Source organism: Pseudomonas viridiflava (assembly GCF_900602065.1).
Taxonomy (GTDB): Bacteria; Pseudomonadota; Gammaproteobacteria; order Pseudomonadales; family Pseudomonadaceae; genus Aquipseudomonas.
The window spans coordinates 1-230,686 of record NZ_UWFN01000200.1 but is presented as its reverse complement, the minus strand read 5'-3'; the positions used below and the strand labels follow the sequence as shown (position 1 = coordinate 230,686).

Annotated in this window: 202 protein-coding genes and 2 riboswitches (1 of these 204 cut by a window edge); of the genes, 92 read left to right on the top strand and 110 right to left on the bottom strand. The window is 58.6% G+C overall.

Features of this window, described 5'->3' with window-relative positions:
• From EE949_RS11595 to EE949_RS11580, 4 genes are all read left to right on the top strand, one after another.
• Positions 1-326: the end of a FecCD family ABC transporter permease gene (locus tag EE949_RS11595; RefSeq protein ID WP_122664409.1), read on the top strand. 733 nt of this gene lie to the left of the window's left edge; the window shows 326 of its 1,059 coding nt (coding positions 734-1,059); the start codon falls outside the window, past its left edge; it ends in the stop codon at positions 324-326.
• A complete protein-coding gene (locus EE949_RS11590; RefSeq protein WP_122664408.1) occupies positions 323-1,105 on the top strand; it encodes an ABC transporter ATP-binding protein in 783 nt (260 codons plus the stop codon). Before EE949_RS11595 ends, EE949_RS11590 begins: the two co-directional genes overlap by 4 nt.
• A gap of 74 nt (positions 1,106-1,179) precedes the next feature.
• Positions 1,180-2,406 (top strand): ABC transporter substrate-binding protein, encoded by a 1,227-nt coding sequence (locus tag EE949_RS11585; protein ID WP_162874596.1) that lies wholly within the window; start codon positions 1,180-1,182, stop codon positions 2,404-2,406.
• An 87-nt stretch (positions 2,407-2,493) separates the two neighbouring features.
• Positions 2,494-2,886 (top strand): YkvA family protein, encoded by a 393-nt coding sequence (locus EE949_RS11580; protein WP_122664406.1) that lies wholly within the window; start codon positions 2,494-2,496, stop codon positions 2,884-2,886.
• Positions 2,887-2,897: 11 nt separating this feature from the next.
• Here EE949_RS11580 and EE949_RS11575 read toward each other — a convergent pair whose 3' ends face one another.
• From EE949_RS11575 to EE949_RS11560, 4 genes are all read right to left on the bottom strand, one after another.
• Entirely contained in the window at positions 2,898-3,323 is a 426-nt protein-coding gene (locus EE949_RS11575; protein ID WP_122664405.1) for a DUF3830 family protein, read from the bottom strand.
• A gap of 57 nt (positions 3,324-3,380) precedes the next feature.
• On the bottom strand, positions 3,381-4,715 hold the full coding sequence (locus EE949_RS11570; protein ID WP_122664404.1) for a sensor histidine kinase: 1,335 nt from the start codon (positions 4,713-4,715) through the stop codon (positions 3,381-3,383).
• Between the two features lie 94 nt (positions 4,716-4,809).
• The gene (gene treS / locus EE949_RS11565) at positions 4,810-6,876 is read right to left on the bottom strand and encodes a maltose alpha-D-glucosyltransferase (protein WP_122664403.1); all 2,067 of its coding nucleotides are present in this window, start codon (positions 6,874-6,876) and stop codon (positions 4,810-4,812) included.
• 225 nt (positions 6,877-7,101) lie between these two features.
• Positions 7,102-7,713, bottom strand: coding sequence for an FMN-dependent NADH-azoreductase (locus EE949_RS11560; protein WP_122664402.1), 612 nt, complete (start codon positions 7,711-7,713; stop codon positions 7,102-7,104).
• Positions 7,714-7,842: 129 nt separating this feature from the next.
• On the opposite strand from EE949_RS11560, the gene EE949_RS11555 reads away from it, so the two are divergent.
• Together EE949_RS11555 and EE949_RS11550 are read left to right on the top strand one after the other, a co-directional pair.
• Positions 7,843-8,781, top strand: a complete 939-nt coding sequence (locus EE949_RS11555) for a LysR substrate-binding domain-containing protein (protein ID WP_122664401.1) — start codon at positions 7,843-7,845, stop codon at positions 8,779-8,781.
• A gap of 19 nt (positions 8,782-8,800) precedes the next feature.
• A complete protein-coding gene (locus EE949_RS11550; protein ID WP_122664485.1) occupies positions 8,801-9,145 on the top strand; it encodes an MmcQ/YjbR family DNA-binding protein in 345 nt (114 codons plus the stop codon).
• Between the two features lie 4 nt (positions 9,146-9,149).
• On the opposite strand, the gene EE949_RS11545 is transcribed toward EE949_RS11550, so the two are convergent.
• Both EE949_RS11545 and EE949_RS11540 read right to left on the bottom strand, forming a co-directional pair.
• Positions 9,150-9,587, bottom strand: coding sequence for a DUF1294 domain-containing protein (locus tag EE949_RS11545; RefSeq protein ID WP_122664400.1), 438 nt, complete (start codon positions 9,585-9,587; stop codon positions 9,150-9,152).
• The gene (locus tag EE949_RS11540; RefSeq protein WP_122664484.1) at positions 9,587-10,417 is read right to left on the bottom strand and encodes an undecaprenyl-diphosphate phosphatase; all 831 of its coding nucleotides are present in this window, start codon (positions 10,415-10,417) and stop codon (positions 9,587-9,589) included. Before EE949_RS11540 ends, EE949_RS11545 begins: the two co-directional genes overlap by 1 nt.
• A gap of 382 nt (positions 10,418-10,799) precedes the next feature.
• Between EE949_RS11540 and EE949_RS11535 the strand changes: the two genes are divergently transcribed.
• The gene (locus EE949_RS11535; protein ID WP_122664399.1) at positions 10,800-11,327 is read left to right on the top strand and encodes an AAA family ATPase; all 528 of its coding nucleotides are present in this window, start codon (positions 10,800-10,802) and stop codon (positions 11,325-11,327) included.
• 13 nt (positions 11,328-11,340) lie between these two features.
• On the opposite strand, the gene EE949_RS11530 is transcribed toward EE949_RS11535, so the two are convergent.
• Entirely contained in the window at positions 11,341-12,669 is a 1,329-nt protein-coding gene (locus EE949_RS11530) for a sigma-54 dependent transcriptional regulator (RefSeq protein WP_122664398.1), read from the bottom strand.
• A gap of 376 nt (positions 12,670-13,045) precedes the next feature.
• On the opposite strand from EE949_RS11530, the gene EE949_RS11520 reads away from it, so the two are divergent.
• The gene (locus EE949_RS11520; RefSeq protein WP_027901210.1) at positions 13,046-13,312 is read left to right on the top strand and encodes a hypothetical protein; all 267 of its coding nucleotides are present in this window, start codon (positions 13,046-13,048) and stop codon (positions 13,310-13,312) included.
• Positions 13,313-13,484: 172 nt separating this feature from the next.
• Here the strand turns inward: EE949_RS11520 and EE949_RS11515 are convergent, their stop codons facing one another.
• Genes EE949_RS11515 through cobW form a run of 4 tightly spaced genes read right to left on the bottom strand, consistent with a single transcriptional unit; the run spans position 13,485 to position 20,031 of the window.
• Entirely contained in the window at positions 13,485-14,096 is a 612-nt protein-coding gene (locus tag EE949_RS11515; RefSeq protein WP_162874613.1) for a vWA domain-containing protein, read from the bottom strand.
• A 53-nt stretch (positions 14,097-14,149) separates the two neighbouring features.
• Positions 14,150-15,181: an ATP-binding protein gene (locus tag EE949_RS11510; protein WP_162874612.1), complete on the bottom strand. Its 1,032-nt coding sequence runs from the start codon at positions 15,179-15,181 to the stop codon at positions 14,150-14,152.
• Positions 15,182-15,201: 20 nt separating this feature from the next.
• On the bottom strand, positions 15,202-18,963 hold the full coding sequence (cobN, locus tag EE949_RS11505; protein WP_122664395.1) for a cobaltochelatase subunit CobN: 3,762 nt from the start codon (positions 18,961-18,963) through the stop codon (positions 15,202-15,204).
• Positions 18,964-18,966: 3 nt separating this feature from the next.
• Complete coding sequence (gene cobW / locus EE949_RS11500; protein WP_122664394.1) at positions 18,967-20,031, bottom strand: cobalamin biosynthesis protein CobW; 1,065 nt, start codon at positions 20,029-20,031, stop codon at positions 18,967-18,969.
• 125 nt (positions 20,032-20,156) lie between these two features.
• A riboswitch (cobalamin riboswitch) is annotated at positions 20,157-20,381 on the bottom strand.
• Positions 20,382-20,438: 57 nt separating this feature from the next.
• A riboswitch (cobalamin riboswitch) is annotated at positions 20,439-20,657 on the top strand.
• Positions 20,658-20,754: 97 nt separating this feature from the next.
• Here cobW and EE949_RS11495 point away from each other — a divergent pair.
• Genes EE949_RS11495 through cobM form a run of 4 tightly spaced genes read left to right on the top strand, consistent with a single transcriptional unit; the run spans position 20,755 to position 22,851 of the window.
• Positions 20,755-20,940, top strand: coding sequence for a CbtB domain-containing protein (locus tag EE949_RS11495; RefSeq protein ID WP_122664481.1), 186 nt, complete (start codon positions 20,755-20,757; stop codon positions 20,938-20,940).
• An 11-nt stretch (positions 20,941-20,951) separates the two neighbouring features.
• On the top strand, positions 20,952-21,662 hold the full coding sequence (locus tag EE949_RS11490; protein ID WP_122664393.1) for a CbtA family protein: 711 nt from the start codon (positions 20,952-20,954) through the stop codon (positions 21,660-21,662).
• 19 nt (positions 21,663-21,681) lie between these two features.
• Positions 21,682-22,071, top strand: a complete 390-nt coding sequence (locus EE949_RS11485; protein ID WP_240350640.1) for a cobalamin biosynthesis protein — start codon at positions 21,682-21,684, stop codon at positions 22,069-22,071.
• Positions 22,072-22,104: 33 nt separating this feature from the next.
• Entirely contained in the window at positions 22,105-22,851 is a 747-nt protein-coding gene (gene cobM / locus EE949_RS11480; protein ID WP_122664392.1) for a precorrin-4 C(11)-methyltransferase, read from the top strand.
• Between the two features lie 210 nt (positions 22,852-23,061).
• Here cobM and nfuA read toward each other — a convergent pair whose 3' ends face one another.
• The 3 genes from nfuA to EE949_RS11465 form a co-directional block, all read right to left on the bottom strand.
• Complete coding sequence (gene nfuA / locus EE949_RS11475; RefSeq protein ID WP_122664391.1) at positions 23,062-23,655, bottom strand: Fe-S biogenesis protein NfuA; 594 nt, start codon at positions 23,653-23,655, stop codon at positions 23,062-23,064.
• Between the two features lie 70 nt (positions 23,656-23,725).
• Positions 23,726-24,751 (bottom strand): acyltransferase family protein, encoded by a 1,026-nt coding sequence (locus tag EE949_RS11470; protein WP_122664390.1) that lies wholly within the window; start codon positions 24,749-24,751, stop codon positions 23,726-23,728.
• A 371-nt stretch (positions 24,752-25,122) separates the two neighbouring features.
• A complete protein-coding gene (locus EE949_RS11465) occupies positions 25,123-27,426 on the bottom strand; it encodes a fatty acid cis/trans isomerase (RefSeq protein WP_122664389.1) in 2,304 nt (767 codons plus the stop codon).
• Positions 27,427-27,591: 165 nt separating this feature from the next.
• Here EE949_RS11465 and metH point away from each other — a divergent pair, with 165 nt between their 5' ends.
• The gene (metH, locus tag EE949_RS11460; protein ID WP_122664388.1) at positions 27,592-31,299 is read left to right on the top strand and encodes a methionine synthase; all 3,708 of its coding nucleotides are present in this window, start codon (positions 27,592-27,594) and stop codon (positions 31,297-31,299) included.
• 189 nt (positions 31,300-31,488) lie between these two features.
• Here metH and EE949_RS11455 read toward each other — a convergent pair whose 3' ends face one another.
• A complete protein-coding gene (locus EE949_RS11455) occupies positions 31,489-32,712 on the bottom strand; it encodes an acyl-CoA dehydrogenase (protein WP_122664387.1) in 1,224 nt (407 codons plus the stop codon).
• 171 nt (positions 32,713-32,883) lie between these two features.
• Between EE949_RS11455 and EE949_RS11450 the strand changes: the two genes are divergently transcribed.
• The 7 genes from EE949_RS11450 to EE949_RS11415 all read left to right on the top strand — a co-directional run bounded on the left by EE949_RS11450 (position 32,884) and on the right by EE949_RS11415 (position 42,080).
• Complete coding sequence (locus EE949_RS11450) at positions 32,884-33,819, top strand: LysR family transcriptional regulator (RefSeq protein ID WP_122664386.1); 936 nt, start codon at positions 32,884-32,886, stop codon at positions 33,817-33,819.
• A 249-nt stretch (positions 33,820-34,068) separates the two neighbouring features.
• Complete coding sequence (locus EE949_RS11445) at positions 34,069-34,458, top strand: MerR family transcriptional regulator (RefSeq protein ID WP_122664385.1); 390 nt, start codon at positions 34,069-34,071, stop codon at positions 34,456-34,458.
• A 40-nt stretch (positions 34,459-34,498) separates the two neighbouring features.
• Complete coding sequence (locus EE949_RS11440; protein ID WP_122664384.1) at positions 34,499-35,398, top strand: hydroxymethylglutaryl-CoA lyase; 900 nt, start codon at positions 34,499-34,501, stop codon at positions 35,396-35,398.
• Between the two features lie 980 nt (positions 35,399-36,378).
• A complete protein-coding gene (locus EE949_RS11430; protein ID WP_122664383.1) occupies positions 36,379-37,542 on the top strand; it encodes an isovaleryl-CoA dehydrogenase in 1,164 nt (387 codons plus the stop codon).
• Positions 37,543-37,685: 143 nt separating this feature from the next.
• Positions 37,686-39,293: a carboxyl transferase domain-containing protein gene (locus EE949_RS11425; protein WP_122664382.1), complete on the top strand. Its 1,608-nt coding sequence runs from the start codon at positions 37,686-37,688 to the stop codon at positions 39,291-39,293.
• 13 nt (positions 39,294-39,306) lie between these two features.
• Positions 39,307-40,122 (top strand): gamma-carboxygeranoyl-CoA hydratase, encoded by an 816-nt coding sequence (locus EE949_RS11420; RefSeq protein ID WP_122664381.1) that lies wholly within the window; start codon positions 39,307-39,309, stop codon positions 40,120-40,122.
• Positions 40,119-42,080, top strand: coding sequence for an acetyl/propionyl/methylcrotonyl-CoA carboxylase subunit alpha (locus EE949_RS11415; RefSeq protein ID WP_122664380.1), 1,962 nt, complete (start codon positions 40,119-40,121; stop codon positions 42,078-42,080). Before EE949_RS11420 ends, EE949_RS11415 begins: the two co-directional genes overlap by 4 nt.
• 121 nt (positions 42,081-42,201) lie before the next feature.
• On the opposite strand, the gene EE949_RS11410 is transcribed toward EE949_RS11415, so the two are convergent.
• Complete coding sequence (locus tag EE949_RS11410) at positions 42,202-45,687, bottom strand: indolepyruvate ferredoxin oxidoreductase family protein (protein WP_122664379.1); 3,486 nt, start codon at positions 45,685-45,687, stop codon at positions 42,202-42,204.
• 205 nt (positions 45,688-45,892) lie between these two features.
• Here EE949_RS11410 and EE949_RS11405 point away from each other — a divergent pair, with 205 nt between their 5' ends.
• The 3 genes from EE949_RS11405 (at position 45,893) to EE949_RS11390 (ending at position 48,663) form a co-directional block, all read left to right on the top strand.
• A complete protein-coding gene (locus EE949_RS11405; protein ID WP_122664378.1) occupies positions 45,893-46,360 on the top strand; it encodes an Lrp/AsnC family transcriptional regulator in 468 nt (155 codons plus the stop codon).
• Between the two features lie 491 nt (positions 46,361-46,851).
• Positions 46,852-47,412, top strand: a complete 561-nt coding sequence (locus EE949_RS11395) for a DUF4880 domain-containing protein (protein ID WP_122664376.1) — start codon at positions 46,852-46,854, stop codon at positions 47,410-47,412.
• A 111-nt stretch (positions 47,413-47,523) separates the two neighbouring features.
• Complete coding sequence (locus EE949_RS11390) at positions 47,524-48,663, top strand: M14 family metallopeptidase (protein ID WP_122664375.1); 1,140 nt, start codon at positions 47,524-47,526, stop codon at positions 48,661-48,663.
• Positions 48,664-48,768: 105 nt separating this feature from the next.
• Here the strand turns inward: EE949_RS11390 and EE949_RS11385 are convergent, their stop codons facing one another.
• Positions 48,769-49,314 (bottom strand): cytochrome b, encoded by a 546-nt coding sequence (locus EE949_RS11385; RefSeq protein ID WP_122664374.1) that lies wholly within the window; start codon positions 49,312-49,314, stop codon positions 48,769-48,771.
• Positions 49,311-50,408: a catalase family peroxidase gene (locus tag EE949_RS11380; protein ID WP_122664373.1), complete on the bottom strand. Its 1,098-nt coding sequence runs from the start codon at positions 50,406-50,408 to the stop codon at positions 49,311-49,313. The genes EE949_RS11385 and EE949_RS11380 overlap by 4 nt, the downstream gene beginning before the upstream one ends.
• A 190-nt stretch (positions 50,409-50,598) precedes the next feature.
• Here EE949_RS11380 and EE949_RS11375 point away from each other — a divergent pair, with 190 nt between their 5' ends.
• Positions 50,599-51,108, top strand: coding sequence for an RNA polymerase sigma factor (locus EE949_RS11375; RefSeq protein ID WP_122664372.1), 510 nt, complete (start codon positions 50,599-50,601; stop codon positions 51,106-51,108).
• A complete protein-coding gene (locus EE949_RS11370; protein WP_122664371.1) occupies positions 51,105-51,863 on the top strand; it encodes an anti-sigma factor family protein in 759 nt (252 codons plus the stop codon). The genes EE949_RS11375 and EE949_RS11370 overlap by 4 nt, the downstream gene beginning before the upstream one ends.
• Positions 51,864-52,177: 314 nt before the next feature.
• Here the strand turns inward: EE949_RS11370 and EE949_RS11365 are convergent, their stop codons facing one another.
• Complete coding sequence (locus EE949_RS11365) at positions 52,178-53,383, bottom strand: MFS transporter (RefSeq protein WP_122664370.1); 1,206 nt, start codon at positions 53,381-53,383, stop codon at positions 52,178-52,180.
• Between the two features lie 106 nt (positions 53,384-53,489).
• On the opposite strand from EE949_RS11365, the gene EE949_RS11360 reads away from it, so the two are divergent.
• Both EE949_RS11360 and EE949_RS11355 read left to right on the top strand, forming a co-directional pair.
• A complete protein-coding gene (locus EE949_RS11360) occupies positions 53,490-54,065 on the top strand; it encodes a TetR/AcrR family transcriptional regulator (RefSeq protein ID WP_122664369.1) in 576 nt (191 codons plus the stop codon).
• Positions 54,066-54,068: 3 nt separating this feature from the next.
• On the top strand, positions 54,069-55,349 hold the full coding sequence (locus tag EE949_RS11355) for a leucine-rich repeat-containing protein kinase family protein (protein WP_122664368.1): 1,281 nt from the start codon (positions 54,069-54,071) through the stop codon (positions 55,347-55,349).
• 308 nt (positions 55,350-55,657) lie between these two features.
• Here EE949_RS11355 and EE949_RS11350 read toward each other — a convergent pair whose 3' ends face one another.
• Positions 55,658-56,362 carry a YebC/PmpR family DNA-binding transcriptional regulator gene (locus EE949_RS11350; protein WP_122664367.1) on the bottom strand — a complete coding sequence of 235 codons (705 nt, stop codon included), beginning with the start codon at positions 56,360-56,362 and terminating at the stop codon, positions 55,658-55,660.
• A 337-nt stretch (positions 56,363-56,699) separates the two neighbouring features.
• Between EE949_RS11350 and EE949_RS11345 the strand changes: the two genes are divergently transcribed.
• Complete coding sequence (locus EE949_RS11345; RefSeq protein ID WP_162874598.1) at positions 56,700-58,697, top strand: type VI secretion system Vgr family protein; 1,998 nt, start codon at positions 56,700-56,702, stop codon at positions 58,695-58,697.
• A 4-nt stretch (positions 58,698-58,701) separates the two neighbouring features.
• Here EE949_RS11345 and EE949_RS11340 read toward each other — a convergent pair whose 3' ends face one another.
• The 4 genes from EE949_RS11340 to EE949_RS11325 form a co-directional block, all read right to left on the bottom strand.
• Entirely contained in the window at positions 58,702-59,475 is a 774-nt protein-coding gene (locus tag EE949_RS11340) for an enoyl-CoA hydratase (protein ID WP_122664365.1), read from the bottom strand.
• A gap of 73 nt (positions 59,476-59,548) precedes the next feature.
• Entirely contained in the window at positions 59,549-60,757 is a 1,209-nt protein-coding gene (locus tag EE949_RS11335) for an acetyl-CoA C-acyltransferase (RefSeq protein WP_122664364.1), read from the bottom strand.
• 76 nt (positions 60,758-60,833) lie between these two features.
• A complete protein-coding gene (locus EE949_RS11330; RefSeq protein WP_122664363.1) occupies positions 60,834-61,601 on the bottom strand; it encodes a 3-hydroxyacyl-CoA dehydrogenase in 768 nt (255 codons plus the stop codon).
• Positions 61,602-61,679: 78 nt separating this feature from the next.
• Positions 61,680-62,753 (bottom strand): AraC family transcriptional regulator, encoded by a 1,074-nt coding sequence (locus tag EE949_RS11325; protein WP_122664480.1) that lies wholly within the window; start codon positions 62,751-62,753, stop codon positions 61,680-61,682.
• A gap of 124 nt (positions 62,754-62,877) precedes the next feature.
• Here EE949_RS11325 and EE949_RS11320 point away from each other — a divergent pair, with 124 nt between their 5' ends.
• A complete protein-coding gene (locus EE949_RS11320) occupies positions 62,878-63,357 on the top strand; it encodes an LEA type 2 family protein (protein WP_122664362.1) in 480 nt (159 codons plus the stop codon).
• A gap of 39 nt (positions 63,358-63,396) precedes the next feature.
• Here EE949_RS11320 and EE949_RS11315 read toward each other — a convergent pair whose 3' ends face one another.
• Positions 63,397-63,651, bottom strand: a complete 255-nt coding sequence (locus EE949_RS11315) for a hypothetical protein (protein WP_122664361.1) — start codon at positions 63,649-63,651, stop codon at positions 63,397-63,399.
• A 163-nt stretch (positions 63,652-63,814) separates the two neighbouring features.
• Between EE949_RS11315 and EE949_RS11310 the strand changes: the two genes are divergently transcribed.
• Entirely contained in the window at positions 63,815-64,135 is a 321-nt protein-coding gene (locus tag EE949_RS11310; RefSeq protein ID WP_122664479.1) for a DUF883 family protein, read from the top strand.
• 167 nt (positions 64,136-64,302) lie between these two features.
• On the opposite strand, the gene EE949_RS11305 is transcribed toward EE949_RS11310, so the two are convergent.
• From EE949_RS11305 to EE949_RS11295, 3 genes are all read right to left on the bottom strand, one after another.
• Complete coding sequence (locus EE949_RS11305) at positions 64,303-64,803, bottom strand: hypothetical protein (RefSeq protein WP_122664360.1); 501 nt, start codon at positions 64,801-64,803, stop codon at positions 64,303-64,305.
• Between the two features lie 112 nt (positions 64,804-64,915).
• The gene (locus EE949_RS11300; RefSeq protein WP_122664359.1) at positions 64,916-65,266 is read right to left on the bottom strand and encodes an SPOR domain-containing protein; all 351 of its coding nucleotides are present in this window, start codon (positions 65,264-65,266) and stop codon (positions 64,916-64,918) included.
• Between the two features lie 45 nt (positions 65,267-65,311).
• Positions 65,312-65,635: a hypothetical protein gene (locus EE949_RS11295; RefSeq protein ID WP_122664358.1), complete on the bottom strand. Its 324-nt coding sequence runs from the start codon at positions 65,633-65,635 to the stop codon at positions 65,312-65,314.
• A gap of 121 nt (positions 65,636-65,756) precedes the next feature.
• Here EE949_RS11295 and EE949_RS11290 point away from each other — a divergent pair, with 121 nt between their 5' ends.
• From EE949_RS11290 to EE949_RS11255, 8 genes are all read left to right on the top strand, one after another.
• The gene (locus EE949_RS11290) at positions 65,757-66,824 is read left to right on the top strand and encodes a M4 family metallopeptidase (RefSeq protein ID WP_122664357.1); all 1,068 of its coding nucleotides are present in this window, start codon (positions 65,757-65,759) and stop codon (positions 66,822-66,824) included.
• A gap of 17 nt (positions 66,825-66,841) precedes the next feature.
• A complete protein-coding gene (locus tag EE949_RS11285; RefSeq protein ID WP_122664356.1) occupies positions 66,842-67,141 on the top strand; it encodes a protealysin inhibitor emfourin in 300 nt (99 codons plus the stop codon).
• A 343-nt stretch (positions 67,142-67,484) separates the two neighbouring features.
• Entirely contained in the window at positions 67,485-69,596 is a 2,112-nt protein-coding gene (locus tag EE949_RS11280) for a putative bifunctional diguanylate cyclase/phosphodiesterase (protein ID WP_122664355.1), read from the top strand.
• 243 nt (positions 69,597-69,839) lie between these two features.
• Positions 69,840-70,472 (top strand): paraquat-inducible protein A, encoded by a 633-nt coding sequence (locus EE949_RS11275; protein ID WP_122664354.1) that lies wholly within the window; start codon positions 69,840-69,842, stop codon positions 70,470-70,472.
• On the top strand, positions 70,469-71,083 hold the full coding sequence (locus EE949_RS11270) for a paraquat-inducible protein A (protein ID WP_122664353.1): 615 nt from the start codon (positions 70,469-70,471) through the stop codon (positions 71,081-71,083). Before EE949_RS11275 ends, EE949_RS11270 begins: the two co-directional genes overlap by 4 nt.
• Positions 71,076-72,758: an intermembrane transport protein PqiB gene (locus tag EE949_RS11265; RefSeq protein WP_122664352.1), complete on the top strand. Its 1,683-nt coding sequence runs from the start codon at positions 71,076-71,078 to the stop codon at positions 72,756-72,758. The genes EE949_RS11270 and EE949_RS11265 overlap by 8 nt, the downstream gene beginning before the upstream one ends.
• Positions 72,755-73,366 carry a PqiC family protein gene (locus tag EE949_RS11260; protein ID WP_122664351.1) on the top strand — a complete coding sequence of 204 codons (612 nt, stop codon included), beginning with the start codon at positions 72,755-72,757 and terminating at the stop codon, positions 73,364-73,366. Before EE949_RS11265 ends, EE949_RS11260 begins: the two co-directional genes overlap by 4 nt.
• A 301-nt stretch (positions 73,367-73,667) precedes the next feature.
• A complete protein-coding gene (locus tag EE949_RS11255; protein WP_122664350.1) occupies positions 73,668-74,153 on the top strand; it encodes a helix-turn-helix domain-containing protein in 486 nt (161 codons plus the stop codon).
• Positions 74,154-74,307: 154 nt separating this feature from the next.
• Here EE949_RS11255 and EE949_RS11250 read toward each other — a convergent pair whose 3' ends face one another.
• The 7 genes from EE949_RS11250 to EE949_RS11220 all read right to left on the bottom strand — a co-directional run bounded on the left by EE949_RS11250 (position 74,308) and on the right by EE949_RS11220 (position 82,625).
• Positions 74,308-75,573 carry a Zn-dependent hydrolase gene (locus tag EE949_RS11250; protein ID WP_122664349.1) on the bottom strand — a complete coding sequence of 422 codons (1,266 nt, stop codon included), beginning with the start codon at positions 75,571-75,573 and terminating at the stop codon, positions 74,308-74,310.
• A gap of 138 nt (positions 75,574-75,711) precedes the next feature.
• A complete protein-coding gene (locus tag EE949_RS11245; RefSeq protein ID WP_122664348.1) occupies positions 75,712-76,899 on the bottom strand; it encodes an amidase in 1,188 nt (395 codons plus the stop codon).
• On the bottom strand, positions 76,896-77,903 hold the full coding sequence (locus EE949_RS11240) for an ABC transporter ATP-binding protein (protein ID WP_122664347.1): 1,008 nt from the start codon (positions 77,901-77,903) through the stop codon (positions 76,896-76,898). The genes EE949_RS11245 and EE949_RS11240 overlap by 4 nt, the downstream gene beginning before the upstream one ends.
• Positions 77,900-78,943, bottom strand: coding sequence for an ABC transporter ATP-binding protein (locus tag EE949_RS11235; protein WP_122664346.1), 1,044 nt, complete (start codon positions 78,941-78,943; stop codon positions 77,900-77,902). The genes EE949_RS11240 and EE949_RS11235 overlap by 4 nt, the downstream gene beginning before the upstream one ends.
• Positions 78,944-78,945: 2 nt before the next feature.
• Entirely contained in the window at positions 78,946-79,839 is an 894-nt protein-coding gene (locus EE949_RS11230; protein WP_122664345.1) for an ABC transporter permease, read from the bottom strand.
• 2 nt (positions 79,840-79,841) lie between these two features.
• Positions 79,842-80,795, bottom strand: coding sequence for an ABC transporter permease (locus EE949_RS11225; protein ID WP_122664344.1), 954 nt, complete (start codon positions 80,793-80,795; stop codon positions 79,842-79,844).
• Between the two features lie 156 nt (positions 80,796-80,951).
• Positions 80,952-82,625, bottom strand: a complete 1,674-nt coding sequence (locus EE949_RS11220; RefSeq protein ID WP_122664343.1) for an ABC transporter substrate-binding protein — start codon at positions 82,623-82,625, stop codon at positions 80,952-80,954.
• A gap of 325 nt (positions 82,626-82,950) precedes the next feature.
• Between EE949_RS11220 and EE949_RS11215 the strand changes: the two genes are divergently transcribed.
• Complete coding sequence (locus tag EE949_RS11215) at positions 82,951-83,964, top strand: LacI family DNA-binding transcriptional regulator (protein ID WP_122664342.1); 1,014 nt, start codon at positions 82,951-82,953, stop codon at positions 83,962-83,964.
• Between the two features lie 361 nt (positions 83,965-84,325).
• Here the strand turns inward: EE949_RS11215 and EE949_RS11210 are convergent, their stop codons facing one another.
• From EE949_RS11210 to EE949_RS29445, 8 genes are all read right to left on the bottom strand, one after another.
• Positions 84,326-85,276: a FecR domain-containing protein gene (locus EE949_RS11210; protein ID WP_122664341.1), complete on the bottom strand. Its 951-nt coding sequence runs from the start codon at positions 85,274-85,276 to the stop codon at positions 84,326-84,328.
• On the bottom strand, positions 85,273-85,788 hold the full coding sequence (locus EE949_RS11205; protein WP_122664340.1) for a sigma-70 family RNA polymerase sigma factor: 516 nt from the start codon (positions 85,786-85,788) through the stop codon (positions 85,273-85,275). Before EE949_RS11205 ends, EE949_RS11210 begins: the two co-directional genes overlap by 4 nt.
• 238 nt (positions 85,789-86,026) lie before the next feature.
• Positions 86,027-86,992 (bottom strand): L-arabinose ABC transporter permease AraH, encoded by a 966-nt coding sequence (gene araH, locus EE949_RS11200; protein ID WP_162874599.1) that lies wholly within the window; start codon positions 86,990-86,992, stop codon positions 86,027-86,029.
• Between the two features lie 66 nt (positions 86,993-87,058).
• Positions 87,059-88,597: an L-arabinose ABC transporter ATP-binding protein AraG gene (araG, locus tag EE949_RS11195; RefSeq protein WP_122664338.1), complete on the bottom strand. Its 1,539-nt coding sequence runs from the start codon at positions 88,595-88,597 to the stop codon at positions 87,059-87,061.
• 184 nt (positions 88,598-88,781) lie between these two features.
• Positions 88,782-89,786: a substrate-binding domain-containing protein gene (locus EE949_RS11190; protein WP_122664337.1), complete on the bottom strand. Its 1,005-nt coding sequence runs from the start codon at positions 89,784-89,786 to the stop codon at positions 88,782-88,784.
• A 225-nt stretch (positions 89,787-90,011) separates the two neighbouring features.
• The gene (locus EE949_RS11185) at positions 90,012-90,890 is read right to left on the bottom strand and encodes an SMP-30/gluconolactonase/LRE family protein (protein WP_122664336.1); all 879 of its coding nucleotides are present in this window, start codon (positions 90,888-90,890) and stop codon (positions 90,012-90,014) included.
• 66 nt (positions 90,891-90,956) lie between these two features.
• Positions 90,957-91,679, bottom strand: a complete 723-nt coding sequence (locus EE949_RS11180) for a FadR/GntR family transcriptional regulator (RefSeq protein WP_122664335.1) — start codon at positions 91,677-91,679, stop codon at positions 90,957-90,959.
• A gap of 117 nt (positions 91,680-91,796) precedes the next feature.
• Positions 91,797-91,976: a hypothetical protein gene (locus tag EE949_RS29445; protein ID WP_162874600.1), complete on the bottom strand. Its 180-nt coding sequence runs from the start codon at positions 91,974-91,976 to the stop codon at positions 91,797-91,799.
• A 48-nt stretch (positions 91,977-92,024) separates the two neighbouring features.
• Between EE949_RS29445 and EE949_RS11175 the strand changes: the two genes are divergently transcribed.
• Complete coding sequence (locus EE949_RS11175; protein ID WP_122664334.1) at positions 92,025-93,173, top strand: aldose epimerase family protein; 1,149 nt, start codon at positions 92,025-92,027, stop codon at positions 93,171-93,173.
• A gap of 144 nt (positions 93,174-93,317) precedes the next feature.
• On the opposite strand, the gene EE949_RS11170 is transcribed toward EE949_RS11175, so the two are convergent.
• The 13 genes from EE949_RS11170 to EE949_RS11115 form a co-directional block, all read right to left on the bottom strand.
• Positions 93,318-94,211, bottom strand: coding sequence for a metal ABC transporter substrate-binding protein (locus EE949_RS11170; RefSeq protein WP_122664333.1), 894 nt, complete (start codon positions 94,209-94,211; stop codon positions 93,318-93,320).
• A gap of 27 nt (positions 94,212-94,238) precedes the next feature.
• Entirely contained in the window at positions 94,239-95,108 is an 870-nt protein-coding gene (locus EE949_RS11165) for a metal ABC transporter permease (RefSeq protein WP_122664332.1), read from the bottom strand.
• A gap of 160 nt (positions 95,109-95,268) precedes the next feature.
• The gene (locus EE949_RS11160; RefSeq protein WP_122664331.1) at positions 95,269-96,012 is read right to left on the bottom strand and encodes a metal ABC transporter ATP-binding protein; all 744 of its coding nucleotides are present in this window, start codon (positions 96,010-96,012) and stop codon (positions 95,269-95,271) included.
• Positions 96,009-96,140: a hypothetical protein gene (locus EE949_RS29965; RefSeq protein WP_275899030.1), complete on the bottom strand. Its 132-nt coding sequence runs from the start codon at positions 96,138-96,140 to the stop codon at positions 96,009-96,011. Before EE949_RS29965 ends, EE949_RS11160 begins: the two co-directional genes overlap by 4 nt.
• A 78-nt stretch (positions 96,141-96,218) precedes the next feature.
• Entirely contained in the window at positions 96,219-98,984 is a 2,766-nt protein-coding gene (metC, locus tag EE949_RS11155) for a cystathionine beta-lyase (RefSeq protein ID WP_122664330.1), read from the bottom strand.
• Between the two features lie 169 nt (positions 98,985-99,153).
• Positions 99,154-99,750 carry a cysteine dioxygenase family protein gene (locus EE949_RS11150; protein WP_122664329.1) on the bottom strand — a complete coding sequence of 199 codons (597 nt, stop codon included), beginning with the start codon at positions 99,748-99,750 and terminating at the stop codon, positions 99,154-99,156.
• A 168-nt stretch (positions 99,751-99,918) separates the two neighbouring features.
• Positions 99,919-100,755, bottom strand: coding sequence for an amino acid ABC transporter ATP-binding protein (locus EE949_RS11145; protein ID WP_122664328.1), 837 nt, complete (start codon positions 100,753-100,755; stop codon positions 99,919-99,921).
• On the bottom strand, positions 100,742-101,533 hold the full coding sequence (locus EE949_RS11140; protein ID WP_122664327.1) for an amino acid ABC transporter permease: 792 nt from the start codon (positions 101,531-101,533) through the stop codon (positions 100,742-100,744). The genes EE949_RS11145 and EE949_RS11140 overlap by 14 nt, the downstream gene beginning before the upstream one ends.
• Positions 101,523-102,257, bottom strand: coding sequence for an amino acid ABC transporter permease (locus tag EE949_RS11135; protein ID WP_122664326.1), 735 nt, complete (start codon positions 102,255-102,257; stop codon positions 101,523-101,525). The genes EE949_RS11140 and EE949_RS11135 overlap by 11 nt, the downstream gene beginning before the upstream one ends.
• Complete coding sequence (locus tag EE949_RS11130) at positions 102,254-103,471, bottom strand: aminotransferase class I/II-fold pyridoxal phosphate-dependent enzyme (RefSeq protein ID WP_122664325.1); 1,218 nt, start codon at positions 103,469-103,471, stop codon at positions 102,254-102,256. Before EE949_RS11130 ends, EE949_RS11135 begins: the two co-directional genes overlap by 4 nt.
• The gene (locus tag EE949_RS11125) at positions 103,468-104,904 is read right to left on the bottom strand and encodes an FAD-binding oxidoreductase (protein ID WP_122664324.1); all 1,437 of its coding nucleotides are present in this window, start codon (positions 104,902-104,904) and stop codon (positions 103,468-103,470) included. The genes EE949_RS11130 and EE949_RS11125 overlap by 4 nt, the downstream gene beginning before the upstream one ends.
• Entirely contained in the window at positions 104,901-105,740 is an 840-nt protein-coding gene (locus EE949_RS11120) for a transporter substrate-binding domain-containing protein (RefSeq protein ID WP_122664323.1), read from the bottom strand. Before EE949_RS11120 ends, EE949_RS11125 begins: the two co-directional genes overlap by 4 nt.
• A gap of 117 nt (positions 105,741-105,857) precedes the next feature.
• A complete protein-coding gene (locus EE949_RS11115) occupies positions 105,858-106,691 on the bottom strand; it encodes a transporter substrate-binding domain-containing protein (RefSeq protein WP_122664478.1) in 834 nt (277 codons plus the stop codon).
• A gap of 256 nt (positions 106,692-106,947) precedes the next feature.
• Here EE949_RS11115 and EE949_RS11110 point away from each other — a divergent pair, with 256 nt between their 5' ends.
• From EE949_RS11110 to EE949_RS11090, 5 genes are all read left to right on the top strand, one after another.
• Positions 106,948-107,817: a LysR substrate-binding domain-containing protein gene (locus EE949_RS11110; RefSeq protein ID WP_122664322.1), complete on the top strand. Its 870-nt coding sequence runs from the start codon at positions 106,948-106,950 to the stop codon at positions 107,815-107,817.
• Between the two features lie 236 nt (positions 107,818-108,053).
• A complete protein-coding gene (locus EE949_RS11105) occupies positions 108,054-109,274 on the top strand; it encodes a putative DNA modification/repair radical SAM protein (protein ID WP_122664321.1) in 1,221 nt (406 codons plus the stop codon).
• Entirely contained in the window at positions 109,271-110,125 is an 855-nt protein-coding gene (locus tag EE949_RS11100; RefSeq protein WP_122664320.1) for a TIGR03915 family putative DNA repair protein, read from the top strand. Before EE949_RS11105 ends, EE949_RS11100 begins: the two co-directional genes overlap by 4 nt.
• Positions 110,126-110,248: 123 nt before the next feature.
• A complete protein-coding gene (locus EE949_RS11095) occupies positions 110,249-110,590 on the top strand; it encodes a helix-turn-helix domain-containing protein (RefSeq protein WP_122664319.1) in 342 nt (113 codons plus the stop codon).
• A 183-nt stretch (positions 110,591-110,773) separates the two neighbouring features.
• A complete protein-coding gene (locus tag EE949_RS11090; protein ID WP_122664318.1) occupies positions 110,774-112,360 on the top strand; it encodes an aldehyde dehydrogenase (NADP(+)) in 1,587 nt (528 codons plus the stop codon).
• Positions 112,361-112,688: 328 nt separating this feature from the next.
• Here the strand turns inward: EE949_RS11090 and EE949_RS11085 are convergent, their stop codons facing one another.
• On the bottom strand, positions 112,689-113,534 hold the full coding sequence (locus tag EE949_RS11085; protein ID WP_122664317.1) for a PhzF family phenazine biosynthesis protein: 846 nt from the start codon (positions 113,532-113,534) through the stop codon (positions 112,689-112,691).
• A 163-nt stretch (positions 113,535-113,697) separates the two neighbouring features.
• On the opposite strand from EE949_RS11085, the gene EE949_RS11080 reads away from it, so the two are divergent.
• Positions 113,698-114,324, top strand: coding sequence for a LysE family translocator (locus EE949_RS11080; RefSeq protein WP_122664316.1), 627 nt, complete (start codon positions 113,698-113,700; stop codon positions 114,322-114,324).
• Between the two features lie 70 nt (positions 114,325-114,394).
• Positions 114,395-115,249: an NAD-dependent protein deacetylase gene (locus EE949_RS11075; protein ID WP_122664315.1), complete on the top strand. Its 855-nt coding sequence runs from the start codon at positions 114,395-114,397 to the stop codon at positions 115,247-115,249.
• 126 nt (positions 115,250-115,375) lie between these two features.
• Here the strand turns inward: EE949_RS11075 and EE949_RS11070 are convergent, their stop codons facing one another.
• The gene (locus EE949_RS11070) at positions 115,376-117,739 is read right to left on the bottom strand and encodes a DNA polymerase II (RefSeq protein ID WP_122664477.1); all 2,364 of its coding nucleotides are present in this window, start codon (positions 117,737-117,739) and stop codon (positions 115,376-115,378) included.
• A gap of 184 nt (positions 117,740-117,923) precedes the next feature.
• On the opposite strand from EE949_RS11070, the gene EE949_RS11065 reads away from it, so the two are divergent.
• Positions 117,924-118,391: a RidA family protein gene (locus EE949_RS11065; protein ID WP_122664314.1), complete on the top strand. Its 468-nt coding sequence runs from the start codon at positions 117,924-117,926 to the stop codon at positions 118,389-118,391.
• On the top strand, positions 118,391-118,924 hold the full coding sequence (locus tag EE949_RS11060; RefSeq protein WP_122664313.1) for a GNAT family N-acetyltransferase: 534 nt from the start codon (positions 118,391-118,393) through the stop codon (positions 118,922-118,924). The genes EE949_RS11065 and EE949_RS11060 overlap by 1 nt, the downstream gene beginning before the upstream one ends.
• Here the strand turns inward: EE949_RS11060 and EE949_RS11055 are convergent.
• The 5 genes from EE949_RS11055 to EE949_RS11035 form a co-directional block, all read right to left on the bottom strand.
• The gene (locus EE949_RS11055; protein ID WP_122664312.1) at positions 118,816-119,361 is read right to left on the bottom strand and encodes a helix-turn-helix domain-containing protein; all 546 of its coding nucleotides are present in this window, start codon (positions 119,359-119,361) and stop codon (positions 118,816-118,818) included. The genes EE949_RS11060 and EE949_RS11055 overlap by 109 nt on opposite strands.
• Before the next feature lie 240 nt (positions 119,362-119,601).
• On the bottom strand, positions 119,602-120,552 hold the full coding sequence (locus EE949_RS11050) for a GlxA family transcriptional regulator (protein ID WP_122664311.1): 951 nt from the start codon (positions 120,550-120,552) through the stop codon (positions 119,602-119,604).
• A 195-nt stretch (positions 120,553-120,747) separates the two neighbouring features.
• The gene (locus tag EE949_RS11045) at positions 120,748-121,281 is read right to left on the bottom strand and encodes a DUF4174 domain-containing protein (RefSeq protein ID WP_122664310.1); all 534 of its coding nucleotides are present in this window, start codon (positions 121,279-121,281) and stop codon (positions 120,748-120,750) included.
• Positions 121,282-121,386: 105 nt separating this feature from the next.
• Positions 121,387-121,710 carry a DMT family transporter gene (locus EE949_RS11040; RefSeq protein ID WP_122664309.1) on the bottom strand — a complete coding sequence of 108 codons (324 nt, stop codon included), beginning with the start codon at positions 121,708-121,710 and terminating at the stop codon, positions 121,387-121,389.
• Between the two features lie 127 nt (positions 121,711-121,837).
• Positions 121,838-122,080, bottom strand: coding sequence for a hypothetical protein (locus EE949_RS11035; protein WP_162874601.1), 243 nt, complete (start codon positions 122,078-122,080; stop codon positions 121,838-121,840).
• 38 nt (positions 122,081-122,118) lie between these two features.
• Here EE949_RS11035 and EE949_RS11030 point away from each other — a divergent pair, with 38 nt between their 5' ends.
• Together EE949_RS11030 and ppnN are read left to right on the top strand one after the other, a co-directional pair.
• Positions 122,119-124,074 (top strand): DNA topoisomerase III, encoded by a 1,956-nt coding sequence (locus EE949_RS11030; RefSeq protein ID WP_122664307.1) that lies wholly within the window; start codon positions 122,119-122,121, stop codon positions 124,072-124,074.
• Positions 124,075-124,388: 314 nt separating this feature from the next.
• A complete protein-coding gene (ppnN, locus tag EE949_RS11025; RefSeq protein ID WP_122664306.1) occupies positions 124,389-125,762 on the top strand; it encodes a nucleotide 5'-monophosphate nucleosidase PpnN in 1,374 nt (457 codons plus the stop codon).
• A 131-nt stretch (positions 125,763-125,893) separates the two neighbouring features.
• On the opposite strand, the gene EE949_RS11020 is transcribed toward ppnN, so the two are convergent.
• A complete protein-coding gene (locus EE949_RS11020) occupies positions 125,894-127,138 on the bottom strand; it encodes an acetylornithine transaminase (RefSeq protein ID WP_122664476.1) in 1,245 nt (414 codons plus the stop codon).
• A 102-nt stretch (positions 127,139-127,240) separates the two neighbouring features.
• On the opposite strand from EE949_RS11020, the gene EE949_RS11015 reads away from it, so the two are divergent.
• The 11 genes from EE949_RS11015 (at position 127,241) to EE949_RS10965 (ending at position 137,863) form a co-directional block, all read left to right on the top strand.
• Complete coding sequence (locus tag EE949_RS11015) at positions 127,241-128,158, top strand: LysR family transcriptional regulator (RefSeq protein WP_122664305.1); 918 nt, start codon at positions 127,241-127,243, stop codon at positions 128,156-128,158.
• Positions 128,159-128,516: 358 nt separating this feature from the next.
• On the top strand, positions 128,517-129,731 hold the full coding sequence (locus EE949_RS11010; protein WP_122664304.1) for a methyl-accepting chemotaxis protein: 1,215 nt from the start codon (positions 128,517-128,519) through the stop codon (positions 129,729-129,731).
• Positions 129,732-129,740: 9 nt separating this feature from the next.
• Positions 129,741-130,109 carry a response regulator gene (locus EE949_RS11005; RefSeq protein WP_122664303.1) on the top strand — a complete coding sequence of 123 codons (369 nt, stop codon included), beginning with the start codon at positions 129,741-129,743 and terminating at the stop codon, positions 130,107-130,109.
• A gap of 51 nt (positions 130,110-130,160) precedes the next feature.
• Complete coding sequence (locus EE949_RS11000; protein WP_122664302.1) at positions 130,161-130,451, top strand: STAS domain-containing protein; 291 nt, start codon at positions 130,161-130,163, stop codon at positions 130,449-130,451.
• 46 nt (positions 130,452-130,497) lie between these two features.
• A complete protein-coding gene (locus tag EE949_RS10995; RefSeq protein WP_122664301.1) occupies positions 130,498-132,642 on the top strand; it encodes a chemotaxis protein CheA in 2,145 nt (714 codons plus the stop codon).
• Between the two features lie 31 nt (positions 132,643-132,673).
• Positions 132,674-134,332, top strand: coding sequence for a methyl-accepting chemotaxis protein (locus EE949_RS10990; protein ID WP_122664300.1), 1,659 nt, complete (start codon positions 132,674-132,676; stop codon positions 134,330-134,332).
• 39 nt (positions 134,333-134,371) lie between these two features.
• Positions 134,372-134,911, top strand: a complete 540-nt coding sequence (locus EE949_RS10985) for a chemotaxis protein CheW (protein ID WP_122664299.1) — start codon at positions 134,372-134,374, stop codon at positions 134,909-134,911.
• A 31-nt stretch (positions 134,912-134,942) separates the two neighbouring features.
• On the top strand, positions 134,943-135,737 hold the full coding sequence (locus tag EE949_RS10980; RefSeq protein ID WP_122664298.1) for a CheR family methyltransferase: 795 nt from the start codon (positions 134,943-134,945) through the stop codon (positions 135,735-135,737).
• Positions 135,734-136,261, top strand: coding sequence for a chemoreceptor glutamine deamidase CheD (cheD, locus tag EE949_RS10975; RefSeq protein ID WP_122664297.1), 528 nt, complete (start codon positions 135,734-135,736; stop codon positions 136,259-136,261). Before EE949_RS10980 ends, cheD begins: the two co-directional genes overlap by 4 nt.
• On the top strand, positions 136,224-137,303 hold the full coding sequence (locus EE949_RS10970) for a protein-glutamate methylesterase/protein-glutamine glutaminase (protein WP_122664296.1): 1,080 nt from the start codon (positions 136,224-136,226) through the stop codon (positions 137,301-137,303). Before cheD ends, EE949_RS10970 begins: the two co-directional genes overlap by 38 nt.
• Before the next feature lie 119 nt (positions 137,304-137,422).
• Complete coding sequence (locus tag EE949_RS10965) at positions 137,423-137,863, top strand: CBS domain-containing protein (protein WP_122664295.1); 441 nt, start codon at positions 137,423-137,425, stop codon at positions 137,861-137,863.
• 194 nt (positions 137,864-138,057) lie between these two features.
• Here EE949_RS10965 and EE949_RS10960 read toward each other — a convergent pair whose 3' ends face one another.
• Positions 138,058-138,975: a homocysteine S-methyltransferase family protein gene (locus tag EE949_RS10960; protein ID WP_205505098.1), complete on the bottom strand. Its 918-nt coding sequence runs from the start codon at positions 138,973-138,975 to the stop codon at positions 138,058-138,060.
• 199 nt (positions 138,976-139,174) lie between these two features.
• Here EE949_RS10960 and EE949_RS10955 point away from each other — a divergent pair, with 199 nt between their 5' ends.
• The 3 genes from EE949_RS10955 to EE949_RS10945 all read left to right on the top strand — a co-directional run bounded on the left by EE949_RS10955 (position 139,175) and on the right by EE949_RS10945 (position 142,073).
• Complete coding sequence (locus EE949_RS10955) at positions 139,175-139,996, top strand: transporter substrate-binding domain-containing protein (protein WP_122664294.1); 822 nt, start codon at positions 139,175-139,177, stop codon at positions 139,994-139,996.
• Positions 139,993-140,826 carry an amino acid ABC transporter permease gene (locus tag EE949_RS10950; protein WP_122664293.1) on the top strand — a complete coding sequence of 278 codons (834 nt, stop codon included), beginning with the start codon at positions 139,993-139,995 and terminating at the stop codon, positions 140,824-140,826. Before EE949_RS10955 ends, EE949_RS10950 begins: the two co-directional genes overlap by 4 nt.
• A 98-nt stretch (positions 140,827-140,924) precedes the next feature.
• Positions 140,925-142,073: a MalY/PatB family protein gene (locus tag EE949_RS10945; protein WP_122664292.1), complete on the top strand. Its 1,149-nt coding sequence runs from the start codon at positions 140,925-140,927 to the stop codon at positions 142,071-142,073.
• 212 nt (positions 142,074-142,285) lie between these two features.
• Here EE949_RS10945 and EE949_RS10940 read toward each other — a convergent pair whose 3' ends face one another.
• Positions 142,286-142,537, bottom strand: a complete 252-nt coding sequence (locus EE949_RS10940; protein ID WP_122664291.1) for a hypothetical protein — start codon at positions 142,535-142,537, stop codon at positions 142,286-142,288.
• A 169-nt stretch (positions 142,538-142,706) separates the two neighbouring features.
• Positions 142,707-144,257, bottom strand: a complete 1,551-nt coding sequence (locus EE949_RS10935; protein ID WP_122664290.1) for a TerC family protein — start codon at positions 144,255-144,257, stop codon at positions 142,707-142,709.
• A gap of 404 nt (positions 144,258-144,661) precedes the next feature.
• Between EE949_RS10935 and EE949_RS10930 the strand changes: the two genes are divergently transcribed.
• The gene (locus EE949_RS10930; RefSeq protein WP_122664289.1) at positions 144,662-145,768 is read left to right on the top strand and encodes a Gfo/Idh/MocA family protein; all 1,107 of its coding nucleotides are present in this window, start codon (positions 144,662-144,664) and stop codon (positions 145,766-145,768) included.
• 268 nt (positions 145,769-146,036) lie between these two features.
• On the top strand, positions 146,037-147,611 hold the full coding sequence (locus tag EE949_RS10925) for a lactate dehydrogenase (RefSeq protein ID WP_122664288.1): 1,575 nt from the start codon (positions 146,037-146,039) through the stop codon (positions 147,609-147,611).
• A 270-nt stretch (positions 147,612-147,881) separates the two neighbouring features.
• On the opposite strand, the gene EE949_RS10920 is transcribed toward EE949_RS10925, so the two are convergent.
• Positions 147,882-148,274, bottom strand: a complete 393-nt coding sequence (locus tag EE949_RS10920; protein WP_162874602.1) for an FHIPEP family type III secretion protein — start codon at positions 148,272-148,274, stop codon at positions 147,882-147,884.
• Between the two features lie 63 nt (positions 148,275-148,337).
• Positions 148,338-149,231, bottom strand: a complete 894-nt coding sequence (locus EE949_RS10915; protein ID WP_240350642.1) for a LysR family transcriptional regulator — start codon at positions 149,229-149,231, stop codon at positions 148,338-148,340.
• A gap of 127 nt (positions 149,232-149,358) precedes the next feature.
• On the opposite strand from EE949_RS10915, the gene EE949_RS10910 reads away from it, so the two are divergent.
• Positions 149,359-150,720: an MFS transporter gene (locus EE949_RS10910; RefSeq protein ID WP_122664286.1), complete on the top strand. Its 1,362-nt coding sequence runs from the start codon at positions 149,359-149,361 to the stop codon at positions 150,718-150,720.
• A 77-nt stretch (positions 150,721-150,797) separates the two neighbouring features.
• Here the strand turns inward: EE949_RS10910 and EE949_RS10905 are convergent, their stop codons facing one another.
• Positions 150,798-151,682 (bottom strand): LysR family transcriptional regulator, encoded by an 885-nt coding sequence (locus tag EE949_RS10905; protein ID WP_122664285.1) that lies wholly within the window; start codon positions 151,680-151,682, stop codon positions 150,798-150,800.
• Positions 151,683-151,779: 97 nt separating this feature from the next.
• On the opposite strand from EE949_RS10905, the gene EE949_RS10900 reads away from it, so the two are divergent.
• On the top strand, positions 151,780-152,904 hold the full coding sequence (locus tag EE949_RS10900) for a DSD1 family PLP-dependent enzyme (protein ID WP_122664284.1): 1,125 nt from the start codon (positions 151,780-151,782) through the stop codon (positions 152,902-152,904).
• 372 nt (positions 152,905-153,276) lie between these two features.
• On the opposite strand, the gene EE949_RS10895 is transcribed toward EE949_RS10900, so the two are convergent.
• Positions 153,277-154,302, bottom strand: a complete 1,026-nt coding sequence (locus EE949_RS10895; protein WP_122664283.1) for an aldo/keto reductase — start codon at positions 154,300-154,302, stop codon at positions 153,277-153,279.
• 98 nt (positions 154,303-154,400) lie between these two features.
• Complete coding sequence (locus EE949_RS10890; protein WP_122664282.1) at positions 154,401-155,294, bottom strand: LysR family transcriptional regulator; 894 nt, start codon at positions 155,292-155,294, stop codon at positions 154,401-154,403.
• 462 nt (positions 155,295-155,756) lie between these two features.
• Between EE949_RS10890 and paoA the strand changes: the two genes are divergently transcribed.
• The 4 genes from paoA (at position 155,757) to EE949_RS10870 (ending at position 160,794) form a co-directional block, all read left to right on the top strand.
• Positions 155,757-156,401 (top strand): aldehyde dehydrogenase iron-sulfur subunit PaoA, encoded by a 645-nt coding sequence (gene paoA, locus EE949_RS10885; RefSeq protein ID WP_122664281.1) that lies wholly within the window; start codon positions 155,757-155,759, stop codon positions 156,399-156,401.
• Positions 156,398-157,354 (top strand): FAD binding domain-containing protein, encoded by a 957-nt coding sequence (locus tag EE949_RS10880; RefSeq protein WP_122664280.1) that lies wholly within the window; start codon positions 156,398-156,400, stop codon positions 157,352-157,354. Before paoA ends, EE949_RS10880 begins: the two co-directional genes overlap by 4 nt.
• Positions 157,351-159,549, top strand: coding sequence for an aldehyde oxidoreductase molybdenum-binding subunit PaoC (paoC, locus tag EE949_RS10875; RefSeq protein ID WP_122664279.1), 2,199 nt, complete (start codon positions 157,351-157,353; stop codon positions 159,547-159,549). The genes EE949_RS10880 and paoC overlap by 4 nt, the downstream gene beginning before the upstream one ends.
• Positions 159,550-159,801: 252 nt before the next feature.
• Positions 159,802-160,794: an aldo/keto reductase gene (locus EE949_RS10870; protein ID WP_122664278.1), complete on the top strand. Its 993-nt coding sequence runs from the start codon at positions 159,802-159,804 to the stop codon at positions 160,792-160,794.
• 265 nt (positions 160,795-161,059) lie between these two features.
• Here the strand turns inward: EE949_RS10870 and EE949_RS10865 are convergent, their stop codons facing one another.
• From EE949_RS10865 to EE949_RS10830, 8 genes are all read right to left on the bottom strand, one after another.
• Positions 161,060-161,536: a (R)-mandelonitrile lyase gene (locus EE949_RS10865; RefSeq protein WP_122664277.1), complete on the bottom strand. Its 477-nt coding sequence runs from the start codon at positions 161,534-161,536 to the stop codon at positions 161,060-161,062.
• A 64-nt stretch (positions 161,537-161,600) separates the two neighbouring features.
• Complete coding sequence (locus tag EE949_RS10860) at positions 161,601-162,380, bottom strand: carboxymuconolactone decarboxylase family protein (RefSeq protein WP_122664276.1); 780 nt, start codon at positions 162,378-162,380, stop codon at positions 161,601-161,603.
• A gap of 171 nt (positions 162,381-162,551) precedes the next feature.
• Entirely contained in the window at positions 162,552-163,445 is an 894-nt protein-coding gene (locus EE949_RS10855) for a LysR family transcriptional regulator (RefSeq protein WP_122664275.1), read from the bottom strand.
• A 137-nt stretch (positions 163,446-163,582) separates the two neighbouring features.
• Complete coding sequence (locus EE949_RS10850; protein WP_122664274.1) at positions 163,583-163,900, bottom strand: antibiotic biosynthesis monooxygenase family protein; 318 nt, start codon at positions 163,898-163,900, stop codon at positions 163,583-163,585.
• A gap of 553 nt (positions 163,901-164,453) precedes the next feature.
• The gene (locus EE949_RS10845) at positions 164,454-165,410 is read right to left on the bottom strand and encodes a 2-hydroxyacid dehydrogenase (RefSeq protein ID WP_122664273.1); all 957 of its coding nucleotides are present in this window, start codon (positions 165,408-165,410) and stop codon (positions 164,454-164,456) included.
• 31 nt (positions 165,411-165,441) lie between these two features.
• Positions 165,442-166,206 carry an SDR family oxidoreductase gene (locus EE949_RS10840; RefSeq protein ID WP_122664272.1) on the bottom strand — a complete coding sequence of 255 codons (765 nt, stop codon included), beginning with the start codon at positions 166,204-166,206 and terminating at the stop codon, positions 165,442-165,444.
• Between the two features lie 193 nt (positions 166,207-166,399).
• Positions 166,400-167,098 carry a fumarylacetoacetate hydrolase family protein gene (locus tag EE949_RS10835; RefSeq protein WP_122664271.1) on the bottom strand — a complete coding sequence of 233 codons (699 nt, stop codon included), beginning with the start codon at positions 167,096-167,098 and terminating at the stop codon, positions 166,400-166,402.
• Between the two features lie 107 nt (positions 167,099-167,205).
• Positions 167,206-168,555 (bottom strand): MFS transporter, encoded by a 1,350-nt coding sequence (locus EE949_RS10830; protein WP_122664270.1) that lies wholly within the window; start codon positions 168,553-168,555, stop codon positions 167,206-167,208.
• A gap of 664 nt (positions 168,556-169,219) precedes the next feature.
• Between EE949_RS10830 and EE949_RS10825 the strand changes: the two genes are divergently transcribed.
• Positions 169,220-170,107, top strand: coding sequence for a helix-turn-helix transcriptional regulator (locus EE949_RS10825; protein WP_122664473.1), 888 nt, complete (start codon positions 169,220-169,222; stop codon positions 170,105-170,107).
• Positions 170,108-170,364: 257 nt separating this feature from the next.
• On the opposite strand, the gene ggt is transcribed toward EE949_RS10825, so the two are convergent.
• The 21 genes from ggt to EE949_RS10720 form a co-directional block, all read right to left on the bottom strand.
• The gene (gene ggt, locus EE949_RS10820) at positions 170,365-171,987 is read right to left on the bottom strand and encodes a gamma-glutamyltransferase (RefSeq protein ID WP_162874603.1); all 1,623 of its coding nucleotides are present in this window, start codon (positions 171,985-171,987) and stop codon (positions 170,365-170,367) included.
• Between the two features lie 14 nt (positions 171,988-172,001).
• The gene (locus tag EE949_RS10815; RefSeq protein WP_122664268.1) at positions 172,002-172,781 is read right to left on the bottom strand and encodes an ABC transporter permease; all 780 of its coding nucleotides are present in this window, start codon (positions 172,779-172,781) and stop codon (positions 172,002-172,004) included.
• Complete coding sequence (locus EE949_RS10810) at positions 172,774-173,532, bottom strand: ABC transporter ATP-binding protein (RefSeq protein WP_122664267.1); 759 nt, start codon at positions 173,530-173,532, stop codon at positions 172,774-172,776. The genes EE949_RS10815 and EE949_RS10810 overlap by 8 nt, the downstream gene beginning before the upstream one ends.
• Entirely contained in the window at positions 173,529-174,836 is a 1,308-nt protein-coding gene (locus EE949_RS10805; RefSeq protein WP_122664266.1) for an acyl-CoA thioester hydrolase/BAAT C-terminal domain-containing protein, read from the bottom strand. The genes EE949_RS10810 and EE949_RS10805 overlap by 4 nt, the downstream gene beginning before the upstream one ends.
• Complete coding sequence (locus EE949_RS10800; RefSeq protein ID WP_122664265.1) at positions 174,833-175,906, bottom strand: ABC transporter substrate-binding protein; 1,074 nt, start codon at positions 175,904-175,906, stop codon at positions 174,833-174,835. Before EE949_RS10800 ends, EE949_RS10805 begins: the two co-directional genes overlap by 4 nt.
• Before the next feature lie 9 nt (positions 175,907-175,915).
• Positions 175,916-177,502: a class I adenylate-forming enzyme family protein gene (locus EE949_RS10795; protein ID WP_205505099.1), complete on the bottom strand. Its 1,587-nt coding sequence runs from the start codon at positions 177,500-177,502 to the stop codon at positions 175,916-175,918.
• The gene (locus EE949_RS10790; protein ID WP_205505100.1) at positions 177,499-178,287 is read right to left on the bottom strand and encodes a VOC family protein; all 789 of its coding nucleotides are present in this window, start codon (positions 178,285-178,287) and stop codon (positions 177,499-177,501) included. The genes EE949_RS10795 and EE949_RS10790 overlap by 4 nt, the downstream gene beginning before the upstream one ends.
• A gap of 2 nt (positions 178,288-178,289) precedes the next feature.
• Entirely contained in the window at positions 178,290-178,709 is a 420-nt protein-coding gene (locus tag EE949_RS10785) for a PaaI family thioesterase (protein WP_122664263.1), read from the bottom strand.
• A 243-nt stretch (positions 178,710-178,952) separates the two neighbouring features.
• Complete coding sequence (locus tag EE949_RS10780) at positions 178,953-179,969, bottom strand: zinc-binding dehydrogenase (protein ID WP_122664262.1); 1,017 nt, start codon at positions 179,967-179,969, stop codon at positions 178,953-178,955.
• Between the two features lie 38 nt (positions 179,970-180,007).
• Positions 180,008-180,991: an ABC transporter substrate-binding protein gene (locus EE949_RS10775; RefSeq protein ID WP_122664261.1), complete on the bottom strand. Its 984-nt coding sequence runs from the start codon at positions 180,989-180,991 to the stop codon at positions 180,008-180,010.
• A 32-nt stretch (positions 180,992-181,023) separates the two neighbouring features.
• Positions 181,024-181,800 carry an ABC transporter permease gene (locus EE949_RS10770; protein ID WP_162874604.1) on the bottom strand — a complete coding sequence of 259 codons (777 nt, stop codon included), beginning with the start codon at positions 181,798-181,800 and terminating at the stop codon, positions 181,024-181,026.
• Positions 181,797-182,558: an ABC transporter ATP-binding protein gene (locus tag EE949_RS10765; protein WP_122664260.1), complete on the bottom strand. Its 762-nt coding sequence runs from the start codon at positions 182,556-182,558 to the stop codon at positions 181,797-181,799. The genes EE949_RS10770 and EE949_RS10765 overlap by 4 nt, the downstream gene beginning before the upstream one ends.
• Positions 182,555-183,280 carry a GntR family transcriptional regulator gene (locus EE949_RS10760; RefSeq protein ID WP_122664259.1) on the bottom strand — a complete coding sequence of 242 codons (726 nt, stop codon included), beginning with the start codon at positions 183,278-183,280 and terminating at the stop codon, positions 182,555-182,557. The genes EE949_RS10765 and EE949_RS10760 overlap by 4 nt, the downstream gene beginning before the upstream one ends.
• Before the next feature lie 297 nt (positions 183,281-183,577).
• Positions 183,578-185,248, bottom strand: coding sequence for a dipeptide ABC transporter ATP-binding protein (locus EE949_RS10755; protein ID WP_122664258.1), 1,671 nt, complete (start codon positions 185,246-185,248; stop codon positions 183,578-183,580).
• A complete protein-coding gene (locus EE949_RS10750) occupies positions 185,245-186,141 on the bottom strand; it encodes an ABC transporter permease (protein ID WP_240350643.1) in 897 nt (298 codons plus the stop codon). The genes EE949_RS10755 and EE949_RS10750 overlap by 4 nt, the downstream gene beginning before the upstream one ends.
• Positions 186,138-187,145, bottom strand: a complete 1,008-nt coding sequence (locus EE949_RS10745; RefSeq protein WP_122664257.1) for an ABC transporter permease — start codon at positions 187,143-187,145, stop codon at positions 186,138-186,140. The genes EE949_RS10750 and EE949_RS10745 overlap by 4 nt, the downstream gene beginning before the upstream one ends.
• Before the next feature lie 792 nt (positions 187,146-187,937).
• Positions 187,938-189,545 carry an ABC transporter substrate-binding protein gene (locus EE949_RS10740; protein WP_122664256.1) on the bottom strand — a complete coding sequence of 536 codons (1,608 nt, stop codon included), beginning with the start codon at positions 189,543-189,545 and terminating at the stop codon, positions 187,938-187,940.
• Between the two features lie 84 nt (positions 189,546-189,629).
• Positions 189,630-190,964, bottom strand: a complete 1,335-nt coding sequence (locus EE949_RS10735; protein ID WP_122664255.1) for an LLM class flavin-dependent oxidoreductase — start codon at positions 190,962-190,964, stop codon at positions 189,630-189,632.
• Positions 190,965-190,978: 14 nt separating this feature from the next.
• A complete protein-coding gene (locus tag EE949_RS10730) occupies positions 190,979-193,432 on the bottom strand; it encodes a TonB-dependent receptor plug domain-containing protein (RefSeq protein ID WP_122664254.1) in 2,454 nt (817 codons plus the stop codon).
• A gap of 4 nt (positions 193,433-193,436) precedes the next feature.
• Positions 193,437-194,408: an ABC transporter substrate-binding protein gene (locus tag EE949_RS10725; protein ID WP_122664253.1), complete on the bottom strand. Its 972-nt coding sequence runs from the start codon at positions 194,406-194,408 to the stop codon at positions 193,437-193,439.
• A 4-nt stretch (positions 194,409-194,412) separates the two neighbouring features.
• Positions 194,413-195,243 (bottom strand): class II aldolase/adducin family protein, encoded by an 831-nt coding sequence (locus EE949_RS10720; RefSeq protein WP_122664252.1) that lies wholly within the window; start codon positions 195,241-195,243, stop codon positions 194,413-194,415.
• A gap of 710 nt (positions 195,244-195,953) precedes the next feature.
• On the opposite strand from EE949_RS10720, the gene EE949_RS10715 reads away from it, so the two are divergent.
• The 5 genes from EE949_RS10715 to EE949_RS10695 all read left to right on the top strand — a co-directional run bounded on the left by EE949_RS10715 (position 195,954) and on the right by EE949_RS10695 (position 202,114).
• Positions 195,954-197,585, top strand: coding sequence for an ABC transporter substrate-binding protein (locus EE949_RS10715; protein ID WP_122664251.1), 1,632 nt, complete (start codon positions 195,954-195,956; stop codon positions 197,583-197,585).
• Entirely contained in the window at positions 197,582-198,532 is a 951-nt protein-coding gene (locus tag EE949_RS10710; protein WP_122664250.1) for an ABC transporter permease, read from the top strand. Before EE949_RS10715 ends, EE949_RS10710 begins: the two co-directional genes overlap by 4 nt.
• A 4-nt stretch (positions 198,533-198,536) precedes the next feature.
• Positions 198,537-199,454 (top strand): ABC transporter permease, encoded by a 918-nt coding sequence (locus tag EE949_RS10705; protein WP_122664249.1) that lies wholly within the window; start codon positions 198,537-198,539, stop codon positions 199,452-199,454.
• Complete coding sequence (locus tag EE949_RS10700) at positions 199,451-201,091, top strand: dipeptide ABC transporter ATP-binding protein (RefSeq protein WP_122664248.1); 1,641 nt, start codon at positions 199,451-199,453, stop codon at positions 201,089-201,091. Before EE949_RS10705 ends, EE949_RS10700 begins: the two co-directional genes overlap by 4 nt.
• A 201-nt stretch (positions 201,092-201,292) precedes the next feature.
• Positions 201,293-202,114, top strand: coding sequence for a class I SAM-dependent methyltransferase (locus tag EE949_RS10695; protein WP_122664247.1), 822 nt, complete (start codon positions 201,293-201,295; stop codon positions 202,112-202,114).
• A gap of 153 nt (positions 202,115-202,267) precedes the next feature.
• On the opposite strand, the gene EE949_RS10690 is transcribed toward EE949_RS10695, so the two are convergent.
• Genes EE949_RS10690 through EE949_RS10675 form a run of 4 tightly spaced genes read right to left on the bottom strand, consistent with a single transcriptional unit; the run spans position 202,268 to position 205,307 of the window.
• The gene (locus tag EE949_RS10690) at positions 202,268-203,179 is read right to left on the bottom strand and encodes an aminotransferase class IV (RefSeq protein WP_122664246.1); all 912 of its coding nucleotides are present in this window, start codon (positions 203,177-203,179) and stop codon (positions 202,268-202,270) included.
• A 14-nt stretch (positions 203,180-203,193) separates the two neighbouring features.
• A complete protein-coding gene (locus tag EE949_RS10685) occupies positions 203,194-203,964 on the bottom strand; it encodes an amino acid ABC transporter ATP-binding protein (protein ID WP_122664245.1) in 771 nt (256 codons plus the stop codon).
• Positions 203,965-203,980: 16 nt separating this feature from the next.
• A complete protein-coding gene (locus EE949_RS10680; RefSeq protein WP_122664244.1) occupies positions 203,981-204,643 on the bottom strand; it encodes an amino acid ABC transporter permease in 663 nt (220 codons plus the stop codon).
• 1 nt (position 204,644) lies between these two features.
• On the bottom strand, positions 204,645-205,307 hold the full coding sequence (locus tag EE949_RS10675) for an amino acid ABC transporter permease (protein ID WP_205505102.1): 663 nt from the start codon (positions 205,305-205,307) through the stop codon (positions 204,645-204,647).
• Between the two features lie 201 nt (positions 205,308-205,508).
• Here EE949_RS10675 and EE949_RS10670 point away from each other — a divergent pair, with 201 nt between their 5' ends.
• Positions 205,509-206,903, top strand: a complete 1,395-nt coding sequence (locus EE949_RS10670) for an MmgE/PrpD family protein (RefSeq protein ID WP_122664242.1) — start codon at positions 205,509-205,511, stop codon at positions 206,901-206,903.
• Between the two features lie 233 nt (positions 206,904-207,136).
• Here the strand turns inward: EE949_RS10670 and EE949_RS10665 are convergent, their stop codons facing one another.
• Positions 207,137-207,973: a transporter substrate-binding domain-containing protein gene (locus EE949_RS10665; protein WP_122664241.1), complete on the bottom strand. Its 837-nt coding sequence runs from the start codon at positions 207,971-207,973 to the stop codon at positions 207,137-207,139.
• Positions 207,974-208,239: 266 nt separating this feature from the next.
• On the opposite strand from EE949_RS10665, the gene EE949_RS10660 reads away from it, so the two are divergent.
• Together EE949_RS10660 and EE949_RS10655 are read left to right on the top strand one after the other, a co-directional pair.
• Entirely contained in the window at positions 208,240-209,166 is a 927-nt protein-coding gene (locus tag EE949_RS10660) for an aldo/keto reductase (protein ID WP_122664240.1), read from the top strand.
• Positions 209,167-209,190: 24 nt separating this feature from the next.
• Positions 209,191-210,519, top strand: coding sequence for an NTP/NDP exchange transporter (locus tag EE949_RS10655; protein ID WP_240350644.1), 1,329 nt, complete (start codon positions 209,191-209,193; stop codon positions 210,517-210,519).
• Positions 210,520-210,642: 123 nt separating this feature from the next.
• On the opposite strand, the gene EE949_RS10650 is transcribed toward EE949_RS10655, so the two are convergent.
• Positions 210,643-211,656, bottom strand: a complete 1,014-nt coding sequence (locus EE949_RS10650; RefSeq protein WP_122664239.1) for a GlxA family transcriptional regulator — start codon at positions 211,654-211,656, stop codon at positions 210,643-210,645.
• On the bottom strand, positions 211,649-212,002 hold the full coding sequence (locus EE949_RS10645; protein ID WP_122664238.1) for a hypothetical protein: 354 nt from the start codon (positions 212,000-212,002) through the stop codon (positions 211,649-211,651). The genes EE949_RS10650 and EE949_RS10645 overlap by 8 nt, the downstream gene beginning before the upstream one ends.
• Positions 212,003-212,067: 65 nt before the next feature.
• Between EE949_RS10645 and EE949_RS10640 the strand changes: the two genes are divergently transcribed.
• The 3 genes from EE949_RS10640 to EE949_RS10630 all read left to right on the top strand — a co-directional run bounded on the left by EE949_RS10640 (position 212,068) and on the right by EE949_RS10630 (position 217,424).
• Positions 212,068-214,491 (top strand): glucose/quinate/shikimate family membrane-bound PQQ-dependent dehydrogenase, encoded by a 2,424-nt coding sequence (locus EE949_RS10640; RefSeq protein ID WP_122664237.1) that lies wholly within the window; start codon positions 212,068-212,070, stop codon positions 214,489-214,491.
• Positions 214,492-215,093: 602 nt separating this feature from the next.
• A complete protein-coding gene (locus EE949_RS10635; RefSeq protein ID WP_122664236.1) occupies positions 215,094-215,993 on the top strand; it encodes a VOC family protein in 900 nt (299 codons plus the stop codon).
• A gap of 24 nt (positions 215,994-216,017) precedes the next feature.
• A complete protein-coding gene (locus tag EE949_RS10630) occupies positions 216,018-217,424 on the top strand; it encodes an alginate export family protein (protein ID WP_122664235.1) in 1,407 nt (468 codons plus the stop codon).
• A 173-nt stretch (positions 217,425-217,597) separates the two neighbouring features.
• On the opposite strand, the gene EE949_RS10625 is transcribed toward EE949_RS10630, so the two are convergent.
• Both EE949_RS10625 and EE949_RS10620 read right to left on the bottom strand, forming a co-directional pair.
• Positions 217,598-217,876 carry a DUF6124 family protein gene (locus EE949_RS10625; protein ID WP_122664234.1) on the bottom strand — a complete coding sequence of 93 codons (279 nt, stop codon included), beginning with the start codon at positions 217,874-217,876 and terminating at the stop codon, positions 217,598-217,600.
• Positions 217,877-218,112: 236 nt separating this feature from the next.
• Entirely contained in the window at positions 218,113-218,808 is a 696-nt protein-coding gene (locus EE949_RS10620; RefSeq protein ID WP_122664233.1) for a hypothetical protein, read from the bottom strand.
• A gap of 708 nt (positions 218,809-219,516) precedes the next feature.
• On the opposite strand from EE949_RS10620, the gene wecB reads away from it, so the two are divergent.
• The 7 genes from wecB to EE949_RS10585 are packed head-to-tail and all read left to right on the top strand — an operon-like array spanning position 219,517 to position 230,196.
• Positions 219,517-220,749 carry a non-hydrolyzing UDP-N-acetylglucosamine 2-epimerase gene (gene wecB / locus EE949_RS10615; protein ID WP_122664468.1) on the top strand — a complete coding sequence of 411 codons (1,233 nt, stop codon included), beginning with the start codon at positions 219,517-219,519 and terminating at the stop codon, positions 220,747-220,749.
• A 34-nt stretch (positions 220,750-220,783) separates the two neighbouring features.
• The gene (locus tag EE949_RS10610) at positions 220,784-222,994 is read left to right on the top strand and encodes a cellulose biosynthesis cyclic di-GMP-binding regulatory protein BcsB (protein ID WP_122664232.1); all 2,211 of its coding nucleotides are present in this window, start codon (positions 220,784-220,786) and stop codon (positions 222,992-222,994) included.
• Positions 222,995-223,006: 12 nt separating this feature from the next.
• Positions 223,007-225,121, top strand: a complete 2,115-nt coding sequence (locus EE949_RS10605; RefSeq protein WP_122664231.1) for a glycosyl transferase family protein — start codon at positions 223,007-223,009, stop codon at positions 225,119-225,121.
• Entirely contained in the window at positions 225,118-227,685 is a 2,568-nt protein-coding gene (locus EE949_RS10600; RefSeq protein WP_122664230.1) for a bacteriophage N4 adsorption protein A, read from the top strand. Before EE949_RS10605 ends, EE949_RS10600 begins: the two co-directional genes overlap by 4 nt.
• An 8-nt stretch (positions 227,686-227,693) precedes the next feature.
• On the top strand, positions 227,694-228,347 hold the full coding sequence (locus EE949_RS10595) for an alginate O-acetyltransferase AlgF (RefSeq protein ID WP_122664229.1): 654 nt from the start codon (positions 227,694-227,696) through the stop codon (positions 228,345-228,347).
• On the top strand, positions 228,344-229,336 hold the full coding sequence (locus EE949_RS10590) for an alginate O-acetyltransferase AlgX-related protein (protein ID WP_241152851.1): 993 nt from the start codon (positions 228,344-228,346) through the stop codon (positions 229,334-229,336). The genes EE949_RS10595 and EE949_RS10590 overlap by 4 nt, the downstream gene beginning before the upstream one ends.
• Complete coding sequence (locus tag EE949_RS10585; RefSeq protein ID WP_430735964.1) at positions 229,333-230,196, top strand: hypothetical protein; 864 nt, start codon at positions 229,333-229,335, stop codon at positions 230,194-230,196. The genes EE949_RS10590 and EE949_RS10585 overlap by 4 nt, the downstream gene beginning before the upstream one ends.
• Positions 230,197-230,686 lie beyond the last annotated feature (490 nt).

The window sequence follows — 230,686 nt, the reverse complement described above, 5'->3', positions numbered from 1 at the left end:
GTGCTGCCACGCTGGGCATTGATGTCGCTCGTTTGCGTCTGGGCGCCCTGCTGCGCATCAGCCTGCTGGCCGCCACCGCAGTGGCGTTCGTCGGCACGATCGGCTTTATCGGGCTGGTAGGCCCACACATCGCCCGCATGCTGATCGGTGAAGATCACCGGTTCTTCTTGCCGGTCAGTGCATTGATGGGCGCATTGATCATGTCGCTGTCGGCCATTGTCAGCAAACAACTCATACCGGGCGTGGTCCTGCCTATCGGCATCGTGACCGCCGTGGTCGGCGTGCCGCTGTTCATGAGCCTGATTCTCAAGCGAGGCCGGACATGAGCCTGTTGCAGGTGCGTAATCTCACCGTCGGCTACAAGCGCAGCACCGTCTTGCACGGCATCGATCTGCCCGACGTGGCTCCAGGCCAGGTAGTGGCGCTGGTCGGCCCCAATGGCGCAGGCAAGTCGACCCTGCTGCGCAGCCTTGCCGGGTTGCTGTCTGCCACGGGGGAAATACGCTTGGGCGACCTCGACCTGCTGCGGTGCAAGCGTCGTGAACGTGCCGGCGTGCTGGGTTTCATGCCTCAGACATTACCCGACGGTATTGCCCTGAGTGTGCTCGAAACGTTGCTCGGCGCATTACGCGGTGGTGATTCGCTGGCCATGGTTGGCAGCGCAAGGGAGCAACAAGACAAAGCCTGTGTAGTGCTGGAGCAACTGGGAATCATGCATCTGGCCCTGCAACCGCTGGAGAGTCTGTCCGGTGGCCAACGCCAGATGGTCAGCCTGGCTCAGGCGGTGATTCGTCAACCGCGCCTTCTGTTGCTCGACGAACCCACCAGTGCGCTCGATCTGCGTTACCAGAATGACGTCATGAGCATGGTTCGACAGTTGGCCGATCAGGGCCGCATCGTAGTGGTTGTGCTTCATGACCTCGGGCTGGCGGCGCGCTGGGCCGACCAGATCATGGTGCTCGAACGCGGCCGCCTGAACGCCGCTGGCAGCCCTGCCCAAACGCTGACCCCGGCCATGCTCGAACAAGTCTATCGAGTCCGGGCCAGAGTTGAGCGCTGCAGCCTGGGCCGGGTACAGATTCATGTCGACGGGTCGGTGTCATGATCTGCGCTTCAGGGCGCGTCCCTGTGGGAGCGGTGCTTGCCCGCGATGAACGATTAAACGGTGTAACTGATGGAATGCGTCTGAATCGCGGGCAAGCCTCGCTTCCACAGGGGCAACGCGTTGTCTCGGGATGTCCGCGTAATACCCTGAAAAACCTGGTATTGGCGGCATGCAAGGTAATTGCCGGACTACTGTTGTGCTGCACGACCAGCCAGGCAGCGAATTACCCACTCACGGTCGTCGATCTGGCCGGGCGCAGCGTCACCCTGCCCCACGCCCCGCAACGTATCGTGCTGCAGGACAGCAACGTGCTCCTTTCATTGGCATTGCTGGAGCGTGAATCCCCATTGGCCCGGGTCGTTGCCTGGGATAACAATCTGGCCAGTTCCGACCCTGGTCTGTGGAACGTGGTGAGCCAGCGCTGGCCGCAGGCAAAGCAGGTCCAGGGCCTGGACTTTCCCGACACCGGCCAGCTGGATATCGAAAGCCTGCTGCGCACCCACCCCGACCTGATCATCGCCCGTCTCAGCGGGCGCGCAGCCATTGAGAATACGGTACTCAACAGCGTGCTTGAGCGGCTGGGAATCCCCCTGATCTATGTCGACAATGAGCTGGATCCGTTGGTTAACGTACCCCGCAGTCTGGAGCTGCTTGGCCGGGTATTGGGTCGTGAAGACAACGCAACTGCCTACCTGCAGGTCTACCGTCGGCAGTTGGCGCACATCCGCGAGAGAACGGCGGGCTTGCCCGGCCCCAAAGTATTTGTCGAGGCGCGGGCCGGACAAGCGGGATCAGGCGGGTGCTGCCACACTCAGGCTCATGCTGGCTGGGGCTTGCTGATTGAAAACATTGGCGGGGTAAACCTCGGCTCGCGCTATCTGCGCAGCGAGTCAGCCGACGTTGCACTGGAAACCCTGATTCTGAGTAAGCCCGACGTGTACCTGATGACGGGTACCCAGCGTCAACGCAATGGAGTCTCCGCCATCCCCTTTGGCTACGACGCCAATGCTGCGCGCATCAACAGCGAAATGCAGCGTTTGATGTCCCGCCCCGGCTTTGCGGCCACCGCGAATTCAGCAAAAAGCTGCGTACAGGGCCTTAATCATCAGTTCTATAACAGCGTTTTCAACGTAGTCGGGGCACAATGGCTGGCGAAGATCTTCTGGCCAGAACAGTTCACGGATCTCGACCCGGACGCCGAGTATCGAATGTTGATCCGGCAGTTCACAGCATTACCTGACGTGCCTTTTGTTTTCCATCAACAGGCGTGTTTTGAAGACCTGAGCACCGCCTCCCGTTAAGCGTTGCGCAACACACATATCCAGCAAGAGCCCTGAACACCATCCATTTACAGGGCACCCGCATGCTCAGCCTGACGAGTAGTCACAATGATCAGCAACACCGTAAAACAACTAAAGCTCTGGGCTCGCCGCCTCAAAGCCAATCTGATTCTGCTCTGGTTATGCTGCCGCCAGCCAGACATGCCCTGGCTGCCGAAAGTCATCGCCATGGTGACGGTGGCTTACGCGATCAGCCCGATTGATCTGATTCCTGATTTCATCCCGGTACTGGGCTTTCTGGACGACGTGCTTCTGCTGCCGCTGGGTATCGCCCTCGCCCTGCGTCTGATCCCTGACGCGCTGCAGCAAAGCTGTCGTCCCGAAGCACAAGCCTTGGCAGGACAGCGAATCAGCCTCAACGGCCGCTGGTTAATGGCCGCCTGCATCGTGCTGATCTGGTTGTTGATCGCGTGGGCGCTGTGGCGCGCATTTGCGGCCTGAGCCTGAACCGCTCAGGCCAGCTCAAACAGCACATCCTGCGCACCCTCCCAAAGGGTTTTAACCCCCAAGGCACGCAGGTTTTCCTTGCCCTGCACAATAGTCAGAAAGTGATTACCGGCCAATTGGCCCATTTTGCTGGCGAAGCAGCACGAACCATAGGCGATCAGGATCTCGGTCTCGCTGTAAGGTCCGGGGTAGAACAGAATGTCCCCTGCCGATGGATGGCTGGTGTGGTTTTCGAAGCCGATGGGTTGCTCGTTCAACAGCAACTGGTACTCGCCCAATGGCACCCAGCAGGCTTCACCGCTCCATCGAACGTGAATTGCTTTCTGTTGGTATGGCAGCAGCTTGAGAAAAGCCGCGACAGTTTGCGGTGCGTCTGGATGGGTTTCAGCGAGAAACTCGTATCCGCCCGAGGTGATTTTCAGGGTCGTCATTCAGGGTAACTCTCAAGATAAACGGGTTGATCACATCGAGACACTGCAAGCACTTGCCTAAGCAGGCTGACTGACAGCGTTCGGTTTTCGGGCATTCTCAGGTTTATCTGTAGAAACAGCGGGTACCACCAGGCTCACTTCAAAACAGCACCCTTGTGGCACACGGCTTTCAAGATTGACCGACCATTCCTGGTGTGTGCAGATGCGCTGCACCAGCGACAGCCCAAGACCGAGGCCTTCCCCTCGCTGCTCATCGCCCCGGACGAAAGGCTGGAACATGGCCTGCTGTTTCTCAAGCGGTATGCCAATGCCGCTGTCTTCAACCGAAAAGCGGTTACCGTGCAGACTCAGGCTGATAAAGCCTTCGTCGGTGTAATGCCAGGCATTGCGCAGCAGGTTGCTCATGACCGAATGCAGCAGCGTTGCGTTGTACAGGCGATCCGAAGCAACGCCGGGTTCATAGCGCAGGGTCAGGCCTTTTTCTTCGATGGGTTTGCGCCAGATATCCACTAACTCATCCGCCACGGCCGTGAGCGTTGAGCGCGGGCCATGCCCTGGCACCTCGGTGTCGATACGGGCCAGTAGCAGGAAGGTTTCCACCAGTTGGCGCATGCCTTCGCTGGCGCGGGAGATGCGTAATACCTGATTGCGTGACCGCGGATCCACAGCGGGATTTTCCAACAGCAACTCGCAAGAACTCGCCAGCACCATCAGCGGCGTGCGCAGCTCATGGCTGACATCGCTGGTGAACATCTTCTCGCGACTCAGTGCGGCGCGCAGTCGGCCCAGGGTTTCATCAAAAGAAACCGCCAGCTCACCCACCTCGTCATGCGCATAATCGGGCGCCAGCGCCGGAGCGGCGTCCATGACCTGATCACGATGACGTACCTGCCCCGCCAGTTTCACCACGGGTGCCATAACCCGCTGTGCGAGCAGGCGCCCCAGCAACAACGCCAACAGAACGCTGAGCACAAACCCCACCAGAACGATGGCAAACAAAATGCGCTCGCGCTGAATCGTCGCGGTCTGGTCCCGCAGCAAGACGTACTGACGACCGTCCACCACGTCAACCATCGCGTAGTAATTGATGTTGTCTTTGGTGACTTTGTGAAAGCCGGGAGCAAGAGGCTTGAGAACATCGGGCATTGCAAACAGACCCGACGCATCCTGCACATAGAAAAACGAATCTTTTTCCGGTCGATGGCTCCAGTTGGCGACGTCATCCATCAGCAGCAACCGATGCAGGTCGCCGTTCATGGACAGTGTGGTCAGCTTTTTACCCACCAGGTGCACAGTGACAACAATGCCTGCTGCAAAGATCAAGGCGACCAGAGTACTCATCAGCGTGAAGACGATGACGATGCGCTGTTTGAGACTGTGTTTGATATCCATGCAGCATCCGTTGACGTTTACATCCGGTCAGTATCAGGCCAGATATGTCGTCATTTCGTCAACGGAGCTACACGTTCTGTGCAGGGACCGACGGTTAGAACCCTGGCAACGCACTGACCACGCGTAACGCCAGGCCTTCATAAGCGTCAAGGGTAATGGTGAATTCACCCTGCTCTGTCAGGTCGCCCTCGACCCGTTCATTGATGATATCCACCACAGGGCCCGGAGCCACGTCAGCCAGGTGCAGGGTTTCCACCACTGGCTCGGCGCTGAAGTTCAGTGCCGTTATCTGGGTGCCCTTCCCGGCAGGCAGTTCGTGCACCATGATCAGCAGTCCTGGATGCTGCACATCCGGAATCAGGATCTGCTTGCTTGCAGCAATGTCGTAGGCACGGCGCACCGCGAGGATTTTCTTCAGCTGAGAAGCAAAGGAGTCGGGACGTTGTAGCTGACTGACAAGGCTGCCGTACAACGTTCTGGCGCGTGGCATGTTGCCCGCTGAAAAGTCTGCTTCGGGGTCCAGATCCACCAGATCGTAGGCGCCGCGATGGATCCAGCGAGTGTCGCCGTCCTGCATCAGATGCTGAACCTGATCAGCAGGCAACGGCAGCGCACCGACCAAATCCCAGCCGGACAGGGCAAACACGCCAGGTTGCATGGCGTTGAACATCACCAACAGCAAATGGATGTGCTGGATTTTCTGGATATCCTCCTCGGTGATCGCATCCAGATCACGAATGCCCAACGCGGCTGTAATGATGCTTGCGGTGGTGCAGGACACGCCATTGGTCACGAACTTCAGGTTATATGGTGCGTGCTCACCCGCCAGCCGCTCGTACATCTCTTCACGGATATGCTCGCGTAGAATGTTGCCGGGCAGCGTCTGGCCTTGATAGTGATAGGTGTCATGGGCGTGCAGCGTCCAGAAGTGCACCAGCTCCAGGGTTAATTCGTCATGGTTTTGCAGCGCATGAATCAGTGACGCCGGATCGATGCCAAACGCATGCACCTGGCGCAACATCAGCCGCAGAAATTCGGTGGTGCCGGTCAGCAGCGCATGCTGGTAAGCCGGGCGGGAAATGAAGTCGTAAGACAGATCTGCCCCGCCATGAGACATTGAAGCGATGTCGTCCAGGGTCAGGTTCAATTCCTGAAAGCTGAAACCGCCTGCCTTGCGAATCGCCCCGCCCAACAACTGATTGCCGGTAATCGACAGCGGATGACTTTCCGACCAGGCATTGCCTTCAGCCTTGCGCTCGACGCCCAGAAAGCCATTGGCATCCAGACGTAAAACCCGCGCGCCCATGACGTCAATGGAATGCAGCGCATCGCCGATGATCATTTGCTGCGCCGCGAAGCTTGGGTCCAGCCAGTTCAGGGACGGCTGACCTTCCTTGAAGTAATGCAGGTACACCCAACGCCGGGCTTTGCCATCCACACCCTGAACAATGCCGGTAGCGCTCCAGTCGGTTTCCTTGACGCCTGGCTCGAAGAAAATCACCCGCTGTAACTGGCCGACGATGTAATGCTTGTCCTTCAAGGCGTCGACGACTTCGGGCATCAGGTTCACGGCATCGCGTCCAGCCGGAATATCTGGCAGCAATTGCCAGTCTTCCTCGCGGATTTCGACCATGTGATACAGGCCCGGATAATCCTCATAGGCCATTTCGGCCAGCCGGAAGTCGGAACCTTTGCCGGTGTGCGACGGGATCACGTCATCAATGACCACTGCGTTGTGCGCTGCAGCGATGCGACTCAGGCTGAGCAACTGCGCATCGGTGCCCAGTTCAGGGTCGATACCGAAGCTGATCCGGTCAAAGTTACCGTCGATGGTTGGTGTGTGCTGACGCCCCTGAAGACCGCCGGAGGTTTTCAGCGGGCCATTGTGAATGCCTTGGATACCGATCTCGGACATGGCGTGCCAGAGCGTTTCATCGCCCAGCGCTTCAAGGACCGATCCGCCCTGCCGGGTGATGATCGAGGCCGGATAAGCAGTAAACCAGACCGACGCGATCGCTGAAGCATCTCTGGGCCGGGACTCGGCAAACGGACGTTGCCAAAGCCTGCCTTGCCCTGAGTACAACTTGGCGCGCTGTCGTGCGGCATTGAGCATTGACTGTTCAACCAGCCACTCTACGTACTGCTTTTCCGGTGTTGTCATAAATTCCAGTCATCCGCTTCACGTCAGTCGAATTGAAACGATCGGATTGATCTGCGCTGTTCCGATTGAGTCTGCGTGCCCTTTTCAAGGCCTCACCGGTTTTAAGAGCGTAACGGGCGGCAAACGTTGCATTTATGTTTGATTGGCAGACGCCAGACAGCAAAAAACTCCAGCACCATGGGCACTGGAGTTCTTTCGACAGCGATATTTAGTAAAGCTGCTGCGTTACGCCACCGCAAACAACTCTTCTGCAATCTGCTTTTGCGCAGCAGTCAGTGCATTGGCACGCGGCTCTTCGCCATAAGCCAGACCGTGAGCGAAGACAAACTTCAAATCAGTTACACCAATGAAACCGAACAGAACCTTGAGGAAATCCTCATGGCCAACGCTGGTCGGTTGACCGACGTGCAAGCCACCCGCGGTGGAAACGATGATCACTTGTTTGCCGCCAGCCAGGCCTTCCGGGCCTGTTTCGGTGTAACGGAAAGTACGCCCGGCAACAGTAATGCGGTCAATCCAGGCCTTGAGCTGGCTAGGAATAGTGAAGTTGTAGACGGGTGCACCAATCACAACCACGTCAGCATCAAGGAATTCCTGCAGGATCTGCTCGTTGGTTGCCACTTCCTGCTTCTGCGCGGCATCACGGCCTTCTTCAGGCGTGCCGGCTGCGGCAAGGGTCGCCGGGGAAAAATGGTTCAGTGATTCGCTGGCCAGGTCGCGGTAGATGACCTGAGCGTTTTGTTCAACGGCTGTGAAGGCTGAAACGACTTCGCGGCTGAGTTGGCGAGACGCAGAGTGATCGCCGAGGATGCTGGAATCGATGTGCAAAAGTTTCATAACGTGCTTCCCAAATGAAAAGTCGCCAGCTGGCGATCAAGTGGGGATAATCCTACAGCGCAATCCAATCGCTGATTAGTCGGCTTAAATGCGATAGTTCGTTCTATATACAGGACAATTGAGCTCGGTATGCAAGACCTTAACGACCTTTACTATTTCGCCAAAGTCGTCGAATACGGTGGCTTTGCTGCCGCCGGCCGCCTGCTGGGCATTCCCAAATCGCGTCTATCACGGCGTATTGCCGAACTTGAAGAGCGTTTGGGCGCGAGCCTGCTGCAACGCACTACCCGCAAACTGGCACTGACGGCTGTGGGCGAGCGCTATCTGAGCCACTGTCAGGCGATGCTGCTGGAAGCGGAAATGGCCGATGAGGCAGTCGCGTCGTTGACGGCCGAGCCGCGTGGCAGATTGCGGGTGTCGTGCCCGATCGGCATGACGCACTGGAATCTGTCCGAGGTGGTCAACGAATTCCTCATCCGGCATCCGCAGGTGCAACTGGAGCTGATTCTGGTCAATCGTCGAGTCGATCTGGTCAACGAGGGCATCGACGTCGCGTTACGCGTCCGTGACGTGGGCGATGAAGACCCAAGCCTGATCGTGCGTCAGCTGTCTCCGGCCCGCGCCGCCATCGTGGCATCACCGGCCTTGCTGAAAGGACACAACATCACCCATCCACAAGACCTGGCCGCGTTGCCAGTGCTGGGCGCTGCTGAGGCCGACCGTAAGGTGCATTTTCAACTGCTGCACAGCAATGGCGAACGCTGCGAGCTGGTGCTCGATCCACGCCTGGTGGTGGATGACTTCCCGATCCGCAAACGCGCAGCGCTGCTAGGGCTAGGCCTGACCATGCTGCCTTTGATGAATTGTCACGAAGAGTTGGCCAATGGTCAGTTGATTCAGTTGTTGCCTGACTGGTCGCTGCCCAGTGGTAACTTACAAGCGGCCTACACCCAGCGGCGCGGCATGTTGCCTGCCGTGCGCGCGTGGATTGAACATGTCAGCCTGGCGTTCAAACATGAACCCGTTACACCCAAAGCAAGCCATCAGGAGCAGACGCATGGCAAATGAGAAGACAGCTGACCAGCCAATGGACACTGAGCAAGTTGCCGGGTTTTGCCTGCAATTGCCCGGTGCCCGTGAGGACTACAAATGGGGCGGTACGCGAGTGTTTTCGATTGCTGGCAACAAGATGTTTGCGGTGATGGATCTGGCAGGCAAAGGCCTGTCTTTCAAAGTGGCGCCCGAATTATTCCTCGGTTATGTCGATCGCCCTGGCGTACGGCCTGCACCGTATCTGGCGCGAGCGTACTGGATCAGCGTCGCTACGCCCTACGCGCTGGGTGACGAGGAACTGCGAGACCTGTTGACCCGCTCACATCAACTGGTAGTCAGCAAGTTGCCAAAGAAGCAGCAGGTCGCACTGAAGCTGTGACGGCTTAGTAAAAGTGTCTGCTCAGGTAATTGCCGCCCAGCAGCAAACGATCTATCCAGATCACCTGATGCAGCAGCACGATCAACCAGAACAGCAGTTGAAAGGACAGTTTGCGGGTTTTATGGCGCAGCACTTGCTGCGCAAGCATCGCGCCCGGCCAGCCACCCAGCAGCTCCACAGCGTGGAGGATTTTCTCCGGGGTCCGCCAGCCGCCAGCTCTGGCCTGGCGCTTGTCGCGCCAGTACAGAAAGAACGCCAGCAGGCTCATTGTCAGGTAGACCGCAGCGGGCAGCCACACTCCGTTTAGCAACAGCGACGTAAGGCCGATCACTGGCAGCGCACAAATGGCCAGGAAGATCGCCAGTTTGACTCGCGCAAAACGCAACGACTGCTGTTTAGGCGCGGCCGGTTTATTCGCTTTGATGCGTGACTCTGCGCCCATCAGCCTTGCACGCTGGTCCAGTCAATCCAGCCGAACTGCCAGGTCGCCAGAATCAACAGGCCAAAGACAATGCGGTACCAGGCAAACACTGCGTAACTGTGGCTGGCAATGAACTTGAGCAGACCGCGCACGGCGATCATGGCGAAGATAAAGGACACCACAAAACCCAGCGCGAACACCGGGAAGTCATCAGGCTGAAACAGGTCGCGGTACTTGTAACCCGAGTACACGGCAGCGCCGACCATCGTCGGCATGGCCAGGAAGAACGAGAACTCGGTGGCGGTTTTGCGCGACAAGCCGAACAGCAGCCCCCCAATGATCGTCGAGCCAGAACGAGAAGTGCCCGGAATCATCGCCAGACACTGCGCGCAACCGACCTTCAGCGCGTCGCGCCAAGTCATATCATCAACGCTTTCGGCATGAACCACGTGGTCGCGACGCTCGGCCCACAACATGATCACACCGCCAATGACCAGAGCAGTCGCGACCGTAATCGGGTTGAACAGGTATTCGTGGATCAAGTCTGCAAACATCACCCCCAGCACGACGGCAGGCAAGAAAGCGATCAGCAGATTGAGCGTGAAGCGTTGCGCCTGACGTTGTTTGGGGAGCCCGACGACGACCTCGAGGATCTTGCGGCGAAACTCCCAGACCACGGCGAGGATCGCGCCGAGCTGGATAATGATGTTGAAGGCCATCGCCCTCTCGCCACCGAAGTCGATCAAGTCCGCGACAATGATCTGGTGCCCGGTGCTGGAAATAGGCAGGAACTCCGTCAGCCCTTCCACAATCCCGAGAATCAATGCCTGAGCGGCGGTCCAAAGGTCCATCATTCCCCCAAGTGAAGCATTGCTCGAAGCAAGCCTCTTAAAATTGTCATGTCAAAACAGCGTGCAAATATGCCCGTCAAAAGGTGAAAACTCCGTTAAAAACGGACGCTTACCGCAACGGCCAAAGCAAGGCGTGGCGATGCTAACAGACCTTGAAGCATGACGCTGCCACTGAAGCCTGACGCGTGGTCTTTGACGCCACCGATGGGACTCACACGCAAAACACTATCCGCTGATTTTTTCCGTTAACGACTGCGCGCAGTTCCATATCCGCTTACAATCGGAGCCGTTTTCCACCCTTTCAAGAGTCAGCGATGCCTTCACCTTACTGCCTGGCAGCCCCTTGGCGCGCCATCTTAACGTGGTCCAAGGCAACCGCTTAATGAAGGTAATCGTGCTCACCGGCCCCGAGTCGACTGGCAAAAGCTCGCTGGCGGCAGAAATTCAGCACAGCTTCGGTGGTGTGCTGGTGCGTGAATATGTACGCAGTTTTATTGAGCAGCATCAGCGGGACACCTGTTACGCGGATATCCCCGCCATCGCTCAGGGCCAACTGGAGCGCGAAGATGCCGCCCGCGCCGCCGCGCCTGAGCTGTTGATCCTCGACACTCACCTGCTGAGCAACAAGCTCTGGAGTCAAACACTATTCGGGGATTGTCCGGCGTGGCTTGAGCCTGCATTGCTGGCTCGACACTATGATTTGCATCTGTTGCTTGATCCGCGCGGCATCGACTGGGTGGGCGACGGTCAGCGGTGCCAACCCGAGCTGGCGTCACGACAGGCATTCTTCCATGACACCTTGCACTGGCTTGAACAGCATCAGCAGAATCATCAGGTCATCGGCGGTACTTGGGCGCAGCGCCGCGAACGGGTATTCGCAGCGGTCGAGCAACTGCTCAAGGGCGCCTGAGCGGCGCCACCACTCAACGAATCTGATGCTTGTGCAGTAGACGATAAAACGTAGGCCGGGAAATCCCCAGCACCTTGGCAGCGACACTCAGGTTGTCGCTGTGACGCGTCAACACATCACACAGTGCCTGGCGTTCAGCCCTTGACTTGTAGTCATCCAGCGTCCCCATGCTGCTGACGATGTCGTCCTCACCCAGCAGCCCCAGATCAACCGCTTCAATCTGCCGGCCCTCCGCCAGGACCAATCCACGACGCACACGATTGGCCAGCTCACGGACGTTGCCCGGCCAGTCATGCTTGCCCATTGCGACCAGTGCGTCCTGGCTGAAGTTGCGCACACGGCGACCGGTTTCCTGGCTATAGAAATGCGCGAAGTGGTTGGCCAGCAACGCCAGATCACCGTGCCGCTCACGCAGCGGGGCAGTACCGACCTGCAAGACATTCAGACGGTAATACAAGTCCTCGCGAAAGCGTTTCTTGCGAATCGCCGACTCAAGGTCGACGTGAGTAGCCGCCAGCACCCTGACGTCGACAGCGATCGCCACCCTCCCGCCAATGCGCTCGATCTGCTTGTCCTGAAGGAAGCGCAGCAGACTGGCCTGAAGCTCCATGGGCAGATCACCAATTTCATCGAGAAACAGCGTGCCGCCGTCAGCCGCCTCGATGCTGCCGATTTTCAGTTCGTTTGCGCCTTCGAATGCGCCCTTCTCGTAGCCAAACAGCTCCCCCTGAAGCAAATGTTCAGGCGTGGTCGCGCAGTTGATGGCAACGAAAGGCTTGCTTCGACGGTGTGACTGAGAATGCAGATTGCGTGCGATCAACTCCTTGCCAGTACCCGACTCGCCGCGGATCAACACCGGAGACTCAGTTGGCGCCAGCTTGCTCAGCAGCCTGCGCAGCTCACGAATCGGACGACTTTCGCCAAGCATTTCATGTTCTGGCCCCGACACATAAGCCGCTCCCTGAGCACGCAGCCGAGCCATACCATAGGCGCGACCCAACGTGACCTGCATACGTGCGACATCAAACGGCAAGGTATGAAAGTCAAAAAACCACTCACAGACAAAGTCGCCGATTTTCTCTCGGCGCAGATCGTCCGGACTCAATACCGCGATCCATTCGGTATGGCTACGTGTAATCAGGTCTTTGACCCCTTCCGGATGCTCAAAGTGATAAGGCATCAGACGGATCAACCCTACATCGCAACTGCGATTGGCAGCAGCCTCAACGGTACTGCTATCGACATCCCAGCCAGCAGCGCGCAGCACAGGGATAAGCTGATGACAGTCGTCGCACGGATCAACAATTAACAGGCGTCGCGGTGGTGGTGCCGATTCATGCATAGGGAAGTCCTTGGCGCCGTAATTGAAATCCAGTCAATAAAATCATTTTATAAACAGTTAGTTGGAGGCGGCGATTTGAACATTAGCAAATATTTGACAGTCGCTTGGACCGATTAACTATAGGGATCAGATCGAAAGGTAATTAGCGAAATACACGAGGGCGTGCGCTACAGGCGGACGTGGCAGAAAAAATCGGACACTTGCGCACGACAGCTCTGCAGGCCGCTAAAACCGTGGCATGTGTAAAAGAATTGAAAATAATTGATGAGCTGTGTGACTTGAATGCCCCCCACGATCATCAACACAAGTAACCAGCTGAACGGTAAGCCCAACCGGCAGCGATTAATTTTGATACGGGCACTTTGAGGAAATAACCATGAACGCCCCATTGCGCTTCAACGATGCACTTCTGATCGCTGGACACGCTTTCGAACCTTTCCAATGCGTCGCCTGGGCACCGCAAGACGGTAATGGCGAGCTGAGCCTGACGGTCATCGACCGCACCAGCAATCGCATTGGCCGCCGCCAGATCGCTCGTAGCACCTACTCGGACGCCAAGCGTCTGGCGAATGAGCTCGAACTGGCCCGTGCTGAAATCAGCAACGAAGGCCACCGCCTTGAGCCGTGGACCATGCCAGCCTGAGGCAAAAGTAGACGTTGGCCCTATGGATGCTCACCCGGGATAAAAGATAACGCGGTGTGCCTTCAAGCCGCGTCTTATGTATCGCGAGCAAGCTCGGCTCCTACAGATATCGGTGATCCATGTAGGAGCCGAGCTTTCTCGCGATAAACGATGACACGACAGCCCGCCTTTTCTAGCGAACCTTCAGCTCATCAATGTGCTGATACTCGATCCCCAGATGCACCGACATCTGTTGCGCCCGACCCAAGCGGATGGGTCCGCTTTCGATATCGATCAACAGCCCCGGGCAGTTGAATGCCGGCAACACGCCTGAATCCTTCACTCGCCCATCGGTCATGACCAGAACGCGCTGCTGTTCGGCCGGATGCTGTTTCTGACGCTTATCCAGCCATTGCTGTGCCTGCTCAAACGCGGCGGTTAATGGCGTCCCGCCACCCGCACCCAGTCCATCCAGCCAGGGCTGCAGCGCGCTGGAGGCCTTGAGACCCTGATGCTGCCAGCGCGGCGTGCTGCCATTGGCCGTCAGCAGCGCCAAACGCACACGGCGGCGATAAGCGTCATCAAACAATTCAGCCAATAGCCCTTTGGCCTGACTCAGAGCCTGATAACGCCTTGTGGAAGCCGACGCGTCGACGATCACCAGCCATAACTCGCTAGCCTTGCAACTACGAGGTTTACGGATCAGATCAGCCCGGACCTTTGGTTTCCCGCGCAACAGCGTCGGTAGCCAGGCAATCGCGCCATCGACGCCACTGCGCAGCGCACCAGTACGACCACCGGCCAGCTTCCCGCGCCGGGGCCTGGCATCCGCCCCCGGAAAACAGCGAGGACGGATGCCTAAGGCTTTTTTGGCCAGCTCGGCACTTCGCGACGCACGCCGGTCGGCATCGGCTGGGCGGGCAACTGGCCCCAACTGCCCTGCCCTTGATCTGTGCCTGAGGCGCCTTGTTGCGGCGCAGGCTGCTGCGGCGCTTGCCCCTGAGGTGGTCGCTCTTGAGGTGACTGCTCCTGAGTTAGAGAGTCACGACGCCGGTGACGCAGGGCAAACTCCGCGACGGCATCAATGTCCTGCGCTTCAATCGCCGAAGCGCCGCGCCATGCGGCGTGAGCACGAGCTGCACGCAGCCAGACCAGATCAGCGCGCATGCCGTCGACGCCTGCGGCAAAACAGCGTTCGGTAATGATGGTGAGCGACTGGTCATCCAGCGGGATATTACCCAGCGCGTTGCGCGCCTGTTCACAGCGTTGCTTGAGTGCTTGCTGCTGCGCCTCCCATTGCTCACAAAAAAGACGCGGATCGCTGTCGAAATCCAGACGCCGCCGAATGATCTGCCCGCGTTCGGCGGGCAAGGTTTGTCCACTCAGCACCACATTCAGGCCGAAGCGATCTAATAACTGCGGCCGCAACTCGCCTTCTTCAGGATTCATGGTGCCAATCAGCACGAACCGCGCCTGGTGGCGATGAGAGATGCCGTCGCGCTCGACCAGATTGACACCGCTGGCCGCAACGTCCAGCAACAGGTCAACCAGATGATCAGCGAGCAGGTTGACCTCGTCGACATACAAAACGCCGCCGTCGGCCTTTGCCAATACACCTGGAGAAAACTGCGCGCGGCCTTCGCCGAGGGCTGCGTCCAGATCCAGAGTACCGACCAGCCGCTCTTCGGTAGCCCCCAATGGCAGCGTGATGAACTGCCCGCTGGCCAACAAGTCTGCCAATCCGCGAGCCAGCGTCGATTTGGCCATTCCCCTTGGCCCCTCAATCAGTACACCGCCGATTTTCGGGTCAATGGCGCTCAGGCACAGCGCCAGTTTCAGCTCATCGGCCCCCACTACGGCCGCCAGCGGGAAATGCGGGGTATCGCTCAAGGTCATATCGCGCAACGTCATCAGCTCTCTTCTATGTCCAGCAACAGGCTTTCCAGCGCGTCACGGTAATTACCCGGTTCCTGCCATAACCCACGCTGCTGCGCTTCAAGCATGCGCTCGGTCATATCCCGCAAGGCATCGGGGTTGTGCTGCTGAATGAATTCACGGGTCGATGGATCAAGCAGATAAGCATCGGCCAGCAGCGCATATTGGTGATCGTCGATCAGTTCGGTGGTGGCGTCGAAGGCGAACAGAAAGTCCACGGTCGCGGCCATCTCGAATGCGCCTTTATAACCATGGCGCTTAACGCCGTCGATCCATTTCGGGTTAGCGGCGCGTGAACGGATAACCCGGTTCAACTCTTCCTTCAGGGTGCGGATTTTTGGTAAATCCGGCTGGCTGTGATCGCCGTGATAGCTGGCTGTCTTCTGGCCACTCAAGCTCTCAGCTGCCGCCAGCATGCCGCCCTGAAACTGGTAGTAGTCGTTGGAGTCGAGCAAGTCGTGCTCTCGGTTGTCCTGATTCTGTACCACAGCCTGAACCTGAGACAGGCGACGGGCAAAACGCTCCCGGGCGGGCGTGCCTTCATCCGCCGCCCCATAAGCGTAGCCGCCCCAATTCAGATAAACCTCGGCCAGGTCATCCCGGCTTTGCCAGAGTCGACCGTCAATAGCGCCCTGCACTCCGGCACCATACGCGCCGGGCTTGGCACCAAAGATACGCCAGCCGGCTTGACGTGCCGCCTCGTCATCAGCAACACCGTTCTCCAGCAACGCCGCGCGCTCTTCGCGAACTTTGGCGGCCAGCGGGTTCAGGTCGTCTGGCTCGTCCAGTGCGGCCACGGCCTGTACCGCAGCGTCAAACAAACGAATCAGATTGGCGAAGGCGTCGCGGAAGAAGCCGGACACTCGCAGCGTCACGTCAACCCGAGGCCGGTCCAGCAAACTCAACGGCAGGATTTCAAAATCATCGACCCGCTGACTGCCTGTTGCCCACACCGGCCGAACGCCCATCAGCGCCATGGCTTGAGCAATGTCGTCGCCGCCGGTGCGCATGGTCGCAGTGCCCCACACCGACAAACCCAGTTGACGTAAATGATCACCATGATCTTGTAAGTGCCTCTCCAGCAACAGATTTGCTGATTGAAAGCCGATACGCCAAGCGGTTGTGGTGGGCAGGTTTCGCACGTCCACGGAGAAGAAGTTTCGTCCGGTAGGCAGCACGTCTATGCGCCCGCGGCTGGGCGCCCCGCTTGGACCTGCCGGCACGAACCGACCGCTCAAGGCATCCAGCAGACCCTGGATCTCCGCTGGTCCACAGGCGTCAAGACGCGGCGCTACAACTTCTTTCAGATTGTTAACTATTTCACACAGGTCATTGTTTTCAAATGGAATTTCATAATCCTTATCATCAACAACGTGCTCGATAAGCCTGGCCGCGTACAACTCAAGGCGCTCACGAGTGTCGCCCGCCGTACGCCAGGGATCGCTACTGATCGCCACCAGCGCCGGCGGCTTTTTCGCCAGCCAAGGCTCGGCAAGGTCGCAGTCCAGCGGATCGAAATTCAGTTCGAACGCTTTACTCAAGGCCCGTAACAGGCTCGATTGAGCCCCACGACCGTCGCCGCGAGGTATGCGCAACAACGCCAACAAGGTGTCTATGCGCAGACGGCCGGTGGGAGACTCCCCAAAAATATGCAGGCCATCGCGAATCTGTGACTCCTTCAAATCGCACAGGTAGGTGTCGAGCCTCGGTAACCAGATCGCTGCGTTGTCATCTTTCAGAGAGGCATCCAGTGCCAGCTCCTGATCAATATTGGTTTCCCTGACCAGCTTGAGAATATCCCGCTGCAGTTCCAGCGCGCGACGTGGGTCCAGCAACTGCGCTTCGTAATACTCGTCCGCGAGCAACTCCAGGTTGCGCAACGGGCCATAGGTTTCAGCACGCGTCAGCGGCGGCATCAGGTGATCGATAATCACCGCCTGGGTCCGGCGTTTGGCCTGAGCCCCCTCGCCTGGGTCATTGACGATAAAGGGATAGATGTTCGGCATTGCACCGAGAATTGCGTCTGGCCAGCAATTCTCCGACAACCCGACGCCCTTGCCCGGCAGCCACTCCAGATTGCCGTGCTTGCCGACGTGCACCACCGCGTGGGCGCCATAGGCTTTACGCAACCAGAAATAAAACGCCAGGTAGCCATGAGGCGGCACCAGGTCCGGATCGTGATAGACGGCGCTGGCGTCCACTTGATAACCACGCGCAGGCTGGATGCCGACAAAGGTCAGGCCGAACCTGACTCCGGCGACCATCATCCGGCCACTGCGGAACATCGGGTCGTTATGAGGCGAACCCCAGCGGGCAATGACCGCTTCACGGTTGGCCAGAGGCAAGGTTTCAAAAGCAGCGGTGTACTCGTCCAGCGCCATGCTTTGCTGGCAAGGCCGCATATCGATGCTGTCGAGATCGTTGGTGACACCGCCGAGTAACTGGTGAATCAGGTCAGTACCGGTTTCCGGCAACTCGGCAACCGGATAGCCCTCATGCTGCATGGCCTGCAGGATATTCAGCGCGGCTGCCGGCGTATCCAGACCGACCCCGTTGCCAATGCGCCCGTCGCGCGTTGGATAATTGGCCAGTATCAACGCCACGCGCTTGTCGGCATTGGGCAGGCGTGCAAGCAGAACCCAGCGCCGTGCCAGCTCGGCCACAAAATCCATGCGTTCAGGTTGAGGCCGATAGCAGACTACATCCGACTGACTGCGCTCGCTGCGCCAGGCCAGATCCTTGAAGCTGACAGGTCGACTGATGATTCTGCCGTCCAGCTCGGGCAAGGCAATGTGCATGGCCAGGTCACGGGCACCAAGGCCCTGCTCACTGGCGCGCCAGCCCGGCTCGTTATCCTGCGCGCAAATCGCCTGAATGACCGGGACGTTGCGGCGAAATGGCCGCACATGCGGCGCTTCCGGGCTGGACTGCGCAAAACCGGTGGTATTGAGGATCAGCTCAACGCCAACCTCATCCAGCCAGTCCTCGATCACCGTCATACAGCCCGCTTCTTTCAGGCTGGCCACGGCAATGGGCAAAGGATTCAAGCCTTGCGCCTGCAGACGAGCGCAGAACACGTCGATGAATGCGGTATTGGCTGCCTGCAAGTGGGAGCGATAGAACAGCAGCGCCACTACTGGCTGATTGGGCAACCAGTCGGCGAACCAGCTTTCAGGGTGGGCGCTGACGCCCTGCGGATGATAAACCGCGGTGCGTGGCAAGGCCTGCGGCTCGGACCATGGATAGTCCCGACCGAGCAATCGATTCGCGAGACAACGGTAGAAATCCAGCGCGTTATGCATGCCGCCCTGACGCAGAAACTGCCATAACCGATGGCAGTCGTCAGCGGGCGCGGTGCTGCGCTCAGTCAGTTCGGGATCATGGCGGTCACACCCCGGCACCATGATCACTTGCACGCCGCGTGCAGCAAGTTCCATGAGGCGCTCGACGCCATAGCGCCAATAGCCGATCCCGCCGTGCAAGGAGATCAGAATCACCTTGGCGTGACGCAAGACCTCATCGAAATAGAGATCCACTGACGCGTGGTTCTGAATCTGCATCGGGTTAGCCAGACGCAAGGTCGGATAATCCTCAGGGAGTTGCTGCGCCGCTTCGGCGAGCAACGCCAGGCTTGAATCACCGCTGCAGAGAATGACCAGCTCGGCGGGCGTTTGCCCGAGGTCGGCAATACTGTCGTCCGGTACAAAACCACCGGGCTGGGTTCTCAGCAGGTGCATGCATCAACCCGCGAGCGCAGCGCGCAGTTGAGCTTCGAGTGCTGCAGCATCAAGCTTCTGACCAATCAGGACCAACTGGGTAGCGCGCTCTTCTTCTGCGCCCCAGGCACGGTCAAAGTGCTTGTCGAAGCGCGTACCGACGCCCTGAATCAACAAGCGCATCGGCTTGCCCGGAATCGCCGCGAATCCTTTGACGCGCAGAATCCCGTACTGCACCACCAGTTGGGTCAATGCGTCGAGCAGCAGGCTTTCGTCAGCTTGAGGCAACTTGATCGAGATGGAATCGAACGCGTCATGATCGTGGTCATCATGATCATCGCCCTCGTGGTGATCGTGATGGGTCTTGCGACCATCGATGTGCTGCTCCGATTCGGCCCCCAACCCCAACAGGACATTGATCGGCAGACGACCGCTGCTCGCTTCGATCACCTTGACCGCTGGCGGTAGCTCTTCGGAAACCTCGGCACGCACCGATGCCAGACCTGCGGCGTCGATCATGTCGGCTTTGTTGAGGATTACCAGATCCGCGCTGGCCAGCTGATCAGCGAACAGTTCGTGCAACGGCGACTCGTGATCGAGGTTCGGGTCCAGCTTGCGCTGGGCATCGACCTGATCAGGGAATGCAGCAAACGTCCCCGCCAGTACTGCCGGGCTGTCCACCACCGTGATGACTGCGTCAACGGTGCAGGCATTACGGATTTCAGGCCACTGGAAAGCTTGTACGAGCGGTTTTGGCAGGGCCAGACCGGATGTTTCGATGAGGATGTGATCCAGATCGCCGCGGCGCGCAACCAGCTCGCGCATCACCGGGAAGAACTCTTCCTGAACGGTACAGCACAGGCAACCGTTGGCCAGCTCATAGACGCGGCCAGTCGCCTCTTCTTCGGTACAACCGATGGTGCATTGCTTGAGGATTTCGCCGTCGATGCCCAGCTCGCCGAATTCATTGACGATCACGGCAATGCGCCGCCCCTCGGCGTTGTCGAGCATATGGCGCAGCAAAGTGGTTTTACCCGAGCCGAGAAAGCCGGTAACGATGGTGACGGGAAGTTTGGCCAGTGTTTTCATCGGATGCCCTTTGGCAATACGGCGGGCAAACAGGACGAAAACCCTGTGTGGTCACAAGTATGTAACCACAGAGATACGATTCGCCACCGGATCACCCCGCCCGGTTGTAGTGAGAATTCGTCAGGCTTAACGCCCGAATCGAGGCAGGTCTCCTGGCTTGCGGCGCACCCCGGACTATCCGGGCAGTCATTGCGCCTTCCCGCGTGACGCAGTGGCTATGCGATGGCTGTGCAGTAAATCATGACCGCTTACAGTTGCGGGGGCAGCCGCGGCATCAACCGCGTTCCCGTCTTAGCTCCGTGCCGACTCATGCAGAGTCCGGCGGGAGAACCTCGAACCCGCAAGGCTACGCAGTGACTGCGGGCAGGTCAATCAACTGATTGACGTTCCACACAAGCGCATGCTCTCCTACACGCCTTGTTACGGGTGCCCCTCACGGGGTGAAACGGGAAACCGGTGCGTTCAAGCCTTATGGCTTGTGCAAGTCCGGCGCTGCCCCCGCAACGGTAAGCAAGTGAAGAATCAGATCCACTGTGCTGGTAACGGCATGGGAAGGCGATTCTTGCAGGTTGAACGCTGTTCAGCCCCTTGCGAGCCCGGAGACCGGCCCGACATGAAATCAATAACGAACCCGCGGTGGGCGGGCGCAGTTGCACTCCCCTGACGATCGTCAGCGGGATCTTGCTGCGCATGCCTGCTTGCCGACATTCAGAGGGAAGCGCCATGTCGATCAGCACAACCAGCCATTCCGCTAGCAGCACAACCACCCAGAGCCAGCGTCTTACCGCCGCCATCAGCGCAGCAATTCTGGGCGCCTGCCTGGTTTACTTCGCGGGTTTCTCGCACATCGAAGCGGTGCACAACGCCGCTCACGACACTCGCCACAGCGCTGCCTTCCCCTGCCACTGAGACCTGACGCCATGTTCAAGCGAATTGCTCAAACGGCAGGCTTCACCGGCTTGCTCGCGGCCCTGCTGCTGACCCTGCTGCAAAGCTTCTGGATCACCCCGTTGATTCTGCAGGCCGAAACCTACGAGAACGCGCCCGCCGAGCAGGTTCACGAACACGCCCATGGTGAAACCGCACCGGCCGGACATAGTCATGACGAAGAAGCCTGGTCGCCGGAAGATGGCTGGCAGCGAATTGTTTCTACTACCGGTGGCAATCTAGTGGTTGCGGTAGGCTTCGCCCTGATGCTGGCCGCCCTTTACACCTTGAAGGCACCGGGCAAGACGTCCCAAGGCGTGTTTTGGGGGCTCGCGGGTTTTGCGGTGTTTACCCTCGCCCCGACATTGGGCCTGCCACCCGAGCTGCCGGGCACTGCCGCAGCTGACCTCAATCAGCGGCAAATATGGTGGATCGGCACGGCGGCCTCCACTGCTGTCGCCCTGGCGCTGATCGTCTTTTCGCGGAACTGGCTGCTGAAAGCCTTGGGTGTGGCGATTCTGGTCGTACCTCACGTGATTGGCGCACCGCAGCCCGAAGTCCACGAAAGCCTGGCTCCGGAAGCGCTGGAATCGCAATTCGTGATTGCCTCGCTGCTGACCAATGCAGTCTTCTGGGTGGCGCTGGGCCTGATCAGCACCTGGCTGTTTCGTCGTAACAACCCCGCCCTTGATCAGGCCGTCTGATCAGATAAGGCCGACACTGGTGGTCGGCCTCGGATGCCAGCGCGGCTGTTCTACAGCCGCATTGCTGGAACTGATCGAACGCAGCCTTGAACGTCAGAACCTGCGCATCGAAGCTATCAGCGCCCTCGCCTCTATTGACCTGAAGAGCCGCGAACCCGGCCTGCTGGCACTGGCGAAGCAGCTTGATCTACCTCTGCACTTCTTCACGGCCACTCAACTGAGCGTCCATGAGTCGCAGCTCAGTCATCGATCACAGATCGCTTTCGAGCACGCTGGTTGTTATGGAGTAGCAGAAAGTGCTGCCCTGGCAGCGGCGAGCCAATCGGGTCCGGCCGAACTACTCATCACTCGCCAAAAAAACGCGCAAGCCACTTTTGCCTTGGCCATTGCCCAACCGGTTAGCGGATAATCCACCTTTTCTACCCTTTGCCCTGGAGTCTCCATGACGGTCTTTTTCATCGGCGCAGGCCCCGGCGATCCTGAGCTGATCACAGTCAAAGGCCAGCGCCTGATCCGCAGCTGCCCAGTGATCATCTACGCGGGCTCACTGGTGCCTGCCGCCGTTCTGGAAGGTCATCAGGCCGTTCAAGTGAGCAACAGTGCCGAGTTACACCTGGAACAAATCGTCGCCTTGATGAAATCTGCTCATGAACAAGGCCAGGATGTGGCTCGCGTACACTCTGGGGATCCGAGCCTTTATGGCGCCATCGGTGAGCAGATCCGCCACTTGCGCGAGCTGGGCATTCCATTCGAAATCATTCCGGGCGTGACGGCCGCCGCGGCCTGCGCTGCGCTGCTGGAGTCCGAACTGACCCTGCCGGATATTTCCCAAACGGTGATCCTGACCCGTTATGCGGACAAGACGTCGATGCCCGAGGGTGAAGCCCTGGCAGACCTGGCGCGTCACCAGGCGACCATGGCGATTCATCTGGGGGTCAACAATCTGCCAAAAATTGTCGTCGAGCTGACGCCGCATTACGGCCTGGACTGCCCGATTGCAGTGGTTCATCGTGCCAGCTGGCCGGATCAGGACTGGGTGACAGGCACTCTCGCGGATATCGAAGCTAAAGTTGCGGAGAAGGGATTTCGCCGGACGGCACTGATCCTGGTGGGCCGTGTTCTATCCAGCAATGCATTCAGCGAGTCATCCCTGTACCGCGCGGGGCATGCGCATTTGTTCAGGAATTAAGAGGGCGCGCGGTAAGCACAATTACTGTGGGAGCCGGGCTTGCCCGCGATGAGGGTGGCGCGATCTAAAGTTAATCAACCTCATCGCGGGCAAGCCCAGCTCCCACAGAGGATTAGTATTCCAGCTTATAACCGCAGGATGCTCAGGTATCCCGATCACACAAAAAACCCCGAACACGTCGGGGCTTTTTAACACGGCGCAGCAAACAGCTTAGTAGTAAGCGTTTTCTTTCTGCGTGTGGTCAGTCACGTCACGTACACCATTCAGCTCGGGAATGCGTTCAAGCAAGGTACGCTCGATACCTTCTTTCAGCGTGACGTCGGCCTGACCACAACCCTGGCAGCCACCGCCGAACTGCAACACAGCAATCTGTTGCTCCTGCTCTTCAACCACATCGATCAGGGTAACCTGACCGCCGTGGCTGGCCAGTCCCGGGTTGATCTCGGTTTGCAGGTAATAATTGATGCGGTCATTGATCGGGCTATCCGCACTGACCGTTGGCACTTTCGCATTGGGTGCCTTGATCGTCAGCTGGCCGCCCATGCGGTCAGTCGCATAGTCGACAACGGCGTCATCCAGAAAGGCTTCACTGAAACCATCAATCCAGGCGGTGAAGCTTTTCAGGCCAATGGCCTTGTCTTCCGGTTTCTCTTCGCCGGGCTTGCAGTAGGCAATGCAGGTTTCAGCGTACTGGGTGCCAGGCTGGGTAATAAACACGCGGATGCCAATGCCCGGGGTATTCTGCTTTTCCAGCAGATCGGCCAGGTAATCGTGGGCGGCATCGGTAATTGTAATAGCGGTCATGAAAATTCCTCGCAGACGTGCGGGCAGTTTACGCCAATCCCCAGCTTCGTACAAAGTCCTAGTATTTTTGTCAGGAAAGCGCTTGAGAAGCGTTTCTGGCCCGTCGTTCGTCCAGCCAGCCTTTCATGCGACGATACAGGCCCTTCTCCAGCCACTCGTAACTGATCCATGCACCCAGCGCGATGACGGGCACACAAATGGCGAAGACCAGATAAGGATTGAGGTTGTAATGCTGCGAGGCGAGCCAGCCGCCATACAGAACCAGAACGTGCAACAGATAAACCGAATAAGAACAGTCGCCCAGCACTTTGAGCACCCTGTTACCCCGGAAAACCGGTTCCATGGCGATACACGACAACACAATCAGCGCACTTGGAAGACCCCAGTTCAGCAGGCGATCCTGATCGGCGCCCAGGTGATAGATAACGACCAGTCCCGTAGCGATCCCCAGTAGCGGCAACCAGAAACCCTCTTTGATCCAGCCCCGGCGGTAAATGATGCCTATGCCGATGCCGAGCAAGAACTCATAAATGATGTCGTTGCCATAAAACCGGCTGATCAACCCCGAGCGTGCCAGCACTTCGCAGACCGCGAACAGTGCGGCTGCGACGATCAAAGGCCGATGGCGCTGCTTGAACAGGAATACAGTGGAAAACAGCAGATAGAAGAACATTTCGTAGTTAAGGGTCCAGCCCACATTCAACGTGGGGTACAGCCCGTAACCACCCGGGTTCTCCGCCGGGATGAAAAACAGCGAAAGCATGAACGTTTGCCAGTTGATGACCTGATGCGGCAGCAATGGCGCAGCGAACACCAGCAATAAGCCCATCGCCGCGGTATAGAACCAGTAAGCAGGAACAATCCGGATAATGCGGTTCAGCATGAAGCGTCTGGCGGGCATTTCGCTGTTCTGCGTGGACAGAAAAATCACCAGACCGCTAATGACAAAAAAGATATCAACGCCTACAGCACCCTTCGTCACGAAGAAGTCGCCAATAGGGCCACTGGCGTTAAAGTTGAAAAAAATCTGCATAAAGTGGTGACACACTACGACCCACGCGGCGAGTGCCCGCAGGGCTTGAACCGAAATCAACATCACGAACCTCATGGAACCTTTTGAACAACAATCCAGGGCTGCGAGAACAACGGCAGGCGCAAGGACACTCACGGGGTCGGACCGTGATAGTTCACAAAAGGTCATGAAAAAATGACTTTTCCGGTCAGCGGTAGATGGCCGCAGGCCATGTGGGATGTGGGTTGGCAGGACTTTAAGGCACTGAATTCGCGTACACGGTGCTCGATGCCCCGAACGGATTTTCGTCGTTGGAGCGAGGCTTGCCCGCGAATTGGCCAATGAGATTATTCAGCTACACCGCGTATTCGTTCTTCGCGGGCAAGCCTCGCTCCCACAGGGGATCTCGATCTCATGTGGGAGCGGTGCTTGCCCGCGATAAGGGCGACGCAAATCTACAGATTCTCATACCGATTCATATCCATTACCCCTGCCTCAACAGGATCGGTTTCCTGAATGTACCGGGTCAGGTCATGGAAGTAGGTCCAGAACTGCGGATTGCTGCGCCGCACACCCCAACGCTGCACAACCTTCTCGAACTCTGGCTGGTGCCTGGCCTGCTGCATCATCTGAACGAATTCGGGCACCTCATTGGCAGGCACGTTGAACATGAAGTTAGGGTAACTCGCCAATACACCCGGATAAATCGTCAGCGTATCCAGCCCAGGCTGGTAGCGATAAGACTCGCCCAGTAGAAACGCGACATTGGTGTGAGCGCGGTTACGCAGCATGCTGTACATCATTCGCTTGCCCGTGCCGTCCTCGATACGCAACATGGTTGCCTCGGGCAGATAATCGATCACCTTCAAGCCCGCCGCAGGCTGCGCCGTCAGATGGCTCAGCGACTGCTCAACCTGAGCGAAGCTGTTACTGATACCGGCTCGTGAACAGTATGCACCTGAACAGCGATTGATCGGGTCCGGGGCTGCATTCAGCGTACCGGCGCGCTCCACCAGCTTCAGGGCGAAATCACGTTTCGGATCCTTTTCATCCAGCTTCATGCCGCTCGGCGTGTCATCGTCGATGGCCTGATAGTCCAGCCACATTTTGACTTTGCCGCCGTTGCGATACCAGTCACTCAATAGATCGTCGCGCTTGTCTGCGGGCATCAGGCGCAGGAAGTTAACCTCGGCGCCATTACGGATGAGATCAAAATACAAACGTGTCTGAACCTGATGCGACAAGTTACCGTAAACGTCGAAATTCACTGCCAACTGGTAATACGTGCGTTCCAGTAGCGGATAGTCAAACAGCCACAAGGTCTGAGGCACTTCACCAATCAAGCCTTTATTGACCGAAGCACTGTCAAAATGACGAAAAACCGTCAGCAGCGCATTGTCGTTACCCGCCCACAACGTTGCCCAGCCCGGTGGCGGCATATGGGCGTAGCTGTCGCGGCGCAGGTCTTCGTATTCGTTACGTTTGTCCCGATAGCTGTGCCACAGGCTCAGCACACTGCCCACGTCATCGTTTTGCCCCGGCATTGCCAGCAGTGGCGTTGCCAGACCGCGATATCGAGCGTCGGCAACGTAGCGATCAAAAGCGGGCTCCTGAAACATCACCCAGAACTGGTCACGAATCACATCAGTGGCGATCTGACCGCGGCACACCGGTCCGCGAATGAACGTACGGACGAAGTACTCGGCGTTATCCAGCATGAATTGATAGCGGGCTACTGCGGGAATAGCCTCAAAGGTTTCAAACGGATTGGCCCGACGCCCCGGCCCATAGCCGGGCAATGAATCGACATGCCACTGGTTGCCGTAGAACAGCTGTTTGACCCGCGCCATCTTCTGCGGACCGAGCGGGTAAGTAATATGCGTCTTGTGGACAATCACGCCTTTGACTTGCTCAAGGCGGTAGTAAAAATCACTGCCCGGATCGTCGTTCGGCCTGCGCGTTGCTATCACGTCGATCGGCTGACCGCTCGGCGTACGCGAGCGCACCCAGTGAAAGAAGTGCCCTGGCTCACCACCAACAAAGTAGATGTGCGCGAGGAATAAATGCTCGTATAGCCACCGGCCCACCAGCGCTTGAGTAGACCCACGCTGGTTGAGTAACGCTTCCCACTCGGCAATCTGTGATATTTCGCTGATAGACGGATTCAGCGCCTTGTCGTCCGTAGGCGCGCCCGCTGCGAACCAGCGTTGCAAGGTCTGATACTCAGCGTCGGTCAGCCCGGCGACTGCCAGCGGCATGCCTTCCTTGGGATGCGCCTGAGCGTAAGCATTGAACTCACCGGGCTGAGCACAAAGATTCTCGCGATTGAGCCCCAATGCGATCTCAGGTGGAATCTTCGCATTGGGCTCCAGCGGCGCATTACGTCCCAGGTCTAGCATTCTGCTCATCAGCGCGGCCTGACTGCCCTGAGCGTCGAGCACCGAGTAAAACCCCTTGCCCTCCCAGGCTTTCGGCCCGTTGGCATCGATGAACAAACGAGTCGGCGCCTGGGCGACACTGCGATCCCCTTCATACACCGGGATTTTGCTGGCCCCACGGGCGACGCCCTCCCCGGCCCCCAGATTCAGCTGGCACGGCGCGTCGTTGCAGGCGTGGCAGGCTACGCACTTTTCGGTAAGGATCGGCTGGATATCCCGAACGTAGGAAATATTCGGCTGCACAGGCTGATCGCCCGCCTGAGCCTGGAACATGCCGCACATCGACAACACTGCGATGCTTACAACGAAGCGATACGGCATATCCAGCGTCCAAAAGATCTAAAGAAGTGAAAAAACGCAGCAATTCTACAGAGGATATCGCACACCAACATGAGCGATATTCATACCAAAGTGTTATCAACACTAAAACCGTTCGGGTTTGCTATCATTTCGACCTTTCTGTATCGATCTTTTCCAGGTAGCCCTATGTCTGATCGCAGCGCCCGTCTTCATGCTCTCCAGCAAGCTCTTCAGCAGAGGATTCTGATCCTCGACGGCGGCATGGGCACGATGATCCAGAGCTATCGCCTTGAGGAAGAAGACTATCGCGGCAAACGCTTTGCCGATTGGCCAAGTGACGTCAAGGGCAACAACGACCTGCTGGTACTGACGCGTCCGGACGTGATCGGCGCCATCGAGAAGGCTTATCTGGACGCTGGCGCTGACATTCTTGAAACCAACACCTTCAACGCCACTCAGGTTTCCCAGGCCGATTACGGCATGGAAGAGATCGTTTATGAGCTGAACGTGGAAGGTGCTCGACTGGCACGTAAAGTCGCTGACGCCAAAACGCTGGAAACCCCGGACAAGCCGCGCTTCGTCGCCGGTGTGCTGGGCCCTACCAGCCGTACCTGCTCGCTGTCGCCGGACGTCAACAACCCAGGCTATCGCAACGTCACGTTCGATGAGCTGGTTGAAAACTACACGGAAGCAACGCGCGGCCTGATCGAAGGTGGCGCCGACCTGATCCTGATCGAAACCATTTTCGACACCCTCAATGCCAAGGCGGCGATCTTTGCCGTGCAAGGCGTCTTCGAAGAGATCGGTTTTGAATTGCCGATCATGATTTCCGGGACCATCACCGACGCCTCCGGCCGCACCCTGTCCGGCCAGACAACTGAAGCGTTCTGGAACTCGATCAGCCATGCCAAGCCCATCTCGGTCGGCTTGAACTGCGCACTCGGTGCAAGCGATCTGCGCCCTTACCTGCAAGAGCTGTCAAACAAGGCCAGCACCTACGTTTCTGCACACCCTAACGCGGGCTTGCCGAACGAGTTTGGCGAATACGACGAGCTGCCGAGCCAGACCGCAAAAATCATTGAGGAGTTCGCCCAAAGCGGCTTCCTGAACATAGTGGGTGGCTGCTGCGGCACGACGCCGGGCCACATCAAGGCCATCGCTGAAGCGGTCGCCGGTTATGCCCCACGGCAAATTCCGGATATCCCGAAAGCCTGTCGCCTGTCGGGTCTGGAACCGTTCACCATTGATCGCAACTCCCTGTTCGTCAACGTCGGCGAGCGAACCAACATCACCGGTTCCGCCCGCTTCGCCCGTCTGATCCGTGAAGATAACTACACCGAAGCCCTGGAAGTCGCCCTGCAGCAGGTCGAAGCCGGTGCTCAAGTGATCGACATCAACATGGACGAAGGGATGCTGGACTCGAAGAAGGCCATGGTGACCTTCCTCAACCTGATTGCAGGCGAGCCGGATATCTCCCGGGTGCCGATCATGATCGACTCCTCCAAGTGGGAAGTGATTGAGGCCGGCCTCAAGTGCATTCAGGGCAAGGGCATCGTCAACTCGATCAGCATGAAAGAAGGCGTCGAGCAGTTCATTCATCACGCGAAACTCTGCAAGCGCTACGGCGCTGCGGTGGTGGTCATGGCGTTCGACGAAGCCGGTCAGGCCGATACCGAAGCCCGCAAGAAAGAAATCTGCAAACGCTCTTATGACATTCTGGTCAATGAAGTGGGCTTCCCGCCGGAAGACATCATTTTCGACCCGAACATCTTCGCCATCGCCACCGGTATCGAAGAGCACAACAACTATGCCGTCGACTTCATCAACGCCTGTGCCTACATCCGCGATGAGCTGCCTTACGCGCTGACGTCCGGTGGTGTGTCCAACGTCTCGTTCTCGTTCCGGGGCAACAACCCGGTGCGCGAGGCGATTCACTCGGTGTTTTTGCTGTATGCGATCCGCAATGGCCTGAGCATGGGTATCGTCAACGCCGGCCAGTTGGAGATCTACGACCAGATCCCGGCCGAATTGCGCGACTGTGTCGAAGACGTGGTGCTCAACCGCACCGCTGAGGGGACGGACGCCTTGCTGGCGATTGCCGACAAGTTCAAGGGCGACGGCAGCGTCAAAGAAGCAGAAACCGAGGAATGGCGTGGCTGGCCGGTGAACAAGCGTCTGGAGCATGCTCTGGTCAAGGGCATTACCACGCACATCGTTGAAGACACCGAAGAGTCCCGTCAGTCATTCGCCCGTCCGATCGAAGTGATCGAAGGCCCGTTGATGTCCGGCATGAACATCGTTGGCGACCTGTTTGGCTCGGGCAAAATGTTCCTGCCACAGGTGGTCAAGTCGGCTCGGGTAATGAAGCAAGCGGTTGCTCACCTCATCCCGTTCATCGAGCTGGAAAAAGGCGACAAGCCAGAAGCCAAGGGCAAGATCCTCATGGCCACGGTCAAGGGCGACGTCCACGACATCGGCAAGAACATCGTCGGTGTGGTGTTGGGCTGTAACGGCTATGACATTGTCGACCTGGGGGTGATGGTCCCGGCAGAGAAAATCCTGCAGGTTGCCAAAGAGCAGAAGTGCGACATTATTGGTCTGTCTGGCCTGATTACTCCGTCGCTGGATGAAATGGTCCATGTTGCCCGGGAAATGCAGCGTCAGGACTTCCATCTGCCACTGATGATCGGCGGCGCGACCACTTCCAAAGCGCACACGGCAGTGAAGATCGAACCCAAGTACAGCAACGATGCCGTGATTTACGTGACTGACGCATCACGCGCAGTGGGCGTGGCAACGCAGCTGCTGTCCAAGGAACTGAAACCGGCGTTCATCGAGAAGACCCGTCTCGAATACATTGAAGTCCGCGAACGTACTTCTGCTCGTAGCGCGCGTACAGAGCGCCTGAGCTACGGCGCTGCGGTTGCCAAGAAACCGCAGTTTGACTGGGCGACCTACGCTCCGGTGAAACCGACGTTTACCGGCGCGAAGGTGCTGGAAAATATCGATCTGGATGTGCTGGCCGAGTATATCGACTGGACGCCGTTCTTCATCTCCTGGGATCTTGCCGGCAAATATCCGCGCATTCTCACTGACGAAGTAGTTGGCGAAGCGGCGACGTCACTGTTTGCCGATGCTCAACAACTGCTGCGCAAACTCATCGACGAAAAACTGATCAGCGCCCGCGCCGTGTTTGGTTTCTGGCCTGCCAATCAGGTGAATGACGACGATCTGGAAGTCTACGGCGACGATGGCCAGCCGCTGGCGAAGCTGCATCACCTGCGTCAGCAAATCATCAAGACCGATGGCAAGCCAAATTTCTCGCTGGCTGACTTTGTTGCGCCTAAAGACAGCGGCGTCACCGACTATATAGGCGGCTTCATTACTACCGCAGGTATTGGTGCCGAAGAGGTTTCCAAGGCTTATCAGGACGCTGGCGACGACTACAACGCGATCATGGTCAAAGCCCTGGCTGACCGTCTCGCGGAAGCCTGCGCCGAGTGGCTGCACCAACAAGTGCGTAAAGAGCACTGGGGCTACGCCAAGGATGAGCAACTGGACAACGATGCGCTGATCAAAGAGCAATATGCGGGTATCCGCCCTGCTCCCGGCTATCCAGCCTGCCCGGATCACACCGAGAAAGGCACACTGTTCGAACTGCTGGACCCGATGCCGGACGGCAAGCCAGGCAAAAGCGGCGTATTCCTCACCGAGCACTACGCAATGTTCCCGGCTGCGGCCGTCAGCGGCTGGTACTTCGCCCACCCGCAGGCTCAGTACTTTGCCGTGGGCAAGGTCGACAAGGATCAGGTGGAAAGTTACACCGCGCGTAAAGGTCAGGACCTGAGTGTGACCGAGCGCTGGCTAGCGCCTAATCTGGGGTATGACGAGTAATCAAGCACCGTTCCACAGGCTTGCCATGACCTCAGGCTCATGATGAGCCTGTGGGACCGAATTCATTCGGGAAGGCGGTATATCAGGCGATACATAGGCTGCGACTATACCGCCCCCTTCGCGAATGAATTCGCTCCCACAGGGTTTGCGCTTGCAGGTCAATATGGAATCCCCCACAGGCCGTAGCCTTCATCCCCGCAGCATGTCCTTCGGGACGTATTTGCCAATCTCGAACTTGCCTATCGCTGCCCGGTGAACTTCATCCGGGCCGTCGGCGAGTCGCAGCGTGCGCTGCATGGCGTACATGTAGGCCAGCGGGAAGTCATTGGAAACCCCTGCGCCGCCATGAATCTGGATAGCGCGGTCGATCACCTTCAAGGCGACGTTGGGCGCAACCACCTTGATCTGGGCGATTTCGCTTTTCGCGATTTTATTGCCCACCGTGTCCATCATGTAGGCCGCTTTCAACGTCAGCAGGCGCGCCATATCTATCTCCATCCGCGAGTCTGCAATCTTGTCGACGTTACCGCCCAATCGCGCCAACGGTCGCCCGAATGCCTCGCGGCTGATCGCTCGCTTGCACATCAATTCCAGCGCACGCTCGGCCATGCCGATTGAGCGCATGCAGTGATGGATACGTCCCGGCCCTAAACGTCCCTGGGCGATTTCAAAACCACGACCTTCACCCAGCAGTACATTCTCGTAAGGCACCCGCACATTCTCGAAAACCACCTCTGCGTGCCCATGTGGCGCATCGTCATAGCCAAACACCGGCAAGGCACGGACGATTTTCACCCCTGGAGTGTCTGTCGGTACCAGAATCATCGAATGTTGCTCATGACGCGGACCGTCAGGATTGCTCAGGCCCATGAAGATCAGAATCTTGCAACGTGGATCGCAGGCACCTGACGTCCACCACTTGCGCCCGTTGATGACCCATTCGTCACCCTGACGCTCGGCACGGGCAGCCATGTTCGTGGCGTCAGACGACGCAACATCAGGCTCGGTCATGGCGAACGCCGAGCGGATCTCGCCGCGCAGCAACGGTTCGAGCCACTGTTTTTTCTGATCCTCACTGGCGTAGCGCACCAGGACTTCCATATTGCCCGTGTCAGGCGCCGAGCAATTGAACGGCTCAGGCCCAAGCAGCGAGCGGCCCATGATCTCCGCCAGCGGCGCGTACTCCAGATTAGTCAGGCCGGCACCCAGCTCGGACTCAGGCAGGAAAAGATTCCACAGGCCTTCGGCTTTGGCCCTGGCCTTGAGCTCCTCCATGATCGCCGTAGGCTGCCAGCGATCACCCTCAGCAACCTGCCGCTCGAACACCGGTTCAGCGGGATAAACATGGTTATCCATGAACGCCGTCACGCGCTCGCGCAGTTCCTGAACCTTCGGGGAGTAAGCAAAATCCATGGGCAGCTACCTTCTGAGTGAGGTTTGTAAGGTCGTGTGACGATGCTAGGCCTCCCCCCAACATTTATCTAACCTATTCTCAGCGTGTATAAACATTCATAACCGATATATGATCGGGCCACGCTTCGTCCAGGAAGCGACAAAACAAGAACAGCACACGAGGCGCACTGAATGAACCTGAGCAAGGTCGATCTCAACCTTTTCATCGTCTTCGACGCAATCTATACCGAAGCCAATCTGACTCGCGCCGGACAGATTGTCGGCATCACCCAGCCCGCTGTGTCGAATGCATTGGCCAGGCTCCGTGAGACCTTCAACGACCCGCTGTTTGTGCGCACCGCGCAAGGCATGGTGCCTACGCCCATGGCGCAGAACATCATCGGCCCGGTGCGTAACGCGCTCTCGCTGTTGCGGGTGTCTGTACAGGAAAGCCGGATTTTCACACCGCTCCACGCCGTCAAGAATTACCGGATCAGCATGACCGACCTGACTGAAGCGGTGGTCCTGCCAGCCCTGTTTCAACGCCTGCGTCGCCTCGCCCCACAGGTCTCCATCGAAAGCTTCCTGTCAAAACGCCGGGAGATGACCAAGGAACTGGCTGCTGGGCGGCTGGATTTTGCCGTAGACGCGCCACTCAATACTGACCCGCAAGTACGTCACGTCAAGCTGATGGCCGATAAATACGTCTGTGCCATGCGTAAAGGTCATGCCCTTGCGAGTCGAGAGGTCTTCAAGCTGGAGGACTATCTGGCCCTGTCGCATATCCATATTTCCAGCCGTCGCAGCGGCCTGGGCTACGTCGATCTGGCATTGGGCAAAATGGGCATCCAGCGCAAGGTTGCCTTGCGCTCACAACATTACCTGATGGCCTCACAGGTGCTGCAACAGACCGACATGGTCATGACCGTGCCGGAACGCTTCGCTAAACGCCACGACCTGCGTTACTTCCCCCTCCCGGTGCATGATGTTCCGGCAGTCGAAACTCACCTGTACTGGCACGAAAGCACCGATCAGGATCCGGCCAACCGTTGGATGCGCGAGCAGATAATCGAGCTGTGTCAGCAAGTGACGGCGCAGGAAAACAAGCTAGAAATGGCTTTAATATAAAACCGCAACTCATTGTTATTAAGATATTTTAAAAGATATCGATTATCGACCGTAGGAGCTGGGTTTGCCCGCGATCAAGGTAGCTCGGCACCACGGTCAAATCGCGGTTTACGCATCGCGGGCAAGCCCGGCTCCCACATAATCCGGCTTCAGGTTATCGAGCTGAGTTAGCCCGGCAACACTTCCTGCTTGACGTAAACGTAAAGGGAACCTTAGGTTAAGTCTTTGCTTCCTTTGCCGAGCACGTTCATGACCAGTCAGACTTACAGTATTTCCGACCTCGCCCGCGAGCTGGATATCACCACGCGGGCGATCCGTTTTTACGAAGAGCAAGGCATGCTAGCCCCTGAAAGACGTGGCCTGGAGCGTATCTACTCGGCAAGAGACAAGGTCACCCTAAAGCTCATTTTGCGGGGTAAGCGCATCGGCTTTTCGCTTGCCGAATGCCGCGAGCTGATCGAGCTGTATGACCCCACCGGCGGTAATCACAAACAACTTCACACCATGCTCGGCAAAATCAGTGAGCGCCGCGCCCAACTGGAACAGCAGTTGCTTGACATCCAGCAGATGCAGCTGGAACTGGACAGCGCAGAAGAACGCTGCAAGCTTGCGCTTAATAAAACTATAACTATCAATTAATTACTGACTTATTCTCGAATCTTTCGAGATGGAGCCGGACATGCCGTTACCTGAAAAAGTACGCCTGGTTGAAGTAGGCCCCCGTGACGGTCTGCAAAACGAAGCACAGCCCATCAGCATTCCGGACAAAGTCCATCTCGTCGATGACCTTTCAGCAACCGGTCTCAGTCATATCGAAGTTGGCAGCTTCGTATCGCCCAAATGGGTGCCGCAAATGGCAGGGTCGGCAGACGTCTTTGCCCGGATCCAGCGCAGAGACAACGTCACCTACGCGGCACTGACGCCGAATTTTCGTGGCTTTGAAGACGCCCTGGCCGCAGGGGTGAAAGAGGTGGCTGTTTTCGCCTCGGCGTCCGAAACCTTTTCGCAGCGCAACATCAACTGCTCAATCAGCGAAAGCCTGGAACGCTTCGTCCCTGTTCTGCAGGCTGCTCGCCTGCATGGCATTCAGGTCCGCGGCTATGTGTCTTGCGTATTGGGCTGTCCTTACGAAGGTCACATCGAGCCTGCGCAGGTTGCGGCTGTGGCCAACGAGCTACTTGCGATGGGCTGTTACGAGGTCTCTCTGGGAGACACGATTGGCACTGGCACACCTGGCAAGACCCGCGAATTGTTCGAGGTGGTCACAGGACGCATCGCCCGGAGCAAGCTCGCCGGCCATTTCCATGACACTTACGGTCAGGCGCTGGCCAACATCTACGCCAGCCTGCTGGAGGGCATTCATGTGTTCGACAGCTCGGTAGCCGGCCTCGGTGGCTGCCCTTACGCCAAAGGTGCCAGTGGCAATGTCGCCAGCGAGGATGTGCTCTATATGCTCAATGGTCTGGGCATCAATACCGGCGTGGATCTGGATCGGCTGACAGCGGCCGGTCAGCGAATTTGCGATGTGCTCGGCAAGCCCAACGGCTCCCGCGTGGCGAGGGCTCGTTTGTCGGCCTAAGGTGCGACATGTTGCCGCAGAGTGTTACCCTGCCCGCATCAAGCAGGAAAAAACGGGTAACACGGAAACAGCTGACAGCCTGCATCGTTGGATTTTTCGCACCCAGCTCAATCAAGCCCCTGTTTTAAAAGGCTTTTCAAAAGCTGGCACGGCTCCTGCTATATCTTCAGTACAACAAAAATAAAAAAATGCAGTAACCCAATAAAAACAAGACGTATCGGCTCTGACATAACAAGAACAACACGGACAGAGGCGCAGCTAACAGATTTTTTTGGAGTGGATAGCTTTTCGGAGGGTCTTGAAAGAGCTCCTCGCGACCGGACAGAGAACAATAAAACTACCTTCAGGTAGCGCCAGACCTGGTTGGATCGACAAGATAAAAGCCGCATCAGCGCTCAAAAAAATACGTTTGCTCTTGATCCTGAATGGGGATCGCTAAAAACAGCGGTAAGGGTACGGCCACCAAAAACAACAACAGGCCGCCCAACAATAAAAAAGAGCATCGAGAAATACCTTGAAGGGGAGCCCAGGCTCCCCTTCGTGCTGTCTGGGGTTTGATGATGAATTTGCGACGTCGCTGAGTTCGGTTCCGTCCTGTCGGCCGGGTCACTTTTGTTTCGACAAAAGTAACCAAAACCATTTGCGCTGACGTCCGGCCCCTGCTTCGCAGGGGTTCCTTCGACTCCGGAGCTGTGGTGCGGGCACGCGCCGACGGGCCATCCCTGGCCCAACGGCGCTCGCTCGGCATCCATGCCGAGCGACCCACACCACAGCTCCTGCGCTCAGCCTTCCGACGCTATTCTCGTGGCGTACATAAGATTCGTACATGACACAAATTTGCTGAATCAAAAGCAACAGCAAAGCACTTCTTGCGCCTGATTGACGCACTTACGAGATTGCATTGACACACCTCGCTCAACAGGCTTACGTTAACGTAAAGGTCATAGCGACTCATCCAAAAATAAAAAGGAACGCTAACCATGAGTTACCCCAGCCTTAATTTCGCTCTGGGCGAGACAATCGACATGTTGCGTGATCAGGTTCAGTCATTTGTCGCGGCTGAAATCGCCCCTCGCGCGGCGCAGATCGACAAAGACAACCTCTTCCCCGCTGACCTGTGGCGCAAGTTTGGCGACATGGGGTTGCTGGGCATCACCGTCGATGAAGAATACGGCGGCGCAGGCCTTGGCTACCTGGCGCACGTAGTGGCAATGGAGGAAATCAGTCGCGGCTCGGCATCCGTCGCCTTGTCCTACGGCGCGCATTCGAACTTGTGCGTGAACCAGATCAATCGCAACGGTAATCCGGCGCAGAAAGCCAGGTACCTGCCCTCCCTCATCAGCGGTGAACACGTGGGCGCACTGGCCATGAGTGAGCCAAACGCTGGCTCCGATGTTGTGTCCATGAAGCTGCGCGCCGAAAAACGCGGCGACCGCTTTGTCCTGAATGGCAGCAAGACCTGGATCACCAACGGCCCCGACGCCAACACCTATGTCATCTACGCCAAGACCGACCTGCAAAAGGCGGCTCATGGCATCAGCGCGTTTATCGTCGAGCGGGACTGGAAAGGCTTCTCCCGTGGTAACAAGTTCGACAAGCTGGGCATGCGAGGCTCCAATACCTGCGAGTTGTTTTTCGACGACGTGGAAGTCCCGGAAGAGAACCTGCTCGGGCAGCTGGATGGCGGCGTTAAAGTGTTGATGAGCGGCCTCGATTATGAGCGCGTCGTCCTTTCTGGTGGACCGACCGGGATCATGCAGGCCTGCATGGACGTGGTGGTGCCCTATATCCATGATCGCAAGCAGTTCGGCCAGAGCATCGGCGAGTTCCAGCTGATACAGGGCAAGATCGCTGATATGTATACCCAACTGAATGCCAGCCGCGCCTACTTATATGCGGTGGCCCAAGCCTGTGAACGTGGCGAAACAACGCGCAAGGACGCCGCCGGGATCATTTTGTATAGCGCTGAGCGGGCCACACAAATGGCGCTGGAAACGATCCAGATTCTGGGCGGTAACGGCTATATCAACGAATTCCCTGCTGGCCGCTTGTTGCGCGACGCCAAACTCTACGAGATCGGTGCAGGCACCAGCGAAATCCGGCGGATGTTGATTGGGCGTGAATTGTTCAATGAATCCCGGTGAACTGATCCGTTGATCAGTTTGAACTGAACTGCGATCTCCTGTGGGAGCGGTGCTTGCCCGCGATACATGAGACGCGCTTTGCAGGTGCACCGCGTTATCGTTTATCGCGGGCAAGCACCGCTCCCACAGAGCCCGGAGTAGCCATGACCGTCCTCCAAACCCGCATCAACACCCGCTCCGCCGAATTCGCGATCAACAGCGCCACGTTGCTGGAGCAGGTTCAAGCGCTGCGCACCCTGCTTGCCGACATTCAGCAAGGCGGTGGTCCGAAAGCACAGGAGCGGCACACGTCACGAGGCAAACTGCTGCCTCGCGACCGCATCAATCGCTTGCTCGACGCAGGCTCACCCTTCTTTGAAATTGGCCAGCTCGCCGCTCTGCAGGTCTACGACGAAGAGGTACCCGCCGCAGGTGTGATCGCCGGAATCGGTCGCGTTGAAGGAGTGGAATGCATGATCATCGCCAATGACGCGACGGTCAAAGGCGGCTCCTACTATCCACTGACGGTTAAAAAGCACCTGCGGGCGCAAGCCATTGCCCAGCAGAATCGACTGCCGTGCATCTACCTGGTGGACTCCGGCGGCGCCAATCTGCCGCGACAGGACGAGGTGTTCCCGGACCGCGAGCACTTCGGACGGATTTTTTTCAATCAAGCCAACATGAGTGCCCAGGGTATACCGCAGATCGCAGTGGTCATGGGCTCATGCACCGCCGGTGGCGCTTATGTACCGGCCATGGCGGACGAAGCGATCATGGTTCGCCAGCAGGCGACGATCTTCCTTGCCGGGCCTCCTCTGGTCAAAGCCGCTACCGGGGAAGTCGTTAACGCCGAGGACCTCGGCGGCGCTGATGTTCATTGCCGCATCTCTGGCGTCGCCGACCACTACGCCGATAACGATGAACACGCACTGGAGCTCGCGCGGCGCAGTGTGGCCAATCTCAACTGGCGCAAGCTCGGTCAACTCAACAGCGTCACGCCGATTGCTCCGCTATACCCCACTGACGAGCTTTACGGGGTTATTCCCGCCGACTCCAAACAGCCTTTTGATGTTCGCGAAGTCATCGCACGCCTTGTGGATGGTTCGGTGTTCGACGAATTCAAAGCGTTGTTCGGCACCACGCTGGTCTGTGGCTTCGCGCGGCTGCATGGCTACCCGATCGCGATTCTCGCCAATAACGGCATTCTGTTTGCGGAAGCAGCGCAGAAAGGCGCCCACTTTATCGAACTGGCCTGCCAGCGCGGCGTTCCGCTGCTGTTCCTGCAAAATATCACCGGGTTTATGGTCGGCCAGAAGTACGAGGCCGGCGGCATCGCCAAGCACGGCGCCAAGCTGGTGACGGCGGTGGCGTGCGCCAAAGTGCCGAAATTTACCGTGATCATTGGTGGCAGCTTCGGTGCCGGTAACTATGGGATGTGCGGCCGCGCCTACGATCCCAGGTTCCTGTGGATGTGGCCTAACGCCCGAATCGGCGTGATGGGCGGCGAACAGGCCGCAGGCGTACTGGCTCAGGTGAAACGTGAACAGGCCGAGCGCAGTGGCGAACCCTTCAGCGCCTCTCAGGAAGCCGCCATCAAGCAGCCAATCCTTGACCAGTACGAACACCAGGGACATCCGTATTACTCCAGCGCACGCCTTTGGGACGACGGCGTAATCGACCCGGCGCAAACCCGGGAGATTCTCGCCCTGGCCCTCTCCGCCTCACTTAACGCGCCTATTGAGCCGACGACGTTCGGCCTGTTCCGCATGTGATCAGGGAATGCTCATGACTGATTTTCAAACCGTAGAACTGCTTCTTGATCCGCGAGGGTATGCAACCCTCTGGCTGAACCGGCCCGAAAAGAACAACGCGTTCAATGCGCAGATGATCCGCGAACTGATTCTCGCACTGGATGCCGTTCAGACCGATGCCAGCCTGCGTTTCCTGATCATTCGCGGGCGCGGCAAACACTTCAGCGCAGGGGCCGATCTGGCCTGGATGCAGCAGTCAGCCCATCTGGACTACAACACCAATCTGGATGACGCCCGCGAACTGGCCGAGCTGATGTACAACCTCGCCAAGCTGAAAATTCCAACGCTGGCTGTAGTGCAAGGCGCAGCGTTCGGGGGAGCGCTGGGACTGATCAGTTGCTGTGACATGGCCATCGGCAGCGTGGACGCGCAGTTCTGTCTGTCCGAGGTGCGCATTGGCCTCGCCCCCGCGGTGATCAGCCCGTTTGTGGTTCAGGCCATAGGCGAGCGCGCTGCACGCCGCTATGCACTGACTGCGGAGCGTTTCGACGGTGCACGCGCCCGGGAAATCGGTTTGATCGCCGAGCACTATCCTGCGCAGCAACTGGAGCAACAGGTATCCGAGTGGACCGATAACTTGCTGCTAAACAGCCCGCAAGCCATGCGCACCAGCAAAGACCTGCTGCGAGAGGTCGGAAATGGTGCGCTGACTCCGGCATTACGCCGGTATTGCGAAAACAGCATCGCGCGGATTCGTACCAGCGCTGAGGGTCAGGAGGGGTTGCGGGCTTTTCTGGAGAAACGCCAACCCGCCTGGCAGATCGGACAGCCCAAGGAGTCCCGCTCATGAGCGCCCCGACACTGACGAGCGTGCTGATCGCCAACCGTGGCGAAATTGCCTGCCGCATCATGCAAACCGTGAAAAACCTCGGCCTGACCACTGTCGCGGTCCACAGCAGCATCGACAAGGATGCTCGTCACACCCGCGAAGCCGATATCAAAGTCGATTTAGGGGGCAGTAAAGCATCAGACAGTTACCTGCGAATCGATAAGCTGATTGCGGCAGCGCAGGCCAGTGGCGCTCAGGCCATTCATCCCGGTTACGGCTTTCTCTCTGAAAACGCAGAGTTTGCTCGCGCCGTCGAAAACGCCGGTCTGGTTTTCCTCGGCCCGCCCGCCTCCGCCATTGATGCCATGGGCAGCAAGTCCGCCGCCAAGTCGCTGATGGAAAGTGCTGGCGTACCGTTGGTGCCGGGTTACCACGGCGACGCCCAGGACTTGGCGACCTTTCGCGATGCAGCCGAGCGGATTGGCTATCCGGTATTGCTCAAGGCCACTGCGGGCGGTGGCGGTAAAGGCATGAAAGTCGTGGAGCGCGTTGAGGATCTCGCCGAGGCACTGGCGTCGGCGCAGCGTGAAGCCGCGTCATCATTCGGTGACTCACGCATGCTGGTGGAGAAATACCTGCTCAAGCCTCGCCACGTGGAAATCCAGGTGTTTGCCGACCAGCACGGTCATTGCCTGTACCTCAACGAACGCGACTGCTCGATCCAGCGTCGCCATCAAAAAGTCGTCGAAGAAGCACCTGCTCCAGGCCTTGGTGCGCAACTGCGCAAAGCCATGGGTGAGGCTGCAGTCAAGGCGGCGCAAAGCATTGGGTATGTAGGTGCGGGCACCGTAGAGTTTTTGCTCGACGCGCGGGGCGATTTCTTCTTCATGGAGATGAACACCCGACTGCAGGTGGAGCATCCGGTCACCGAAGCCATTACCGGCCTTGATCTGGTCGAATGGCAATTGCGGGTCGCCCGGGGCGAACCGCTCCCGCTAACTCAGGCGCAAGTCCCCCTGCTCGGCCACGCCATCGAAGTACGCCTCTACGCTGAAGACCCCAACCACGAATTCCTGCCAGCCACCGGGACCCTGGAGCTCTACCGGGAGTGCTCTGCCAATAACGGACGCAGGGTTGATAGCGGCGTGGCAGAGGGCGACAGCATCTCACCATTTTACGATCCCATGCTTGGCAAGTTGATTGCCTGGGGTGAGGACCGCGAACAGGCCCGCTTGAGGCTCCTGGCGATGCTTGATGAGTTCGTGGTCGGCGGGGTCAGGACCAATCTGCCATTTCTGCGACGCATCATTGCTCATCCGGCATTTGCAGCGGCAGAGCTGGACACCGACTTCATCCCCAGGCATCAGGCGCAACTATTGCCACAAGCGGCTCAGTTATCGAATGAGTTCTGGCAAGCTGCCGCTGCCGCGTTCAGCCAGAGTGAACCTGCTCGGGTTCGTCAGGATGATCTGCACTCACCCTGGTCGTCGACGCTTGGCACGCGCTTTGGCGTGGCGTCTGAAGTCGACCTGCATCTGGTTTGTGACGGCCAGGAGCAGGTCATGAAGCTGCGCGGTGACGAGCTGACAGCGTATCAATTGATCGGCGATCAGTTGCTGGTCACGCAGCACGGTGTGCGACAGCAGCACCTCGCCCTGCGTCGAAACAACACGTTGTTCCTCAAGTGGGCGGGTGATCTGCACGCAATCAGGCGTTTTGACCCGATTACCGCATCAGACACCAGCAACGCCTCGCAAGGCGGCCTGACTGCGCCCATGAACGGCAGCGTGGTACGGGTGCTGGTTGAAGTCGGTCAGAGTGTCGAAGCGGGTACACAACTGGTGGTACTCGAAGCCATGAAAATGGAGCACAGCATCCGCGCGGCCAGCGCTGGAGTTATCTGCGCTTTGCATTGCAGCGAGGGTGAGATGGTCAGTGAGGGGGCTGTGCTGGTGGAGATTGAAGGGCTGGCAGAATGAACTACCGCCCTCACGGTTAAAGCGGATCCCACGACGTCGCGCCAAGCCCGGCTCCCACAAGGGATGTGGGTGCGAGGCCTGCCCGCGATTCACTTACCTCATGACCACTGCCTATGAGGGTTTAGACGGCCACCTCAAACAGCTTCGGTGGTACGACCTCTCCCGTTACCAGGCTATGACGTACACGTTCAGCATGCAGGCTCGCAGCTTTCATGGCGCGCTCCTTGATATGGCCATAACCCCGAATCTTCTCCGGTAAACGAGCCAACTCCAACGCGGTATGCCTATTCATCGCGTTGAGGTTAAGCAGGATCAGCTCTACGTCGCCGATATACGACTCGATCAGCTCCCGCTCCTGCTTGCGCTCAAGGCTACGTCCGAACGGATCAAATGCAGTGCCGCGCAACGGCTTGAGCTTCGCCAGAGCACCAAACGCCTTCATCATCCACGGGCCGAAGCTGCGTTTGCGCGGCTCCCCCGTCTGTTTGTCACGTCTGGCCAGCCACGAGGGTGCCAGATGGAATTCCAGTCGGTAATCACCCTCGAACTGCGCCTGTAACTGACGTTTGAAGTCGCCATTGCTGTACAGCCGCGCAACCTCGTACTCATCCTTGTACGCCAGCACCTTGAACAGACTGAAGGCGACAGCTTCAGTCAGCACCGCCAATTGCCCCGGGAACAAACGCGCTTCGGTCTGGCGCACGTTTTCGACTAGACGACTATAACGTTCGGCATAAGCAGCATTCTGGTACTCGGTCAGCGCCACAACGTTGGCTTTGATGCGCTGCGCAAGGTCAACAGGCTGAGGCTCTTCAATGATCAGCTCTTGAGGGTAAGCAATCGCTTGCACCGCGCCCAGATCATGCGCCGCACGCCGCCCCCAGAGGAACGCTTGCTGATTGAGTGTCACCGCCACGCCATTGAGTTCGATGGCTTTTTCGATCGCCGCCGAGCTTAACGGGATGAAACCCAGCTGGAAGGCGTAGCCCAACATGAACAGGTTGCTGGCAATGGTATCCCCAAGCAGGCGAATCGCCAGGTCTGTGGCCTCGACAAAGTGAGTTTTTTCCGCGCCAACCGCATCACGGATGGTCTGCTTCATCGCTTCACCGGGGAACACGGCATCCGGGTTACGGGTGAACTCAGCTGTCGGCGTCTGTTGGCTATTAACCACCGCGTGAGAAAAGGTTGAGTTGAGTTTGGCGATGGCATCCGGGCCTGCCGCCACCAGTAGATCGCAACCCAATAGCAGGTTGGCTTCCCCCGCCGGAATGCGCACCGCAAACAATGCGTCCTGACGCGCCGCGATGCGTATATGGCTGACCACGGGGCCGAATTTCTGCGCAAGACCGGCCTGATCCAGCACGCTGCAGCCTTTGCCCTCCAGGTTTGCGGCGAAGCCCAGCATTGCCCCGACAGTCGTCACCCCCGTACCACCGACACCAGACAGCAGGATGTTGAAGGGTTTGTCCAGACTCTGCAGGTGCGGCTCCGGCAAGGTCACAAAGCGCTGGACCTGCGTCGGCGGCTCAGGCTTGCGCAGTTTGCCGCCATGTACGGTGACAAAGCTCGGGCAGAAACCTTCGACGCAACTGAAGTCCTTGTTGCAGGCGTTCTGATCGATCTCGCGCTTGCGGCCTTGAGCGGTTTCTTTGGGCAACACGGAAAGACAGCCTGACTTGACCCCGCAGTCGCCACACCCTTCACACACGGACGCATTGATCAGCGCCCGTTTTTCCAAGTCTTTCATAGTGCCGCGTTTACGCCGGCGACGCTTCTCCGTTGCGCAGGTCTGGTCATAAATGATCACCGAGACGCCTTTGAACTCCCGCAACTCGCGCTGCACGCTGTCCAGGTCCCGTCGATGATGAAAGCTGGTGATCGGTGCAAAGCCATCCCGGCTTGGGTACTTATCGGGCTCATCCGACACCAGAGCGATACGCTGCACGCCTTCGTTGAAAACCTGACGGCTGAGCTGGTCGACGCGCAATACGCCGTCGATGGGCTGACCGCCTGTCATGGCTACCGCATCGTTGTAGAGAATCTTGTAGGTAATATTGACCCCGGATGCCACAGCAGCGCGGAGCGCCAGGTGACCCGAGTGGAAATAAGTACCGTCGCCGAGGTTCTGGAACACATGGGGGGTATTGGTAAAAGGTGCCTGACCAATCCAGGTGACGCCCTCGCCGCCCATTTGGGTGAAGGTTTCCGTGGCCCGATCCATCCAGATGGTCATGTAATGGCAGCCAATACCCGCCAGCGCGCGACTGCCTTCAGGAACGCGGGTTGAGGTGTTGTGCGGGCAGCCAGAACAGAAGTGAGGGGTCCGCTGAGTGTTGAACAATGGCGCTTGCAGCGCTTGCTCCTTGTCTGCCAGAAACTGCAAGCGCGCCTCGATTTGCGGGCTGCTGTAGAACGGCGCAAGGCGTTTGGCAATGACACGGGCAATCATCGCTGGCGTCAGCTCACTGAGGTTGGGCAGCAACGACTCGCCCTGTTCGTCGAACTCACCGACCACCACAGGACGCCGCTCCACCGGCCAGTTGTAAAGCTGACCGGTTAACTGATCTTCGATCACACTGCGTTTTTCTTCGACCACCAGGATTTCGTCGAGACCTTCGGCGAAACCATGCACTGAAACCGGCTCCAGAGGCCAGCTCATGCCGACCTTCAGCACGCGAATACCCACTTGAGCGCACAGCGCTTCGTCAATGCCCAGCTCTTCCAGGGCCTGACGCACATCCAGATAGGATTTACCGGTGGTGACGATGCCCAGCCGCGGTTGTGGTGAATCAAGGACCACCTTGTTGAGTTGGTTCGCTCTCGCAAACGCGCGTGCGGCATAGATTTTGTAGGTGTTGAGCCGTGCTTCCTGGGCCAGCGGCGGATCCGGCCAGCGAATGTGCAGGCCGCCTTCGGGGATCTCGAAGTCCTCTGGAATCTGCGTGGTCACACGCAGCGGATCGACCTCGACAACAGCGGAAGAGTCGACGTTCTCGGCAATGGTTTTCATCGCCACCCAGCACCCGCTGTAGCGTGACAACTCCCAGCCAATAATGCCGTAATCAAGGATTTCCTGAACGTTGCTGGGGTTAAGCACCGGAATCATTGAGGCAATGAACGCATGTTCACTCTGGTGGGCGATGGTCGACGATTTGCAGCCATGGTCGTCACCGGCCAATACCAGTACACCGCCATTGGCAGCGACACCGGCCGAGTTTGCGTGCTTGAACACATCGCCGCAACGATCGACACCGGGGCCTTTGCCGTACCAGAGCGCAAACACGCCGTCGTATTTGCCTTCGGGAAACAGATTCACTTGCTGGCTGCCCCACACCGCTGTCGCCGCCAACTCTTCGTTGACGCCCGGCTGAAAGTGGATGGCGTTCTGTTTGAGGTAATCCTTGGCGTCCCACAGGCTTTTGTCGAGATTGCCCAATGGCGAGCCGCGATAACCGGAAATGAAACCGGCCGTGTTCAGCCCTCGGGCCTCATCACGCTGTTTTTGCAACATGGGCAGACGGGTCAACGCCTGGGTGCCGGTCAGATACAGATTGCCGGTCGCGAGCCGGTATTTATCGTCCAGACGAATATCAGCCAAAGACATTCAGGTGCTCCTTTTATTTTTATGAGCAGTTTATGGCGGCTAATCCGGGTCGCCATGCGGGCGCCCTGCATGCTGAGCGGCTTCGGCTCAGCATTCACAAGCAAAATACTGCCTGTAGCAAAGAGGCTTTTTCTTTCTAATTTGCCGTTTATCTGCTGAACTTCTGCATGTTCGTTTCGATAAAAATAAAAAAAAGGGTCAATTCATGCAGAACAAATTAAGCCCCATCGACCGCAGGATCCTGCGCCTGCTGCAGCACAACGCCGACCTCTCGGCGGCCGAAATCGCTGAACGCGTCGAGTTGTCACAATCGCCATGCTGGCGGCGCATCAACCGGCTTCAGGAAGAAGGCTTTATCGAGCGCAAAGTCGCCCTGCTCAACCCGCAAAAGCTCGGACTGACCACTACCGTTTTTGTTGACGTAAAGTTATCGGGCCACGGCCGACGCTTCCTGGCCGAATTCGAAGAGGCAATCACCGGCTACCCTGAAGTGCTGGAGTGCTACACGATGGCGGGCGATATGGATTTCCTGCTCAAGGTGGTCGCTCAGGACATCACCAGCTATGAGCGCTTCCTGCGTGACCATTTGCTGCAGCAGCCACACGTTCAGGAAGCCCACTCCAACATCGCCATGAGCGAAGTGAAGCGCACGACAGAGCTGCCGCTGGACTGAGGATTGTCAGGCGGCATCTGAAATTTTTTAAATCGGGGCGATAAAAAGGTTTGACTTGCAAATGATAATGATTATTATTGCAAGCAACTGGCCGCAAGGTCAGTTGGATAACTCAGAAGTCTTAGGTCGGCTTCTGGATTATCTCCTCATCAGGCTAATCACGGTTTTTGACCCGGATTTTTTCCGGGTCTTTTTTTTAGTGTTGCGGTTCTATTTTTTTGTGTTGCAGGTTCGGGTGCTGCGTTCTTCAGGCTAATGAAGAGGGTGTCGTTTCTACGATGGCGCGGATCATAGCAAAAAGATTGCGGAACGGGCCCCTGAAGTTTGCTTTCAAAGGTTCTGTACGGAAGATAATCGGTAACTGAGCTGGCTTATCACTTGAGAATTACTCTCATCCCAGCCACTCTTCGAGCGTCAGGATGACGCCCCTCTTACATCAAGAGCAGCGATCAAGGAAGGCATATCATGAATATCAAGCGAGGCAATCGATCATGAGTATTCAACTCTCGTCCTTTCCCGCTCTGCCCGCACGGCAGCCGGATGTTCCATTAAGCTCGCAAGGCGAAAGCATGCGCCGTGGTCTGGTCAAGCTTTCCCGTCGTGCACAGCAGGTGTTTCTCCTCAGTCGACTTGACGGATTGTCTTACTCCCACATCTCCAGCTTGCTTGATATAGAGGTAACGCTGGTCGAGCAGGCGATGGTTCGAGTGCTCCAGACCAGCCGGCGGCAAGTTGCGGTTGGTGAGAGCGCTGTTATCGACCCCATCGCTGAACAGGCCAGCCGCTGGTATGTCCACCTCCAGAGCCCGCATGCCACGGCCAGCCAGCGTATTGAATTTCGTCACTGGCTAGATGCGGACAGTAGCCATCTTGCCGCCTTCGAAGCCACTGAACGCTTGTGGCGACAACTTCAAGCCCCTGCCGCTGTTTTGGGTGCCAGCGGCTGGCACCGGCGCAAACGGCGCAGTTATCTGCTCTGGTGCATGGCGACAGCCTTCCTGTGCAGCTTGCTGGTTACCGCAGAGGCGTTCGCGCTGTTCGGCCATTTTTGAATCAAACATGGCCGATTCGCACACATTCACGTCGCAGCAACGCGCGTTGCTCAAGGCAGGTTCCGTGTAAAGTAGCGCCATAACTGGCACTAACGTACACAGGAACCGACCGTGACCTCTCTCAAAATCAGCGCAGATTTCGATAGCGGCAATATCGAAGTGATCGACGCGAGCAACCCCGCACACATTCAGTTGGCTATTCGCCCGGATACTCGCAGCCCACATTTTCAGTGGTTTCACTTCAAGGTCGACGGTCTGCAGACGGGGCAGACTCATCGATTCAGCCTGACCAACGCGGGTCAATCCAGCTATAAGAATGCCTGGACAGGCTACAACGCCGTGGCGTCCTACGATCACCAGACCTGGTTCCGCGTGCCCTCCACTTTCGATGACGGCGCCCTGAATTTCAGCCTCACACCGACCGAACCGCAGGTCTGGTTTGCCTATTTCGAACCGTACAGCCGCGAACGCCATGCCTGGCTCATTGAGCAGGCCCTGGAAAAAGCGGGCGTGCAACTGTTGGAAACCGGCAAAAGCGTCGAGGGCCGCGATATTCCTCTGCTGCGTCGGGGTAACGGCGATGAGCAAAAGCTCAAAATCTGGATCATCGCCCAACAACACCCAGGCGAGCACATGGCCGAATGGTTCATGGAAGGCGTAATCGAGCGCCTGCAACAGCGGGATGATCAGGTGCTCAATGCCCTGCTGGAAGTTGCCGATCTGTACCTCGTCCCGCACATGAATCCTGATGGTTCATTCCACGGCCATTTGCGGACCAATGCCAACGGCAAAGACCTCAATCGCGCCTGGCAGGACTCCACTCAGGAAGCCAGCCCGGAAGTGTTCTTCGTCAAGGAACAGATGGAAAAGTATGGTGTGGACATGTTTCTCGACGTCCATGGCGACGAAGAAATCCCTTATGTATTCACTGCCGCGTGTGAAGGCAATCCGGGTTACACGCCAAAACAAGAGCAACTGGAAGCGCAGTTCCGCGGCCGCTTGAGCGAAATCACCCGGGACTTCCAGACGCGCTATGGCTATCCCCGCTCACAGCCGGGTAAGGCCAACATGAACCTGGCCTGCAACAGTGTCGGCGAGAAATACAAATGCCTGTCACTGACTCTGGAAATGCCCTTCAAGGATAACGACGATGCGCCGGACCTGATAACCGGCTGGGATGGCAAGCGCTCAAAACAACTGGCCAAGGATGTCTTGACCACGTTGTCGGAAATGGCTCCGGTCCTGCGCTGACAATGGTTCCCTGTAGGAGCTGCCGAAGGCTGCGAAAGCATTTTTTCTGAGACATCGCTTTCGCAGCCTTCGGCAGCTCCTACAGGGGTAATCAATGCACGCTCTTTAGTGCCTCCCCTCTCCCCGCAACATACTCCCCAGCACTTCATCACGCCTCACCCAGGCATGAAACAACGCCGCAGCGATGTGCATCAGTACTGTCATGAACAACAGATACGCCAGCCAGGTGTGGGTCTGACGCAGAAATGCGAAGGTTCCGGCATCCGCCGCGACGATGGAAGGCAAACGTAGCGAACTGCTGAGCATGACAGGGTCACCGGCCGCTGAAATCATCGCCCAGCCAATCAATGGCATTGCCAGCATCAGCGCATACAGGACGTAATGGGAAAGCTTCGCCGCCAGCACCTGCCAGGTTGGCAAGTCAGCCGGGAGCGCCGGTGTATGACTGGAAAGGCGAACGATGATGCGCAGAATCACCAGCACCAGAATCGCAATTCCTAGCGGCTTGTGCAGATCCAGCAGCCACTCATGGCGTGCCGACACCGATGCAACCATGCCTGCGCCAATGAACAACATGGCGATGATCATCAGCGCCATCGACCAATGCAGCAGGCGCGCCAAAAGAGAAAAATGCGTAGTGGGAGTACTCATGACTTTTTCTCCATGACAGGCGCGGATTTGGGCAACTGCTCCACTTCTGCAGTGCGCCGTTTGTACGACGTGGCGTAGGCGGCGGAACGTGCAGCCAGCAGCGGATCATCAGAGCCAGTGATACCGGATGGCAGGACCAGCGGGTCATAGTTGATGTCACGGCAAGCGCCGCTCAACTGCGGCTGCTCACTCTCCAGGACCAGTGTTCCGGCATTCAACGTGCGCCGATCGGCGGGCCACTGTTTGCTGGCGTCGTTGACCGGATCGTCTGCGTTGGCCAGGGTCAGGATCAGATTGAAGCGCAACGGTCCGGAAGCCAGCCGTGCATCAAGGTCCGGTTCAAGGTAATCCTTGCTATCAGGCGCAGGAGCAGCGGCATTTGCCGGGTCGACGGGCACCATGTTCCAGCGCACGGCCTGGCGCTTGCCGTCAGCACTGACCAGGAAAAACGCGTTTACGCTGTTGTAGGTGACCGTTGCATAGCTGGCCGAAGGCTTGGCAGTCTTGACCCAGGCAAGGAAAGGCCCGGTTTCCGGATGACTGCCGAAGAACGCGGGCGGTTTTGCCGGGTCCGGCTTGCCGGTTTGCGGGTCCGGCGCGGTGGCTTGCAGCAACTCATAGAACGCTTGCGGCGTGCCTACAGGGAACACCGGCATGGCGTTCATGCCGGTGCGCCATTGCTGGCCGTCTGCCTGGGTAAAGCGCACGGCCAGGCTGCGTATCGGTGCGGCGCTGTCGGGCGAGTACGGATTACCGGTAGGCAACGCGAATCGACCCTCTACCGGCGTGCGAGTACTGGAAAATACCTGTGCGCTGGAAAGTTCGGCAGCGGCACCATTACTTTCGAAGTAACCTGAAACGCACACCCCTTTAGGGTGGTTCCGGCGAAAGCCCGGGAAAGTGCCATTATTGTGCTCAAGGGTATTAACCAGCTTGTCCGGGGTCAGGCGCTGCGGATCCAGATAACCTCCAACGTAGGCAAAGGCGGTGGCGGCGACGAGTACTACCACGCCAATCCCCACCAGGCGCAAGCCGGTTGCGGCAGGGCTCAACGGAGGTCTTTGCCTCTCAGGTAAAGGGTCACGGTCGTTCATAGGAAACTCCAGGTCATCGGGCTATCACGATCGGCTATCGCGTTTTGTGCGCAGTAGGACGAAGCCGCGAAGTGTTTATTCCATCAGCCAAAAAAAATTGCACAAATGAAGGAATATATGTCCGCGAGCGTCGTCTTGCTGATCACACCACTGCGATGGTCATAGTTGCTGACCAGGGAAAATCCAGCCCATGAACGAGTTCGATGCACAATTAAGGGAGTTGATACCGCGAATGCGCAGGTTTGCCCTGTCGCTGACCCGTAATCCCAGCGGGGCCGACGATCTGGTTCAGGCAAGCCTTGAAAAGGCCCTGTCAGCCTGGAAAGACAAGCGTCCGGAAGGTGATATGCGCGCCTGGCTTTTCTCGATACTTTATCGCCAGTTTCTGGATGCTCACCGCCGCTCGCGACGTTACAGCCGGATGCTGGCCCTGTTTACCGGCGGCGACGAGGATTACCAGCCCAGCGTGGAGCGCACCGTGGTCGCTCAATCCACTTTGGGCGCGTTCGAGCGACTGACTACCGAGCAGCGTGCGCTGCTGTTGTGGATCTCGGTCGAAGGCTTGAGCTACAAGGACGTCGCCACCATCCTCGATGTGCCCATCGGCACCGTCATGTCACGTTTGTCCCGTGCTCGTCAGGCCCTTCGCCAATTCAGCGAGGGCGAAATCACGACCCCATCTCTGCGGATACTGAAATGATCACCCTGCCCCCCAGCGAACTCGACCTTCACGCTTATGTGGACCAGCAATTGAGCGCTGCTGATCGCCTGCGCCTGGAAACCTGGCTTGCCGTTAATCCTGACGTCGCGCTGCAGGTGAAGGCCTGGCAGGCTGACGCGAAGCGTCTGCGTGCGGCGTTGAGTGGCGATTTGAAGCGCGAACCCAACCCGGAGCTGGACCCTGCATTCATCCGTCAGCGTTTGCGTCGCCACCGTTACCGTCATCTGGCGACGGCCGCCATGTTGGTGGTTGCCGTGGGTTTTGGCGGACTCAGCGGATGGCAGGCCAGGGAGATGACCCTGAGTTCCACCATGCCGCCTATGGCTGATGCCTTGCAGGCCTACCGTATGTTTGCAGTGAACGACAATATGGCCAGCGACTGGAGTGCCGCGCAGGCAGACGATGCTCAAGTGTGGCTTGACCGCCATTTCAATCAGGCCAACCGCTTGCCCGATCTTGAAGCGGCAGGTTTCAAACCCGTCACTGGACGCATGACCACGACCGAACAAGGCGCTGCGGCCATGGTGGTTTATAAAGATCCTGAAGGCCGCACGCTGAGTTTCTACATCCGTCCTCCCGGGGCGAAAAATCATATGTTGCCCAGGGGAAGTCGACAGGACGGGGACCTGCAGGCCGATTACTGGTCGGGCTCGGGTTACAACTACGCCGTCGTCAGCCCGACCAACGATCCCGCAGCGCAACAGGCTCGAAAGGCACTGCCGGGGGCGATTTGAGTCGCGAGCACGGACATTGGCAGCCTGAAAAAACGCGGCGACTTCATCGTCGGAGTGCCGACCCTGACATCCCGCTGTCGTTCGGCTTATCCGGAACCCTGTGGGAGGTTCTAAGTTAGCCTGCGAACACAATTTCCGTGGGAGCGAATTCATTCGCGAAGGGGCCGGTTGAGACACTACATATTCAGCGTCTGCCAATCAGTCTTCCCGAATGAATTCGGTCCCACAGATTAAGCAAGCTTTTCCTGTTAGAGCTGAGGTGGTTGGGGTCTATGTTGCTGCTGGAACGTGCGGTGTCAGGTCGCTATGCGGCTTCATACCGGACTCACTGCCGCCTTTCCCGTCAGACGCCGGACAATCAAGCCCGAGAGCGCCAGCAAGCCCAGCACAATCACTACGCTGCCATACGCGTTGGTCGTCGCAATCAGCCCAAAACTGTGGGCACTCAGCCCGGCAATCAACGCCGGAATACAGAACGCCAGGTAACTGAGTACATAAAAAGCTGACATCAGCCCGGCCCGCTCATGGGCATGAGCCAGGGGCAGCAACAAGCGCAGAGCCCCGAGGAAACCGGAACCGAAACCCACACCGGCAATCACTGACCCGACAAAAAACAGCCACAGCCAACCGGCATTGACCGCCCCCAGTATCACCGCAACACCCGCTGGCAAGCAGCTCGCGCCTATCCAGAGCCCAAGCACCGCAGGACGCAAACGCAGGTTGAAGATCGCCAGTGCACCGCTGATGGTCAGCGTGGCGACGGCCAGACCACCATTGATTGCAGACGTGGTTCCGGTAGCAGCAGCTAGAAGAGACGGCGACAGAGACAGGAAGAATCCCCCGAGTGACCAGGCCGCGATATCAACCGGCAATACCAGCAACAACGTACGCCGCGCCTGAACCGGGACATGCAACGAAGGCTTCAGGGACGCCCACGCGCCCGCCTGAGGGCTGACCGTTTCCGGAATAAACCAGACGTAAATCGCCTGCCCGAAAAACGCGGCCAGCAACAGGCAGTACGTCAGTAACATCGGCAGTGGCGCCATCTCCACCAGCAAACCCGTGCCCAACGCCCCCAGCGCCATGCCGAACATGGGCGCAATACTGTTGACCAACGGGCCCTGTTTCTCGTCGCTGTCGAGCAAGGCGGCCCCGAGCACACTGCCCGCCATGCCCGTTGCCAGCCCCTGAATCATCCTCGCCGCAAGCAGCCAAGTGACATCGACCGCGAAGATGAACAGCAGCATGGCGATGATTTCCAGCACCAGCGCCGCAAAAATCACCGGACGCCTGCCCAGGTAGTCGGATAAGGATCCCACCACGAGAAGCGCGAGTAACAAGGTAAACGCATAGACCGCAAAAATCAGGGTCAGCATGGCTGCAGAAAAACCCCAGCTCTGCTGATACAGGTGATAGAGCGGCGTCGGCGCACTGGACGCGGCAAAAAAGCACAGGGTCGTGAACGCCAGAAATCCCAAGTGGTTGTTTCCTCGCTCAGGGTTCTGCAAAGGGCGGGACATGGGTACACTCTCCGATCAGGCACATCATTAAAGCTAAGGTTTAGCGTTTCCGAATTGTGCAAGCTGACGCCGCTTAAAGCAAATACTTTGTGTTAAGGTCTGCCACATGGCTATAAAAGAAGGAATACGCACGGGCGGCCGCAGCGCTCGCGTGCAGGAATCAATTCACAGCGCGGTGCGCGATCTGCTCGTCGAACACGACCGTTCAGTCTTGAGCGTACCGATGATCGCCACTCGTGCTGGCGTCACGCCGTCCACTATCTATCGCCGCTGGGGCGACCTGACCACCTTGCTCGCCGATGCTGCAGTGGAGCGTCTGCGCCCTGACGAGCCGATTGATTGCGGCAACCTGCGGGACGACTTGCGCACCTGGACCGAGATGTACCTCGACGAAATGAATTCTGCCCCGGGCCGGGAAATGATGCGCGACGTGGTCGCCAGCAGCGCGGCAACGTGCTCGGGCAAGTGTGCGGGCATCACGCGTGACCAGTTGCAGATCATCATTGACCGGGCGCTTGCACGCGGCGAACCTTCACCCGACGCCAACGAACTGATCGACATGGTCGTTGCCCCGATGATCTATCGCATCCTGTATGCGGAAGCGCCGCCCAGCCTGGAGCGCGTTCACCTGTGGGTTGATCGTTGCCTGAACCTGCCGCCCGACAACAATAGTCGTAGCTGAGCCATGCACACACTTGCAGACCTTCGCGCAGGCAGGCTGGCGGGCATCAAGCGCCTGGACCTTTCTTGCGGGCTGAGCGATTTCCCGATGGAAATCTTCGATCTTGCCGACTCGCTGGAAATCCTCAACCTGAGTGGTAACTCACTGCAGAGCCTGCCCGACGATCTTTATCGGCTGCCGCATTTGCAGGTGCTGTTCTGTTCAGATAACCAGTTCACCGAGCTACCGACCTGCATCGGTCGTTGCCAGAACCTGCGCATTGTCGGTTTCAAGGCCAACCAGATCGCTCACGTACCGGCGGCTGCGTTACCTCCCAGACTTCGCTGGCTGATTCTGACGGACAACCGCATTGAGCAACTGCCCGACGCGCTGGGTGAGTGCCGCTCCCTGCAAAAACTGATGTTGGCAGGCAATCGCTTGAGCGCCCTGCCGGCCAGCCTGGCTCAGTGTGAACAACTCGAGCTGCTGCGCATCGCCGCGAACCAGTTCACCGGGTTACCTGACTGGCTGCTGCAATTACCCTCGCTGGCATGGCTGGCGTTTGCCGGTAATCCGCTGTGCAAGACGCCTGAGTCCGCCGCTGTAAAGCACATACCATGGGCTGAGCTGGATATTCAGCAGCAGTTGGGCGAAGGCGCGTCCGGGGTCATTCAGCAAGCGCTCTGGCAGCCACCTCGGCAAGCCGCCAGGACCGTCGCAGTCAAACTGTACAAAGGCACCGTCACCAGTGACGGTTCACCGCTCAACGAAATGGCAGCCTGTATCGCAGCGGGTACCCACCCGAACCTGATCAATGTCGAAGGCCGGATATTCGACCACCCAGAGTCCCGTGCCGGGCTGGTCATGCAGTTGATTGATGCAAGCTTCACTAATCTGGCAGGCCCACCCAGCCTGCAATCCTGCTCAAGAGATATTTACCCCGCCGGGTTACGCCTGACCCGGCCTACCGCTTTACGTCTGGCGCACGGCATTGCCTCAGTCACGGCACACTTGCATGAACGTGGCATGACCCACGGTGATCTGTACGGCCATAACATTCTCTGGCATGACAACGGCGACTGCTTGCTGGGCGATTTTGGCGCCGCGTCGTTTTACTCGACACTGGCACAGGCCCAAGCGTTGCAGCGCATCGAAACACGGGCGTTCGGGATTCTGCTAGGCGAGTTGCTGGAGCGTTGTGACGGAACGCTAGAGGATGACTTGTGGGCATTGCAGGCGCGCTGTATTCAGCCGGATGTCAGTCAACGACCGACGTTGCGAGAGATTGAACAACGCTTGGGTTGAAACCGGAGCGGTGCTTGCTCCGGGAGGGGCGACGCTAGAACGCATCGCCCCGATCGTCGGAATGCCGCCCAGACCAAGCACCGCTCTCATCAAACAAAATATAACTCACTGAATAAATGAGGTTTTTATGTGGGAGCGGTGCTTGCCCGCGATAAGAACACCGCGGTTTATCCTTCAAACCGCATCGCCTTTATCGTCGGAATGCCGCCCAGACCAAGCAACGCTCCCACATAGAACCAAGTTTGGTGCGCGAGAGCGATGTGTCAGGGACACCGGAGCGCCGCCCGGCCGGTTTTACGTGTTCAGCGCTACCCTGCCAACCCTACATAAACGTTCTGCACGTCGTCATTGTTGTCGATAGCCGCCAGGAAGGCTTCAACTTCGGCCATCTGCTCTTCGTTCAGGCCGTCAACGGTGCTTTTCGGGCGGTAACCCAATTGGGCTGACTGCACGGTAAAACCAAATTCCGGAAGCTTTTTGCACACCGCATCCATATCGGTAGGTTCAGTGAGGAACAGGGTTGCGCCCTCCTCGCCCGGCTCGCAATCCTGAGCACCCGCCTCAATCGCCGCCTCATCCGGGTCAGCGTCCGGACTGGTCGGCACCGCCTCGATCATGCCCTGATAGTTGAAGTCCCAGGAAACCGAACCTGCTGCGCCCAGTTGCCCTTTGCGGAACAGCACACGGATTTCCGACACTGTGCGGTTGATGTTGTCAGTCAGACACTCAACGATCACCGGCACTCGATGTGGAGCAAAGCCTTCATAGGTCAGACGCTCGAACGTCACGTTTTCACCCAGCAGCCCGGCGCCTTTCTTGATCGCACGCTCCAGGGTTTCACGTGGCATAGAGGCTTTTTTAGCCTGTTCCACTACCAACCGCAGGCGCGGATTCATGTCCGGATCGGCCCCTGCGCGCGCCGCAATCATGATTTCCTTGGACAGCTTGCCGAAGATACGCCCCTTGGCATTGGATGCTGCTTCTTTATGCTTGACCTTCCACTGTGCGCCCATGCTTGCTCTCTTGATCCAATTGCGTTTTGCCCGATGCGCCAACCCTCTTGAGCGGGCTGACTGCAAACCAGGGCAAAACGTTAAAAATGAGGTGGCCTGCGTGCCGCGACGGATGCGCGGCGACGGCGCATTTTATACCCGATGACGCCAGATGAAACCCCCGCCGTCGTTCATTGAGGATCGTTTGGGGTTTGCATCGTCATTAATGCTCTGCAGCGCAACTAGCGACATTCCTCTTTAACTTGTAGTCCCTTTCCGAAAAATGCTTAAGCGATGCCCATGACCCGTGGCATTTCGTACCCTCTCCCACCTCAAAATAAAGGTGGGAGCGATGTGGATGTCTGAAGGCCAACAAATGCCGATCACACTGGCGATTGTCGATCACAAGGTGAATCTGCCCGTCATCAGCATCAGCGGGTGGGAAGCCCTGAACGCACCTTACCGTTTCGTCGTCGATTGTCTCTGCGACGATCCGCACCTGGATTTCAAGGCCCTTGAGCAACAGGCCGCCTGTCTCGCCTTAAGCCCGGACAGGGTTGTACATGGCAAGATCAGCAGCGCTACCTGCCTGCACGCCGGTACAGCCCTGGGCCTTTATCGAATAGAGCTGGGCCCGGCCCTGCTGGACCTGCAACAACATCGCCAACACCGGGTTTTCCGCAATCTGAGCGCACCGCAAATTATCGCCCGGCTCATGAGCGAGCACGGGCTGAAACCGGGCTCGTACCGGTTTGAGCAGTTGGTGGGGATTTATCCGCCGCGAGAAGCGTGTGTACAGCATGACGAAACCGATCTGCATTTGTTGCTACGGCTTTGCGAAGAAGAAGGCATTCACTTTCGCTTTGAGCAGCAGCAGTCCTCCCATTTGCTGATCTTCGCCGACGATCCGGCCCGCTTTCCACACCGGCCCTTCCCCGTGAAATTTCAGCCGTCGATCTTGTCGGAAAAAAGATCTCCCTCTCTCGCGCACCTTGCAGAGCAATGGTCACTAATGCCGACGACAGCCCATCACGAAGCGCAGAGCCACGACGGGGCGATCACGGTCCCACAACCTGCAAACCATAACGAGCTGGAGGCCAGCAACCAGCGTTTTGAAGCCAGCATCCTTTCGCGACTGCCCACCGAACGCCAGGCACATGACCGCCAGATCAGCGCCCGGACCCTGGAACGTCAACGCTGTGAGCGCCGCGTCATCCTCGGTCTCAGCATCGACCTCCCGTTGACTCCGGGCCAGATCGTTCAGGTTCAGGCGCATCCAGAGGCACGCTTCAACGATCAGTGGCTGATCACCGAGGTCAATCACGTCGGTAAGCAACCCGAGGTTCTACAAGGTTTTCCTGAGCAGGATACAGCGCAGATCATCGATATCCTGAAGTCTCTCCCAACACCGCCGGGGGCAGGCTCGACGCATTGCGAAATAGAGCCGTTCAGTAGTGGCTACGCCAGCAGCTTGCGCGTACTGCCTTGGGAAATGCCGTTCCGGCCCGGATTAAAGCATCGCAAAGCCGCCGCGAACGGCTTCAAGCCCGCGACGCTGTTGAGTCACTGCGAGCAAGAACAGGATCAACGGCTCAATGGTCGCCTGCCCATCTGTTTCAAACCCCTGCCTGACGCGTGTGCCACCAGAGACGAACTCAGCGCGCCGGCTGCGCTTTCTCTGGAACAACTCAAGGCACTGAGAATCGGCACGGCGCTGTTGATTGCCCACTTTGACAACGACCCTGATCGACCGATTATCCACTCAGTGCCGGACGAACACCTTACGCAGCTCAAGGATCAGCAAGCGCTGAATCGTATGGATGGCTTGCCTACGGCGCAGACAGTCCATCTGGACAGGCCTCAGACGCTTCATCTGGTGACCTGTAGAGATATCTCACTCACGACGGCCGAGAGTAAATTTGAACTCACTGGCACACGCATCAGCATGGCGGGCGCACCGCCACAGCTGACTGCCCAACGCCACAACGCAGCACTTGACGCCCCGGTGCAGCACGCTGCGCTGTCGTTTTTCGACGCGGACTTGCGCTTGACCCAATACCCTGGCCTCAAGGGAGCGCCGCTGCCTGACCGTTTGTGGTACATCGTTCGAATGCGCCAGGCCGGACTGGAATTCCTCGCCCGCCTGCAACCGGAGCATTTTCTCTTCGAAGGCAAAACCGACAAGCAAGGCTATTGTGGGCTAGGCGCCCGGCAACTGCGCGAGCTGGCTATGGCATACCGCAACACCCCGGACGGCCTGTGCCTGATTCATCCGGGGCATTGCATCAAACTGCGGGACTGGTTCGAGCAGAACTGGCCGAAGCGACTGCATCAGGCCTTCATCCAGCATGGCTGAGGCATCAGCGACCCATGAAGCGTGGCTCGCGCTTTTCGATGAAAGCGGCCATGCCTTCCTTCTGATCTTCAGTCGCAAACGCAGCATGAAACACGCGACGTTCGAAACGAATACCTTCGGCCAGACTGACTTCGAATGCCCGATTGACACTTTCCTTGACCATCATCGCCACAGGAAGCGACTTCTCGGCAATGGACGCAGCCACTTTCAGCGCCTCATCCAGCAGTTCGTCGAGCGGTAGCACCCTGGCCACCAGCCCGGAACGCTCCGCCTCCTGAGCGTCGATGAGACGCCCGGTCAGGCACATCTCCATGGCTTTGGCCTTGCCTACCGCATGGGTCAGACGCTGCGTGCCGCCCATACCGGGTAATACACCCAGCTTGATCTCGGGCTGGCCGAAACGGGCATTGTCTGCGGCCAGAATAAAGTCACACATCAACGCCAGCTCACAACCGCCTCCCAGCGCAAACCCAGCCACGGCGGCGATCATTGGCGTACGTCGACCGGCAATCCGGTCACTGTCGCTGAACAGGTCATCCAGGTAGATCTGCGGGTATTTCAGCTCAGCCATTTCCTTGATATCAGCACCCGCAGCGAAGGCTTTGCTGGAGCCGGTCAGGACGATACAGCCCACGTCACGGTTGTTGTCCAGATCATCCAGAGCGAGATTCAGCTCGCTGACCAATTGCGCGTTAAGCGCATTCAACGCCTCGGGCCGGTTGAGGGTGATGAGCGCAACCCTGTCTAGAATCTTTATCACAATACATTCGTAACTCATTGATAATGCACCCCTTTACAAAATAGCGAGCTTTCCATAAACAACTTTAAGCAATAAGAATATCTATCTGATTTTATTCAATAATTTCTATTGCCATGGCTGTAGCTTCCCCACCACCGATGCAGATCGCCGCGACACCACGACGCAACCCTTTGCGTCGCAAGGCGCCCAGCAAGGTGACCAGAATACGGGCGCCCGAAGCACCAATCGGGTGACCCAGTGCGCACGCGCCGCCATGGATGTTTACCTTGCCATGAGGCAATTCCAACTGACTCATCGCAGCCAGCGTCACGACGGCGAATGCCTCATTGATTTCGAACAGATCGACCTCATCCAACGTCCATCCGGTACGTTTCATCAGCGAGCGAATCGCACCAATGGGGGCGACGGGAAACAACCCCGGCTCATCGGCGAAAGCCGCATGCCCCTGAATCAGCGCCAAGGGTTTCAACCCTCGCCGGTTCGCTTCTGAACGCCGCATCAACAGCAGCGCAGCGGCGCCATCAGAAATGGAACTGGAGTTGGCCGCAGTCACGGTGCCGCCTTGGCGAAAGGCCGGTTTGAGTGTCGGAATCTTGTCCGGCCGCCCCTTGGGTGGCTGCTCATCATGACTGACCGGACGCTGCTCCTTCCCTGACACGACTTGCAGCGGGACTATTTCATCCGCGAACCAGCCACGTTCGATCGCTTCCTGTGCGCGGGTCAGTGAGGCGACTGCAAAGGCGTCCTGGACCTCTCGGCTGAAATTATTGCTTTCTGCGCACTGCTCGGCATACGTGCCCATCAGCCGCCCTGATTCATAGGCATCTTCCAGGCCGTCGAGGAACATGTGATCGAGCACTCGACCGTGCCCCATTCGATAGCCTGCGCGGGCACGGTCCAGCAGGTACGGGGCGTTGGACATACTTTCCATGCCGCCCGCCACCATCACTCTGGCGCTACCTGCCAGCAACTGGTCGTGAGCCAGAATCGCTGCCTGCATACCCGAGCCACACATTTTGTTAAGCGTCGTGCAGCGCGTCGACGTGGCGAGCCCCGCACCCAGTGCGGCCTGCCGTGCGGGTGCCTGCCCGAGCCCTGCTGACAATACGCAACCGAACAAAACCTGTTCGACATCTTTGGCCGGGACGCCTGCGCGCTCTACCGCTGCACGGATAGCCGCCGCGCCCAACTGAGGCGCCGTCAGGCTTTGCAAGTCGCCCTGAAAACCGCCCATGGGTGTACGCACGGCGCTGACGATTACGACGGGGTCATCATTCAAACCTGGATGTACTGACGTCATGTTCAGTTCCTCATCGCAGACAGGCTGCAATTGAATTGGAATACAGCTCCTGTAGGTGATGGCGCAGTGCGAACGCTCATCTGGCCGCCATCCGCAAGGCTCCATCCAGACGGATCACTTCGCCATTGAGCATCGGATTTTCAATGATGTGCCGTACCAGCGCAGCGTATTCGTCCGGCTTACCCAGGCGCGGCGGGAACGGCACTCCCGCAGCCAGCGACTCACGCACCTGAGGCGTCATGCCCGCCATCATCGGCGTTTCGAAAATACCGGGAGCGATGGTCATGACCCGGATACCAAAGCGCGCCAGCTCTCTGGCAGCGGGCAGGGTCATGCTGACAATGGCGCCTTTTGAGGCGGCATAGGCCGCCTGGCCAATCTGACCGTCGTACGCAGCCACTGAAGCGGTATTAATGATCACCCCTCGCTCGCCGTTTTCATCTGCAGTGACAGCGGCAATCGCTGCACTGGCGAGTCGAAGAAGGTTGAAACTGCCGATGAGGTTGACGTCGATCACCCGACGAAAATCGGCCAGAGCATGCGGCCCTTCTTTGCCGAGGATTTTTTGCGCACCGACGATACCGGCACAGTTGACCAAGCCATGGAGCGCGCCGAATGCTTGAACACTGGCGTCTACCGCAGACTGAGCCGAATCCTCCTGACAAACATCGGTAACGACTGCCCGGGCGTTCGGCCCAAGCTGATCGAGTTGCACGGCCAATGCATCGGCGTTGAGGTCGGCGAGTACCACTTTGGCCCCCGCGCTGATCAGCATGCGCGCAGTGGCGGCGCCTAATCCCGAAGCCCCGCCGCTGACGAGGAATACCTTGTTGCGAATATCCATGAGTGACCTCTATTCGGTGTGTTGTTCTTGTACCGAAATAGTCGCGCTGCTGCCTGTTTCAGGCAATGGTCAAAGTGCTCAGTGTGGATGACCGGTTTGGCCAATACGGCCCAGTACCACGTCACGATAGTGACCCGGGTTGGTCCCGGACCATTTTCTAAAGGCCTTGTGAAAAGAACTGACGTCGGCAAACCCCAGGCGTCCGGCAATCGTCGTGAAGTCCAGTTGTTCATCGGCCAGCCAGCCGATTGCCAGGTCCTTGCGCACGGAGTCCTTGAGCGCCTGGTAGCTTTGCGCCTCTTCGGCCAGACGCCGACGCAGTGTCGAACCCGACATGAACAACCCCTTTGCCAACTCGGCACTGTTTGGCCACTGCTCTGGCGGCAGGCTACGCAGGTGCTGGCGGATACGACTGGCCAGACTTTGCGAATCCCGGTACCTGACCAACAGGTTCGCGGGCACTGCCCCGAGGAAAGCGTCGAGTTCGGCTCTAGTGCGTTTTATGGGCAAATCAAGGCAATCAGCAGCAAAGATCATTCTCGACCGAGGGCGCTGAAAGCGCAGGTTTTCCGAGAACATCACCTTGTAGTCGTCGATGTGATCCGGCTGCACACATCGCAATTCAATGCCCAAAATTGGCACGCGTCGCCCACATAGCCAGCAGGCAACACCATGCACAATCATCCAGAACGTGAAGTCTGCGAACGCTCGGGAGGCCGTCGCGAGCTCTTGATCAATAACGATCTCTGCCACGCTTTGCTGACGGATCAAACGCGCACTAAAACGCTCCAGCATCAGCCCCAGGAAATCCAGCCCGGACACAAGCCCCTCGGCAAGTGTCGGCTGCGCCATGGACGAGCGACAAAGAAACTCAAGGCTGCCCTTGCGCAGAGGGCGCGGGTCCATGCCAAAGAACAAATCGTCAGTGCAGAGCTCCATGCTGCGCCACAGCGCTGCGTAAGCGCTGACCGACACCCTCGCCTGCCGATCAGCCATCAACTCGGGAGCAATACCCGCCTGCGCCAGCAGCGCCTGCTGTTGATCCTTGCGCAGACGGCTTTCCAGGAGTGCCTCCTGCACCAACTCAACGGAAATGGTGTCTTTGACGATCGCATGTGCAATCGGGGGCGATGGTTTCTGATGTCTGGGCATCTGCGACTCGGTAACAGGCAGGTCCCGCAGCATAAGCCAGCGCAGGTGGAAAACGAATCTCTGCGCATGAGTGAGGTCTGACCGGATAGCGCAGCCCCTGCCACCACTCCCAGGAAAACATCGAATGCCCTCACGCACGATTCGTACGCTGCTGATCAGCCTGCTGCTGTTGACCTTGAATGCCTGCGTGCTGCTGCCCAACCGCGACCCGCTGAATATCAACGTGGTCGGCATCGAGCCGTTGCCCGGTCAGGGCCTGGAAGTCAGGCTCGCGGTCAAGTTGCGACTGCAGAACCCTAATGAAAATGCCATTGAGTACAACGGCGTGGCGCTGGACCTGGACGTTAACGGCAAGTTGCTGGCCTCAGGCGTCAGCGACCAGCAAGGCTCCATCGGGCGGTTTTCCGAAGCCGTGCTGGTGGTCCCCGTCAGCGTGTCGGCCTTCGCGGCGCTGCGCCAGGCCGTGGGCCTGACGCAAAGCCAAAGTCTCGACAATCTGCCCTACACCTTGCGCGGCAAGCTGGCAGGTGGGTTGTTTGGCACCATGCGTTTCAAGGACAGTGGCGTCTTGAACCTGCCGCAGCCCATCGACGGGAGCTGGTAAAACAGCGCCCCGCGGGAATCGTACGGCGAAGAAAGGCTGTTACTTGCTGGCAGCCATCAGGCGGTTGATTTCACTGCGCACCATGTTGGCGTACTCGGGCGGACTCATGGTATCCAGCTCCGCACGAACCCATTCAGACCACTTGCCCTTACGCTTGGAGCGTTCGCCAAATATTCGTGCCGCATCACCCTTGGCCTTGCCCAGGTTGCTTTGCCAAAGATCAAAGAGGCGGGATTTCTCGTCTTCGAGCGCTGCTCGTTCGGGAAGCGGCCGATTGGCCAGATTGAAACTCATAACGGTCACCTGTGACTAAAAACCGGAAGTATCTTACACCCGCAGGAGTCTGTTTCCGGCAAATTCCACAAGCAAAATGTCCTTCGTCGTACAAATGACTGCAACTTTTCGTCAGACGCAAGACTCCATTGCTCACTGCCATCATCAACGAAAGGAAAACATCATGGCTCGTAAAACTGCCGCTCAAAACACTGCAGAACAGATCAAGGACCAGGCTTTCAGCGAACTGCAGGCCCTGATCGAAGAGTCCGACAAACTGCTCAAAGACAGCGCCGCGCTGGTCGGTGAAGACGCAGAGACCCTGCGTGCGCAACTGGGCCTGAAGCTCAAACAGGCAGCGGATTCAGTTGCCAGCGTGCGTGAACGCACCAAGCCAGTAGTTGAAGCGACCGAAACCTACATTGGCGGTCACCCATGGCAGACCGTGGCCATTTCGGCTGGCTTTGGCCTCGTGGTGGGTTTGTTGCTGGGTCGTCGCGACTAAACCGGTAAATATTTTGATCCCATCGCGGGTAAGGTAGACCATCACCCCGTTCGCCTCCCACAGGTCAGCCATGAGTTTGAGACCATCGCCAATCTGTGGGAGCAGAGCTTGCCCGCGATAAGAACATCACGGCCCGCTGTGGAAGTTTCAGTTGCACTGAATGGTTTTTAAACCGCGCTCCCCGGCACCAGCAGTTGTAGCTGTCTGGCAAAGTGGTCTGCCGTAAATGGCACCGGTTCCGACTCTTTCACGCCGATTCTTTTCTTCTCCATCCACTGCACACCTTGCGTCGCGTCTACGCAGTTCAGCGAGACCTGTTCCTGGGCATGCAGGCTCAGGCCCGTAGCCGCTATCGACACCTGCCCCTTCGGGCCCATTGCCTCGGGGATCAAAGCAACCTGCCGCCCTGCAATTGTGAGCGTCAGGCGCTGCGTGCTGAATGGAGAGTTTTCGTCGGGATAGCCCTTGCTCTGCGCAAGGTGCGGCTCGTACGCCACAGTGATCTGCCCACTCTCGGTCAATGGTTTGAGCCAGATTTCGATCTGTTCGTAAAGCGTGTTGATGCTCGCCTGCCACTGTGCCAGGCCAGTATGGAATTGCTGGTGCTTATGTTCTTCATTGCGTTGATTGGCGCTCAGCAATTCGCCCAATCTTTGAATTTCGTCCATAACAGCGCTTCCCGGGTTCACGCTTCGAATAATTCGAAACGCGTGAACTGAGGGTGTCACAGCAATGAACGAGTGTCTTGCTACATTCGCGGTTAAAACCGACCTGCTATCGTCAAGGTGCGCGCTGAATGATAACGGGAGCCGCTTTACGGTGGGATTTGGCGATCTTGGCCAGCAGTTCGGTACGCGTTTGCTCAGCCTGCTCCTGACTTGGATAAGGCCCGATCAACAGTTGCTGCTTGCCATCGATGGTCACCAGGTAAGGCGGGTAGCTGCGCTCGAGCAACCAGGCACTGATATCACTGAGCGCCTCATTGGCGTTGATCTGGATTTCCCACTGTGGAGCCGCTTGCGGGGCCTGGACAGTTGTTGCTGCCTGCACCTTGGGAGGCGGTGGAGTCGACTTGTCGACATCACAGCCAGCCAGTGCCAGCACCGCCATCATCATTGCCAAATTGCGCACGTTTGCTTGCTCCTTTCAAAAGTGGGCGCAAGTTTAGCATTGCTATCAACGACTACGGTCTATTCGGGCTGGCGACACTTCGTCGCTCTCTGTCATCAAGGAATTGACCAAATCCCGGCCTACGGCCACCCCCGCGTGGCGTGCCTCATCAATTGACTGGTAACCCCAGTTACAAATTCTAACGATTGGAACAGGTGTACGGCCCGGCATTGTCACCTTGACATGTGCCACAAACTCAACCACTTCCTTGACCCCAGGCGCGTGTTTCACCTGAATTTCGATCACCTGCTCGCGATAGACGTCCGAAAACGTTCTGTGCGGCATATTCATTTGGCAACTGTCCAGTGAATGGGTGAACTCATTCGACACCACCACCTCCTGATCGTTGTTAAATAAATCTCTCCGGCAAACGGTTGGAACATCGTCGGGTCCCGCGCTGCCTAAAAAAAGCCTGAACCGGTTTTGCCAGTAAGCCCAGGGAGGCTCACACATGTGCCAAAGAAATCCGCTGCATTGCATCATCCCGCCGTACATTCTCGAACATCTCGCCCAGTCACCTCACGCTCGGGTCAGGGCGCTGGCAATCACCAACCTGGCAAGCAGTTCAGCCTTCGTCGCCTTTCGCACATCGGCACAAGCGATGCCCACATTGCTGACGAGCAAATCGCCCGAGGGTAAAAAGAACCGGTTGGTTTACGACGCCAAGGGCACAAACACCCTGCCCGGCACCCTGGCCCGCTCCGAAGGTCAGCCTGACACCGACGACGCTGCGCTGGACGAAGCCTTCAATGGCTCGGGCGATGTCTATGACTTCTATGACGAACTGTTTGGTCGCAACTCGCTGGACAACAACGGCATGACGCTGACCTCTACGGTTCACGTTGCGGAAGTGGATTTCCAGGGTGATTTCGTGCCCATGAACAATGCGTTCTGGAACGGACAGCAAATGGCTTATGGCGATGGAGACGGCGAAGTCTTCAAGCGCTTTACCGGCAGTCTGGAAGTCATCGGCCACGAGCTGACTCATGGCGTACAGTCTTTCACCAGCAACCTGAGTTATCAGGGGCAGTCCGGTGCACTCAATGAACATTTTGCCGACGTGTTCGGCATTCTGGTTCGACAATGGAAAGAAGGCACCACGGCGGCAGATTCAAGCTGGGTCATCGGCAAGGAACTGTTGGTCCCGGCGCCGACGCGCCGCGGCATACGTGACATGGAAAACCCCGGAACGGCGTATGTGAACGACCCCGATCTGGGCGACGACCCACAACCTGCGACCATGGCCGGCCTGTATACCGGCCCCAAGGACAATGGCGGCGTACATATTAATTCCGGCATCGCCAACCGGGCGTTCGTACTGACCGCCAAGGCGCTCGGCGGCAATGCCTGGGAAGTGGCAGGCAGGATCTGGTATGAAACGCTGCTGCAACTGCACAGCAACAGCCAGTTCATCGACTGCGCCAGAATCAGTGTTCAAGTGGCAGGTGGAAAACAGTACGGCAGTACGGCGAGAAAAGCCGTCAAGGCGGCCTGGAAAAAAGTCGGCATTAACGTTTGATTCCGAGGAGCACCATCATGCGTGTCTGCTATGTACAGTCAGGGGGATTTATCGGCGCTATCAAAAGCTGCGAGGTGAACACGGCAGATCTGGGACAACCAGAAGCCGAGCAAGTGAAGCGCCTGGTAGAAGATAGCGGCCTGAAACAGTCCGGCAACTTTATGTCTGATCGCGCGCGCGACCAGAAGCAGTACGAAATCACCATCGAAGACGAAACCAACGCCATCTGCATCTCATTTGATGAGCACAACATTCCACCTGAAGCCAAAACGCTGCTGAACTACCTGCAAACGCACGCAAAACCCGGGAAGCTGTGAGCTGAAAGCCTGGAATGGCAACTGGTAAATGAATAAGACCGGAACGATGTGAAACCGGATTTATCCGGGAAGGGGCCAGTCCATCCTCACTGTTTTCATCAGCCGAAATACCGCCCTCCCGGATAAATCCGGACCCACGTGACTCACATCACGGTGCACCCTCGGTGAGCGCCTACAGGGTCGCGCCCAATCCTGCAGATAGCAGTTTGTCTCATAGAAGCTGCGAGAGATAAGCAGACAAAATGATGGCCATATGATGCTATCATATTGGTTGGATCCCATCCCGCAGCCACTCCTCCCTACCTCACAGTTGCTGGTGCGCCGATCCCACTCAGAGGAATAAATGATCGCACCCATCCTGGCTCTGTATTTCATCTCTACGGGAATATTGATCATGGGCGCGTTCAATGCCGCGTTGCTGGCACGCAGCAGCGGTTACACGCGAGCCTGCTGGATGTTTTCGGCAATCTGTCTGGTGTTCACCCTGTTCCAGGTATCGAGTGCAATTCAATACTCGGCCCCCACTCTTGACGCTGCTATCTCGGCTCACAAATGGGTCAACTTTTTCTCGCTGCTGCTGATACCGCTCAGCAGCTACCTGATAGCCGCGCTTCAAAACAAACGGAATGCCTACAGAGCCTGTTATCTGACGGCCGGAGCGGCATTTGCGGCAATCATCTATAACGCGGCTGCGCCCCTGGGCTACCGTTTCGCTCAACTGGACTCGGTCGGTCCGAGCACATTCGCGTGGGGCGAACAGCTCTATATTCTGTCCGGGAAGCCATCGGCCATCTATCACGTTATGCGCGTGTTCTCCTACGGCATGCTGATCTGGGTAACAGCATTCGCGCTGAGCATACGAAAGCAGGCGGGAACACTCTCCAATATCGTGATCTGGACGACCATTTTCCTGTTGATGAGCGCAACCCTGTTCACCAGCCTGGCTGACGCAGGGATCGTTAAAGTGCCCTATCTGGGCGCGTTTGCCTTCTTGTTCCTGGCGGTCTGGTTTTCAGTGATGATCAAGGCCAATGTCTCCAGAAGCAGGCGAGAAAAGGCGCTGATCGGCCAGGCGCTTGAGCAGGAAATCAACAGTCACCGGATCGCCAACCAGCGCTTTGAGCACGCCCTTCACAACGATGCACTGACGGCACTGCCAAATCGCGCGGGGGCATTGCTCAGGCTGCAGAGTCTGATAGCAATCAATCGGCAGAATCAGACCCGGCTGGTGGTATTTCTGCTGGAGCTTGATCAACTCGGGATTATCAATGGCACCCGCGGCCACAAAGCTGGCGACCAGTTACTGATAGAGATCGCGCAACGCCTGCAGCTCACCACCCGTGACAGCGACCTGATTGCGCGGGTAGGCACAGGTCAGTTGCTGGTGGGCGCCAGCGGGATAAAGAGCGAACAAGGCGTCACGCGCTTGCAAGAGAAGCTGTCCAAGGCGCTGGCGTCGTCCTTCGATGTCGCCGGCAGTCCCTTGAAAGTAACCTCAAGCGCGGGTGTGGCGGTGTTTCCTGACGATGCCTGCCAACCCGAGGATATCCTCGGCGCGGCAGAACTGGCCCTGCATGAAGCCAAGAGTTTTGGTCCGGGCAATCTGCGGGTTTATCACCCTGCGCTGAAGGAAAATATTCAGGAGCAGGTTGAATTTGAGGCGGCACTTGGCCTGGCGCTGGAGCAAGGTCAGTTTTTCCTCTGCTATCAACCGCAAGTGCTCGCATCCAGCGGGCAGACGGTCTGCCTTGAGGCCCTCATCCGCTGGCAGCACCCGGTCTATGGACTGGTCATGCCAGACCGTTTCATCAAAGTCGCCGAGTCGATGGGCATCATTGCCGACATGGGCGCATGGGTCATAGAAACAGCCTGTGAACAGCTTGCTCGCTGGCATGCCATGGGCTTCACTGATCTTAAGGTGGCAGTCAATCTGTCGGTGCAGCAGTTACTGGCCACTGATCTCGAAGAAACAGTCACTCATGCGCTGCAGCGTTTTGACCTCAAGGGTGCCAGTCTGGAGCTGGAGATCACCGAATCCGTGCTCATGCAGGATCCGGAGCGCTCTATAGAGCGCCTCAGCGCTCTGCGTCGCCTGGGCGTGAGGCTGTCGATTGATGATTTCGGCACCGGCTATTCTTCATTGGGGTACCTGAGAGTCCTGCCGGTGCATGCGTTCAAGCTTGACCGCAGTTTCGTGCGCGATATTGGCAACGGAGGCAAGGATCTGGAAATTTGCGCCACGGCCATCGGACTGGCGATAAACCTTGGGCTGGAAATCGTCGCCGAAGGGGTTGAGACCCAGGTGCAGATCGAGCAACTGCGCACGCTGGGCTGTCACCTGCTGCAAGGTTACTTCTTTGCCAGACCGCTAACCGCCAGCGCAGCCGACGAGTATCTGGCAGCGGAGTTTCAGCGACAGCAGCCTCCCTCATACCTGCAGATCGCGGTGATCTGAGCACCGCCGCACCGGCCAGAGCAAGCGTGTTCACCGGCTCATGCGGCACGCGCCGGCCAGGTAACATCGTGTGCGAAATAATGGCTTAGTGACATGTGAACGTCAGACAACGCCCGCGGTCCATCTCTCATACCGATACTGCTGAACTTTTAGGGACGGGCTGATAATGGAGCTATACAGATGCCAAGAAGTATCTTCTCGCCCTTCTGTCTCTTGCGTTATCCTCCCCGGCCCACGGCGTAGATGAACACCACTTTGCCTGATACCAGCCCCCCTGCTAATTTGATTATCTGCGAACATTGCGACTCGCTGTACGAGGCTGTGCCTTTGCAGAAAGGCGAAACGGCCTCCTGCGCGCGATGCGGCGCGGTACTTGAGCGCGCTCATCGCCTGAGCCTTGAGCAACTGCTGGCGCTGACCATTGCCGCTGCGGTGCTGTTTGTTTTTGCCAACGTCTTCCCGGTCATCAGCATCAGCATGAAAGGCCTGAGCAACGAGGTCACGCTCTGGTCTTCAGTCGAAGCGCTGGCTCAGGGACGCATCACGTTGATAGCGCTGGTCGCCGGACTATCAATCATTTTTGCGCCAATGCTGCAGATCATCCTGTTGTTCTGGGTGCTGTTACACGCCCAGAAAGGCCGGATAGCTCCGGGTTTTAAAATGTGCATGCGTGCACTGGAACACTTGCGTCCGTGGAGCATGCTGGAGGTGTGCATGCTGGGCATTCTGGTGGCGATCGTGAAGCTGTCGGGCATGCTCGACGTGCACGCCGGCGTCGGCCTGTGGGCGATGGCGATGTTAATGGTGCTGATCATCCTGATTGCCGGTAAACACACTCGACGCCTCTGGACGGAATCAGGAGAGCAAACCTCGTGAACGGTATACCCTTCGCCCACGAACATGGCCTTGTACTGTGTCATATCTGCGGCTATGCGTGCCCCGAGGACACCCATGAATGCCCGCGTTGCGAATCACCGGTCCACGCCCGTAAACCCAACAGCATTGTCCGCACCTGGGCCTTCCTGATTGCCGGACTGATTTTCTATATACCGGCCAACACCCTGCCGGTGATGTACACCACGATGTTTGGCAACAGCAGCCAGAACACCATCATGAGTGGGGTCGTCGAATTCTTTAAAAGCGGCTCCTGGGACATTGCCCTGCTGATTTTCATCGCCAGCGTTGTGGTGCCCAGCATCAAGTTCTTCGTTCTGGGACTGCTGCTTGTCACGTGTCAGCGGCGCAGCACCTGGGCCATGCGTGAGCGGGCGAAGTTGTATCGATTCATCGAGCTGATCGGCTATTGGTCGATGCTCGATGTGTTAGTGGTGGCCCTGGTTGCCGCCCTTGTGCAGTTTCATGAGCTCAGCACTATCGAGCCGAGAATCGGCATTCTGTTTTTTGGTCTTGTAGTGGTGATGACGATGTTCGCTGCCATGAGTTTCGATCCCCGGCTTATCTGGGACGCAGAGGTTGAAGATGTCTGACAATACCCTCCCCCCTTCTTCATCGGCTCCACGCCGCCCGGATATCAAACGGCGGCGCCTGCGTGTTTCGCTCGTCTGGCTGGTGCCGATCGTCGCGGCCCTGATCGGTCTCTCCATGGCCGTTCATGACTGGATGTCCATTGGCCCGAAAATCACCGTCAGCTTTCAGACAGCAGAAGGGCTGGAAGCCAACAAGACGCAGGTCAAGTACAAGAACGTGGTTATCGGGGTGGTGACTGACATCGCGCTGAGCGAAGACCGCACGCATGTGCTTGCCACCATTGAACTGAACAACAATGCGGGTCCTTTCACCCGTGAAGACACCCATTTCTGGGTGGTCCGGCCACGTATCGGTGCGCAAGGCGTGACGGGTGTTGATACCTTGCTGTCCGGCGCGTTCATCGGGGCAGACGCTGGCAGTTCGGAGAAAACCAAATCCGAATTCGACGGCCTGGAAACACCGCCGCCGGTCACGTTTGGCGACAGAGGCAAGCGTTTCAAGCTGCATACTGACGACCTGGGCTCTCTGGATATTGGCTCGCCTGTTTACTACCGGCGCATTCAGGTCGGTCAGGTGGTGTCGTACGAGCTGTCCAAGGACGGTAAAGGCGTCGATATTCAGATCTTCATTAACTCGCCCAATGATCAATACATCTCCACCGACACCCGATTCTGGAATGCCAGTGGCGTGGATGTGACCGTCGGGGCTTCGGGCCTGAAGATTGACACCCAGTCCATGGCATCGATTCTTTCCGGCGGGATCGCCTTCCGCGAGCCGAACTGGAGCCCCGATGCCAAGCCGGCCGATGAGAATGCCGAGTTCCGGATTTTTGACGATCAGACCGCTGCACTCGCGCCCCCGGATGGCGAACCGCGCTATATCCGCATGCGCTTTCAGCAATCCCTGCGTGGCCTGGTGGTCAACGCACCGGTTGACTTCCTTGGGGTGAATATTGGCCGCGTGGTGTCGGTGGACCTGGACTACGACCCGGCCTCTCAAACCTTCCCGGGTATTGTTGGCGCGGTTATCTATCCAAAACGCCTCGGCGCAGCGGAAGAGAAACTCCAACAACTGGGCGGCAGCGGCGACCTTGACCAGCAATCTGCGCGCATCCTCGGCGCATTTGTTTCCCGCGGCCTGCGCGCCCAGATCCGCACCGGCAACCTGCTGACCGGCCAGTTGTATGTCGCGATGGACTTTGATCCCAAGGCACCGAAAGTCGTGTTCGACCCGAAGGCACGCCCACTGGAAATCCCTACCGTACCGGGTAGCTTTGACAAGTTGCAGGAGCAACTGCAGGCATTTGTCGAGAAACTCGGGAAACTGCCTCTTGATGACCTGGCGAACAACCTCAACGGCAGCTTGAGCGAACTTCAGAAAACCCTAAAAACCGTTAATGGTACGGTATTGCCTGAGATGCGCGGGACCTTGAAACAGGCGCAGAAAACCCTCGGCACGGCCAACGACAGTCTGGCTGAAGACTCTCCGGCCCGTCAGCAACTGGGTCAGGCCATGGATGAGGTACAGCGCACCGCCCGTTCAGTACGGGTACTGACCGACTTCCTCAGCCGTCACCCTGAAGCGCTGCTGCGTGGCCGCACTGGCGACGCCGCGCCCGGCTCCTACAAAGCCCCGTCATCCTCTCGTGCCATCGACCTGGAGCCACAACAATGAGTCTGCGCCTGACATTCATGGCATTGGCCGCCGCACTGGGCATCAGTGCCTGTTCCTCGACACCGACCCATTACTACACGCTGATCGCGCCCATGGGTTCTAACCCGCAGCCGGTTGCCAGCCCGGCACCGTTCCAGTTCGAGATGCTGCCGGTGTTGATGGCTGTACAAGTCGATCAACCCCCATTGGTGGTACGTCAGGGCAACGGCAGCCTGGCGATTCTGGACGCCGAGCGCTGGGGCTCGCCGCTGGGTGACGAGTTTCACGATGCGTTGACTGGCCATCTCGAACGCCGCTTTGGCAGCCGTGACATGGCCGGGCTGCCCAAGGATGCCGCTCAACCGGTGCTGTCAGTGCGCACCGATGTACGCCGCTTTGAATCAGTGCTGAACCAATACGCACTGATCGACGTGGTATGGACCCTGGGGTTACGCAGCAACGACGCCAAACGCCAAAGCCTGACCTGCAGCAGCGTTATCCGTGAGTCTGCGGGCGAAGGCATGGAGAATCTGGTGATTGCTCACCAGCGTGCGGTTTCGCGGCTGGCGGACAACATCGCTAAAACGGCAACCGCCTGGTCGGCACAGACCAGTACACGGTGCCTTTGATACGCTGAACTCCCTTCGCGGCCCCCTCAGTGGGCCGCTGCTTATGGCATCGATTGCGATGCATGCTTATCGTTTACACATCCGATTGAAACTATCGCCCCACCAATTAGCGTTTTGGGATCCCCTTGAGTTTCGATAAGCTGTATTGTTAACATTCTTTGGGTAGCGTAAAGCCACCGGACTCTCATATCCGGTTGATTTCATTATCTTTGCTGTGAATCTGGATTAGTTATATTCACCCCTGACAAGTTGCCGCCCTCAGGCGTGGCAATCCTGATGAATAACTGCTCGGAAAACCGCCATGACTCACATCGGTCAACGTCTGAAAGAAGAACGCCTGCGCCTCAAACTGTCCCAAAGCGCGCTGGGCTCAATTGGCGGTGTTGAAACCAATGCGCAAGGCAATTACGAAAATGGCTTGCGATACCCCAGAGCCGATTATCTGTCCCGAATCGCCAAAGGCGGTATCGATGTAGCCTATGTAGTGACTGGCCTTCGTTTGCCTCTCATCAAGAAGGAGTCTGGAGTCGACGAACTGTCCGCGTATCTGCCTGTGCGCGACGGCTCGCAGGGCATCGATCGCATGGACAGCCTGATTGAGCGCCTGCAGACCAACTTGCACGGTATCACCACTGACTTGTATCAGATCAGTCGGCTGGCAGACGCCAGCACTGAATCAGGCAAAGGTGATAGCAGGCGCACCCAGCTCGAAGATATCAAGGGCGAGGCCGAAGCCATTGCATTGGCGACGTTACGCCTGATCTTCGTGACCTCGCGTTTGAATTGACTGAATTGATTAAACCCCCTCATTTGAAGTTATTGTTATAGCGATAATCGCGAATAGATATATTCGTTTTTTTATAAGTTACTGCAATGAAATAACGAGACATTGCCGGCTCTTCAACTCCAGCAATGTCCTTTATGGATGGAAAACCAGAATATTATTGAGCGGCACTTACCATTGCTCTCAGCAATACCGCGCAACCCGCCGCGAGATCTTCCGGAGTCGCGTTTTCGATCTCGTTGTGGCTGATACCGCCTTCGCACGGAACGAAGATCATTCCCGCAGGACCCAGCTCAGCGATGAAAATCGCGTCGTGCCCTGCGCCGCTGACAATGTCCATATGGCTCAGTCCCAGTTGCGCCGCCCCTTGGCGTACGGCATCGACACAGAGGTCGTCGAAGTCCAGCGGCGGGAAGTCTGCGGTCGGCGTCAATTGCCAGGTCAGGCCGTGTTGCGAGCAGGTGCTTTCAATGACCTGCTGCAGGTCATCAACCATGGCTTGCAGTTTGTCAGCCTGGAGGTGGCGGAAGTCGATAGTCATCTTCACTTCGCCAGGGATTACGTTACGCGAACCCGGATGGATATTCAGGCAACCCACGGTGCCGCAGGCGTGGGGCTGGCTTTGCAAAGCGATACGATTGACCGCGCTCACCACCTGCGCTGCACCCACCAAGGCATCCTTGCGCAAGGACATCGGGGTAGGCCCGGCATGCGCTTCGACGCCAGTGAGCGTCAGGTCAAACCACTTCTGCCCCAGGCAACCCATGACCACGCCAATCGTTTTGCGTTGATCTTCGAGAATGGGTCCCTGCTCGATGTGCGCTTCGAAGTACGCACCGACCGGGTGCCCCAGCACCGCCCTGCTGCCTGCGTAGCCAATACGCTGCAGTTCTTCGCCGACAACCAGGCCCTGCTCGTCTCGCTTGAGCAGCGTGTCTGCGAGATCCAGTTGGCCTGCGAACACCCCCGAACCCATCATGCACGGTGGAAAGCGCGAGCCCTCCTCGTTGGTCCACACCACAACTTCCACTGGCGCCTCGGTTTCCAGCCCGAGGTCGTTAAGGGTACGAATCACCTCCAGTCCCGCCATCACCCCAAAGCAACCGTCGAACTTGCCGCCGGTGGGCTGAGTATCGATATGGCTTCCGGTCATCACGGGTGCACGTTCGGGGTTACGACCCGGACGGCGGGCAAAGATGTTACCGATTGCATCCACACTGACCGTACAACCCGCTTCTTCGCACCATTTGACGAACAGGTCACGTGCTTGCCGATCAAGGTCAGTCAACGCAAGACGACAAACACCGCCTTTGGCCGTGGCACCGATCCGGGCCAGATCCATCAATGATTGCCAAAGACGCTCGCTGTTGATCAGCGGTGCATTGGAGGTAAGCAATGTTGTCGAGGTGAACGGGGTGTTCATGGTGATTCTCCAATCTTTTGGGCACTGACTTTCTGATTTGCAAACACACGCTCTGTAGGAGCTGCCGAAGGCTGCGAAGCAATTATCCCGATACACCGCTATCGCAGCCTTCGGCAGCTCCTACAGATCCAATGCTGGCTAGACGACGGTCTGGTGCGCCGCGGCGATCTTCACCGCCAGCTTCACCAGACTCAAATCACTGCCTGCCGGCCCCATCAGCGAGATGCCCAGCGGCACACCGTCTTTCGTGACCAGCGGCATGGTCAGTTGCGGGGTTTTGCACAACACGGAAATAGCCAGCAGATGATGGGAAATGCGTCGGGTTTCTTCGATTTCTTCGTCTTTGGCAATCAGCAGCGGCGCGATGTCGGGAACAGTCGGCATAACCAGCACACGCTCACCCAGCAACGCTTTCCACGTCTCGGCGAAGCGTTCGCGCAAGGCGCAGGCCTCGTTGTACTGCTCATCAGTCACGGCTTTGGACCAGGCGAAACGTGCGGCAACGTCAGGCCCCAACGCTAAACCTTCACGCTCGATCAATTCGCCTTGGGCCTGCCAGGCTTCACGACCTTGAATGTAGCGAAACGCCCAATAGGCGTCGTTTAGAGAGGGTAGTTCGCCTTCAAGTTTTGCGAGCGGCCCGCAGCAGGCGCTGATTTGCGCAATCGCGGGTGCCAGTGCATCCAGAGAGGCTGAGGGCAAAAGACCAAAAAGCGCCTCGCTGATCACCAGTTGCGGCACCTCCGGCAGCGGCGCCGGGTCCTCGCCCAACAGGCATTCCCCGACCAGACCGAACACCTTGGCGTCACGGGCGAAATACCCTGCGGTGTCCATGCTTTCGCACAGCGCCTGAGTCTTGGCCAGCGATACCCTGCCATGACTCGGGCGTAAACCGTATAGCCCGCAATAGCTGGCCGGAGTACGGACCGACCCACCGGTGTCACTGCCCATCGCGAAATCGCACAAGCCATTGGAGACCGCCGATGCCGAGCCTGAAGACGAGCCACCGGGTATCCGGTCATGGGCAGCACCGTTACGCGGCGTACCGTAATGGGCGTTTTTGCCACTCATCGAGAACGCCATTTCATTGGTGTGCGCCTTGCCCACCAGCTCCGCACCCGCGTCCAGCAAGCGCTGGATGATGGGTGCGGTGACAGTCTTGATGCCGGACATCGCCAACACATGGGGATTGCCACCGCCAGTGGGGTAACCCGCCACATCAAACAGATCCTTGGCGGCGAACGTGTAACCCGCCAACGGACCACTGGCCGCACGCGGCACGTTTACATAGGGATAAGGCATCAAAGCGAAAGCAGAATCGGTCATGTCATGGACTCACAAACAGAATGAACGGGTGCCTGATTCCAGTGATGGCAACTCACGGTGTGCTCGGCAAGAAGCTCTTCGATGGGCGGGACTTCGCTGCGACAGACATCGCTCGCTCGCGGGCAACGCGGTGCGAACGCGCAGCCCGCCGGCAGGTTGGCCAGGTCCGGCGGCGCACCGGGAATACTCACCAGACGCTCGCCTTTGCGCAGCCCGTCTTTGGGTCGCGTGCCAAGCAACACTCGGGTGTAGGGGTGCTGAGGGTTCTCAAGCAACTCGGCCAGTGGCGCCTGCTCGACGATACGCCCGCCGTACATCACCGCGACCCGGTCCGCCACTTCCACCGCCGCGCCAATGTCATGGGTGACGAAGATGATCGACAAGCCAAGGGCCTGCTGCAGCTCGCGCAACAGGATCAGAATCTGAATCTGCACCGTGGCGTCCAGGGCGGTCGTGGGTTCGTCTGCGAGCAAAATCTGCGGCTTGCACGCCAACGCCAGAGCGATCATTGCCCGCTGGCGCATACCGCCGGACATCTCGTGCGGGTAAGCGTCCAGGCGCTGTTCAGGGCTTGGAATGCGCACACTGCGCAGCGCCTCCAGAGCCGCCGCCCGGGCTTCAGTTTTGGACATGGGGCGGTGCCGACGCAGCGCTTCGACGATCTGCTGGCCAATGGTGTAAACAGGATCCAGCGCGAGCAATGGCTCCTGAAAAATCATCGACGCGACAGGACCCCGCATCGCCTGCAATTGACTGCGGGACAGTTTCATCAAGTCCTGCCCGGCGATATCGATTTGCCCTTCAATGGTAGTGGAACGCTCCGAATGCAGGCGCATCAGTGCGCGCAAGGTCACGCTCTTGCCAGAGCCGGACTCACCGATCAGCGCCAGCACTTCACCGCGAGCCACTTGCAGGCTGACGCCGTTGACCGCCGATAACGTCTGCCCACCTCGCTTGAAACGGACTTTGAGGTCACGCACGGCAACCATGGGTTGTTCGCTCATGCCTGTGCTCCTCTGTGAATCAGTTGCGCAGAAGGGCTGCGGCTGTGCCCTGCCCCCGGCTGAACCATCAGGCACGCCGCCTGATGCCCCGCGCCGGTCTCGGTCAGCAACGGTGCGGTCTGTCCACAGATCGCCTCTGCATGAGGGCAGCGAGTGTGGAACCGGCAGCCGGATGGAGGATTGATCGGGCTGGGCGGGTCACCGGAAAGCGGCGAAATCAACGTGCGATGCGCCGGATCCATAGACGGCATGGAGGTCAGCAGCGCCTGTGTGTACGGGTGCTGCGCGTCGGAGAACAAGGCCTCCGCAGGGCCGATTTCAACGATCTCGCCCAGATACATGACCATGATCCGGTCGGACAGGTAACGCACCACGTGCAAGTCATGGCTGATGAACACATACGTCAGTTGCAGGCTGTCCTTGAGATCCAGTAGCAGGTTCAGCACCTGAGCCTCTACTGACTTGTCCAGCGCCGAGACCGCTTCGTCGAGAATCACCAGCCGTGGATCGACCGCCAGCGCGCGGGCGATGTTCACCCGCTGGCGCTGCCCGCCGGAAAGTTCGTGGGCATATCGACCGGCAAAACGGGTTGGCTCCAACCCTACCCGCCCCAAAAGATCCCGGGCGCGAAGTAATGAATCCTTTTGGCTAACCCCATGCACCGAAGGACCAAACGCCACCGACTGTTCCATGGTCAGGCGCGGGTTAAGCGACGAATAGCTGTCCTGAAAGACCATCTGCACCTGACGGCGGTAATCGCGTAACGGCAGTTGGTGACCGCCAACAGTCATGGCATCAAAAACCAGTTCGCCACTGTCGTGCTCAATCAACTGCATCAATAGTCGCGCGGTGGTCGATTTACCGCAGCCCGACTCGCCGACCACGCCGAGCGTCTCGCCTTTATGAACAACGAAGTTGATGCCATCCACCGCCCGGACCACGCTGCGTTTGCCCAGCGCCCCCTTGACCGGAAAATGCTTGACCAGTTTTTCCACTTTCAGCAGTGGCTGCGCTGGACCGCCAATATCGCGCTTGGTCATCGTCAGCTCCTGATTGCCATGGCCGCACGTAAACGATCGGCGAGCACGTTGAAAGAAATCGAAGTGATGAAAATCATCGCTCCCGGCAACGCCGAAACCAGCGGCTGGGTATAAATGGCCGTACGCAATGTGTTGAGCATCAAGCCCCACTCCGGCTCCGGCGGCGTCACCCCAAGGCCCAGAAAGGACAGACCTGAAGCGAGGATCATCGACACCGAAATCAGCCCGGTGGTGAACACAAAAATCGGTCCCAGGACGTTGCCCAGTACCTGAGTGCGGATAATCGTGAATGAACCCGCTCCCGAGGCCCGCGCGGCTTCGATGTAGTCCCGGTTGCGCACCTGGGTGGTCACGCTTTCGGCGATCCTCGCCACCTGCGGTACGAACACCAGTGTCAGTGACAACAACGCGTTGTTGACCCCGGCACCTAGCGCGCCCGAGAAAGCGATCGCCAGCAGTACAGAGGGGAATGCGTAGAACACATCCACCGTGCGCATGATCAGGCTGTTCAGCCAGCCGCCGAAGTAACCGGCAATCACACCGATCGCGCCACCGATGAAAAACGCAAAGACCACCGGCGTGATGCCCATGAACAGCGACAAACGTGCGCCCAGCATCAAGCGCGAGAGCAAATCGCGGCCCAGTTCGTCAGTGCCCAGCGGGAACCCCTCGGTACCAATAGGCTTGAGGCGTTTGAACATCGAAGTGGTGAACGCATCACCCGGTACGATCCAGGGGCCGAACACCGCCAGCAGCAGTAATACGAAGATGATCGTGCCCACGAATAACGCCACCGGATCGCGGCGCACGCGGCCGAACACTTCGCTCCAGTAGCCCGGCGAGCTTTCTACGGGGGCAATGACCGGTGCAGCCGGTCGTAATATCGACAGGTTCATGCTCAGCCCCTTTTGATACGTGGATCGAGCAACGTCTGCAGGATGTCCACCAGCAGATTGAGTGCCACGAAAAACAGCGCCAGCACCCAGATCGTGCCCTGCAGCAACGGCAGGTCACGCTGGAAAATCGCCGAATTGAGCAGCAAACCGGTGCCAGGCCATGCGAACACGGTCTCGACCAGAATCGATCCGCCCATCAGGTAGCCAATCTGCAAGCCCATGACCGCCATTGCTGTGGGCGCAGCGTTTTTCACGACATGGCGGAACAGGCCCCATTCACTCAGGCCCTTGGCACGCAGGCCAATGATGAACTCCTGAGCCAGCGTCTCAGCGACCTGAGCCCGCACGGTTCGCGCGATGATGCCTGTCGGGATGACCGACAAGGTGATGGCTGGCAGGATCATGAATTGCAGATGCGCCCAGTCCCACGCCCATGCGGCCTGACCCAGAGGCCCGCCACCGGTCGCGGGCAGCCAGCCCAGTTGCGAAGAGAAGATGATGACCATCAACATGCCGAGCCAGTAATGCGGCACGCTGACGCCCACCGCAGAAATGGCGGACGCCACACGGTCCAGCCAGCTGTCCTGAAAATAACCACCGACGAAGCCGAACAGGCTGCCAAGGACAAAACCGATCAGGGTCGCCAGCAGCGCGAGCCGCAGGGAATACCCCACTGCGCCGAGCACTTCAGCGGTTACCGGGCGGCCACTGGCAATCGACATGCCCAGATCACCATGGACTGCATGCCACAGCCACAGGCCGAATTGCACTGGCAGCGGTTTGTCGAATCCATAGGCCTGGATCAACTGCGTACGCAACGCTTCGGAAGCGTCCGGCGGCATCACCGACACCAGTGGATCGCCGGGCGCCATTTGCACGAGCATGAAACACACCAGCGCAACGCCCAGCAGAATAGGCGTCGCCAGCAGAATGCGCCGCAAGATATAGGAAAGCATAAGGTCGCCTCACACGGTTTTTATGTGGGAGCAGAGCTTGCTCGCGATAAACGAGGACGCGGTATGTCTTCCAGATGCGTCTCATGCATCGCGGGCAAGCCTCGCTCCCACAGGTTCTGCGCAATCCTGTAGGACCGGCTGAAGGTCTCAGGCTTCTCAGTCCTGTTTGGAGACCAGCGTCAAGTCGATGAACCAGCTCTGCGCCGGCACCACGCCCTTGATTTTCGGGGAGATGGCACGCGGGCCTACGTCGTGAGCGACGTACAGGAAAGGCGCTTCATCGACGATGGCAGCATTGAGCTTGCCGGCGGCTTCATCCAGCGCTTTAGGGTCGAAAGAGTTGCGCACGGTGGTAATCAGCTTCTCGACTTCCGGGTTGGCAAAATAGCCCCAGTTGTTGGAAACCGGCGGGAACGCCTTCTCGCTGGCAAAGCGCACCATGCCGAAATACGGGTCCATGACGGCCGCACTGACGTTGATCGCGTTAGCGCCCTGCGCAGCAGGATCCTTGGCACCCAGACGCCAGCCACTGAACAGCGTGTTCCACTCGGTGACGGCAATTTCAACATCGAAGTAGCAGCCCTTGAGGCTCTGCTGGATGTATTCGTTCATCGGCAACGGCTGCATCTGCCCTGAACCGGATGCCGAGGTCAGGACCTTGACCTTGATCGGCTTGGCCTTGCTGTAGCCCGCCTCAGTCATCAGTTTCTGCGCGGCTTCCTGGTCGTAGCGGATCTTGAATTGAGGGTTGCCATACCACGGCGAATCCTTCTCGTAGGTGCCCGTGGCTTCCTGCATGTAACCGCCCAGATAAGCCTTCAGCTCACTGCGGTCCAGACACAGGTTGGCGGCCTGACGGACACGCTTGTCCAGCCACGGCGAGCCTGGCGCGAAGGAGAACTGCCAAGGCCAGAGATGCGGCTGGGCGTTCGAGTAAATCTTGAAGTCCTTGCTTTTGATCTGATCCATAGCGTCCGGCGCGGGCGCTTCAATCCAGTCAACCTGACCAGACAACAACGCAGCGGTACGGGCGTTGGCTTCCGGCAACGGGATCAACTCCACGCGATCAACTTTGGGCACGCGCTTGGCATCCCAGTAGTCCGGGTTCTTGTCCAGTACCAGCACCTGACGCGGCACCATGCGGTTCATCTTGAACGGGCCAGTGCCTGAGGAATGGCTGGCGAAAGCAGTCCAGGCTTGCTTGGAGCGCTCGGCCGGATCCGTGGTGGTTGCTGGAACGGCGGCAAAATCTTTTTGCCAGGCCACCGGCGAGGCCATGAACAGGTTGGTCAGGTTATACGGCAGCACCGCATCCGGTTCGCTGGTGGTCAACTCAACGGTCAGGTCATCGATTTTCTTCGCGCTGCGCAGGGTGGGCATCCGGGAGACGGTCACGCCGATTTGCCCCGGTGCGTATTGCGGCGCCTGCTTGTCGAGCACCTTGTTGACGTTCCAGACCACCGCATCGGCATTGAACGCCGAGCCGTCATGGAATTTCACGCCGGGACGCAATTTGAAAATCCACTTGGTGTGGTCATCAGGGTTGACCGCCCATTCAGTGGCCAGCCCCGGCACCAGAGCGCTGGGTTTCTCGCTCTGCGACAGGTCCCATTCCACCAGAGAGTCGAAGATCGTGATCCCGGTGAAGCGGTTGCCCTCATACCCTTGATCCGGCTGACCATGGGTCAGCGGAATGTCCGCTGCAGTCATTGCGATTCGCAACGTGCTGTCGGCCATTGCCGCCAATGGCGACAGAGTGCCTATCGCCAACGAGCAGGCCAATGCCAGTCGGGTCAAACTACGTGCGCGGTTTGCTGAAGCGTGCGTCATGGCGAGTTTCCCATCAGTCAGGTAAAGAGAACTGACAGGTGCAACGCAATGGGCATACCAACTTTTTTACGCGCTTATCTCATTGGCCTGAATTCAGAGATAAAAATCAATGGATTCATAATGTTAGGAGACGCTAAAAAACTCTCAAAAAAATAACCCAAACGTTTGGGTAGTGTTGCGCAACGGCTCGTGCAATCTTTTGGTACGCCGCGCTCCATCGTGGCGCAAATGCCCTGCTACAGGCTGACAAGGGGCGACACCGTGCAAATCCAGCGGCGAAATGCGAGCATTTGCGCCCTGCTCCTCCGCGTTATGAGGCATGCCCATGAACAGACGCCCCGCCACACTTCGCGGTATCGCCCAGCAGCTTAACGTGCATGTTTCAACCGTATCGCGGGTACTCAACGGCACCCTGGACCACGCGGGTCGGGCAGCCTCCAAAGAGACCATCGAGCGCATCCGCGCCCTTGCCGCCAGCCTCGATTACCAACCCAATACCCACGCCCGCACCCTCAAGACCCGGCACAGCCGGGAGATCGCGATTCTGGTTCCGAGGCTCTCTGACATTGTGCTGGCTACGGTTTATGAAGGCATCGACGAAGCGGCCAGTGCACGTCGCTATACCTCGTTCGTCGCCAACACGCTGGACCGCCCGGAACGCCAGCGCGAACTGGCCGAGCGCGCACTGGCGCGTAATGTCGAAGGTTTGATCATCAGCGATGTGCACTGCACCCCGCAGCCCGGGTTCCTCGAAGAACTGGCGGAACGGCAAGTGCCCTTCGTGCTGGTCAGCCGCCGACGTGGCCAGCACTGTTCGATCACTTCGGACGATGAAATGGGCGGTCGGCTGGCTGCTGAGCACCTTTTCGCGCAAGGCCACACACGCGTTGCAGTGATAGCCGGTGAAGCCCATAGCAGCAACTCCAGTGAGCGCACCGCAAGCTTCATCGAGTATTACCGTGAACGTGGGATCCTTGTCCCGCCGGAATTTGTCGTGCCCGGGCATTTCGATACACAGGCTGGCTTCAGTATCGGCGAATACTTGCTCAGCCTCCCCCAGCCGCCTACGGCGATATTCGCCGTCAATGACTTCCTTGCGATCGGTCTGTTCGGTGCCATGCGTAATCGTGGGCTAGTGGCCGGGCGTGATATTGCGGTGGTCGGCTACAACGACACGCCGCTGGCTGCGCATCTGCAACTGACGAGCATCAGCACCAGCATGCATGCTCAGGGCGTACGGGCCGTTGAGACCCTGCTACAGCGTATTGCCGGAGAACCGGTGCAATCTCACCGCTTCCCGACGGTGCTCACCGTGCGCGATAGCAGCCGGTGTCCATGACACCGCGCTGTCTCGCCGCAATCACTGGAGCTGTGAAGCTGCCGAAGGCTGCGATCGCGGTGTGTCAGGATAGACGCCTCGCAGCCTTCGGCAGCTCCTACAGAAAACGCATTTCAATCCTGTGGTCTGCATATCGTTTGATTATTGCCGGAGAGCAGGTGCGGTCTCACCGCTTCCCGACAGTGCTCAGCGCGCTGTCTCGCGGCAACACTGGAGCTGTAGGAGCTGCCGAAGGCTGCGATCGCGGTGTGTCAGGATAGACGCTTCGCAGGCTTCGGCAGCTCCTACAGAAAACGCATTTCAATCCTGTGGTCTGCATATCGCTTGATGGGCGTGAGCTTGCTCGCGATTGGGGTCAAATTCAGGCAGCGGCTCCGCGCGCAGTCAGCGTCACCCAATAGCGCGTTCGGGTCTGCACCTGCAATGGCAGGCTGGCAGCGAGCAGGAACAGTATCTTGTCGGTGTCATCCAGCCGAAAGGTCCCTGTGACACTCAACGACTCCAGCGCCGGATCCCAGCGGAGGATTCCCGGGCGATAACGGCTCAACTCTTCCAGAAAGCGCCCCAGCGGCTGGTTTTCAACGCTCAGCACACCCTGCCGCCAACCCGGCTGTCGGGTATCAAACGTCTGCACGGCCGACACATCATGAGCACTCATGGTGGCGCGCTGCCCGGTCTGTAAACGCATGGGTTGGCCTTGCTGCGGCGTAAGCTGCACCGAGCCACGCCACACGGAGACCTGGCAACTCTGCCCAAACTGGCGGATACACAGTTCGGCACCGTCTGCCAACACTTGCCCCTGCTGCGTATTAATCGTCATCGCCGGAACATTGCTGGCCATGTTCAACGCCATCTCACCCTCGATCAGCGACAGCGAACGCCTACCCTGCTCAAGGTCCATATTCAGCGCGGTGGCAGTGTCCAGTTGCAGCAGACTGCCATCCGGCAGGCGTAAGTCCCGGCGCCCTCCGGAGGCGGTACGCAAATCCGCACGCAATGCAGCGACCGGTGCCTGCTGCGCGAGCAACCAGCCAGCCGGCAACAGCGCCGCGACAATCAGGGCGCGCTTTATCACCGAGCGTCGGCCCCGGTCAGGACGATCCAGGCTGGCCATGGCCAGTTCTGGCGGCAGACTGGAAAAACGCTGACGGAGGCCCTGGGCTTTTTGCCAGGTCTGCTCGTGATGGGTGGACTGCTCACGCCAGCGTTGCAGGCGCGCCCGATCTTCGGCACTGGCGCTGCCGGACTCCAGCAAGACCAGAAAGCCAGCGGCGTCTTCGGCGATCTGACGAGCCTGCGCGACGTTGCTCATAAGTCGACCATCAGGCAGTGGGTATACGCCTGAGCCATATAGCGTTTTACCGTCCGCTCGGAAACCTGCAGACGTTCAGCGATCTGCGCGTAACCGAGGCCTTCCAGCTGCGCCCAGAGAAATGCCCGGCGAACCGGCAAAGGCAACGCGTCGAGCAGTTCATCCAGTGCTTGCAGGGTTTCCAGCAGCACCCAGCGCTCTTCGGGAGACGGAATAACGTTGTCGGGCAAACTGGCCAGGGCCTGCAAGTAAGCCTGTTCGACACTGCGCCGCTGGTAATGATTGATCAGCAGGCGCTTGCCCACCGTCAACAGATAAGCCCGTGGCTCACGCAGTTGACTCAGCGGTTCGCCGTGCTGGCTGGCCAACACCTTGACGAACGTATCCTGACTCAGATCGGCAGCATCCCATGCATTGCCAAGACGACTGCGCAGCCAGTTTTCCAGCCAGCTGCGATGATCGCGGTAGAAATTTTCCAGGGTGGGCTCGAGTGCCCCTGCTACGTCCATCATAGTCAACGGCTCACTGTGGGTCACTACTTAAAATGAGAATCATTCTAAGTAGTTCGGCATGGAGCGCCAACTTTAATTTGTTGAGGGGCAGGATTTTTGAGGAGGGCTGCAGTGTTAGCCCAGAATTGCGGTGCCTGAATCGCTGGCAAGCCAGGCTCCCACATGGGACTGCTACCTCATGTGGGAGCCTGGCTTGCCAGCGATTCAGGCGTTAAGGTTTATTGGCAATTACCAACCTTTACCGCCGCTTCATCCGGTCGATAATCACCGCCAGCAACAGAATCGAACCGCGAATCACATACTGGTAAAAGGTATCGATATTCTTCAGGTTCATCGCATTCTCGATGATGGCCAGAATCAACACCCCCGCGATCACGTGGCGAATCATGCCGATGCCGCCACTCAATGACACGCCGCCCAGCACACACGCCGAAATGACCGTCAGCTCAAAGCCTTGACCAATCATCGGCTGGCCCGACGTCATCCGCGACGCCAGCACTACCCCGGCCAACGCCCCCACCAGACCATGCACGGCAAAGATAATGATCTTGGTGCGATCCACATGCACCCCGGCCAGTAGAGCAGCCTCCTGGTTACCGCCAATTGCCAGGGAGTTACGCCCGTAAGTCGTGTAATTCAGCAGCCAGCCAAAAAACGCGAAACATACGATGGTGATCAGAATCGGCACCGGCACGCCGTACAGTTGGCCGTTACCGAACACGAAGAAGTCTTCGTTGGAAACGCCAACCGCCTTGCCGTTGGAAAAGATGTAAGCCAGACCACGGACAATCTGCATCGTCGCCAGCGTCGCAATCAAGGCATTGATGCGCAGCTTGGCAATCACGATGCCGTTGATCAGCCCTACTACAAGGCCCATGGCCAACGCGGCGGAGATACCCAGAAACAGGCTGTCGGTATCGCGAATCACGATTCCGGCGATCACCCCGGAGCAAGCCAGTACCGAGCCCACCGACAGGTCGAAATGCCCCGAGGCCAGGCAGAACAACATGGTGCACGCAGCGATGCCCACTGTTGAAATCGCCAGGCCCAGGCCACGCATGTTCAGAGGTGACATGAAGTTATCGATGAGCAATGTGCACAGCACAAAAATGCCCACCGCCGCCATGAGCATGGCCCAGTCATCAATAAAACGTCGCAGGTTAAGGCCCTGACGTGGAGCCGTCAGACTGGATTCGCTAGACATACGCACCTCTTTCTTATTTTTCATGCTTGTTTTTCACCGCTGTCATCGCAGCGCGGACCGGTTGGCTTAACCACGGGTTCGTGGCAATGCCAGTTGCAACAGACGTGCTTCGTCGGCCTCGTCACGGTTCAGCTCGCCGGTAATGGCACCTTCACTCATGACCAGAATCCGGTCGGCAATACCCATGACTTCCATCAGATCACTGGAGACCACAATCACCGCAATACCGTCAGCTGCGAGGTTATGGATGATCTGGTAAATCTCTGACTTGGCACCGATATCGATGCCTCGGGTCGGCTCATCCAGTAACAGGACTTTCATCGGCATCGACAGCCAGCGACCGAGAATTGCCTTCTGCTGATTGCCGCCCGACAGGAACAGCATCTGCTGCTCTGGCGACGGCGTCTTGACGTTCATCGCCTGAATCTGATGTTTGGCGTTGCTCTTCTCCCAGCGGCCCTGAATCAGGCAGCCCAGGGTCACGTGGCGTGGACGCGCACCAATGTTGATGTTTTCGGCAACGCTGGAGAGCGGCACGATGCCTTCTTTCTTGCGGTCTTCTGGGCATAGCAGGATTCCGGCGGCAATCGCATCACGAGGAGAACGAAGCTCAAGGTTCTTGCCGTCGATCTGCAACGTGCCGGCCTTGCTGCGCGTCAGGCCCGACAACATGCGGAACATCTCGGTACGACCAGCACCCACCAAACCAAAGAAACCCAGCACTTCGCCTTTTTGCACCGCGAAGGTCACGGGCTCCTGCAAACCCGGCCCAAGCAGCCCGGTGACCCGCAGGCCCGGCCCTTGGTGCTGCCTTGGCCGGTAGTTGTAAATATCCTGAATATCGCGGCCGACCATGCAGGTCACCAGCCGGTCGTGATCCAGTTCTGCCATGTCTTCAAAAGTGCGCACGAAACGCCCGTCCTTGAACACCGTCACCGCATCACAAACGCGGAAGATTTCTTCCATGCGGTGAGACACATAAAGGATCACCCGGCCCTCGTCCCGCAGTTTGACGATGATGGCCATCAAACGATCGATTTCCCGGGCCGACAAGCTGCTGGTCGGCTCGTCGAATGCAATCACATGGGCATTGCGTGACATGGCCTTGGCGATTTCCACCAGTTGCCGCTGACCGAGGGACAGGTCACCGAGACGGGTCGCGGGGTCGATCTCGTCGGCCAGGCCTTTGAGTAACTCTCGCGCCTGACGCAACATGGCGCGCCGGTTGACCATGCCCCAGCGGCTGGGCATGTGACCCAGCAGAAGGTTTTCGGCAACGGACATCTCAGGCACCAGCTGCAGCTCCTGGTGAATGACCGCCACCCCCGCGCTGATGCTGTCTGCCGTGGATTTGAAGGTGTAAACCTGCTCGCCGATCGACAAGTTGCCGCTATTCGGCTGGTAGGAACCTCCAAGGATTTTCAGCAGCGTGGATTTACCCGCGCCGTTCTCGCCCATCAACGCGTGAACGCTGCCGGGACGCGCCTCAAAAGTGATCTCCGACAGCGCTCGCACGCCGGGAAAAGTCTTGCCAATGCCGTTGAAGCGCAGGCTGCCTGCGGGAAAAGGTTGCGAGGTGGGTGTGACAGTGGCTTGCGGTTGCATGGAACCTCCCATCATCAGGATCGAAACACTATTCCTGTAGGAGCTAGCTTGTTTGCGATGGCGCGGGGTCAAGCGATGATTTATTCGCTGATATACCGCTATCGCGAGCAAGCTCACTTCTACAGGGTCCCGGAGTGCGAAACCGTGTGGCATGAGGAACGCAGAGCGCGAACCTCACGCAGTTTTACTTCCAGAGACCAATCTTGGTCAGCACTTCCTGGAAGTTCGCCCGGGTGATCAGCGTCACGTCGTCCATCGCCGTGTATTTAGGAGGCTCTTCGCCGGTGGTGACCCATTTGTACATCTGCAGCGCAGTGTTGTAGCCCTCTTTGTCCGGGCTCGGCAGCATCGAACCGAAGAAGCCGCTTTCCTTCTTCTTCAACTCATCAATGGCATCAGTGCCGTTGATACCGATACCGATCACGTTGGCAGGCTTGAAGCCAGCGCCCGCGGTTGCTCGCACACCGCCCAGCACGGTGTTGTCGTTCATGCCGCCAATGATCAGGTTTTTCGCGGCGGAAGGCAGTTTAGGCAACGCCGAGTTGGTGGATTCCATGCTGCCAGGAACGTCGAGGGTTTTCTGGGCAGTGAAGAGGATGTGATCCTCCGGGAACCCGGCTTTTTTCAGCGCATCAACCGAACCGTCGGTACGTTTCTTACCGGTATCCAGCTCGTTGTAGGTATTGATGATCGCGTAGGTTTCTTTCCAGTCCCAGTTACGGTTCTTAGCCTCGGCGGCCATGGCCTCGCCCTGCTTCTGCCCAACTTCAAATGCAGCCATGCCCAGGTAAGGTACGTCCTCCATGAACTTGCCGCTGGCGTCGACAAACCGGTCATCCACAGCCATGACCTTCAGGCCATTGGCTTTGGCTTTGGCCACAATCGCAGGGCCAAGCGATACATCCGGTGGGCAAATGACGAAGCCTTTGGCACCGTTGGCAGCCAGGCTGTCGATAGCGGAGAGGGTTTTCTCGCCGTCGGGTACGGCAATTTTGATCACTTCAAAACCGTGGTCTTTGCCCGCTTTTTCGGCAAAGGCCCATTCAGTTTGAAACCAGGGCTCTTCAGCCTGCTTGACGAGGAAGCCGATTTTGACCTTTTCGGCGGCAGAAACTCCGCCAGCAAGGCCCAGCACGGCAGTGGCAACGGCGGCACAGCAAAGGGAACGGATCCCGTGACGACTCAACATAGCTAACTCCTTATTTTTATTGAATAGCTACAGCGTCCAGCAATGAGTTGTGTCGAAGTCATCCCGCGTCCGAAGACAACGTTGACGACATCAAAACAAGAACAAAACAGTCATATCATATTATCAATGGCTGCTATGTAACCTAGTGTCACTCACCCTGAAGCACCGACATTGGACTTGCCTTTCTGAAGCTTTTATCTGCGGCCAGCACCAGACGGCTGCCCGTTAACCGGCAAAACGTCTCGACGGCAAACCCTGGATACCGACATCCGTCGACAGCAGCGCACCGTCGAATTGACCGTGAGCATCACTCGGTTCCGCGCTGGTGACATACAGCGTGGTCATGTCCGGCCCTCCAAACACGCAACTGGTGGGATGACTGACCGGCAATTCGACGATCTGGTCAACGCTGCCATCAGGGGCAAAACGGATCAGGCAGCTACCGCCCCAGCGGGCGTTCCACAAGTAGCCATCGACGTCCATCGCCGAGCCGTCAGGCACGCCGCGCTCATGTTCGGCGGCCCAGACAGAGCGCGATCCAAGTTTTCCATCGACCAGAACCGGGTAGCGATAGATCACCCCGTCAAGGCTGTCTGCGCTGTAGAGCGCATCGCCTTCGGCATTCCACAACAGGGTGTTGACGATGCCCTGACCTTCAAGCAAAGGCGTGACGGCAGCATCGGCGTCAATTCTGAACAACCCGCCGGACCGTCGGGTGATCGGCAGATCACCGCCCTCCGCGTCGAGGTTGTTCTGCATGGTGCCCAGCCACAAACGGCCTTGGGCATCACAACGGGCTTCGTTCGCACGATTCCCGACAACCGGGTCAGCTTTGCACACCAGCGTGAGGTTTGGCGTGTAGCCAGGAGAATCCAGATCAAGGCGGTAGACGCCGCTGGCCATTGTCACCAGCGCATCGCCTCTACGGGTAGGGATGAAAGCAGAAACGGGCTCGGGCAGATGCCATTGCTGGTACTGCTCCTCGAACAGGCGGCAAGCGAGCCGGGCCGCGATGTCGACCCAGTACAGGGTCTGGGTTTCTGCGTCCCAGAACGAGCCCTCGCCCAGCATGAAACGGTGCGCTGAAACAGGCAGCCATTGCATATGAAAGTGTCCTTTTTTCTTATTTTTTTAATGTGTTTTGTAGCCAGTTCTTGTGCCGTAACAACGTTAGTCGGTCGTACCGTTTGCTGCCAAAGCCTGACGGACGAATGATTCAGCAATCACACCAGCTGCCTGTTCGATCAACGTCATACACGCCCAAACGCCTTTCGCTGCATCACGGCTCGCAATGGCGTCAGCAAGGTCCTTGTGCAAAGGCAGGGTTTTACCCAGCTCCCCCGGCACAGCCGATGACACTTCAAACGACACCGCCAGTAATGCACCCAACGCTGGCAGCATTTGCTCGATGAAGCGGTTATGGCTGGCAGCCAGGACCGCCTCATGAAAACGCCGGTCGGCCAGGTTGTAGTCGCCCATGTCTGCCACCGATGCTGCCAGAGCCAGGTAAGCCTGTTGAATTTCGAGTATCTGTTCTGCACTGGCCCGCTCGCATGCCCACCGGACGGCCATGGGTTCGATGGTCCTGCGCAGATCGAGCAAATCCTTTACAAAGTCTTCCGGCAAACCTCTACGCGCCAGCCAACCCACCACTTGCGGATCAAACAGATTCCAGCTGCGCAAAGGCATCACCCGGGTCCCCACCTTGGGTCCCACTTCGAGCAACCCCTTGGCCACCAGCGTCTTGATCGCCTCGCGGATCACCGTGCGGCTAACGCCCAACTCTTCAGCCAGCACCGCTTCAACTTTCAACACCTGACCCGGCCGCACATTGCCTGCCGCGATCCACGCCCCCAGCCAGTCGACTGTTGACGCATGAAAATTACTGCTCATGTGCTATGCCTCACCACGCGGTCATTTCCGCGATTTGAGGCTAATCATCACATGATTGGCTGTCAAACCTGCTCATGGTGCTGCCTGTAGGAGCTGCCGTAGGCTGCGATGGCTCTTTTACAGGAAAAACACCAGATCGCAGCCTTCGGCAGCTCCTACAAAATCTATACGACCATCAAATAGTATTACGATTAAATTTTCAAGCATCGTTTTATCGGCTATAAATCCTGTTAACGCCATTTCCAAGGATGAATAGTCAGACCAATAACCCGCAAATCGTAAGAACCCGGCCAGCATCGAAGGTTCGGTGCAGCCCACACCACAACAACAAAAAAGGTAAATTCGATGAAACCCTCTTCACTGCTCAGCAGTTTTGGACTGTCACTGATGATCGCCACCCTTACTGCCAATGCGGCCAGCCTCTCCAATGACCACAGCGCTTTTGGCAAAACCGCTGACGGCACCGCAGTCGAGAAGTACACCCTGCGCAACAGTCACGGCGTTGAAGCCAACATCATTACGTATGGCGCGACGCTGCAATCGCTATTGCTGCCGGACAAGAACGGCAAGGTCGAGGACGTGGTCCTGGGCTTTGATGATGTGAAGGGTTATCAGGACAACGGCACTGTGTATTTCGGCGCGACCATCGGCCGATTCGGTAATCGCCTGGCTGGCGGACAGTTCAGCCTGGATGGCAAGACGTACCAGGTGCCGCAGAACGACAAAACCAACGCACTGCACGGCGGCACGCAAGGCTTCGACAAACGCGTGTGGAAAGCCGAGCCCAGCAACGAAAGCGGCTGGGTGGGTGTCAAGCTGACGTATGTGTCACCCGACGGTGAGATGGGGTTCCCGGGAAATCTGACGACTGAAGTAACCTACAGTCTTAACGAGAAAAACGAGCTGCGCATCCAGTACAAAGCGACTACCGATAAACCCACCGTGCTCAACCTGACCAACCACAGCTACTTCAACCTGGCCGGCGCGGGTAATGGTGACGTGCTTAAACAAGTCGCCACCCTGCACGCGTCGCATTACACGCCCGTCAACGAGAAGCTGATCCCCACCGGCGATTTGCCTGCTGTCAAAGGTACGCCCATGGACTTCCTCAGCCCGACTGCCATCGGCAAGAACATCAAGGCGGATCATCAGCAGTTGAAATACGCCGAGCCTAAACAAGGTGGCTTCGATTTCAACTGGGTACTGGACACCAAAGGCGACGTCAGCAAACTCGCCGCCGAAGTCAGCGATCCGCAATCCGGACGTCGCCTGCAGTTGTTCACCAGCGAGCCCGGCGTGCAGCTCTATACCGGCAACTTCCTCGACGGCAGCATTCATGGCAAAGGTGGGAAGGTCTACCCGCACTGGGGTGCCTTTACCCTGGAAACCCAACACTATCCTGATGCGCCGAACCAGCCGAAATTCCAGAGCACACGACTGGATCCGGGCAAGACCTATACCCAGACGACGGTGTTTAAATTCTCGGAACACTAAACCCGGCGACCCTGGACTGTAGGAGCTGCCGAAGGCTGCAATAGCGGTGTGTCAGTATGAATGCTTCGCAGCCTACGGCAGCTCCTACAGATCGTGCATATCCATTCTGCGGACTGCATTCGGTTCTATAAACGCCCCTCAGCCTTACTTACCCCGCATCGCCGCCACCAACTGGTCAACGTTGTAGCGGAACATCTGCACATAGCTGGCCGCTGGCCCATCGGCTGGCGACAGCGCTTCAACGTAAAGTTCACCACCGGGCTTGGCGCCGCTGGCATCGGCGATTTGTTTGACCAGTCGCGGATCACCCGAGTTTTCGAAGAAGTAAGCGCTGACATGCTCAGCCTTGATCTGCCGGATCAGCTTGCCCACATCTGCCGCCGAGGCTTCGGACTCAGTGGAGAAACCCAGCGGCGACAGGAAGGTCACGCCATAAGCATCGCCAAAATAACCAAAGGCATCATGGGAGGTCAGCACCTTGCGTTGCGCAACGGGGATTGACTGGATCTGCGTCCGGGCATAGCTGTCCAGCGCTTGAAGCTGCTCGGTGTAGCGCTCGCCATTGGCCTGATAGACAGCGGCGCCTGCTGGATCGGCTTTCTGCAATGCTGCAACGATGTTACGCACGTAGATCACCGCATTGGCAGCACTGTTCCAGGCATGTGGGTCGGTGATGCGTTGGCCGTCCTCTTCCATGCTGCGGGTCTTGATCCCGTTCGACAGCACCACCGGCTCCCCCTTGTAACCCGAGGCCTTGATCAAGCGATCCATCCAGCCTTCCAGATGCAAGCCGCTGACGAACGCCACATCCGCTTTCTTCAATGCCTGGGCGTCGGCCGGGCTGGGTTCGTAGACATGCGGGTCGCCGTTGGGTCCGATCAGCGACGTGACATGCACGCGGTCGCCGCCGACGTTCTGCACCATATCGGCAATGACCGTGAATGATGCGACGGTTTCCAGAGGCTTGGCCTGGGCCAGGACGCTAACAGCGGACAGCACAAGGGCTGCCATTGAACCCCACAGCATTGATCGTTTCATGACATTCCTCTTGAATAAGTGCGTGAATCAGTTGGCCAGATGAGATTGGGGAAGCAGACCGCGCAAGATGCCTGTGCGGCCGAACAACAGAGAAAAGCCATAGAAAGCGCTGGCAGTCAGGACGATCGCAGGGCCCGAGGCAACGCCCATGTGGTAGGAAATGATCAGCCCGATCAGGCCTGACAATGTCGCGACCAAGGTCGAGATCGCCACCAGCGCGCTTAATGACGTAGCCCAGAAGCGTGCCGCCGTGGCAGGCAACATCATCATGCCGACCGCCATCAAGGTGCCCAGTGCCTGGAAGCCCGCCACCAGATTGAGCACCACCAATAGCAGGAAAAGTACGTGATACAGCGAGCCTCGCCCGCCGACGGCACGCAGGAATCCAGGGTCAAAACACTCCAGAACCAGCGGCCGGTAAATCAGTGCGAGCAGGATCACGGTGAAAGAAGCGATACCGCCCACCATGTAAATCGCGCTGGCGTCGATGGCGAGAATGGTGCCAAACAGCACATGCAACAGATCGACGTTGGAGCCGTGCAACGAAACGATCATGACCCCGGCCGCCAGCGAGGTCAGGTAGAAGCTGGCGAAGCTGGCATCTTCACGCAGGGCGGTCAGGCGACTGACCAGCCCGGACAACAGCGCGACTGCCAACCCGGCAATCAACCCACCGACGCCCATGGCAGGCAATGACAAACCGAAAAACAGAAAACCCAATGCAGCCCCCGGCAATACCGCGTGGCTCATCGCATCGCCGACCAGGCTCATGCGTCGCAGCATCAACAGCACGCCCACCGGCCCGGAGCCAATCCCCAGCGCCAGACACGCCACCAAGGCACGGCGCATGAAGCCGAACTCGACGAAGGGTTCGATCAGTAAGGTGTAAAGGGTCATGATGGCTCCCTCAGAATCCAGACGCGGGCCCCGACTGGAATCCTGCTTTCTGTAGGAGTGAGCTTGCTCACGATGCGGCATACCGGCCGAAAAGTGATTGCCTGACCTGACGCCATCGCGAGCAAGCTCACTCCTACAGGACATTGCACGCTGGGAGAAATCATAGAGTTTCCACCCCACACAACTCCGCATCTGCGCTCCAGAACTCAGCCATATTGCGTGCCTTGCGCAGGTTTTCAACGTTCAGAACGTCTGCAGTCGCGCCCCAGGCAATGGCTTCCCTCGCCATTAGCAGGGTTTGCGGAAAATGCTGGCGCACCTGATCAATGTCGTGCAGCACGGCAATGACGGTTCTGCCCTGCCCGTGCCAGACCCGCACCAGCTCCAGAAGGTCGCGGGTGGTGCGCGCATCGATGGCAGTGAAGGGCTCATCGAGCAAAATCACAGCGGCATCCTGAAGCAGCAATCGGGCGAACAGCACACGCTGAAACTGCCCGGAAGACAGTGATCCAATGCTGCGCGACTCAAAACCCTCCAGCCCGACCGCCTGCAATGACTCTTGCGTGCGCCTGGCGAGGTCTCGGGTCAAGCCACGAAACGCACCCATGCTGCGCCACGCCCCCATCGCCACGGTGTCGGCGACACTGAGTGGAAAGCTGCGATCAATTTCTGCAGCCTGAGGCAAATAACCAAGGGTTTTGGTGGCGAGGTTGCCGCGATCGACCCGCCCGGCAGCAGGCTTCATGGTCCCGGCAATCGCTTTGATCAGCGTCGATTTGCCAGCGCCGTTAGGCCCGACAATGGCGGTCAGGCTCCCGGCTTCAAAGCAACCATTGAGATGATGAACCGCAGCCCGGCGTTCGTAGGCAACGGTGAGATCTTTCAGAGAGATGGCGGCGCTCATGGAATGGCCACCGCCCAGATGATTGCCAACCACAGCAAAACCAACATGCTCAAGGCAAGCAAAACTCTCTTCCATGCCGACTGGGCGAGAACCGAACCGGCGATGGAAGGAATGCGGGGTGTTTTCATGAATCAGTAACCTGCAACTATTTGTTACAGTATTACATAGCCAGAAAACTAAGTGTTATAAAATAACAAATCACTCGATCAAACGTTGATAGCGTCGAATCCCCGCTGCAAATCCTCAATCAGGGCAGTCACATTCTCCAGGCCGATATGCAGGCGTAATACCGGGTTAAGCGCCCTGTCAGCGGGGTTATTGCGATCACTCACATCCGCCACGGTGATCAGGCTTTCATAACCGCCCCACGAGGCACCCAGCCCGAACAAACGCAGTGCACCGATGAACTGCTCAAGCTGAGCAGGATCATCATTGGCCAGTTCGAACGACAACAGGCCATTGCTGCCGCTGAAATCGCGCTTGAACAGATCGTGATCCGGATGCTCAGGCAGGGCCGGGTGGAAAACCCGCTGGACCAACGGCTGCGCCTGCAACCAGTGAGCAACTTGCAGTGCCTGACGCTCGTGAACATCCAGCCGCGAAGCCAGTGTTCGCGCCCCGCGCAGAACCAGATAGGCATCATCCGGGCTGACAGTATTGCCGAACGTTTCGCTCATTCGTCCAAGTGCGGGCCACACGTCTTTGCCGGTACAGACGCTGCCCATCATCACGTCGCTGTGACCACTGATGTACTTGGTCAAGGCCATGATCGAGATATCCGCCCCCAGCGTCAGCGGTCGATACAGATAACCAGAACCCCAGGTGTTATCGACAGCGAGCAAGATTCCGCGTGGTTTGCACAACGCAGCAATCGCTGGCAGGTCGCACAATTCATAAAGCAGCGAGCCCGGCACTTCGGCGTAGACCATTTTGGTGTTGGCTTGCAACAGCGCTTCCAGACCGCGGCCATCGGCCGGGAAGTAACCGACTTCGATACCGAACGGCACAAGGTACTCCGAAGCAATCCTTCGCACCGGGCCATAGACCGCATCGGTGAGCAACACATGATCACCGGGGCGTAGATACGCCAGAAAGGTTTGTGCAGTCGCCGCCAGCCCCGTGGAAAACAGCTTGGTGCGATGCCCTCCTTCCAGTTCGGTGACCAGATCCTCCAGCGCAAATGCCGTGGGGTTGCCTCGCGCGCCGTAGCTCAAGACCCGTTCAGTGTCCCGACGCTTACGGATATCGCGCATCTCGCTGAGGCTGTCGAACAGCACAGTGCTCAAACGCGTCACTGGCACATTCACTGCGCGCCCGCCGCCGCCCTTCTCAGTGCGTGCGGCGTGAATCAACCGCGTACGCACATCAGAGGCAGCCGACGGGCGCTCAGGCTTTTTTCCGTGCAAAGGCTTAAGGCTGTTGATTTCCTGTTCAGTCATTTGCGCCAGCAAGCCGATTTCCCACGCCAGGTACTGACGCGCCGCGTCCTTGTTGCCCGAATGCCGATCATGGGTGAAAAACAGGAAGTCGATACACTGCGCGTCTTCCAGGCTTGTGGCATCGTCCACCAGTGGCAAACCCGCCGCCTGCCAGCCCTCAATCCCGCCCTCCAGCAGACGTGCCTGCGCCTGCTGCGCTCCAGGTAATTCCTGAACAGCGAGTTGCGCCACTTCCAGACTGTCCGCCAGCAACACCAGCGGCCGTGTTTCATTGGCAACGGCGGCCGCTATCAATGGGCGAATCGACCAGCGCGAGCCGTGAATATGTGCCTTGCGAAAGAGCGTGCTCGGCCGCAGATCAATCAGCGCCACGGCGTCGTCTTTCAAGGCGTCGGCGACTGCCAGTGCGCTGATGGTCGGTAATTGTGCGGTGCTCAGCAAAGGTGACGCTGGCAACGCCAGATCACTGTTGACGCCATCCTCCAGCACATAAGCCTGATGCCCCAACTGACGTAGCCAGCTGGCAACGATCGGGGCACGAATGCCGTCGGAATCTATCAACACGATGCGCGCATGTCGCACACCGATGTACAGGTCGGTGGACTGAATCAACTGCCCGCCCGGTGTATGTTGTGCGCCGGGCAAGGTCGCTGCGGCAAACTCTTCAGCCGTGCGCACGTCACACAGGAACAGACTGCGGCTCTGATCTTCGGCCCATTTGGTCACTTGTGCAGTGCTGACTGTTTCGATACCGGACTTTTGCGCCAGGGTTCTGGCAGCTTCGCGCTGTTTAGCCAGGGCATCCGCAGACACCTGGTCCGGATAACGTCGGGTGCTGCCATGCTCCAGTTGCAGATCTGCGAGATACCAGCCTTGTGTGCCATTTTCCAGCGCATAAACCGGGTTCTTCACGCCTAGATCGATCAGCGTTTGTGCGCCAATAATGCTCCGGGTGCGCCCGGCGCAATTCACCACAATCGGCGTGGTTTCATCGTTGACCAAGGCAGGTAGTCGATAACCCAGTTCGCCATTGGGGCAGCAGATGGAACCGGGAATGGTCATCTTGCGGTACTCATCGAACGGCCTGCCGTCGAGCACCAGCAACGGCTCGCCACGAGCCTGCCATTGCGCCAGTTCGTCAGCAGTAATGTGTGGCGTGTGGCTAACCTCCTCCACCCGTTCGCCAAATGCCTTGGAGGGCACATGCACACCGGCAAACAGTTGCAGACCTGCAGCCTGCCAGCCATCGGCACCGTATTGCAGGATATGCACCTGCTGGTAACCCAGCGCTTCAAGACGTGAAGCGGCACGCGGGGCAACGTCAGTGCCGTTCTGATCATAGATCACCAGACGCACCGCAGGATTGGGAGCCAGGCGAGGCGCTTCAATTTCCAGACGGCTGTATGGGAGGTTCTGGCCGTGAAACAAGTGCGCCTCGCCATACTGGCCGTGCTCACGCACATCAAACAGGGCAAGTTCCTGCCCGTCGAAAAGCCACTGTTGCAGTTGCGCTGGAGTGATGGTTTGGCTCATGGAATCTCACAAATTGTTGTATTGATGCAGGACCTGTGGGAGCGGTGCTTGCCCGCGATACATGAGACGTGGATATTGGTCACACAGCGTCATTATTTATCGCACACACCAACTGCCGGTTAACCAACTACCCCAGCCCTGCCACAGGCACGCAGAGGGAGCACATCAATCATGCATAAGCCTTGATCGAGGGTTCCATCTGCGACGCGTTGTAATTCAAGACGCGGCCTTCCTCGTTGACACCAAACCGCCCGTTCAAAGATTCCAGAGGACGACCGTACAAGTGGAAATGCAGCGTCGGTGTATCACCCTCAACCCGGATGCCGTGCAGGTCTTCGCCCAAAAAACCAATCGGCGTGCCGGGCTGCACCACGACCTCTTTGTCCAGCTCAAGTCTGGCGTACTCAGGGTTGCTGCCGTCGTCGGTACGTGCCCAGACGTAATTGATTTCCTGCCCTTGTACGGCAACGATCACCGCCCAGGTCTCATGGTTATGAGGCAAGGTTTTTTTGCCCGGCAACAGCGAGTTCATGTAAAGCGTTGGCGTGTTGCCATCGTCGTTCAGGCGATAGCGAAAAGCCGTCGAACCAGCCCCGGGGACCGGCGAGGGAAAGGTGTCGAAATTAAACAGGTCATGGCGAGTGGCAAGACCTTCAAGCAGCGTGATGATTTCCTGCAACGCCGCACGGTCGACGCCGCGGTCGTTGATTACACGCACTTGCTGCAAAAGGTTTTCGATGGCTTCGGCACGGTTTTCGATAGTCATAAATACTCCTGGATAATCGTTGCAGTCGGTTGTTGTGGAACTGCACGCAGGTAACGCCCGCTGCGCGGGTCTTTTGAATGTCTCCTGTAGGAGCTGCCGCAGGCTGCGATTTGCATCATCTGACACACCGCGAATTCGCAGCCTTCGGCAGCTCCTACAGGACCAATATCAAACAGAAATGCTGTACCGGCCCAGATTGCTCAACACATACGGATCATTGTGTGCCGCCGGACGGCGACCTGAATCCCCCAGCGCGTGACGCAGGAACTCGCGGGTGCGCTCGCTGATCGGCCGCTGGAAAATCTGCTCGGCGCTGCCGTGTTCGACGATCAAACCGTTCTCGGTGAAATACACCACATCGCTGATTTCTTCGGCGAAACGCATTTCGTGGGTGACCAGCACACAGGTCATGCCCTCCTCCGTCAGCTCACGGATCACGGTCAGCACCTCGCCGACCGTTTCCGGGTCCAGCGCGGAAGTCACTTCGTCAAACAGGATCAGCTCAGGCCGCATGGCCAACGCCCGGGCAATCGCCACACGCTGTTGCTGACCACCGGACAACTGACCAGGATAGGCATCCGCCTTGTGTTCCATGCGGACCTTGGCCAGCAGTGCCCGGGCTTGCTGCTCGGCTTCGGCCCGGCTGATACCCAGCACCTTGCGTGGCGCAATCACCAGGTTCTCGAGTACCGACAAATGCGGGAACAGGTTGTATTGCTGAAACACGAAACCAACCCGTTTACGCAGTTCGATACGGTCGGCTTCGGTGGCCAGCGTGTTGACCTCAGTGGCACCGACCTGAATGGTGCCGCGCTGGGTCTGCAGCAAACCGGTAATGCAACGCAGGATGGTTGATTTCCCCGAACCTGAAGGTCCGATGATCGACACCGCCTGGCCGCGTTGCACCTCAAGATCAATCCCCTTGAGTACATGGTTGGAGCCGAATGACAAATGCAGGTCGCGCAGACTTACCAGTGGCTGGGAGGCTTTATCAATAGAAGGCATAACGGCGCTCCAGACGTTGAGTCAAACGGGAAATCGGATAGCAGTAGGCGAAAAACAGCGCCAACAGGCTCATGTAGATCAGCACGGTGAAGCCGGTCTGGTTCACCGTGTTACTGGCGATCTGCGCGGTGTCGATCACGTCATGCACGCCGACCAGAGAGGCCAGCGCTGTGCCCATGGTGATCACCGCATAAAGGTTCATCCAGGGCGGCAACATGCGCTTGAAACACTGCGGCAGAATGATCGACGTGAAGATCTGCCAGCGGGTAAACGCCAGCGAACGTGCGGCTTCCCATTGGGTACTGGGGATCGAGCCAATCGCACCACGGAAGATCTCCGCAACGTTGGCACTCGCCGGCAATGCAAGGCCAATAGTGACCTTGACCCAGTCGGGAAACGACACGTAAGAGTTACCGATGTGAATCTCGAACGGGAACACATACGTCGTGAAGTAGATCAGCACCAGCCACGGCGCATTACGGAAGACCTGCACCCAGATCCGGGCAGGCAGGCGCAATATCCAGGCGGGCGACAAGGCCAGCGCACCAATCAACAGACCTGCCAGCGTGCCCAGACCGATCGCAACAAGGCTGATCAGGATGTTTTGCCCGAACCCCTTGGCCAGAGCTGGCGACCATTGCACCAGCGCCATGAACACCGGGCTTTGCGGAGCAGCGAAGATCAGCCAGGCAACTGCCGCAACGAGCAGCGCCAGCTTGCCGATGTGGCGGCGCGGCCAGGCCAGCGGCACAGCCACAGTGGAAGAATCAGTGGCCATAACCAGGCATCCTCAGGCGCGCTTCGAGGGCGCGACCTACACAGTTGACGAAGAAGCTCAGCAAGCCGAAGAACGACAGAATCAGAATCATCAGCTCCAGCACGTTATCGCTCTGGGTCCAGATCATGATCGCCGCGTAAGTGATGTCGCCAACCGCAATGGCAGATGCCACTGCCGTCATTTTCACCAGATCGATCAGGTTGTTGATCAGGGACGGCAAGGCGAACCGCAGGGCCAGCGGCAGTTGTACATTCCACAACAACTGACGGCTGCTGAACGCCAGCGAGCTGGCAGCCTCCATGGTCACCGATGGCACGGCCTCGATACCGGCGCGTAACGCCTCGGCATGAAACGCGCCCTTGTGCAGGGAAATCACGATCACCACCCAGGCAAACGGTGTCAGCGGGTTGGCCGCGCCAACAGCCTGGGTCAGCAACATGTTCAACACCAGAAACGCGCAATACAGCTGAACCAGTGTTGGCGTGTTGCGGGTGACCTCAATGAATATCCGCGCCGGGGTTGCCAGATACGTTTTGCCCGACGTCAGCATTGCCGCCAGCACAACCCCTACCAGCAAGCTGCCGACGATGGTGAAAGCGCACAACAGCATGGTAGTCAGCGCACCGTCCACCATGGAGCCGCGTTGATAGGCATCCAGCAGAAAGTTGTAATTGAGTCCGAACCCTGCGGTCCAGTGGACGAATAATTCGAGCCAATGACTCATGCATGCACCTCGCTGTGCAAACGCGCGCAGGCCGCGGCGATGCGTCGTCCGGCTTCGGCAACGCTAGTCGTTGCAGTGGCAATCGACAGGCGGAACCAGGGCGACAGGCCGTAAGCACTGCCCGCGACGCCTGCGACACCTGACTCCAGCAACCAGTCGACCACATCGGCGTCGCTGTCAATACGCTGGCCGTCCGGACGATAACGACCGAGTAAACCGGCGCAGCGGACAAACACAAAGAATCCGCCTAGAGGCTCCAGAACCTGCAGCCCGTCCACCTCGCGCAATGCCGCTACCAGCACATCACGGCGCTGGTGATACGCCGCAACCTGCTCTGGCAGGAAACCCAAACCGCCTTCAAATGCGGCCAGCGCTGCCGCCTGCCCGACTGACGATGCGCCAGAAGTGGATTGCGATTGCACCACCGTCATGGCGGTGGTCAGCTCTTGCGGGCCAGCACCAAAGCCGATGCGCCAGCCGGTCATGGCGTAAGTCTTGGAGACTCCGCCCACCAACAGGCAGCGCGATTGCAGATCCGGGGCGACGTTGAGCAGGTTCAACGCCTGACAACCATCAAAGCGAATGTGCTCGTACAACTCGTCCAGCAGGACCAGGACCTGCGGATGACGTCGAAGCACGTCAGCCAATGCCTGTAATTCGGCTTCGCTGTAGATCGCGCCGCTCGGGTTGCCGGGGCCGTTGAGAATCAGCCAGCGGGTGCGCTCGGTGATGTGGCTTTCCAGCTGGCTCGGCGTCAGCTTGCAGCCCTGTTCCAGCGGGCACTCGATAAACACCGGTTCGCCACCGCTAAAGCGCACGCTGTCCGGGAACGACGGCCAGTACGGCACTGGCACAAGGACTTCGTCACCGTCATCCAGAGTGGCAGCAAAGGCGTTATAAATAATCTGTTTGGCACCGTTGGCAATCACGATGGAGGGCAACGGATATTCCAGCGCATTTTCCCGCTTGAGCTTACGCTGCACGGCATCCCGCAGAGCTTTCACGCCGGGGGTGGCGGTGTACTTGGTATCGCCCGCTGCAATGGCGGCATAGGCGGCCTGCTTGATGTGTTCCGGCGTATCGAAATCCGGCTCACCGGTGGTCAGGTCGAGGATATCGACCCCCGCCTCGCGCAAAGCGGTGACTCGTGATTTGGCTGCGGCATTGGCCGACAGCGTGACGCGCTGTACGCGTTTTGACAGACGCACACTCATGGCGCTTCTCCCTGTTCGCCAACCACCAGGACTTTGCCGGGGTTGAGCAGGTTTTTCGGGTCCAGCGCCCGCTTGATGCGACGCATCAGGTCCAGTTCTACCGGGCTTTTGTAGCGCGACAGCATGTCCAGCTTGCGCTGGCCGATGCCGTGTTCAGCGCTGATCGAGCCGCCATGAGCATGGGCACTGTCGTGCACCAGCAGGCTCAGGGCAGCGTAATTGGCCATATGCGCTTCAGCCGTCGAATCCAGCGGGTGGGCGACGTTGTAATGCAGGTTGCCGTCGCCCAGATGACCGAAGGTGAAGTTGCGTACGCCAGGGAAATGCGCCTGTAGCAAGGCGTCGGTGTAAGTAACGAACTCCACCACCCGGGAAATCGGCACGGAGATGTCGTGCTTCATGTTGCGACCGGCGCGTTTCTGCGCGTCACTCATGTTCTCGCGCAGTAACCACAGGGCTTCACTCTGGGCGAGGCTTTCGGCAATCAAAGCATCAGCCAGTAATTCGCTTTCGAATGCAGCGCCCAACACCTCTTCAAACGATTGCCGGGCGTGGCTTTCGCTGTGGTTATCAGAGAGTTCCAACAGTGCAAACCAGGGTTGCGCTGCCTTGGAAAATGGCTGCGGACCGTCCGGAAACTGTTCGCGCAGCAACGCCAGACAATCAGCCGTCAGCAACTCGAATGCCGTCAGGCTTGCGCCAAATCCAGCGCGGGCATGCGACAGAAAACCCACCGCTTGCGCCAATGAGTCGAACGCCAGAAACGCCGTTGCCTGAGCCTTCGGCAGCGGGAACAGTTTCAACGTAGCGGCAGTGATGATGCCCAGCGTACCTTCACTGCCAATGTATAAATCCCTGAGGTCGTAACCGGTGTTGTCCTTACGCAAACCGCGCAGGCCATGCCAGATTTCGCCCTCGGCAGTCACCACTTCCAGCCCCAGCGTCAACTCACGGGTGTTGCCATAACGCAGTACGGCAGTACCGCCCGCGTTGGTGCCCAGGTTGCCGCCGATGGTGCAACTGCCCTCCGCGCCCAGGCTGAGCGGGAACAGACGCCCGGCTTCACGCGCCACCTCTTGCAGGTTTTGCAGGATGCAGCCGGCCTCGACGGTAAACGTATCGTTATCGGTGTCCACTGCGCGCACGCGGTTCAGTCGATCCAGCAATACCAGCACGGCGGTGCCGCTGGCATCGGGTGTCGCGCCGCCCATCAAACCGGTGTTGCCCCCCTGCACCACGACGGGTGAGTCATGAGCAACACACAAGCGGACAACGGCTGCGACCTGTTCGGTATCAGCCGGGCGGACTATCGCCACCACCCGGCCAACGTAACGGCCTTGCTTGTCGGTCAATTGCGCGGCGGTCTCATCACCGCTCTGCACATGACCGACACCCAGCAGTTGCTGTAACGCCTGGAACAGGGCTGCACTCATTGACTGACGGCCAACGGCGCGGCGTTACGGAATTTTTCATGCAGGTCACGCAAGGCTTGAGACGGTGCCATGCCGGTGCGTTCGCCTACCTCGATCAACCAGCCGCTGCGATGCCAGTCGCGCACAATGGCGTCGAGCCTGGCTTGCACATCATGTTCGCCCTTGCGAATCCAGATCACCGAATTGGACGGGATCAGATCGTTCGGCAATGGAATCGCATAGTCAGCCCACTCGGCGTCGCTGAGCAGCGCGTGCATGGTCGGGCTGACATGTACCGCCGCCACGCAACCGTTGCCACGCAGGGACAACAGCGATTCGGACTGGCTGCGGAACGCCTTGATCTGCGCGCCGTAGGTTTCCTGCAATGGCTTGATAAAGTTGCTGCCTTGGGACACGCACACCGGCTTGCCCTTGAGGTCTTCCCACGTGCTGATCCCGGCGCCTTTGCGAATCAGTGCAGCACCGCCGACTTCTTCATAGGGGGTCGGCACGTAATCGAGAATTTCGGCGCGCTCGTCGGTGTACTGCATGTTGGCGATCAACAGATCAACCTTGCCCTGCTGCAGGAACTGCACGCGATTGGGCGCCAGCACCGAGACCGTCTCCAGCTCGACGCCCAATTGTTTGGCAATGCCTTTGGCCAGCTCGACGTTGTAGCCCAGATGCTCGCCGGTCTTCGGATCGATGGTGCCAAATGGCGGCCCGCTGAGAATCACACCGATGCTGATCTTGTGGCGCTGCTGGATCTTGTCGAGCGTCGCGTCAGCGTGAGCCAGCCCGGCGCAGAGCATCAGCCCGAGTGCTGTCAGGGTTTTACGGGTGAAGAAGGTGTTCATGGAAAGTCCTTACCGACAGAATAATGCCTCTGTAGGAGCTGCCGAAGGCTGCGAAGGGGTTGCACCAGGCACACCGCTTTCGCAGCCTTCGGCAGCTCCAACAGAAGAGCCCGCTAATCAGCCCTTGAACTGCGCATGCAGCTCAACCAGCGCAGGCGATGCCGGAGTGATGTTGTGGCGTTTCTCAGCCTCGATCAGAAAACCGCTGCGGTGCCAGTCTTTGACGATGCTGTCGAGCCTGGCCTGGGTATCGGTTTCGCCCTGACGCGTCCAGATCACCGAGGGTGCAGGGTTCAGCTCCGGAGCAATGGCACGGTAGCCCTTCCATTCCGGGTTATTCGCCAGTAGCGGATTGATCAGCGTTGAGTCGTGTACGGCAGCCACGCAGTTGTTACCGCGTAGCGCCAGCAGGGATTCGGAAGAGCTTTTGAATGCCTTGAGCTCGGCACCAAACTCAGTCAGCGGTTTGACGTAGCTGCTGCCCTGGGAGGTGCACACCGGCTGGCCTTTGAGGTCTTGCCAGGTGTTGATCTTGCTGTCCTTCAAGACCGCCGCAGTGCCGCCGACGCGATAGAAAGGTGTGGGTACCGACCCCAGAATCTGGCTGCGTTCAGCGGTCCACTCCATGTTGGCAATCAACAGATCCACCTTGCCCTGCTGCAGGAATTGCACGCGGTTGGCGGGCAGTACCGGCACCAGTTCAACTTCAGCGCCAAGACGGCGGCCGATGTCTTCTGCCAGGTCAACGTTCAAGCCTTTCGGCTTTTGATTGGCAGGATCGATAGAGCCGAACGGCCCACCAGAGAGCAGCACACCGACCACCAGCTTGTGCCGGGCTTCAATTTTGTCCAGCGTTGCATCGGCCTGCGCCATACCGGTCACCGCAAGCGAAACCAAAGCGCCCAACATGACAGGCAGAAAACGTGATGCAGGCGTGCGTGTGTCAGGCATAGTCATTCCCGGTTCATTCCCTGGCTGATGGTCGGCGTCCCCCGACCTGATGTGGGGCATCCTAGGTAGCGCCAGCGATTAACGGAAATTCAAATATCAAATATGGTTATAACTTTCTGTATTCCCGCTTTAGACACAAACGCTATAAGCTCGTAAAACAGGGCTTTCGCCGAAATCTCTTAAAACACTCATCGCGATTACATAAAAGTCCGTAATGTATTGCGCTATCTGATTGATATGACCGAGCCGTATTCACATGTTGAACACTCCTCCCAGTACGACCCTCGATCTGGAACTGCTGCGTACGTTCATTGCGGTGGTCGACCACCACAGTTTTGCCGAAGCGGGCGCACAACTGGCACGTACCCAGTCTTCGGTGACCCAGCACATGCAGCGTCTGGAGCAGCAAGTGGGTGTCAGCCTGTTCCAGAAGCAGGGCCGCCAGAAACAGCTCACCGAGCCAGGTCGCCAGTTGCTGCGCCATGCCAGGCAAATGCTGTCACTCAATGACGAAGCGCTTAACTCCCTGCGCGAAGACAGCCTGAGTGGCGTGCTACGCATTGGCTCGCCTCATGACATCGCTGACACCATCCTGCCGCCAATCCTCAGCCACATCGCCCGCTCGGCACCGCGCCTGCGCCTGGAAATCGACGTAGGCCGCAGCCCGTTCCTGATGGACGATCTGCATCGCGGCAAAGTAGACATGGTAATTTCGACCCGCGAAGACCCGGACCTTGAAGGCTTTGCGCTGCGCACCTCTCCGGTGTGGTGGATCTGCTCCGCGCAGTACATCCACGTGCCCGGCGAACCCTTGCCGTTGATTCTGGTGGACGAACCGAGCATCTATCGGCGCTATGCACTGGAGGCTCTGGAACGCGCCAATGTTCCGTGGCGACAGGCGTACCTGGCGTCCAACCTGATCGGTATCAAAGCCGCCACCCGTGCCGGACTGGGTGTCACTGCGCGAAGCATGGAAATGCTCGGCCCGGACATGCGCGTACTGGGAGAAAACGACGGTTTGCCACGCCTGCCGGATGTGACTTACCACCTGTGGATCAGACCCAACACCGTCAACCCGCTCGCACGCAAGGCCTATGATCTGATTCGCGGGAGTCAGGGTATGTAGTTCAAGCGTCTTGTATGAGCTGCCCCGGGTCATTGGTGCTGCGCTGTCTTGCTTCGAACATCGGACCTGTAGGAGCTGCCGAAGGCTGCGATGCGGTTTGTGAGATACAACGCTTCGCAGCCTTCGGCAGCTCCTACAGAGTTTGATCCGCAAGCGAAATCATTCTCCCGACCACAGGACATTGCATCCCACGAGCCAACCCTATACTGTACATACAAACAGTACCGGAGTTTCCCATGCAGCTCATCGACAAGCTCAGCATCCTCGCTGACGCTGCCAAGTACGACGCTTCGTGCGCCAGCAGCGGCGCGCCCAAGCGCAGTTCGGAGGGCAAGACCGGGCTGGGATCAAGCAACGGCATGGGTATTTGCCACAGCTACACGCCAGACGGACGCTGCGTCTCGTTGCTCAAGATTCTGCTGACCAATTTCTGCCTGTATGACTGCCAATACTGCGTCAATCGTCGCTCCAGCGACGTACCTCGTGCCCGCTTCAGCCCGGAAGAAGTGGTTACCCTGACCCTGGACTTCTACCGGCGTAATTGCGTCAGCGGGCTGTTCCTCAGCTCCGGCATCATTCGCTCGGCGGACTACACCATGGAGCAGTTGATCGAGGTGGCTCGACTGCTGCGGGAGGTCCACGAGTTTCGCGGCTATATCCATCTCAAGACCATACCGGACGCCGACCCGGCGCTGATCAAAATGGCGGGCCGCTATGCTGACCGGCTGAGCGTCAACATCGAACTGCCCACTGACGACGGCTTGAAAACCCTGGCACCGGAAAAAAACGTGGTCACGATCAAACAGGCCATGCAGACCATCCATACCGGGCAACAGACTGTTCTCAACGAACCCCGCGCACCACGCTTCGTACCTGCCGGGCAAAGCACACAAATGATCGTCGGTGCCGACGAGACCGATGACAGCACCATCCTCAGCAGTGCCGAGTCGCTCTATGGTAACTACGGCCTGCGCCGGGTCTACTACTCAGCGTTCAGCCCGATCCCCAACAGCCCGAAAAGTGTGCCACTGGCGGCACCGCCACTGATGCGTGAACATCGCTTGTATCAAGCCGACTTCCTGTTGCGCGGGTACGGCTTCAAGGTCAACGAACTGTTTCAGGGGCCGGGCCATCTGGCGCTCGATATCGACCCGAAACTGGCCTGGGCGCTGAACAATCGCAGCTTGTTCCCACTGGACCTGAACCGTGCCGACGCGTCGCTGATTGCACGCATTCCCGGTATTGGTATTCGCACGACCAAGCGCCTGATGGAGCTGCGTCGACAGCGGCGAATCCGTTACGAAGACTTGACCCGCATGCGCTGCGTATTGGCCAAGGCCAAGCCATTCATCGTCACGTGCGACTACCATCCGTCGCAGGCAGAAAGCAGCAGTGAGTCGCTGCACATGCTCCTGCGTGATCGTCCGGCACCTCAGCAAATGGGACTGTGGGGATGATTTGCCTGGAGTGTGATGATCTGTTCGACAACTGGCGCCAGCAGGCACGCTGGCTGCTCAGCCATGAAGTCGATCCAAGCCAGGTCAGCTGGACGTCCAGCGAAGCCAGCGACCTGTTCGGCTCAGATCACAGTTATCCCGAACAACAGGGGCCCTTTCAGGCGCGCATCCCGCTGGCACTGCTGGAGCTGCTGGAAAACGCAGCGCAGTATCGCGGAGACCAGCGCTGGAGCCTGCTGTACGAAGTGTTGTGGCGCGTCAGCCATGGCGATCGTACCGCCATGCTTGCCGGTGACAAGCTGGGCAGCGAGTTACACAGAAGGATCAAGCAAGTCAGCCGCGAAGCTCATCACCTGCATGCGTTTCTGCGCTTTGTCGCACTGCCTGCTGCGGACTTGCCGGAATCCGTCGCTCAGCCTCACTACGTCGCGTGGCACGAACCCGCCCACGACATTCTTTTGAGCGCCAGCCAGCACTTCATCGGCCGTATGGGCCAGCATCGCTGGATGATTGCAACGCCCAGGGACGGCGTGTACTACGACGGCCAACAGTTGACTCACCAGCGGGTCTGCCCTGCTGAGTGGCAACAACTGGCGCGCAATGCCGATGATCCCGGTGGCGAGCTGTGGCTGACCTATTACAGCCATATATTCAACCCTGCGCGCCTGAACCCGAAAGTTATGCAGGGTCACTTACCGAGCCGTTTCTGGAAGAACCTGCCTGAAGGCCCGCTGATCCCGGCATTGATCAGCGAAGCCAGGACCGGCAAGCAGCGCGACGGTCAGGCCAGCCAAGTGGCGACCAGACCCGGTAAACGTATTGCACGAGGCCCCGGCAACACCGCGCAGTGAGGCCCCCATCGGTCACACGCCAGGATCAAACCCCTCACACCCCGGAGGCTTCTGTTAACCTGCGTCATCACTCATTGCATAACTGACCTATTTACACCGAGGCTCAGCATCAGGACATCTCAAATGGAAGGCATGGGCCCCAGACTCAAAGCGGAAAGAAAGCGACTGGGTCTTTCCCAGCGCGACCTGGGTGTCATTGGCGGGGTTGAAGCCAATGCTCAGGGGCTTTACGAAAGAGGCAACCGGTTTCCAAATGCTGAATACCTGAGGGCTGTCGCCAAGTCAGGCGTCGACGTCCTGTATGTGATCACTGGCTCCCGGGAGTTGCTGGCCATTGATTCCATAACCGCAGCTGAAACCAAAGTACTGAGCGAACTGGATGGTTTGCCACCCGACGTTCAGGAAGATATCAAACGCCTGATCAGTACCTTGTCTGACACAGATGAGCACTCAGGCAAACCCTGAGCCGTTGCGGCCTTGCCTGTAGCATCTGGCTTGTCTGACTGAATTGACTACCCGCCAGACATCCCCTGTTCGCCTCATAATAGCGGGCACACATTCAAATCTTCGACTACCTTGCAGTGCTGAAAACCTGCCGGGCCGTCGATCCGCTTACACGGCCTCTTACCGAATTACACCGGAGGCCTCATGACCGCTCTACTCGGACACAACTTCATCAACGGCAAGCGCAGCGCAGCAGGCTCGGTAAGCTTGCAGAGCCTGGATGCAACGACCGGCGAAGCACTGCCACTATCTTTCATAGAAGCAACCCGCGATGAGGTCGACGCTGCCGCGCTCGCCGCCGCCGGTGCTTACCATGCCTACCGCACCACAAGCGCGCTGCAAAGGGCGAGTTTTCTCGACGCCATCGCCGACGAACTTGACTCACTGGGCGACGAATTCATCTCCATGGTTTGCCGTGAAACAGCCCTGCCCCCCGGCCGTATCCAGGGTGAACGGGCGCGCACCAGCGGCCAGATGCGTTTGTTTGCACAGTTGCTGCGCCGAGGCGACTTCTACGGTGCGCGTATTGACCGGGCCTTGCCGGATCGTCAACCACTGCCCCGGCCGGACCTGCGCCAATACCATATTGGCCTAGGCCCCGTTGCAGTGTTCGGCGCCAGTAACTTCCCGCTGGCGTTTTCCACCGCTGGGGGCGATACCGCAGCCGCACTGGCCGCCGGTTGCCCAGTGGTATTCAAAGCCCATCCGGGGCACATGGCGACGGCTGAATGGGCCGCACTGGCAATTATTCGCGGCGCAGAAAAGACCGGAATGCCTGCAGGCGTCTTCAACATGATCTATGGCGGCACCGTCGGTGCATGGCTGGTGCAACACCCGGCGATCAAGGCTGTCGGCTTTACCGGTTCACTGGGCGGTGGCCGCGCCTTGTGCGACATGGCCGCAGCACGCCCGGAACCCATCCCGGTGTTTGCCGAGATGTCGAGCATCAACCCGATACTGGTGCTGCCGCAAGCACTTGAAGTGCGTGCCGAAAAAATTGCTGCGGAACTGGCCGCCTCCGTCGTTCAGGGCGGCGGGCAATTTTGCACCAAGCCGGGTTTGGTGATCGGCATCCGCTCGCCGCAGTTCAGCCATTTCCTGGACAAGCTCGGCCATCTGCTCAACGCCCATGCGCCGCATACCCTGCTCAACGCCGGTGGTTTGTGCAACTTCGCCGACGGCTTGGGCAGACTGGCCAGCCATCCAGGCATGCACCATCGCGCCGGACAGGTCCAACAAGGCAACCAGGCCTACCCGCAATTGTATGAAGCGGACGTGGCATTGCTGCTTGATGGCGATACCTCGCTGCAACATGAAGTCTTCGGGCCGATGCTGGTTGCCGTCACGGTTGAAGACGCCGAACAACTGCAAAAAGCCGTGCTCAGTCTGCAAGGCCAGTTGACCGCGACGTTAATTGCCGAGCCGGCAGATTTCGAAGCGTTCGCGGATCTGGTGCCGCTGATGGAACACAAGGCTGGGCGGCTGTTGATCAATGGCTATCCAACCGGTGTAGAAGTTAGCGACGCGATGGTCCATGGCGGCCCGTATCCGGCAACATCCGACTCCCGCGGGACATCGGTCGGCACCTTGTCCATCAACCGCTTCCTGCGCCCGATCTGCTTCCAGAATTACCCCGACTCGTTACTGCCCGACGCATTGAAAAACGGTAACCCGTTAGGGCTGATGCGACTGGTGGATGGGGTTGGGACACGGGAAGCGCTGGATTTATGAAGCGCCAGTCCTTCCTTGTAGCGCCCATCGTATTGATTCCTGGCTGACACACAGCCCTCGGGCTGAAATGCATGTTCTTTGGGAAATCGTCCGAGGTCCCTGATGCCGCGCAGTTGCGCAGCAGCCACGGGACCTGTTGGAGCGTGGCTTGTCCGCGATCGCGCCGACTCGGCGCGTCAAACGCCACCGCGTTATCGTTCTTCGCGGGCAAGCCACGCTCCAACAGACATTCTCGTCCCAGCACATCATCTATAGCCCGATAAGAGCACCCTCCCAGCAGCGCTGCGTCCGGACGACGGGGCGCTCCCACCGGTTCGTGAACTGCGCCTCACTCCAACTGCACGCAGCCCTCGATGCAGGTCACTACATCACCGCCGATCCATATGTCATCACCCAGACGTTGCACGTGGACCCTGCCCTGCCTGCCCATTACCGTGCCCTGGCTCACGACATAACTATCCGCCGCCAAACCGTCATTCAATACCCATTGGGCGATACCCGCGTTGAGGCTGCCGGTTACCGGATCCTCCGGCATACCGTCTCCGGCGATAAAAGCCCTGACCTCGAACTGCGCGTCTTCGCCATCGGACAGTGGATCCCAAGGCGCGAAGACGCCAATGGCCAGCCCGGCCAACTGCGCATAATCGGGCTGCAGCGCCAGTACGCTGGCCCGATCGGCAAGCCTCAGCGCCAACCAGCCAGCGCCGTTATCGACCCAGCGAGCCTCCAGAATCGCGCTGCCCGCCAAGCCCAGGCCCGAGCGGATCCGCTCCAGTAAAGCGGCGTCTACAGGTTCCGAGCGCAACAGCGCTGGTGCCGTGAACGCCAATTGCCCGTGCTGACGCCGAATGCGCACCAACCCGATGCCACACTCCTGAATGATTTCCTCACCCTTGGGCTGCCCGCCACTTTCGAGCCAGGCATGACAGCTACCCAACGTCGGATGGCCAGCAAATGGCAGCTCGTCCAGAGTGGTGAAGATTCGCAACCGATAATCTGCCTCCGGGTGCTGCGGGCTCAGCACGAAAGTTGTTTCGCTGAGGTTGGTCCAGTGGGCGAACGCCGCCATCGTGTCATCACCGAGACCGTCAGCATCGAGCACCACCGCCAGCGGGTTGCCTTTCAGGGCCTGACGGCTGAAAACATCAACCTGCTTGAACGGATAACGACTCATCACTGCCTGCTCTGAAAATAGATGGGCAGCGAGATTCTCATTTCAGACCGACAAAGGCAAAACCGTAGAACTGTTGCACAACAATCGCCAGCAACTGTAGCGCAGCCTCCTGAGTGCGATCGGCTACCGTCGATTTACACCACTCAACGCTGGGAAGCGGCTCATGATCGACCTTCAAACACTGTCTTTATTCTGCGGCGCAGTCATGCTTTTGCTGATAACTCCCGGCCCGAACATGGCGTTTGTCATGAGCCACGGCTTTACCTATGGCTGGCGCGGCGGCCTTGCGGTTGCATTGGGGATCAGCGCCGCGGATGCCGTTCTGACGGTTCTCACCGCAACGGGCGTAACCGGCCTGGTCGCTGCATGGCCACCGTCTTTCGACATCATTCGCTATGTCGGAGCGGTCTACCTGTTGTGGATGGCCTGGAAAGCCCTGCAAGGCGGCAAGCTAGGCGAGAGCCACATCGATAATCAGGTTTCGCTGCGCACAGTATTCGTCAGGGCCATGCTCAACAGCTTGCTCAATCCCAAGGCGTTGCTGTTCTTCATTGTTTTCCTCCCACAATTCGTGACACCGTCCAAGGGCATGATCGCCGAGCAGTTGATCCTCCTCGGCCTGGTACTGACGGCAATAGCGTTCGTATTCCACGCGGCGCTGGGCGCATTCGGAGGTACCATCAAGCGCTGGTTCGCTGGTAAAAAGCGCTTGGGCAGACTGCAGCCAAGGCTGCTTGCCAGCGTACTGGCGCTGATGGCGGTGCGTTTGATGGTCATGTCCAGACCCTGAGAATTACTCGAAGGGCACCCATTCGCACGGGCCGGGTCATATACCACTCATGCCACGCGGAGACCGCATCATGCTGGACAGCCCATCAGTAGCCCCGGTCGAAGCGCTTCTTGCGATGATGTCGCACAAGCGTTTCGTGGTCCTGACCGGGGCAGGCATCAGTACCCCCTCAGGCATTCCCGACTACCGGGACACTGATGGCGTAAGGCGCGGCAAAGCGCCGATGATGTTCCAGGAGTTTCTGGGTTCCCCCGAGGCTCGTCGACGCTATTGGGCCAGGGCCATGCTGGGCTGGCCGCGGGTGCGGATCGCAGAGCCCAATGCGGCACATCGGGCTCTGGCAACATTGCAGTCCCGTCAGCACCTCAGCGGGTTGATCACGCAAAACGTTGACACTCTCCATGATCAGGCTGGCAGCAGTGACGTTATCGAGCTACATGGCAGCCTGCACCGCGTGCTGTGCCTGGACTGCGGCGAACGCTCAGACCGGGCAGCCATTCAGCAATTGATGGAACTGCAAAATCCTTATCTCGCAGGCGTTGACGCGGTTCAGGCACCGGATGGCGACACCCTGCTCGACCCGGCGTTCGAATCCCGCTTTCAGGTGCCTCATTGTCCTTATTGCGACGGCCAGCGCCTCAAGCCAGACGTGGTGTTTTTCGGTGAAAACGTCGCGCCCCAGACTGCCGCCAAAGCGCTTGCCACCGTGACCGAGGCTGACGGTTTGCTGGTGGTAGGCTCCTCGCTGATGGCCTACTCGGCGTTCCGTTTGTGCAAAACAATCAACGAGCAAGGCAAGCCGCTAATTGCCATCAACATCGGCAAGACCCGGGCAGATGAGCTGCTGGACCTGAAGATTGAGATGTCGTGTGAGGTGTTGTTGCCGGAGTTGGTCGAGCGGTTGATCGAACGCAGAGATACTTGATGCATGCAATCACCCGTGGAGATGCGATGTTCGCCTGCAGGCTTGATCTTTCAGGACTGGCCGGACAGACGCGGTGTCTGTGCTTCCACAAGAGATCGCATTCCACCGGCCAGATGGGGTGATAGCCTAAAACAACCCCAACTGCCCCCCAATCAAGGTACTGAAATCGTCATCCACAAACGGCAGGATTGCCTCGGCAATCGGCTGTAATTGCCGACTGACGTAGTGATCGTAGTCAATCGGCGCATGCCTTGTTTCGAGGGGCTCCGGCCCTGCGACCGTGATCACGTAGCTGATCCAGCCACCGTTCTGATACTGCCGCGGACGCCCCAGATTGGCGTTGTGCTCGTCCGCCAGCCGGGCGGCCCGAACATGGGGCGGCACATTACGCTCGTAGTCATCCAGTCGACGCCGCAGCCGCTTGCGATAAATCAGCAAGTCATCAAGTTCTCCGGCCAGGGTACGACGCACATACTCACGCACGTAATCCTGATAGGGCTGGCGATGAAAAATCCGCGAATACAGCGCCTGCTGGAACTCCCGAGCGAGTGGCGACCAGTCGGTACGCACGGTCTCCAGACCTTTATAGATCATTTCCTCTGAACCATCCGCGCGCCTGACCAACCCGGCGTAGCGCTTCTTGCTGCCCTCCTCCGCGCCGCGAATCGTGGGCATCAGGAAGCGTCGAAAATGAGTTTCAAACTGCAGTTCCAGCGCACTGGTCAATCCGTATTCCTGCTGCAGATGCTCACGCCACCAGTGGTTGACCTGCTGCACCAGTGAGCGACCGATCCGGGTTGCCTCTTCCTCGCCATGCAGGCTCTTGAGCCAGACGAAAGTCGAGTCGGTATCGCCGTAGATCACCGTGTAGCCCTGAGCTTCAATCAACTGCCGGGTGCGGCGCATGATCTCGTGGCCGCGCAAGGTAATCGACGATGCCAGTCGCGTATCGAAAAAACGACAACCACTTGAGCCAAGCACGCCGTAGAAGGCATTCATAATGATCTTCAACGCTTGGGAAAGCGGCTGGTTGTTCTCCCGCTTTGCGGTCTCACGACCTTGCCAGACCCGCTCCACAATCGCGGGCAGACAGTGCCGGGTACGGGAAAAGCGCCCACCCCGAAAGCCTGGCACCGAATGCTCATCCGAAGGGTTACGGATGCCCTCAACCAAACCTACCGGGTCGATCAGAAAAGTACGAATGATCGACGGATACAGGCTCTTGTAATCCAGCACCAGCACTGACTCATAAAGGCCTGGCTGCGAATCCATGACAAAGCCACCGGGGCTGGCCTCGGGCATGCGCTCGCCCAGATTGGGTGCTACGAACCCCTGGCGATGCATCAGCGGAATGTACAAATGACAGAACGCAGCAACCGAGCCACCACTGCGGTCGGCTGGCAAACCGGTGACGGTGGCGCGTTCCAGCAGAAACGTCAGCAGCTCGGTCTTGGCGAAGATCCGCGTCACCAGTTCGCAATCCTTGAGGTTGTAGCGTGCCAGTGCGGGCTTGTCCTCGGCGAACATGCGGTTGATTTCATCCATACGCTGGTAGGGCGTATCGATCGCCTTGCCTTCGCCCAGCAAGGTCTGCGCAACGTTTTCCAGGCTGAACGACGGAAAGCTCCAGGTTGCCGAGCGTAACGCTTCGATGCCGTCGATGATCAGACGCCCGCTGGCGTCGGCAAAAAAGTGATTATTACGCGCTCCATGCTCGCGCCAGCCCATCGCCTCCCCACCACGGCCCAAAAGCAAAGGCACTTGCAGGCGCTGGGCATGCTCGTGCAAAACCCGCAGATCGAACTGCACGACGTTCCAGCCGATGATCGCATCCGGATCATGACGCGCCAGCCAATGATTCAGACGCTCCAGCAACTGCTTGCGGGTGTCACAGTACTCAAGGTCGAAATCGACTTCGCGGTCATCGCCGTTGGCCGGGCCCAGCATGTACACCTGGCGCTGACCGCAGCCTTCAAGCGCGATGGAATACAGCTCACCTTTTTCCGTGGTTTCGATATCCAGTGAAACCAGCCGCAGCTGTGGCCGGTAATGCTCTGCTGGCCTGATCTGTGCCTCGCAAAGCGTGCCGTTGCTGTCCGCGATGCCGCTGAACTGCACGGGCGCTGTGATGAAGCGCTCCATCAGATAACGTTCAGGCGGCCTGATATCGGCCTCGTAGACGTCCACGCCACCTTTGCGCAGGGCCTTTTCCAGGTTCATCAATTGCCGATGCTGCTGACAGTAAACGCCGAGCACCGGACGATGGCGGAAGTCGCACAGGCTCAATTCACGCAGTTCGACTCCGGTTTCATTGCGCAGCACCGCTTCGGCACGGGCGCGCTGCTCGGCAGGAATGAACGCCACGGAGGGTTGCACCGGCAAGCGAATGTGACGGGGACCCTCATCTGTCGCCAGCCAGAAGTCCACTTGCGTGCCTTCTGGCGTATCGCGCCAGTGTCGACTCAGGATAAAGCCCTGTTGCACCTCCACCACCGTCAAACCTCAAAAACCTTCAAGAGCGTGATTCTACTTGGCATTGGCTCATCTGGGGCGACTCATCTGCAGGTCGAGGACTACGACCAAAGATTACGCTTTCGATCGCTTGCCAAGCCTTGGCACTTGAGGCGATATAGTCACCCAACGCACACCCCTCACTTTGGCCATGAGACCTGACATGTCAGCAGACCAGCGCTTCAACCTGATCGCCGAGCAACTGGGCTACAGCTTCGACGGCGAAATCAAAATCGGTGGCAATTATGTGCCTGTGGTTCGTCACAACGATGAGATTTATGTCAGCGGCCAGATCCCCCGGGTTGGCGACACCGTGATAGTAACGGGGCGTGCCGGGGCCGATACCAGCCTCGCCCAGGCACAACTGGCCGCGAAAATTTGCGCCATGCGCGCGCTGGCGTTACTGCAACGCAGCGCCGGTTCGCTGGAGGGGATCAAACGCCTGCTGCGCATGAACCTGTACGTGCAATGTGCGCAGGATTTCACCCAGCAGAGCGAAGTGGCGGATGGCGCATCTGAAGTGTTGTTCTTCGTACTCGGCGAAGCAGGCGCGCACACTCGCAGCTCGATCGGCGTTTATCAGTTACCGAAAAACGCGACGGTCGAGCTTGACCTGATTGCGGTGGTGTGATGCAGACGTCAACTACGCACACCGTTGAACGTTTGCGAGCCCGGCATGCGGCTGCGTATCGGGAATTGATGCTTGAGGCGTATACACGCCACCCCGAGGCGTTCACCTCATCGCCTGAAGAGCGCGCCGCCCTGCCCTTGTCGTGGTGGGAGCACAGGCTTGATGAGGCGGAGGATGCGGGCCAAGTGGTGTTCGGCATCCTCGACGGTGAAACCGTACTGGGCGCTGTGGGCTTGACCTTCAGCAGTCGGCAACGGGCCCGGCACAAAGTGTTGTTGTTCGGCATGTATGTCGTCGCTGAACAACAGGGCAAAGGTTACGGCCAGACGCTGCTCAAAGCAGCGCTGGATTACGCACGTAACCGGCCTGACGCTTTGCTGGTACAACTGACTGTCAGTGAAGACAACCCATCAGCCCGCAGGCTTTACGAGCACAACGGATTTGAATCCTTTGGCCTGGAACCGCTGGCCGTCGCGACCGGGACCGGGTTCATTTCCAAAGTCCATATGTGGCGAGCACTTCGCGAACTGTGACGCTGGCTGGCTGCTTGTGATTGGCGTTCGATGCCCCGCCATAGAGCAGGGTTAGTCCCTTCGGTTTTGCTGAACATATGGGAAAAATGCGCCTGATCGCAAAACCCGCACTCGGCGCTGATTTGCGTAAGGGTCATCGCCGAGTGCTTGATCAGTTCCTTGGCTTGCTGGATGCGCTGATTGCGAATCCAGTCCTGAGGAGACATACCCGTACTGCGCTTGAATGAGCGCGAGAAATGGCTACGGGTCAACTCGCAGGACGCCGCGAGAAAAGGCACGGAAACTTTCTTGCTCAGGTCGGCGCTGATGAGTTGCTTGACCAATGCCAGGCGGCCGGGAGACAGGCCACCGGTTACCGGCAGATCAGGACTGACGCCCAACCCGGTGAATGCCGCCGGATCAGCATCGTTATTAACGTCGTACGGGGGGTTGTCCATGAGGGCGAGCCTTGCAAAAAATTCCTTGAGGTATCTTCGCAGGCGTCGACTTTCAAACAACCCTCGCAAGGGGAGCGCAACGGTCATCAAGGTGCGCAATCAGGACATAGCCGCACTCGGACAATAAAAAGATAGCGGGTTACTACTTTAAACCGCAGTGCTCTTATCGCGAGCAAGCTCTGTTCCCACATCCAGGCGCTCACACCGCACTAAGGGTAGGAGCGAACGTGTTCGCGAGGCTCAACCAAACTGCTGCCGATACTGGCTCGGTGTCAGGCCGAGTCGGTCGCTGAACAGCGAGCGCATGTACCGCACGCTGCCAAACCCACTGCGATGGGCAATGGTCTTGAGCGGCAGCGCCGTGGTTTCCAGCAGGTTGCGGGCCCTGTCGAGCCGGGCATTCTGGATGAACTCCATCGGCGTCATGTTGACTTCGCGACTGAAGACCCTGGCGAAATGCCGAGGGCTCATTGCAGCCATCGACGCCATGCGTTCGATGCAGAAGCTCTCTTCAAGATGCTCCACAAGGTAGTTCTGCACCCGGGTGATGGGTGTTTCCTGGGTAGCGACTGAAGCCACCAGCGGACTGAACTGCGCTTGTCCGCCCTGCCGCTTCATGACAACCAGCAACACCTTGGCGACATCCAGCGCGACTTTCTTGCCATGATCCTCGGCGACCAGCGCCAACGCCAGGTCGATCCCGGCCGTGACACCACCCGAGGTCACCAGACGGCGGTCCTTGATATAGATCTGATCGGTGGTCACATGGGCTGCGGGAAAGCCCTTGATCAAGCGCTCGGTGTAATGCCAGTGAGTGGTCACCGTATGGCCATCGAGCAAACCGGCCCGCCCCAGCAGAAACGCGCCCGTGCAAATCGAACCGTAGAGGACCGATTCCTGCGCAGCCCGCTGCAGCCACGCCACGAGTGGCGGATGACTGTCGTTATAAGACCCCGGTCCTCCCGGCACCAGTAATACATCAAAGGAAGTCGGGGCGTGCTCAACACACGTATCCGGGGTGACGGTCACGCCATTTGACGCACGAATGGGCGAAGACTGAGTACCGACGGTCGTCAGTTGGTAGTGCCTGGAAGGATCAAGATAACGATTGGCGATTGAAAAGACTTCCATCGGCCCGGCCATGTCGAGCAGAAGAAAATCAGGAAACAAAATAATTGCAACGGTCTTCATGGTCTGAAATCGCTCAAATCGAGTTCTATACTTTAAAACAAACGTCCGGGCCGGGCCTGCTTCAGTCCCAGGCCTCTGGCGGTGTGCATATTAACGTTTTGAGCGAAGTCTGGTCGGTTCTGGAGACCGGGTGACAAGTCGGTAGTGGCGTTACCTGTGTCGAGGCCGACGATCGTCAACCCCGACAACTGCCAGTCAATCGTCAAGCGTTTTAGGGGCACCTTTTGCGGGCTTGCCGGTTTTTTCCGCACCGGGTTTGGCTTCGGGCACCGGAGCAGCCACAGCCGGGGCGCTGGCAGCCTTTTCTTCCGTGGGTAACTGATCAACAGTCGTGAACAGGTCTTTCACGCCAATGGGGCCCAACTGATCAAGCTTTTTCTCGCCGTCCTTGCCGACCAGAATGACCTTGGTGCCGGTACTGGCGCCCAGCTTCAGCTCACGGATAAGCGCCATGGTTGATTGCGCATCGAGGTCTTTGCCGTTGCGCTTGCCCATGGTGTTGATCACGGTGTAGAGGACCATGTCACGTTCAGTGAAGGCTTTCTGATTAGCCGGCTCCTTGAGGGCGTTTTGCAGGCTGACCAGCGTTGGATCCACGCTGCTGGGTGCAATCACGATCAGTGGCCGGGCCTTGCCACGATCCTGGTTCAGAGGGCTGTCACTGTCAGCTGCAAGCAGAGGGCCTGCAGAGACAAGCAACGTAGCGATGGTCAACGACCGGATAAACATAAATGGCTCCTTCAAACCGAGACAGGGACACTCTTCGGGCTTTCGACGCTGTTTTAGATGTTTTGTTCTAACCGGTATAGCTCAATGGTCACCGAGCGCTTGTATTCAGCGGGGTGCAGACACCAGCTTCAAACCGACGATACCGGCCAGAATCAGCAAAAAACACAGAATCCGCAACACACTGCGATCTTCGCCCAGCACCAGCATTCCGTAAATTGCCGTACCCAGGGCACCAATCCCTACCCAGACAGCATAGGCTGTGCCCACCGGTATCGTGCGCGTGGCCAGGGAGAGCAGGTACATGCTCAAACAGATAAAGAAACCGCAAAAAAGGCTGGGCAAGAGCCGGGTAAAGCCGTCGGTGCGAGGCATGACCGCCGCATAAATGATCTCGCAGGCACCGGCGAACAACAGAAACATCCAGCTCATCAAACGTCCTTAAGAGTGTTTTCTTCACAAAGCACAGGGACAAAATAGCGGTGCCAGAGCGGTGGGTGCAAGGTTTGCGGGATTACACGGATCCTCTAAGAGGTGCCGAACCGGCCGCCTCTGGCCTTCACGGGCAGGCAGCCCACAGGCTCTGCTCAAGGCTCACCGTCGTGGGACCGGCTTTAGCCAGGAAGGCTGCATTCCTGACGATAAAAATGTGGTGACTGTACGGGCCTCTACCCGGTTGAAGCCGAATGCCGCCCTGCTGGTCCCACGCCATCGCTTCAATGAGGGGCACAGCCACCTTCCCACAAACTTTATCTGTATATCCATACAGATAAAACTTGCCGAAAACATCATCACTGCTCATGCTGTGCCCCATCAAAACCGTAAAAATCGATGGTACTCATGCGGCTGTTTCTCTGCGAAAAACCCTCCCAGGCCAAAGATATCGCCGCCGTATTGGGCGCAAAGCGCCGTGGCGATGGCTGCTGGGTCGGTCCCGACGCGACAGTGACCTGGTGCATTGGCCATTTGCTTGAGACTGCCCCCCCTGATAGCTACGACGCCCGCTACAAACGCTGGGTACTGGATGACCTGCCCATCGTCCCGGAAAAATGGAAAATGCTGGTCAAACCGCGTACCGCAAGCCAGTTCAAGGCGGTGAAGCGACTTCTGGGCGAAGCATCCGAGCTGGTCATCGCCACCGACGCCGACCGCGAAGGGGAAATGATCGCCCGGGAACTGGTGGACCATTGTCGATATCGCGGGCCGATTCAGCGCCTGTGGCTCTCCGCCCTGGACGATGCGTCGATCCGCAAGGCCTTGAATGCCCTCAAGCCCGATGCCGAGACCTTCAGCCTCTACCATTCGGCATTGGGACGTTCGCGGGCAGACTGGCTGATAGGCATGAACATGAGTCGCCTGTTCACCCTCCTCGGCCGGCAATCGGGTTATCAAGGCGTCCTGCCCGTAGGGCGTGTACAAACCCCGACGCTGCGCCTGGTGGTGGATCGGGACCGCAGCATTGCGGAGTTTGTCCCTGTCCCGTTCTGGGCAATCGATGTGCAGCTTCGCCACGCCGATCAGACGTTCACCGCACAATGGCGCGCGGCATCCGATGTGTGTGACGACCAGGATCGTTGCCTGAATCAGGTAACGGCGCAGCGCGCCGTCGAGGCCATGCGCAACGCTGGTCAGGCCAGGCTGCTCAAACTTCGAACCGAGCGTGTACGCGAATCTGCACCGCTGCCGTTCGACCTCGGCACGCTGCAGGAAATCTGCTCGAAAAAGCTTGGTCTGGGCGCCCAGGAGACGCTGGACATCGCCCAGTCGCTTTACGAAACCCACAAGGTCATCACCTACCCGCGAAGCGACTGCGGTTATCTGCCGGTCAGTCAACACAGCGATGCGACAAGAATCATTGCCGCACTGGGCCGTGCTGATCCGGCGTTGGGCGAACTGCTCAAGCACCTGTACCCAGCACGGCGCTCGAAGGCCTGGAACGATGCCAAGGTCAGCGCCCACCACGGCATCATCCCCACGGGCGCGGGCAAATCTCTTGAGCAACTGACGGGTAAATACCGGGCGGTCTTCACCCTGATAAGAGCCCGCTACCTTGCACAGTTCCTGCCCAATCATGAATACGATCGCACGCAGGCCGACTTTGACTGTGGCGGTGAAAAACTTCGCGCGACGGGCAAGCTGATTGTCGAACAAGGCTGGAAACGAGCGCTACCCGAGGCTCTGACCCCCGCCAAAGGCCGCGAAGCTCCCGCCCCCCAAGCACTGCCGAGACTGGCTGAAGGTTGCGACTACCCGGTCGCCGACATCACCCTCAAAGACCTCTGGACCCAACCGCCCAAGCCATACACCGAGGGCGATCTGATCAAGGCGATGAAAAATGTCGCACGACTGGTAGAAGATCCGCTGCTCAAGCAGAAGCTCAAGGACACCACCGGGATCGGCACCGAAGCGACTCGCGCCGGCATCATTCAGGGTTTGCTGGACAGGGGCTACCTGATCAAGAACGGTAAAGCGCTGGCAGCGACTCCGGCAGCGTTCAGTCTGATAGACGCCGTCCCCCGAGCCATTGCCGATCCAGGCACCACGGCTATCTGGGAGCAGGCGCTGGATATGGTCCAGGCTGGCGAGATGAGCCTCGAAGAGTTTGTCACCCGACAGGCCAGCTGGATGAGCAAACACGTCAGCCGTTGTATCGGCATGCGGATGGTCATCACCGCCGCAAGCCCCGCCGGAGTTTCTCCGCCCTGGAAAAACAAACGCAAGGCTGGCAAACGGAAAACGGCTGGCGCTGGTGGCGGCCGCCCGCGACGGACAGTAAAGGCTGCGGGTAAAGCTTGATCAGGTATAGGATGAAGTCTGTAAGCCACTCACTTGTAAGGAGTTGACGCTCAATTGAATCATCGGTTGAATGAGTGTGTCTGTTCAGATCAGGCCGCGCAGAACCAACCGCACCGCATCAACTCAGACAAGGAGGATATTGAGTCACCGGGTTTTCACCCGTTTCAATCGTGGTGATGGCTTTTGCCCCACGATGCTCAACTTCACATGTGCCCGCCCGGTCGCCTCCGTTCATGCAAGGCCGTGCAGGACCTCATTATCCGGATGCGCCTGAGCCCGATTGGCTCAGCGGCATTTCTTCAAGGGATTTCAGAATGCCCCAAAGACAAGTAATCAACGCCTCGGTAAGCCCGAAAGGCAGCCTCGAAACATTGTCCCAACGCGAAGTACAGCAACTCAGCGCCGCCGGCTCAGGCAGCATTTACACGCTATTCCGCCAATGCGCTCTGGCGATCCTCAACACCGGCGCGCATGTCGATAACGCCAAGACCATCCTTGAGGCTTACGAGAGCTTCGAAGTCCGTATTCACCAGCAGGACCGCGGTGTCCGTCTGGAACTCCTCAACGCGCCAGCTGATGCGTTCGTCGACGGGGAGATGATTGCCAGCACCCGCGAAATGCTCTTCAGCGCGCTGCGCGACATCGTCTACACCGAAAGTGAACTGGACAGCCAGCGTATTGACCTGGAAAGCTCACAGGGCATCACCGACTACGTGTTTCACCTGCTGCGCAATGCCCGCACGCTGCGGCCGGGGCTTGAGCCGAAAATGGTGGTGTGCTGGGGCGGACACTCGATCAACACCGAAGAATACAAATACACCAAGAAGGTCGGCCACGAACTCGGCCTGCGCAGCCTGGATATCTGTACCGGTTGCGGCCCGGGAGTGATGAAAGGCCCGATGAAAGGTGCAACCATCGCCCACGCCAAACAGCGGATCAACGCTGGTCGTTATCTGGGGTTGACCGAGCCGGGCATCATCGCAGCGGAAGCCCCCAACCCGATCGTCAACGAACTGGTGATCCTGCCCGACATCGAGAAACGCCTTGAAGCGTTCGTCCGCGTCGGGCACGGCATCATCATCTTTCCGGGTGGCGCAGGTACTGCTGAAGAGTTCCTCTACCTGCTGGGCATCCTGATGCACCCGGACAACCGCGACCTGCCGTTCCCGGTCGTGCTCACCGGACCAAGAAGCGCAGCGCCGTATCTGGAGCAACTGCACGCGTTTGTCGGCGCAACCCTGGGCGAGTCGGCCTACAAGCATTATCAGATCATCATTGACGATCCCGCTGAAGTGGCCAGAGAAATGGTTGCAGGCCTCAAGGCCGTCAAGCAGTTCCGCCGCGACCGCAATGACGCGTTCCACTTCAACTGGTTGCTGAAAATTGATGAAGGCTTCCAGCACCCGTTTGATCCGACCCACGAAAACATGGCCTCACTGCAACTGAGCCGTTCACTGCCGCCTCACCAGTTGGCAGCCAACTTGCGTCGTGCGTTTTCGGGCATTGTTGCCGGTAACGTGAAGGACAAAGGCATTCGTCTGATCGAGCAGTATGGCCCGTACGAAATCCACGGCGACAACGAAATCATGGAGCCTCTGGATCGGCTGCTGCATGCGTTCGTTGAACAACACCGCATGAAACTTCCCGGCGGTGCGGCTTACGAGCCTTGCTATCGAGTGGTGACGTAAGCCCCGTCAAATTCGGTCTTTGAAGGCGACCCAAGCCCTGTAGGAGCTCACCGAGGTAACGAGGCCAGCGATAGCGGCGTGTCAGACAAACCGCCATCGCAGGCCTCGCAACCTCGGTGAGCACCGAAAGGTTATGCGTTTACTACAGGCTGTACGGACTTAATCCTGGTGTGCGTCGCAGCAGTCACCTCCTCCCTCCCCGTACACGACGTCAGCGTCTTGCATACCCCCGACACAATCGCATCCACTTCCTGCTCATTGAGCGTCAACGGTGGCAGCAAGCGAATCGTTTTGCCCCGTGTCACGTTGATCAACAGGCCATGCTCTCTGGCAGCAATCGCGGCAAGATTGGGTAAAGGCCGGGTCAGCTCGATGCCCACCATCAACCCCTTGCCACGAATAGCCAGCACATTCGGGTGTTCACTCAGGGCTGCCCGCAAGCCGGCGAGTAGCCGTTCACCTTGATGACGGGCGTTACTCAGCAGGTTCTGATCATTGAGGATGTCCACTACTGTGCAGCCAGCCCGGCATGCCAGCGGATTTCCACCAAAGGTGCTGCCGTGGCTGCCCGGCGTAAATAACTGCGCAGCTTTGCCCCGTGCCAGGCAGGCGCCGATCGGAACGCCATTGGCCAGCCCCTTGGCCAACGTCATCACGTCCGGCACGATGCCTTCGTGCTGGAAAGCAAACCATTGCCCGGTACGGCCCATACCGGTTTGAATCTCGTCCAGCATCAGCAACCAGGCACGCCGACTGCACAGCTCCCGCAGAGCCTTCAGGTAACCCGGCGGGGCTAACTGAACACCACTTTCGCCCTGAATCGGTTCCAGCAGAATCGCCGTGATGCGATTGCCGTAGGCCTGACACACCTTGTCCAATGCCGGTAAATCCCCAAAAGGCACTTTGACGAAGTCACCGGGCAACGAATTGAACCCTAACCGCACCGCCGGACCATCGCTGGCTGACAGGGTCCCGAGTGTGCGGCCATGGAAGGCATTGTCCATCACCACCACTAACGGCTTTTCGATCCCTTTGTGCCATGCGTAGAGTCGGGCCAGTTTCAGCGCGGTCTCGTTGGCTTCTGCGCCGGAGTTATTGAAAAACGCCTTGTCCATACCCGCCAGCCGGGTCAGTTTCTCGGCCAGTAGCTGCTGCCATTGAATGCTGTACAGGTTCGAAGTGTGTATCAGCAGACTGGCCTGCTCGCTGATGGCCGCTACCAAACGGGGATGGGAATGCCCCACATTGGTGACTGCCACACCCGCCACCGCATCCAGATATTCGCGGCCAGTATCGTCCCACACACGGGTACCCAAGCCGCGAACAAAGTTCAGCGCAAGGGGTTGATACGTGGTCATCAGGCTAGTGGCGGTCATGATGTGAAACTCCATCTCGGGCGTGGTTTTTTCCAGTATCGTTAGCAACCTGAGCTGGATAAACGGCCAATCTCTTAAATCATTTTAAAGTCAGGCTTGATAATGGACTTACTCCAGGCAATGTCGGTTTTTGTAAAAGTGGTCGAAACAGGCAGCATGACGGCGGCGGCGATGGAATGCGGCATGTCGACCACGATGGTCGGCAACCACCTGCGCGGGCTTGAGCAAAGGCTGGGGGTCAGCCTGCTGAAACGTACGACCCGGCGTCAGGGGCTGACAGAGTTTGGTGCAACGTACTACCAACGTTGTGTCGATGTACTCGCGCTGGTGGCGGACTCGGAGCAGTTGGCCGCGCAGTCCCAAGACACTCCCCAGGGGACGTTACGGATCACTGCACCGTTCACGTTCGGCTCGGAAAGCCTTGCCCCGGCGCTCAGCGAATTCATTCGCCGCTACCCGCAAATCAAGCTCGACATTGTCTGGAGTAACGAGCGCATGGACTTGATCGGCCAGGGTTTCGACGCCGCTATCCGCCTGGGTCCTGTCCACACCTCAAGTCTGGTCGCCCGGCCACTGCTGGATTACACCCTGACCCTGTGCGCTGCACCCTCGTACCTGCAACACCGAGGCACGCCCCTCGCGCCTATGGACCTGCAGCAACACGACTGCCTGGCATTTGCCTACCCGGCGGGTGACGACTGGAGTTCGGTTGAAAAACACTGGCGTTTGACGGGTGCGGATGGCGAGGTGCTGGTTCCGGTCAGCGGGCCGATCACGATGAATACCTCGGCGGGCCTGCACAAGGCAGCGCGTGCCGGAGCCGGGATAGTGATGATGCCTGACGCGCTTGTGCGTGAAGACCTGGCAGACGGCAGGCTGATCGCCCTGCTACCTGATTACCAGTTGCCGTGTCGCCCGATGAATCTGCTTTACCCCCAGGACCGCTACAGGTCACCCAAACTACGCAGCTTCGTCGACTACGTGATGGAGTTGTGGGGCCGCCCGGTAGACGCGCGGTAGCACACGAGATCTGTTGGACACACCGCTTCGCTGCCTTCGGTAGCTCTTACAAACATCGGGAGCGTGGGGGGTGAGGACAACAAAACAAAAAATAGTTCCGTCTATTAACGACAAAATATTTCCGCGTTTGAAATTGCGCTGCTACGCTTTTTCCTGACCTCAAATCAGGGAAACCCCCGCAAATAAAGGCAAAACACACGTCAAAAAAACATGATCGTGAAAAAAACCCCTCAAATGAGGTGCGTGCCCGTCCGAGTGTTTAGCGATTGGCGTCATAAATGTGACTAAAGTCTCAGTCGTACGAGCAGATAACCAGATATTCGCAAATCATCCTTTGTAGCAGTTCAAGGAACGAACCATGACGCCGAGCCATAACGGTAGTTCTCATAGTCAAGGCCGCCAAACGCTCTTCCTCTGGTTTCCGCTGGTGCCTGCAGTCGCAGGATGCGCAGCACTGTTGTTGTCGGCACCGACCCAATTGAACATCGGTTTAAGCGCTGCCGTACTGGCTGCTGGCGTCGCCACGGGCCTGTTCGCTGCCGCCAGCCAAAATCGCAAACTCCTTGCCATCGCCCAGGCGACAGCCTTGCATCATCAGCAAACTGCTGAAGGCGCATCGCTGCAATCGAATGCACAGATCAACGAAGTCTTGCTCGGTGCAATGCCCATCTGGGCCAAGCAGGTAGAAAGCTCGCGGCAACAGACCGAAACCGCCATTGTGACCCTGACCGGCCGCTTCACCGGTATTTCCTCGCGGCTTCAGGAAACAGTGCATGCGTCGCAACATGCAGCGGGTGATCTGGGTGGGCAAAGCAACGATGGCGCACTGCAGGTTCTCGCGCAAAGCGACAGCGACCTGGTGCAGGTGATCAATTCCCTCAAAGCCACGCAGACCAGCCGCGACGAAACCCTCGCCCAGGTTCGCAACCTCACCGCCTACACCGGCGAGCTGCGCACCATGGCGGCTGATGTCGCGGCCATTGCTGCGCAAACCAACCTGTTGGCACTCAACGCCGCCATCGAGGCCGCACGCGCTGGCGAAGCCGGTCGCGGTTTTGCCGTGGTTGCCGACGCCGTACGCAGCCTGTCAAGCAAGTCCAGTGAGACCGGTCAGCAGATGTCAGCCAAGGTGGACATCATCAACACCGCCATTACCCAGTTGGTGCAGGCCGCCTCCAGCGGTGCGGATCAGGACAGCAACTCGGTGGCCAACTCCGAAAACAGCATCCAGCGTGTTCTGGAACGTTTCAAGAGTGTTACCGAGCGCCTTGCCGAGTCCGCGGAAATGCTTCAGCAGGAAAGCTTCGGCATCCGCGATGAAATGACGGAAGTGCTGGTCAGCCTGCAATTTCAGGATCGGGTCAGCCAGATCCTGACCCACGTGCGAGACAACATCGACGACCTGCACGCACACCTTCAGCAGGCGACCCAGATGCCTGACCAGGCGGTGCCCATTGACGCGCGTAGCTGGCTCGCCCGTATGGAGGCGACCTACGCCACCGACGAACAGCGCGATACGCACCATGGCAGCAGCACCGGACAACAGAATTCTCAGGAAATAACCTTCTTCTAGGAGAGCCTCATGGCTAAAAATGTATTGGTTGTCGACGACTCCAGCAGCGTTCGGCAAGTAGTGGGCATCGCCCTGAAAAGCGCGGGTTATGACGTTATCGAGGCCAGTGATGGCCGGGACGCATTGAGCAAGCTCAACGGTCAGAAAGTGCACTTGATCATCAGCGACGTGAACATGCCAAACATGGACGGCATCACCTTTGTAAAGGAAGTCAAAAAACTTCCGAACTACAAGTTCACGCCCATCATCATGCTCACCACCGAGTCTCAGGAATCGAAAAAAATGGAAGGCCAGGCGGCTGGCGCCAAGGCCTGGGTGGTCAAGCCGTTCCAGCCCGCGCAGATGCTCGCAGCGGTTTCCAAACTGATTCTGCCCTGATTGCCTGCTACTTGATGCCTGCTACTTGATGCTGATACCCGGGAGGTTGCGATGCCGCTTGCATGCGAAATACTCAATGACACGGCACACGTGAACATCGACGGTGAGCTGACCATCTATACCGCCTCGGAATTGTCCGCCCAATTGCTGCCGAAGCTGGGCGCGACGCCGCAGATGCAGATCGATCTGTCGCAGATCACCGAAATGGACGGCGCAGGCCTGCAACTACTGATCATGGTCACCCGTGAGGCCTCCCGTGCCGGGACCGCGTTGACGCTGACCGGGCATAGCAAAGCTGTACTGGAAACCCTGCAATTGAGCGGCCTGGGCCCGTCGGTTTAACCACGGCAGGCCCGGCCGCCATGGCCGACACGACAAGGAGCTGAACGTGAGCATTAACCTCGATCAGGCATTACAAACGTTCATCGTCGAGGCTCGCGAGCTGTTGGAAGCGATGGAAGAGTCGTTGCTGCAACTGGAGAGCGAACCTGGCAATGATGACGCCATCGGTGCGATCTTCCGTGCAGCGCATACCATCAAGGGCTCTGCCGGTCTGTTCGGACTGGACCCTATCGTCAGCTTCACGCACATCGTCGAAGACGTGCTCGATCGCTTGCGCGAAGGCAGTGTCGCCGCCGATGCAGGTCTGATTGCAGTGCTGCTCAAATCCGGCGATCACATGCTGGAACTGATCGATGTGGTCGCCAGTCAGGGCGGTCAATTGCAAGCGCCCGCTCTGGCCCGCGAAGCAGAACTGCGCAAAACCCTGCAGGCTTATCAGGCACACAGCGACAAGGACAGCGAAGAACCGGAAGTCATCCCGGACAGCGACGCGCCAGCCGAGCACTCCGACGCGGTGCTTTGGCATCTATCCCTGCGCTTCGGTCAGGACGTATTTCGCAACGGCATGGACCCGTTGTCGTTCCTGCGTTTTCTGGGCACCCTGGGTGAAATCGTTGCGATACAGACACTGACCGACAACCTGCCCGCCCTCGAAGCATGGGACGCAGAGTCGTGCTATCTGGGCTTCGAAATCGACTTCAACTCCAGCGCAACCCACGCAGCGATCAATGAAGTCTTCGACTTTGTACGCGATGAATGCCTGGTAGACATTACCCGAATCGATTCGGCTGCGACGGCCACTCAGCAGGCTGAAACGGGCACTGAGCTTGTCTCTCAAGGGACAGAGCACGGCACGGCCATGGTCGCGATGGGCGAACTGCTGGAAGACCAGCGTTCAGTGCCACGCGTCCCTGCGCAACTTTCCAGCGAAAAATCGCTGGCCAGCGAAAAGCAGGTTTCCGCCGACAAGCCAGTCGACAGCAAAGCCAAAGATGGCCGTTACGTGCGCGTCAACGCTGACAAGCTCGACGAACTGATCAATCTGGTGGGCGAACTGGTAATTGCCAGCGCGGGCGCCACCCTGCTCGCCCGTACGTGCGACAACGATCCCCTGCAGGAGTCGACGTCAACAGTCTCCGGGCTGGTAGAGGAAATTCTTGATGGTGCGTTGCGCCTGCGGATGATCCCTATCGGCGACACATTCAACCGCTTCCGTCGGGTCGTGCGTGACGTCAGCCAGGAGCTGGGCAAAGACATCGACCTGATCATCAGTGGTGCCGAAACCGAACTGGACAAAACGGTCGTCGAGAAAATCGGCGACCCGCTCATGCACTTGCTGCGCAATGCCATGGACCACGGGATTGAAAGCGCCGAGGCACGACTCGCCGCCGGCAAGCCTGCCAAGGGCCACCTGCACCTGAACGCTTACCACGACTCGGGCAGTATCGTCCTCGAAATCGCCGATGACGGCGCGGGATTGAATCGCGACCGGATTCTGGAAAAAGCCCAGGAACGCGGCCTGCTCGCCCCCGGCGCGACCCTCACCGATCAGGAAATCTACAACCTGATATTCGAAGCAGGTTTCTCTACTGCCCAGGCCGTTACCAACCTTTCCGGCCGTGGCGTCGGCATGGACGTGGTCAAGCGCAACATCACCTTGCTGCGCGGCACTGTCGATCTGGACAGCAAGCCGGGCCAGGGCACCGTGATACGCATCCGCCTGCCGCTGACCCTGGCCATTATCAATGGCTTCCTGGTCGGCATTGGCCAGTCCACTTATGTGATTCCTCTGGACATGGTCCAGGAGTGCATCGAACTCAGTGAAGACGACCGTCAGATCAGCCGCGAACAAGGTTATCTGGACCTGCGCGGGGAAGTTCTGCCCCTGGTGTATCTGCGTGACCACTTCCAGCACGACGGTCCTCCCGCACGTCGCCAGAACGTGGTGGTGGTGCGCTATGCCGAGCACAAGGCGGGATTGGTCGTAGACGACCTGCTGGGTGAATTCCAGACCGTTATCAAACCGTTGGGCAAGCTGTTCGGCGCACTGCGCGGCATCAGCGGCTCGACCATTCTGGGCAGTGGCGCGGTGGCGTTGATCCTCGACGTCCCGGCCCTGCTCAGCCAAATCGTACATCTAGAAACACGCTACACCGCCAATCAAGCCCAATCGCCAGCCACTGCCCGTTGATGCACATGCATTTCCATGGAGGTAACACCCGATGAAATGGTTTTACGATCTGAAGATCGCCACAAAGTTGATCGCGTCATTTCTCACGGTGCTCGCCCTCACCGCAGTTATGGGCGTGTTTTCCATCATCCAGTTGGGCCAGGTGAACGACACCGCCAGCGATATTCGCGACAACTGGATGCCGTCCATGCGTGCAGCATCTGCCATGCGCTTCTACGCCGCGAATTATCGCATCAAGGAAAACCGTCATGTGGCGGCACAGTCCATCGATGACAAGAATGCGATTGCGCTGGAGGCAACTGCCGAAAGAAAGCAGTTCGAAACTCGCCTGGACACCTACGAGAAACTGCTGAGCACCGATGAGAATCGCCGCCTCTTCACCGTCACAAAAAATGACTGGGCGAGTTACCTCGCAGTCAGCAAAGACCTGCAGTCCCTTTCCAACCAGAGCCGCGAAGATGAAGCGCGTGCGATGCTCGCTGGCGAGTCCAAGCGCCAGTTCGATCTGGTCACCGGCGACCTGCAAAAAATGGTTGAGTACAACGATGCCGGTGCGGAGGCTGCCAGTCTGCGCGGTGATGCGCTGTACGACAGTGCGCGGGTCTCCATCATCGGCGTCTTGATCGCTGCGCTGGTCATCGGCCTGGGTCTGGCATTGTTCATCTCGCGGATCATTTCCCGCCCATTGAAAGAAGCGGCTTCGGTTGCCGAGCAGTTGGCCGAAGGCAACCTGAACGTGCGCATTGAAGCCGGATCGAAAGACGAAACCGGCATGGTCATCAATGCCATGCAAAACATGGTGGGCAAGCTTTCGCACATCATCGGTGAAGTGCGCAACGCGGCAGACAATCTGGCCAGCGCCTCCGAAGAAGTCAGCGCTACCGCTCAGTCCATGAGCCAGGCGACCAGCGAGCAAGCCGCCAGCGTTGAAGAAACCAGCGCCTCCATCGAACAGATGAGTGCCAGCATCAACCAGAACACCGAGAACGCCAAAGTCACCGACGGCATGGCCAGCAAGGCCGCCAAGGAAGCCACCGACGGTGGTGAATCCGTACAGCAGACCGTTGTGGCCATGAAAAAGATCGCCCAGCGCATCAGCATCATCGATGACATCGCTTACCAGACCAACCTGTTGGCACTCAACGCCGCCATCGAAGCCGCACGTGCGGGCGAACACGGCAAGGGCTTCGCTGTCGTCGCTGCTGAAGTGCGCAAGCTGGCAGAGCGCAGCCAGGTGGCCGCGCAGGAAATTGGCGAACTGTCTTCCAGCAGTGTCGACATGGCAGAAAAAGCCGGCAACCTGCTCAACGAAATGGTGCCATCAATCAACAAGACCTCGGACCTGGTGCAGGAAATCAGCGCGGCCTCCGAAGAACAGGCCGCCGGTGTCGCGCAGATCAATACTGCGATGACCCAGCTCAACTCGGTTACGCAACAGAACGCATCGAGCAGCGAAGAACTCGCCGCCACAGCCGAGGAAATGAGTAGCCAGGCCGAACAACTGCAACAGGCCATGAGCTTCTTCACTCTGGACGCTGCGCCGAAAGCCGCTAATCAGCCTGCAAAGTTTGACAGCAACTCAGGCACGTCAAGCCGCAAGCCGTCTCGCCCTGCCCCGCAAGCGCAACAGAAATCGTTTGCGTACAACATGGCAAGCACTCCGGATGAATCCGAATTCACTCGATTCTGAGCGGATCCACCCACTCGCTTGCCTTGAAAGGAGACAGACATGGGCGCAATCGCTACCACGCGACAAAACGTGACGGTCGTTGAGGAACAGGAGCAGTACCTGACGTTCATGCTCGGCACCGAGATGTTCGCCATCGGCATCCTTGGCATCAAGGAAATCATCGAGTACGGCAATCTCACTGTCGTACCGATGATGCCGGCCTTCGTCCGCGGGGTGATCAACCTGCGCGGCGCGGTGGTTCCGGTAGTGGACCTGTCGGCGCGCTTTGGCCGCCCCAACTCGACGATTACCCGTCGCAGTTGCGTGGTCATCATCGAAGCCAATACAGCGGACGGCCAGTCACAGGACATCGGCCTGCTGGTGGACACAGTGTCAGCGGTGATGGACATCCCCGCTTCGCAAATCGAGCCACCACCGAGCTTCGGTGCAAAGATCCGTGCTGACTTCATCAGCGGAATGGCCAAGGTCGATGGCAAGTTCGTCATCGTTCTGGAAGTTGATCAGGTGCTGTCCATCGACGAAATGTCGAGTCTGGCGGCAGTCGATCAAATTCCGGCTATAGACACCGAACAGCGCTGATCAGGGACGAGCAGATATCGTGAACGGAACAATGCTCAACGACAGGGAATTCAGCCAGTTTCAGTCCTGGTTGTACGGGGCCGCAGGCATCAGCCTGTCGCCTGCCAAAAAGGCACTGGTCGCGGGTCGCTTGTTCAAGCGACTCAAGCACTATGGGCTGGAAAGCTACGGCGAGTACTTCAAGCTGATCATGAGCGGCCAGCGCAGCGACGAACTGCAAGTTGCGCTGGACTTGCTCACCACCAACGAAACGTACTTTTTTCGTGAACCCAAGCACTTCGATTTTCTGCGCCAGAACGTTTTGCCCAAAGCGACCCCGGGCAAGACTTTTCGCGTGTGGAGTGCGGCCAGTTCGTCGGGCGAGGAGCCATATAGTCTGGCGATGACCCTGGCCGAAAGCCTGGGCACCACGCCATGGGAAATCATTGGTTCGGACATCAGCAGCCAGGTACTGGCCAAGGCCCGCGCCGGGCATTACCCTATGGAGCGCGCCACCAACCTGCCAGTACCTTTGCTTCACAAGTACTGCCTCAAAGGCATCGGTAATCAGCACGGTACGTTCCTGGTAGACCGAGGGTTGCGCAACCGGGTCAACTTTATTCAGGTCAATCTAAATGAGGCTCTGCCGGAACTCGGCGAATTCGACGTGATCTTTCTTCGTAACGTGATGATTTATTTTGACCAGGAGACCAAGATCAAGGTTGTAGCCCGTTTGCTCCCGCGCCTCAAGCCCGGCGGGTATTTCATTGTCAGCCACTCCGAAAGCCTCAACGGCGTCAGCGATGCATTGAAACTGGTAGCACCCTCGATCTATCGCAAGCCATGAACACCACCGTCGACGAAGTCTTTCTGGCGCCAGGTGACTTTCACTTCGCGACAAGCCCAACCCGCATTCGCACGATCCTTGGGTCCTGCGTGGGTATCACCCTTTGGCATCCGGTGCGCAAGATTGGGGCCATGTGCCACTTCATGCTGCCTAGCCGAAACCGCAGGTGTGGTGAACTCAACGGGAAGTACGGCGACGAAGCGATCGAGCTGTTCATCGAGCACGCCAAAGCACACCGTACTGCGCCAGAAGACTATCAACTCAAGCTGTTCGGTGGCGGCGAAATGTTTCCTCACCACAAGCGTGGCGTGCATTACAGCGACGTTGCGCGGATGAATATTCGTGCGGCGCTGGAGCTTGCCGACAGCTATGACCTGGACCTGATTGCACAGGACATGGGCAGCACAGGCTATCGTAATGTGATCTTCGACCTGTGCAACGGACACGTATGGGTCAGGCACAAACCAATAAGGACAAGCACGGAACATGGCGACGAAAAAAATAAGCGTACTGCTGGTCGATGACTCTGCGGTAGTTCGTCAGGTCCTGCTGGGTATCCTTAACGACACACCTGACATCCATGTGATGGGTGCAGCCTCCGATCCGATCTTCGCCATGGATAAACTGGCCAAAGAATGGCCGGACGTGATCGTGCTCGACGTGGAAATGCCGCGCATGGACGGCATTACTTTTCTGAAGAAAATCATGAGCGAGCGCCCTACTCCGGTAGTGATCTGTTCGTCACTGACCCAGAAAGGCGCGGAAACCAGCCTGCAGGCCATGTCGGCCGGTGCCGTGGAGGTCATCACCAAACCAACCACTGGCCTGAAGAACTTTCTGCTGGAGTCCGCCGCAGAACTGGTCGGGGCCATTCGCGCCGCCGCCAACGCAAACGTCAGAAACCTGGGCAGACGCGCAGCCCCCGCTCCGGTGCTGACGCCGGCAACGCGCCTGAGCGCCGATGCGATTCTGCCTGCTGCACAGGGTCATGCCATGGCCCAGACTACCGAGCGAATCGTCGCACTGGGCACTTCCACAGGTGGCACCCAGGCGCTTGAAGCAGTGCTGACCGCCTTGCCTCGGGTGTGTCCCGGCATCGTCATCGTCCAGCACATGCCGGAGAAATTTACCGCATCCTTCGCAGAACGCCTTAACGGGCTGTCGCAGATCGAGGTCCGCGAGGCGAAAAACAACGACCGCATCCTGCCAGGCCTTGCCCTGATTGCACCGGGCGGCAAGCACATGATGGTCACCCGCAGCGGCGCGTTTTATCACGTGCAAGTAGTGGATGGCCCACTCGTAAACCGGCATCGCCCCTCAGTCGACGTACTGTTTCGCTCAGTGGCCAAATTTGCCGGCAAGAACGCCACCGGCATCATCATGACCGGCATGGGAGACGATGGCGCCAGGGGCCTCAAGGAAATGCTCGACGCGGGCAGTTCCACGGTGGCCCAGGACGAAGCCTCATGCGTGGTGTTCGGCATGCCCAAGGAAGCGATCAAACTGAATGCCGCGCAGCGCATCATGCCTCTGCACGACATCCAGCATGCGATTCTGCACAAATAGCGTTTTTCTAATGCCTTGATGTGGTTTTGCAGCTTGCTCTGTGAGGCGCGGTCTACGATGCTGTTGGCAGACTGTCAGGCCGCCCTACGCCGCCTCGGGTCGTCACGGGAGAACAACAAATGAAAACCGTTGCACAACTGCTCAAGCTCAAGGCGTCGTCCAATCAGCAGGTCCACACCATCTCCCCGCACCAGATGGTGCTCGATGCCCTCAGGCTCATGGCCGAGAAAAACATCGGCGCCTTGCCGGTGGTGGACAACGGCAAACTGGTAGGCGTCGTCAGTGAACGCGACTACGCGCGCAAGATGGTCCTGCAAGGCCGCTCCTCGGTGGGCACCCCGGTCAGCGCGATCATGAGCAACAAGGTGATCACCGTCGACTCCCTGCAAAGCGTAGAGACCTGCATGGGCATCATGACCGACAGCCACCTGCGCCACCTGCCGGTCGTGGAAGAGGGTCAACTGCTGGGGCTGCTGTCCATCGGCGACCTGGTCAAAGAGGCCATCGCCGAGCAAGCCAGCCTGATCGAACAGCTGGAGCAGTACATTCGCGGGGATTGATTGGTTCAACCACCAACAGCGAGGCGAGGAAGTACCTGTAGCTCACGAGCAACGCGAGTCTGATTTGGAACGCTTTTTACCTGTAGGAGCGCGCTTGCCCGCGATTGCGTCAGTGCAGACGATACATTCATCGACTGACAGACCGAATCGCGGGCAAGCGCGCTCCTACAGGTCACGGGGCTGTCTGCTGAGTCCTACACCAACTTGAAATGATTGCGCAACGCGGCGATATGCTCCGGCCCGATGCCGCAACAGCCACCGATCACCGAAGCGCCCTGCTCTACCCAGGTATTCGCCCACTGGGCATACGCGTCAGGTCCCAGGTCTTCGCGGATGTCGTGCAAGGTGTCGTTCGCGCCTTCTTCTTCAACTTCCATCACCGGAAACGCATTGGCATACACGCCCAACTCGATCTGCGCTGAGGCTGCCTCAATCACTTCACGCGCAGCCGCCAGCGCGGCGGCCATGACTTCCGGCTGACTGCAGTTGAACAGCACCGCACGGGCACCCAACTCGATGGCGACCGCCGCCGCTTCAGCAACCGTTTCGCCGGAGCGCAAACGAGGGCCATGGTCTTGACCATCTTCAAGGGTAAACGACAGCCACAACGGCTTCTCGTCCTTGCCTAGCGCTTCACGTACCGCGCGCACTTCCGCGATCGAGCTCTGGGTTTCAGCCAGCCACACGTCGACACTGGCCTTCAGCCCCTCAATCAACAGGCGATGAATCGCGACGGACTGATCGTGATCGAACAGATCCGGGCGATAGGAACCCAGAGCAGGCGGCAACGAACCGGCGACCTGAACTGGCTGCAAAGCCTCTACTGCAGCCTTGCGCGCAAGCTCGCCCGCCAATTCGGAGAGCGCCGGAGCAGCGGCTTTAAAGCGTTCTTCACCCAGGTGGAACGGCACCAGCGCATAGCTGTTGGTGGTGATAATCCGCGCCCCGGCGTTGATAAAGGCCTGATGTGCCTGGAAGACAAATTCCGGTGCTTCAATCAGCGCCAACGCCGACCACTCAGGCTGACGAAATGGCGCACCGATACGCATGAGCTCCCGCCCCATGCCGCCGTCGAGCAGGCGTAGAGGGACTGTTTTATGGGTTGCAGACATGGGAACTCCTGAAACTGGACGCCCGTCACGAGCATGCACATAACGGGTAAATGAGTGGGAAACGTCGACAGTCTATAAACCCGAAACCCTGGCTTATAACCAAAGCACAGGGATATAGATCAATTAATAATTAAGGACATTTTTAATATCGCGTTTAAATATATACCAATTATTTGTATTCGATCTATTCGGTGATGTGATGAATTTACGTGCTGTTTTGCCTTTGAGTCTTGCCCTGCTGTCCGTCTGCTCTACCGCAATGGCGGGTGCGACGCTGGATAAAATCAATAAAAAAGGTGAAATGGTCGGTGTGATGATGGAGAACTACCCACCGTTTTCTTTCCTCAATGAGCAAAACCAGCTGGATGGCTTTGACGTTGACGTGGCAAAAGCCGTCGCCGACAAGCTGGGCGTGAAACTGCAACTGGCAACGCCATCCTGGGACGTTATCGCCGCAGGCCACTGGGGTAACCGTTATGACGTATGCATCTGCTCGATGACACCGAGCCAGGCCCGTGCTCAGGTGTTCAACTTTCCGGTTGAGTACTATCAGTCGCCAGCGGTCATTGTGGTCAACGCCAAGAACGACGCGATCAAGTCCGCCAAAGACCTTTCCGGCAAAAAAGTCGGCGTTATCAGCGCTTCGACCTACGAGGCTTACCTGAACAAGGATCTGGTGATTGAAGGGGCTGAAGACAAGCCGATCAGCTACCCGTTTGACGCTGTGCAAGCCGCTCCGTACGACAACGAAACCGTGGCTTTCCAGGACTTGGCACTGGGCGCAGGTGTGCGTCTCGACGCCATGGTCACCAACCTGATCACAGCACATGAGCGCATCAATCAGGATCCACGCTTCAAGATCGCTGGCGACACGCTTTACGCCGAACCCAATGTCATCGCGACCGAAAAAGGCGATGCTGAATGGGACGCGAAGCTCACCCAAGTCATTGCCGAACTCAAGGCCGATGGCACGTTGGGCAAGATCTCCCAGAAATGGATCGGCTCTGACATTACCCAATGAGCCAGCATCAACCTGCCCCGCCGGACCTGAACGCCGGATCTTCGCGTCTGCTGCGAATGTTCGGCTTTAAAACGCGCTTGTATCTCACCTGGATGGTGATGCTGGGTCTGTGCATCGCGTTTTTCATGAGCTTCGACCTGAAGTTCTCGATCATTGCCGCGAAATGGGAATATCTGGTCGGGCTGCATCTGGCGCCAAACGGCTTCCTGCAAGGCGCGGCGCTGACCCTTTTCCTGTGTTTCTGCTCGATATGGCTGTCGCTGATACTGGGCTTCGCCACGGCGCTGGCGCGCTTGTCCAACAGTGCAGTAGCGTTTGGTATCGCCAGTTTTTACGCGTCGTTCTTCCGTGGCACGCCGCTGCTGATCCAGATTCTGTTGATCTACCTCGGTCTGCCGCAACTGGGCGTGGTGCCGGGCGCGATCAGCGCGGGCATCATTGCCCTGTCTCTGAACTACGGCGCATACCTCAGCGAGATCTTTCGGGCGGGGATCATCGGTGTTTCACCTGGGCAACGCGAAGCCGCAGCGGCGCTGGGCATGCGTCCGACTGTGGTGTTCTGGCAAATCACCCTGCCGCAAGCGATGCGCACGATCATTCCACCGACCACCAGCCAGTTCATTTCGATGCTCAAGGATTCCTCCCTGATCTCGGTAATGGGGGTCTGGGAAGTGATGTTCCTTGCCCAGTCTTATGGCCGGTCTTCCTACCGCTATATCGAAATGCTGACCACTGCGGCACTGATCTACTGGCTGCTGTCCATTGGACTGGAGTTGATTCAGGCACGCCTGGAGCGACACTACGGCAAGGCTTACAAGAACCAGCGCTGACTTGATCAGCTATCGGGGTGCTCTCGACACTGGCGGTGGACCGATGCGATAGGCGCAGCTAACCTGTCGCCCTTGCTTCCCCGCCTGTAGAGACTGAAATGACGATCAACCTGGACACCGTATTCGAACGCCACGGCACCGACAGCAAGAAGTGGAGTCTGTACCCCGCCGACGTGCTGCCCATGTGGGTCGCGGACATGGACTTCCCGGTTGCCGAGCCGATCATTCAGGCGCTGCAGAAACGACTCGCGCATCCGCTGCTCGGCTACGGCGTGGCCCAGGACAACCTGCGCCAGACAGTGATTGACTACCTCTGGGAGCGTTACAGCTGGCGTGTTCAGCCTCAAGAATTGGTGTTTCTACCCGGTGTCGAGCCCGGCTTCAACATGGCGCTCAACGCACTGGTTCCGGCCAACTCGGGCGTCGTCCTGCAAACGCCGAATTATTCACCACTGTCTCACGCACCGAATCACTGGCAGCAACCGCGCATCGAACTGCCGTTCAAGGCCGACGCCCATGGCGAGTACCACACGGATATCGCAGCGCTGAACAGCAAACTGGCGAATGCAGGCGCCTTGTTACTGAGCAATCCGCACAACCCGCTCGGCAAGGTATTCAGCGGCGAAGAATTGCACCTGATCGGTGAAGCATGCGTACAGCACGACGTACTGATCATTTCAGACGACATCCATGCTGACATTCTCTTCGACGGCCGTCGGCACATCCCCATTGCCTCTCTGAGCCCACAGATTGCCCAGCGCACCGTCACCCTGATGTCGGCCAGCAAGGCCTACAACATTGCCGGACTGAAGACCGCCTTTGCCGTGATTCAGGACGAGTCTCTGCGCAAACGCTTCAACGCTGGTCGCCTGGGGCTGGTCGACAGTGTCAACGTGCTGGGCCTGGAAGCCACCCGTGCGGCGTACAGCGAGTGCGCGGACTGGTTAAGCCAGGTCAATGCCTACTTGCAAGCCAACCGCGACTATCTCGCGCAAGCGGTGAAATCCCGCCTGCCCGGCGTCGTCATGCACCTGCCACAAAGCACCTACCTCGCCTGGCTGGACTGTTCCGCGCTGGGCCTGGATGACCCACAGCAATTCTTCCTCGAACACGCCAAGGTCGGGCTCAGTGCCGGAGTGGAATTTGGTGACGATTGCCAGCAGTTCGTGCGGCTGAACTTTGGCTGCCCACGAGTACTGCTGGAAGAAGGCTTGGCGCGGATGGAGCGCAGTTTGCGGGATCGCTGAGGCGTCGGCGCTGATATAAATACGTAACCTGTGGGAGCGGTGCTTGCCCGCGATAAGGCTGGACGCAATCTAGAGCGAACCGTGTCCAGCCTTATCGCGGGCAAGCACCGCTCCCACAGGTACCAACACCTCAAATTTCGGGCCGTTACAAGCCCTTCTGCCAGGCACAAAAAAGCCCGGCTAGCCGGGCTGTTGCTATTCAGGCTTCGCAATCAATAACGCTGATACTGCGAGCCGAATTCTTTGCGGTTTTCTGCAACCACTACTTTCTTGTCCAGATTGACTTCAACGCGGTCGAAGGTCTTGTTACCGGCACCGGCAACACGGACTTCCGGGGTTGCGGTGGTAGCGCGATCAGCAACCTGAGTGGTCGCAGCCACTGCCTGAATGGGCGATGTGCTGGCGAAAGCGCTGGTTGCGGTCAGAATCGAAAGGGCAAAGCTCAAAGCGATAGTGCGTTTCATGATGTGGCTCCAATAGTTGTTTCGAAGTGATGGGGCCAATCTAAATTCACAACCGCCTTATGAAAAACCACCCTTACAGATACTGATTATCAGCCCCGCTGATGCTGAAGCGCGAGGCCTCTGCCTCGCGCTTCCCCAGCAACTACGGAGTTTAACTACCTTGAGCCGGTCACTCTGGCTTGCGCAACAGAACCCGTGTAACACGTCGCTCTTCGACACCCACAACGGTCATGTCCCAGCCTTCCCAGTCGAGTTTGTCGCCAATCCTCGGCAAGCGATCCAGCAGGCTCATCACCAAACCCGCGAGGGTCTGATAGTCCTCAGTCGCATGGGCCTGAAACCCGACCCGCTCACGCACCTGGCTCAGGTTAAGACCTCCGGAAACAATGAAACCGTCTTCCTCGGCGACCACATCCGGACCTTCTATTTCACTGGCGTCCGGCAACTCACCGGCGATGGACTCCAGAATGTCGGTCATGGTCAACAAGCCGATAAAGTCGCCGAACTCGTTGATCACAAAAGCGATGTGCGTCGACTCCTTGCGCATCTGCTCCAGGGCATTAAGGATCGTGAAGCTTTCCAGCAAGTTAATTGCTTTACGCGCCATGAACTCCAGGTTCGGCTCATTGCCGGCCAGCAGCTCCTTGAGCAACTCCTTCTTGTGCACGAAGCCCAAGGGCTCATCCACGCGGCCTTCGCGAATCAGTGGCAGGCGCGAATAGGATGAATGCATCAGCTTGGTACGCACCGTTTCCGGGTCGTCCGACACGTCGATCAGATCCACCTCGGCTCTCGGTGTCATGGCCGAACGAATCGGACGCTCGGCCAGTTGCAGCACACCACTGATCATCACCCGCTCACGACGATGGAACACCGCCTCGGTCTGCTCACCCTCAAGCATGTCGGCGATTTCTTCGCCCACCTCATCGGCGTCCAGCTTGCGACCACCCAACAGGCGCAGCACCGCGTGAGCCGTGCGCTCACGCATAGGCCGCGCACCGTGCAAGGACTTCTTGCGACGCTTGCGAGCGACCTGGTTGAACAGTTCGATCAGAATCGAGAAGCCAATTGCCGCGTACAGGTAACCCTTCGGAATATGGAAGCCCAGGCCTTCGGCGGTCAGGCTGAAGCCGATCATCATCAGGAAGCCCAGACACAGCATGATCACGGTCGGGTGCGAGTTGACGAACTTGGTGAGAGGTTTGCTGGCGATGATCATCAGGCCGATGGAGAAGATCACGGCAATCATCATCACGGCCAAGTGCTCGACCATGCCCACGGCGGTAATCACCGCATCCAGAGAAAACACGGCGTCCAGCACCACGATTTGCGCAACGATTGGCCAGAATCTGGCGTACGTGCTGTTGCTGGTGCGTTCGGCAACATGGCCTTCGAGTCGCTCGTGCAATTCCATGGTGGCCTTGAACAACAGGAACACACCACCAAACAACATGATCAGGTCTCGCCCCGAGAAGCTGTGGTCGAACAGTTCGAACAGCGGCGCGGTCAGGGTCACCATCCAGGAAATGCTCGCCAGCAAGCCAAGGCGCATGATCAACGCCAGCGACAGGCCGATGACCCGCGCCTTGTCACGCTGCTCGGGAGGCAGCTTGTCAGCGAGAATCGCGATGAACACCAGGTTATCGATGCCCAACACCAGTTCCAGAACGATCAGAGTGAGCAGGCCAAGCCAGGCCGTGGGATCAGCTATCCATTCCATAGAACTATTGAATCTCTCGCAGACGGGATTTGACGGACGTTGGTGAGCCTGCCGGACGTAAAAACACGTCGGCCGCAAAGGACACACTAGACGGATTATCGAAGGGGGTATTCAGACGAGCTGATCCTGAGGAGGAAGCGGGATCGAAGCTCAAGTTAAAGGCAAAGCAACCGGGAGGTTCCTGTACGGTGTTCATACAATCCTGAGATTTATTACGGGCTGTGATCCTACAACGGAAAAGTCACTTTCCTACTCACGAAAAGTATTACAAAGCTTGACATCAATTTGCCGTCGCCGCCCTCCGCAACCTGATCCAACGGACAATCTGTTTGAACTTACTGCGTCTGCGCGTGCCCCTTCTATACGTGCCGGGCATACCGCCGGGCGATTCTGGAGGCTATCTCATGCCAGATGCACAGGGCAAAATCCGTTACGCAGTGGTTGCCGGAGGCTGGATTTCTCAAGGGGCGTTCATGCCCGGCGTCGATCAGACTGATAACTCGGTGATGACTGCACTGGTCACTGGCGACCCGATCAAAGCCGACAAACTGGCCGAGCTTTACGACCTGAAAAGCTATCACTACGACGAATTCGACACCTTGCTCAAATCGGGTGAAATCGACGCTATCTACCTGGCCACGCCTAACTTTCGTCATCGAGAGTTCGCCGTACCGGCACTGGAAGCCGGCATCCATGTGCTGCTTGAGAAGCCCATGGCAACCAGCGAAGAGGATTGCATCGCGATCACCGAAGCCGCCAAGCGCTCGGGCTCCAAGCTGATGATTGCTTACCGCCTGCATTTCGAGCCGGGCACCGTGGAGATGATCAACCGGGTCCGCGCCGGTGAAATCGGCGATCCGAGGTTGTTCACTGCCACCTTTGCGCAGACCACAGACCCGAAGAATCACCGTATGCAAAGCGGCTACTGGGCAGGTCCGGCGGCAGACATGGGTCCGTATCCGATCAACGCCGTACGTAACCTGTTCGATGCAGAACCCCTTGAAGTGCATGCCGTAGCGATCCACACACCGGGGCGTGAGATCAATACGCCGGATACCGTCAGCGTCACGCTGCGTTTTCCTGAAGAACGACTGGCGCAGTTCACCGTCAGTTACAGCCTGCCCGCCACTGAGCGTTATCAGTTGATCGGTACCAAAGGCGAGTTCGAAGCTTCACCGTGTTTTGGTTTTGGCGAAGGCGTTGCAATCAGTTACCGCGCCATCATTGGCGACGAGACGAAAGAGCACGAGCATCCGGTCGTTGATCAGTTTGGTGGTGAAACCCAGTACTTCTCCGATTGCATCCTCCAGGACCGCGAACCAGAGCCTGACGGCGATGAAGGCTGGCGCGATGTACGAGTGCTGGCAGCGATCGAACGCAGCCTTGAAACCGGTCAGACGCAGAAACTCGAACCCTTGCCGAATCGTCCAGGCATCAGCATTGAACAGGCTCGCCGTTTGCCACTCGCCAAAGTGCCGAAGTACATCAACACCGATGAGCCTAATGAGTAGCGGCTCGAACAGACACAGAATCTTCGTCTGCAGCAAACGCTGCACCGCCACACAGCGCTAACCGGTAGGAGCGAACTTGTTCGCGAGGCGTCTGGCCGCATTTACCGCGTCAAACACTCGCCAACAAGTTGCCTCCTACCTGATAAGCGTCAGGGCTGAATACCTCTTCCCCGCTGGAGACTTTCCCGTGGGGGTACTTTCTAAAGTTTCCATGTCAACGGCCGCTACAAAGTAGATACAAAACTAACTAAGCCAGCATGGAAGCGTTATGACCTCTATCTCGTTAGTCACTGCCAATTCCCCGCTCACGCCCAGTCTGACTGCCACGACAGTGCCGGTGACCGCCGAAAATACTGCCCCGACACTCGCCAATTCGCCGGCGTCCGTGGTCATGCTCGGTGTGGACTCCAAGGTTGCCGATGCCGCCGTCTATTCAATCCGTGGCGGGCTGTCCAATACGGCGCCGGTGTACACCCTGGAGCAGGATGTGCGCGACGCCGTGACTGTGGCGATGACGGGCAACATGTCGACTTCCGCGACCGCCGGGCGTTTTCAGGGGCTGGGCGCGGCCTTGCTGGAACAATTGGCAAAAGGCGGCGCAAGCTCAATCTCGCAGTCGCTGGTCAAATCAGCCGCGGGCGACGTGAAAGACGCCAGCGCGATTAAATCCGCTCAGGCGCAACTACACGGCAACGCGGATAACACCTTCACGCTGACCCTGAAAACCACCAGCGGCGCGACCATCACGCTGAACCTGAGCAGTCAGGATGACGGTGTCGCGGTCAGTGCTGATGTCACCGGCGGTGAGCTCAATGATTCCGAACTTGAGGCGCTGGCGTCTCTGGCAGGTTCGTTTCAGGGGGCCATTGATGGCATGACTGCAGGCAAGCCACGCCTGAACCTGGGCGACCTCGCTCAGCTTGATCCGAATATGTTTTCCTCGATCGAGCTCAGCGCACGCCTGAAAGTCGGCGAGGATCAATACCAGACACTCAGCTTCAAGGCTGATGAGCAAGCCAAATCAGTCGACATGAGCGGGCCAACCGGCAATGTTCAACTGAGCGTCAAAAACAACAGTGCCATCCTTGGCAACGCGCAACAGCAAGCAAAGGCAGTGCAAAGCTACCTTGAACAATTTGATGCAGCGCAAAGCCGTGGCGAAGGTGACGAGGACCTGATGGCGCTGTTCAAAGATGCGTTCTCGTCACTGCAGAGCACGACCAAGAGTCTCAGCGGCACAGCGAGTTCCAATCTGAACAGCATTGATCGCTCGATGCTCACAGGGCTTGCCGATTTCAGCGCCTCGCTGACGCAGACCAGCCTGTACCTCAACCCGGTGCGCCCTGGCGAGGTGGACAAGTTCTCGTATCAGGCTTCACAAACGACGCAGAGCAAAGGCACCTCAAGCACAGACAGGTCTGTCGAGCAGAGCCAGACGTCCAGCCTCAGCGCTTCCTATCACAAGAGTCTCAGTCCCGGAACTGAGCTGGCGCTGACCAGAGACTCGAAGTCGCAGAATTATTATTTCTACCAGGTTGAAGACAAAGCCAGCAGCACTACTCGCATTGGCTACGACAAAGGCAAACTGGTCGAGGCCAGCTCTACCCAGAACGTCAGCCAGTCCACGACCCGTTTGAAGTATGAAGAAGGCAAATTGGTCGATACGACGACTACGCCGAGAGAAGTTTCCAAGTCTCGCAACCTGCTGGGCATGATCGAGGACGCGCTGCGCAAAGACCGCGACTCACGGATGACAACCGGCCTGTCAACGCTTGAAGACGACCTGATGGCCGTCCATGCCAAAGTACTGCTGCAAACCAATCCTTCGTCGGTAGCCGACTGATAATAAGGCCGCGAGCAAGGCTCACTCCTGCGGGAGTGAGCCTTGTATTCCTGACACTGCGTTGCCTCGGCTCGTAAGTTCTTATCAAAAACTCAACTATCTGATTTGGAATGCTTTTACTGTAGGAGCGAGCTTGCTCGCGATAGTGTCGAATCAGACGATAATTTCTCAACCGGTGTACCGCTATCGCGAGCAAGCTCACTCCTACAGGCCCTACGTTTCCTGCGCGACAACGTGATTCAGAAAGGCAATCTCGGCATGTTCGGGAAGTCAGGCATCACGGAACAGGTCGTGAGCATCCAGCAATCGATAGGCAATTTCAGGATTTTTTTCCAGGCCCCGGCGAATCGCCGCCGGGATCGATTGCCGGGTCTTGCGGCATAAGCCTGGCAGCTCATCGATATCAATCGCGATACCGCGCATGGTCCGTACCTCGTTAAACCCCGGCACCACCTCCACGCGAATACCTAACTGCTCATAAAGCAGGCGCTGCATTTTTTGCAGATCCGCAAGGCTTTGCAGATTCTCCAGGCGCTCCAGCAAACGCTTCTCCTCCTGACGGGTCAACGCCAGAATCCGCGTGTCCTGTTCCTGCAACCGTTCACGCCCGCAATTGCAGGCGCCCGGTGGGCAGGGTTGACGTATTGGCAGAGGGGTAGTCATGGCTGAAGCATAACGAGGCTTGGCCTGACTTTGCCATCGTGACCGGATCGACTGATGGTTTTTTCAGGGACGATTATCTTCAAACTCCCTGCTGAGCAAGTCTCTGAACGCGGGCAGCACAGGATTTTCGTTATCGTTGCGGGAAATCATGTGCAGATCAGCATTCAGACTCGCATCGCGCAAAGGCCGAAAGGCCACTGCACCACTGTGCAGCTGCTGCGCGGAAGCCGGAACAATCGACAACCCCAACCCTGCCTGGACCATGCTGACGATGGTGTGAGTCTGGCCCAGATGATAGGTGTAGTGCGGAGTAACGCCGCTCATGGCAAACAACCCGACGATGCAATCGTAAAAGTAACGCCCCTCGTCCGGGGCATACATCACAAACGGCTGAAGATGCAGGTCAGCCACAGCAATGGATGCCTGCGCTGTCATCGGATGGTCGGCGGGCAAGACCACCAGTAACGGCTCCCGATACACCAGTTGCGCGGCGAAGACTTCACGCTCTCTGACCTGGCGCACCAGGCCGATGTCGATCAGGTTCGCCGACAACGCGTCCAGTTGGGCATCAGAGACCATCTCTTTAAGGACAAACTCGACTTCGGGCATCTCAATTGCAGCCTTGGCCAACAACTGCGGCACCAGGCTGTAGGCACTGACGCCGGTGAACCCCAGTGTCAGCCTGCCCACCTCACCAGAGGCCAGACGCCGGGCGGAATTTCCCGCCTGCTCGGAGAACGCAAGGATGTGCCGGGCATCGCGCAGAAACCCTCGTCCTGCGGACGTCAGCTTGACGCCGCGGTTGTTGCGCTCAAGCAGCACAATGCCCAGCGAACGCTCAAGCAGCTGGATCTGACGGCTCAGCGGCGGTTGCGTCATATGCAGCCGAGTGGCGGCCCGCCCGAAGTGCAGCTCCTCTGCAGCGGCCACAAAACACCGCAACTGATGTAATTCCACGATTCAAAATCCGCATCAACCTATCCAGCATCTATGTTAGACGTATATCCACCAACACTCCTACTATCGGGGAAAGATTCCGTCATATCTTTTAACAAAAATAAAACGTCCCTACAGGAGACGCCCCATGCTTTCGAAATCCATCCCTCTGGATCAGGTCGAGGCGCAAGCCCGGGTTGGTCGCCATCGCTTCCTGATTCTGGCCCTGATCTTCATTGTTACCGTGATCAACTACGCCGACCGCGCCACCATGTCGATCGCCGGCACCGGGGTAGTCAAGGACCTGGGACTGGATCCGATGATGCTCGGTGTGATCTTTTCCGCATTTGCGTGGGCTTACGCCCTGGGCCAGGTCCCTGGCGGCTGGTTGCTCGACCGCTTTGGTGCGCGCCGCGTCTATGGCTGCAGCCTGGTGTTGTGGTCAGTGTTCACCATGTTGCAGGGTACCGTCGGCTGGTTTGGCTTGATGGGTGCTTCGGCGGCCATCAGCCTGTTCGCCATGCGCTTCATGCTCGGTCTGGTTGAATCGCCCGCCTTCCCTGCCAATAACCGTATTGTTTCCTGCTGGTTCCCGACCAGCGAACGCGGCACGGCATCGGCACTGTTCAACTCGGCCCAATACATGGCAGTCGTGCTGTTCACCCCGTTGATGGCCTGGCTGACCCATGCCTGGGGTTGGGAGCACGTATTCCTGTGGATGGGTGGCCTGGGCCTGTTGCTGAGCGTGGTGTGGTTCGCTTTTTACCGCGAACCGCACAGCGACAAGAACCTCAGCCCTCGGGAGCTGGAATACATGCGCGAGGGCGGCGCACTGGTGGACCTGGAGCTGACCCGCACAACCAAGAAACCCAAGGCCAAACTCAGCGAAATCAAGCAATTGTTCACCAGCCGTACCTTGTGGTCGATCTATCTGGGCCAGTACTGCATTACCGCCCTCACCTACTTCTTCATCACCTGGTTCCCGATCTACCTGATCAAGGGACGCGGCATGACCATCATGGAAGCCGGCTGGGTGGCAGCGCTTCCCGCCATCTGCGGTTTCTCCGGCGGTGTTCTGGGCGGGATGCTCTCGGACTTGCTGATTCGTCGCGGCGTACACCCGTCCATCGCGCGCAAGACACCGTTTATCATCGGCATGGCCATGTCGACGATCCTTGTTTCGGCCAACTTCCTCGACGCCAACTGGATGGTCATCACCGTCATGGCCATCGCCTTCTTCGGCAAAGGTCTGGCGGCAGTCGGCTGGGCGGTGCTGTCCGATACCGCACCGAAAAACATGGTCGGCCTCAGTGGCGGCGTCTTCAACGGCATCGGCAACATCGCCGGGATCATCACCCCGCTGGTGATTGGCTACATCGTTGCGGTGACCGGCTCGTTCAATATTGCCCTGTGGTTTGTCGCGGCCCATGGTGTGCTGGGCATTCTGTCCTACGGCTTGCTGGCGGGCCGGTTCGAGCGGGTGGTGATTGAGGAAAAGGCTGCGGTTTAAACCCCAAAACCCTCTGATTGAAATGCAGTTTCATGTGGGAGCCGGGCTTGCCCGGCTCCCACATAAGCCACTCCAGGTTAATCACCCAACGACTCTTCAAGAAACGCCACCAACGCCTGCAAACGCGCTGTACGGTTTTTCCGGGAGCGAACCAGCAGGCAGATGGGGGCGCTGTCAAATTCCCAATCCGGCAAGACCCGCACCAGCGCCCCGCTCGCCAGCGCATCGTTGATATCCCATTGGGAGCGTAAAACCAGCCCCAGGTCCTGCTCCGCCCAACGCCGGGCGACGCTACCGTCATTACTGAGCATCGCTGGCTCGATACGCAGTGTCCGCCGCACTGCCTGTCTGCGCAGTTGCCACAGGGTGACGTCTTCTTCGTTTTCGCGAATACAAATACACCGATGCCGTAATAAATCCTCTGGGCATTCGGGCGTTCCATGTTGCTCAAGGTAAGCCGGGCTCGCGCACAGCCAGCGCTGGTTGGCTGCGAGAGTACGTGCAATCCACGAACTGTCGCTGACGCCACCGATATGGATCACTGCGTCGCAGTCGTGACGGTCCGGCCAGGGCGTTTCGCGCAAATCCAGGTGGACCTTCAGCTCCGGGTGTAATTTGGCGAAACGGGCTAACAAAGGCGCGATACGCAAACGCCCGTAACCAAACGGCGCCGCCAGCCTCAACGTGCCGCGCAGTTGATCATCGGACTGCTTGAAGTCCTCAGGCAGCGCTTCCAACTGCTCCAGTAGCAGTGCGCTTTGCCGGGCGAAGCGCTCGCCTTCGGCTGTCAGGCTTAACCGTCGGGCAGTCCGGTTTGCGAGGCTGATCCCCAGTAACCCTTCCAGCTTGCGCAAACGCATGGACAACGCAGGTGGAGAGACATTCAGGCTTCGGGCCGCTGCGCTGAGGGATTCAGAACGGGCAAGGGTCACCGCCAGACGCAAATCTTCGATGGCAATCATTCAATTCAACTTAATGATAAATGTCAGAGCATTTAACCACAGGCTTACGACAGCGACGTAAATTGACAGCATGCACCTGTCATCAAGAGCCAAGACCATGCCGACCTTACAAACCCTGGACACCCCCGCCGCCGTCATCGACATCCCTCGTATGCATCACAACATTCGGCGTATGCAACAGCGAATGGACGCCTTAGGCGTTCGACTGCGCCCGCATGTCAAAACCAGCAAATGCCTGGCGGTCATCGACGCCCAGCGCTCGGCTGGCGCTCAAGGCATCACCGTCTCGACCTTGAAAGAAGCGGCTCATTGTTTCGCACATGGCATCGACGACATTCTTTACGGAGTGGCAATGGCGCCGGGGAAACTGCAGCAGGCGCTGGACCTGCGGATCAGCGGTTGTCGCTTGAGTATCGTGACCGACAGCCTGGTGGGCGCCCACGCAATCGTCAGCTTTGGCAAAGCGCATGGCCATTGCTTCGAGGTCTGGATCGAAATCGACAGCGACGGTCATCGCTCCGGCTTGAAAGTCGAGGACCCGACCCTGCTGCAGGTCACGCAAACCTTGCACGAGGGCGGCATGCAACTGCGCGGCGTCATGACCCATGCAGGGTCAAGCTACGAACTCGATGACCCGCAAGCATTGCAGGCCATGGCTGAACAGGAGCGCCTGGCCTGTGTGCGGGGCGCAGAGAAAATACGTGCTGAAGGATGGCCTTGCCCTGAGGTCAGCATCGGCTCGACGCCCACGGCATTTTCAGCTGCCAGCCTTGAAGGCGTGACGGAAGTCCGTGCGGGGGTTTATGTATTTTTTGATCTGGTGATGCTCAACGTCGGCGTTTGTCAGCCCGATGAACTGGCCCTGAGCATACTCACCACGGTGATTGGTCATCAGGTGGAAAAAGGCTGGATCATTACCGATGCGGGATGGATGGCCATGAGCCGGGATCGAGGCACGCAGAAGCAGAAACACGATTTCGGTTATGGACAGGTTTGTACCGAAGCCGGTGAGTGGATTGAGGGTGCCGTATTCGAAGGTGCCAATCAGGAGCACGGGGTAATCAGCACCTCGGTAGCCGACATCACCGAACGCTATCCGATCGGCAGCCGCCTGCGCATCCTGCCCAACCATGCATGCGCGACAGGCGCGCAGTTCCCGGAGTATCAGGCGGTTGATGCCGAGGGTCAGGTGCGGGTTTGGGGACGGTTGTATGGGTGGTGATATGTGTTCAGCGTTTCCGGACATTGCTGCGTGGGCCCGCCGCCACCGGCGATCATGGCAATATCGAATTCCGGCCGACGTGGTTTAACGGGGCGCCTAAGATCAAAATCCAAAGCCGATCAAAGGCGGTATCAGGATCGCCTCGGGCCGGTAAGTGCTGCCCCGGAGTCCATGGCACCACGCGGTCCGCGGTAAACATTGGCCCCGTGGGACCGGATTCATCAGGGAAGAGGCCAGTACATCCGCCACATCATCGTCACCTGGAATGCAGCCCTCCCGGATGAATCCGGTCCCACAGGTTCTGCGCCGATCACGAGGTATCTGACACACCGCTTCGCAGCCTTCGGCAGCTCCTACAGCAGCCCGGCGAGTTCAAACAATCAGGTCGGTTCTAGTCTTACGCCCCTGCACCGGATACCCCGGATCGGTATACCCGTGAGTCGACGTATGCCCCGGCACCACCAGGCTATCCACCAGCTTCTCATCGTCAGGCCCCAATTCGAGGCTTAGCGCATCCAGATAACTGTCCCACTGCGCCTCGGTACGTGGCCCGGCAATGGCAGCACTGACCAGCCTGTTCTTCAACACCCAGGCAAGCGCGAATGCAATAGACGTCGTGCCGCGCTCAGCCGCATGTTCGGCAATCGTCCGGGCGATTTTCAGTGACTCAGGGCGCCACTCGGTCTGCTGCAGTCGCTTGTCGCCACGCCCGGCACGGGAGTCCGCGGGCACTGCTGCATCCACCCCGTACTTGCCACTCAACACACCGCGGGCGAGCGGGCTGTAAGACACGACACCCAGACCGTATTGCTCAGCCGCCGGTAGTTGCTCAACCTCAGCGCTGCGATCAACGATGTTATACAACGGCTCACTCGCCACCGGACGTTCAATGCCCAATTGATCGGCGATGCGCACCACTTCCGCAATACGCCACCCATGAAAGTTGGAGACCCCGTAGTAACGGATCTTGCCCTGCCGAATCAGATCGCCGACTGCGCGAATCCCCTCTTCCATCGGCGCATCCGTCAGCGCACGGTGGAAGTAGAGAACGTCGATGTAGTCCGTGCCCAGCCGCTTCAGACTCGCCTCGACCGCCTGCATGATCCACTTGCGCGACTGCCCCTGCTGGTTCGGCCCTTGATGATCGGGGGTCGGGTAACCGAACTTGGTGGCAAGCACCCAGTCATCGCGTTGCGCCGCAATGGCTCGACCGACTACTTCTTCCGATCGACCAGCATGGTAGGCATCGGCGGTATCGAGGAAATTCACGCCTTGGTCGAAGGCCTTGTCAATGATTCGCCGTGAGGTGGGCTCATCCGTTTCGCCGCCAAACATCATGGCGCCCAGGCACAAGGGCGATACTTTCAGAGCGCTGCGGCCCAGATAACGGTGATCCATAAGGTCCTCTCGAAATGGCTGAATAAACGTCAACCCATCCTAGGGACCTGCGAATTATTGAGTAAGACCAGAAATCAAGATGCACTTATGAACAAGGTTCATGTATTCAATCGCAGCGCATCCACGACCAGCGCCAATGCACGGGAGGATTGACGGCGGCTGGCATAGAACAGATGCAGGCCGGGAAAGGTCGGAAACCACTCCTCCAGCACCCAGTTCAGGCGACCTGCATCGACATGCGGCTGTGCCAGTTCCTGCGGAATGTAGGCCAGCCCGCCGCCATCAAGTGCGGCCTGAAGAATCTGGTAAACCCCGTTGAATGTCAGTTGCCCGTCCACGCGGATCTGCAGCTCGTTTGTGCCGTTGGCCAACTCCCAGGCATAACAGCCGCCATGGGTCGGCAGCCGCAGGTTGATGCAGTTATGTAGATGCAGGTCTTCGGGTTTCAGCGGTGCCGCGCGGTGCTCAAGGTAGGACGGCGCGCCGACGATGGCCATGCGCATGTCCGGCGCGATGCGCACGGCAATCATGTCCTTGGCGACCTGATCCCCCAAGCGCACGCCGATGTCATAACGCTGCGCGACGATGTCAGTCAGGCCATAGTCAGTCACGATTTCGATTTTGAGATCGGGGTACTCCGGGAGGATTTTTTTCAGCCTTGGCCAGAGCACCGTGTTTGCGGTGTGATCGGTTGCCGTGATGCGAATGGTGCCTCGCGGTTTGTCACTCAGGCCAATGACCTCATCCAGATCCGCGTCGATCTCTTCGAAACGCGGCGCAAGGCTTTCGAACAGCCTCTCGCCAGCCTCAGTCGGCGACACGCTGCGAGTGGTGCGCGTCAGCAACCTCACGCCCAGACGGGTTTCCAATGAGCGAATGGTATGGCTCAACGCCGATTGCGAAACCCCAAGCTGAGCGGCGGCTCGCGTGAAGCTTCTTTCCCGCGCCACGGCGATGAACGCCAGCAAATCGTTATAACCATCCCGCGCCATTCATGAACCCTCTTCATACAGTGGGGCGATTAAACCACCCAGCGCTTAATACTCCACGCTGTTTGTTTTCAAAATGTATCGAAGGACGCCCCCCGTAATCAGTGTGAAACACCCGGTTTTAAAGGCCTGACGCACATTGATGAGCTGGGCTCAGGTGTGTATTGCGCTCTGCGTGCATAGTCCGTGGGCCGTCAGGGCACTACCGTCACCTCCAGACACTGATCAGGCGTGGATTCATGAAACCAATTCATAACAGCAAGTGAGCGATTGACTCAAACTTTCGGCGACCGTCGCGAGTCGTAATCTTGATCCCGCTGAAACCGGCCAGACCCGATCGGGCGGCAACAACGGACGCAGAGACGCCCGACGCACGCCACTTTTACTGAAGGCACCGAAACAGGTGCCGCTGCCATGGCTAACGCTGAATTCGCAGCCCTTCCCCATCAAAACGGGAACAAAACAATGGACGACCGTGACCTGATGAAAATAACCAGACGCAAATTCCTGATCGTGGGCGCAGTGACCGCCAGCACCGTAGCGCTCCCCCCGTTCATTTCCGCACTCGCCTCGGCGGCAAACCAGATGGCTCGCCCCGTGCGTGCAGCGGTGTCCCTTGAAGTGAATGGCGTGCCCCGGCAACTGGAGCTGGACACCCGCACGACACTGCTCGATACCTTGCGCGAGCACCTACAACTCACGGGCACCAAGAAAGGCTGCGACCACGGTCAATGCGGTGCCTGCACCGTGATAGTCAATGGCAAACGGGTTAACTCATGCCTGACCCTGGCGGTGATGCAGCAGGGATCGAAGGTCACTACGGTCGAAGGTCTGGGAACCCCGGACAACCTGCACGCGATGCAAGCTGCGTTCATCAAACACGACGGTTTCCAGTGCGGCTATTGCACGCCGGGGCAGATCTGCTCGGCCGTCGCAGTGCTCGACGAAATCCGTCAGGGCATTCCGAGCCATGTCAGTCAGAGCCTGACAGATCGACCGCAACTGATCGCCAGTGAGTTCCAGGAACGCATGAGCGGCAATATCTGCCGCTGTGGTGCCTACTCCAACATCATCGCTGCCATCAGCGAAATCGCGGAGGTGACTGCATGAGACCCTTCACCTATGTACGCGCCCAATCCCCGGCTGAAGCGGCAGCACACTCCGCACAGACCGAAGGCTCCAAATTCATTGCTGGTGGCACTAACCTGCTGGACCTGATGAAGCTGGAGATCGAAACCCCGCTGCATCTTATTGACGTCAATGATCTTGCGCTGGATCGCATTGAAGCAACGCCTGATGGCGGGCTACGCATCGGGGCACTGGTGCGCAACACCGACCTGGCCGCAGACCCGCGAGTACGCAAGGATTACGGGGTGTTGTCACGCGCACTGCTGTCCGGTGCTTCCGGGCAACTGCGTAACGCCGCGACCACTGCCGGGAATTTGCTGCAGCGCACCCGCTGCCCTTACTTCTACGACACTAATCAGGCCTGCAACAAGCGCCATCCGGGCAGTGGCTGCGCAGCCATCGGCGGCGTCACACGGCAACTGGGGATTATCGGTGTCAGCAGCGCCTGTATCGCCACGCACCCGAGCGATATGGCGATTGCAATGCGCGTCCTGGATGCGCAAGTGGAAACCGTTCGCCCGGATGGCACCACCCGGGTCATCCCGATTGCCGACTTCCATCGCCTGCCAGGCACTACCCCCAACATCGAAACGTCTCTTGCGGCCAACGAGCTGATTACTGCTGTCACGCTGCCTGCGCCCATTGGCGGCACTCACCTGTACCAGAAAGTCCGTGACCGGGCCTCTTATGCGTTTGCGCTGATCTCGGTGGCTGCCGTGATTCAAAGCAACGGCAAAGGCCGGGTCGCATTGGGCGGCGTCGCGCACAAGCCATGGAGGGTTGAAGAAGCCGACGCGCTGATGCCTGAGGGTGCAAAAGCGGTCACCGCAAAACTGCTGCATGGCGCGACGCCAACCCATGAGAACGAATTCAAAGTGACGCTCGCCGAGCGCACGCTCGCTTCGGTCATGGCGCAAGCGAGGGCCACGTCATGAGATTCGATACCCCGGCTACTACCAATCCCATCGACCAGCTCAAAGTCGTCGGCAAGGCCACACCACGCATCGACGGCAAGCTGAAGACCACCGGGCAGGCACCTTACGCCTACGAGCATCACGACACGGTGCCGAACCAGGCTTACGGCTACGTCGTTACCTCAGCTATCGCCAAGGGTCGTATCGGCTCCATGAATCTGGAGGCTGCAAACGCAGCACCCGGCGTACTGGGGATTGTCACGGCAGCCAGTGCAGGCAAGCTGGGCAAAGGCAAATACAACACCGCAAAACTGCTCGGCGGGCCTGAAATCCAGCACTACCATCAGGCCATCGCGCTGGTGGTGGCCGAGTCTTTCGAAGAAGCGCGTGCCGCTGCGCAACTGGTGCAGGTCGAATATCAGCGCAGCAACGGTCAGTACGATCTGGGTCATGACCTGAATGCCGCCGTCAAACCGGAGGGCGAAGCGCCGGATACCGCTCGCGGTGACTTTGCCGGAGCTTTCAGTTCAGCGCCAGTGCAGTTCGATGCGACTTACACCACGCCGGACCAGTCTCATGCGGCCATGGAGCCGCACAGTTCCATGGCGACCTGGGAAGGTGAAAAGCTGATCCTCTGGACGTCCAATCAGATGATCGCCTGGAGTGTCGGCGACGTTGCCACCACCCTCGGGCTGGCCAAAGAAAATGTGCGTCTGGTGTCGCCCTATATCGGCGGAGGTTTCGGCGGCAAACTGTTTATCAGGTCTGACGCCATTCTTGCAGCACTCGGATCGAAGCAATGCGGCCGCCCGGTAAAAGTGGCTTTGGCACGCCCGCAGATCATCAATAACACCACACACCGCCCGGCCACTATCCAGCGCATTCGCATCGGTGCCAGCCAGGACGGCAAGATCACCGCCATTGCCCATGAAGGCTGGTCCGGTGATCTCGCTGGCGGTGGCGTGGAGAACGCCGTGCAGCCGACTCAGTTTCTGTATGCCGGTGACAACCGAATGACCGCTATGCGCCTGGCCACGCTGGATTTGCCGGAGGGCAACGCCATGCGCGCACCGGGTGAAACACCAGGCTTGATGGCCCTGGAAATCGCCATGGACGAGATGGCAGAGAAGCTGGGCCTGGACCCCATCCAGTTCCGGATCATCAATGACACGCAGGTCGATCCCGGCAACCCGCAACGACCGTTTTCCCAACGCAACCTGATCCAGTGCCTGCAAACCGGTGCCGAACGTTTCGGCTGGAACAAGCGCCAATCACGCCCCGGCATGCAGCGCGAGGGCAACTGGCTGATCGGTATGGGTGTGGGCTGCGCTTATCGAAACAACCTGCTGCTCAAATCCGGAGCCAGGGTTCGTTTGAGCAGTAATGGCAAGGTCACGGTGGAAACCGACATGACCGATATCGGTACGGGCAGCTATACCATCATTGCCCAGACGGCGGCAGAGATGATGGGCGTGACCCTGGATGACGTCGTTGTCAAACTGGGCGATTCGGACTTCCCGGTGTCTGCCGGATCCGGTGGCCAGTTCGGTGCCAACTGTTCGACCGCAGGTGTTTATGCCGCGTGCGTGAAACTGCGCGAAGCGGTGACCAGACGTCTGGGTTACAGCGCCGACGATGCAGTGTTCAGCGAAGGTCAGGTGCAATTCGCCGGGCGCAGCTTGCCGCTGGGTCAGGCGGCTCGCAACGGCGAGCTGGTCGCTGAGGACTCCATTGAGTTTGCCGAGCTGGCCAAGAAGTATCAGCAATCGACCTTCGGTGCGCACTTTGTCGAAGTCGCGGTGAACATGGCCACCGGTGAGACCCGTGTCCGGCGCATGCTGGCGGTCTGCGCGGCAGGTCGTATCCTCAACCCGACATCGGCACGCAGCCAGGTCATCGGGGCGATGACCATGGGCGTTGGTGCGGCGCTGATGGAAGAGCTGGCCGTGGACAAACGACTGGGCTTTTTCGTCAATCACGACCTGGCAGGCTACGAAGTGCCGGTACACGCCGACATTCCCGAGCAGGAAGTGATTTTCCTCGACGAAACCGATCCGGTGTCTTCCCCGATGAAAGCCAAAGGGGTCGGCGAACTCGGCCTGTGCGGGGTCAGCGCGGCGATTGCCAATGCGATCTACAACGCGACGGGCGCACGGGTGCGGGAATATCCCATCACCCTGGATAAAGTTCTGAAGTCGTTGCCGGAAATGATTTAAGCGAAAGGATGCACATTTCTCTGTAGGAGCTGGCGAAGGCTGCGAAAGCATCCATCCTTGCACACCGCCATCGCAGCCTGCGGCAGCTCCTACAGGAAATCGGGTTTCAAGTCAGACAATCGTGTTTGTTTGATTAAAACTGCCATTCCGCATTACTGAAATCACCTCACAACCGTACTTGGATTAGCCCGCATTCTCTAACGCTGCCCTGCTCTGTAGCCTGTGTTCAAAGGCATCTCTATGGAGAACAGCATGAAAATGAGAACACTGGGCAATGCACTCGACGTTTCGGCGATGGGTCTGGGTTGCATGGGCATGAGTTCCGCTTACGGCCCCGCAGCCGACAAGCAGCAGATGATCACCTTGATGCATGCCGCCATCGAGCGCGGCGTGATTTTTTTCGACACTGCAGAAGCTTACGGCCCATGGGTCAATGAAGAACTGCTCGGCGAGGCGCTTGCACCGTTCAAAGGCCAGGTGGTGATTGCCACTAAATTCGGCTTCGATATCGACCTGCAGACCGGCGTGCGCGGCAGTGGCTTGAATAGCCGCCCCGAGCACATCAAAGCGGTTGCCGAAGCTTCACTCAAGCGCCTGAAGGTGGATACCCTCGATCTGTTTTACCAGCATCGGGTCGATCCGAATGTGCCCATTGAAGACGTGGCTGGGGCGATCACTGATCTGATCGCCGCGGGCAAGGTCAGGCACTACGGTTTGTCCGAAGCCAGCGTGCAAACCGTCCGCCGCGCCCATGCTGTGCATCCGGTCACCGCTGTGCAAAGCGAGTACTCGTTATGGTGGCGTGAGCCCGAACTGGAATTGCTGCCGACGCTGGAAGAACTGAACATCGGCTTTGTGCCGTTCAGCCCTTTGGGCGCAGGCTTTCTGACCGGCAAAATCGATGCAACCACCCAATTCGACAGCAACGACTTCCGCAACCATGTGCCGCGCTTCACGGCAGAAATGCGTAAAGCCAATCAGGGTCTGGTTGATCTGCTGCGCAGTGTGGCGGATGAGAAAGGCGTGACACCTGCGCAAATCGCGCTAGCCTGGCTGCTGGCTCGCAAGCCGTGGATTGTGCCGATTCCGGGGACCACAAAACTGCATCGACTTGAAGAAAATCTCGGCGCCGTGACCCTCGAATTGAGCCCGGCTGACCTGGCCGCCATCGAAGACGCCGCAGCAAAAATCCAGCCCCAAGGTGAGCACCTGCCGCAAGCGGCGCTGGACATGACCGGGCGTTGAGCCATTCAGGCGGATAACGTTTTTCCGCAGGAGCGGAACGCCGCCCGGCCGGTCCTGTAGGAACTCACCGAGGTTACGAGGCCAGCGATAGCGACTTGTCTGACACGCCGCCATCGCGGCCTCGCGTTGCTCGTGCGCTCCTCCAGGTCAAATGTTTGCTGCGCGACAACGCTGTGGCACTCGAGAATAAAAAAGGCCACCCCTCAACGGAGTAGAACCGAGGTGGCCTTGGTAACTGTCTTGACTCGATGACGTTGCCCCCGAATCAGCGTGAAGCGGCATACTCCTGATCACTGACTTGCTCCAGCCAGTTCACCACCTTGCCGTCCTGAGCCTCGGCGATGGCAATGTGAGTCATGCCCGTCGTCGCCGTTGCCCCATGCCAATGCTTGACGCCCGGCGGAATCCACACCGTGTCGCCCGCCTTGATGGCCTGTACGGCCTTGCCAGACTCCTGTACCAGCCCGGACCCCGCGGTGACGATCAACGTTTGCCCCAGTGGATGGGTATGCCAGGCAGAGCGGGCACCAGGTTCGAAGGTGACGGTTGCGCCGCTGACACGTGCAGGTTCATTCCCTTTGAACGGCGCGTCGACCCGCACCGTCCCGGTAAAGTAATCCGCTGGCCCCTTCACCGAGGGTTGCGAGCCGTTGGGCGTAACCGTCACCGGCAGCGTGCTCTCGGCATGGGACTCAAACGCAAGCAGGGACAGGGATAACGCAGTTGCTGCCAGTTTCTTCATGATGCACCTCACGGGATATGGCCGGGCATGTGTGTGTGTGTGTGTGTGCATGCCCTCACATTGATCAACCTTGGGTAGCGCGAGACGCGAACACGTCCTTCAAGACCGGCACAGCCGACATTGCCTTCGGCCAACCGGCGTAGAACGCCAGATGCGTCACCACTTCAGACGCCTGCTCACGGGTCAGACCGTTATCCATGGCGCGGTTGAGGTGAAACGGCAATTGCGCGGCCTGCCCCTGAGTGATCAGTGCCGCGACAGTGACGAGGCTGCGATCACGCGCTGTCAGGCTGGTCTGGCGCCACAGATCGGCAAACAACACGTCGTCGGTGAAACGCCCCAGCTCCGGGGCGACGTCCGCGGTCGCCGCAGCAACAGCCGCCTTGCGCCTGGCTTCAGCGGCGGGATCAAGTGTGAGCGGTTCGGTGCCAGGCGGCACGATCTGGTCTGCGGGAATGCCGCGCTCGTCAAAGACCTTCTTCGCCACGCCAACCGCCGACATCGCGTTCGGCCAGCCGGAATAGAACGCCAGATGGGTAATCAACGCGCTGATTTCACTGGGCTTGAGGCCGTTATCCAGCCCGAGTTTCACGTGCCCGGTCATCTGCGCAGTCTGCCCCCCGGCAACCAGCGCCGACAGGGTAATGAGGCTGCGGTCACGCGGGGATAACGCCTCGCGCTTCCAGACTTCACCGAATAACAGGTCAGTGGTGTATTGATAAAGCTGAGGGGTGACTTCCAGCACATCAGGGGAAGGCTTGGGGTCGGGCCTGGCTTTTGACTCGCTGCCATCGGAAGCCGTGGCAAAGAACAGAGTGGCAAACGCGGTTGCTAATAGCTTCATGCATGGGCCTTTTAATGATGACTTTGAATGAGATGCCGATGTAAATGAAGGTGCTCAAGGTCAGGATCACGCCTGACGATTCAACGACGTCCGGGACGTTAAACCACTGCACCGGCAACGACTATGGGCGCGCCCCGCATGCAGCCATGAGGGGAATTCACCAATGCCTTCTCAGGGTTGGTAACGCAAGGCATCAACCACCAGAGAGAACGCCAGCGAGGCATGACGGCGATTCGGGTAATAAAGGTGATAGCCCGGACACGGCTGACACCAGTCATCCAGCACGGCAATCAGTTGTCCGTCTTCAATGTATGCAGCCACCCGGTCCTCCGGCAAATAGGCAACACCCAGCCCGGCCAGTACGGCGTCCATACGCATGACGATGCTGTTGAAGGTCAGTTGCCCTTCGACCCGGACCTTGACCTCGCGACCGTCCTTCTCGAAATCCCAGACAAACAGCTCGCCATGGGTCGGAAAGCGAATATTGATGCAGTTATGGCTGGTCAGATCCTGCGGGACTTCGGGCCGGGGATTTCTGGCGAAATAGGCAGGTGAAGCCACGACTACCCAGCGCAGGTCAGGACTGATCCGCACGGCAATCATGTCCTTGGCGACCCGCTCGCCCAGTCGCACGCCAATGTCAAAACGTTCGGCGACAATATTGGTCAGGCCCGAATCGACATTGACCTCGACATTGATGTCCGGGTACTGCGGCAACAGTTTCTGCAACGCCGGGCCAATAATGGATATCGCCACGTGCTCGCTGGCGGTAATACGAATAGTGCCCGCTGGCGCTTCACGTTGATCGCTCAATACGGCCAGTTCGGACGTGATTTCATCAAAGCGCGGTTTGACTGTGCGCAGGAGCCGCTCCCCGGCTTCAGTGGGCGAAACACTGCGCGTGGTGCGGGTCAATAACCGCAAACCGAGCCGCGCTTCGAGGTTGCGAATGGTGTGGCTCAGGGCCGATGGACTGACGCCCAGTTTGGCGGCAGCCTTGGTAAAACTGCGATCAGTCGCGACTGCGGCAAAGGCAAAAAGATCGTTGAAGTTTTCCTGCTGCATGCTTGTTTCCATTTTTTGGTGCGCCAGAACCGGCAGTTCCGTTCAATTAAAGCATCTGTATTTTTTATACTGAGCCGGACAGCAGGGAGGCGCGGCCAAAGTTCGAAAAATACGTTCGGTTGCGGAACAGGCTTTCCTCAGACTTCATCGCACTGTGCCTCGGCCAATACCGGCGCGAAACTGCTGAAAGTCAGGTTCGCGCAGGACTCGATCAACGAACTGACGATCCCGGTCATTGGTTCACTGGAAAAGTGTGCGGTCATGGCTTCCGCGTTTGACCAGTAGCCGCTGAGGATCCAGAAGTCGTCCTGACCCGGGTTGCGTATCAATGCATAGCCGAGGCAGTCCGGCATGTCTTCGATACGCGCCACAAGGCTCTTCAACTGCTGCTCAAGATGAGGGTCAGCCTCTGGGTTGATACGGATTTCCAGGGTATTAACGGCTGCTATGGTCATGATTCCTGCCTGCCCGCTGATGTCTGCGGTTGGAACTTAACCAGCAGGCTGAGTCACGACTATAGGGCTAGATCTAATTAGCCTCATGAGCCTGATTCATCAATGCATGAGCCATCGCTGCAGGAGAGAACATCTCCAGTCAGGTTCTGCCAGCGGGAAATCAGTTATGGGGAGGATAAAACGGCATGGGTCAGACGATATAAAAAAAGCTACAGCCCTTGGGGAGTAAGAGCTGTAGCAAAGCCCGCGTAAAAAACAGGTGAGGCCGGATCACAAAAAGTGAGGGCCTTGGAGATACGGTGTTGTCGTGCCTGTATCAGGCACCTGAGTCGTTGTCAGCAAATGACCGTTTTTAGCGGACGGGATACATTCTGCAATGATTCATCGTCATCCTTTTCAGGCGCCGGCTGGGCTGGCACCCCTCTCTTCGCGAAAATCTGGTTGTGGGAGCCGAGCTTGCTCGCGATGAGGTTCATGCGATCTAAAGTGAATTGCGTCCAGCCTTATCGCGAGCAAGCTCGGCTCCTACAGGAAAGCAGGATCGCTGCTAGCCTCAGCCTGTCACACAGCGCTGCGGTTTCTTTCCGGCGAAGGTGTCGACCAGACTGGACACCACCATTTCGGCCATGCGCGTACGGGTTTGCACCGTGGCGCTGGCCCGGTGCGGTTGTAGCACCACCTGCTCGCGGGCGAACAATGTCTCGGGCACATTAGGTTCATCGACAAACACATCCAGCCCGGCACCGGCGATTTGTCCAGCTTCCAGTGCAGCGATCAAATCAGGTTCATTGACCAGTTTGCCGCGTGCCACATTGATCAGATACCCCTCACTGCCCAGTGCCTGCAGAACCTGCGCATTGATAATCCCTTCAGCCTTGTCGGCGGCAGCCGCGAGAATCAGCGCATCGCTGTCACGGGCCAACTGGGTGAGGTCCGCGACAAACGTATGGCTGACGTCACTCATGGGTTGCAGGTCGGTGTAGCTGACCGGACAGCCAAACGCCGCAGCACGCACAGCGACAGCGCGCCCTACCCGGCCCATGCCGACAATACCGATGCGCATGCCACTGACCTGCCGCGCCAGCGGCAACGGTACCAACGGCGTCGCACTTTTCGCCCATTCACCGGCGCGCACATAGCGGTCGCCGGTGCACAAACCACGGCAGGCTGAAATCAACAGGCCGATGGCCAGGTCGGCAACGTCTTCAGTCAGCGCGCCAATCGTGGCGGTGACATGAATCCCGCGATCCCGGGCATACGCCAGGTCTACCGCGTCAGTGCCAACGCCATTGACGGCGATCACTTCCAGCTTGGGTAGCTGTTCCATCACCGCGTGGGTAATCCCGGTGTGTCCGCCGGTAATCACTCCGCGGATATTAGCGCCGTGCTCCTTCAGATACGCCGCTTTGTCGGTCTGCAAATGGTAAGGCCAGACCGTGAACAGCTCATCGAGCTGCGCACGAATATGGGGAATCAGGATGGGGCTGAGCAACAGGACTTCTGGCTTCATGAGAACCTCTGAAAAGATGAAAAGACGGGTTTCAGCCGCGACCGACGAAAGGCATGTTGGTGGCCATGACGGTCATGTTCAGTACGTTGGCAGACAACGGCAGGCTGGCCATGTACGCCACGGCGTCGGCGATGTGCTTGACGTCGACCATGGGCTCCACGGCGATTTCGCCATTGGCCTGGCGCACGCCTTTGGTCATGCGCACCGACAACTCGGTCAACGCGTTGCCGATATCGATCTGGCTGCAGGCGATATTGAACTCACGTCCGTCCAGCGCGAGGGATTTGGTCAGGCCCAATACAGCGTGCTTGCTGGCGGTATACGGCGCCGTGAACGGCCGTGGGGTGTGCGCGGAAATCGAACCGTTGTTAATGATTCGTCCACCTTGTGGCTGCTGCCGGCGCATCAGGGCAAACGCCCCTCGCGAGCACAGAAACACACCAGTCAGGTTGGTGTTGATCACGTCCAGCCATTTCTCAACCGGCAGCTCATCCATCGGTACCGCCGGCGCATTGATGCCGGCATTGTTGAAGATGACGTCGAGACGCCCGTACACCTCTTCAACCGTGGCGAACATTGCGTCAATGCTCGCAGGATCACGCACATCGACCGACACCGCCAACGCTTCGCGACCTTGTGCATGAGCTTCGTCGACCAGGGCTTGCAGCGGTTCGAGACGACGCCCCACCACCACGACCTTGTAACCTTCGGCAAGCAGCGTCCGGGCGACAGCCTGACCTACACCACTGCCGGCACCGGTGACCAGGGCGATTTGGGAGGAAGTGTTATTGGACATTGTTGTTCTCCTTGTTTCGAATTTGTTGTGAGGTCACGCTGTCGCGCGGCAAACACAGAAACCCTGTGGGAGCGGTGCTTGCCCGCGATAAGGCTGGACACGGTTCACCTGGTATCTGCGGTGTTCTTATCGCGGGCAAGCACCGCTCCCACAGAAAACAAATGCATTTCAATTCTGAATCGTTGGCGTGGGCCTAAATCGCGGCTCGCCGTGGGCCAACGCGCACTTCAAGCTGGCCGACCCCGTCAATACCCGCACTGATCACATCGCCCGGCTGGAGCGCATCCACACCCGGCGGCGTGCCGGTCATGATCAGGTCGCCTGGCCTGAGCGTGATGGATTGAGACAAGCGGCTGATCACCTCACGCACCGACCAGATCTGACTCTCCAGTGTTGAGCGCTGACGTTCTTCGCCATTCACCGCGAGCCACACGGCACCTTCGTCCGGATGGCCAATCTGGCTCACCGGCATGATCGTGGTGATGGGCGCGGAACCATCAAATGCCTTGGCACCATCCCAGGGCATACCGGCGACCTTGGCAACTTTCTGCAAGTCACGGCGGGTCAGGTCCAGCCCGGCCGCGTAGCCCCAGATGTGCTCCAGCGCGTTGTCTTCGGAAATGTTCGAACCGCCCTCGCCGATCGCCACCACCAGTTCAATTTCATGGCAGAACTCCTCCGTCAGTGGCGGAAAGGCGATTTCGCCAAGGGCATCGATTACCGAACTGGCGGGCTTCATGAAGAACACCGGGGCTTCACGCTGCTGGCCGGTTGCATCACCCCACGAGTAATTGCGACCCAGGCAAAACACGCGACCGACCGGGAACCGGGCCGTGCTGCCTTCGACGGGCAAGGTGGTCAGAGTGGCAGGCGTAAATACGTAGTTATTCATTGTTGTCCTCGTGCAACGTCCTATCCAGAGCGTTCAGCCTACGACGCTGAACCGCTGCAAAGTTGGACGAAAGCGGCTTCGTTCTGGATTAATCAGGGGTATTTCCCTTACCGGGTCTGCAATTCAATGCGGTACAGACGGCCCAGCAGCAGCGAGTACGACAAGGTGCCAATCAGCGCTACCCCACCGATGAACCAGAAGGCCATCGCGAAGGAGCCGGTGGCGTGAACGATGCCGCCAATCACGATCGGCGTGACGATCCCGCCGATGTTCGCCGCAAGGCTGGTGACGCCGCCGGTCAGGCCGATCAGCTCTTTAGGCGCCACTTCCGACACCGCAGCCCAGGACGCCGAAGCAATGCCCTGCGCAAAAAATGCCGTGGTCAGCACGGCGATGCACAGCACGTTGGAGTCAGTGAAATTGACCAGCACGATCGACATGCCCAGCATCGAGCCCACCACCAGCGGCAATTTGCGCGCGAACGACATGGAGTAGCCACGGCGAATCAACAGGTCGGAAACAATCCCCGCGAGCAAAATCCCTACAGTGGCGCCAATGAACGGCAGCACGGCGAAGATGCCCACTTTGATCATGGTCAGATGGCGTTCTTCGATCAGGTACGTCGGGAACCAGGTCAGGAAGAAATACAGCGCTGAAGTACTGGCGAATTTGCCAATACAGATCGCCCAGATCTGCCGATAGCGAAACAGCTCGGCAATCTGCCGCCAGTTGAATTTAGTGCGCTCCTGGCTGCTTTTGACCAGACCACCGCCGTCTTCGATGTATTTGAGTTCTTCCTTGCTGACTTTCTTGCAGTTCAACGGATCGCGATAGACAAACAACCAGATCACGCCAAAGACGATGCCGACAATACCGGTGCTGTAAAACACGTGGCGCCAGTCATAAGTCGTCGCCAGCCACAACAGCACGCCGGTAAACAGCGCCGTGCCCAGGTACTGACCACACACATAGATACTGCTGGCCAGGCCCCGCTCCCGGGCCGGGAACCAGACCGTTACCGCTCGGCTGTTGGCCGGAAATGCCGGAGCTTCCATCGCGCCCACGGCAAGCCGCAGCCCGAACAGCGAAGCAAAGCCCCCAGCCAGCCCCTGGCATACGGTGACTGCCGACCAACTGATCAGCGACACCCCGTAAGTGATACGCGAACCGAACCGGTCCGCGACAAACCCGGCCGGTACCAGTGCCAACGCGTAGGTCCAGGCAAACGCGGAAAAGATCAGGCCCATCTCGACCTTGTCCAGCCCAAGATCCTTGGCCATGAACGGCGCGGCGATGGAGATGTTCACCCGGTCGACGTAGTTGATGATGGTCGCGATCAGCAACAGGGAAAGCATGAACCAGCGTCGCCGCGTTGGCAGCCGCTGGGAGGTAACGGCATCCTGGGGAGCCGTGTCGGCACTGGCCACTGCGGCCTGGGAGGTTTGGGTACTTGACATGAAGTAGCCTCATTATTGTTGTGATTGAGCGGTTTTCAGACAAAGCGAAGCCATCACCCTTGATTCAGAGCGAAATCAACTGCCAGCAGATTCAGGCGCCGAGGATCAGTGATCAGCACGATCGGGCGCAGCAGGGTTAGCCGTGAGAGGGGTCGGAGTTCGAGGCGCAGGCGCGAGGATGCGCACAGATTGGGGAGGCAAAGCAGCGAGGATCAAATTTCATGGTACGAGCACCTTCTAATTATTTTTGATAGATGTCGGTCTACAACGGCCTTCAAGTTATCGTACAACCATGGAAAATCAATGCGCCGGTTAGATCGTTTTTTCAGATCAAACCGGCGCAAATCAAAGAAGTCCAAAAAATTTCGCCGCCTGACGAGCCCCATAAAAAACTCTAAACTAGCCCTGTAACCATTGATCCAGAGCCATCGAAACATTTGTGCCATCACCGGTATTTTTTGGACATCAAAGCAAAGCGGTTGCCTGCATTGCCGCAAACCGCGCATGCTTGGGTCATCATACAAAGACCTAACAACTAGAGGATTTCACCATAAAATCCCTGGCGTTCAGCAAAGACCAGCAGGAGATGTCGTCCATGCACGCAGCAAATCACACGAGCAGCCTCACCAGCAGCAACGCCGCTAATCGTGTCCCCACATACGGCATGCAGCAGCGCAGCGAGCGCGCTGATTTTTATATCCGCGATAAAACGGCGCGAAGCGCGGAAACCAGCCCGCACCGCCACGAGTACTTTCAGATCCAGATCAACCTGGGCGGCGACACCATTCAGCACATCGGCAACGTCGAACGGCCTTTCCCGCGCAACGCCCTGGCGTTCATCCTGCCGCACCGCATGCACATGATTCCGCACCCTGCGGACAGCAACTTCATGGTCATCAATTTTTCCCAGACCTTCCTGCTGCCGCACCTTGCGTGCGATCCGCTGGACCTGGAAGACGTTTCGATCCTGCTCGCGCCGGAACTGTCACCGTTCCGTTTTCAGGAACATCTGGACTTCATTCTTGAGCAGAATGAGTTCGACAAAATCTGCGCCCTTCTCGAACACATGCGCGATCTGGATCGAAACCGCCAGTTCGGCACCCGGGAAATGCTCAAGGGCTTGCTGTTGCAGTTGATCAGCACGGTTTGCACCTTGTATGGCGAGCCATTGATGCAATTGGCCGACGGCAATGCTGCACAACTGAGCCGCCGCGATGCACTGACGCGCATGTCGGAGTACGTGCGCAAACACCTGGCTGACCCCGACCTGAGCCTGAAAAAAGTCGCCGCCGCCACCTACCTCTCGCCCACCTACCTGACCCACTGGCTGCGCAAGGAAATCGGTAAAACCTTCAGCGAACTGGTCCTGGAAAGGCGCATGCACGCGGCACGCAACCACCTGCTAAACGGCACAAAGCCGGTAGGCGAAGTGGCGCGATTGTGCGGTTTTGCCGATGAAGCCTACTTCTCGCGGCGCTTCCGTCAGATACACGGCCTGCCGCCGGGGCAATTCAGAAGGCAACAGCTTGAGCCATGTGGTGTCGGGTCATAACGCACAAGGCAATGCGCGAATGCAATTTTATGGTAGGAGCGAACTTGTTCGCGAGGCAGTGGACCGGCTTGATCAGGCCTTCCTCCCGCCAACAAAATTAGCTCCTGTCAAACCAAAATATACATCCCTGAATAGCTGCGATTTTTATGTGGGAGATTCTATGTTTGCCTGCAAGCACTGATCCCGCCCCGGCCGGTCCTACGGGATAGCACGGTCTATGTGCGGTACCGGGGCTACTCCTGCAAAGGTCGGTAAGACTAAAACCCCGCCGCATGCCCATCCCGACGGCTGTCACTCGCTGCCACATAACCATGGTCTGCATCCTCCGACAGCCGCCAGATAAACTGCCCTGAACCGAAGTCCATGTACGGGTCTTCAACGGATTTCAGCCGATGCCCCAAATCCCGCAAACCCTCCACCGTAGCGGCCGCCAGGGTATCTTCCAGATCCACCGAAAAATCCCGATTCACCTTCCAGCGTGGCGCATCACAGGCGGCCTGAGGCTGCTGGTTGTAATCGAGCATTCGCACCAGCGTCTGCACATGCCCCTGCGGCTGCATATCCCCGCCCATCACCCCGAAACTCATCTGCGGCTTGCCGTCTTTGGTCAGGAACGCCGGAATAATCGTATGGAACGGCCGCTTGCCCGGCGCAACCACATTGGCCGACTTCGGATCACTGGAAAAACCAGCGCCACGGTTCTGCAAACTGATGCCGTAATCAGGCACCACAATCCCCGAACCAAAGCCCATGTAATTGGACTGAATGAACGAAATCATCATGCCGTTTTCATCCGCCGCACTCAGGTACACCGTGCCCCCGCTGCGTGGCATGCCGAAGCCTGGATCACTGGCCTTATCGAGATTGATCAGTTTGGCGCGGCTGTCCAGATAAGCCTCATCGAGCATCTGCTCCGGTGTGACGTCCATGTTCGAAGGATCAGCCACGTACTGATAGATGTCGGCAAACGCCAGCTTCATGGCTTCAATCTGCAAATGCTGCGACTGCGCCGAATCCAGCGGCAGCGAGCCGACGTCGAAGCGCTCCAGAATCCCCAGTGCGATCAACGCCGCAATACCCTGCCCGTTTGGCGGAATCTCATGCACGTCATAACCCCGGTAGGATTTCGAGATCGGCTTGACCCACTCCGGCTGATAGTTGCGCAAATCATCCAGCGTTAAAGAGCCGCCAGTCTGCCGGGCAAAGCCGACAATGGCTTCAGCAATCTGGCCCTCATAAAACGCCCGACCACCTTGTTGGCCGAGCAGGCGCAAGGTCCGCGCGGCGTCCTTGAACACGAACTTCTCACCGATGCGCGGCGCACGTCCGCCGGGCATGAAGGTCTCGGCAAAGCCTGGCTGCGTATTCAGCAATGGCACCGCGCCCGACCATTTGTGGGCTACGGTCGGTGCCAGGGTCACACCGCGCTCGGCAACCTGTGCAGCGGGCTCCAGAATGTCCGCAAATGGCAGCTTGCCGAAACGCTCATGCAAAGCAGCCCAACCCGCCACGGCTCCCGGCACCGTCACTGAATCCCAGCCACGTACCGGACGTTTGGCATGACCCGCGCCATCTTCGCCATAACGCCCGCGAAAGTGCTCCAGATCCCAGGCCTGCGGCGCCGGACCGGAAGCGTTCAGGCCATGCAATTGTTTACCGTCCCATAGGATCGCAAACGCGTCGCTGCCCAGCCCATTGGACACAGGCTCCACCACCGTGAGCATCGCCGCAGCAGCAATCGCTGCGTCTACCGCGTTACCGCCAGCAAGCAGAATATTCAGCCCTGCCTGAGCGGCCAGCGGGTGAGACGTCGACACCACGTTACGGGCAAACAACGGGATCCGGGTAGTCGGATAAGGGTTTTGCCAATCGAAAGCCATGAGCACTCCTTGATTCAGTCTTTACGTTGTCGCCGGGCGGCACCCGGCTCCCAGAAAATCACGCGATGCTGTAGGGCTCGCACGCTTTGCGCGCCGCACAGGCCGATCAGCGCCAGCAGGATCAGGCCGCTGAACATCGTTGCCATGTTCATGCTCACCGAGCTTGAGGCGATCAGGTAACCCAGCCCGCTTTGCGACGAGAGAAACTCGCCGACGACCGCGCCGATCAGCGCCAGTGAGATACCGATCTGCAAACCGGCGAAGACTTCCCCCGCCGCTGCCGGAAACTTCACATGCAGCAGCAGATACAACCGCGATGCCGAAAACGCCCGGCAGGCGTCCAGCAACTCCGGGTCGGTACGGCGGATGCCATTCACCGTATTGACGAACAGCGGGAAGAAGCACACCAGAGTCACGAGGACGATCTTTGAAGCGATGCCAAAGCCGAACCAGACCAGGATGATCGGCCCCAGCGCAACTTTCGGCGTGGCCTGCAGGCCAATCAGCAGCGGGTAGACAAAGCGTTCGAAGGTTCGCGATTCAGCCAGCACTGCACCGAGAACAATGGCCAGTACCGAACCCAGCACATAACCACTCAACGTCTCGATGACGGTCGACGCAATGTGCGGCCACAAGGTCCCGTCAGCGAACCCGTTGGCCAGTGCGTGATAGACCGCCAACGGCGGTGGCAGCAGATAATCGGAAATTCCCAGCCAGCGTACGCTCTGGTCCCAGACCAGAATCAGCACTGCCAGACTGGTCAGTGGATACAACAACGGCACTAATTTACGCATGGCTGAAGTGGCTCCGCAGGTGATGACACAGCGCGGCAAACTGCGGATCGTTGAGAGTATCCAGGGTTCGCGGGCGCGGCAGAGGAATCGTCAGCTCATCAATAATGGTGCCGGGTGACGGCGACATCACCAGCACCCGGTCGGCGAGAAACACCGCCTCCTGAATGCTGTGAGTGATGAACAGCACGGACTTGCGGTGTACGCTCCAGATACGTTGCAACTCCAGCGTCAGCGCCTCACGGGACATGGCATCCAGCGCCGCGAACGGCTCATCCATCAATAGCATCTGCGGATCGTGCAATAACATACGGGCAATACCGACCCGTTGCTGCATGCCACCGGACAGCTCGAACGGGTAGTCGTTGGCAAACGCCTGTAGACCCACCAGTTCCAGCAATTGCACCGCCCGCTCTCGGGATTCAGCCATGGGCAAACCGAGGGTTTTCGCGGGCAACAGCACGTTATCCAGGACCGACTTCCACGGCAGCATATTGGGTTTCTGGAACACCACGCCGCTTTGCCGGCTTGGCCCCTGTACCTCACGCCCCGCCAATTCGATGCGGCCGCTGGAAACAGGCAACAAACCCGCTGCAAGTTTCAGCAAGGTGGATTTGCCGCATCCCGATGGCCCCAGCAACGCGACAAACTCGCCCTCGGCAACATTCAGGTCGATGTTGCTTAACGCCTGAATATGCCCGCGCCGGGTCTCATAGGTCAGCCCTACTTGCTGCAGGCTCAGTGCAGCACTCATCGCGCAGAACTCCTGGCAGCAACAGCCCGGTCCAGAAACGCCAGCACCCTGCCCCAGCTGTGCTGGTTGGCCAATGCGTTGGCCGCAGGCGTGCCGCCGCCACTGATCGACACCCTGGCCACCGGATGCAGGCGGGCAATCATCGTGGTCGGCACATACGGGAAGCCAATGGCGTGTCCGGCGCCCTGATTGAGCACATGCTCGACAGGCCAGGCATGACCCCGTGCGTGCAGGTCTGCCTCGATTTCGGCGCTGTAGGCGGCTGAAGGCCAGAAACCATCATCGTCACCGGAGATCAGCAACAACGGGCCGTTGATGTTCTCCACCGGAATACGCGCCCTGGCAACGGACGGTGCATCCTGTTGCACCGCGACAAACGCCGGAGCTTGACGGATCGGCGCGCCAGCCGGCTCCGCCACGTCGAACGGGCGCCAGTCGACCCGCGGGTTGTTTTGCCAGACGTTGGTCAGCGGCTGTCCTTGCCAGGTCCAGGCATTCGCGTCCCGGGGTTGCTCCGGTCGACCGGCGCGCAGGGTACCGTGGACCACTGAACTCGGCACGTAGCCGATGACAGCACTGACCAAACCCGGAAAATACGACCCCAGCAGCAGCGCCAGCTCACCGCCCCGGGACAACCCTGCAACGGCAATAAAGTCGTCCTTGGGCTTGAGCGTATTGGCCACCCACTCCAGCGCCTGTTGAAAATACTCCAGCGGTGTGTCGCTGATGTGCTCAGGACGACCCGGCGCCTTGAAATAGCCCAGTGCCAACGCCGTATAGCCATGGGCAGCATAAAGCGCGGCCCGCTGTTGCGGTGTACCACCGCCGGAGCCGTTCAGCACAACCACTGCCGCCCGAGGCTGATCACCTTCAGGGCGAAAAAGCGTGCCGCTGACTCCACCCTCTCTGATCTCGCTTCGTTGCACCCCGGCCGCCAGATAGTGCTGAGTAAACGCACCGCTGATTTGCTGCCCCTTGGCGTCAGTCAATTGCAGTTCGACACGCTGTGCCGCGAGGCTTTCCTGCGAGGGCACACTCGTGGGTGGCTTGACCTGGTGCATCGACCAGACCAGCGCCATCGCGTCCGCAGACAACCAATCGCCGCTGTGTGGGGCGTCTTTGGCCAGATCAAGCTCGCCCGGCGCTCCGATCAGAAAACGCGCATGACTCTCCCAGCGGCTGCCATCAGCGCACTGCAACCAGGCGCGCAAGCTGGCCTCGCCCGCGGCCAGACCGGTGAAGCGAATATGCCGGGCCTGGTCGATCAGACCTTCCGATAGATCGATCCAGAACTGCGGGCTCATTTCGCCTCCTGAGCACGCTTGACCAGTGCGGCGCGATCAAAGTCACTGAACGCCGGGACAAACTCGTTGGAGAAGATCGTGTCCACTGGCACGTCGGCTGTCGGGAATTCCCCGGTTTTGGCCATGGCCGAAATCGCATCCTTGATGATCTGCAGGTTGTATTCGCCGGGTACCCGGTCACTGCCATCCGGGTGATGCAAGGTGTTACGCAAACGACGAACCAACAGTTCACGAGCATCGGCCAGGCCTTTGCCGTCGGCGTCTGCCGGTTTGCTTTCAGGATGCTGACGCCAAAACGCCTGCACGCAATACGTCGGGTTGGCCTCACAGACCAGTTGCCCTTGGGTATAAGCCCGACCAAAACGGCGGATCAGGTCAGGGTTTTCCTTGAACGTGTCTACATGGGCAACGAAGCCATTACCGGGGTTTTCCTGGAACACCGGAGGGTAGGCAATCCGCCGAATCGGCGTGCCGGACAGCTCCAGCATGTCATCCCAACTGCTGTTGAAATTGAGCGCATCGACGCGCCCGGTTTTCAGTGCCTGGAAGCCCGCGCCCAAAGCACCGACCGCTACAAATTCGACGTTCTTGCCCGGTTCCAGCCCGGCGATGCGCAACGCCGCACGGCTGTTGGGCAAGGTGCCCCAGGTCAATGCGCCTACGCCGATCTGCTTGCCTTTGAGGTCAGCCAGCGACTTGATCGGCGAGTCGGCCAGCACCGCGTACTCCATGGTCTGGCTGGGTACGCCGTTGTAGAAATAGCGCACCGGCAGCGGATCTTTGCCGTTGAAGTAGCTGGATATGATCGGCTCGGCGACCGGGAAACCGAAGGTCACGCGCTTGCTCGCCAATTGAGGCAGCAAGGCACCCGCCCCCTGAAACACCACCACGTTGACCTTCAGCCCCTGCTCCTTGAACAGGCCCAGTTCTTCAGCGGCAGCATAGGCCGCGCCGTCATGCACGGCAGGCGGAATCGCCAGCGCCACGGTTACATCATCCAGCGCCCAGGCCTGGGTGGCGGCGAACATCAAGGGCACAGACAGCGGCAGCAACAACTTTGCAAGGGTCATGAGCGGTCCTTATTGAGTCAAAACTGATTGCGCCTGATCGATCAGGGCGCGGCGGTCGATCTTGTTAGTCGTGGCGAGTGGCAATGCGGCAAGGAACCAGACCCGTCGCGGATGCTGGTAAGCGGCGGCGTGCTCCAGCACAAAGCTTTTGAGCTGATCTTCACTGGCGTTGAAACCTTCGCGCAGAACCACAAAGGCCACAGGCTTGTGGCCTTTGATGGCGTCTTCTACCGGCACCACGCAGGCCTGCTGTACTGCGGGATGACGCTCCAGCAATTTCTCGATTTCACCGGGGTAAATGTTCTCGCCGCCACTGACAAACATGTCGTCACGGCGGCCGACGAAGGTGTAGAAACCCTGCGAGTCGCGGGCGAAAACGTCGCCGGTGATGTAATAACCGTCAGCGGTAAAAGGCAGCGGCAGGTCCAGGCGATTGTGGTATCCGCTCATCAAACCGGGACTGCGCAGTTCCAGTACGCCCTGATCACCGAGCGCACCGGCTTCATCGCGCAATCGCAGCTGTACTTTTGGGTGAGCACAGCCCAGAGACATCGCAGGGGTGGGTAAGCCACCCGGATGTGGCGCAAAGACCACCGGCCCGCCTTCAGTTGTGCCATAGGCATTAATGACTTTTGCTTCGGGCAGCAGGCGGTGGATTTGCTCCAGCAGGCTCGCGCTTACCGGTGCCGAGCCCATGCGTACGACCCGCACCGGCGACAGATCAGCCTCGGCGAGCAAGCTCTTCTCACTGAGCATCATGGCGATCATCGGCGGCACTGCGGTCAACCAGGTGCAGCGGTGACGCTGAATCGCGGCGATGTAACCCGCCGCAGTAAACTGCGGCAGCAACACCGTTGTCGCGTGAGAAGCCAGGCTGAGGAAGGCCAGCGCCAAAGCATTCATGTGATAGAACGGTGCGGCAATCAGTGGTTTTTCGTCGGCTAGGCGGGTCGCCTGCAAACGGGTTCGCACTACCCACAAATGCGCCGCATGGCTAAGCAACACGCCCTTGGGTTTGCCGGTGGAGCCCGAGGTATAAAGGATCAGCGCGGGTTCATCTGCCAGTGGCGCGAATGCCTCGTACGGCCCCGGATTGGCGAAAGTATCAAGCCCCTCGGTACTCAACTCGATGTGCTCAAGCCCGACGGGTGCTGACGACACACGACGCGTATCACAAAACAGCAACCGTGCACCGCTGTCGGCAATCACGTAATGCACCGTGGCATCAGGGAATTTGTAATTGACCGGCACCGCTACCAGCCCGGCACGCATGATGCCCAGCACTACCACCAGGTATTCCACGGAGTTGGCGGCCAACACGGCGACCCTGTCACCCTGAGCGAAATCTCGTGCCGCCAACGCACGGGCAACGCCATCGGCAAGGTCATCGAGTTCGCCGTAGGTGATGACTCTTTCTGCAGCCACCCTCCCGGTAGGAGCGAACTTGTTCGCGAGGCGGTGTGTCAGGCTCGACGCCTCGCGAACAAGTTCGCTCCTACCGGTCGAGGCTGTATCGTCTATTCCAACAAACGCCACCCGTTCCCGATCAGCCTGGCGGTCTATCAACCGGCCGAGGTTTTTGATGCCGTCGATCACGAGACAAACTCCAGCAAGGTTTCGAACTCGGCAATCTCGATCAGCACCCGCTCCGCTTCGAGCCGATAGGGCAAACAGGCCTGCCCGGCCAGGCGCGCCAGTTCGGCAGGATCAGCGCAACGCAGGGTAATCGCCGCAAAGCGCTCGCCCCGTTGGCTCAATTGACTGGCGGACGCGCCATAGCGCTGCTCAAGGGTGACCTGATCAATAACGTCCAGTGCAAAGCCATCGCCCAGTTGCCCCAATGCGGCATAGCGCTCGCGTGCCCCTTCGGGCTCTGCGCTGAGCACCGTCAATTTGACGATCGCGCTGACACCATTGGCATGCGTCAGCCACTGCGGCTGCCAGACCAGTTCGGGGGTTTCGTGATGGCAGTAGTAAACCCGCCCGGCGGCAAACTGGCTGGCTTGCAGCCGCACGGTGGTGAAACGCGCCGTCAACTCCCGTCCCTGATGCTCCACGGCGCGGGAGAAGCGCTGCACCGGCTGCACCAGAAATCCGCCGCTGACCAGTTCACTGTGCGTGGCATGGGCGTTACGGGTACTCAGCACCAGACCGTCAATGCCCAACGGGCTGTCCAGCACCTCCTGGCGTAACTTGCGCGTGCCCAGCGGCAGGCCGATGAGTTCGAGGTAACCGCCCGGGAACATCATCAAATGGTTGAGTGAACCCAGCGAGTGATAACCACGCGGCGTGAGGGTGAAACCCAGCGCAGCGAACACTTGAGCTGCGGTGTCGGTCTCGAAACGAGTATTGATGACCAGATGATCCAGAGCGGTTTGCATGATCAGGCCTTGGCAGCAGGAGTCGAATAAAGACCACGGCCACTGGCGACCAGATGCCCTTCACTATCGAACACCTGAGCCTCCGCCACCGAGAACTGCTTGCCGAACTTGATGACCCGGCCCGTGGCACGCAGGTCGCCCTTGGCGGCACGGTGGTAATCGACACGCAGATCGACGGTCGGCACGCCTTTGCCGGTTTTCGAGACCAGCGCCCAGTCAGCCGTCAGATCGACCAATGCCGCGAGGATCCCGCCGTGGGTGTAGCCGCCCTCGACGTTGACCACCCACTCTTCGCGCCATTTGGCGGTGAGTTCGATGCTGCCCTCGCCCACCTCAATCACTTCAAGGCCCAGCCATTGGTGGTAAGGCCCTTTGAGCAAACGGGCTTGAATATCGGCAGCGGTTGGCAATGTATCGGTCATGTTCAAATTCCTGCTTGTCTAGTTAGGGGAGATCCCACGCTTTCTCGCATCAAACGCTGGGCCTGTAGGAGCTGCCGAGGGCTGCGATAGCGGTGTGGCAGGACGAATGCTTCGCAGCCTTCGGCAGCTCCTACAGAAGTTGCGTTTAAATCCAGCCGAGTCGCTGAATCGAGGGCAAACGAGCCCCGTGCCGCGGAATGGAAACCTCCGGCAGCGGTACAGCATTAAAAGGTTAAAAAGAGCTCAGGGCTTGACGACAACCTTGCCCAACACTTCACGGTCGCGGATCAGTGCCAAGCCTTCGGCAGCCTGTTCCAGAGGCAGGACGCGGTCGATCAGCGGATCGATCTTGCCCTCGGCAATCAGGTCCAGCAGGCCCACAAGGTTTTCCTCGTAGAAGCTGTTGGAGCCCTTGATGTTCAGCTCGAAGCTCCACACGTAACGCAAATCCTCGGCAGGATCGTGACCTGCAGTCGCGCCACAGACCAGCAAGGTGCCGCCGCGCTTCAGGCATTTGAGCGATGGCACCCAGGTGTCGCCGCCGGTGAAGTTGATCACTACATCCACGCCGCCTTCATGGGTGCGGCGTTGCGGCTTGCCATACTGGGCAATCGCCCACTTGGAGAAGTCGGTCTCGCGATAATTGAGCACGTGATCGGCGCCGATTTCCTTGAGCCGCTCGCCCTTGGCATCACTGCCCGCACAAGCGATCACCTCAGCGCCAAGCAGTTTGGCAAGAATCACGCTGGCCGTGCCCACACCGCCACTGGCCCCCAGAATCAACACCCGGTCGCCAGGTTTTACGGTGTTGTGAGTGATCAACATGCGGTGCGCGGTGCCATAAGCCACCGGCAACGCCGCGGCCTGCTCGAAGCTCACTGCCGACGGCAGGCTGATCAACTGACGGGCATCCACCAGCGCATATTCAGCCATGCCGCCGTCAACCATTTCGCCCATCAGGCCGACATCGGGTTTCAACGGATTGACCAGTACACGATCGCCAACGCTCCAGCCACTCACGCCCTCGCCGACCTCAGTGATGGTGCCTGCCAGATCCAGGCCGATGACTACCGGCAACGGTACTTTGATACCCGGCATGCCTTTGACGGTGAACACATCGTGGTAGTTAAAGGATGACGCGCCAACGCGGATCACGACGTGCCCCTGGCTGACTGCCGGTACCGGCTTGTCGCTTACCACGCGCAAACGGTCGAGGTCGCCGTGTGCATCGAGTACCAGGGCTTTCATGGTTTTGCTCACTGGGGATTTCTCCTGAGTCGTTGATGGATCTGGATTGATCACTTAAGGGTTTTGGAGTCGGCGTAAGGCTTGGTCGCGAACAGGTCATCCTTGAGCTCGCCCTTGACCAGTCCGCCTTCGATGAACACCTTGTGCTGCAATTTCAGGGTCTCGATGTCGGCACGCTCGAAGGACACACGGTTCATGGCATTCCACAGGCCCACGTAAACTTTGGCGTCCCTGGTCGGCAGGTTGGCGCTCTTTTCCAGGATGCCGACGACTTCGTCAGGGTGGGCCGCGCCCCAGGCCAACGTGTCGCGCAGCGCGGCAATGACCCTGGCGACGGTCTCAGGATGCTCGTCCACCAATTTGGCGTTCACCGCGCCGACGCCGATGTACGGCACCGCATCGGTTTTGGTCAGCTTCTTCCACTCATCCGCGAAGCTGCCCAGGCGTTTGACCTTCAGCTCGTCGTCCAACTGGTCGATGGTCAATGAGCGCAAGGCCGCACCGTCCACCTGCTTTTGCGAGAGGAACTGCGCCAGTCGTGATTCATTGCCGCCAATCAGCGAGAAGTCAGTCGGCTGAATGCCGTAGTTGCCCGCCAGCACCGTGCCTGCAATCACCGCCACCGAGGAACCGGTCGGCGACATACCGATTTTCTTGCCCTTGAACTCGGCCACCGACTTGATCGGCGAATCCGCAGGCACTACAAACTGCACATCAGCCGGCTGGGTCGCGGCAAAGATCTTGATGGGCACGCCTTCTGCTGCAGCACTGAACACGCCTGCCACCGGTGCGCCGAACGCCAGGTCAATGGAGCCAGCCGCCAGTGCGCGGATCGGCGCATTCACGTCCGGAAAATGCACAAAGGTCGCCTCGATACCACGCTTGGCCAGGAAGTCCTTGGCCTCAAGCACCGAGCCATAGCCCAGGCTCACGCCGCTGGTCCAGTAGCCGATGCGGACGGCTTCGGCCGCCTGGCTGGAGATAGAAACAAAAACAGTCGTCGCCAACGCTGCGGCGGCAAAAAGCTTGCGCATGGGTGCAGCTCCTGAAGGAATAATTCAAAGGGTTATTGATTGGAGGTTTTCCAGCGAAACAAACGCCGTTCGAGGGGTTTGAGCACACCCGCCTCAAGCAGCAACATCAACGTGACCAGCAAGATGGTCCAGGCGAACACCTGATCGCTCTGCACCAGATCAGCCGCCTGACGCAGGCGGTAACCGATACCGTCAGACGCGCCGAGGGTCTCCGCGACCAGCGACACTCGCCAGCCGAAACCGAACGCCAGCCGGGCACCGGAAAAGAAGTACGGGAGGATGGTCGGCAAGTAGATCTTGAGCAGGATCTGGCCGCGGGACATGCGAAACGAGCGCGCCAGATCGATGTACTGGCGCTCCACGGTCTGCGCGCCCTGCCAGACATTAGTCAGGATCAATGGCATCGACGTCATGAACACCACAAACACAGTGGTCGCATCAGAGATGCCGAACCAGATAATCGCGAAAATCGCCCAGATCGCTGAAGAAACCGTGTTGAACACCGCGAGTATTGGCTCAAAGAATTGCGCCAGCGTGCGGCTTGAACCCAAGGCCAGGCCGAGTGGCGTACCGATCAGTGCCGCCAGAGCAAAACCACTGAACACCCGGCCCATGGTCGCGCCCAGATCATGAGCGAAAGTCGCGCTGTGCCAGAGCGTATTCAGTGCGGTGAAGACCTTTTCTGGCCCAGGCAACACGAAGGATGGAACACGTCCGGCGGCATACCACCAGGCGCCAGCAAACACCGCCACTAACAGCAAACGCTGGGCAAAAAGAATCACAAACCGGTTGGCAAGCATGCTGTTCATACCTTCAACCGCAGTTGACGAACCTGCTCGCTGACGTCAGCGGCGGTCGGCGTGCGTGGACGCTGCAAGTCAATCGCAACGATGTCCCGTACCCGGCCGGGTCTCGGCTCCAGAACCACCACGCGATCGGCCAGCACCACGGCTTCTTCCACGTCGTGGGTGACAAAGACGATGGTCATGCCCTTGAGCGCTTGCAGGCGCAGCAATTCATCATGCATCTGGCTGCGGGTTTGCGGATCGAGCTTGGAAAATGGCTCGTCCATCAACAACACACCGGGCTCCACCACCAGGCTGCGCGCCAGTGCCACGCGACTGCGCATCCCGCCCGACAGCTGATGTGGCCAGGCCTTGGCGAACGCCTCCAGCTCCACCAGTTTCAGCACGGCGTCGGCACGGGCCAGGCGCTCGGCCTTGTTCAGACCGGATCCCTCCAGGCCAAAAGCGACGTTGCTGCGCACAGTGCGCCAAGGCAGCAAGCGATCTTCCTGGAACATGTAGGCGACCCGACGCCAGCCGTCGAAGTCTTCGGCGGCCATGCCTTCCAGTTGCAGGCTGCCCTGATCAGCCTTGAGCAGACCGGACAGGATATTCAACAGCGTACTTTTGCCGCAGCCGGAAGTGCCCAACAAGGCGAGAATTTCGCCCTGAGCGACTTGTACCGAGATATCGCGCAGCACTTCCAGCTCGCCAAAGTATTTGGAGATGCCTTGCAGGCTCAGCGCCGGAGCCGTGAGCGGAAAAACGGCGTGCGCGGTCATCGGGCAAACCTCGCGGCAAGCATCGGCAGCGATGCGCCGGATTCGCTGAGGCTGTCGTAAACCTTCTCCAGCGTCATCGCCTGAAAGGTTTCAATGTGACGGCGGGCAATCAGTTCGGCCCGCTTGCCATCGCCTTCTTCGAAGGCGTTGATCATGGCGTTGTGATCGTGCTTGATCTCGGGTTTGGTGCCTTGCACGTTGAAACCCAGCGCCACCAGACGGGTCATTTCATCCATCAGGCCGGACAAGGTACGCACCAGTCGTTCATTGCCCGAGGCTTCGATGATCGCCATGTGGAACGCCTTGTTAGCGTCCATGAACACGTCAATCTGCTCCGACAGCGGCACCAGATGGCGAACTCGGCAAGCTGCTTCGAGGGCCCGTAGCTGTTCGAGATCAACACGGCCGACCGCCAGTCGTGCGGCCATGGGTTCGAGCTGCACCCGCAGGACGAAGATTTCTTCGACGTCTTTCAAGGTGATCGGTGCGACCTGATAACCCTTGCGCGGAATCGAGCGCAGCAGGTTTTCATGGCACAAACGGGTCAGCGCGATGCGGCAGCTGCTTTTACCGATGCCGTAGTCCGCCATCAGGTCAGGCTCGGTGATTTTCGTGCCTGGCATCAACCGGCAGGAAAGAATGTCGCGACGGATGCGGCCGTAGGCATCATCGCCAAAACTGGCGACCTCGGGTCTGGCAAACGGCGTGGCGGGAGTAGTCATCTAGCGGCTCAATCCAGTCTGTGAGCAGCTCACAGATTGATTCTGTGAGGCTTACCAAGGGCCACTACGCTAATCTAAAACTTCATAAATCCGAACGAACGCTTTCGGCTAAGAATATGCATCGGGAGCATAACGTGGGCTGCTCACAGCGCTGAAAGAAACCTCAAATTCCGCGGAATGCCCCAGCGGTAGGAGCGAACTTGTTCGCGAGAGGGACAACGCGGTTTGTTTGATAGACCGCGGAGCCTGCATCGCGGGCAAGCCCGGCCTCAACAGAATTGCGCTGCCCGCTCATCTTCAAATCGCAATCCGGCGCAGCACCAGAGCCCGGGAAAACTCGTCGAGCAGGTCCAGGTAACGCCTGCCGGGTACATCCGCAAGCAAACCTCGGGTGTAGGGATGGGCCGGTGATTCAAATACCTGCTCGGTATCGCCCCGCTCCACCACCTTGCCTGCCTGCATCACCACCACCTGATCGGAGATCTGCCGCACCACCGCCAGATCATGGGAAATGAACAGGTAACTCAAACCCAGTCGCTGCTGCAGATCAGCCAGCAGCGCCAGTATCTGCGTCTGCACCGAGGCATCCAGCGCCGAAAGCGGCTCGTCCAGCACCACCAGTTCCGGCTCAAGGGCCAGCGCACGAGCGATAGCGACACGCTGGCGTTGACCACCGGAAAGCTGCCCCGGTCGGCAATGCAACAAACGGGACGGCAACTCAACCTGCTCCAGCAGTTGCGCAGCGCGGGCCGAGCGCCAGGCCTTGTCGCCGATGGCATAGGCCTGCAACGGTTCGGTGATGATTTGCTCCAGGGTAAAACCGGGGTCCAGCGACGCATATGGGTTCTGGTAAACCACCTGAATCCTGCGACGCAACGCCTGCCAGTCGCGGCGTGTGTATTGGCTGATTTCTGCACCGTCAAACAGCACCCGCCCGCTATCCAGTTTTTCCAGACCAAGGATCAATCGAGCCGTGGTGGACTTACCTGACCCCGACTCCCCCACCAGGCTGGTGGTACCCCGGCGCAACAGCGTAAACGACACATCGTCCACGGCTGGCAGACCCGGGTTACGCCAGCTGGAAAAATCCTTGCGCAACCGCTCGACTACCAGCAATGGCCGCTCGTTGTCGAAAGCAGCACGGCGGCGTTCGGACACCACCGGCTGGGCCGCAGCCGACAGCACCGGAACGGTTTTCAGCAGTTGTCGGGTGTATGCGTGCTGCGGTCGCTGGAACATCTGCCGGGTATCACCACTTTCGACGACGCGGCCACGGTACATCACCAACACTCGGTCAGCCCGATCCAGCGCAACCCCCAGATCATGGGTAATCAGCAACACCGCTGTGCCGCGCTCCCGGGCCAGTTCCTGCAAACGGTCGAGAATCTGCCGCTGCACCCCGACGTCCAGCGCACTGGTCGGTTCGTCGGCAATGATCAGCGCCGGATTGTTCGCCAGCGCGATTGCGATCAACACCCGCTGACGCATGCCCCCGGACAGCTGATGCGGGAAGCTGCGCTGCACTCGCTCAATGTTCTTCAGGCCGACTTCTTCCAGCAATCGGGTGGTACGCAGCCTGGCAGCGGCCCTCGGTACGCCATGAATCGTCATGGCTTCCTGCAACTGAGCGCCAATGCGCTTGACCGGGTCCAGCGACAGACCAGGGTCCTGCGGCACGAAGCCGAGCACATTGCCGCGCAAGTTGCGCCATTGCCTTTCGCTGGCGGCAACCTGCTCCGTACCGTTAAGCAGAATGCTCCCGGATTCGATCCGGCCATTGCCCGCCAACAAGCCGACCAATGCCGCCGCCGTGGTCGACTTGCCCGAGCCGGACTCACCCACCACGGCCAGAATCTCGCCGGGGTACAGGGCAAAATTGATCTGACTGACGCCATCCACCCGGCCTTCACGGGTCTGGTAACCAATGCTCAGGTCGCTGACCTGTAAAACAGCGCTTGCGGTACTCATGACTTGTTTCCCTGTAGATCCTGTACCGCGCGTGCCAGCTGATTGGCCGCCAGCACCACCGACGCAACAACCAGCCCCGGCAACGTGGTGTACCACCAGGCCGCGACCATGTAATTGCGTCCTTCCGAAATCAGTAGCCCCCACTCCGGTTGCGGCGGAGGTGCGCCAAAGCCGAGGAAGCTCAAGGCAGAAACGGCCAGTACTGCGCTGCCGAACTCCAGCGCTGCCAACGCCAGCACCGGGCCTGCGGCGTGCACCAGAATATGCCGACGGATGATCGTCCATGGCCCCACACCACAGGACACAGCTGCTTCGACAAACACCGAGGTACGCCAACGCAACACTTCGCCGCGCACCAATCGGGCGAAGGTCGCCACGGACGACAGCCCCACTGCCAAAGCGATGTTCAGGGTGCCAAAGCCCAGCACCGTGATGATTGCCATCGCAAGTAACAACGACGGAATCGCCATCAGCACTTCCACCACGCGCATCAGAAACGCATCCACCAGACCGCCGAAGTAGCCGGCAATCACGCCCAGCAGGATGCCTACCAGCAAGGCGATCGCCACCGCCAGCGCCGTGGCCTGTAGCGAAATCGCCGAGCCGTGCACCGCGCGGCTGTACAGGTCACGGCCCAGTTGGTCGGTACCAAACCAGTGTCGGGTACTTGGGCTTTGCAACGCTTCGCTGGGTACGCCCAACAAGGGGTCGTAATGGCTGAACGCAGTCGGCCACAGCGCCCAGGCCAACACGGTTAACAGCACCGCAATGCCCAAAGGCAGCAACGGCCTGCTGCGCAACAACGCAGTGAGCGTTCGGCTCCAGTGCGGCCGGGTGACCGGCGCATTGGCGAGGCTGTTCAGTGCCAGATCGTCATTGAGTACGCTGCTCATTTGCCGCTCCTTCCTTGAATACGCGGATCAAGCAATGGGTACAGCACGTCCACCAGCAAGTTGACGCTGATGAAGATCAACGCTGCCAATACCACAACGCCTTGCACCAGTGGGATGTCCTGACCGCTCACCGCGCCTTGAGCCAGACGCCCGACACCCTCACGCGAGAACACTGTTTCAGTCACCACCGAACCGGCCAGCAGGTTACCGACGATGACCCCGGACAGACTCAGCAACGGAATGGCGGCGTTATGCAGCAAATGCACGAACAACAAGCGACCCGGGCTCAGGCCTTTGGCAATCAGCACTTCGACAAAGGGTTGCGCACGCACCGCCTGCAACGAGCGCGTCAGTACCTGGGCAATCACTGCCGCAGTGGGGATCGCGAGCGTCAGCGCGGGCAAGACCAAGGCACTGAAGCCCTGATTGCCCATGGCCGGGAACCAGTGCCACGAAAACGAAAACCCCTGCAGCAAAAGCAGTCCGATCCAGAATGTGGGCAGTGACACCGCCACCGAAGGAATGCCCAGCAGCGCATTACGCAGCCAGTCACGCTTGACCAGATTGGCCGTAAGCGCCAACGCGATACCCGCCAGCAACGCAAGGCCCAGCGCCAGAAAGGTCAACGCGGCAGTGGCTGGCAATGCCTGAGCCAAGGCCTGAACCACCGGTTCGCCGCTCTGTATCGAGCGACCGAAATCCAGCTGCAGCGCCTTCCACAGCGCAATGCCGTATTGCACAGGCAAAGGCTGATCCAGATGGTATTCGGCGCGCAAAGCATCCACTTGCAACTGGTCAACGGCTGAAGGCTCGCCCTGTTGATTGAGCATGATGCTCACCGGATCGCTGGGTAGCGCGTACAGGATCAGGAACGACACGCTAAACGCCGCCCACAATACCAACAGCGCCTGGCCAATACGGCTGAGCAAGTAGATGGATGCCTGCCGGAGCGGCAAACGTGTCGCCACATCATTGCTGGAGGTCGTCAGTAAACTATCGCTCATCGCACTCTCCTTTCACGCAACACATATCCACCCGAACGCCCACCATCCTGTGGGAGCGAATTCATTCGCGAAGGGGCAGTGCCAGTCGCCACATCTTCAGCGCCAGCACCATCGCCTTCCCGGATGAATCCGGTCCCACAGGGTTTTGCGTCCGCAGTGAGATAGCGCAACACATATCCACCTGAATGCCCGCGTTCATGTGGGAGCGAATTCATTCGCGAAGGGGCAGTGCCAGTCGCCACATCTTCAGCGCCAGCACCATCGCCTTCCCGGATGAATCCGGTCCCACGGGGTCTTGCGTCCGCAGTTAGATAACGCGACACATATCCACCTGAACGCCCACCATCATGTGGAAGCGAATTCATTCGCGAAGGGGCCGTGCCAGTCACCACATCTTCAGCGCCAGCACCATCGCCTTCCCGGATGAATCCGGTCCCACGGGGTCTTGCGTCCGCAGTGAGATAACGCAACACATATCCACCTGAACGCCCACGATCCTGTGGGAGCGAATTCATTCGCGAAGGGGCCGTGCCAGTCATCACATCTTCAGCGCCAGCACCATCGCCTTCCCGGATGAATCCGGTCCCACAGGGTCTTGCGTCCGCAGTGAGATAACGCGACACATATCCACCTGAACGCCCACGATCCTGTGGGAGCGAATTCATTCGCGAAGGGGCCGTGCCAGTCGCCACATCTTCAGCGCCAGCACCATCGCCTTCCCGGATGAATCCGGTCCCACAGGGTCTTGCGTCGGCAGTTAGATAGCGTTGTCTCAGGAACATATCGGGACTCCTACCGCTGCAACCACGTATCGAAAAACTGCAGCCGCGAGGACGCTTCGTAATGCAGCCCTTGCACCTGTTTGCCGTGGGCCAGCACAGAGGACAGCTCGATCAGGGGGATGGCATGCCCTTCGCGCAGCAGAATTTCACTGGCCTGATCGGTCAGCGCCTGGCGTTGTGCGTTGTCCAGGGTGGCTGCGGCCTGCTGCAAGAGCTGATCGACCGGTGCAGGTTGGCGACGGTTGTAATTGCGGCCGTTCACCTCATACACCGTCCGCACCACGTCCGGATCGGCGCGGGTCAGGTTGAAAAATGTCAGGTGCATGTCACCGGCAGACTGCAAGGCAGCGATTTGGCTGATGGTGGACTTGTTCAGGCGCAAGTCGATGCCGACCAGCCGTAACTGCTGCTGTACCAACTCCAGAATCGGCGCGTTTTGCCAGTAACTGAGTTGCAGCGCCAGACGCTTGCCGTCACGGCTACGGATGCCGTCAGCGCCGACCTTCCAGCCCGCCTCTTCGAGCAGCTGTTTTGCGCCCTCCGGGTCGTATTTCAACAAAGAAGAAAAATCGCGATAGAACGGCGTACTGCTGGCCAGCAAGGCTGTTGCCGGTTTTTGATAGCGGGAAATGATGCTGCGCAACTGCTCACGATCAATCGCTTTGACCAAAGCCTGACGAACCTTGATATCGCTGTACAACGGGTCAGTTTCGTCCGGTGTCAGGTTGTAAACCACGCCCGGATTGGCCCGGGTCAATAAGGAGATGCCCTGCGTTTCCAGCACCGCTTCGTTCTGCGGCACCACTGCGGTGTCGACGTCGATCTGCCCCGACAGCAGACTGCCCAGGCGCACGCCGGACTCCGGCACGATGACAAATTCAATCCCGTCCAGCCAGGCTTTGCCTTTGTGCGTAGCCAGTGACGATTCCCCGGAATACGCTTCGTGACGTGCAAGCACCACCTTCTGGTTATGCACGAAAGATTTGATCACAAACGGCCCGCTGCCAATCAGGTTGCCCTGGCAACGCTCGGCAGGAGGCAAAGCCAGCGTCGACGGCGCCAACAGCCCGAGGCTCATGGTAGAAGTGGCTTGCAGGAACTGGGCATTGGACTGCCCGAACTCGATAACCACCGTGTTCTGGTCAGGCGTCTCGATGTTTTTCAGGCCTGCCAGATAGGTCGAACCCAGTACCGAGCGCGCTCCCAGCGCCACGATGTTTTCGTAGTTGGCCTTTACCGAGGCGGCGTTCAGCGCACTGCCGTCACTGAACTTGACGCCTTCACGCAGGTGAAAAGTGAAGCGTCGGGACTCGCCATCCACCTCCCAGCGGCTAGCCAGCCAGGGCACGATCTCACCAGTTTTCGGGTCCTGATCGGTCAGTGAATCCACCACCTGCCGACCCACGTTGAGCGCGGTGTTGTTACCCGCCTGCTGCGGATCGATACAGTTGGGGTCGCCGTCCAGCGCGACCTTAAGAATCCCGCCAGCGACCGGGTTGGCTGCACTAGTGGCGGCCGGGGTACTGGCCTTATCGCCGCATGCAGCGAGGGTGACGGCGACGAAGAGCAAGGCCAGTCGAGCACCCGTGGCAATTTTTAACGAAGTGTTCAAGGTCATAAGAAACAACTTTCTCTGAAGTCTGGCTTGGACCCTGTGGGAGCTGGGCTCTAACAGGGCGATGCAATCTTTTGTGTGCGGGGCTCACCGCGCATGCCGATTCGCGACATACGGCAACCCGAGGTTTTCCCGCAGGCTTTTGCCCTGGTATTCACGCTGGAATAGGCCACGACGTTGCAGTTCGGGCACGACGCCTTCGGCAAAATCGCTGATGCCTTCATGCAGCCCGCTGAACATCACATTGAAACCGTCTGCTGCTCCCGCTTCGAACCATTGCTGGAAGTCGTCGGCAATACTTTCAGGCGTCCCGATCAAAATGCGGTGCCCGCCCGATGTCAGCTTGTTGAACAACTGCCGCACCGTCGGCCGCTCACGGCGAATCAGATCGAAGACCAGCTTCTGGCGACTCTTATGGGTGTTGGTGTCGAACTGTTCCGGCGGTAACGGCACCACTTCGTCGAAGGGCAACTCGGAGAGATCAAACCCAAGGCTGGTAAACCGCGAAATGGTGCGCAGGAAGGTCTTGGCATCCAGCAGCTCCTGCAAACGGTCGTACTTGGCCTGAGCCTCGGCTTGGGTGCGCCCCACCACCGGCGAGACACCCGGTAGCACTTTCAGGTGATCGGGATTACGCCCCAACGCGGCCGCGCGTTGCTTGATTTCGGTGTAGAACGCCAGGCCTTGCTCCACCGTATGTTGCGCCGTGAACACCAGCTCCCCCGCCCGCGACGCCAAGGCACGACCGGCATCGGAGGAGCCCGCCTGGGCAATCACCGGATAACCCTGAATGGGCCGCGCTGCGTTGAGCGGGCCTTTGACCTGGAACGATTTGCCGTGGTGATCGAGCACGTGCATTTTTTCCACGTCTAGCCAGGTGCCGCTGGCCTTGTCCTGCACAAAAGCGTCATCTTCCCAGCTGTCCCAGAGGCCGGTGACCACGTCATAGAACTCTTCGGCGCGCTCATAACGGTCGGCGTGCTGAACGTGAGCATCAAGGTTGAAGTTCTCGCCGCCGCCCAACGATGTGACCAGATTCCAGCCTGCCCGGCCGCCACTCAGATGGTCGATGTTGGCCAGCTTGCGGGCAATGTTGTACGGCTCGTTGTAAGTGGTACTCGCGGTACCGATCAGGCCTATGTCGCGGGTGACCAGTGCCAGCGCTGGCATCAGCACCAATGGGTCCCAGCGCACGCTGTTCGGGCCACGCGCCAACGCCTCAAGGTCCAGATCGACGTTCAGGCTGTCATTGAAAAACAGGGTATGAAAACGCGCTTTTTCCAGCGTCTCGGCGATCCAGCGAAAGTGATTGAAATCCTTGAACGAGTCAGCGGCAGCCTGCGGATGACGCCAGCTGGAACCCAATATGCCGGCGCTGGGAATAAACGCGCCGAGGATGATCTGTGGTTTTGCAGTGCTCATGCTTGATGCCCCTGTCAGAAGGTGTAACTCACACGGGTGTACCAGAGGCCACCGTAGGGATCGAACGGCGAGATGCTGCCGAATTTAGGGAAGCCGTTGACGTCTCCAGCGGGGTAAGCGTTGTTGTCGGCACGCACGTCGAACAGGTTGTTCGCGCCGACCGCCACACCAAGGCTGTCGGTCACCGCATAAGCGACCTCCAGATCGGTGATCCACTTGGCACCGAAGGTCACGTCAAAGTCAGGGTTAACGTCCCGGGAGATGACTTTGTCGTAGCGATTGAGCGCCAGGTTGATGTTGAATTTATCCACCTGCCAGTTACCGCTGAGAATCAGCTTGGTCTTGGGATTGGCCACCGTCAGATAGCCTTGGGCAACCCGGTCGAATAGCTCAAGTCCGGTAGAAGCCAGCGCGGAAGGCGTAGATTTGATGCCGTCGATTTCGGTCTTGTTGTAGTTGAACGCCAAGCCATATTTGACGCTGCCGTAGCGGCCATAATCGACCTTGTAGTCAGTGACCAGATCAACACCGCGAGTTGTCGTATCGGCCGCGTTGGTGAAGTACTTCACCCGGTAGCCCGGCCGATAGCCCTGTTGCTGAAGAATCTGATCGACGCTGTTGCCGGACAGAAAGCCGGTCAGCCCGATACGGTCCTTGATTTCGATCTGGTAAGCATCGATTGTCAGATTGGCTGCGGGCACAGGCTTATAGGTGAAGCCCACGCTGATGTTGCGTGATTTTTCCGGGTCCAGATCGCTGGCACCCAATGCCTTGGCCAACGCCGAATCGACCCGGGCGGTCTTGGCCTCAACGAACTGCAGCACACCGTTGACCGAGGTGTACTGGTTCGAGGTCTGCGCGTAGGTGGATTGCGACAGCGAAGGCGCCCGGAAGCCGTTGCTCAGCGTGCCACGAACCGCAAACTCGGGAGTGAAATCGTAGCGCAGCGCGAGCTTGCCGCTGGCAGTGTTGCCGGAGCTGTCGTCGTACTTTTCAAAACGCCCGGCGACACCGACGTAAAGCTTTTCGGTGGGGTTGATGCCCAGGTCCAGATAGGTTGCGTAGCTGTTGCGGCTGTTCTGCCCTTCGTCTTCCGGCGTGAGGGTAATTGCACCTTGCGCACCGATGGCTGCCGGTCTTCCGGCCAGCGGCCCGCTCGGGTAAACGTAGCCGCCGTTGATATACGAAAGCGGGTCATCGGACTCGGTCTTGTAACGCTCATGGCGGTGCTCGGCGCCCCAGGAAACCTGCAAGGGTTTGGCCAGACCGACCTCGAAAGCACGGGTCAGGTCGAGGTTATTGGTCCACTGATCGAAGGTGTTGGAGTAGGTATCGAAATGCGTCGGGCTGGACGGTCCTAAAGACGCATTGAGTGTTTCGTCGGTACCGGCCTGCCCCTTGTCACGGCCGAAAGTCGAACTCAGATCCCAATTCCACTCCTTGACCAGCCCCCTGGCACCTGCGGCGACCTGATAGTCGATCTCTTCAAGGGTATAGAACGGTGCCGTCCCGTCGGGGTAAATCTCGGGGATGATGTTGGTCGAGTTCGGCCGTCGATAGTTCTGCCCGCCTCGTGCATCGCGCTTGCTCAGGGTGGAAAAGGAATACAGGCTCAGGTCGTCATTGAGCGGCAGCTCGGCGTTATAGCCGACGTTGATGGCTTTGATTTTCGGCAAACCGTTCTTTTGCAGTTCACGATTAGTGCTCGCTTCTCGCGGATCGGCCGAGCCATCGGCTTGCGGGTAATACAGCGAGCCTGTGGCATCCCGCGAACGGACGGCGGTCTGCTGGGATTTGGCGTCCAAAGAAAAATTGAAGAAACCATCGTTGGGCAGCGCAAACCCGGCGTTGAGCGCCTGCTTGATAATTTCGCCGTCGCCTTTGTAGTACTCGCCAAACTGAGTGCTGGCCGTGCCGCCATTGTCGTTTTGCTTGAGGATGATATTGATCACCCCGGCGATGGCGTCCGACCCGTATTGGGCTGACGCACCGTCACGCAGCACTTCGATGTGGTCGATGGCGCTGATCGGGATCATGTCCAGATCCACCGGGTTGGTGCCGTAAGCTGCCGTGGAATCCAGGTTAATCACGGCGCTGTTATGGCGACGCTTGCCGTTGACCAGCACCAGCACGTTGGAGCCATTCAGGCCGCGCAGGCTGTAAGGCCGGGCAATGCTGTCGTTGGAGCTGCCTGATGGTCGCTGACTGAAGGACGGCAAGGACTTTTCCAGTGCTCCGCGCAGGCTGCCGGAGCCGGTTTTTTCCAGTTGCTGGGCGCTGATCACGTCAATCGGTGCCGGGCTACTGGTGACGGTGCGCGCCTCACTGCCCCGAGAGCCGGTGACAATCACTGTATCCAGGGTGTCGGTGCTGCTGTCAGCGGCAAATGCCATGCCCGGCAGCAAGCTGAAACCGGCAAGAAACAACGGCGCAAACGACGGTGCAACGGCGAAGGAATTCATTTTCATAAGGTCAACTTTCCAGAATCTGCTTGAAGTCGTTACGCCACAGCGGTCGCACGTCGACCTGCTGGCGAATCAACTGATGTTCAAAAAAGGCATCGGCTACTTGCTGCTGGGAGGCGATGGACTGCTCGGAAACCGGCACCATGCGCTGCGCTTCGCCACGCAGGCGGAACTGATCCAGATACAGTTGCGCATCGATACCCGTGATCTCCTGATTACGCCGCGCCCAGGCTTCAGGGTTGTTTTGCACCCAGGCCCAAGTGGCACGCTCACGCTGGAGAAAATCAGCCACCTGCGCGCTGCGTGCCGGATCCTGCAAGGCGCGTTGCGTCGTAGCGATCAGCGTGTTGCCCCGGTAATCGCTGACGTTCTGCAAACGGGTGCCGCCGGACTGCACGGCCTGAAGCACGGAAATACCGCCGCCGATCACGGCATCCAGATGCCCGCTGCGAAACGCAATCAACGCTTCCTGGATCGGCATCGGGATCGGCTGCACATCCTTCAGGGACAAGCCGTGCTGATTGAGCAGGCGCAACAGGAAGTAATGGGTGTTGGTGGCCCGCACATAGCTGATCTTTCTGCCCTTCAGGTCCGCAACCTGCTGAATACCGGCGTCATTGCGCACCACAATGCCAATGTCGCTGACATCGCCGGAAATCGTCGCCACCAGGGCAATCGGCACCTTGGCAATGGACGCGAAGATCGGCGGAATCTCGCTCATGTACACGTAGTCGAGGCTGTCACTGTTCAGGGCTTCGAGGACCAGGTTGCCGCCGCCAATGTCGATCCACTCGACGGGATAAGGCGTATCGAGTTGTCCGGCCAGGCCCATGAACGAGGCTGCCGAGCCTTTGTAACGCCAGACCCGCAGTGGCGCCTGCTCAGCGCCGAACACTGGCGGGGTGATGGCAGCCAGCAAGCCACCGGCGGCTGCAATGGCACCGCCGGTCAGCAATTGACGTCGAGTAATGGCAACCATGGCCTCAGGCCAACAGATCAGGTTGCTGGGCGATGATCTCGTCCCACAACGGCTGGAAATTGAGCCAGGCAAACAGTTCGTTGCGCGCCCTGCCCTGAGCATTTGCCGGATCTACCTGCGGGATCACCGGCACCCCGGCAGCCCGAGCCAGCAAGTGCGAACGGGCCACGTCTTCGGCGAGGATGAAACGCCAGGCCGCACTTTCGACCGTTTCTCCCACCGTCCAGACGCCGTGGTTTTGCCAGAACAACAGGTTATTGCCTGCGAAGCTGTCGACGAACGCACCGGTCACGATGTCGCGGTCTTGCTCCAAGGTGCCGTCGGCTTTACGCAAGTCGTGGCGCGGGAAGATTGCCTGATCGCCGACAAAGGCTCCGGCTTCGGCCGTAATCGGATCAAAAAGCTGCGCCAGCGATGACCATGTCCGCCCATAAAAACCATGTAAATGGGCGATACCGACGACTTCCGGACGGGCTTGCTGCAAGCCGTAATGCAAATCCAGCGCGCTGGTATTGAGCAGCCCGTCGCCTTCGACGACTTGCCCTTGGGCATCGACGCGCAGCAGTTGCGAAACACTGATCTGGGAAAACGGTACGCCCAGCGGGTTGATCCAGTAGTGATCGGTTTCAATCGGATCGCGAGCGGTGAAATGCCCGGCCAGGCCGACTTCGAATCCATAACGTGAAAACAGGCGATAAGCCGCCGCCAGACGCTGCTTGCGATGCAGCCGCTCTTGCAGCAGGTCGGCGTGGCGCAGGACGCTATCGAGAGTCAGACGGTTATTGCTGTTGGGCAGGCTGTAAATGCTTTTGGTGATGACGGGTGCATGGCTCATTCGGTTCTACTCAACCAGTGCTCGTGTTGCCGAGCTTTTTTCTTCAGGCGAACGCCATCGCTGCGCACATTGGAGCGCGGTGACAGGTTGGCATTTGGGAGTTCCGGACCACGCGACGTGGGTTGTCGACGGCTCGGAGAAATGGGCAGTAACGCTAGATGGTCATGATCAGGGTCCCTCGCATAAAGGCTGGCTGCTGCTCTCCTCCACCGTGCGAGGGGTCGGGTCGAGTCATGGTGTTGTTGCCGTTTTTACGGCTGACGCTTAAGAACCTAAAGCAAGGAAACCGCCTTGTGAAATTCCTTATCGGTCTAACGTAATATTCAATCTGATTATTTAGAAATACACATAAAATTCATTTTAGACATATAGGCCGCTTAGACCATCAGCCAGTTCTGGCTGGCAGGATCCCATCGGGCTACTGACATGACTCAAAGAGTTGAAAATAAATATTCAGCATAATCAAATCCACAACCAATCAATAAAATACATATTAGCTTAGAAGCAAAAAGCCTTTTACAGCAGCCAACCATAAGAATACGGTCTTAGAAAGACAGCCTGACCCTCCGTTCCGGTCAGCCTTCCCATGCACCCAACTCCCGCTGTGTAAAGGATCCATCCATGCATCTGAGACATTCCTTGGCAATACCCAACCGCGCCACAGGCGTCGCAATACACAGTCTCATGGGTCAAGGGTCGAGGATTGCGCAATGAGTAGACGTTTCCCGTTACTTCGCTTGCTGGCCGCCTGCGCCACCGCCGCGACACTGCTGGGCTGCTCACCGTCCGCTCAGGATCTGAAAGCCAACAAGACCCTGAAGATTGCTTTCTTTCGCGACAACACCACACTCGTCAGCCTCGACCCCTTCCAGGTCTACTGGCTTGAACACCGTGTGGTGCTGCGCAACGTCGCCGAGTCACTGACCGATCAGGATCCGCAAACCGGCAAAATCATCCCCTGGCTGGCTGAAAGCTGGCAGGTCAGCGACAACGCGCTGGAATACACTTTCCATTTGCGCAAAGACGTCACCTTCAGCAACGGCACGCGCTTCGACGCTCAGGCGGTTAAAGCAGCCTATGACTCCAACAAGGCCTTTGCCGCGCAACTGCCCACCACCTTTGGCGCGACCTATCTGAAGGGCTACGACCACGCGGAAGTGGTCGATGACTTTACCGTGAAGCTGGTGTTGGCTACGCCGAATGCCGGCTTCCTGCAGGCCACCTCCACCACCAACCTTGCGATCCTCGCGCCGGAATCCTACAAGCTCAGCGTCAAGGAACGTTCTCTCGGCGCCATTATTGGCACCGGCCCGTTCGTGCTGGAGCGCTACACCCCGGAAAGCGGTCTGAAGCTGGTCAAGCGCAAGGGCTATGCGTGGCCATCCGCCAACGTGAAAAACAAAGGCGAGGCGCACCTTAATACCGTCGAGGTCAGCTACGTGCCGGAAGAAAGCGTGCGCAATGGCCAGTTCGTGCAAGGTCAGGTGGACATTCTCTGGCCACGCGCGCCCTTCTCCGAAGTCGACCTGAACCTGTTCAAGTCCAAGGGCGCCACGATTCAGAGCCGGTCGCTGCCTGGCCCGGCGCTGAACTTCTACCCCAATACCCGTGGCACGCGCATCCTTGCTGATCGCAACGTGCGCCTGGCCCTGCAAAAAGGCATCGACCGCAAGACCTATGCCGCGACCGTGTACAACCCGCAATTCCCGGTGGTAACCAGCATCTACGACGTCACCACGCCGTACTACAAGAACAAGGCCGACACGCTCGGCTATGACCCGCAAGGCGCGGAAAAACTGCTGGATGAGGCAGGCTGGGTGAAGGGTCAGGATGGCTACCGCAGCAAGGACGGCAAACGCCTGAAACTGGTCTACAACCTGTCCCCGGCCGAAACCGCAGGCGATGTGCTGATTCAGGACCAACTGCGCAAGATCGGCATCGAGCTCAAGCTCAACGTGCTGACCACCGCGGAATGGGCCGCCGCCAACGCCTCGGGCAACTATGACCTGACCTCCACCTACATGACCCGTGCCGACCCGATCATTCTGCAGACGATCATCGACCCGCGCACCGCCAACAGCTCGACCCTGGCTACCAACCTGTACGCACCGGAAACACTGCCCAAGGCACTGGAGCTGTACGACGCAGGCCTGACCGCCACCCAAAGCGAGCAACGCGCAAAAGCCTATGGCGATCTACAGGATCTGCTGATCGAAGAAGGCTCCGCATTCCCGATCTATGAGCGTGTCTGGCAGGCCGCGACGGCCAAGAAGGTACAAAACTTCTACTGGACCGCCGAAGGCTTTGCCCTGCTCAACGACATCGAGATCGTCGCGCCATGAGCCGCTACGTGATCGGCCGGATCGCCCAGGCGCTGCTGGTGTTGTGGGGCGCGTACAGCGTGACGTACTTCATCCTGTATTTACTGCCGGGTGACACGCTGTCGATCATGCTCAGTGCCTCGGGTGTCGAGATCGACGCGCTGTCGCCTGAGGAGATCGCCAAGGCACAAGCCTATTACGGTCTGGATGGAGGGATTTTCCAGCAGTACTTTCACTTGCTGTGGGGCGCAGTTCAGGGCGACTTCGGCAGCTCGTTGACGCTCAACCGGCCGGTCGCTGAATTGCTCGTCGAGCGTCTGCCGCAGACCCTGGCGCTGGCGGGTCTGGCCATCGTGTTTTCACTGATTGGCGGCATCGGTCTGGCTTACCTCACCGCTTATGTGCGTTGGCAACCGCTGAAGGTCGCACTGGCCCGACTGCCCTCTTTGGGCTTTTCGGTGCCAGTGTTCTGGATGGGCCTGCTGCTGATCCAGTTGTTCGCCTTCACCCTCGGCTGGTTCCCGGCCACCGGCAACCAGGGCTTCTCCAGCCTGATCCTGCCCGCCGTCACCCTGGCCATTCCCAGTGCCGCAGTGTATGCGCAGGTTCTGCAACGCGGCTTCCAGGGTGTCTGGAAAGAACCCTACATTATTACCGCCTACGCCAAAGGCCTCAGCCGCGCGCAGGTCCAGGCCCGGCATGCGTTCAAGAATGCAGCCCTTCCGTTGTTGACCCTGATCGGCCTGCAAGTCGGCAATACCGTGTCCGGGGCCGTGCTGGTCGAAACCATTTTCGCCCGCTCCGGGGTCGGTCGACTGGCTCAGGAGGCGGTGCTGCGTCAGGACATTCCCGTGGTGCTTGCGATTGTCGCGGTATCAGCTGCGGCCTTTGTTCTGGTCAACCTGATCGTCGATCTGCTCTATCCCGCGCTAGACCCACGAATCGCCCATACACCAAAGGTCTCCTGACGCCATGACTATTTTTGATAATCGCCTTGAACGTCTGGCTCGCAGTTTCACCACCACGCAGCCAGCGCCGCCTGCCTTATGGCGTCGGCGCAGCCGCTTCAGCCGGGCCCTGGAGGCCACGCAGCCACTGCTGCGCCGACCGGGTTTTCTCCTGGCGGTTGCAATCATCGCCTTTGCCTTGCTGGCCGCCGTCGCGCCAAACCTGCTCACCAGCTTTGCGCCTTACGCCACCTCGCCGACCGACAAACTCACCGCGCCCAATGCCGTGCACTGGTTCGGCACCGATGAACTGGGCCGCGACTTATATACCCGGGTCGTCCACGGCTCAAGCCTCTCGGTGCAGGCCGCCCTGCTGGCCGTGGGCATCGCACTGGCAGGTGGCTTGAGCCTGGGTATCGTCTCCGGTTTCGCTGGTGGCCGGATTGACGCCGTGATCATGCGTTTCATCGATGTGCTGCTGGCCCTGCCCGGCTTGTTGCTGGCGCTGGCCATCGTCACCGCAATCGGTTTCGGCACCATCCCGGTGGCCATCGCCGTGGGCGTAGGGATCATTCCCGGTTTTGCCCGGACGACACGGGCCGAAGTGCTACGCATCAAAACCCTGCCCTACGTGGAAGCGGCGCGTCTGGGCGGAGCCAGTTGGACCCGGACCTTGCTGCGCCACATCCTGCCCAACGCCTGGGGCCCTGTTGCCGTGCTGGCGACGCTGGATTTCGGCGCGGCCATTCTCGCTACGGCGGGTTTGAGTTTTCTCGGTTTCGGCGCAGAGCCGCCTGCCGCGGAATGGGGCACGCTGATTGCCAACGGACGCCACTTTCTGATGACCGCACCCTGGGTGTCGCTGTTGCCGGGGCTGTTCGTGGTTGCGGTGGTGTTCAGCTTCAACCACATCGCCCGCACCCTTGAGGAGACTCAACGATGAGCATCACGGATGCATTGATCGACGTGCGCCAACTGGCTGTTGCCTACCGTTTTGGCGGGCAGGTCAATCAGGCGGTACGCGGCGTTTCATTTCAGGTGGCCAAAGGTGAAACCCTGGCCATTGTCGGTGAGTCCGGCTCCGGCAAATCGACCATGGCCAATGCCATCCTTGGGCTATTGCCAGACAACGCCATAGTGACCGGCGGCGAACTGTGGGTGGACGGCACGGACCTGACTCACGCCTCCGAGCGGCAAAAACGACAAATTCGCGGCAGCACGATCGGTCTGGTGCCACAGGACCCCATGGTCGGGCTGAACCCGACGCTGCGCATCGGCAAACAAATCGCCGAGGCGCTGATTGAGGCGCACGGCCGTCGTTATCCGGCGGTAGACGCCGATGTGCTGGAGTTGCTGCAACAGGTGGGTCTGGACAAGCCGCTGCTGCGCGCCCGGCAATACCCCCACGAGCTGTCCGGCGGCATGCGCCAGCGGGTGCTGATTGCCATTGCACTGGCGGGCAATCCACGGCTGATCATTGCCGACGAGCCCACCAGTGCGCTGGACGTGACCGTACAACGCAAGATTCTTGACCACCTGCAACGGTTGGTGGCAGATCGCGGCATTTCACTGCTGATCATCACCCACGATCTGGGCGTGGCCGCCGACCGCGCGGATCGGGTACTGGTGATGAAGAGCGGCGAACTGGTCGAACAAGGTCCGCCGCAACAGATTCTGATTAACCCGAGCCATTCCTACACTCAGGCACTGCTTGCCGCTGCGCCCGCCTTTGGCCAGCGCAAGACACCCGCAGCACCGCGCCCCTCCACGAACGGCAAAGCACCGATCCTCACGCTGGAGAACGTCGGCAAGTCGTTCCGCCTGCCTTATGTGAAAGGCGAAAACGCCGATTTTCAGGCCTTGGAGGATGTGAACTTCAAGGTTTATCCGGGGCAAACGCTGGCCATTGTGGGCGAGTCCGGCTCGGGTAAAAGTACTGCGTTGCGCATTGCGCTGGGTCTGGAAAAACCAAGCCAGGGCCGCGTGTTGTTCGAAGATAAGGACATTACTCATTTGGGTTGGCGTGACTTCCGCCCGTTACGCAGACGCATGCAACTGGTTCAGCAGAACCCTTTCGCTGCCCTTGACCCGCGCTTCACCCTGTTTGAGAGCATCATCGAACCGCTGGTGTCGTTTGGGCTGCTTAAAGGCCGGGATCTGGAACAGGCGGCGCGCAAGCTGATCGAGCGGGTGCATCTACCGGTGGCGTATCTGGATCGTTTGCCGCGAGAGCTCTCCGGTGGCCAGCGGCAGCGGGTCGCCATCGCACGAGCGCTGGCGTTGCAACCGGACTTGCTGCTGCTCGACGAGCCGGTGTCAGCCCTCGACGTCTCGGTACAGGCACAGATTCTGGATTTGCTGGTAGAGCTACAAAGCGAATTGGGCATTGCTTATGTGCTGGTGTCCCATGACCTCGCCGTGGTTGCCAGCGTGGCTCATCAGGTGTTGGTGTTGCGTCAGGGGAAGACCGTCGAACAAGGCGCTGCCAGCGAAATTTTCCACCAGCCGGAAGCGGCGTATACCCGTGAACTGATTGAAGCGATACCGGGGCGACGGCTGGAGGTAGCGGCGCAGTATTGAATTGAAATCCATTCGGCAGCTCTCATCTAACAAAATATAACCACATGATTTGGAATGCTCTTCTGTAGGAGTGAGCTTGCTCGCGATAGCGTCAGCACAGGCAATATATTCATCGACTGATAGACCGAATCGCGAGCAAGCTCACTCCTACAGGTACTGTGTTTACAGCTCGATGTTGGTACACATCCCACAAGGACAATCATGACCCGCACCCTTCTGGCTTTGACCCTCGCCTCGCTTCTAGCACCCGCCCTCAGCCAGGCTGCGACAACGGACATCACTGACGCGCAGTACCGGAAAGTGCTTGAAGGCTCATGGCGCGCCAAAGAGAACAGCGCCCGCGACAGTTACCGTCATCCCCAAGAGACATTGAAGTTCTTCGGTTTGCAGGCGCAGCAGACGGTGATCGAAATTACGCCTGGCGGTGGCTGGTACAGCGAAATCCTCGCGCCCTTGCTCAAGGACCATGGACGTTACGTTGCAGCGGTTCAGGCACCCTCTTCCGGCGACTATTACAAAAAAGCCGCCGACGGCCTGACGCAGAAATTCAAGGCGGACACGGCCCGTTACAGCAAAGCCGAAACCGTCGAGTTCGACCCGCAGGCACCGGTGTTCGGCAAACCCGGTACAGCAGACCGCGTGCTGACCTTCCGCAACGTTCACAACTGGGTGCTGGCGGATGATGCGCCGCAGATGTTCGCGGCGTTTTTCAAGGTGCTCAAACCGGGCGGTGTGCTGGGCGTGGTGGATCACCGGGCCAAAGACGGCGCTGATGTCAGCAGCATCAAAACCAGTGGTTACCTGCCTACTGATTACGTGGTGAAACTGGCCACGGATGCAGGCTTCAAGCTGGAAGCGCAAAGCGAAGTCAACGCCAACCCCAAAGACAGCAAAGACTACTCGGCGGGCGTCTGGACCCTGCCGCCCTCGTACAAACTGGGGGAACAGGACCGGGCGAAATACGCGGCGATTGGCGAGTCAGACCGGTTCACGTTGCGGTTTGTGAAGCCGGTGGGTGAATAGGACGCGCCCTGAACACCGCAAATTTCAGCAATAGACTCTCTTTGTAGGAGCTGCCGAAGGCTGCGAAGCATTTATCCTGAGACACCGCCATCGCAGCCTTCGGCAGCTCCTACAAGGACAATGTTTGCCGCAAAACATGGATAGCCCATAAACCTACTCCGCCGAGCTGATATGGCTCTGATAAAGCGCATTCAACCGCTCACTCACCGGGCGCTCGCCCGAACCAATCGGCCGGCCATCCACCACTTTCACCGGGGTGATGCCCGCCAGCGTGCCGGTGACGAAAGCTTCATCGGCGCTGTAGACCTGCGCCAGGGTGAACTCGCCTTCGTGAACCTTGATGCCGTTTTCACGCGCCAGGCTGACCAGCGTCTGGCGGGTAATACCGTTGAAGCAGCAATGCGCTGATGACGTCCACAGTTCGCCTTTGCGCACGATAAAAAAGTTGGTCGAGTTACAGCTCGCCACAAAGCCCCGGCTGTCGAGCATCAACGCCTCATCCGCACCGGCATGCAATGCTTGCAGCAAGGCCTGGATAAGATTCAGGCGGCTGTGGGAGTTAAGCCGCAAATCGAACACGTCCGGCGTGCTGCACCGATAGGTCGAGGTGAACAGCGAAATGCCCCGGGCCTTGGCTTCCAGGTCAACGACCTTGTACTCAGCCACACACACCACAGTCGCCTTGCCGATGATGAAGCGCGGGTCCTGATTAGGCGTGCTTTTGCGCCCACGGGTAATCATCAGGCGCAAATGCGCGCCGTCCGTCATGCCGTTGATTGCAAGGGTATCCCAGAGCACTTTTTCGACCTCGTCACGCGTCAGCCCGATGTCCAGATCGATGCTCAGCGCCCCTTCGAACAGCCGGTCCAGATGCGCCTGCAAGGCAACAAGTCTGCCCTGTACCAGGCGCAACCCTTCCCAAACGCCGTCACCGCAGACGAAACCCGCGTCAAATATCGACACCTTGGCGGCATCGCGGTGAACGAACTCACCGTTGAGGTAGACCTTGACGTCGGCATTACGCGGGTCGGCTGCATAGGCCTGACTGCTGGTGGTTGAAAGCATGGGAGTCTCCGGTCTTAAAAAGAACGCTCGGCGAAGCGGGCGAGGAATTCCTGGGTGCGGGGTTGCTGCGGGTTTTTCAGCACTTGATCAGGCGTGCCCTGCTCGTGGATGACGCCATTTTCGAGAAACAGTACCCGCTCGGCAAAGTGATAAGCGAAGCCCAGTTCGTGGGTCACCAGCAACAGCGTGCGGCCTTCGTCAGCCAGTTGGCGAATCACCCGCAGCACTTCGCCGACCAGCTCTGGGTCCAGCGACGACGTCGGCTCGTCGAACAGCAAGACCTCAGGTTCCATGACCAGGGCGCGGGCAATGGCCACGCGCTGTTGCTGACCGCCCGACAAGCGCCCCGGGTACGTATCGCGGCGATCGGCCAGACCGACTTTTTCCAGTTGCGCCAAGGCACGTTCACGCGCCTGGGCCTGGGAGATTTTTTTCACCGAGATCAAGCCTTCCATGACGTTCTCAAGCACGCTCATGTGCGGGAACAGGTTGAACTGCTGGAAGACCATGCCAACCCGCTCACGCACTTCGCGCAACTGCCGCTCCTGATAGGTTCGTTCGCCGCCACGCTCCTCGCCGAGCAGCACGCCGTTGAGTTCGATCTCGCCGCGGGTGGGCATTTCCATGAAGTTCAGGCAGCGCAGCAAAGTGCTCTTGCCTGAACCGCTGCCACCAATGATCGCGATGCGTTCACCGCGACGCACATCCAGGTCGATGCCCTTGAGCACCGGCTGATCGAAGTTTTTATGCAACTGACGAATACGGAACAACGGTTGTTCGGTCATGACAATTCTCAACAAATCAGCGAAGCGCGAGACGGCGCTCAAGGCGCGCAGCGAGGAAGCTGAACGGCCAGATCAGGCAGAAATACAGCAGCGCAACCACGGTCAGAATTTCCAGCGGGCGATAGTAGCTGGAGCTGAGCAAACGCCCCTGATACATCACTTCGGTCACCGCGAGGGTCGAGGCCAGCGACGTCACTTTGACCAGCTCGATCATACGATTGGTCAGCGCGGGCAGCATCCGCTGACAGGCTTGCGGCAGGATGATCCGCCGCAAGGCCCGCGTACGGCTCATGCCCAGGGCCTTGGCGCCCTCCCACTGACCGCGCACCACAGATTGCAGGCCCGCACGGAAAATCTCGGCGCAGTAGGCCGCGGTATACAGACTCAACGCCAGCGCTGCGGCAAAGAATGGCGTGAAGCGCACGCCCAGCAGCACCGGAAAGGCGTAGTAGATCCAGATCAACTGGATCAACACCGGCGTATTACGGAACACCTCGATGAAGGTAATGGCGGGCAAGGTAATGCGCCGCTTCGGCGATAAACGCGCGACGCCCAACACAAGCCCGACAGGCACACCCACCAGTGCGGCGATCACAAATAATTGCAGGGTGACTTTCAGGCCGCGCAGCAGCACAGGGAGGTTGTCGATGACGATCTGGAAATCCCAGTTGTAATCCATCTCAAGCGCTCCTTGCCAGGTGTCGTTCGAGACGCTGGCTGGCCAGGCTGGCAGCAAACAACACGGTGAAGTACATCACCGCGATCACGCTGTAGACCTCCAGAGGTCTGAACGTCTGCGTATTGATTTGCATCGCCTGATACAGGAGTTCGGCATACGCCAGCGAAGATGCCAGGGCGGTGGTTTTGACCAGTTCAAAGCTGCGTTCCAGAAAAGGCGCCAGCATGCGCCGCAGTGCCTGAGGCAGAATGATGCGGCGCAGCACCCGCGACTGGGTCATGCCCAATGCCTTGGCGCCCTCCCACTGACCGCGCTCCATGGACGCAATGCCGCCGCGCAGCACTTCGGCGTAGAACGCACTGGACTGAATCGAGAGCGCCAACACGGCGGCGGTGAACGGCGACAGGCTGACCGGTGCCAGCACTGGCAACGCATAGAAAAACCAGAAGAAGTGCACGATGGCCGGGGTGTTGCGGTAAAAGCCGATAAAGGCCATCGCCGGATAACGCAGCAGCGCTCGCGATGACATCCGCAACACCGCCATCAAGGCGCCCAGCAGGACGCCGAAAAACAGGGATACCAAGGCGATGCGTAACGTGCCCAGCAACCCTTCGAAGAGCAAGCCGCTATAGGGCAATATCGCTGAAAAATTCCAGGTATACACTCGTGTTTCTCTCCTGGGGTGATCCCCTCCGAGCCCGCACAGCCACCTCTTCCCCAGAGGAAGGCCGCGCATGTTAATGGCTGGACACAAATAGCCATAAATACCCGATATGCATTTGCATATTCATTTTTGTTCTAGCGATCACTCAGCCAGGGAGGTGCTTAAGCAGTAGCCTTTGACGTTTTTGCACATGGCATCGGTATGAGCAACGATTCACTGACCCGCACCCTCGCACAATTCGCCGCAGGCCTGACGCTCGACAGCGTGCCCACCGCGCTACGCGAGCAGATCAAACTGCACCTGATCGACGCCCTCGCGTGCGGTCTGGCATCAACGCGCAGTGAGCTGGCGGCGACTTTCCAGCGACATTGCATTGAGGAGTACGCCGCTGGCCCCTGCGCGTTGCTGGGCAGTTCAGTGCGTCTGGCACCGGTGGGTGCCGCGCTGTTCAACGGCATGGCGATCAATGCACTGGATCATGACGATGGCCTGGAAGTGGATGGTCGGGGCATGGGCCATCCCGGCGCGAGTCTGGTGGCGGCGGCACTGAGTGGCGTCTGGCAGCGCAAGGCTTCAGGCCGTGAACTGCTGGAAGCGCTGATTGCCGCTTATGAAATCAATGCCCGCGTGATCAGCGCCGTGCAGCCGAGCATTGAGCGCTTTCGTCAGGTGTACGGCGTTTGTCAGCATCAGGCGCTGGGCGCTGCGGTGGCATTCGGCAAATTGATGCAACTGGACGCAGCCGGTCTGGAGAACGCTCTGGGTCTGGCGGGCACCCTGACACCTCTGCCGAGCCTGCGTAAATACAACTGGGAGTCGCGCCCTTTGGTGTCATTCAAGGACTTCACGGCGCCAGCAGCCGAGGCTGGCGTACGCGCAGTACGCCTGCAGCAACATCAGTGGGTGGGTGCTCAAGCAGTGCTGGATGGCGATCAGGGGTTGTGGCGGATGCTCGGCTCGGACCAGTTTGATCCGCACCTGCTGGTCGCCGATCTGGGCAACGAATGGTTTGCAGCCAACTCCAGCCTCAAGCACTACCCTGCCTGTCGCTGGATCCACACGGCGCTGGAGTCCTTCGAGCAATTGCAGCAGACGCATGCGTTCGAGGCGGCGGCGATCAACGAAATCCGCGTGCTGACCGGTACCACCCAGGCCCGCGATTTCATGGACAGACGCCCGGTCAACGAAGTCGACGCCCAGTTCAGCCTGCCTCATACGCTGGCCTGCCTTGCACTGGGTATCGCCAAACACGATTGGCACATGACGAGCACGTTGAGCGATCCGCAGGTAAGGGCCGTGTCTGATCGAGTAGTCGCCGAGGTAGACCCCGAGTTGAACGCATTGATGGCCGATACCCGCCGCCCCGCCGGGCAAGTGCAGGTACGTCTGGGTGACGAGACCTTGACTGGAGCACGACTGGACTATCCGCTGGGCTGCCGCCAGAGGCCATTGAGCCGGGAACAGGTGGCCGACAAATACCGCCAGTACGCGCCGTTGGGTAGCCCTGTTGAACAGGTCGAACCAGTGCTGGCAGGGTTGTTTGCAATTGAAGAATGCGAGGATGTGGCGGTGTTGCTGGAAGGCTTGTTCAGGTAGCGCCTCGATTGGACGAGTGACAGCACGCTTTCACACTAGAAACAGGCCCCCTGTGGGAGCGAATTCATTCGCGAATCGATATTCCAGCGGACACATTCGCACCGGATGGACTGGCCCATTCGCGAATGAATTCGCTCCCACAATTGAATCGCATTGCCATCCAGGAAGTCGGCCGTATCTGAGAGTTGAGCTGTCGGGCCTGGCTTAAATTCGACCCGATCAGCTCACCTGCATTACTTCGCCCACTGCTCCTTGATAACCGGCGGTACTTTGCTTGGGTCTACACCGCGCAGGCGCAGGGCGTCTTCGTAGTATTTCTGGGTCACGCCGCTTTCATACAATTTGGCGAATTCCTTGCCGACGAAATCCCGGAAGGTTTTGTCGTCTTCGTAACGCACAGCGCCACTGGTGCTGACCGAGACGATCGGGGTGGGCAGAATCAGCGTGCCTTTGCGCACTTTCGCCTGCTGCAGCGCCAGCGCCGGGTGGAAGTACGAAAGACCGTCGACACGGCCCGCATAGAACGCCGCAACACCTTCGTCCATGTTGGTGTAGCGCTCCAGATGAGCCTTCTTGAATTTCTTGCTGAGAATCAGATCCGGGCTGCTGCCCTGGGTCACGCCGATGCGCACGTCGTCACGGTCCAGGTCTTCCCAGGTGGTGGCGGTCAGGCCGTCACGCAACAACACGCCCTGGGCGTACCAGAAGAACGGTTGCTCCGGAAAATCCACAGCCTTGCGACGCTCTTCAGTGGGGTCCAGCACCAGCATCAGGTCAATCTGGCCGGATTGCAGGGCCGCAACAGAGTTACCCCAAGTGGTCTCTACCGTGATCAGTTTGACGCCCAGTTCCTTGGCCAGATCCTTGCCCACGTTGTAGCCGATGCCATTCCACTGCTCGGTTGCAGGATCCTTGAAGAACCAGGGTTCACCCTGAGCGACACCAATCCGTAGCTCGCCTGAATCATGGATCTGTTTCCAGGTCGAGGCCGACTCGGCGGCCTGAGCAATGGAAACGGTGGACAGCAGCGCAGCGGCAATGACTCGCGCGTAGAAACCTAGAGACTTCATCGGGGTGATCCTGTTGACGTTGTTGACCCGTGTGGGTGCGCGAATGATGGCAATTAGCGCAGTTCATTCAAAAGAATTAATAGTATGTTTTTAATTTCCTTTTGGAATATATACCTCCCGGCATGCCAGCCAACCTGATCGAGCCAGAGTAATGATTTGTAAAACATCCACCGTCATCTCACCGACGAGCGCGCCCTGCACCGGGGCTGGATATGTTTCTATCCATGACACCTCTGTGACACCTTCAGAATGACAGGAGTCTGCGCATGCCCATCCACTCGTTCAGCCGTCGCCATTTCATTCAGGCCAGCTCAGCACTGGCAGCCATGGCGGCACTGTCTCCCCTGCTTCCCGCATTTGCCGCCACACCACTGTTAACCCGCAAGATTCCCTCGTCAGGTGAAGATTTGCCGGTGATTGGTCTGGGCACCGCCCGCACCTTCAACTTCGCAGTGAGCTCAAGTGAGATGGATCCCGCGCTGGAGGTACTCAAGACGCTACTCAGCGGTGGCGCCAGACTGATCGACACCGCGCCAAGCTACGGAGACTCCCAGGCCGTCACGGGGGAATTGCTGACCCGTGCCAAAGCCCATGGCCAGGCCTTTTTGGCCACCAAGGTTTCCTCCACCGGACGTGAAGCGGGTTTGCGGCAAATCGAACAGGCTTTCAAACAACTGCAAACCGAACGCATCGATCTGATTCAAGTGCACAACCTGCAAGACACCACGACCCAGTTGCAGACGTTGCGCGAGCTCAAAGAACAGGGCCGGATCCGCTACATCGGCGTGACCCATTACGTCGAGTCAGCCCATGACGAACTGCTGGCCACGCTGCAAAAAGAGAAAGTCGACTTTGTTCAGGTCAACTATTCCATCGGCGCACGCAACGCGGAAAAGCGCCTGCTGCCCTGGTGCGCGGACAATGGCGTAGCGGTTCTGGCCAACCGTACGTTCGAAGCCGGACGGTTGTTTGCCAAGGTCAAAGGCAAGCCGGTGCCCGATTGGGCCGCTGCCGAACTGGATGCCAGCTCATGGGCGCAACTGATGCTCAAGTTCGTGCTCGCCAACCCCGCCGTCACGGCAGTGATTCCGGCCACCAGTAACCCGCGTTATGCTGCCGACAACCTGCTGGCCGGCCAAGGTCGATTGCCAGACGCCAGGTTGCGCGAACGGATCGCCGAACTGTTCGCCTGATCACCTGCCACCGGGAGCGTGTCCGTGTCCGTTGTTGACCATCCATTGATCCACCGCGCTGCCCGAGCCATCAATGCCGAGCCGGACGAGTTGCGTCCGGCACTGGCAGGTTTTGCCCTGTTCTTCTGTCTGTTCTGCGGCTACTTCATGCTGCGCCCGATCCGCGAAGCCATGGGCATCCAGGCCGGTGTCGAAAACCTCCAGTGGCTGTTCACCGCAACGTTCGTGGTGATGCTGATCGCGGTCCCGTTGTTTGGCTGGCTTAACTCGGTGGTGCCACGGGTTCAGTTCGCCGACTGGGTTTACGGATTCTTTGCCATCAACCTGCTGTTTTTTGCCCTGACCTTTGCCCTGCATGACGACAGCGTGTGGTTGGCGCGTGTGTTTTACGTGTGGATCTCGGTCTACAACCTGTATGTCGTTTCAGTTGCCTGGAGTCTGATGGCCGATGCATTCGATGGCGGCCAGGCGCGGCGCTTGTTTGCGTTTATTGCAGCGGGCGCAAGTGTTGGGGGGTTGCTCGGTCCGCTGATCAGCGCCTTCTCGATTGATGTGCTCGGTCAGGGCGGTCTGGCGCTGGTCAGTGCGGTTTTATTGCTGTTGGCGCTGGCACTCAAGCGTTATCTCATGGCCTGGCGCGAATACGGCGGTGCAGGTCGGCCCGGAGCGCCTCCGGCCGAAAACCCGCGTCGACCGGTAGCGGGCAATCCGTTCAGTGGCATGTTGCGCGTGCTGCGCTCGCCGTATCTGCTGGGCGTGTGCCTGTTCGTGGTGCTGCTCGCCACGGCGAGTACCTTTCTGTATTTCGAACAGGCACGACTGGTTTCAGAGTTGTTCGCGACGCGTGAGGAACAGGTCCGCGTGTTCGGGCTGATCGATTTTGCGGTGCAGGCCGGTGCGCTGGTTTCGCAACTGTTCATCACCGGCCGGATCGCCCAGCGCTTTGGTGTCCGCGTGCTGCTGGCGGGTGTGCCAGCACTGGTGTGTATCGGCTTTATCGGTCTGGCACTGGCGCCCACATTTGCCATCTTGGCCGGGTTGATGATCGTGCGGCGTATCGGTGAATACGCCTTCATCCGTCCCGGTCGGGAAATGCTCTTTGCGCCGCTGGATGCGGAAACCAAATACAAGGCCAAGAACTTCATCGACACCGTGGTCTATCGAGGCGGCGATGCCGTCAGCGGCTGGGCGAAAAGCCTGCTCGACATGCTCGGGCAAGGCACTGTGCTGGTGGCATTGGTGGGAGCCCTCTGTGCGGCACTGTGGGCCGTGACCGGTTGGTATCTGGGACGACGCACAGACCGGGAAACGACGGAAACCCGCCGCGAAACGCTGCCGGATACCGATGGGTGATGGCATCAGGTCAGGCAACACAGTTTTGCTGACGCACCATATCGCGGGCAAGCACCGCTCCCACAGGGGAAATTCGCTTCATCTGTGAATGTGTATCGTCTGGACCGGCCCCTTCGCGAATGACTACCTGACCAGACGCTTTTCCTTCGAGGGGCGGTAACCGAAGTATGAGCTGTAGCACTTGCTGAAGTGGCTGGGGGAAACGAAGCCGCAGGCGACGAGGACTTCTACCTGTGACATTTCGGTGTGTTGCAACAGGCGGCGGGCTTCGGTGATGCGCAGTTCCAGATAATAGCGCTGCGGTGTGGTGCCCAACTGCTCGCGAAACAATCGCTCGACCTGGCGTCTGGAGCGGCCGGAGTACGCCACCAGTTGCTCCATCTCCAGCGGCTCTTCGAGGTTGGCGTCCATGAGTTTCACCACTTCGCGCAGCGGAGCACTGACGGATAAATGTGGCGAAGCCTTGATGCGCCGATAACGCGATTCCTCGAAGGAAAGAATGTCCTCGATCCCTTCCACCAGAGCCTTGTCGTGCAGCGTCTTGATCCACTCCAGCGCCATATGGAAAGCACCGGTCGGGCTGGATGCGGTGAGTCGATCCCGGTCCACGACAAACGCTTCGCTGGTCACCAGGGTGATTTTGCAGACCTCGGCCAGCGCCGGGCGATGTTCCGGGTGGATCGCGCAACGGTAACTGTCGAGAAGCCCCGCCACCCCGAGAAACCACGCCCCGTTCCATAGGCCAGCAAGGGCACTGCCCTGCTGCGCAGCTTCTTTGAGCAGAGGATTCAACTCAGGGTAGATTTTCAGTTCGGTCCGGTAGCCGCCGCACACCACCAGCAGGTCCAGATCGCTGATCTCGGCAGAGGTGATTTGCGCATCCGGGCGAATCACCAAGCCCAGGTCGCTGACCACTTCGCCGTCATGCAATCCGAAGGTTCGCGTGGTGAACAATCCGGGCCGTAAGAGATTGGCGGTAACAATCGTGTCCAGCGCCTGGGTGAAGGCAGGCAGCGAAAAGTGTTCAAGCAACAGGAAGCCTGCTCGTGCCTGCCGGGTCGGCACGCCACGATTATCTTCCAGATAGCGAAGGTTCTTGCCCTTCATGCCTCCGCTGAATTGACGTCGTTCAGTCATGTTCGCCTCTTTGCTCCCTCTCACGAACACCGTGCCAGTGGCTCTCAACGCCGGGAGTTTTTTCAGGCCGGATAATACCTTGTGTGTCACAGGGACTGTAGTGCTTGCGCGAAACCGTTGAAACCGTCCATAAGCGGGGTGTTTTCAAACCGATTATTTCCGAATCCGTAACAGTGTTTTGCTCAGATTGCCGCAGGACAATTTGCCGCAGCCCGGGCTTTTTTTGATAAGGTTGCAAAAGTAACCAGTTAGTTAATTGTTTGCGGAGTTCCTTTGAACTGAGCCGTATGGTCAGCGCCGAGCCTGAAAAGTCCCTGCGCAACCACTGTTCCGGAAGCAGCTGCATCGGCTGATTCCTCCACTACGCTTAACCTTTCACATCAACGCTCATGCGTTATCAGGACATGCACCATGACTAAGTCTCAACCTACGGCGTCCGTCAGCCGCTGGCCCATCTGGGTCGCGGCTCTCGGTGTGCTGGTATTTGGATTACTTTTCACAGGACTGGGCGGCTACCTCGCCACGCTGGGCGGTAGCTGGTATTTCCTGCTCGCAGGCCTCGGCATGCTGGTCTCCGCCGTGCTGCTCTTCAAACAGCGCCTGACGGGTGCCTGGCTGTTCGCAGCCGTCATGGTGCTGTCCATCATCTGGGCACTGGTCGACGCCGGTCTGAACTTCTGGCCGCAGATCTCCCGTCTGTTTGCACTGGGCGTATTGAGCCTGGTGGTTGCACTGGTCTACCCGACCCTGCGCAAGGCCAACGGCCTGGTGAGCGGTCGTGGCGGCTATGCGCTGGGTGGCCTGCTGGCACTGGCTATCGTCGGTGGCGCCTGGGGCATGTTCATCCCCCACGCTTCGGTTTCCCCGACTGGCGACGGCCCGGGCCTGACCAAAGTCGACCCGGCCAAAGCACAGAAAGACTGGGCGCACTACGGTAACGACGAAGGCGGCAGCCGCTTTGCGGCGCTGGACCAGATCAACCGCAGCAACGTCGGCAGCCTGGTGCCCGCCTGGACTTACCAGACCGGCGACGTTGCCATCAGCGACGGCAATGGTGCCGAAGACCAGATGACCCCGCTGCAAGTCGGCGACAAAGTGTTCATCTGCACCCCGCACAACAACGTCATCGCACTGGACGCCGACACCGGCAAACAGCTGTGGAAAAACGAAATCAACGCGCAGAGCAAAGTCTGGCAGCGCTGCCGTGGTCTGGCGTACTTCGATTCGACAGCGGCACTGGCTCAGCCAGTTGACGGCAGCACGCCCGCCACCGCTGTTTCGGTACCGGCTGGCGCCAACTGCCAGCGTCGCTTGCTGACCAACACCATCGATGCGCGCCTGATTGCCGTGGACGCCGACACTGGCGAGTTCTGCCAGGGCTTCGGCACCAACGGTCAGGTTGATCTGAAAGCAGGCCTGGGCAATGTTCCGGACTCCTACTATCAACTGTCCTCGGCGCCGCTGATGGCGGGTTCGACTGTCGTCGTTGGCGGTCGCGTTGCCGACAACGTTCAGGCTGACATGCCTGGCGGCGTGATCCGTGGTTTTGACGTGATCACCGGCGCCATGCGCTGGGCGTTCGACCCGGGTAACCCAGAAGACAAGAAAGCTCCAGCGGCCGACGCCACTTACGTGCGCAGTACGCCAAACAGCTGGGCGCCGATGTCTTATGACCCGGCCATGAACACCATCTTCTTGCCGATGGGCAGCTCGTCCACCGACATTTATGGTGTTGAACGTACCGCGCTGGACCACAAATACGGCGCTTCGATTCTGGCCCTGAACGCAACAACAGGCGAAGAGAAGTGGGTCTATCAGACCGTCCACAACGACCTGTGGGACTTCGACCTGCCGATGCAGCCTAGCCTGATCGACTTCACCAACGCCGATGGCAGCAAGGTGCCTGCCGTGGTGATCGGCACCAAGGCCGGTCAGATCTTCGTGCTCGACCGTGCTACCGGCAAGCCGCTGACGAAAGTCGAAGATGTCGCCGTCAAAGCCGCCAACATCCCCAACGAGCCTTACTCGCCGACTCAACCGTTGTCGACCGGCATGCCGCAGATCGGCACCAAACACATGACCGAATCGGACATGTGGGGCGCGACGCCGTTTGATCAGATGCTGTGCCGTATCTCGTTCAAGCAAATGCGCTACGACGGCCTGTACACCGCGCCGGGCACCGACAAGTCGCTGAGCTTTCCGGGTTCACTGGGTGGCATGAACTGGGGCAGCCTCTCGACTGACCCGGTACACGGCTTTATCTTCGTCAACGACATGCGTCTGGGCCTGTGGATCCAGATGGTGCCGCAGCAGAAAGATGCCAAGGCGTCTTCCGGTGGCGAAGCGCTGAACACCGGCATGGGCGCAGTGCCGCTCAAAGGCACGCCTTATGCCGTGAACAAAAACCGCTTCCTGTCGATTGCCGGCATTCCGTGCCAGGCACCGCCGTTCGGCACGCTGACCGCGATTGACATGAAGACCCAGAAAGTCGCCTGGCAAGTCCCGGTCGGCACCGTTGAAGACACCGGTCCACTGGGGATCAAAATGCACCTGCCACTGCCAATCGGCATGCCGACCCTGGGTGGCACCTTGTCGACCCAAGGTGGCTTGATCTTCATCGCCGGGACTCAGGATTACTACCTGCGCGCCTTCAACTCCGCCAACGGTGAAGAAGCCTGGAAAGCCCGTCTGCCCGTCGGTAGCCAGGGCGGCCCGATGACCTTTGTGTCGCCAAAAACCGGCAAGCAATACGTGGTCATCACCGCCGGTGGTGGCCGTCAGTCGCCGGATCGCGGTGACTACGTGATCGCTTACGCGCTGCCTGACAGCAAGTAATCGCCAAAAGCAAAAACCCGCTGCCACCTCAACGGTGACAGCGGGTTTTTTATTGTCTTTTCCCGGCTAAACCCACCCTCATCAAACAACATGCAAGCGACTGGATTGAAATGCATTTTCTGTAGGAGCTGCCGAAGGCTGCGAAGCATTTATCCCGACATACCGCGATCGCAGCCTTCGGCAGCTCCTACAGGTCCCAAAGGGTCCGCCAACATGAAAAACGTACTCTACGTGCTCGCTTGAAGCGTACTCAAAAAGCGGGTTTTTTAGTGTTTTTTTCCGGCCTAAAACCATGCTCATCACACAACATGCAAGCGACAGGATTGAACTGCATTTTCTGTAGGAGCTGCCGAAGGCTGCGAAGCTTTTATCCTGACATACCGCGATCGCAGCCTTCGGCAGCTCCTACAGGTCCCACAGGGTCCGCCAACATGAAAAACGTACTCTACGTGCTCGCTTGCAGCGTACTCAAAAGCACGGCAGTGCAATTCCTGATTGCCCATCCTGCCTACCCTGCCCACTTCCATGACACCGATGACCGCGCATTCCGGCGCTCAGCCGCGCTGCCATCTAGGTGCCATTCATGAGGTGTGGAGATAGCTATGCGCAATCGAATTCTAAGGGCATCACTGGTCCTGACCCTGCTCGCGGCACAGATGGCTGGCAGCGCACAGGCGGCCGAAACTGCAGCCGTCGCCGTTGCCCCGCAATACGACACCAGCCACGTCTATGTCGCCCCCAATGACGTGGACCGCTTCGTGCAAAGCTTCACCGCGACCTTTGGCGGACAAAGCACCAAACAAGTGGTCGTCAACGTCCTGCCAACACCCAGCAGCACCACCTCGCAACTGTTGCAGACGCCCTACGGCACCGTGTCCCTGTTTGGATTCACCACGCCGATCCCGCGTCCTTTCGGCCAGGAGCGCAACGGCTATCTGGTCAAGGACATGGACCTCGCCATCAAGGCAGCACGTGAAAACGGTGCTGATGTGATCGTCAGCGACTTTCCGGACCCCATCGGGCGCGATGTCGTCGTCCAGTGGCCGGGTGGCGTGAACATGCAGCTTTACTGGCACACCAGCACACCGAACTACGCCGCCTTCCAGACCGTCCCGGAAAACCGCGTCTATGTCTCCAACGACCGCGCTGACGCATTCATCAAATCCTTCCTGGGCTTCTCCCACGGCAAGATCCTAAGCGACGACAAACACGCCTCGGCCATCGACATTGGTCAGGCGAAAAACACCTATCGCCGCGTCAGCATCCAGTCTGATTTCGGGCGCATGACCGTACTCGCCAGCAACGGCCAACTGCCCTACCCGTTTGGCCACGAGACCACCGGCTACGAGGTGCCTGACCTGACGGCAACCCTGAGCAAAGCCACTGGCTCCGGGGCAAAAATATTGGTTGCACCGTTTACCAGCCAGGGCCGCAGCTCGGCGATGGTTGAATTCCCGGGTGGCTACGTCGCTGAGATTCACCAGTTGCTTGCAGCCAAGTAAACGCCAGTCAAAACGAGGTCACCAATGAGCCGAAGCAATTGGATACGTCTGCCCGGGTGGAGCCTGGCAATCCTCTGGCCGCTGTTGAGCGCCAGTGTATTCGCCGATGAACAACCGACCCGGCCAGTCATCAAAACCAACCGCTGGCAGGAAGACTGGTCCGTACTCAAGGACCCGGCCCTGCGCACCGAACCGCTGGACAATCTGAAGTACATCCCGCTGTCCAGCGCCAACCCGTTCACCTACCTGTCGTTGGGCGCAACCTTGCGCGAACGCTTCGAGATGAACGATGCCAGCGGCTTCGGCATCAACAACGTGTCGCGCGACGCGTACCGGATTCAACGCTTTCAGGTGCATGCCGACCTGCACCTCAACGAGAACTGGCGGGTGTTCACCGAGCTTGAAGACGCCCGCGCCTACGACAAGACCTCAGTCGGTGGAGCGGACCAGAACCGCGTGGATTTGCGCCTCGCGTTTGTCGAGTACATCAACGCGTTCGACGCCGGGACCTTGAAGACCCGCGTCGGCCGACAGGACTTCGCCTTCGACCTGCAGCGTTTCATCTCCTCGCGGGATGGACCCAACGTGCGACAGTCCTTCGATGCGCTATGGGCTGACTGGGAAACCAGCAACTGGCGCTTCATCGGTATCGCCAGCCGCCCGGTGCAATACCTGGACGACCGGCATTTCGACGATAAATCCAATTCCGACGTGCAGTTCCACATGCTGCGCGTCGAGCGCCTGATCGACGGCAAGAATGAGCTTTCGGCGTATTACGGCCTGTATGAACGCAGCGATGCGCGCTACCTCGACGGCGCAGGCAACGAAACCCGGCACATCTTCGATGCCAGGCTGGGCGGCGCGGCGCAAGGCTATGACTGGGACATCGAAGGCATGCTGCAAAGCGGCTCGGTGGGCGGCAAGGACATCAAGGCCTGGGCAGCGGGAAGCCGGCTCGGCTACACCTTCGAAAGCGTGACCTGGAAACCGCGCATCGGCTTGCAGACCGACGTAGCCTCAGGTGATCGCAAAGCAGGCGACGGCACCGTGGGCACCTTCAACCCGCTGTTCCCCAATGGCTATTACTTCTCCCTGGCGGGCTACACCGGCTACAGCAACCTGATCCACATTAAGCCGTCGATCACCGTCAAACCCATCGACAAGCTCAGCGTACAAACCGCAGTTGGCCTGCTCTGGCGGCAAACCACCGACGACGCCGTCTACACCCAGCCCAACATCCCGGTAGCCGGAACCGCAAACCGCGGCGACCGCTGGACCGGCGCCTACGGACAGTTGCGGACCGACTACGCCTTCACCCCAAACCTGACCGGCGCCATCGAAGCCGTCCACTACGACATCGGCCAGACTCTGCGCGACGCGGGCGGGCATGACAGCAATTACCTGGGGGTTGAATTGAAAATGAGCTGGTAGCGCAAACGCCACAAATTCTGTAGGCGGCCTGCATAGCACACGGGATAACAACCTGCGGCGATGTTGCCACCCAAGCACCGTCCTGTGGGAGCGAATTCATTCGCGAAGAGGCCGGTACATCTAAAGCATGTACCGGCCTGAAATACCACTTTCCAGCACGCCCATCACCTCCCCTAAATCGCCTTGCGCTGCCTCTCCAACCCCACCACCGACGCGTCAACCAAAGCACGAACCGCGTCCAACTGATGCACAACAGCACGCCCCAGCGGCCGAAACTCCGGCCTATGGTTATCCGCAGATTCGTAAACCGTCGCGGCAGCACAACTCAGATACTCGCAAGCCAGCACCAGCGCATCTTCAACGCTGATATCAGGTTTTACTGTGAAAGGACTGGCGATGGGTGACGGGGCCGAAGGTGCAGAGGTGGCCGAATGCGGTGCGGATTTGATCATGTGGAATCTCCCGAATGGATTGAACCGCCATGACACAGCCTGCTGACTTAATGTCGGCCCGCTGCTTGGCGATTTTTACTCCTCGATTGGGGCGGCCTGTCAAAACCGGTCGCTGGTTACGCGAAGGGCGGAGAGTATTGGCTGTTGCAACAAGCCTGTAGATCAAAAAGAGCGATCCCAAGCAGGCTTGACCTCCAAAACTTAGTTAATTACGTCTACACAATCATCTGACCCGATCACTGTTTCAAATCAATCATCAGCTTGTCGACCATCAAATCAACGGCATTCCCAAAAGCAGTCCGCAATGCCTCTGGATCTGTAGCGTATCGCTGGGGAGTAAACGCGAGATCATTGCCGTCACTGAGCGCCGTGATGGTCTCAAAATTACGCCAGATCTGTTCGTCACCACGCCGCATGACGGCAGAAAGACCTATCGTCGGGTACAGCTCAGTGCTGAAGTTTTTCAATGACACACCCCACTCCGTTACGATGAACTCTATTTTTGCATCGGCTTTGGCAGCATCCGGAGCGATGGTGAATAGTTTTTCTTTCGTTATCCGCGCCTCAAGTCGCTTCCGAAGGATTACGCCTACGTCAATATCGTTGCGCCGCATGTTGAGAAGGATCGCCTCACCTGGACTGATCCCTCTGTTATCCGTCGCCGCAGCAGCACTCGCTCCCGCCAATACCGCCGGTGAAATCCTGGAGCCAGTCGCCATGCCTGAAGCGGCTCCTACTCCCGCGCCCAATCCGGCCTGCCAGGCTTGATCCATGCTGTTGTACTTGAATTGCCCCAAAGACATGTCAATCGGGACAATCCAGATAGCCTTCACGAGTTGCCGGTTTTCGCTGGACAGGTCTTTGGTGACGCACCCCGTCAGCGAGGCGAAGAGGCCTATACAGGCTGCTATTTTTTTGAACGAACAATCCATTTTTGGCTCTCTGGGCAGTTGTAATTTTTGGCTAGCGGAAAGGTGGCGCATCAGGACGCAAGGATATCAGCTCGGTATATTCAGACCCATTTAGAACGCTTACGTCTGTGGCTGAACCCTGGTCATTCGGGACTCAACGCAGGCCGTCACCGGTGTAGTGTTCGCGCGCCTGACCAGAGAAAATCTTTCAGGTTCAAAACTATTATCAAACTACACTTGTGGTTCTTGCTGTATTGTCAGACACTCTGCATTGCCGACAATATACAGGCGTCATTCAACCGACTCGTAAATGATCGAGACAATGCGCCGACAACCGCATTAACAAAAGATTCAATCCACAGTGACGAGCGGCAATCATGTATTATAAATTCCTTTAAATACAATGACCTGAAGCAAGTAACAACCTCCCCGACGCCCTCCGTCAAATTCGCCCAAAACCTTTTAAAGACTCATCGAAAAACCAAAAGTTTCGCCCTGCGAAATTAAACATAAAAAGTGTATATAAATCTTTGCACTCATTGCGATTGCTGCTAATAATCGGCCCTGCTCCGGGAAGCAAGGCAATGCGCCATATCACACGAAGTGAATAATCATGTCTCCATTCTGATTTAACCCCGGCCCACTAAAACTCATTCATTAGTTAACTCAAGCCCCTTTGGCCTTGGGTCGGCTACTGTGCGGCGCAATAAATTGCGCGAGGAGGGCATCATCGCTCGCAGTCATTCAAGGATTAAGGTCCTATCGATTTTCGGCACGCGGCCTGAAGCCATCAAGATGGCTCCATTGGTTAAAGCGCTTGCCGCGGAATCCGGTGTCCACTCGCTCATCTGCGTGACGGGCCAGCATCAAAGCATGCTCAAGCAGGTAATGGATCTGTTCGATCTCACACCTGACTTCAGCCTCGACGTGATGAAGCCGAATCAGAACCTCAACACGCTGACGGCCTCGCTGTACGACGCGATTGATCCGGTACTGGACATGATCCAGCCAGACCGCGTCCTCGTGCATGGCGACACTACTTCGGCAATGGTTGCCGCGATGGCTGCGTTCCACCGGCGCATCCCGGTCGGCCATGTGGAAGCCGGTTTGCGTACCGGAGACATTCGCTCGCCGTGGCCGGAAGAAATGAACCGCCGCTGCATTGATCTGGGCGCCGACCTGTTGTTTGCTCCGACGTTTGAATCGCGTACCAATTTGCTCGGCGAACGCCTGCAAGGCCGCTCCTTCGTCACCGGTAATACCGTGATTGATGCGCTGCAACTCACTGCAGAGCGCATCAATAAGGACAACGCACTGCGCGACCGTCTTGATAGCCAGTTTGCCTTTATCAAGCCTGGGCGCAAGGTGCTGCTGGTCACGGGTCATCGTCGAGAAAACTTCGGCGATGGCTTCCTGGATATCTGTAAGGCCCTGCGCCAACTGGCCAGCCGTAGCGATATTCAGATCGTCTATCCCGTGCACCTGAACCCCAATGTTCAAGGCCCGGTCAACGAGCATCTGGGCGGCCTGGATAATGTGCACCTGATCGAGCCGCTGGATTACCTGGCGTTCGTGCGCTTGATGCAGCGTGCCCACGTGATCCTGACTGACTCGGGCGGCGTGCAGGAAGAGGCCCCTTCCCTTGGCAAACCCGTGCTGGTGATGCGTGAGGTGACCGAGCGTCCGGAAGCGGTCGCCGCTGGCACTGTGCGGCTGGTCGGTACCTCACCTGAATCAATCGTCAATGGCGTGTCGGCGCTCTACGACGACGACCTGCTGTGGCGTCGCGCTTCCCAGGCGGCCAACCCTTATGGCGATGGCAAAGCCAGCTCGCGGATCGTTGACGTGTTGCTGGGCAGACCCATGCATGAATTTGTGGTGGGCAAGCCACCGCGCGACATCGATATCCCACAGCTTATTAACCATGCCGCACTGAACCGTCCGGTATCCACACTCCAATAAACATTCGCCCCCCAACAACCCGAGATCTGCCTGAATGAAGTCTTCCGTTGCCACCCAATCGGGCGCGCTCAGCGCCCTTGCCTGTGGCGTGAGCCTGCTCGCGCTCATGCCCAACTTTGCGCTGGCCGCTGACAGCCCGCTCACTCAGGCGATCAACCGGTTAAACACTGATACCCAACAACAGCGCGAAATTCGCCTGAGTGATCTGGGCATCGATACGCCGATTATCCTTGGCTCTACCGATTCGCGGCGCGAGCTGTATCTGCCGGTTCCGGCCGGGGTACCGCTGACTGACGCGACATTGCAGTTCGATGCCAGTTACCTGAACGGCGAAGGCGGACGTAACACCATGCTGCTGTCGCTGGATGGCTATCCGGTGCGTGCCGAGGGGCTGACCGAGCCACAAGGCAGCGCCAATGCCACATTGGGCGTCGACAAGGCGGCCCGCGACAGCGGTTCGGTGCGGCTGGGGGTTGCCTGGTCGTCGATTGTTTCCCGCGTGCTGTGTGAAGACGAACGCGTTATCGGCAACGTATTGCGCATCGACCCGAGCACCCGCCTGACCTACAGCTATAACGCCAACGATCTGCAGGACATCGGCGCCGCATGGAACGCTCTGCCCGGCAAGCCAGGCATCATGGTTGCTCCGGGCAGTTTGTCTGCTGAAAGCTACGACGCGGCCTGGCGAATCGGCGTGGCGCTGGAGCGCATCGGTAAACACGCACGCATCCTGCCCTTCCCTGCCTTGCAGGACAGTGTCGACCTGAGCGCGCTGCGTGTTCCGGCTGAGCTGCTGAACATTCCGGCGTTTGCCAGCCTTAATGGCAAAGGCACACAAACCCTGAGCGATCCGGCACAAATCGGGGCGTTGCTGGTGTTGGGCCAGACGCCGAACGTGCAGGCCGATCTGGCGATCAACGATCCGCAACTGCTCAAGGCAATCAACGAATCGCTGGACGCTTTGCAGGCGCAGATTCAAGGCCGCGACGCAACTGCAGTCGATGCGTTTAACCAATGGCGTGAGCGCCACGTCAACGCAGGCCAGAAAACCGGCAAGGACAATGTACGCCTGGCCTTGCTGGGAAGCCGTCCAATGCTGATGATTGCTCCCGACGCCACCACTAAAGCCCTGACCCTGTTCAGTTCGGCATGGAACAAGCTGGCCCGCACTCGCCAACTGTCCATCAGCGAAGCGCAAGCCCCGCTGGACGCCGATGGCCGCGTAGCGCTGTCGCGATTGGGCGGCCAGCCTGGCACCATCGACGTGTTGGCCAAAGCCGACTGGAGTGCTTCGTTCCCACTGGGTGCCGTCGCCTATGACGGGCGCTTGCCAGTCAAGGCAGTGATCGATGTCTCTGCCGCGCCGGGTGCTTCGGACACGGCTCCGGTGGCCTCACTGTTCCTCAATGATTACCTGATTGGCGCGCAGCAGCTGGAAGCCAATGGCGAGAAACAACGCATTGAAGCGCGCATCCCGCGTTATGCCCTGGGTTCGACCAACGTGCTGCGCGTTTCCTTCCAGCGCCAGCCGGTCAGCGATCGCTGCCTGGAAACCCCTCAGGCGTTCCCGGTTGCAGTACGCCCGACCAGCCACATCGTGCTGGAGAAAACCACGCCGAGCGATGACTTCGCAGGCATGGCCGCACGGTTCGCGGTGGACACTCAAGTGTTGGTGCCACAAACCTGGCTCGATCACCCGGCCAGCAGTTTGCCGCAGGTGATTTCGGTGGCCAGCGCCAGCGGTGTTTCACCGTTGCGCGCGCAACTGAAAGTCAGCGCCGACCCGCAAGCCGCGGTCACGCCGGACAAATCCTTCCTCGCCTTCGCCCTGCCGATCAAAGACAGCAAACAGGCCGTGCAAGTCGATGATCAAGGTCGCCTGCGCATCAACCACAAGGATCAGGTCCTGCTGGACGTGACCCGGTTGAATAACCTCGCTTCCCTGCAAGTCGTCGAGTCCGGCAGCCAGCGCGGCCTGGTTTACCAGGCACTGGGCGCTGACGCACCGCAGTTCGCCAAACCGATTCTGCTGACCCGTGGCGACACGAGCATTCTGGGTAGCAACGGCGCACTGACCACCGTGGACAGCAAAGACCCGAACGGTAGCCAGATGATCGATGACGACGAGCCGAAAGGTCTGGACGCATGGCGTACGCCTTCCCTGCTCTGGCTGATCCCGGGCGGCATCCTGTTGTTCCTCGTATTGTTGCTGGCTGGCCGTAGCGCCCGTCGCAATCGCCAGTAACGGGAACCTGAGATGACGTCGCTTTATTGGCCCTACTGGCTGGCCCACTACTACAGCTTCCTGGAAGTCGCGACGATTGTGGTCGCCATACTGATCCTGATTTCCAGCCTGGACGATCTGTTCATCGACCTGTGGTACTGGTCTCGCCGGATATTTCGCAGGTTCACTGCCGGGCGCAAATACCGGCCGCTAACCGCTGAGCAATTGATCGCCCGGGATGAGCAGCCCCTGGCGATCATGGTCCCGGCGTGGCTGGAATACGACGTCATCGCCCCCATGATCGAAAACATGGTGTCGACGCTGGATTACCAGAACTACGTGGTGTTTGTCGGCACCTACATCAACGACCAGCGCACCATCGACGAAGTCGAACGTATGCGTCGCCGTTACAAGCAGTTGCATCGAGTGGAAGTCCCGCACGACGGGCCGACTTGCAAGGCCGACTGCCTGAACTGGGTGATTCAGGCGATCTTCCTGCACGAGAAAACCCACGGCATGACTTTCGCGGGTGTGGTATTGCACGACAGTGAAGACGTGCTGCACCCACTGGAACTGCGCCTGTTCAATTACCTGCTGCCGCGCAAGGACATGATTCAACTGCCCGTGGTTTCGCTTGAGCGCAACTGGTACGAATGGGTCGCGGGCACCTACATGGACGAGTTTGCCGAATGGCATGGCAAAGACCTGGTGGTGCGCGAAAGCATGAGTGACACCGTGCCTTCCGCCGGTGTAGGCACGTGCTTCTCGCACCGGGCGCTACGTGTGCTGGCCGGGGAAACCCAGAACATGCCGTTCAACACCGATAGCCTTACCGAGGACTACGATGTGGGCGCGCGCCTGGCAAAAGTCGGCATGAACGCGATCTTCGTGCGCTTCCCGGTGGAATACCGGGTGCTGCGTAAATCGTGGTTCAGAAAGCCTTACGAGTCGACCCTGAAAATGCCGCTGTGCGTACGGGAATTCTTCCCCGATACGTTCCGCACCGCGTTTCGCCAGAAAGCTCGCTGGACACTGGGCATCGGCCTCCAAGGCTGGGAACAGATGGGCTGGAACGGCTCGCTGGCCAACCGGTATCTGCTGTTTCGCGACCGCAAAGGCATCATTACCGCCTTCGTCAGCATCATTGCTTACCTGATTCTGGTGCAACTGTTGGCGTTGATCATCCTGCGCCAGAGCGGCTTGTGGGATACGAGTTTCCCTACCCCGTTTGAAACCAATGGCTTCATCAAGTACCTGTTGCTGGCCAACGGTATCGCCTTGGCGTGGCGCGTCATTCACCGCTGCTATTTCACTGGCGTGCTGTACGGCTGGCAGCACGCATTGCTGTCCATTCCACGCATGGTCGTCGGTAACTTCGTCAATTTCATGGCCGCCTCCCGCGCGTGGAAGATGTTTATCGTTGGCAAGGTCATGAACCGCAAGCTGGTCTGGGACAAAACCATGCATGACTTCCCGTCCACCGATCTGGTGGCGGTAGCGCCGCGCAAACTGGGCAGCGTGCTGTTGTCATGGCAGGCCATCAACGACAGCAACCTGCAGAGCGCATTGGCTGAACAACAGACTCGCCAACTGCCGTTGGGGCGGATTCTGCTCAACAACGGCTGGCTGGATGATGAAACCCTGGCCGAGGCCATCGCGTTCCAGAATGACTTGCCGCGTGTGTTCGACGTCGCTTCCAAAGCCGAGCTGGCAACACCCGTATTAGCCGACGAGTTTGCCTTGCGCTGGCGCGTCGTTCCGTTGGGCGTGAGCCCTGAAGGTCGTCCGCAAGTTGCCGTGGCCAGCCCGCTGTCAGCTGAAGGGCTGGAAGAGATCAGCGCCGAACTGGGCAGCGAGCCTGTGCAATTGATTGCCCGGGAAAGCGAAATCATCAACCAGCTGCGTCAACTCGATGCACCGGATGATCGTGCCTTGCCACACGCCAGCGCGCCGCTGCTGGGCGATCTGTTGATCGAAATGGGCCTGCTGGATCGCACGGTATTCAACAACGCGATGCTGCATTACAAGCCGCAGCAACACGGCCGTATCGGCGATTATCTGGTGGATATCGGCGTACTGCCGAGGGCTACCATCGAACAGGCGGTTGCTCGTCAGCACAGCCATTATCAGCCGGAGCCGGCATTATGAAACGCTCTCTGCTGAGCCTGATGGTCGCGGGCGCAAGCCTGCTGCCCGCTTTAAGCTACGGCGAAACGCTGCCTCTGCCGTTGACCGGTCCGGCTTATCAAACCGCCAACGAAGCCTACAGCGCTTACGATCGCAAGGATTACGACCTGGCGATTGCCAAGGCGCGCGAGGCGTTGCGTCAGCGTGCCGACGTCACCCGGTTGAACCGGCTGATTGAACTGGCGGAACGTGACAAGGACATGCGCGATAATCCTCGCCGTTATCCGCAGGCGAAACCTGCTCCTGGTTTCAGCGTTGCTGCTCAAGCGTTTAAAGCGTACGACCGCGACGACTTCGGGAGTGCGGCGCAGTCCGCCCGCAAAGCCATCGCTCTGGCCCCCAAGCGCATGGATTATCGACTGTTGCTGATCGAATCCTTGCAGCGCCAACAGCATCTGGTGGAAGCCGATCAGGCAACCAGCGAAGCGCTGCGGGTCTTCCCGGATGACGACGCTTTGTTGATGCGCCGAGAGGCCATTCGACGTCAGATCGCTGCACCGCTGGCCATTGCCGGTTATCGCGCGCTGGAACAGAACAACCTGCCAGAAGCAGTGAGTCAGGCCCGCCGAGCAGTCGGCTGGGCTCCGGAAATCACTGCTAACCAGCAACTGTTGATCAGCGCCCTGCTCGCCTCCAAAGACTACCCCGCAGCCGAACAAGCTGCGACCGGCGCGCTGGCACAGGATGACGGCGAAATTGCACCTTGGGTGCTGCGCAGCTATGCGCTGGACCGCCAGGGTAAAACTCAAGCGGCGCAGGCAGACTTGAATCAGGCGCTGGCTATTGAAGGTTTGCTGGATTCCGAGGAGCGCGAAATTCGCTTCTTCGCAGCGGATCTGGCGCTGGCCAACGGCAATCCGCAACAAGCGCTCGACCAGTTGCAACAACTGAAGCCAGACGAGGGTGGCGAAGTCGCCCGTCGCCGTGCCGCTGCGCAAGTGGTGGTACGTCAGCAAAGCAACGGCCTGAAAACCGCCATGCGCTTCCCTGCCCCGGCATTGAACTGCCAGGAAAGCGCCTTCGGCCTGATCTGCGATATCTGGCCAGGCAACCAGCGCGATGCGGGAACAGACACTGCCGTGCAAGCTTATGCCGCATTAGCGCGCAAGGACGCCGCTTCGGCCGTCGCCCTCGCCAGCGAAGCGATTCGCCGCGCCCCGCAAAACCCGGCTTACCGCAGCTTGCTGGTCAGCGCCTTGACCGACCAAAAGCGTCTGCCTGAAGCGATCGACGCGGCCAGTGAAGGCATTGCCGCCAACGGCGACGATGCTCGCCTGCTGGCGCAACGTGGTCGGCTGCGCCAACAAACCGGAGATGATTCAGGGGCGCGCAAAGACTTCACCCAGGCCTTGGCGCTCGGCAGCCTGCCGACGTATGAAGAAGCCAGCCTTTACGCGGCGCTGGGTCAGCGCCGCACTGCACGTGAGCGCTTGCAGCAAGCCCGTGATGCAGGCGAGCTGGAAGGCATGAGCAATCTGCAGGTCGCTTATCTCTCGGTACAGGCCGGTGACGACGAGGCGGCACATGACTCGTTTCGCAAGGCGGACACCGAGGCGCCACTGCCGCCAACGGCCACTCAGGATGCGGCGTACAACGCCATGCGCGTCAATGATGACGAGCAAGCGGTGGGTTACTTCAAGCGGGTAATCGACGCGCAAAATTCCGGTGAATTGGAGATGCCTGCTCAGCAGCTGTTTGATACCCGCCGTGCCGTGGCCGACGTCTCGCGCACCTGGGGCCTGATCAGCACCACGAGCTATCGTGGCAATAGCTCCAGCAGCGGCTTGAGTTCAGCGCCGAGTACCGGCAGCAATGGCAACGGAGGAAGTGGCGGCAGCAGCAATGACAGCCTGCAGAACAGCACTGAACTGTCGTGGCGCCCGCTGGGTTATCGCAACGCTCGTTTCGTCGAGCTTTACGGGCGAATCACCGACACCTTGTGGGCCAAAAACAGCGACTCCGACACAGGCATGGACGCCCTGCAAGGCGCGCTCGGCGTACGGGTCAAACCGTTCTCGTCGCTGAACGTCATGGCCGCGGCAGAGCGAACCTTTCCGATCGGTTCCTCAAACGTCGACGGCGACTGGCTGCTGCGTCTGGGCTACGGCTCCAGCGTCGGCACCGACCTGCGGGTCGATACCCCAAGCTGGTGGACCTCACAGCTGTTCGCCGAAGCCGGTCACTACGTCAACGACTCGCGCAATTACTTCAACAGCGAATGGCAAGGCGGCCGCAGCTACGCCATCGGCGGTACTGGCTCGCGTTGGGTCACCTTCCCGCATGTGGTGGCCGCTTACGACTACGACTCGAAGATGAACAGCAAAACCGGTGCAGATGGCCGCGCTGATTATTCGTCGGGCCACGCTGCAGGCGTTGGTGTGGGTAATAACGTGCGCTACTGGTTCCGCGAAGACGCTTACAACGCGCCGCGCTCCTACGTGGATTTTTCTCTGCAATATCGAGTGAAGGTGTCTGGCGATGACCGCGCCAAAGGCGTGTTTGCTCGACTGACTTACTCTTACTGAGGACTGATATGTACCCTCGAATCTGCTTGTGGCTGGGCATGAGCCTGGCTGCCACCTCGGCCCAGGCCGCGTTTGAAATCGCTCAGCTGTATGAATCGAAACTGCCGGAAGGTTCGGCCTGGGTCCGGGTGGTCAATCCATCCGACAGCACCCTGCAGGTACGCATTGATCAGGGCGCTAGCTTCAACCTGTCCGCTCAATCGACACTGGCCAGCCCGTTTCAGGTGGTCGATGGCCGTCAGCCCTTGCGCCTGACGGTCAACGGTCGAGAGATTAAAGACTTGAAAGCGCCGGCGAATGCCTTTGTCACACTGATCCTCGACGGCAACCCTGCTGCTGCACCGCGCGTGGTAATTGATCCGCCCGTGCGCGGCAAGGATTTGCGCGCCGAACTGAACATTTACAACCTGAGCAATGGCTGTGACAAGGCGGACATCAAACTGGCCAACGGGTCCAGCGTGTTCAGCCAGGTGCCACTCAAGGGCCAGGCGCAGCGCACCATCAATCCGGTGCAGGCGACCCTGATTGCCAGTTGTGGTCAGAGCGCCAGCCTGCCGTTCAAACTTGAACCGTTCAAGGCCGGTGATCGCTACAGCCTGTTCCTGATCGGCTCGGGCCAGACGCCGCGCCTGGTCGGCCTCGTCGATCAGACTGCGCCATGATGGCCCGACTGAACATGTCCCTCTCCGGTCGCCGCCTGCCGCTGCCCGCGATGATGACCGCCGTGTTATTGCTGGGCTTCTCCAGCATGGCGGTACAGGCCGCTTCGGCAGTGATCACCGGCAAAGACGGCTGGTTGTTTCCGGCCTGGGAAAGCCTGGACACAGTCGACAATGCCGGTACCACCCGCAGCATCGCGCTGATCAAGGATGTGCAGCAGCAACTTGAGCGCAACAAGATCGCGCTGGTGGTGCTGGTCGTGCCCATGAAGGCGCCGTTTTATGCGCAGCGCCTGCCCGCCGATCAGCCGCTGAAGCCCGCCGTGGCGCAACGTTACGACCAACTGCAAGGCGCGATGCACAAGGCTGGCCTGACCACGCTGGACATCAAGCCCATCCTGCGGCAAACCGAACACGGTGATCAAACGGCGTTCTATCGCGCCGACTATCACTGGACGGCCTGGAGTGCCGAGAACACGGCTGATGCCACGGCAAACCTGATCAAACAGCGCTATACGTTGCAGGGCGAGCCCGGTGGCGGCGCCGTACTCGGTGAGTGGTTCGACAAGCGAGCGTTTGGCGATCTGGCCAGTAACTTCCTGCCTGCGGTCAAACGCAAAGCCATTGGCCGGGACATCTACACCGTGCGTCATCAGGTGGAAAAGGACTTGTTGATCGACGATGCGCCAGCGCCCGTGCATGTGATTGGCAACAGCTTTGTGCAGCCTTATCTGGGCTTCACGCAGAAGCTGTCCAACGCGCTGGACCGACCGGTGACCCTGACCTGGAACCCCGGAGATGTCGGGCCTTGGGCCACCCTGCTGCAATACTTGCAGTCAGCGGATTTTGCCCAGCAGAAACCTCAGGTGATCGTCTGGCAATTCAACGAAGGCCAGTTTCATCAAGGCCCTGATGCGTCGGCCAACTGGAACGCCAAAGGCGTGATCTCGTTGAGCCAATGGCATCATCGCATCAACAAGGCGCTACCGTGAGGATTACAGGTAGGCCATTAAACCGTGCGACTCTGACCGCTCTGCTGCTTGCAGCCATGATAGGGACAGGGATCGCCATGTTGATAGCAAACGCAGTTAAACCGTTGAATCCGGGAATCGTCGGTATGGTCTGGCAGCCGGACAACGCCACGGTGGGCATCAAGGGGGACTGGCACAAACTCGGCGCACGGGAATTGCTGGTGCAGTGGACGGTGGTCGACGATCAGGCGTTTGTTCCGGGTACTGGCTTGCCCAGCGTGCCGGTCATGCCTGACTGGACGCGTATCGGTAAAGAGCCTTGGGCCAAAGACGTTATTGTCGGTCTGGCCGGGTATTTCAGCGAGAATCGCTCCCGGGATAACGTCGAGCAACTGGCGAAACTTTCAGAGCGCATTGCCAAGCTCTCTTTGCCGTTGAACGTCACCGGCTATTACTTCCCGGCCGAAGTTGATCCTAGCTGGACAAAGGCCAAGGAGCTGCCTGCACTGCTGGCCAAACTGCCGAGGCCGTTGTGGATCAGTGTTTACGATGGTGCCAACATCGGCCCTGCTGCTACGGCTGACTGGCTGAAGCAGTGGCTGCCGGATGACATTGGTGTGTTTTTCCAGGACGGCGTCGGCGTCTACGCCCGCACAGCCCCTGTGGCTCGCACCTATGCTGATGCGTTGCGCGACAGACTGGGCAAGGATCGCGTGCGAATCATCGCCGAAGCTTTCCGCCCGCAATACGGCGGCGGTTTCCGCTCAGCCACCGTAGATGAGCTCAAACCGCAGCTGGCGGCGTACGACGGTTATCCGCTGTACCTGTTCGACGGCCCGCACTACGTGACGCCGGAGTTGGTGAAGCAGCTGTTGAAGTGAGGCTGGATTGAGCCCGTAGGACCGGCTTTAGCCGGGAGAGCGGTATTTCAGATGAAACACAGGCTGCGGATGTACCCGCCTCTTCGCGAATGAATTTGCTCCCACCGGTAACCTGAGCCAAACGCAAAACCCCGTGGGACCGAATTCATTCGGGAAGGCGGTGTTTCAGGCGAGACAAACGCTGCGGATGTACCCACCTCTTCGCGAATGAATTCGCTCCCACCGGTGACCTCGGCAAGACGCAAAACCCCGTGGGACCGAATTCATTCGGGAAGGCGGTGTTTCAGACGAAACACAGGCTGCGGATGTACCCGCCTCCTCGCGAATGAATTCGTTCCTACCGGTGACCTGAGCCAGCCGCAAAACCCTGTGGGACCGAATTCATTCGGAAAGGCGGTGTTTCAGGCGAGACAAATGCTGCGGATGCACCGGCCTCTTCGCGAATGAATTCGCTCCTACCGGTGACCTCGGCAAGACGCAAAACCCCGTG

What these genes read in the sequence shown, in the direction of transcription:
- EE949_RS11590 (WP_122664408.1), top strand. Translation starts at nt 323, where the DNA reads ATGAGCCTGTTGCAGGTGCGTAATCTCACCGTCGGCTACAAGCGCAGC.
- EE949_RS11585 (WP_162874596.1), top strand. Translation starts at nt 1,180, where the DNA reads ATGCGTCTGAATCGCGGGCAAGCCTCGCTTCCACAGGGGCAACGCGTT.
- EE949_RS11580 (WP_122664406.1), top strand. Translation starts at nt 2,494, where the DNA reads ATGATCAGCAACACCGTAAAACAACTAAAGCTCTGGGCTCGCCGCCTC.
- EE949_RS11575 (WP_122664405.1), bottom strand. Translation starts at nt 3,323, where the DNA reads ATGACGACCCTGAAAATCACCTCGGGCGGATACGAGTTTCTCGCTGAA.
- EE949_RS11570 (WP_122664404.1), bottom strand. Translation starts at nt 4,715, where the DNA reads ATGGATATCAAACACAGTCTCAAACAGCGCATCGTCATCGTCTTCACG.
- treS (WP_122664403.1), bottom strand. Translation starts at nt 6,876, where the DNA reads ATGACAACACCGGAAAAGCAGTACGTAGAGTGGCTGGTTGAACAGTCA.
- EE949_RS11560 (WP_122664402.1), bottom strand. Translation starts at nt 7,713, where the DNA reads ATGAAACTTTTGCACATCGATTCCAGCATCCTCGGCGATCACTCTGCG.
- EE949_RS11555 (WP_122664401.1), top strand. Translation starts at nt 7,843, where the DNA reads ATGCAAGACCTTAACGACCTTTACTATTTCGCCAAAGTCGTCGAATAC.
- EE949_RS11550 (WP_122664485.1), top strand. Translation starts at nt 8,801, where the DNA reads ATGGACACTGAGCAAGTTGCCGGGTTTTGCCTGCAATTGCCCGGTGCC.
- EE949_RS11545 (WP_122664400.1), bottom strand. Translation starts at nt 9,587, where the DNA reads ATGGGCGCAGAGTCACGCATCAAAGCGAATAAACCGGCCGCGCCTAAA.
- EE949_RS11540 (WP_122664484.1), bottom strand. Translation starts at nt 10,417, where the DNA reads ATGGACCTTTGGACCGCCGCTCAGGCATTGATTCTCGGGATTGTGGAA.
- EE949_RS11535 (WP_122664399.1), top strand. Translation starts at nt 10,800, where the DNA reads ATGAAGGTAATCGTGCTCACCGGCCCCGAGTCGACTGGCAAAAGCTCG.
- EE949_RS11530 (WP_122664398.1), bottom strand. Translation starts at nt 12,669, where the DNA reads ATGCATGAATCGGCACCACCACCGCGACGCCTGTTAATTGTTGATCCG.
- EE949_RS11520 (WP_027901210.1), top strand. Translation starts at nt 13,046, where the DNA reads ATGAACGCCCCATTGCGCTTCAACGATGCACTTCTGATCGCTGGACAC.
- cobN (WP_122664395.1), bottom strand. Translation starts at nt 18,963, where the DNA reads ATGCACCTGCTGAGAACCCAGCCCGGTGGTTTTGTACCGGACGACAGT.
- cobW (WP_122664394.1), bottom strand. Translation starts at nt 20,031, where the DNA reads ATGAAAACACTGGCCAAACTTCCCGTCACCATCGTTACCGGCTTTCTC.
- EE949_RS11495 (WP_122664481.1), top strand. Translation starts at nt 20,755, where the DNA reads ATGTCGATCAGCACAACCAGCCATTCCGCTAGCAGCACAACCACCCAG.
- EE949_RS11490 (WP_122664393.1), top strand. Translation starts at nt 20,952, where the DNA reads ATGTTCAAGCGAATTGCTCAAACGGCAGGCTTCACCGGCTTGCTCGCG.
- cobM (WP_122664392.1), top strand. Translation starts at nt 22,105, where the DNA reads ATGACGGTCTTTTTCATCGGCGCAGGCCCCGGCGATCCTGAGCTGATC.
- nfuA (WP_122664391.1), bottom strand. Translation starts at nt 23,655, where the DNA reads ATGACCGCTATTACAATTACCGATGCCGCCCACGATTACCTGGCCGAT.
- EE949_RS11470 (WP_122664390.1), bottom strand. Translation starts at nt 24,751, where the DNA reads ATGTTGATTTCGGTTCAAGCCCTGCGGGCACTCGCCGCGTGGGTCGTA.
- EE949_RS11465 (WP_122664389.1), bottom strand. Translation starts at nt 27,426, where the DNA reads ATGCCGTATCGCTTCGTTGTAAGCATCGCAGTGTTGTCGATGTGCGGC.
- metH (WP_122664388.1), top strand. Translation starts at nt 27,592, where the DNA reads ATGTCTGATCGCAGCGCCCGTCTTCATGCTCTCCAGCAAGCTCTTCAG.
- EE949_RS11455 (WP_122664387.1), bottom strand. Translation starts at nt 32,712, where the DNA reads ATGGATTTTGCTTACTCCCCGAAGGTTCAGGAACTGCGCGAGCGCGTG.
- EE949_RS11450 (WP_122664386.1), top strand. Translation starts at nt 32,884, where the DNA reads ATGAACCTGAGCAAGGTCGATCTCAACCTTTTCATCGTCTTCGACGCA.
- EE949_RS11445 (WP_122664385.1), top strand. Translation starts at nt 34,069, where the DNA reads ATGACCAGTCAGACTTACAGTATTTCCGACCTCGCCCGCGAGCTGGAT.
- EE949_RS11440 (WP_122664384.1), top strand. Translation starts at nt 34,499, where the DNA reads ATGCCGTTACCTGAAAAAGTACGCCTGGTTGAAGTAGGCCCCCGTGAC.
- EE949_RS11430 (WP_122664383.1), top strand. Translation starts at nt 36,379, where the DNA reads ATGAGTTACCCCAGCCTTAATTTCGCTCTGGGCGAGACAATCGACATG.
- EE949_RS11425 (WP_122664382.1), top strand. Translation starts at nt 37,686, where the DNA reads ATGACCGTCCTCCAAACCCGCATCAACACCCGCTCCGCCGAATTCGCG.
- EE949_RS11420 (WP_122664381.1), top strand. Translation starts at nt 39,307, where the DNA reads ATGACTGATTTTCAAACCGTAGAACTGCTTCTTGATCCGCGAGGGTAT.
- EE949_RS11415 (WP_122664380.1), top strand. Translation starts at nt 40,119, where the DNA reads ATGAGCGCCCCGACACTGACGAGCGTGCTGATCGCCAACCGTGGCGAA.
- EE949_RS11410 (WP_122664379.1), bottom strand. Translation starts at nt 45,687, where the DNA reads ATGTCTTTGGCTGATATTCGTCTGGACGATAAATACCGGCTCGCGACC.
- EE949_RS11405 (WP_122664378.1), top strand. Translation starts at nt 45,893, where the DNA reads ATGCAGAACAAATTAAGCCCCATCGACCGCAGGATCCTGCGCCTGCTG.
- EE949_RS11395 (WP_122664376.1), top strand. Translation starts at nt 46,852, where the DNA reads ATGAGTATTCAACTCTCGTCCTTTCCCGCTCTGCCCGCACGGCAGCCG.
- EE949_RS11385 (WP_122664374.1), bottom strand. Translation starts at nt 49,314, where the DNA reads ATGAGTACTCCCACTACGCATTTTTCTCTTTTGGCGCGCCTGCTGCAT.
- EE949_RS11380 (WP_122664373.1), bottom strand. Translation starts at nt 50,408, where the DNA reads ATGAACGACCGTGACCCTTTACCTGAGAGGCAAAGACCTCCGTTGAGC.
- EE949_RS11375 (WP_122664372.1), top strand. Translation starts at nt 50,599, where the DNA reads ATGAACGAGTTCGATGCACAATTAAGGGAGTTGATACCGCGAATGCGC.
- EE949_RS11370 (WP_122664371.1), top strand. Translation starts at nt 51,105, where the DNA reads ATGATCACCCTGCCCCCCAGCGAACTCGACCTTCACGCTTATGTGGAC.
- EE949_RS11365 (WP_122664370.1), bottom strand. Translation starts at nt 53,383, where the DNA reads ATGTCCCGCCCTTTGCAGAACCCTGAGCGAGGAAACAACCACTTGGGA.
- EE949_RS11360 (WP_122664369.1), top strand. Translation starts at nt 53,490, where the DNA reads ATGGCTATAAAAGAAGGAATACGCACGGGCGGCCGCAGCGCTCGCGTG.
- EE949_RS11355 (WP_122664368.1), top strand. Translation starts at nt 54,069, where the DNA reads ATGCACACACTTGCAGACCTTCGCGCAGGCAGGCTGGCGGGCATCAAG.
- EE949_RS11350 (WP_122664367.1), bottom strand. Translation starts at nt 56,362, where the DNA reads ATGGGCGCACAGTGGAAGGTCAAGCATAAAGAAGCAGCATCCAATGCC.
- EE949_RS11345 (WP_162874598.1), top strand. Translation starts at nt 56,700, where the DNA reads ATGTCTGAAGGCCAACAAATGCCGATCACACTGGCGATTGTCGATCAC.
- EE949_RS11340 (WP_122664365.1), bottom strand. Translation starts at nt 59,475, where the DNA reads ATGAGTTACGAATGTATTGTGATAAAGATTCTAGACAGGGTTGCGCTC.
- EE949_RS11335 (WP_122664364.1), bottom strand. Translation starts at nt 60,757, where the DNA reads ATGACGTCAGTACATCCAGGTTTGAATGATGACCCCGTCGTAATCGTC.
- EE949_RS11330 (WP_122664363.1), bottom strand. Translation starts at nt 61,601, where the DNA reads ATGGATATTCGCAACAAGGTATTCCTCGTCAGCGGCGGGGCTTCGGGA.
- EE949_RS11325 (WP_122664480.1), bottom strand. Translation starts at nt 62,753, where the DNA reads ATGCCCAGACATCAGAAACCATCGCCCCCGATTGCACATGCGATCGTC.
- EE949_RS11320 (WP_122664362.1), top strand. Translation starts at nt 62,878, where the DNA reads ATGCCCTCACGCACGATTCGTACGCTGCTGATCAGCCTGCTGCTGTTG.
- EE949_RS11315 (WP_122664361.1), bottom strand. Translation starts at nt 63,651, where the DNA reads ATGAGTTTCAATCTGGCCAATCGGCCGCTTCCCGAACGAGCAGCGCTC.
- EE949_RS11310 (WP_122664479.1), top strand. Translation starts at nt 63,815, where the DNA reads ATGGCTCGTAAAACTGCCGCTCAAAACACTGCAGAACAGATCAAGGAC.
- EE949_RS11305 (WP_122664360.1), bottom strand. Translation starts at nt 64,803, where the DNA reads ATGGACGAAATTCAAAGATTGGGCGAATTGCTGAGCGCCAATCAACGC.
- EE949_RS11290 (WP_122664357.1), top strand. Translation starts at nt 65,757, where the DNA reads ATGTGCCAAAGAAATCCGCTGCATTGCATCATCCCGCCGTACATTCTC.
- EE949_RS11285 (WP_122664356.1), top strand. Translation starts at nt 66,842, where the DNA reads ATGCGTGTCTGCTATGTACAGTCAGGGGGATTTATCGGCGCTATCAAA.
- EE949_RS11280 (WP_122664355.1), top strand. Translation starts at nt 67,485, where the DNA reads ATGATCGCACCCATCCTGGCTCTGTATTTCATCTCTACGGGAATATTG.
- EE949_RS11275 (WP_122664354.1), top strand. Translation starts at nt 69,840, where the DNA reads ATGAACACCACTTTGCCTGATACCAGCCCCCCTGCTAATTTGATTATC.
- EE949_RS11265 (WP_122664352.1), top strand. Translation starts at nt 71,076, where the DNA reads ATGTCTGACAATACCCTCCCCCCTTCTTCATCGGCTCCACGCCGCCCG.
- EE949_RS11260 (WP_122664351.1), top strand. Translation starts at nt 72,755, where the DNA reads ATGAGTCTGCGCCTGACATTCATGGCATTGGCCGCCGCACTGGGCATC.
- EE949_RS11255 (WP_122664350.1), top strand. Translation starts at nt 73,668, where the DNA reads ATGACTCACATCGGTCAACGTCTGAAAGAAGAACGCCTGCGCCTCAAA.
- EE949_RS11250 (WP_122664349.1), bottom strand. Translation starts at nt 75,573, where the DNA reads ATGAACACCCCGTTCACCTCGACAACATTGCTTACCTCCAATGCACCG.
- EE949_RS11245 (WP_122664348.1), bottom strand. Translation starts at nt 76,899, where the DNA reads ATGACCGATTCTGCTTTCGCTTTGATGCCTTATCCCTATGTAAACGTG.
- EE949_RS11240 (WP_122664347.1), bottom strand. Translation starts at nt 77,903, where the DNA reads ATGAGCGAACAACCCATGGTTGCCGTGCGTGACCTCAAAGTCCGTTTC.
- EE949_RS11235 (WP_122664346.1), bottom strand. Translation starts at nt 78,943, where the DNA reads ATGACCAAGCGCGATATTGGCGGTCCAGCGCAGCCACTGCTGAAAGTG.
- EE949_RS11230 (WP_122664345.1), bottom strand. Translation starts at nt 79,839, where the DNA reads ATGAACCTGTCGATATTACGACCGGCTGCACCGGTCATTGCCCCCGTA.
- EE949_RS11225 (WP_122664344.1), bottom strand. Translation starts at nt 80,795, where the DNA reads ATGCTTTCCTATATCTTGCGGCGCATTCTGCTGGCGACGCCTATTCTG.
- EE949_RS11220 (WP_122664343.1), bottom strand. Translation starts at nt 82,625, where the DNA reads ATGACGCACGCTTCAGCAAACCGCGCACGTAGTTTGACCCGACTGGCA.
- EE949_RS11215 (WP_122664342.1), top strand. Translation starts at nt 82,951, where the DNA reads ATGAACAGACGCCCCGCCACACTTCGCGGTATCGCCCAGCAGCTTAAC.
- EE949_RS11210 (WP_122664341.1), bottom strand. Translation starts at nt 85,276, where the DNA reads ATGAGCAACGTCGCGCAGGCTCGTCAGATCGCCGAAGACGCCGCTGGC.
- EE949_RS11205 (WP_122664340.1), bottom strand. Translation starts at nt 85,788, where the DNA reads ATGATGGACGTAGCAGGGGCACTCGAGCCCACCCTGGAAAATTTCTAC.
- araH (WP_162874599.1), bottom strand. Translation starts at nt 86,992, where the DNA reads ATGTCTAGCGAATCCAGTCTGACGGCTCCACGTCAGGGCCTTAACCTG.
- araG (WP_122664338.1), bottom strand. Translation starts at nt 88,597, where the DNA reads ATGCAACCGCAAGCCACTGTCACACCCACCTCGCAACCTTTTCCCGCA.
- EE949_RS11190 (WP_122664337.1), bottom strand. Translation starts at nt 89,786, where the DNA reads ATGTTGAGTCGTCACGGGATCCGTTCCCTTTGCTGTGCCGCCGTTGCC.
- EE949_RS11185 (WP_122664336.1), bottom strand. Translation starts at nt 90,890, where the DNA reads ATGCAATGGCTGCCTGTTTCAGCGCACCGTTTCATGCTGGGCGAGGGC.
- EE949_RS11180 (WP_122664335.1), bottom strand. Translation starts at nt 91,679, where the DNA reads ATGAGCAGTAATTTTCATGCGTCAACAGTCGACTGGCTGGGGGCGTGG.
- EE949_RS29445 (WP_162874600.1), bottom strand. Translation starts at nt 91,976, where the DNA reads ATGCTGGCCGGGTTCTTACGATTTGCGGGTTATTGGTCTGACTATTCA.
- EE949_RS11175 (WP_122664334.1), top strand. Translation starts at nt 92,025, where the DNA reads ATGAAACCCTCTTCACTGCTCAGCAGTTTTGGACTGTCACTGATGATC.
- EE949_RS11170 (WP_122664333.1), bottom strand. Translation starts at nt 94,211, where the DNA reads ATGAAACGATCAATGCTGTGGGGTTCAATGGCAGCCCTTGTGCTGTCC.
- EE949_RS11165 (WP_122664332.1), bottom strand. Translation starts at nt 95,108, where the DNA reads ATGACCCTTTACACCTTACTGATCGAACCCTTCGTCGAGTTCGGCTTC.
- EE949_RS11160 (WP_122664331.1), bottom strand. Translation starts at nt 96,012, where the DNA reads ATGAGCGCCGCCATCTCTCTGAAAGATCTCACCGTTGCCTACGAACGC.
- EE949_RS29965 (WP_275899030.1), bottom strand. Translation starts at nt 96,140, where the DNA reads ATGAAAACACCCCGCATTCCTTCCATCGCCGGTTCGGTTCTCGCCCAG.
- metC (WP_122664330.1), bottom strand. Translation starts at nt 98,984, where the DNA reads ATGAGCCAAACCATCACTCCAGCGCAACTGCAACAGTGGCTTTTCGAC.
- EE949_RS11150 (WP_122664329.1), bottom strand. Translation starts at nt 99,750, where the DNA reads ATGACTATCGAAAACCGTGCCGAAGCCATCGAAAACCTTTTGCAGCAA.
- EE949_RS11145 (WP_122664328.1), bottom strand. Translation starts at nt 100,755, where the DNA reads ATGCCTTCTATTGATAAAGCCTCCCAGCCACTGGTAAGTCTGCGCGAC.
- EE949_RS11140 (WP_122664327.1), bottom strand. Translation starts at nt 101,533, where the DNA reads ATGGCCACTGATTCTTCCACTGTGGCTGTGCCGCTGGCCTGGCCGCGC.
- EE949_RS11135 (WP_122664326.1), bottom strand. Translation starts at nt 102,257, where the DNA reads ATGAGTCATTGGCTCGAATTATTCGTCCACTGGACCGCAGGGTTCGGA.
- EE949_RS11130 (WP_122664325.1), bottom strand. Translation starts at nt 103,471, where the DNA reads ATGAGTGTGCGTCTGTCAAAACGCGTACAGCGCGTCACGCTGTCGGCC.
- EE949_RS11125 (WP_122664324.1), bottom strand. Translation starts at nt 104,904, where the DNA reads ATGAGTGCAGCCCTGTTCCAGGCGTTACAGCAACTGCTGGGTGTCGGT.
- EE949_RS11120 (WP_122664323.1), bottom strand. Translation starts at nt 105,740, where the DNA reads ATGAACACCTTCTTCACCCGTAAAACCCTGACAGCACTCGGGCTGATG.
- EE949_RS11115 (WP_122664478.1), bottom strand. Translation starts at nt 106,691, where the DNA reads ATGCCTGACACACGCACGCCTGCATCACGTTTTCTGCCTGTCATGTTG.
- EE949_RS11110 (WP_122664322.1), top strand. Translation starts at nt 106,948, where the DNA reads ATGTTGAACACTCCTCCCAGTACGACCCTCGATCTGGAACTGCTGCGT.
- EE949_RS11105 (WP_122664321.1), top strand. Translation starts at nt 108,054, where the DNA reads ATGCAGCTCATCGACAAGCTCAGCATCCTCGCTGACGCTGCCAAGTAC.
- EE949_RS11100 (WP_122664320.1), top strand. Translation starts at nt 109,271, where the DNA reads ATGATTTGCCTGGAGTGTGATGATCTGTTCGACAACTGGCGCCAGCAG.
- EE949_RS11095 (WP_122664319.1), top strand. Translation starts at nt 110,249, where the DNA reads ATGGAAGGCATGGGCCCCAGACTCAAAGCGGAAAGAAAGCGACTGGGT.
- EE949_RS11090 (WP_122664318.1), top strand. Translation starts at nt 110,774, where the DNA reads ATGACCGCTCTACTCGGACACAACTTCATCAACGGCAAGCGCAGCGCA.
- EE949_RS11085 (WP_122664317.1), bottom strand. Translation starts at nt 113,534, where the DNA reads ATGAGTCGTTATCCGTTCAAGCAGGTTGATGTTTTCAGCCGTCAGGCC.
- EE949_RS11080 (WP_122664316.1), top strand. Translation starts at nt 113,698, where the DNA reads ATGATCGACCTTCAAACACTGTCTTTATTCTGCGGCGCAGTCATGCTT.
- EE949_RS11075 (WP_122664315.1), top strand. Translation starts at nt 114,395, where the DNA reads ATGCTGGACAGCCCATCAGTAGCCCCGGTCGAAGCGCTTCTTGCGATG.
- EE949_RS11065 (WP_122664314.1), top strand. Translation starts at nt 117,924, where the DNA reads ATGTCAGCAGACCAGCGCTTCAACCTGATCGCCGAGCAACTGGGCTAC.
- EE949_RS11060 (WP_122664313.1), top strand. Translation starts at nt 118,391, where the DNA reads ATGCAGACGTCAACTACGCACACCGTTGAACGTTTGCGAGCCCGGCAT.
- EE949_RS11055 (WP_122664312.1), bottom strand. Translation starts at nt 119,361, where the DNA reads ATGGACAACCCCCCGTACGACGTTAATAACGATGCTGATCCGGCGGCA.
- EE949_RS11050 (WP_122664311.1), bottom strand. Translation starts at nt 120,552, where the DNA reads ATGAAGACCGTTGCAATTATTTTGTTTCCTGATTTTCTTCTGCTCGAC.
- EE949_RS11045 (WP_122664310.1), bottom strand. Translation starts at nt 121,281, where the DNA reads ATGTTTATCCGGTCGTTGACCATCGCTACGTTGCTTGTCTCTGCAGGC.
- EE949_RS11040 (WP_122664309.1), bottom strand. Translation starts at nt 121,710, where the DNA reads ATGAGCTGGATGTTTCTGTTGTTCGCCGGTGCCTGCGAGATCATTTAT.
- EE949_RS11035 (WP_162874601.1), bottom strand. Translation starts at nt 122,080, where the DNA reads ATGAGCAGTGATGATGTTTTCGGCAAGTTTTATCTGTATGGATATACA.
- EE949_RS11030 (WP_122664307.1), top strand. Translation starts at nt 122,119, where the DNA reads ATGCGGCTGTTTCTCTGCGAAAAACCCTCCCAGGCCAAAGATATCGCC.
- ppnN (WP_122664306.1), top strand. Translation starts at nt 124,389, where the DNA reads ATGCCCCAAAGACAAGTAATCAACGCCTCGGTAAGCCCGAAAGGCAGC.
- EE949_RS11020 (WP_122664476.1), bottom strand. Translation starts at nt 127,138, where the DNA reads ATGACCGCCACTAGCCTGATGACCACGTATCAACCCCTTGCGCTGAAC.
- EE949_RS11015 (WP_122664305.1), top strand. Translation starts at nt 127,241, where the DNA reads ATGGACTTACTCCAGGCAATGTCGGTTTTTGTAAAAGTGGTCGAAACA.
- EE949_RS11010 (WP_122664304.1), top strand. Translation starts at nt 128,517, where the DNA reads ATGACGCCGAGCCATAACGGTAGTTCTCATAGTCAAGGCCGCCAAACG.
- EE949_RS11005 (WP_122664303.1), top strand. Translation starts at nt 129,741, where the DNA reads ATGGCTAAAAATGTATTGGTTGTCGACGACTCCAGCAGCGTTCGGCAA.
- EE949_RS11000 (WP_122664302.1), top strand. Translation starts at nt 130,161, where the DNA reads ATGCCGCTTGCATGCGAAATACTCAATGACACGGCACACGTGAACATC.
- EE949_RS10990 (WP_122664300.1), top strand. Translation starts at nt 132,674, where the DNA reads ATGAAATGGTTTTACGATCTGAAGATCGCCACAAAGTTGATCGCGTCA.
- EE949_RS10985 (WP_122664299.1), top strand. Translation starts at nt 134,372, where the DNA reads ATGGGCGCAATCGCTACCACGCGACAAAACGTGACGGTCGTTGAGGAA.
- EE949_RS10980 (WP_122664298.1), top strand. Translation starts at nt 134,943, where the DNA reads ATGCTCAACGACAGGGAATTCAGCCAGTTTCAGTCCTGGTTGTACGGG.
- cheD (WP_122664297.1), top strand. Translation starts at nt 135,734, where the DNA reads ATGAACACCACCGTCGACGAAGTCTTTCTGGCGCCAGGTGACTTTCAC.
- EE949_RS10970 (WP_122664296.1), top strand. Translation starts at nt 136,224, where the DNA reads ATGGCGACGAAAAAAATAAGCGTACTGCTGGTCGATGACTCTGCGGTA.
- EE949_RS10965 (WP_122664295.1), top strand. Translation starts at nt 137,423, where the DNA reads ATGAAAACCGTTGCACAACTGCTCAAGCTCAAGGCGTCGTCCAATCAG.
- EE949_RS10960 (WP_205505098.1), bottom strand. Translation starts at nt 138,975, where the DNA reads ATGTCTGCAACCCATAAAACAGTCCCTCTACGCCTGCTCGACGGCGGC.
- EE949_RS10955 (WP_122664294.1), top strand. Translation starts at nt 139,175, where the DNA reads ATGAATTTACGTGCTGTTTTGCCTTTGAGTCTTGCCCTGCTGTCCGTC.
- EE949_RS10950 (WP_122664293.1), top strand. Translation starts at nt 139,993, where the DNA reads ATGAGCCAGCATCAACCTGCCCCGCCGGACCTGAACGCCGGATCTTCG.
- EE949_RS10945 (WP_122664292.1), top strand. Translation starts at nt 140,925, where the DNA reads ATGACGATCAACCTGGACACCGTATTCGAACGCCACGGCACCGACAGC.
- EE949_RS10940 (WP_122664291.1), bottom strand. Translation starts at nt 142,537, where the DNA reads ATGAAACGCACTATCGCTTTGAGCTTTGCCCTTTCGATTCTGACCGCA.
- EE949_RS10935 (WP_122664290.1), bottom strand. Translation starts at nt 144,257, where the DNA reads ATGGAATGGATAGCTGATCCCACGGCCTGGCTTGGCCTGCTCACTCTG.
- EE949_RS10930 (WP_122664289.1), top strand. Translation starts at nt 144,662, where the DNA reads ATGCCAGATGCACAGGGCAAAATCCGTTACGCAGTGGTTGCCGGAGGC.
- EE949_RS10925 (WP_122664288.1), top strand. Translation starts at nt 146,037, where the DNA reads ATGACCTCTATCTCGTTAGTCACTGCCAATTCCCCGCTCACGCCCAGT.
- EE949_RS10920 (WP_162874602.1), bottom strand. Translation starts at nt 148,274, where the DNA reads ATGACTACCCCTCTGCCAATACGTCAACCCTGCCCACCGGGCGCCTGC.
- EE949_RS10910 (WP_122664286.1), top strand. Translation starts at nt 149,359, where the DNA reads ATGCTTTCGAAATCCATCCCTCTGGATCAGGTCGAGGCGCAAGCCCGG.
- EE949_RS10905 (WP_122664285.1), bottom strand. Translation starts at nt 151,682, where the DNA reads ATGATTGCCATCGAAGATTTGCGTCTGGCGGTGACCCTTGCCCGTTCT.
- EE949_RS10900 (WP_122664284.1), top strand. Translation starts at nt 151,780, where the DNA reads ATGCCGACCTTACAAACCCTGGACACCCCCGCCGCCGTCATCGACATC.
- EE949_RS10895 (WP_122664283.1), bottom strand. Translation starts at nt 154,302, where the DNA reads ATGGATCACCGTTATCTGGGCCGCAGCGCTCTGAAAGTATCGCCCTTG.
- EE949_RS10890 (WP_122664282.1), bottom strand. Translation starts at nt 155,294, where the DNA reads ATGGCGCGGGATGGTTATAACGATTTGCTGGCGTTCATCGCCGTGGCG.
- paoA (WP_122664281.1), top strand. Translation starts at nt 155,757, where the DNA reads ATGGACGACCGTGACCTGATGAAAATAACCAGACGCAAATTCCTGATC.
- EE949_RS10880 (WP_122664280.1), top strand. Translation starts at nt 156,398, where the DNA reads ATGAGACCCTTCACCTATGTACGCGCCCAATCCCCGGCTGAAGCGGCA.
- paoC (WP_122664279.1), top strand. Translation starts at nt 157,351, where the DNA reads ATGAGATTCGATACCCCGGCTACTACCAATCCCATCGACCAGCTCAAA.
- EE949_RS10870 (WP_122664278.1), top strand. Translation starts at nt 159,802, where the DNA reads ATGAAAATGAGAACACTGGGCAATGCACTCGACGTTTCGGCGATGGGT.
- EE949_RS10865 (WP_122664277.1), bottom strand. Translation starts at nt 161,536, where the DNA reads ATGAAGAAACTGGCAGCAACTGCGTTATCCCTGTCCCTGCTTGCGTTT.
- EE949_RS10860 (WP_122664276.1), bottom strand. Translation starts at nt 162,380, where the DNA reads ATGAAGCTATTAGCAACCGCGTTTGCCACTCTGTTCTTTGCCACGGCT.
- EE949_RS10855 (WP_122664275.1), bottom strand. Translation starts at nt 163,445, where the DNA reads ATGCAGCAGGAAAACTTCAACGATCTTTTTGCCTTTGCCGCAGTCGCG.
- EE949_RS10850 (WP_122664274.1), bottom strand. Translation starts at nt 163,900, where the DNA reads ATGACCATAGCAGCCGTTAATACCCTGGAAATCCGTATCAACCCAGAG.
- EE949_RS10845 (WP_122664273.1), bottom strand. Translation starts at nt 165,410, where the DNA reads ATGAAGCCAGAAGTCCTGTTGCTCAGCCCCATCCTGATTCCCCATATT.
- EE949_RS10840 (WP_122664272.1), bottom strand. Translation starts at nt 166,206, where the DNA reads ATGTCCAATAACACTTCCTCCCAAATCGCCCTGGTCACCGGTGCCGGC.
- EE949_RS10835 (WP_122664271.1), bottom strand. Translation starts at nt 167,098, where the DNA reads ATGAATAACTACGTATTTACGCCTGCCACTCTGACCACCTTGCCCGTC.
- EE949_RS10830 (WP_122664270.1), bottom strand. Translation starts at nt 168,555, where the DNA reads ATGTCAAGTACCCAAACCTCCCAGGCCGCAGTGGCCAGTGCCGACACG.
- EE949_RS10825 (WP_122664473.1), top strand. Translation starts at nt 169,220, where the DNA reads ATGCAGCAGCGCAGCGAGCGCGCTGATTTTTATATCCGCGATAAAACG.
- ggt (WP_162874603.1), bottom strand. Translation starts at nt 171,987, where the DNA reads ATGGCTTTCGATTGGCAAAACCCTTATCCGACTACCCGGATCCCGTTG.
- EE949_RS10815 (WP_122664268.1), bottom strand. Translation starts at nt 172,781, where the DNA reads ATGCGTAAATTAGTGCCGTTGTTGTATCCACTGACCAGTCTGGCAGTG.
- EE949_RS10810 (WP_122664267.1), bottom strand. Translation starts at nt 173,532, where the DNA reads ATGAGTGCTGCACTGAGCCTGCAGCAAGTAGGGCTGACCTATGAGACC.
- EE949_RS10805 (WP_122664266.1), bottom strand. Translation starts at nt 174,836, where the DNA reads ATGAGCCCGCAGTTCTGGATCGATCTATCGGAAGGTCTGATCGACCAG.
- EE949_RS10800 (WP_122664265.1), bottom strand. Translation starts at nt 175,906, where the DNA reads ATGACCCTTGCAAAGTTGTTGCTGCCGCTGTCTGTGCCCTTGATGTTC.
- EE949_RS10790 (WP_205505100.1), bottom strand. Translation starts at nt 178,287, where the DNA reads ATGCAAACCGCTCTGGATCATCTGGTCATCAATACTCGTTTCGAGACC.
- EE949_RS10785 (WP_122664263.1), bottom strand. Translation starts at nt 178,709, where the DNA reads ATGACCGATACATTGCCAACCGCTGCCGATATTCAAGCCCGTTTGCTC.
- EE949_RS10775 (WP_122664261.1), bottom strand. Translation starts at nt 180,991, where the DNA reads ATGCGCAAGCTTTTTGCCGCCGCAGCGTTGGCGACGACTGTTTTTGTT.
- EE949_RS10770 (WP_162874604.1), bottom strand. Translation starts at nt 181,800, where the DNA reads ATGAACAGCATGCTTGCCAACCGGTTTGTGATTCTTTTTGCCCAGCGT.
- EE949_RS10765 (WP_122664260.1), bottom strand. Translation starts at nt 182,558, where the DNA reads ATGACCGCGCACGCCGTTTTTCCGCTCACGGCTCCGGCGCTGAGCCTG.
- EE949_RS10760 (WP_122664259.1), bottom strand. Translation starts at nt 183,280, where the DNA reads ATGACTACTCCCGCCACGCCGTTTGCCAGACCCGAGGTCGCCAGTTTT.
- EE949_RS10755 (WP_122664258.1), bottom strand. Translation starts at nt 185,248, where the DNA reads ATGAGTACCGCAAGCGCTGTTTTACAGGTCAGCGACCTGAGCATTGGT.
- EE949_RS10750 (WP_240350643.1), bottom strand. Translation starts at nt 186,141, where the DNA reads ATGAGCAGCGTACTCAATGACGATCTGGCACTGAACAGCCTCGCCAAT.
- EE949_RS10745 (WP_122664257.1), bottom strand. Translation starts at nt 187,145, where the DNA reads ATGAGCGATAGTTTACTGACGACCTCCAGCAATGATGTGGCGACACGT.
- EE949_RS10740 (WP_122664256.1), bottom strand. Translation starts at nt 189,545, where the DNA reads ATGACCTTGAACACTTCGTTAAAAATTGCCACGGGTGCTCGACTGGCC.
- EE949_RS10735 (WP_122664255.1), bottom strand. Translation starts at nt 190,964, where the DNA reads ATGAGCACTGCAAAACCACAGATCATCCTCGGCGCGTTTATTCCCAGC.
- EE949_RS10730 (WP_122664254.1), bottom strand. Translation starts at nt 193,432, where the DNA reads ATGAAAATGAATTCCTTCGCCGTTGCACCGTCGTTTGCGCCGTTGTTT.
- EE949_RS10725 (WP_122664253.1), bottom strand. Translation starts at nt 194,408, where the DNA reads ATGGTTGCCATTACTCGACGTCAATTGCTGACCGGCGGTGCCATTGCA.
- EE949_RS10720 (WP_122664252.1), bottom strand. Translation starts at nt 195,243, where the DNA reads ATGAGCCATGCACCCGTCATCACCAAAAGCATTTACAGCCTGCCCAAC.
- EE949_RS10715 (WP_122664251.1), top strand. Translation starts at nt 195,954, where the DNA reads ATGAGTAGACGTTTCCCGTTACTTCGCTTGCTGGCCGCCTGCGCCACC.
- EE949_RS10710 (WP_122664250.1), top strand. Translation starts at nt 197,582, where the DNA reads ATGAGCCGCTACGTGATCGGCCGGATCGCCCAGGCGCTGCTGGTGTTG.
- EE949_RS10705 (WP_122664249.1), top strand. Translation starts at nt 198,537, where the DNA reads ATGACTATTTTTGATAATCGCCTTGAACGTCTGGCTCGCAGTTTCACC.
- EE949_RS10700 (WP_122664248.1), top strand. Translation starts at nt 199,451, where the DNA reads ATGAGCATCACGGATGCATTGATCGACGTGCGCCAACTGGCTGTTGCC.
- EE949_RS10695 (WP_122664247.1), top strand. Translation starts at nt 201,293, where the DNA reads ATGACCCGCACCCTTCTGGCTTTGACCCTCGCCTCGCTTCTAGCACCC.
- EE949_RS10690 (WP_122664246.1), bottom strand. Translation starts at nt 203,179, where the DNA reads ATGCTTTCAACCACCAGCAGTCAGGCCTATGCAGCCGACCCGCGTAAT.
- EE949_RS10685 (WP_122664245.1), bottom strand. Translation starts at nt 203,964, where the DNA reads ATGACCGAACAACCGTTGTTCCGTATTCGTCAGTTGCATAAAAACTTC.
- EE949_RS10680 (WP_122664244.1), bottom strand. Translation starts at nt 204,643, where the DNA reads ATGGATTACAACTGGGATTTCCAGATCGTCATCGACAACCTCCCTGTG.
- EE949_RS10670 (WP_122664242.1), top strand. Translation starts at nt 205,509, where the DNA reads ATGAGCAACGATTCACTGACCCGCACCCTCGCACAATTCGCCGCAGGC.
- EE949_RS10665 (WP_122664241.1), bottom strand. Translation starts at nt 207,973, where the DNA reads ATGAAGTCTCTAGGTTTCTACGCGCGAGTCATTGCCGCTGCGCTGCTG.
- EE949_RS10660 (WP_122664240.1), top strand. Translation starts at nt 208,240, where the DNA reads ATGCCCATCCACTCGTTCAGCCGTCGCCATTTCATTCAGGCCAGCTCA.
- EE949_RS10650 (WP_122664239.1), bottom strand. Translation starts at nt 211,656, where the DNA reads ATGACTGAACGACGTCAATTCAGCGGAGGCATGAAGGGCAAGAACCTT.
- EE949_RS10645 (WP_122664238.1), bottom strand. Translation starts at nt 212,002, where the DNA reads ATGCAGCTGCTTCCGGAACAGTGGTTGCGCAGGGACTTTTCAGGCTCG.
- EE949_RS10640 (WP_122664237.1), top strand. Translation starts at nt 212,068, where the DNA reads ATGACTAAGTCTCAACCTACGGCGTCCGTCAGCCGCTGGCCCATCTGG.
- EE949_RS10635 (WP_122664236.1), top strand. Translation starts at nt 215,094, where the DNA reads ATGCGCAATCGAATTCTAAGGGCATCACTGGTCCTGACCCTGCTCGCG.
- EE949_RS10630 (WP_122664235.1), top strand. Translation starts at nt 216,018, where the DNA reads ATGAGCCGAAGCAATTGGATACGTCTGCCCGGGTGGAGCCTGGCAATC.
- EE949_RS10625 (WP_122664234.1), bottom strand. Translation starts at nt 217,876, where the DNA reads ATGATCAAATCCGCACCGCATTCGGCCACCTCTGCACCTTCGGCCCCG.
- EE949_RS10620 (WP_122664233.1), bottom strand. Translation starts at nt 218,808, where the DNA reads ATGGATTGTTCGTTCAAAAAAATAGCAGCCTGTATAGGCCTCTTCGCC.
- EE949_RS10610 (WP_122664232.1), top strand. Translation starts at nt 220,784, where the DNA reads ATGAAGTCTTCCGTTGCCACCCAATCGGGCGCGCTCAGCGCCCTTGCC.
- EE949_RS10605 (WP_122664231.1), top strand. Translation starts at nt 223,007, where the DNA reads ATGACGTCGCTTTATTGGCCCTACTGGCTGGCCCACTACTACAGCTTC.
- EE949_RS10600 (WP_122664230.1), top strand. Translation starts at nt 225,118, where the DNA reads ATGAAACGCTCTCTGCTGAGCCTGATGGTCGCGGGCGCAAGCCTGCTG.
- EE949_RS10595 (WP_122664229.1), top strand. Translation starts at nt 227,694, where the DNA reads ATGTACCCTCGAATCTGCTTGTGGCTGGGCATGAGCCTGGCTGCCACC.
- EE949_RS10590 (WP_241152851.1), top strand. Translation starts at nt 228,344, where the DNA reads ATGATGGCCCGACTGAACATGTCCCTCTCCGGTCGCCGCCTGCCGCTG.